Consider the following 196,279-nt stretch of genomic DNA (forward strand, 5'->3'; position numbering starts at 1 on the left):
ACGCCGATCGTCGCGGGCGTGGGCCAGGGCGGCGTGATCGCGAAGCAGATCCTGTCGATGGCGCCGGAAAACACGATCGCCGGTGTCGCGTCGGTCGCGCCGGCGGCGAAGCTCGATGCGCGCTTCAAGCCGTGCCCGCCCGATCCGACGATCGTGCGCCGCGCGATGCCGGGTTTCGTCGAAACGGCCGCGGCCGGCGACACCGCGACGCTCGTGTCGCTCGTCACGTCGCACCTGCACGACACCAGCAGCACCGACGAGCTCGACGTGTCGGACCTGCCGCTCGTCGAGCTGCCGGCCAAGGGCGGCAGCGACCGCCTCGCGATCGTGATCTCGGGCGACGGCGGCTGGCGCGATCTCGACAAGACGATCGCCGAGGCGCTGCAGCGCGACGGCGTGGCGGTGGTCGGCATCGACAGCCTGCGCTACTTCTGGAGCGAGAAGCCGCCTGCACAGGTGAGCCGCGACCTGGCGCGCGTGATGCGCACCTACATGGCGCGCTGGCATGCGAACCGCGTGGCGCTGGTCGGCTACTCGTTCGGCGCGGACGTGATGCCGTTCGCGTACAACCGGCTGCCGGCCGACCTGCGTGACAAGGTGGCGGTGATGTCGCTGCTCGGCTTCGCGCCGGCGGCGGATTTCCAGATCCGCGTGACGGGCTGGCTCGGGATGCCGGCGAGCGACAAGGCGATGAAGGTCGCGCCGGAAATCGCGAAGGTGCCGCCGCAGCTTGTGCAGTGTTTCTACGGCGCGGAAGAGAAGGACACGATGTGTCCGGCGCTCGCGAATAGCGGTGCCGACGTGATCAAGACGGGCGGCGACCACCACTTCGGCCACGACTACATCGCGCTCGAGAAGAAGATCCTCGGCGCGTTCGGCAAGCCGGTGGCGGCGCGCTGAACGCCGGCGCCCGCTGCGCGGCGGGCGCGGCGCTTGCGGTTCATCGGACGGGCGGCCTGCGGGCCGCCCGTTTTCATTTTCCGGCTTGCGTCTCGACTTGCGGCGCCGCGTCCTGCCGCGGCGCCGCCGTTCTCGCATCGCGCTGATAGAAGCCGGGAAACCGGTCGAGCTGCCGGCGCGCGGCGGCCAGATCGGCATCGGCGCCGAGCACCGCGCTCGAAAACCCGGTGCGCTCCATCAACAGCAACTGATCGACCAGCACGTCGCCGGTCGCGCGCAGGTCGCCGGCGAAGCCGAAGCGCTTGCGCAGCAGATACGCCTGGCTGTATGCGCGGCCGTCGGTGAAGGACGGGAAGTGCAGGTCGATGCGCTCGGCCTGCGCGATACGAGCGGCGAGCGGCCGCAGCTCCTCGTCGTTGCCGATCGTCAGGGTCGTGCGGGTCGCGGTGTCCGGCGCGTTCGTATCGTCGGCGTGTTCGGCCGGCGTCAGCAGCCGGATGCGTGCGTTCGAGCTTTGGTCGGTCGGGATCATGCGTGCTCCGCCTGGTGACGGGCGTCGTTGGCCGCGGCCTTGAAGGGCTCGGCGCCGATGCGGCGCACCGTGTCGATGAATCGTTCGCTGCGGCCGTCGGCGTCGAGCCGCGCGTCGAGATAGACATTCACGAGCGCGTCGACGACATCGACGATCTCGTCGGCCGAGAACGACGGGCCGATCACCTTGCCCGGCCGCGCGGGGCCGCTCGCGCTCGAGCCGTCCGAACCGCCGAGCGTCACCTGGTACCACTCGGCGCCGTCCTTGTCGACGCCGAGGATGCCGATGTGCCCGCTGTGATGATGGCCGCAGGAGTTGATGCAGCCGCTGATGTGCAGGTCGATGTCGCCGACGTCGTGCAGCATGTCGAGATCCTGGAACCGCTCGGCGATCGCATCGGCGATCGGGATCGAGCGCGCGTTCGCGAGCGCGCAGAAATCGCCGCCCGGGCACGCGATCATGTCGGTCAGGAGTCCGACGTTTGCGCTGGCAAGGCCGATCGAGCGCGCATGCTCCCACAGCAGGAACAGGTCGTCGACGTGCACCCACGGCAGCACCACGTTCTGAGTATGCGTGACGCGTGCCTGGCCGGCCGAGAAGCGCTCGGCGAGTTCGGCGAGTGCGTCGAGCTGTTCGGGCGACGCATCGCCGGGCGCCTGCAGGCGGCGCTTGAACGACAACGTGACGATACGCAGCGCCGGGTCGCGATGCGCTGCGACATTGCGCGCGAGCCAGCGCGCGAAGGCCGGATGGCGGCTGGCGTGCGCGGCCATGCGCGCTTCGACGTCCTGCAGGTCGAGCGTGCGGGGCGCGAGGCGCGGCGGCACGAACGATGCCGCGATGCGGTCGAACTCGGCCTGCGGGATCGTGTGCGGGCCGCCGTCATGCTCGACGATCTGGCGGAATTCTTCCTCGACGTCGTCGATATAGCGCTGTCCCTCGCTCTTCACGAGGATCTTGATGCGCGCCTTGTACTTGTTGTCGCGCCGCCCGTAGCGGTTGTACACGCGGACGATCGCCTCGATGTAGTTCATCACCTGCTGCCACGGCAGGAACGCGCGCAGCAGCGTCGCGATCAGCGGCGTGCGGCCCATGCCGCCGCCGGCGCTCACGCGAAAGCCGAGTTCGCCCGCGTCGTTGCGCACGAGCTTCAGCCCGACGTCGTGCCAGTCGGTCGCCGCACGGTCCTCGGCCGCGCCGGTGATCGCGATCTTGAACTTGCGCGGCAGGAACGCGAATTCCGGATGCAGTGTCGTCCACTGGCGCATCACCTCGGCGAACGGGCGCGGATCGGCGATCTCGTCCGGCGCGACGCCCGCACGCTCGTCGCACGAAATGTTGCGGATGCAATTGCCGCTCGTCTGGATCCCGTGCATGTCGACGGTCGCGAGCAGGTCCATCACGTCGGCCGCCTGCGCGAGCGGAATCCAGTTGAACTGCACGTTGGTGCGGGTCGTGAAGTGCGCGTTGCGGGTCGGCAGGCGCAGCGTGCCGAGCTGCGCCTGCGCGTCGCAGGCGGCGCGGTAGGTGGCGTCGTCGGGCACGTCGTAGTCGCGTGCGATACGGGCGAGCACGCGCAGCTGCGCGCTCGACAGTTCGCCGTACGGCACGGCCACGCGCAGCATCGGCGCATGGCGCTGCACGTACCAGCCGTTCTGCAGGCGCAACGGCCGGAACGCATCCTCGCTCAGCGTGCCGTGCTGCCAGCGTTCGAGCTGGTCGCGGAACTGGGCGGCGCGGCTGCGCACGAGCGCCCGGTCGAAATCGGTATATCGGTACATGACGTGATACGCGAGAGGAGCGGCGGCGCAAGGGCGCGCGCTGCTCGGGAGGGGATGTTGCGACGGGTGTCGGGCAACGTGTGACAGCGTAGGGAGCGCGGGGCGGCGGGACAAGCAGCAGATCGGAACGGAAAGGGCGCAGCAGATCGGAGAGGAAACGGCTTAACAGATCGGAACGGAAACGGCGCAGCAGATCGGCGGGGCGCGCCGGTGTGTGCCGGGGCATGCGTTGCGCATGCCCCGCGTCGGGTTCAGGCTTGCGCCGGTGCGTCGACGATCAACGCCGGATCGAGCGCGCGGATGCGCTGGTCGATGAAGTAGCCGCCGCCTTCCTGATAGCGCAGATAAAGCCGGCCGCACGATACGCAGCGGCTGACGTTGCAGCGGTTGTACGGAAAGTGGCGCGGTGCGATCGGCGCGTCGTCCGACGCATAGCGCGTGCCGGCCGGATGATATTCGTCGTAGGTCGGCTCGGTCTCGCCGGGCGGCGCAAGCGTGGCCACTTCGGTCAGTTGCGTGTCCTGCAGCGACAGCGGCAGGGTCGTCCAGCCGGCGAGCGAGGTTCTCGTGCACGTGCACGGCTGCGTAACGTGTGCCGCTTCGGCCGCCAGTTTCAGCAACGCGTCGTGATCGAGGTAGGGCAGTTGGCTCATGGGCAATCGTGAAGGAGCGGCGGGACCAGCAATGTAACCCGCGCGCGGCTTCGCTGCATGGACGTGATGCGCGCGGCGCGCAGCGTGCGCACGAGGCGCGATCAGCCTGACTTGCGTACCGCCGGCCCGGCGACCAGCTCGCCGAGCACGCGGATCGCGCGCTCGATGTCGCGGCTCCACGGATGGCCGAAGTTCACGCGCACGCAGCGCTCGAAGCCGTGCGCGGCCGAGAACAGCGGCCCCGGTGCGAAGCTGATGCCGCGCGCGATCGCCTGGCGGTGCAGTTCCATCGCGTCGATCGCGTCGGGAAACGACAGCCACAGGAAGTACCCGCCGTCCGGCCGCACCCACTCGACGCCGGGCGGCAGCCAGCGCCGCAGCGCGTCGTCCATGCGCGCGAGCTGCGCCTGCAGGGTGCCGCGCAGCTTGCGCAGGTGACGGTCGTAGCCGCCGTGCTCCAGATAGTTCGCGATCCCGGCCTGCGCGGGAATGCTCGCCGACAGCGTGGTCATCAGCTTGAGCCGCTGCACCTTCTCCGCGAACCGGCCGGCGGCGGCCCAGCCGATCCGGTAGCCGGGCGCGAGCGTCTTCGAGAACGAACTGCAATGCATCACGAGGCCGTGCCGGTCGAATGCGCGCGCGGGCAGCGGGTAGTCGGGGCCGAAATGCAGCTCGCCGTAAACGTCGTCCTCGATCAGCGGGACCTCGCGTGCGGCCAGCAGCTCGACGAGCGCGCGCTTCTTGTCGAGCGACAGCGTGACGCCGGTCGGATTCTGGAAATTGGTCATGAACCAGCACGCGCGGATGTCGTGCCGGTCCAGCGCGTTCGCGAGCGCATCGAGATCGAGGCCCGTGCGTGGATCGACGGGAATCTCGACCGCGCGCAGGTCGAGCCGCTCGATCGCCTGCAGCGCCGCATAGAAGCCGGGAGACTCGACCGCGACGACGTCGCCGGGCCGCGTGACGGCCATCAGGCACAGGTTCAGCGCCTCGAGCGCGCCGTTGGTGACGACGATCTCGTCGACGGGCTGCGCGACACCGGTTGCCAGATAGCGCCGCGCGATCTGCTGGCGCAGCGCCTCGCTGCCGGGCGGCAGGTCGACGACCGTGCTCCACGGGCTGACGAGGCGCGTCGCCTGCGCGAGCGATTTCGCGAGGCGCGGCAGCGGAAACAGCTGCGGCGCGGGAAACGCGGAGCCGAGCGGCACGATGCCGGGCTGCGTCGCGGCGTCGAGCACCGAGAACACGAGGTCGCTGATGTCGACCTTGCGCGTGGCGCCGGCACGGCTCGCGCGGTGTTTCGCGGGCGGGTTCGCCGCCGGGCCCGCGCCCGGCGCGACGTAATAGCCGGAACGCTCGCGTGCGCGGATCAGCCCCCACTGTTCGAGCAGGTAGTACGCGCGAAACACCGTCGACTGGCTCACGCCATGCTGCGCGATGATCTGCCGCAGCGACGGCAGGCGCGTGCCGACCGCGAGGTTGCCGTTGCGGATTTCGTCGGCGATCGTCTGGGCGAGGGTTTCGTAGCGTTTCATCGGCGCGGGCGGAGCATGCTTGGTGCCGCTCGCGCGGGGCCGATGCGGCGCCGCGCCGGCGGGCGCGCGTCATTGTCCGACGAGCGGCCCGAAAAGGAAAGCGCAACGGCCGCGGCCGGTCGCGCTGTCGTGGCGATGCCGATGCGTGCGCATCCGTCGCGCGTGATCGCGGCGTTAACGCCTGCGTGGCGTGGATGCGCATGCGACGGCGCGACGCACATGCAGGCGGAGGTGACGACACGACGCGACGGATGACGCGCGTCGCCGAATGCATCGAATGCACCGAACGCTCCAAACGCATACGCAGTACATGCCGCGTGGCGCCGTGGCTGCAAGCGGAGTTGGCACACGTCGCGTCTTGCCTTTCACCTGATGATTCTCCGTTCGCGTGGCCGGGATCGAGCGCGTGCAGCGACGTGCGATCGAACGCGTCCACGCATGATGCGCTTCCGCATGAGCGGGCGCAATGCGCGTGCGGCTTGTTCCAATTGCGCGGCAAAATTTTTTGTGGTCTTGTTGCATGATCAAGCATCGACTCGAAAAAAGGACAGTCGAATGCATACGGGGAATTCGGACGAGGACCGATTGATCAGGGGAATCGGCGCGCGCCGTGCGCGCCGCGCCGCGTGCCGGTGGCTTGTCGTCCTGACGCTGGGCTGGCAGGGCCTGCCTGCCTGCGCCGCTTCCCCCGAGACCGTCGGCGACAACGTACTGCGTGTCCTTGCGTGGCCCGGCTACGCGGACAACGATGTCGTCAATGCATTTGAGACGCACTTTCATGTGCACGTCGAAGTAACCTTCGTCGATTCCGACGAAGCGTTGTGGACACGGATGCACAGCGCGTCGCCGCCGCCGTACGATGTGCTCGCGGCCAACACGGCCGAGATCCAGCGCTATGCGAGCGACGGCCTGCTCACGCCGATCGACCTGTCGCAGATCCCCAACCGCCGGCGGCAACTGCCGAATTTCCAGCAGCTCGCGACGATCGGCGGACTCGTGCGCAACGGCTCGACCTATGCGATTCCGTTCACGTATTCGTCGATGGGACTGATCTACGATCGCAAGCAGGTGCCGGTCGCGCCGCGCTCGATGCTGGAACTCTGGAATCCGCGTTACCGCGGCAAGGTGCTCGACTTCAACAGCGCGCCGCATAATTTTTCGTTCACCGCGCTCGCGCTCGGCTATCGCGACCCGTTTCGCCTGTCGCCCGCGCAAACGCTTGCCGTCGCGCACAAGCTGGTCGAACTGCGGCGCAACCTGCTCACGTATTACACGCTTCCGGACGAGGCGACCACGCTGTTCGTCCAGCATCGCGCGGCGCTGATGTTCGGCAACTATGGCACGCAGCAGGTCGAACAGCTGCGTCGCGCCGGTGCGGATGTCGGCTACGTGATTCCGGACGAAGGCGCGCTCGCGTGGCTCGACTGCTGGGGCGTCACGCGCGGCGCGGAGCATCGCGAACTGGCGTTCGCGTGGATCAACTACATGCTCGAACCGGCGATCGGCGTGCTGCTGACCGAACGCCAGGGGCTCGCGAATACGCTCCAACCGCCACCCGGTCTCGAGGCCGGCCACCAGCACCTCGTCTGGATCCAGCCGGTCGAGGACATCGCGCGGCGTGAGTCGCTATGGAGCCGCATCGTGTCGGGCGACCGGCCGGAGCGGTTCGAAAAATGATCAGGCTCGGGCTCACGTGGAAGCTGTCGATGCTGTTCGCGTGCATCGGCGTGATCGCGTCCGGCACGACCGGCTACTACACCTACCGCGCGAACCGGACGATGCTCGTGCAGGAAGCGCAGCACAGCCTGCTGATGTCGACGCACTTGCTCGGACAGCGCTTCACGACCGCGCTGTCCGACGTGGCCGACGATGTGCTCGTGCTCGCGCAATTGCCGGCGTCCGCGTCCGTCGCGAGCGGGGAAGGCGCCGATCGCGCGCCGCGCACGCGGCTCGAACAGGTGTATTACAGCTTCATGAAGAACCACCCCGAGTACCTGCAGATCCGGCTGATCGCGCGCGGGGATTTCGGGCTCGAGCGGATCCGCGTCGATCGCGACGCGCATGGCATCGTCGTGTTGCCGGAGAGTGCATTCCAGGAAAAAGGGCAGTTTCCTTACGTATTCGATACGCTTGCGACGGCGCCCGGTCATATCTACCTGTCGCCGATCGCGATCAATCACGAGACCGGCTCGCATGCGGCCGAAGGGCTGCCGATCCTGCGCGTGGGCACGCCGGTGGTCGACGAAGGCGGCCGGGTCGTCGGCGCGCTGGTCGTCGACGTCGAGCTGACGCGCATGTTCGACCGGCTCGAACGCGATCTGCCGCCAGACTACGTGGTGTATCTCGCGAACAAATGGGGCGATTTCCTCGTGCACCCCGATCCGTCGCAGATCTTCGGCTTCGATCGCGGGCACCGCGTGCTGATGCAGGACAGCTTCCCCGACACGCGGCTGCTGTTCGTCGGGGCGCGCACGAACGTGGCGCTCAACGGTCTCACGCAGCCCGACGCCGCACCGGGCCAGATGTTCGCGTTCGTGCGCACGCCGTTCGGCAACAACGAGGGCAACCGCTTCGTGGTGCTCGGCATGGCGCGTCCGCTCACGGACGTGCTGGCGCCGGCCGGGATGCTCGGCGAGCGGATCATCCGGATGGTGCTCTTGATGAGCGTGGCGGCGGTGATTCTCGCGATCCTGTTTGCGAGCGCGATCACGCGGCCGTTGCAGATGCTCGCGCGCGCGGCGACCCACGTGTTCGACGATCCGGCCGCCGAACGGTTGCCGGTCGCGCGGGCCGACGAGATCGGCGTGCTGGCGCGCTGTTTCGACAGCATGCGCGTCGAGATCCGTACGCAGGTCGCGATGCTGCGCGCGAAGCAGCTGGAGCTCGCGCATCTCGCCGGTCACGACCCGCTGACCGGCTTGCCGAACCGCCTGTTGTTCATGGAGCATCTCGATGCCGCGATCCGGCATGCGGCCGCGGTGCGCGAGGGGCTGGCGGTGATGTTCGTCGATCTCGATCGCTTCAAGCAGATCAACGACCAGCACGGGCACGCGGCCGGCGATCGCACGCTCGTCGCGGTCGCGAAACGGCTGAGCCTCGCGCTGCGCAGCGGCGACATGGCCGCGCGGCTCGGCGGCGATGAATTCATCGTGCTGATTTCGGACGTGCGATCGCCCGCGGTGATCGGCGATATCGCGTCGCGTATCCAGATCGTGATGGCCGAGGAACTGGAATTCGGCGACCGGCACCTGGCCGTGGGCGCGAGCATCGGCGTGAGCGAATATCCGGCGGATGGCGCGTCGGCCGAGGAACTGCTGGTCAAGGCCGACGCGGCGATGTACGCGGCGAAGGCGTCCGCGCAGTGCGCGTGCGTGCGTTACCAGGAACTGCTCGGCGGCGGTATCGCCACGGACGACGGCGGCCGCGTGGCGGCGGAGGGCAGCCGCTGACGGCAGGCCGGCCCGGCGCGCGGCGAAAACGCGGCGAGCCCGTCACGGGACGGGCTCGCTGGATCCGGGCGGACCGCGCGCGATGCGCGCGGCGGCCGACTTAGTGGCCGAAGTAGACCGAGTCGCGCGCGTTGCGCACCTTGACCGCCGGTGCGCCGCCCTGGACGACCGGGGCCGGCTGCGCGCCGTAGCCGCTGTTGTCGGCAGCGTGTGCGCGCGCTTGCGCGGCCTGGATGTCGGCCGGGTAGTACGGGCTCGACTGGCTCGGCTTGTAGCCGGCGTTCTCGAGCTGGACGAGTTCGTTGCGCACCTGGGCGCGGGTCACGGTGCTTTGGGCGAAGGCGCCGAACGAAGCGGACAGGGCGACAGCGGCGACGACTGCGGAAACGAGCGATTTCATGATGACCTCCGATGTTCTATTGGGTTCGCCGGCGACACCATGTCGTAAGCGATTGATTACATCGTAGGCGTCGGTGGATTCAGGGTAAACGTGGATTCCGGCGAAAGATCATTGTCGGTGAGGCAACAATTCCAACATAAGTTCGATCCGTCCCCGTTCAGCGTTGCGGGAATTGCAAACTGACGGCGGACGGGCGGCGAGACATCGCGCACGGGCGAACGCCCGGTGGCGGGGCATCGGCAGGTGGGGCGGCTGGCGGGGGGCGTTGGCGGATCAGACGCCGTCGGCGTCGTCGATTTCCTTGCGCTCGCGGCGTTCCTCGTTGCCGCGGCGCGCCCGCAGGCGCTGGCGCGACAGGACCGCGATCACCTGCTGGGTGGGCGCGCCGGACGGCAGCTCGTTGCGGATGCGATCGGGCACCATCGGCAGGCCCGCGCGCTGCCGGCGCAGTGCCTTCGCGATTGCCCGGCGGCATTCGTCCCCGTGGCAATCCCATTCATCGCGGATTCTCTGGCAATAACGGCATTGTTCCATCGGGACAGTCTAACGCGTCTTGGGGATCGGAGCTGAAGGCGCAACGGACGGGGCTTGGACGGGCGCGGGCGCCGGCGCAATCCTGCGCGTGTCCGGCGACGGCGTTCGACATGATTCGAGGCTGAATCTTGCCCGAGCGCGGCGCGGCGCGGGGCATCGGGCGAGGTCACGCGATGGCGCGCCATCGAAGCGCATGCCACCGGTTCAATCCAATTCATGATGCGTCGCTCTATCATGTGAAAAATACATGCATCGCAACAAGGAGGCGAGATGACGCTTGCGCAGTTGCAGGCCTTGGCTGCCGTGGTCGAACTCGGCTCGCTGACGGCCGCGGCCGATCGGCTCAGCCGCAGTCAATCCGCGATCAGCCACGCGTTGACCGAACTGGAGGACATCACCGAGGTCAAGCTGCTGTTGCGCGACCGCCAGCCGGTCGTCCTGACCGCTGCCGGCGAACGCCTGTGGCCGTACGTGCAGAACGTCGTCCGGGAAGCGCAGACGCTGCGCCAGCAGTTCGGCCTGGCGCGCGGCAAGCTCGAGGGTCGGCTGGTGGTGGCGTCGCTGCCGAGCGTCTCGCTCGCGTTCGTCGTACCCGCGCTCGAAGCGTTGAAGGCGGCGCATGAGGGCGTGACGGCCGTGCTGCTCGAAGGCACGGACGCGGAAGTCGAAGAGTGGCTCGACGACGGCACCGCCGACATCGGCGTGGTCGCCGGCACGAAGACTTTCGCGAACAACCTGCCGTTGCTCGACGAGGATTTCGTCGCGGTGGCGGCGGACGGCATGTTCGACGGCCGCGAGAGCGTGTCGGCGAAACGGTTGGCGACGATGCCGTTCATTTTTTCGAAGGCGGGGTGCGGGCCGGTCATCGCGGATTACTTCGCGCGCAACGGTGCATCGCTTCGCGCCGCGTTCAACGTGGTCGAGATGCGGACCATTCTGTCGATGGCGGAGGCGGGAATGGGCGTGTCGATCGTCCCGCGCATCACGCTCACCTATACCCGGTTCGGCGGCCGGGTGCTGGCGTTGTCGCCCAGACTGCATCGTTCCGTGCGACTGGCGTGGAACGCGAGCGGCAACGCGGTCGCCGACGCATTCGTGAAACTGGTCGACGCGCAACGCGCGAAGGCGGAAAAGGCGATGCAGGCACGCGCGAAAAAGGGCAAGTAGCGGGCCGGCGGAACGACGCGATGACGGGGTGAAGCGCGCTCATGCATGACTTGCAGTTTATTCATGCCGACAGACACCGACATGCAATACATTGCTGGACACTCGCCCCGACTTCATCGCCCCGAAGGAGACTGCCGTGCCGGCCTTGCCCACCCTGATTGCTTTCGGACTCGTATCGCTCGGCATGGCCCTGACGCCCGGCCCGAACATGCTTTACCTGATCTCCCGCTCGATCTGCCAGGGCCGCCGTGCGGGGCTGGTGTCGCTCGGCGGCGTCGCGCTGGGGTTCGTGTTCTACATGTTCTGCGCGGCATTCGGCATTACCGCGCTGGTGCTGACCGTGCCGTACGCGTATGACGCGCTGCGTTTGTCCGGCGCGCTGTACCTGGCGTATCTCGCTTGGCAGGCGCTCAAGCCGGGCGGCCGCTCCGCGTTCCAGGTGCGGCAACTGCCGCACGACAGCGGCGTGCGGCTCTTCACGATGGGCTTCGTCACCAACCTCGCGAACCCGAAGATCGCGGTGATGTACCTGTCGCTGCTGCCGCAGTTCATTGCGCCCGGGCACGGCAGCGTGCTCGCGCAATCGCTGGCACTGGGCTGCGTGCAGATCGCGGTCAGTGTCTGCGTGAATGCGCTGATCGCGAGCATGGCCGGCTCGATCGCGGGGTTTCTCGCCGGTCGGCCCGTCTGGGCGCGGGTGCAGCGCGGGTTGATGGGGACCGTGCTGGCCGGACTGGCCGTGCGTATCGCGCTGGAATCGCGAAGCTAGGGGCACGGTGGCGGCAACGCGGCTTGCTGTGGAAACCGGCGTGCCGATGCGCAGCATGCAAGGTGCGGCGGTCGAATAGACGCAGCCGCTCCGCATGGCGCAGCCGTCACGTATTCGCCGTATCCATCAGCGCGTCGCGCGCGCCGTCCCGCACGCGCCAGCCCCGGCCGCCCGCCGCGCGATCCTGCGTTGCGGGCGGCCGTCGCATCAGCGCTCGCGGCGCTTCTTGCTCAGCTCGATCGTCTCGAACAGCTCGTACTGTGCGCTCGGGTGCTGATCCGCGCCCGGCGCATGGTAGTAGCGCATCGTGATCGTCGTGTGGCCGCCCGGCTTGCCCGGATCGTGGTCGAACACCGCGATCCCGTAGCCGGTGCCCGTATCGCGGCGCGCGGACCAGATCGCATCCTCCAGCGCATCGGCCGGCTTGCGCACGAACGTGTTCGGCGCGGCGCCCGGCACCGGCCGGTTCGGCTTCGTGAAGACCTTGGCCTGCGCGAAGCCGGTCGCCGGGTTCTCGCCGTACACGTCGAGCGGCGCACTGGTGCCGCCGCCGCCGAGGATCAGGTGGATCGTGCCGTGGCTCGTGTCGAAGGTCGTGCGCTCGGGATCGGTCGACCCGACCGGACGCGGCTGCAGCGTCTCGACGACTTCGCCGGTCGATGCATCGACGCCCGCGCGGTGATTGCAGCCGCGCACCGGGTAGCTGCGCTCGTAATCGTGATCGTGACCGCACAGCACGAGGTCGACGCCGTAACGGTCGAACAGCGGCAGCCATGCCTCGCGAATGCCCTTGTCCGAGCCGTTGCCCGTCTTCGACGAGCTCAGCGCGTCCTGATGCATCTGCACGACGATCCAGTCGATGTCGTCATCGTGCGACGCTTGACGTAGCGTGTGCTCGAGCCAGCGCGTCTGCACGCCGTCGCTGTAGCCGCGCACGTAGAACGACGTGCCCGGCTCGATCGGCGCGCGGCCGGTGCTCGCGGCCGGCACCAGCGGAGCCGGGCCGCCGACGAACGCGGCCGCGTCCTGGTACACGACGTCGTCGGCGTCGAGCGAGATGAACAGCACCGAGCTTACGCGGAAGCTGTACCAGCGGCCCGGAAAGCGCGTGCCGTTCTCCGGCAGCGTGTAGCGCGCGAGGTACGAGTCGAGCCCCTGCGGGCCGTTGTTGAATTCGATCTCGTGATTGCCCGGGCACGGCATCCACGGGCGGTTCGCGGCCGACGTCTGGTTGTTGTTGCCGAAGTCGCGCCACACCTCCGGCTGATGCGCGGGGTTCAGGTTCGCGTAGCAGAGGTCGCCGTTCAGCAGGTGGAACAGCGGCTGGAACTGCTCGACGGCCTGCACCGCGAAGCGGCTTTGCGGCGACGACAGCACCCATGCGCCGTTCGGCGTCGCGAGGTCGCCGTAGCTCGTGAAGCGGAACGGTGCGCGCCCGCGCGGCGCGGTCGTGAAGGTCGCGGCAAACGGCTGCGCGGCGTTGCTGTCGTTGTCGGCCGTCAGTTCGTAGCGGTAGCGCGTGTTCGGCTTCAGGCCGTGCACGCGTGCGTGGTACGTGAACACCGTTTCGCCGTTCAGGCCGTCGGTGTAAAGGCGCTGCACGCCGTGCACGATGCGTGCCGGTTCGCCGTCGGCGACGATCCGCGCCCGCGGATTGACGGCCGGCGCGAGCGATGCCCACGAGATCGCGACTTCCGACGCCGGGTCGCTGCCCCATGTCAGGTGCACCTGTTCGGGGGTGCCGTCCGGGTTCGACCCGGCGGCACGGGCGGCCGCGAGCCCGCCCGCGGCGGTGGCGAGGCCGGAGACGCCGGCCAGTTTCAGGAAGCCGCGACGCGATACGGAAGCGGCCGGCTCGTTCGACTCGGCGGGGAAGTTGTCCTGGTTCGACATGATCGTATTTTCGTTGAGTGACACGCGAAATGCGGAACCGCCCGGCCGTGCGCGAGCGCGTCCGGGGCGTGGGCCGGAAACGAGCGGGATCCCGGTGACATGCATTGTCGAAGCGCAGTTTTGCCGGGTTGTGACAGACGGTCGTCCACGCCCGGGCCCGATGCGTCGCCGGGTGAGCGCGGCGTCGCCGGCGCGGCGGAAATTTATTTGCGCGCGTCGCGACGGATTTTTCCGCATGCGTCGTTTAACGAACGAACGGCCACTTCCGGCCATCACGTTCGCTACACGACGCTTCGGAGTCTTGCATGAAACTTTCCATTTCATTACGGGTTGCCGCGGGATGCGTGGCCGCGCTGGCGACCTCCGCCACATTCGCGCAGGCCGTCATCGTCGCGCCGGTCGCGCCGCCGCCGCCGCGCGTCGAAGTGATGCCGGCGCCGCGCGCGGGCTACGTATGGGATCAGGGCCACTGGCACTGGCGGCAGGGCCGCTACGTGTGGATCCCCGGGCATTGGCAAGCGGTGCGCGTCGGCTATCGCTGGTTGCCCGGGCACTGGGCCGCGCGCGGCCCGAACTGGCGCTGGGTGCCGGGTCACTGGGCGTGACGCGCCGGGCGCCGCGCGGCGCGCAGCGCCGGTGCGGCGGGACTTCCACACAAACTCATCCGTTAAGCCATGCCTTTTCGAACCATCGTGATCCTGACAGCCGCGGCCGTCGTGCTGGCCGGCTGCGTCGTGGTGCCGGCGCGTCCGGTGTATTACCGGCCCGCGCCGGTCGTCGTATATTGATCGCGCCGGCCGGCTGGCGATCGACAGGATCGATATGCCGTTCGAACCGGATGTCGACGAAACCGGCCGGGCGGATGCCGGGCACGGCGCGCGGCGCGCCGTGGACGCGCCGGCATCGCGCCGTGCGGCGCCGGCCCGACGCATGCAAGGAGAGCACGACGATGAGCTTCAGCCGGACGGCGGGCACGCTCGCCGGCAGCATGCGGCGGGCGCGCCGCGCATGGCGGAGCAGCCCGCGTTGAGCGACGCCGATCCGGATGCGGAACTCGTCGCGCGGGTCGGCGCGCGCGACACGTCGGCCGTGCGCGTGCTCATCGCACGCAAGCTGCCGCGCCTGCTTGCGCTCGCGACGCGCATGCTCGGCGACCGGACCGAAGCCGAAGACGTTGCGCAGGAAACCTTCCTGCGGATCTGGCATCACGCGCCGCGCTGGCGGGATGGCGAAGCGCGCTTCGACACGTGGCTGCATCGCGTGGTGCTGAACCTGTGCTACGACCGGATGCGCGGGCGGCGCGAGGAGCCGGTCGACACGCTGCCCGACGTGCCCGACCCGCAACCCGAGCCGGCCGCGCACGCGGAGTTGCGCGCGCGCGATGCGCGCGTGCGCGAGGCGCTCGCCGCGTTGCCGCCCCGGCAGCGGGAAGCGCTCGTGCTCCAGTACTATCAGGACATGTCGAACGTTGAAGCGGCCAACCTGATGGGCATCACCGTCGATGCGCTGGAAAGCCTGCTCGCGCGCGCGAGGCGCAACCTGCGCGCGCAACTGGCCGGCGACCCACCTAGCGAGGACAAGCGATGACACCCGAACGATTCCGTACCATCGTCGCCGCGTACGGCTCGGATGCGCGGCGCTGGCCGCGCGACGAACGCGCGGCGGCCGAAGCGTGGGCGCAAGCGCATCCGCGCGACGCGCTCGAGGCGCTCGACGATGCCGCCGCGCTCGATGCCTGGCTCATGCAGGACACGGTCGCGCCGCCCGCGCCGGCGCTCGTCGAACGCATCGTCGCGTCGGCGCCCGCGCCGGAGCGTGCGCGGCGCCGGGGCACGGTGTGGTGGTCGGGCGCGGCATTCGCCGGTGTCGGGCTGGCGGGCGCGGTGGCGGGCGCGGTGGCCGTGTCGATGCTGATGCTCGGCAGTGCGCCGTTCGCGCAACACGAACCGGGCTACCTGACGACGACGTTCGGCGGCCCGGGCATCGACGGAGGCGACGAATGAGCGAACGCGGCTGGAAATTCGTGCTCGTCGGGTCGGTCGTGTTGAATGTGTTCATGCTCGGCGCGATCGGCGGCGGCGCGTATCAATGGTTTTCGACGCATCGTGGCCTGGATGGGGGCGGGATGCCCGGACAGCGCACGGCATTGCGGTTCGCCGCGGACGAATTGTCCGACGCGCGTCAGCAAGCGTTTGCGGCGGCGCTGAAGGCGGCGCGCAAGGAAGGTCGGGATTTCGCGCGGGAAGGGCGTGACGGGCGGATCACGGTGCTGGATCTGCTGGCGGCGCCGCAGCTCGATCGCGCGGCGATCGACGCGGCGCTCGATCGGACGCGGGCGGCCGATAGTGCGTTGCGGGGGCAGGTCGAGCGCAGCATCGTCGATTTCGCGGCGACGCTGACGCCCGACGAGCGCGTGAAATTCGTCGACGGGTTGCGACGCAGCGGGAACTGGCGGCTGCCGGCGAGGTTTCAGAGGAAGCACGACGCGGCGGGGAGCCAGTAACTGGCGTGGCGTGACGACGCGTCACGCTCGCGAATCGGTTGGCGGCGATCTCGAGTGCCGCGACGGAGGCGAATCATGGATCGAAGCGAAGACTTGATCGTGCGCACCATGTCGGCCGACGAGGTGGCCATGTCGGTCGAATGGGCGGCAGCCGAAGGGTGGAACCCCGGCCTGCATGATCCGCCGTGTTTCAGGGAAGCGGACCCGGCCGGTTTTTTCGTCGGCGTGTGGCGCGGCGAGCCGGTCGCGTGCCTTGCTGCCGTCGCGTATGACGAACGCTTCGGCTTCATCGGTCTGTACATCGTGAAACCCGGGTTTCGCGGCAAAGGCTTCGGCATGCGAATCTGGCAGCACGGCATGCGTTACCTGGGAAACCGCAATGTCGGTCTCGACGGTGTCGTGGCACAACAGGCGAACTACCGGAAGTCGGGGTTCCGGCTCGCGTATCGCAACATCCGTTATCAGGGGCGCGTCGACGGCATCGGATGCGCGCACGCGGCCGCGGCGGCCGAGGTCCCGTTCGCGCAGTTGCTGGTGTACGATCGCCAGTGTTTTCCTGCGCCGCGCGCGCGTTTCGTCTCCGCGTGGCTCGCGCAGCCGGATGCCGTTGCGCTCGCAACGGTCGACGCGGGTCGCATCACCGGATACGGCGTCGTGCGCCGCTGCAAGGCGGGCTGCAAGATCGGCCCGCTGTTCGCCGATGACGCCGGCGTCGCCACGGGGCTGTTTCGCGCGCTGGCGGCGCGCATGCCCGGCGAGATGATCGTGCTCGACGTGCCGGAAACGAATCCCGCGGCCGTCGCGCTGGCGGAACGGCACGGCATGTCGAGCGTGTTCGAAACCGCGCGGATGTATACGAAGGAAGCGCCCGCGATCGCGATCGACCGCGTGTTCGGGGTGACGTCGTTCGAGCTGGGGTGAACGCCGCAGTTGATGTCATGTCGCCACCTTCGCATTCCTTAGAGTCCAGGTGGCTTTGCGGGAAGAGCAAGCGGATGAAAGCGCGGCATGGAGGACTTCAGGTTCGAGTACTCGCGGCCTGTGTCGATCGAGCAAGGTCGCGAGCCGATCGTTGCCGGCCGATCTGCAGCATCGCGATACCGACGAGCACCAAAGCGATCGCACTCGCTTCCAGCATGCCGACGTGTTCGCCGGCTGCCCAGCCGATCAGGAGTGCAACCGTGGGTGTGATGTACGTCGAACCGGACGCGGCAACGGGCCCAAGTTCCTCTAGCAGAAAGTAATAGAGCAGGTAAGCGATGCCGGTCCCCAGCAGACCGAGTCCCACCGCAACGCCGGACGCGGCACGCCAGTCGTGAAAGATGCGATCGATTCCGGTGAAGTCCGTCAGCACGGCAAGAATCAGCAACGCCAGACCCATCTGCCACGTCACCAGCGCGAGCGGCTGAAGGCCGAACGGCGACAGAAAGCGCCTCACGTAGACGTACGAAAGCCCGAGGATGATCGCGCCTGCCAACATCCACGCGACACCCGCCGGATCGACCGGATTTCCCGCGCCTTCCCACGGGCGCGCAATCAGTACGACGCCGGCAAAACCCGCGACGATCCCGGATGCCATCAGCCGGTTCATTTTCTCGGTTCTGAGGAACAACAGCGAAAAGATCGCGGTGAAGATCGCGATCGAGCCGCCCAACACGCCCGCGATCCCCGATGGCAGCAGCGCCGTGCCTTTCACGATGGCCACGTAGTAGAGCGCTGTCGCGATTGCCGCCATGACGAAGAAGTGCGGCAGATGTCGCACCTGGCTTCGATGGATCGCGCGCTGACGCCACGCGGCGAACGCCAGTGGCAGGAAGCCGAAGAGGACGCGCAGGAAGGCGATCTGCATCGGGCTGATCCATGCCGCCGCCCATTTCATGTAGATGAAGTTGGATCCCCAGATCAAGCCGAGCAGAGCGAAAGCGATCCTGGTCAGTTTCATGGTGCCCGCCTTTTCGGCCAACGAGAATCGTCAGTTAATCAGGGGCAAAAACGGAAAGATAGAACAAAACCGGCATCACGCCGGTGGATCGCGACATCCTGCTTCGCGATCCCTTGCACGACGCGCGGTGCGCTGTCCGGTGAATTTTCGTCGTCATTTGAAAGCAAACAGCAAGGCACACGCTGCCAGCGTGGCAAGGCAAAAAATATCTGTCGGTCGCGCGACGGATTTCCCGCCACCCTCCGTTAAACACGGGTACGCATCGCGAGAGCCCCCGTCATGGACCACCCGAACGACATCTCACCGGCCGCCATCGCGCTGAACCGTTTCGGTCTCGGCGCGCGGGCCGACGAAGCGCCGCCTGCCGATCCAAAGGCCGCGCTGGTCGCCCAGCTCGACCGCTACGACCCGAGGCCGGCCGCATGGGCCGGCGAACCGGACGCGATCACGCTCGCCACGCGCTTCGCGACGACCCGCAACACGATGACGAGCGACGACGCGGCGGCCAGGCGCGCGAGTGCGCAGTCGATCCGTCGCGACGGCCATGACGCCTATCGCAGCGCCGTCACTGCGCGGTTGAACAGCGCGCTCGCCACGTCCACGCCGTTCGTCGAGCGGCTCGTGCATTTCTGGTCGAACCATTTCGCGGTGTCGGTCGACAAGGGGCCGGTTGCCGCGTATGCGGGCGCATTCGAGCGCGATGCGATCCGCCCGCACGTGCTCGGCCGCTTCGAGGACATGCTCGTCGCCGTCGAGCAGCATCCCGCGATGCAGCTGTTCCTCGACCAGGCGCGCTCGGTCGGCCCCGACAGCCCGGCCGCGCTGCGCGCCGAAGCCCGCCAGCCGGCGGCACGGCGCGGCCTCAACGAGAACCTCGCGCGCGAAATCATGGAGCTGCACACGCTCGGGGTACGCACCGGCTACACGCAAACGGACGTGACGGAATTCGCGCGTGCGCTGACCGGCTGGAGCATCGCCGGCGGACGCGGGGCGCAGCCCGGCGATGTGGCGCCCGGCGCGTTCGTGTTCCGCCCGAAACTGCACGAACCGGGCGCGCGCACGGTGATGAGCCGCACCTACGATCAGCCGGGCGACGCGCAAGCGCGCGCGATCCTGGGCGATCTGGCGCGTTCGCCGGCGACGGGCCGGCATGTCGCGTTCCAGCTCGCCCGACATTTCGTCGCCGACGATCCGCCGCGCGCGCTCACCGACCGGCTCGCCCGTGCGTTCGATACGAGCGGCGGCGATTTGTCGACCGTCTATCGCGCGCTGGTCGATGCGCCAGACGCATGGTCGCCGGTAAATCGCAAGTTCAAGACGCCGTGGGAGTGGGCCGTGTCGTCGCTGCGCGGGCTCGGCTGGCGCGATACCGGCGACCTGAAGGCCGCGCCGCTGCTCGCGCAGCTCGGCCAGCCGGTATGGCGGCCCGGGTCGCCGGCCGGGTACGACGACGTCGCCGCGAGCTGGGCCGCGCCCGACGCGCTGGTGCGCCGTGTCGAGATCGCGCAGCGGTTTGCCGCACGCACGGGCGACCGGCTCGACCCGCGCACGCTCGGCAAGACGCTGCTGGCCGGCTCGCTGAGCGCACCGACGGCGACGGCACTGTCGCGTGCCGAGAGCGCGACCACGTCGCTTGCGCTGCTGCTCGTGTCGCCCGATTTTCAACGGAGATGAACATGGCCCGATCCCTTACCCGTCGACATTTCCTGAGCATCGCCGCCGCCGGTGCGGGCGCGATCCTCATCGCGCCGCGCATCGTGTTCGCGAACGTCGAAACCGACCGGCGCTTCGTGTTCGTGATCCAGCGCGGCGCGGCCGACGGGCTGAACATCGTCGTCCCGTATGCGGAACCCGCGTATGCGTCGTTGCGCGGCCCGCTGGCGATCGACGCGTCGACGGCGACCCGCATCGACGGCACGTTCGCGCTGCATCCGTCGCTCGTGCGGACCGCGCAGATGGTTCGCGACAAAGAGGCGCTGTTCGTCCACGCGATCGCGTCGCCGTATCGCGACCGCTCGCATTTCGACGGCCAGAACGTGCTCGAGACGGGCGGGCGCGCGCCGTACCGGGTGAAGGACGGCTGGCTGAACCGGCTCGCCGCGATGTTGCCGGCGACGCGGGACAACGCGATCGCGTTCGCGCCGACGGTGCCGCTCGCGTTGCGCGGCAGCGTGCAGGCCGCGTCGTATGCGGCGTCCGGGTTGCCGGCCGCACCGGACGACCTGCTCGCGCGCGTGTCGGCGCTGTACGAGGCCGACGCACAGCTCGGGCCGCTGTGGCAATCGGCGATGGCCGCGCGCGGTCTCGCCGGCGACGCGCATGCGCGCCAGGATCCGGCGGGCGTCGGCAAGCTCGCGGCGACGTTTCTCGCGCGCGACGACGGCCCGCGGATCGCGATGATCGAGACGGCCGGCTGGGACACGCACAGCGCGCAGAACGCGCGGCTCGCGAATCAGTTGAAGGCGCTCGACACGATGCTCGCCGCGTTGCGCGACGGTCTCGGGCCCGTGTGGCAGCGGACCACGGTGCTCGTCGCGACCGAGTTCGGCCGCACGGCCGCCGCGAACGGCACGGGCGGCACCGATCACGGGCAGGCGTCGGTCGCGATGCTGGCGGGCGGGGCGGTCGCGGGCGGACGCGTGATCGCCGACTGGCCGGGCCTGCGGCCGGGCGACCTGTACGAAGGGCGCGACCTGAAGCCGACCGCGTCGCTCGACGCGCTGATCGCGGGCGCGGCCGCCGAAAGCCTGCGGCTCGATCCCGCTCATACCGCGTCGACGCTGTTCGCGGAAAGCGGCGCGACGCGGCCGATGACGGGCCTCGTTCGCGGAACCGCGTGACGCGCGGAGCGATGCGCAGCTCGATGCACGGCGTACGCGGGTTCGCCTCCGCTGACCGATCAATTACACAACAGGGAGAATCGACGATGAAGATCCGATCCGTATCGCTTGCCGTATGGGTGACGACGAGCGCGGCGCTGCTGTCCGCGTGCGTGGTCGAACCCGCGCGGCCGCCGCAGCCTGCGCCGGTCGCCGAAGTGATGCCGCCGCCGCCCGCGCCCGGTTATCGCTGGGCGAAAGGTCATTACCGCTGGGCCGGCAACCACTGGGCGTGGGTGCCCGGGCACTGGGCCGCCGTGTATTGAAGCAGGGGCCGGCGCGCCGTTCACCAGCCGATCCGGTGCTTCTCCTCGGTTTCGCTGTGTCGCCAGTCGTCGTCTGCGTGCAGATACTGGCTCGTCGTCGTCAGCGATACGTGTCCGAGGTTGTCGCGCACGAGCCGCAGGTCGACGCGGCCGTCCGCCATGTGCGAACCCGCGCTGTGGCGCAGCCAGTGGGCCGATGCCTGTTCGAGCACGCGCGCCTGTTGTTCGCCTGCATCCCCTTGTGCACGCAACCGCTCGGCCGCGAACCGGAACACCTGCTTTACGATCCGGTGCAGCGCCGCGCGCGTGAGCGGCTTGCGCGTGCGACCGGCGGGCAGCACGAGCGGCGTGGCTTCGCCGTCGGCCGGCAGCGCGGGCAGGCCATGCGCGCGCCGGTAGCGCGCGAGCTCGGCCATCATCTCGGCGGTGGCCGGCACGAGGCGCTGGCGGCCGCCTTTGCCGGTCACGTCGAGCCACCAGCGATCGCGCCCGTTCGAATCGCGCCGTGCAAAGAATTGCCCCATCGTCGTGTCGGCCGCCTCGGTGATGCGCAGTCCGCCGAGATACAGCAGCGTGAACACCCAGCGCGCGCGATCCGCATGGAAGGCGGCACGCGCATCGTCGCGCGGCATCGCGGCGATCGCATCCTTGACCGCCTGCCACAGCGGCGGCCCGAGATGGCGCGTGACGCGCGGCGCGGGCCGCCGTTGCCGCTGGCGCGACAGCGCGAGCGGATTGCCTGCCAGATAGCCGGCCTGCACGAGCCACGAGAACATCACGTTCAGGATCACCATCGCCTGCCGCTGGCTGGCCGCCGACAGCGGCCCGTAGAACGGCCGCCAGCGCGGGTCGCCGCGCGGATGCTTGCGGCCGCCGTTCGCGCACCACACGTCGGCGGGCGCGGGCGCGAGCAGGAACTGCCGGTACACGACGAGATCCTCGTGCGTGAGCGACGACAGCGGCTTGCCGCACGCGATCACGGCCCACAGCAGCAGGCGCTCGGCCTCCTTGCGGTAGTTCTGGAACGTGGTGGGCGTCTCGACGAAGCGTGCGAGCCATGCGCGCACGGCGTCGAGATCATGGTTCGCGGCGATCTGCGGATGCGCGCTCGTCGAGCGATTGGTGCCCGCGCGTCCGTCGAGCGCGGCCGGCACGGTCAGCGCGTCGATCGGCTGCGGCCGCAGCGCGGTGTCGGACGGAACGGGTGAGGTCATGCGAACAGGGGGCGCGGCTCGCCCGTGGCCGGGCGGGCGCACGCGCCGCGACGAAGCGTACGAGGAAACGCCGATGGTAATACACGATCACGACTTGGCGAAGCGCAACGGGTTTACGGCAGGCGCTCATACCGTCTGCATCGGCCGTTTCGGTGCAGACCGCTTCCTGCTTTCCGGCGTCGACAGCCCGTTCACGAATCCGGCTTCCCGGCCTGTCGAACGCCTCACCCCAGCGACAACACGCTGTTCAGCAACGTCCGCACGAGCGTCGCCTGTCGCGTGACACCCGTCTTGGAAAAGATCGCCCGCAGGTGCGAGCGCGCGGTGTTCTTGCTGATGTCGAGTTCGTCGGCCGCTTCCTCGAGCGTCGATCCGTTGACGAGCGCGAGCGCCAGCGCGGTCTCGGCCGGCGTGAGATCGAACAGCTTGCGCACGATGTCGTGAGACGCCTGCGACTTGCGCTCCGCATCGCGGATGAAGATCGCGCACGCGGGCCGGCGCGGATTGTCCTCCGACCATTCGCTGAGCGGGACCGTACGGATCAGCACGCCGAGCGGCGGCTTGCCGGACGGGCGCGGCACGGCAATCGCCTGCGCGACCGACGGCGCGCCGCCCGCGCGCTCCGCGAGCACCTGGCGGATGAGCTTTTGCAGCTTGCGGTCCTCCAGCGGATACGATGCCTCGAGCGCACCGGCGCGCACGCGCAGGCCGTCGCATTCGGCGAAGATCTCGTCCGCGACGGAATTGGTCTTCATGATCGTGCCGCGCTCGTCGAGGATCGCGGTCGCGACGAGCATGCGGTCGATCGCGCTCGCATACAGCGTGCGCTCCGATTCGACCATCCCGAACTTCGCATGCAGCCGCACCGCGCGCTTCAGGTGCGGCAGCAGCGCATTGCAGACGGCCTTGTCGGTCGCCGAGAACGCGCGGCCGTGATGCGAGCGGCACACGCGGAAGCGGCATTCGATCCCGTCGGGCGTGCGCAGGTCGGCGCCCATCAGGTAGCCGACGTCGAACGGCTCGAGGAACTCGCGATACATCGCGCTGCTGCGCCACACGCCGACGCCGAGCAGCTCGTCGACGGTGACGACGCGATCGCTCGGCAGGTTCACGAACGGATCGAGCGCGTAATAGTAGTTGTTGTACGATGCGACGCCGGTCAGCGGCGCGCTCGCCGCGGACGCATTGATCATGAGCCCCGCGTGGCCGCTGGCGGGCCAGCGCAGGATCATCGTCACGTAGTTCGCGTCGAGGTGCACGCGGATCTGTTCGAGCGCGCCGCCCCACGGCACGTCTTCCAGCGGGCCTTCGTAGATTGTCGCGAGCAGCGCGTCGTACTGCTCGAGCGTCAGTTTCGATTGGGCAAGGCACGGGGGAAGGGCCGGGGGCGCCGTGGTCATCGGGTTGTCTCCTGTTGCCGCCGCCGGGTCGCGGTGCGCCGGGCGTGCGGGTGCGTGCATGCGCGAATGCGGACCGCCGGCGGCGGCGCGCGGTTGCCTGCACCGGAATACGGTAACGTGCCCGTGCAGACGTGACATCCCACGAATGAGGGTGGCGGCGCGCACGCTGTAAGCTATTTGTGAACTTTGCCGGCGCAGCATTCGTCTAAACGGCCCGCCAACGCTTCCCGAGGACCATCAGATGAATCGCAACACCAGAACGCTGCTCGGCGCGGCCTTGATTGCCGGCAGCACGCTGCTCGCCGGATGCCAGACCGGCGCGGCCGCGCCGGATGCACGCGCGGACCGCCCGGCCGACGGCCGGCCCGTGACCCGGACCGTTTATGTCGCGCCGCAGGCGGCGCGCTGCACGGGCGTCGCGCCGATGGACTGCCTGCAGGTGCGCAGCAGTCCGGCCGAGCCGTGGAGCCTGTGGTACGCGGGCATCGAGGGCTTTGCGTACCAGCCCGGCTATCAATATTTGCTGGAAGTCGACGAATATCGCGTCGCGCAGCCGCCGGCCGACGGTTCGTCGATCCGCTGGGTGCTCAAGCGGGTCGTCGAGCGTCGCCCGGTGAACTGACGGCCGCGCTCGCCCGCGGCGGCGCTTACGCGGACGGCCGCGGCGCGACCGGCCGCGGCGGCGCGGCGGTATCGATCCGCCGGAACACGACGGACGACAGCAGCGTGACCGCGCCCATGCAGACGAACGACAGCATGAAGCCGTTCGCCATCGAGCCCCAATGCGCGGCGAACAGGTTCACGAGCCCGCCGCCGATCGATACGCCGAGCCCCATCGCCAGCATCTGCATCATCGTGAACAGGCTGTTGCCGCTGCCGGCGTCGGCGTGCGACAGGCCCTTGAGCGTCACGGCGTTCATCGCGGCGAACTGCATCGAGTTCGCGGCGCCGAACACGACCAGCAACGCCATCTCCAGCACCGGCGCGGGCCGGGCCGACACCAGCGCGAACCCGGCGATCGCGCCGCCGACGATCCCCGTGTTCACGACCAGGAACGTCGCATAACCGAAGCGTTTCGCGAGGGGCGCGATCCAGCGTTTCGCGATCACGCCGGCGATCGCGGCCGGCAGCAGCATCATCCCCGACTGCAGCGGCGTATAGCCGAGCTGCACCTGCATCAGCAGCGGCAGCATGAACGGCACCGCGCTCGTGCCGATCCGGCACAGCAGGTTGCCGAGCAGCCCCGCGCCGAAGTTCGGCTCGCGGAACAGCCCGAGCCGGAACAGCGGTTGCGCGCGGCGCCGCGCATGGGGCAGGTACGCGAGCGCGCTCGCCACGCCGAGCGCGGCCAGCCCGATCGCCCAGCCGGTGCGGTGCGCGCGCATCGGCGGATCGATCGCGAGCGACAGCGCGATCATCGCGACCGACAGCAGCGCGCAGCCGACGAAGTCGAACGGCGGCGGCTGCATCGCCTGGTCGTGCGGCAGGAAGCGCTGCACCGCGATGAAGCCGACCACGCCGACCGGCACGTTGACGATGAACACCCAGTGCCAGGAAATCGCCTGCGTGAGCCAGCCGCCGAGCGTCGGGCCAACGATCGGGCCGAGCTGCGCGGCGATCGACACGAACGCGATCGCCGCGACGTACCGTTCGCCGGGCACGCGGCGCAGCACGGCGAGCCGCCCGATCGGCAGCAGCATCGAGCCGCCGACGCCTTGCACGGCGCGCGCGACGACGAGCTGGCCGAGCGTGTGCGACGCCGCGCAGCCGATCGATGCGAGCGAGAACACCAGGATGGCGAGCGAGAACACGCGGCGCGTGCCGAAGCGGTCGGCGAGCCAGCCGGAGGCCGGCGTGAGCATCGCCATCGTCAGCGTATAGACGACCACGACCGGCTGCATCGCGAGCGGCGACGCATGCAGGCTTTGTGCGATCGACGGCAGCGCGGTGTTGACGATCGTGGTGTCGAGCGACTGCATGAAGAACGCGGCGGCGACGATCCACAGCAGCGCGGAGTGTGAGGGTTCGCGGGACATGACGAAACGGGAAGTGCGGCGACCGGCACGGCGGCGACTCCACGGGGGCGCGGCTCGGCAGCAGCAGGCGCGCGCCGGCGCACGGCCGGTCTACGAGCACTCGATGGTACCGATTCCGGTGGTCGTCGGGAAGATGCCTCGATGCGCTGAACGGCGACCGGCGCCCGCGCTGCCCGACGTCGAATGCATCGCGCCCGCCGCGAAGCGGCTCAGCCAGCCGGCCGGCACGCTGCTCGAGCTACCCGAAACCAGCGACCTGCGCGCGTCCGGCGCGGTCGATCAAAGCGGGTAGCGCACGTCGTTACCGGACGGCGACGCTTCGCGCGGCATCCGGCCGGGTCCCCGCCGGCCGGTCCGCGCGCCACGCACCGCGTCGCCGTGTCATGCCGCGCGTTTCTGCGAAAGCACCAGCAGCGCGCCGTTCCTGTCCTCCAGCACCGCGCGGTATTCGTGCGGCCCGGCCTGCACCGGCACGCGCACCGACGCACCGGCTTTCACGACCCGCGCCATCGCCGCGTAAAGGTCGTCATCCTCATCGACCCGCAGCGTGAGCGCCGCGCGCTCGACGATCTGCTCGTCGCCGGCGACCAGCGCGATCGTCAGCGGGCCGCCGTCGAGCGCGCAATAGCGGTCGCCGTCGCGGAACTTCACGTTCAGGCCCAGTCCGTCGACGAACAGCGGCAGCGCCGTGTCGATGTCGTCGACCGGGTACAGCAGCATCGATACCTTCATTCCCTCTCTCCCTTGTCGTGATGTGACCGGCGCGCACCGCACCGTCGTTCGATGCTAGCGCGCGGTGCCGGCCGCGACGCAGTCCGATCGGACGACGGTGAAACCCCTCTGTCCCCGCATGCGTGCCGTTACTCCAAACAGACGATGCCCGGGCGGGCCCGCGCGCCGACACTCCCATCCGTGGACCGTCGCTATTCGTCCGTATCGTGCGGGCGGCCTGCGCGACCCCGACTCGTCCAACATACATGGAGACGCACGCAATGAAGTTTTCCCTCATCTACGAAGCCCAGACCACCGACGCATCGCGCGAGGGCGACCACCGGGTGTTCAAGGAGACGGTCGAACAGGCGCTGCTGGCCGAGCAGGTCGGTTTCGACACGATCTGGTGCGTGGAGCACACGTCGCTGACCAACTATGCGCACATGAGCGCGCCGGAAACCTTCCTTGCGTACCTGGCCGGCCGCACGACGCGCATCGGCCTCGGTCACGGCGTCGTGTGCCTGCCGCCGGCGATGAACCATCCGATCAAGGTCGCCGAGCGCGTCGCGCTGCTCGACATCCTGTCGGGCGGCCGCGTGCATTTCGGCGTCGGCAAGGGCGGCAGCCAGCAGGAAGCGGGCGCGTTCGGCTACGACCTCAACGAACTGCAGCCGATGATCGACGAGTCGATGTACCTGGTGCCGAAGATGTTCGTGCAGGACGAGATCGAGCACGACGGCAAGTACATCAAGATTCCGAAGCGTCCGATCCACCCGAAGCCGTTCCAGGATCCGCATCCGCCGATGTACCTCGCCTGCACGAACACCGACGCGCTGCTGCGCGCCGGCCAGCGCGGGATGGGCGCGCTGGTGCTCGGCTTCGGCGGCCCCGATGAGGTCGCGAAGAAGAACGCGATCTATCGCGAAGCGTGGGCGAACCGCAAGCCGGAAGACCAGGTCGGCTTCCGCCCGACCCAGCACCTCGCGGCGCTGTGCCCGACGGTCGTGATGGCCGACGGCCAGAAGGCCCGCAAGATCGGCATCCGTGGCCAGCGCTACTTCATGGAATCGCTCGCGTACTGGTACACGGGCGGCGAGCGTCCGGACCCGGCGAAGTGGGGCGACGACCTCGTGCAGGCCGATACCGGCGAGATGGTGATCCGCTCGCGCTTCGCGTCGGAGGAAGTCGTCGTGAACTTCGCGGATCCGGCGCTCGCGATGATGAACCCGAACCACGCGTACGGCACGGTGGACGACTGCATCGGCTACGTCGGCCGCCTGCAGGAAGCGGGCGTCGACGAAGTGCTGTTCCTGTGCCAGATGGGCACGGTGCCGCACGAAGCGCAGATGGAGACGATCCGCAACATCGGCGAGCACGTGATCCCGTTCTTCAACAAGGAGCAGGAGCGCGCCTGCGCATAAGGCGAGGCGTGTCGCGCCACGCCGCGCCCGTCGTCCCTTCGGACGATGCGGCGCGGCCGCGCGAAGCCGACCATCGTCGGCAGGAACCCTCGCTCGCGGCGCCGCCCGCGACGAATCACTTAAAGAGAGACCGGGGTGGGCGCCGCCGCGCGCGCTCCGTATCACAGGAGACATTCGTGCATCGCGACAACGATTCGAACGCATTGGCCGCCACGCTGATCGCCCGGGCCGAGGCGCTCGCGCCGACGCTGGCCGGCCGCGCCGCGCAGGCGGAAGCGCAGGGCCGCATCCCGGCCGAGACGATCGCCGACATGCAGGCCGCCGGCTTCTTCAAGGTGCTGCAACCGAAACGCTACGGCGGCTACGAGCTCGATCCGCAAACCTTCTTCGACATCCAGATGGCGCTCGCGCGCGGCTGCATGTCGACGGCATGGGTATACGGCGTCGTCGGCGTGCACAACTGGCAGCTCGCGCTGTTCGACGAGCGCGCGCAGCAGGACGTATGGGGCAAGGATTCCGCGACGCTGATCGCGTCGACCTACATGCCGGTCGGCCGCGTGACGCCGGTGGACGGCGGCTTCCGCCTGTCCGGCCACTGGAAGTTCTCGAGCGGCAGCGAGCTGTGCGAATGGGTGTTCCTCGGCGCGCTGGTGCCGCCGGCCGAGGCCGGCCAGCCGCCGGAATACCGCACCTTCCTGCTGCCGAAATCCGACTACCGGATCCAGCAGGACTGGGACGTGCTCGGCCTGCGCGCGACCGGCAGCCACGACATCGTCGTCGACGACGTGTTCGTGCCCGCGTACCGCACGCACAAGGCGATCGACGGGATGATGGGCACGAGCCCCGGTCTCGCAATCAACGACGCGCCGCTGTTCAGGCTGCCGTTCGCGCAGATCTTCGTGCGCGCGGTGTGCACCTCGTGCATCGGCGCGCTGCAGGGCGCGCTCGACGATTTCACCGGCTATGCGGCCACGCGCGTGTCGGCCAACAGCGGCACGAAGACGACCGACGATCCGGGCGCGCAGAACGCGTGCGCGAACGCGGCCGTCGCGATCGACGAGATGAAGGTGCTGCTCAAGCGCAATTTCGCGGAACTGATGGCGTCGGTGACGGGCGGCCCGGCCGTGTCGATCGAGCGCCGCGTGCATTTTCGCTACCAGTCCGCGCAGGTCGCCGAGCGTTGCGCGCAGGCCGCGAACGCGCTGCTGCGCTATGCGGGCGGCAACGGCATCTACCACCGCAATCCGCTGGTGCGCCGCTTCCTCGACCTGCACGCGGCCCGCGCGCACTACGCGAACAACGTGGACCGCTTCGGCCAGAACCTCGGCGCCGTGATGCTCGGCCGCGAGAACACGGACTACTTCATCTGACGAGGCGGCGATGAACGACACGCAAGCGCAGCAATACGTGTTCGACGTCGTGGTCGTCGGCTCGGGCGCGGGCGCGCTGCTCGCGGCGTGCCGCGCGGCCGACCGCGGGCTGTCCGTCGTCGTGATCGAGAAGACGGCGCTGTACGGCGGCACGTCGGCGGTCTCGGGCGGCGGCATCTGGGTGCCGTGCAATCACCATATCGCCGAGCTCGGCGCGACCGACACGCGCGAGGCTGCGAGCCGCTATCTCGACGCGTGCACGGCCGGCGCATCGTCGCGCGAGCGGCTCGACGCGTATCTCGACCAGGCGCCCGAGATGCTGCGCTACCTCGAAACGAAGACGCCGGTGCGCTACCAGGCGCTGCCGAAGTACGCGGACTATTTCCAGAAGCTGCCGGGCGCGATGCCGGGCTATCGCGCGCTCGATCCGCTGCCGTTCGACGGCGGGCTGCTCGGCGACGAACTCGACCGGCTGCGTCCGCCGTCGCCCGGCACGCTGATCGGCGGCCGCGTCGCCGTGACGTCGAAGGAGGCGCACACGCTGTTCTCGCGCGGGCCGGGCTACATGAGGCTCGCGATCGCGCAGTTCGGCCGCTACTGGCTCGATTTCGGCGTGCGCCGCCGCACGCGGCGCGACCGGCGCGTGACGCTCGGCAACGCGTTGATCGGCGGGCTGCGCCGCGCGCTGCTCGAGCGCAACGTGCCCGTGTGGCTCGACACGCCGATGCGCGACCTGCTCGACGTCGACGGCCGAGTGACGGGCGTGCGCGCGCAGCGCTTCGGGCAGCCGGTGACGATCGCCGCGCGGCGCGGCGTGATCCTCGGCGCGGGCGGCTTCGAGCGCAACCAGCCGATGCGCGAACGCTACCTGCCGCAACCGACGCAGATGCAATGGAGCGCGACGCCGCCGGCCAACACCGGCGACGCGATCGCCGAAGGCCACCGGCTCGGCGGCGCGCTCGCGCTGATGGAACACGTATGGGGCGCGCCTACGGTCGGCGTCGCGGGCGAGGAGAAGCAACGCGCGCTGTTCGTCGAGCGCAACCTGCCCGGCTGCGTGATCGTCAACGGTCTCGGCAAGCGCTTCGTCAACGAAGCCGCGCCGTATTCGGAATTCGTGCCGGCGATGTATCGCGACCATGCGCGCACCGGCGCGTGCGTGCCGGCGTGGATGGTGTTCGACGCGCGCTTTCGCCGCAAGTATCCGTGCGGGCCGATCATGCCGGCGTCGATGATGCCCGATTCCCGCATTCCGGACGCATTTCGCGGCGTGCTCGTGAAAGCCGACACGATCGATGCGCTCGCCGTGCGGATCGGCGTCGATGCGGCCGGGCTGCACGACACGCTGCGCGACATGGCGCGTTACGCGGCAACCGGTATCGACGAAGCGTTCGGCAAGGGCGACAACCTGTTCGACACGTACTACGGCGATCCGAAGAACCGGCCGAATCCGTGCCTCGGGCCGGTCGACGAGGCGCCGTTCTACGCGGTGCGGATCGACGCAGGCGACATCGGCACGAAGGGCGGGCTCGTCACCGACGCGCAGGCGCGCGTGCTGCGCGCCGACGGCGCGCCGATCGACGGCCTCTATGCAATCGGCAACACCAGTGCATCGGTGATGGGCGCGAGCTACCCCGGCGCGGGCTCGACGCTCGGTCCGGCGCTGACCTTCGGGTTCATCGCCGCCGACCACCTGGCCGCGCAAGCGGCCGACGCCGGCGGCCGGTCAGCCCGGCCGTCCACGACAGAACTTGACGGAGTCCAATCATGAGCGATCTCACCACCCATCCGCTGCGCACCGACATGCTGCTCGCGATGCGCCGCCTCGCGCGCTCCGTCACGGTCATCAGCAGCGCGCACGACGGCCGGCGCTACTCGATGTCCGCGACGGCGGTCGATTCGCTGTCGACCGATCCGCCGTCGCTGCTGATCTGCATCAACCGCAATGCGTCGCTGTATCCGCCGCTCGATGCGGGGGCGCCGTTCTGCGTGAACGTGCTGTCGGCACGGCACGAAGGCATCGCGATCGATTGCAGCGGCCGCCTGAAGGGCGAGGCGCGCTTCACGACCGGCGAGTGGCACACGTCGCCGCTGGGTGTGCCGTATCTGCACGATTCGCAGGCGAGCCTCGTGTGCGAGCAGGACGGCCGCTTCGAATACGGCACGCATACGGTGTTCATCGGGCGCATTCGCGAGGTGCTGATGAGCGGTGACGTCGATCCGCTCGTCTATCTCGACGGCGCGTACACGACGCCAGGCGCGCCCGCGGCCCGCGCGGCCGCGTGACGGCGGTGCGCGTTTTACCGCATCGGAACGAGACGATCCATGACACGCAGATTGAACCGCAAAATCGAGAATGGTGCGGACACAACGATCGTGCACCAGTTCGTGCAGCTGATCGGCGCGGCGGCAACGCAGGTGCTGAACGCGTTCGCCGGTGTTGCGCCAGCGCTGGCGCTGGCGTCGAACGACGCGCGGTGCCGTGCGGGAGAAGCCGGCTGGCATACGGCTTCGGCGGGTGCGGCCGGCGCGGCTCGCACTGCATGAGGAGCCGTCGATGAGCGATCCCCGATTTCACAGGCTGACCGTGGCCGACGTCATCGCCGAAAGCGACGACGCGTGCTCGTTCGTGTTCGACGTGCCGGCCGCGTTGCGCGATGCGTTCGCGTATCGGCCCGGCCAGTTCCTGACGCTGAACGTGCCATGCACGGACGCGACCGTCGCGCGCTGCTACTCGCTGTCGAGCGCGCCGGGCATCGACGCGGCGCCGAAGATCACCGTCAAGCGCGTGCGCGACGGCCGTGCGTCGAACTGGCTGTGCGACCGCATTCGCGCGGGCGATGCGCTCGACGTGCTGCCGCCGGCCGGCGTCTTCACGCCGCGCACGCTCGACGGCGACCTGCTGCTGTTCGCGGGCGGCAGCGGCATCACGCCGGTGCTGTCGATCCTGAAATCGGCGCTGGTGCACGGCCGCGGGATGCTGACGCTGATCTATGCGAACCGCGACGAGCGAGCGGTGATTTTCCGCGACGAACTGCGGCAGCTCGCGCACCGTCATCCGGGCCGCCTGCGCGTGATCCACTGGCTCGACAGCGTGCAGGGCGTGCCGCTGCAGCGGCATCTCGAGGAACTCGCGCGGCCGTTCAGCCAGCAGGAGACGTTCATCTGCGGGCCGGCGCTGTTCATGGAGAACGCGCTCGCCGCGATGCTCGGCCTCGGGCTGCCGCGTGCGCGCGTGCATGTCGAGCGCTTCGCGTCGCTACCGGATGCGCCGGCGCAGGCCGATCCGGCGGCATCGACCGCAACGGCGGCGGCGTCCGGCGATGACGATCGCGACGGCGACGGTGAAGGCGCGGCGATCGAGACGGTGCTCGACGGCGAGGCGTTCGCGTTCGACAGCGCGCCCGGAGAAACGCTGCTCGACGCGATGCTGCGCGCCGGCCTGCCTGCGCCGAATTCCTGCCGGATGGGGCAGTGCGGCGCGTGCATGTGCCGCGTCGAACGCGGCGCGGTGACGCTCGACAGCAACCACGTGCTCGACGACGACGAGATCGCGGCGGGCTGGACGCTCGCCTGCTGCGCGCGGCCCGCGAGCGACGCGCTGCGCGTGGTGTTCCCCGATTGAGCCGCGACGTGTCGATGGCACCGACGGCAACCCTGTTTCGACGCATATGACGATGGACAACGAAATCCTCACCACGCCCGCGCTGATCGCGCGGGCTGCCGCGCGCCACGGCGCGCATCCGGCGATCGAGTCGGAGCACGGCCGGCTGACCTACGCGGAACTCGATGCGGCGCGTCTCGAGGCGGCGCGCGCGCTGCTCGCGAGCGGCATCGACGCCGGCGACCGGATCGCCGTATGGGCGCCGAACCTGCCGCAATGGATCGTCGCGGCGCTGGCGATCCACACCGTCGGCGCGATCCTCGTGCCGGTCAACACGCGGATGAAGGGCATGGAGGTGGGCGGCATCCTGCACGACGGCGGTGCGCGGTTGCTGTTCTGCTGCGGCACCTTCCTCGGCGAATCCTATCCGGCGCTGCTCGCACCGCACCGGCCCGCGACGCTCGAACGCGTCGTCGTGTTCGACGGCGAGCCGCCGTCCGGCGCGCACGATGAAACCTGGAATGCATTCCTCGCGCGCGGCGCGGCGGTGCCGCTCGCCGCCGTGCGCGAGCGGGAGGCGCAGGTGACGCCGGATACCGTGATGGACCTGATGTTCACGTCCGGCACGACGGGCCGCCCGAAGGGCGTGATGACCGCGCACGGACAGAACCTGCGCGCCGCGCAGGCGTGGGCGACGATCGCCGGCGTGCGCCGGGACGACCGCTACCTGATCGTCAATCCGTTCTTCCATACGTTCGGCTACAAGGCCGGCTGGCTCGCCGCGCTGTCGAGCGGCGCGACCGTGCTGCCGCATCTCGTGTTCCAGCCGGCCGACGTCTTGCGCCGCATCGCCGACGAACGCGTGTCGGTGCTGCCCGGCCCGCCGACGCTGTACTACGCGTTGCTCGATGCGCCCGATCGCGCGACGCGCGACCTGTCGTCGCTGCGGATCGCGGTGACGGGCGCGGCCGCGATCGCGCCGAGCTTGATCGAGCGGATGCGCGCGGAGCTCGGCTTCGAGACCGTGCTGACCGGCTACGGATTGACCGAATCATGCGGGTTCGCGACGCTGTGCCGCCACGGCGACGACGCGGAGACAGTCGCCTGTACGTCGGGCCGCCCGATGCCGGGTGTCGAGCTGCGCATCGCGGGGCCGGACGGCGCGGCGCTCGGGCCGGACGAGACCGGCGAGATCTGGGTGCGCGGCTACAACGTGATGCGCGGCTACTTCAACCAGCCGGATGCGACGCGCGAAGCCGTCGACGCCGACGGCTGGCTGCATACCGGCGACCTCGGCTGTGTCGACGCGAACGGCAACCTGAAGATCACCGACCGGATCAAGGACATGTTCATCGTCGGCGGCTTCAACTGCTATCCGGCCGAGATCGAGCGGCTGCTGGCCGCGCATCCGGCGATCGCGCAGGTCGCGCTGGTCGGCGTGCCCGATACGCGGCTCGGCGAGGTCGGGCATGCGTATGTCGTATTGCGTCCCGGCGCGCACACCGACGCCGACGCACTGAACGACTGGGCGCGTAGCAACATGGCGAACTACAAGGTGCCGCGGCATTTCACGTTCGTCGAGCAACTGCCGACGAGCGCGGCCGGCAAGGTGCTGAAGTACCGGCTGCGCGCGGGCACCGAAGCGGCGGCCTGAACGCCGGCGCACGGCACGAAATCAACGGGACGAACGCATGAACGACAACGGATTTCCGCAGGGCGCGGTACTCGTGTTCGGCGGCAGCGGCGGAATCGGGCAGGGCGTCGCGCTCGAATTCGCGCGCGCCGGCGTGCCGGTCGCGCTCGGTTACCGCAGCAAGGCCGAGGTGGCCGAGCGCGTCGCGCGCGAGGTGCGCGCCGCAGGCGTCGCGGCCACCACGCATTGCGCGGACGTGACCGCTCCCGAGCAGATCGATGCCGCGCTCGCGGCCGCGATCGGCGCGCACGGCCGCGTGCACACGATCGTGTGGGCGGCCGGCCCGTTCGTGAACCAGCGTCGCATCGGCGACATGACGCACGACGACTGGCGTCGCGCGATCGAGGTCGAGACGGTCGGCTTCTTCAATGCGGCGAAGGCCGCGTTGCCGCATTTCCGTGCGTCGGGCGGCGGGTCGTTCGTCACGCTCGGCTCGGCCGGGCATCTGCGCTGGCCGGATCGCGACGGATTGTCGGTCGCGCCGAAGGCGGCGAACGAGGCGCTGGTGAAGGGGCTCGCGCGCGAGGAAGGCCGTCACGAGATTCGCGCGAACTCGATCCTGGTCGGCGTGATCGAGGCCGGGATGTTTCCGGTGCTGCTCGAACAGGGGCAGTTCGACCAGGCGTGGATCGACGACACGCAGAAGATGCTCGCGCTCAAGCGCTGGGGGAAGGCGCACGATATCGGGCGTGCGGCGGTGTTCCTCGCGTCGGATCGCGCGAACTACATCACGGGGCAGCAGTTGAATGTCTCGGGCGGGTACGGGTTGTAGCGAATGCGCGGAGCCCGCTCGGGAGAGCGGGCCCGGCAGACGAACGTTCGGTTGCTTTCGGCGCCGAATCCGCCGTATCGATCCCGGATCTTCGCGCCGCAGGCGCCCGGGGAGCGACTGCCCGCATGCATGCGTCGAAGCGCATGAACGGCCGTCTCGGCGGCAACTGGTTGCGCGCGCACCGTCCTCGGTATTCACCCTGGTCCGCGCTGCGCGCTTCTCGCATCCTGACCACGCGCGACTCGCGCGAGGTCACGTCGATGAAACATTTCCTGCCATGCGTGACGTCACACGTGCTTGCACGCCGTTGCGATGTCGCGCGTGCCGACAGCCGCGCGTGCTTGCCCGTCGCGCGTCGCGGCACCCGATGCATCGCTCCGCTGCATCGGGCACGGTGCTGACGTGCCGAAAACAGATGCGTTCCTGAAACATTTCCGTCGATTCTCCCCCGCATCACCGCGGACGTTTGGCCGCGACGCTTGTCCCGTGCCGGTTCGCGCCGCATGGCACATGCCTTGCGGTTAGGTCGGGGCCGCTCGACACAATCGCGACCGATGGCAACGACAAATCGCGGGAGCGGCACGTAACGACATCGCAATATCGGGGATCGGATCGAGCCGCGGGATAGCGGCCCGTCGTGCCGGACACGCTGCGTCGTATCGGCGGCACGCACGGGCATCGTACGCTCGATCCGTCAAACAGCAAGCTTGCTTGCAAGATGTCGTGCCGGGGGACCCGCCGCGCGTGGCGACATGCGCTGCACGTGGCGGGTCGGCGCGCCCGGCACATGTCGGGGGGGACGCCCGTGAAAATGACAATGAACCAATGGGCAGCGCTGGCGATGGTAGTCACGGCCGGCGCGCACGCACAGGAAATCTACCTGCAGGGCGGCACGCAGGGCGTCGGCATCGGCGCGGCCGTCAGCTTCAATTCGGTGCTGGGCGCGCACGCGGATTTCAACGCGATCAATCTGACGCATGACTTCACGGTGGCCGGCAATCGCTACCAGGACGACATCAAGTTGCGGCAAGGCGGCCTGTATGCGGACATCTTTCCGTGGCGCGGCAGCGGCTTTCGCGCGACGATCGGATTGCGCTTCAACGACGACGATATCCGCGGCGTGTCGATGCCCACCGACGGGACCTACGTGTTCGCCGGCAAGCGTTATCCGGCGCTCCCCGGGATGTACGCGGTCGCGGAGGCACGCTATCCGACCGTGATGCCGTATGTCGGGATCGGCTACGGGCACCGGCCGGCGTCGAAGGGGCTCGGTTTCGTCGCCGACCTGGGCGTCGCGTACGGCATCCCGCGCTGCTCGTACACGCTGTCGCCGCAACTCGCCGCCGCGGCCGGACCGCAGAAGAGCCAGATTCTGACCGCAAGCGGCCTCGACGAACTGAACCGCGTGATGTCGCGGTATCGGTGGTACCCGGTGCTGCAGATCGGGATCTCGTATCGGTTTTGAGCGGGACGTGCATTACGGCACGGCCGCGCTCCGGCCGTTCGACGCTTTCGTGCCGTGACCGTATCCGCAGACCTTCCCGTTGCCTGTTGCTGGACTGCCGGAACGTCCGGCCGAACCGGCTCGAATCTATCGTCCTGGCACTCACCTGGACCGTGCCGGCCCAGGCGTACGTCGCAGTCGTTACCGGCATGATGTCGCCGATCGCGTCCGTGATTCTGGTCGCGGTGCTGGTGATGGTCGTGCGGCGCGCGTCGGACATCCCCCACCGGCGCGGACTATCCGTCGGTGAATGGCCATTCGGCCGTCTTTTTTCGTCGCCGCGGCTGGATTACCGTGGATGACAGCAGTTCGACGCGTCGGGCCGACGGCGGAACGTGGGTGGCTTCATGCCGTCTGCTGCCGCCGGCCAACGCCGACCACCGGCTTCCGTCCGATCACGACGATGATAGCAATGCTTGCAATTCACCGCGTTGGCGCTATCATTGATAGCAATCTGGATGGAGGGACTCATGGCAAATCTTCTGGTGCGTAACGTGGATGACAGTATCGTTCAGAGCCTTCGAGAGCAGGCTGCGGCGAACGGCAGGAGTGCCGAGGCCGAACATCGGGCCATTCTGGCCGATGCGCTCGGCCGGCCGAAGCGAAGGACATTCGCGCAAGTGCTGATGAGCATGCCGGACGTCGGCGAAGACGCGGATTTCCAACGTGTTCAGGATTCCGGCGAGGTCAGGCGTGTTTTTGATTGATACGAACGTCATCAGCGAGATCAGGAAGGGCAAGCGAACCAACCGCGGCGTGCGCGCGTTCTTCAGGCAGGCCGAGGCCGACGCGAGCCCGCTTTACCTGTCGATCGTCACGGTGGCCGAACTTCGGCGCGGCGTCGATCTGATCCGCCATCGCGGCGATCATCCGCAGGCGTCGGCGCTCGAGGCATGGATGGCGACGATTCTGTCCGGCTATGCGTCGAACATCCTGCCGGTCGATCTCGAGACCAGCCAGATGTGGGGCCATTTGCGTGTGCCCGACCCGGCCCACGCACTCGACAAGCTGATCGCGGCCACCGCGCTGATCAACGATCTCACGGTCGTCACGCGCAATGTCGACGATTTCGCCCGCACCGGCGTCCGGCTGCTGAACCCGTTCGAGTGAGCCGGGTTGCCGCGTCGCGGCAATCCGCCATCGCTTCCCGCCTTCTTCCCTCGCGCGTTCTCCGTCGCGCATCGCCCGCTTGCAACCCGTATCGCCGGGCTTTAGCGCGCGTCCGATTCCCGGTCCTCTCCCGGCCGGCGTCGTCCTAAAAGACCCGTCCGCTCTCGTCCCAACAGACGATGTGACGCCATCCCCGACCGGCCAGAATCCTTTCACGAACAATGGATTCTGAACCTGGAGGAGGCCGACATGATCGATGTCCGTGCGCTCGGCTACGTCGTCGTCGAGGCGACCCGCGTCGATGCGTGGCGCCGCTACGCGGAAGACGTGCTGGGCATGCAGGTGCTCGACGCGCCCGACGGCGCGCTGTACCTGAAGATGGACGAGCGCGATTTCCGCTACGTGATCGTCCCCGGTGCGACCGATCGCTATTTCGCGTCGGGCTGGGAACTGCCCGACGGCGCCGCGTTCGACGCCGCGCTGACGGCACTGCGGCAGGCGGGTGTCGAGGCCGTGCGCGCCACGCGCGACGAAGCCGCGCTGCGCCGCGTGCAGGCGATGGCGTGGTGCACCGACCCGTCCGGCAACCGCCACGAGTTGTACTGGGGCGCGCGCTGCGACTTCCGCCGCTTTGTGTCGCCGCTGGGCGTCGCGCGCTTCGTCACCGGCGACATGGGGCTCGGTCACGCGGTGCTGCCCGCGCCGCAGTTCGACGCGACCGACGCGTTCGTGCGCGGCGTGCTCGGCTTCGAGCTGTCCGACATCTACCGCGTGAAGTTCACGCCGGACCCCGCCGAACCCGAGAAGCGCATTCACTTCATGCACTGCCGCAACGCGCGCCATCACAGCCTCGCGCTGTTCGAGATGGCGGTGCCGTCGGGCTGTGTGCACGTGATGGCCGAAGTCGACTCGATGGACGAAGTCGGCCGCGCGCTCGATCGGGTCGCCGCGCACGACGTGAAGATGTCGGCGACGCTCGGCCGCCACTGCAACGACCAGATGATCTCGTTCTACATGAAGACCCCCGGCGGCTTCGATCTCGAATACGGCTTCGGCGGCCTCACGGTCGACTGGTCGAAGCACGCGGTGTTCGAGGCCACCAAGGTGAGCCAGTGGGGCCACGATTTCAGCATCGGATACCGGTAAGCCAGCACGATGACGATGAAACCTCTCGACAAGACGATGTCCGCGCGCGATGTGGTCGCGCAACTCGCCGACGGCATGACGATCGGCATCGGCGGATGGGGACCGCGGCGCAAGCCGATGGCACTGGTGCGCGAGATCGCGCGCTCGAACCTGAAGGACCTGACGATCGTCGCGTACGGCGGCGCCGACATCGGCCTGCTGTGCGCGGCCGGCAAGGTGCGCAAGGCGGTGTTCGGCTTCGTGTCGCTCGACGTGATTCCGCTCGAGCCGCATTTCCGCCGGGCCCGCGAACAGGGCCGCGTCGACGTGCTGGAACTCGATGAAGGGATGCTGCAGCTTGGCCTGCGCGCGGCCGCCGCGCGCCTGCCGTTCCTGCCGACGCGCGCCGGTCTCGGCACCGCGCTGCTCGATCACGCGCCGCAGCTGCGCACGGTGCAATCGCCGTACGACGACGGCGAAACGCTGCTCGCGATGCCGGCGATCGAGCTCGACGTCGCGCTGCTGCACGTGAACGCGGCCGACCGGATGGGCAACACGCGCATCGACGGTCCCGATCCGTTCTTCGATGCGTGGATGGCGCGCGCCGCGCAGCGCTGCTACGTTTCGGCGGAAACGGTCGACGTGTCGCTCGCGAGCGACGACCTCGACGCCGCGCGCCGCAATCCGTTCGAGCGCTCGCTCGTCACCGGCGTCGTGCACGCGCCGGGCGGCGCGCACCCGACGTCGTGCGGGCCGGACTACGGCTGGGACCTGCCGCACCTGCGCGCGTATTGCGCCAGCGCGGAAGACGACGCGAAAACGGCGGCGTACCTGCGCGACGTGGTCGGCCAGGACGAGCGCCAGTACCTCGAAGGCGTCGGCGGGCTGTCGCACGTGACGACGCTGCCGTTGCCGATTCTGTAAAGGAGCGCCTGTGAGCGAATCTCTCGACCATTCCCTCGCGGAACTGATGATCGTCGCGTCCGCGCGACTCTGGCGCGACGACGGCGAAGTGCTGGCGACCGGCATCGGCACGGGCCCGCGGCTCGCGGCCGGCCTCGCGCGGCTCGCGTACAACAGCGGGCTGATGCTGACCGACGGCGAAGCGTATCTCGTCGAGGCGCCGATCCCGCTCGGGCCGCGTCCCGACGGCTATCGCGTGCAGGCGAGCGGCTGGATGACCTACGAGCGCGTGTTCGACTGCCTGTGGCACGGCCGCCGCCACGCGCTGGTGATGCCGACGCAGATCGACCGTTTCGGCCAGGCCAACATCTCGTGGCTCGGCGACGACTACACGCGTCCGAAGACGCAGCTGCTCGGCGCGCGCGGCTTTCCCGGCAACTCGACGAACCACGCGAACTCGTTTTTCGTGAGCGGCCACGGCAAGCGCACGTTCGTCAATGGCGAAGTCGACATGGTCTGCACGGTCGGCTACAACCCGGCGCGCCGGCTGCCCGGCATGAAGACCTTCGTCGACCTGCGCAGCATCGTCACCGACCTGTGCGTGATGGATTTCGGCGGGCCCGACCACGCGATCCGCGTGCGTTCGCTGCATCCGGGCGTGAGCTTCGACGAAGTGCAGGACGCGACCGGCTTCCCGCTGATCGCCGCGCCCGACCTCGGCACGACGGCCGCGCCGAATGCGGAAGACCTGCGCGTCGTGCGTGCGCTCGACCCTCACAACCTGCGCGCGACGATCGTGCGCAACAATCCGGCGCCGCGCCGCGGATGAGGCCCGACATGCAAGCGACCCAGATGACGTTCGGCGACGGTGTCGTCGACTACGCGGTCGAGGACGGCATCGCGACGATCACGATGAACCGTCCCGAGTATCACAACGCGCAGAACTCGAAGATGACGTATGCGCTCGACGCGGCGTTCCGGCGCGCGGCGCACGACGACGCGGTGAAGGCGATCGTGCTCGCGGGCGCCGGCAAGCATTTCTCGGCGGGCCACGACATCGGCACGCCGGGCCGCGACATCCACGAGTCGTTCGACCGCGCGTCGCTGTGGTACGACCACGTCGACAAGGAAGGCGGCGAATTCCTCTATGCGCGCGAACAGGAGGTGTACCTCGGGATGTGCCGGCGCTGGCGCGACCTGCCGAAGCCGACCATCGCGATGGTGCAGGGCGCGTGCATCGCGGGCGGGCTGATGCTCGCATGGGTGTGCGACCTGATCGTCGCGTCGGAGGATGCGTTTTTCGCGGATCCGGTCGTGCGGATGGGGATTCCCGGCGTCGAATATTTCGCGCATGCGTACGAGCTGAACCCGCGCATCGCGAAGGAGTTCCTGTTCCTCGGCGAGCGGATGCCGGCCGAGCGCGCGTATCAGATGGGCATGGTCAACCGCGTGGTGCCGCGCGAGCGGCTGCGCGATGCAACCTACGCGATCGCCGCGAAGATCGCGACGATGCCGCGCCTCGGCCTCACGCTGACCAAGCAGGCGCTGAACCACGTCGAGGAACTGCAGGGCAAGCGCGCGGCGATGGATGCGGCATTCGCATGGCATCACTTCGCGCATGCGCACAACGAGCTCGTCAGTGGCGACCGCCTCGGCGGTTACGACGCCCGCAAGATGGCCAGCTCGCAGCGCAAGCCCGAACCGGCCGACGGCGAAGCGCAGGCCGATGCGGCACCGGCCGCCGTCAACGGAGCCGCCGCATGAGCACGACGTTGCATACGCCGCTGTGCGACCTGCTCGGCTGCCGCTACCCGATCGTGCAGACCGCGATGGGCTGGGTGGCCGACGCGCGGCTCGTTGCGGCGACCGCCAACGCGGGCGGCTTCGGCTTCCTCGCCGGCGCGACGCTCGAACCCGGGCAGGTCGAGGCCGAGATCCTGAAGGTGAAGTCGCTGACCGACAAGCCGTTCGGCATCAATTTCCACATGTTCCAGAAGAACGCCGCACAGGTGGTCGATCTCGCGATCAAGCACCAGCTGCGTGCGGTCAGTTACGGCCGCGGGCCGGACGCGAAGACGATCCGACGCTTCAAGGACGCCGGCATCGTCTGCATGCCGACCGTCGGCGCGCCGAAGCACGCGTCGAAGGCGGTCGAGCTCGGCGCGGACATCGTGACGGTGCAGGGCGCGGAAGGCGGCGGCCACACGGGCTCGGTGCCGACCACGCTGCTGCTGCCGAAGGTGCTCGACGCGGTGCGGGTGCCGGTCGTCGCGGCCGGCGGATTCTTCGACGGCCGCGGGCTGGCGGCCGCGCTCGCGTATGGCGCAGCCGGCATCGCGATGGGCACGCGTTTCCTGATGAGCGCCGAATCGCCGGTGCCGCGCGAAACGCTCGACCGCTACGTCGCGGTCGGCGACCCGGCGCGCATCCGCGTGTCGGACGCGCTCGACGGGCTGCCGCAACGCATGATCGACAACCCGTACCTGCTGAAGCTCGAACGCTTCGGCCCGCTGCGCCGTACGTGGTTCGCGCTGAAGACGGCCGAAGCGTGGCGCCGCCAGAACGGCCTGAGCACGGGCGACATGCTCGGCCTCGCGATCAAGGCGCTGCGCTCGCACGACTACACGGCGAGCCAGACGCTGATGGCCGCGAACGCGCCGTTCCTGATCCAGCGCGCGATCGTCGAGGGGCGGCCGGACGAAGGCGTGCTGCCGAGCGGCCAGGCGGCCGCGATGATCGGCGCGATCGAATCGTGCGACGCGCTGATCGCGCGGATCGTCGCGGAAGCCGGCGAGCGGCTCGACGCGCTGGCCGCATTGCGCGGCGCGACCGCGGCACAGGCTGCGTAAAAAACATCACAGGGAGGCTTTGGAGATGACTGCATCCAATCAACCGGGCGGCGCGACGCCGTTCCGGATCGAGCGCGCCGACGGCATCGCCGAACTGGTGATCGCCCATCCGCCCGTGAACGCGCTCGATGCGCAGGGCTGGCATGCGCTCGCGCGCGCGCTCGACGCGCTCGGCGAGGACGACGACGTGCGAGTGATCGTCGTGCGTGGCGAAGGCCGCGGCTTCTGCGCGGGCGTCGACATCAAGGAGCTGGCCGCGCATCCGGAGCGGATCGTGTCGGTCAACGCGGGCAACTACGAGACGTTCCGCGCGGTGCACCGCAACCCGAAGCCGGTGATCGCGGCCGTGCACGGTTTCGTGCTCGGCGGCGGGATCGGCATCTGCGGCGCGGCGGACATCGTCGTCGCGGCCGACTGCGCGCGCTTCGGCGTGCCGGAGATCGACCGTGGCGCGATGGGCGGCGGCGCGCATCTGCAACGACTGTTCGGCGTGCAGAAGGTCCGCGCGATGTACTTCACCGGCGACATGATCGACGCAGCCGAAGCGTACCGGCTCGGCGCGGTCGAGCAGGTCGTGACGCGCGACGCGTTGCGCGACGCGGCGCTCGCGATAGCGCGCAAGATCGCGGAGAAAAGCCCAGCGATGGTGCGGCTCGCGAAGGAGGCGCTGAACGGCGTCGAGGACGGCGATCTCGAGGACAAATACCGCTGGGAGCAGGGCTTCACGCTGCAGGCCTACATGACGAACGACTCGACGGAGGCGCGCGCCGCATTCGTCGAGAAGCGCGACGCACGGTTCGACGCGCAGGCAGGCGTCGAGGAGGCACGCGCATGAACCTGACCTATACGCCGCAACAGCAGGCGTTCCGCGCGGAAATCCGCGCATGGCTCGCCGCGCACGTGCCGCGCGAGCGGCTGCCGAGCTTCGATACCGAGGAAGGCTTCGCCGCGCACCGCGAATGGGAGCGCACGCTGCACTCGGGCCGCTGGAGCATGGTCACGTGGCCGCGCGAGTTGGGCGGGCGCGGCTGCGACCTGATCGAGTGGCTGATTTTCGAAGAAGAGTACTGGCGCGCCGACGCACCGATGCGCGTGAACCAGAACGGCATCTTCCTGCTCGGCCCGACGCTGATGGACTTCGGCACCGACGCGCAGAAGGCGCGCTTCCTGCCCGCGATGGCGGCCGGCGAGCACGTGTGGGCGCAGGGTTGGTCGGAGCCGAACGCGGGTTCGGACATGGCTGCGATCCGCACGACGGCGATCCGCATCGGCGACGAATACGTGCTCAACGGCCAGAAAATCTGGTCGACCCGCGCGGTGTGGGCCGACTGGCTGTTCGGCCTGTTCCGCAGCGATCCCGAATCGTCGCGTCACCACGGGCTCACGTTCCTGATGGTGCCGCTGTCCGCGCCGGGCATCACGGTGCGGCCGATCCGCCAGCTGAACGGGCAGACGGGCTTCGCGGAGATTTTCTTCGACGACGTGCGCGTGCCGGTCGAGAACCGCCTCGCGGCCGAAGGCGCGGGCTGGCAGGTCGCGATGGCGACGGCCGGCTTCGAGCGCGGGCTGATGCTGCGTTCGCCCGCGCGGTTCCAGCGCACCGCGCAAGCGTTGCGCGACCTGTATCTCGCGCACCGCGACAGCGCGGATCGCGACCCGACGCTGCGCGAACGCGTGGTCGCCGCGTGGATGGACGCGCAGGCGTACGCACTGTCGACCTATGCGACCGCAAGCCGGCTGCTGAAGGGCGGCCACATCGGCGCGGAGTCGAGCACCAACAAGGTGTTCTGGTCGGAGCTGGACCTGAGGATGCACCAGACCGCACTCGACATTCTCGGCGCGCACGGCGAGGTCGTCCCGCAGACGGCCGCGCAGCACGCGACGCTCGGCCACTGGCTCGACGGCTTTCTGTTCGCGCAGGCCGGCCCGATCTACGCGGGCACCAACGAGATCCAGCGCAACATCGTCGCCGAACGGATGCTCGGCATGCCGCGTGCGTGAGCGCGCCGGCGATTCCCTCACTGAACGGACATCGTATGGATTTCGTATTCGATGAAGACCAGGAAGCGCTCGCGGACAGCGTGAAGCGCCTGCTGATGACCGAGATGACCCCGGAGCTGATCCGCGAGCTGTGGGCCACGCCGACCGGCCGCTCCGACGCGCTGTGGTCGCTGTTCGCGTCGCAGGGGCTGACCGCCGTGTCGGTGCCCGAAGCGCACGGCGGCCTCGGCCTGACCGAAGCGGAATGGGCGCTGCTCGCGCAGACCTACGGCTATTTCGGCAGCCCGGAGCCGCTGCTCGACACGGCGCTGGTATCGGCCGGCGTGCTCGCGCGGCTGCCCGCCAGCGGCTGGCGCGACGCGCTGCTGCGCGACATCGCCGAAGGGCGCGCGCGTGTCGCGTTCGTGCATCCGGTGAACCCGTATGCGGCCGACGTGCACGTCGCGCAGGCGCTGCTCTGCGAGCACCGCGGAGAGCTGCACCGCGTCGATCCCGCGCAGTGCGCGTGGCGCGCGGTCGACAGCGTCGACCCGTCGCGGCGCCTGTTCACGCTCGACTGGGAACCGTCGGCGGCCACGCGCATCGCGGGCGCCGACGAAGCCGCGCCGCTGCTCGACCGCGCGCTCGACCACGGCGCGTTCGCGGTGGCCGCGCAATTGCTCGGCCTCACGCAACGCGTGCTCGACGTCGCGATCGACTACAGCGCGCAGCGCAAGCAGTTCGGCAAGGCGATCGGTTCGTACCAGGCGCTCAAGCACCTGCTCGCCGACGTCGCGATCCGCTACGAGTTCGCGCGGCCGGTGGTCGCGCGCGCGGCTCAAGCGATCGCCGACGATCACCCGCAGCGCGCGGTGCTGGTGTCGCACGCGAAGCTCGCGGCGAGCGCCGCCGCGCAGCTGGCCGCGCGCCACACGATGCAGGTTCACGGCGCGATCGGCTACACGTGGGAGCTCGACCTGCAGATCTTCATGAAGCGGATCTGGGCGCTCTCCGGCAGCTGGGGCGACACCGCGTTCCACAAGGCCCGCGTGGCCGACGCGATCCTCGGCGACGCATTGCCGATCGGCCCCGCGCAGACCTTCGACTTCGAGGAGACCAATCAATGAAACAAGCCTATATCGTCGACGCGCTGCGCACGCCGACCGGCCGCCGCAAGGGCGGGCTCGCACACGTGCACGCGGCGGACCTCGGCGGCTTCGTGCTGAAGACGCTCGTCGAACGCAACGCGATTCCGGCCGACGAATACGACGACGTGGTGTTCGGCTGCGTCGACACGATCGGCCCGCTCGCGGGCAACATCGCGCGCACCTGCTGGCTCGCGGCCGGGTTGCCGCTGCAGGTGCCGGGCGTGACGGTCGATCGCCAGTGCGGCTCGTCGCAGCAGGCCGTGCACTTCGCCGCGCAGGCCGTGATGAGCGGTGTGCAGGACGTGGTGGTTGCGGGCGGCGTGCAGACGATGACGCAGATCCCGATCTCGTCCGCGATGACGAGCGCGGTGTCGCTGGGTTTCAACGACCCGTTCTCGGGCAGCACCGGCTGGCGCGCGCGTTTCGGCGACGCGCCGGTGTCGCAGTTCGTCGCCGCGCAAAGGATCGCCGATCACTGGAACCTGTCGCGCGACGCGATGGAACGCTATGCGCTGGAGAGCCATCGCCGTGCGGTGGCGGCGATCGAGGCCGGCCATTTCAAGCGGGAAATCGTGCCGCTCGAAGGCGTGCAGCACGATGAAACGCCGCGCCCCGACACGTCGCTCGACAAGATGGCGACGCTCGAACCGCTGATGCCGGGCGGCTCGCTGACGGCCGCCGTCGCGAGCCAGACCTGCGATGCGGCCGCGGCGCTCTTGATCGTGTCGGAAGATGCCTTGAAGCGCTACGGGCTCACGCCGCGCGCGCGCATTCATCACCTGAGCGTGCTCGGCGACGATCCGCTGTGGATGCTCACCGCGCCGATCCCGGCGACCAAGGCCGCGCTGAAGAAGAGCGGGCTCGACTGGGCGCAGATCGACGTCGTCGAGATGAACGAGGCGTTCGCGTCGGTCGCGCAGGCCTGGCTTGCCGACACGCGCTTCCCGCACGAGAAGACCAACCCGAACGGCGGCGGCATCGCGCTCGGCCATCCGCTCGGCGCGACCGGCGCGCGGCTGATGACGACGCTGCTGCACGAACTGGAACGCACCGGCGGACGTTACGGAATGCAGACGATGTGTGAAGGCGGTGGTCTCGCGAACGTCACGATCATCGAGCGCCTGTGAGCGCGTCACTTTCACGATCTCTCGATCCAGGAGGCACCAGCATGGGAATCTGTAACGGACGCACCGTCATCATCACCGGCGCCGGCGGCGGGCTCGGGCGCGAATACGCGCTCGCGTTCGCGGCCGAGGGCGCGGCGGTCGTCGTCAACGACATCCGGCACGAGGCCGCACAGGCCGTGTGCGACGAGATCGCACGACGCTGCGGCCGCGCGCTCGCGAATTCGGACGACATCACCAGGATCGACACCGCGCAGCGGATCGTCGACGCCGCACGTGAAGCATTCGGCGACGTGCACGTGCTGGTCAACAACGCAGGCATCTGCCGCGACAAGATGTTCACCAGCATGACCGAAACCGACTGGGACGACGTGATGCGCGTACACCTGCGCGGCCACTTCTGCCTGTCGAGCGTGCTGGCGCGTGTATGGCGCGACGCCGCGAAGGCCGGCCATCCGGTCGACGCGCGCATCGTCAACACGAGCTCCGGCGCCGGGCTGCAAGGCTCGATCGGCCAGTCGAACTACGGCGCGGCGAAGGCCGGCATCGCCGCGCTCACGCTGATGCAGGCGGTCGAGCTGCAGCGCTACGGCGTGCGCGTGAACGCGCTCGCGCCGGCCGCGCGCACGTCGATGACCGAAGGCGTGTTCGCCGACATGATGAAGAAGCCGGAGGACGGCGGCTTCGACTATTTCGATCCGGCCAACGTCGCGCCGCTCGTCGTGTGGCTCGGCAGCGCGCTGTCGGCCGACGTGACCGGCCAGGTGTTCGAGGTCGCGGGCGGGATGATCGCGGTGGCCGAAGGCTGGCGCACCGGCCCGAGCGTCGATCGCGGCGCGCGCTGGGCGCCGGCCGAGGTCGGCCCGGCGGTCGCGCGGCTGCTCGCCGATGCGCGGCCCGCGCAGCGCGTGTACGGGAGCTGACGATGGATCTGGCGCTCACCGACGAACAGGCGATGATCCGCGACGCGGCAGCCGACGTGCTCGCCGAGCGCAGCGCGTCGGCCGACGTGCGCCGCGCGATCGAGCAAGCGGCCGGCCGCGACGACGCGCTGTGGGCCGCGCTCGCGGGCGAACTCGGCTGGAACGCGCTGGCGCTGCCGGAGGCGGCGGGCGGGATGGGGCTCGGCGCGGTCGAACAGACGCTGTTGATGGAGCAGCTTGGGCGGCGCGTCGCGTGCGTGCCGTATTTTTCGACCGCGTGCCTGGCGGCCACCGCGCTGGCCGGCTGCGATACGCCGGGCGCGACCGGCTGGCTCGCGAAGCTGGCCGAAGGCGCGTGCAGCGCGACGCTGGCATTGCCGCTCGAGCTTCCGGCCGGCGCGGGTCAACTGCCGGTCGTCGCGGAAGAAGCGGCGGGGGGTTACGCGCTGTCCGGAACGATCGAGCAGGTGATCGACGGTGCGCGCGCCGACCTGCTGATGATCCCGGCACGGATCGCGAACGAAGGGCAGGCGATCGGGGTGTTCGCGATCGACGTCGCGAAGGTGTCGGGCCTGTGCGTCACGCCGCTCGACACGCTCGACGCGACGCGGCCGATCGCGCGCGTCGTGCTCGACGAGGCCCGGGTGAGCCGCGACGCGTTGTTCGCGAGCGGCGGCGCTGCCGCGAAGTTGCTCGAACGCACCGCATGGTTCGCAGCGCTCGCGCTGGCCGCCGAACAACTCGGTGGCGCACAGCAATGCCTCGATCTCACGCTCGACTACACCGGCCAGCGCGTGCAATTCGGCCGCGCGATCGCGTCGTTCCAGGCCGTCAAGCACCGCTGCGCGCAGATGATGGTGCTGATCGAATCCGCGCGCTCGGCCGTGCTCGGCGCCGCCCACGCGTGGGACGCGGAAGCCGGCAGCGGCACGCCCGGCGCTGCGCTGCGCGCCGACGTCGCGGCCGCAAAAGCCGCCGCCAACGATGCGTATGCGTTCTGCGCACAGGAAGCGATCCAGCTGCACGGCGGCGTCGGCTTCACGTGGGAATACGACCCGCATCTTTATTTCAAGCGCGCGCAGGCGTCGGGCGCGCAGTTCGGCAGCACGCCGCAACTGCTCGAATGGATCGCCAGCCAGGCGATCGACGGCGGCGCGTCGCAGCACGACGCGGTGCTCGCGTCGTCGTCGCCGTCGGCTTCGATCGCCACGCGTCCGTCCGCCGCGCGCACCGGAGCCCTTCAATGAACAGCGAAACGCGCGAACAGCAATTGCGGCACGAAGTCGCCGACTGGGTGCAGTCGCACCTGACCGGCGAATTCGCGTGCCTGAAATACCGCGGCGGCCCCGGCGACGAGGAAGCGTTTCCCGAACTGCGCAAGGCGTGGGAACGGGAACTCGCGCAGGGCGGCTGGACCGGCCTCGGCTGGCCGACCGACGCGGGCGGCCGCGGCTTTTCGGTCGCCGAGCAGGTGATCTTCCACGAGGAATACGCGCGCGCCGGCGGCCCCGGCCGGATGGGCCATATCGGCGAAGGGCTGCTCGGGCCGACGCTCGTCGCGTGCGGCACCGACGACCAGCGCGCGCGCTTCCTGCCCGGCATTCTCGCCGGCACGCAGTTCTGGTGCCAGGGTTACTCGGAGCCGGGCGCGGGTTCGGACCTCGCGAACGTGCGCACACGCGCCGAGCAGGACGCCGACGGTACCTGGCGCGTGCACGGCCAGAAGGTGTGGACGTCGCTCGCGCACGACTCCGACTGGATCTTCGTGCTCGCGCGCACCGATCCGGCGTCGAAGGGCAACAAGGGGCTGTCGTTCCTGCTGATGCCGCTCGACCAGCCGGGCATCGAGATTCGCCCGATCAAACAGCTCAACGGCGGCGCCGAATTCAACGAAGTGTTCTTCGACGGTGCGCGCGCGGAAGCTCGCGATCTCGTCGGCGCGCCGGGCGACGGCTGGCGGATCGCGATGACGCTGCTCGGCTTCGAGCGCGGCATGTCGACGCTCGGCCAGCAGATGCAGTTCGTCCGCGAACTCGACTGGGTGATCGACGCCGCGCGCGAATCGGGCGCGGATCGCGACCCGGTGCTGCGCCAGCGGATCGGCCGCGCATTGGCCGGCCTGCGCGTGATGCGCTACAACGCGCTGCGGATGCTGTCGGGCGCGGACGACGCGAACGTCGCCACCGCGCCGCTGCGCCGCGAGGCGCTGATCTACAAGTATTTCTGGTCGAACTGGCACCGTGACCTCGGCCAGCTCGCGATGGATGCGCTCGGGCCGCGCGCGAACGTGATCGATCCGGCCGACGAGAAGCTCACCCATCTGCAGCGCGTGTTCCTGTTCTCCCGTGCGGACACGATCTACGCCGGCACCAACGAAATCCAGCTGAACATCATGGCCGAGCGCGGGCTCGGCATGCCCAGGGAACCGCGAGGAAACGCATGACCGAACCCCAGATCCAGAAAGCGCCGGCGTACGTGCCGGGCCACCAGCTGCTCGCCGGCAAATCGGTGCTGATCACGGCCGCCGCCGGCGCCGGCATCGGTTTCGCGGCCGCGCGCCGCTGCGCGGAGGAAGGCTGTCGCGCGCTGTTCATCTCCGACATCCACGAGAAGCGCCTCGAACAGGCCGTGGAGACGCTGCGCGCCGAAACCGGGCTGCAGCAGGTGTACGGCCGCCTGTGCAACGTCGCGGTGGAAGACGACGTGCAGGCGCTCGTCGCGGAAGCCCGGGACAAGCTCGACGGCGTCGACGTACTGATCAACAACGCCGGGCTCGGCGGCGCGAAACGCATCGTCGAAATGGACGATGCCGAATGGTCGCGGGTGATCGACATTAGCCTGACCGGGACGTTCCGGATGACGCGCGCGATGCTGCCGCACATGCAGGCCCGCGGCCGCGGCGCGATCGTCAACAACGCATCGGTGCTCGGCTGGCGTGCGCAGGCGGAACAGGCGCACTACGCGGCGGCGAAGGCGGGCGTGATGGCGCTCACGCGCTGCGCGGCGCTCGAGGCGTCGCCTTACGGCGTGCGCATCAACGCGGTCGCGCCGAGCATCGCGATGCACGATTTTCTGAAGAAGTCGGCCCCGGCCGACTTGCTGAATCAACTGGCGTCGCGCGAAGCCTTCGGGCGCGCCGCCGAAGTCTGGGAGGTCGCGAACGTGATGGTGTTCCTTGCAAGCGATTACGCGTCGTACATGACGGGCGAAGTGCTGTCGGTCAGCAGCCAGCACGCATGATGAGCGCGACCCTCGACTCCGTGCGCGCGACGCCCCGCGTGTTCGCGCATCCCGGCGAACTCGCGGCGGCCGTCGGCGACACGCTCGGCGCGAGCGCGTGGCTCGCGATCGACCAGCTCCGCATCGACGGCTTCGCCGACGCCACGGGCGACCACCAGTGGGTACACGTCGACCCGGTGCGAGCGAAGGACGGCCCGTTTGGCGCGTGCATCGCGCACGGCTACCTGACGCTGTCGCTCGTCAATTATTTTCTGCCGCAGATCGTGCGCATCGACGGCGCGCGACTCGGCGTCAACTACGGCTGCGACAAGATCCGCTTCCCGGCGCCGGTGAAGGTCGGCGCGCGCGTGCGCGGCGTCGGCGAGCTGCTGCGCGTCGAGCCGCTCGACGGCGGCGTGCAGGCGTGGGTCCGCGTGACCGTCGAGATCGAAGGCGAGGCCAAGCCCGGCTGCGTCGCCGACACGATCAGCCGCTACTACTTCTAGTTTCGATTCAGAGAGCCAGCTCATGGAAGACGCAGTCATCGTTTCCGTCGCACGCACGCCGATCGGCAAGGCGTTTCGCGGCATGTTCAACGACACCGAGGCGCCCGCGCTGGGCGGCCACGTCGTGCGCGCGGCGCTCGAACGCGCGGGCGTCGCGCCGGCCGACGTCGACGACGTGCTGATCGGCTGCGCCGCGCAGCAGGGCACGCAGGGTTACAACATCGGCCGCCTGTCGGCCGCGGCGGCCGGCTTGCCGGCGTCGGTGCCCGGGATGTCGATCGACCGCATGTGCTCGTCGGGCCTGATGTCGATCGCGAGCGCCGCGCGCAGCATCGGCGCGGGCGATGCGCGGATCGTCGTCGCGGGCGGCGTCGAATCGATCTCGCTCACGCAGAACAAGCACAAGAACGGCTACCGCGCGCGTTCGCAGGCCGTGCTCGACCATCAGCCTGCCGCGTACATGGCGATGATGGAAACGGCCGAGATCGTGTCGCGCCGTTACGGCATCTCGCGTGCCGCGCAGGACGAATTCGCGCTGCAGAGCCACCAGCGCACGGCCGACGCGCAGGCGGCCGGCCGCTTCGACGCGGAAATCGCGCCGCTCGACGTGCGGCGCGCGCTGTTCGACAAGGAAGGCAACCCGACCGGCCACGAAGCCGTCCGCGCGGCGCGCGACGAGGGCGTGCGCGCCGACACGACGGCCGAACGGCTCGCGGGGCTCAAGCCGTCGTGGAGCGGCGGCAAGGTCGTCGAGCAGGGCGAGTTCGTGACGGCCGGCAACGCGTCGCAGCTGTCGGACGGCGCGGCGGCGGTCGTCGTGATGTCGCGGGCCGAGGCGGAGCGTCGCGGACTGACGCCGCTCGGCACGTTCCGCGGGCTGGCCGTGGCCGGCTGCGAGCCGGACGAGATGGGCATCGGCCCGGTGTTCGCGATTCCGAAGCTGCTGGAACGTTTCGGGATGACCGTGCGCGACGTCGGGCTGTGGGAGCTGAACGAGGCGTTCGCGTGCCAGGCGCTGTATTGCCGCGACACGCTCGGCATCCCCGACGAGCGGCTGAACGTCGACGGCGGCGCGATCGCGCTCGGCCACCCGTTCGGGATGTCGGGCACGCGGATGACGATGCACGCGCTGCTCGAAGGCGCGCGCCGCGGCGTGCGGCATGCGGTCGTGACGATGTGCATCGGCGGCGGGATGGGTGCCGCCGCGCTGTTCGAGGTCGGCGCGTAACGACGCTCGAGCAAGGCTCACCGGCAGCCGAGCCGGCAGCCCGGTTCGGCTGCCATCCATTCGGGACCATTCGAGGCCGCGGCAACGACCGACGGCCCGGAGACTTGCAGCGGCAGGGCGAGCGCGTCGGCGCGGGCCCGGGCCGCTCGCAGAGAAGGAGACAAACCGATGAAACGTACTTTGCCAGGACTCGCGATGTCGGCGCTTGTGCTCGGCGCCGCGCTGTTCGCGTTCTCGCCGCGCCCGCTGCCGGCGTTCCCGGTCACCGCGATCCATGCGGACCGCCTGCAGATCAACGGGCTCGCCCGCGCCGGCACGCGCATCGTCGCGGTCGGCGAGCGCGGCGTGATCCTGTTGAGCGACGATGCGGGCGGCCGCTGGCGGCCGGCGTCGGTCACGCCGGACCAGGGATCGACGCTCACGCAGGTGAGCTTCGTCACGCCGACGCTCGGCATCGCCGTCGGCCACGACGGCCGGATCCTGCGCAGCGACGACGCGGGTGTGCACTGGCGCGAAGTTCATGGCGACAACGCGCATTCCGATCCGCTGCTGTCCGTGTGGGGAACCGCGAACGGCCCGCTGTTCGCGGCCGGCAGTTTCGGCCAGCTGCTGCGCTCGGACGATGCCGGGCTCACGTGGCAGCCGCTCAAGACGCCGGCGGGCGACCGCCACCTGAACGCGATCGTCGGCGACGGCCACGGCGACCTGCTGATCGCCGGCGAGAGCGGCACGCTGCTGCGCTCGACCGACAACGGCGCGAGCTGGGACAAGGTGCCGTCGCCGTACCAAGGCTCGCTGTTCGGCGCGCTGATGCTCGCGAACGGCGACTGGGTCGCATACGGCATGCGCGGCAACGTGTTGCGCAGCACCGATCGCGGCGCGACCTGGACGCACGTCGACAGCCACGTGCCGGTGTCGTATTTCGGCGCGACCCAGCTTGCCGATGGCGAACTCGTGCTGGTCGGGCAGGGCGGCGCGATCGTCGGGTCGCGCGACGGCGGCCTGACCTTCGACGTGCGCAAGCTCGGCGGCGTGCAGAGCCTCGCGGCCGTGCTCGACATGGGCCGCGGCGCGCTGCTGCTCGGCGGCGAGGCCGGCGTCGCGCCGCTCGCTGCGTCGCCGTCCTGATGCGCGGCGGCGGTGCCTGCCGCCGCCCGCATCGTCCGCATCGCCTGTTCCGTCCGTTCCGACACGAGAAATCCATGAACGACCTGTCACGCTCCACCGAAGCCGTTCCCGCGTCGCGCCTCGCCGCGTTCGTCGAGCGCTGCGCCGACACGATCATCCGGCAGCGCCGGCTGCTGATGCTGCTGTGCGTCGCGGTGACGCTCGCGCTCGGCCTGTCCGCGACGCGCCTGAAGCTCGATCCGGGCTTCAACAAGATGATCCCGATGCAGCACCCGTACATGCAGGTGTTCGAGCGCTACGCGGGCGCGTTCCCCGGCGCGAACACGATCCTCGTGAGCCTGCGCTGGAAGGGCGACGGCGACATCTACAACCAGACGTTCATGGATGCGCTGCGCCACGCGACCGACGACGTGTTCTTCATCCCCGGCGTGAACCGCTCGCGCGTGTTCTCGTTGTTCACGCCGAACGTGCACTACACCGAGGTGACGGAAGCCGGTTTTCGCGGCGACGTGGTCGTGCCCGGCCAGTTCTCGAGCGCGAACCCGGACGACCTCGCGAAGGTGCGCCGCAACGTCGCGCGCTCCGGGCAGATCGGCCGCCTGGTCGGCAACGACCTGAAGTCGGCGCTGATCCGCGCGGAGTTGCGCGAGACCGATCCGGCCACCGGCAAGCGGCTCGACTACAGCGCGGTGGCGCGCCAGCTCGAGGAAATCCGCGCGCGCTACGCGAAGCAGGGCATCGACGTGAACATCATCGGCTTCGCGAAGCTGGTCGGCGACGTCGAGGCCGGGATCGCCGGCGTGATGGCGTTCTTCGCGCTCGCGTTCCTCGTGACGGCCGCGTTGCTGTTCGCCTATACGCACTCGCTGAAGACGACCGTGCTCGCGCTCGTCGTCGCGCTGCTGCCGGTCGTCTGGCTGCTCGGCGCGCTGCCGCTGCTCGGGCTCGGCATCGATCCGATGTCGATCCTCGTGCCGTTCCTGATCTTCTCGATCGGCGTGTCGCACGCGGTGCAGATGACCAATGCGTGGAAGCAGGCGCTGGTGCGCGGCGCATCGTCGGCGGAGGCCGCGCGCGACGCGTTCCGCAAGCTGTTCGTGCCGGGCACGGTCGCGCTGCTGACCAACGCGCTCGGCTTCATGGTGATCATGCGGATCAAGATCGACATCGTGCGCGAGCTCGGCATCACCGCGTGCCTCGGCGTGCTGCTGATGATCGTCACCAACAAGGTGTTCCTGCCGATCCTGCTGTCGTACACGCGCCTCGAGCGCGGCACGCTCGAGCGGGCGCAGCGCACCGCGGCGGCCGGCGGCAGCCCGATGTGGTCGCGCTTCGCGCTGTTCGCGCGGCCGGCGCCGGCGCTCGGCGTGTTCGCCGTGGCGCTCGCGCTGCTCGCGTACGGCACGCTCGAGTCGCGCAGGCTCGAGATCGGCGACATCGGCACCGGCGCGCCGGAGCTGCGCGCGAACTCGCGCTACAACGTCGACAACGCGGCGATCACGCACCAGTACAACATCGGCGTCGACGTGCTGTCGGTGATCGTCGAGACGACCGGTTTCGACGACGCCTGCCTGCATTACCCGGTGATGAGCGCGATCGAGAAGTTCGAGATGAACATGCGCGGCGTGGCCGGCGTGCAGTCGGTGACGAGCGTCGCGTCGCAGGGCAAGGTGTTCATCGCCGCGTTCAACGAAGGCAATCCGCGCTGGGCCGCGCTGCCGCGCTCCAGCGACGGGCTCACGCAGGGTTCCAACGCGTTCGACCCCGACAACGGGATGAACACCGCGAACTGCAAGGCGATCCAGGTGCTGATCTACACGAAGAACCACGAAGGCACGACCATCGCGCACATCGTCGACGAGATCAAGCGCTACGCGGCCGAGAACCCGACGCCGAACGTCGCGTTCCGGCTCGCGGGCGGCAACGTCGGCGTGATGGCCGCGACCAACGAGGCGGTCGGCGACGCGGAGGTCGCGATGCTGCTGTCGATCTTCGGTGCGATCGCGCTGCTGTGCGCGGTCACGTTCCGCTCGTGGCGCGCGGTGCTGTGCATCATCGTGCCGCTCACGCTGGTGTCGATCCTGTGCAACGCGGTGATGGCGCGGCTCGGCATCGGGCTGAAGGTCGCGACGCTGCCGGTGATCACGCTCGGTGTCGGCGTCGGCGTCGACTACGGGATCTACCTGTACGAACGCCTGCAGCACGACCTGCGCCACGGCGCGACGCTGCCCGACGCATTCGCCGACGCGATGCGCCAGCGCGGCACCGCGGCGCTGTTCACGGCCGTCACGATGTTCATCGGCGTCGGCACGTGGGCGTTCTCCGCGCTGAAGTTCCAGGTCGACATGGGCGTGCTGCTCGCGTTCATGTTCCTCGTGAACCTGTTCGGCGCGGTGTTCCTGCTGCCCGCGCTGGCCGCGTGGCTCGGCGTCGAGCGTGCCGAGCGCCGCGTGGCGCAACAGCCGCAGCCGTCCGCGTCGTCTGCGTCGTCTGCGCCGGCACCCGCGCGCGAACCGACGCGCGCGCTCGAACCCGGCAATCCGGTGCGCTGAACGACGCAATCCCCGAACCCCCATTACCCCGGTGCGCGGCGGGCCGCCGCGCGTTCCCCAAAGAGGAGTCAACCCACATGTCCGCACGCCCTTACAAGATCGAAGCCCAGCCGCTCGCGCAGCGCTATGCGCGCGGCTGGCACTGCCTCGGCCTCGCCCGCGACTACAAGGACGGCAAGCCGCACACGCTGAACATCTTCGGCCGCAAGCTCGCCGCGTTCGCCGATTCGACCGGCAGGATCAACGTCGTCGACGCATACTGCCCGCACATGGGCGCCGACCTGAGCCTCGGCACGGTCGAAGGTGACAACCTCGTCTGCCCGTTCCACGGCTGGGCGTGGAACGGCGCAGGGCAGTGCGCGTCGATCCCGTACTGCAAGCGGATTCCGCCGAAGGCGCGCATCGGCGCGTGGCCGACCTGCGAGGAGAACAACCTGCTGTTCGTGTGGAACGACCCGGAAGGCAATGCGCCGCCGCCGGAAGTCGCGATTCCGCGCCTCGACGTGTGCTTCTCCGACGAATGGTCGAACTGGGTCGTCGACAAGATGGTGATCAACGCGAACTGCCGCGAGCTGGTCGACAACATCTCGGACGTCGCGCACTTCGCGACCGTGCACCATGCGCCGATCGACTATTTCGCGAACCTGTTCGAGGATCACAAGGCGACGCAGCTGATGGTCGGACGCAGCGAGAAGCTCGGCGGCGACAGCCTGACCGCGCTGTCGACGTATTTCGGGCCGGCCGTGCACATCACGCAGATGACGGGGCAGAGCGGCGGGCAGCCGATCCATTCGGTGCTGCTGAACTGCCACGTGCCGATCGACATGAACAGTTTCGAGCTGCGCTACGGCGTGATCGTGAAGAAGGTGGCCGGCCTGAGCGACGCGCAGAACCTGGAGATCGCGAATGCGTACGTGAAGGAAGCGCAGCGCGCGTTCTACGAGGACGTCGACATCTGGCACAGCAAGACGCGGATCGACAACCCGCTGCTGTGCGAAGGCGACGGGCCGCTGTACCAGATGCGCGACTGGTATTCGCAGTTCTATCTGGACGCGGCCGACGTGCGGCCGTCGAGCGTCGCACGCAAGACGTTCGAGATGAAGATCCGCGACGGCGAGACGCCGCCGGCGCTGCATCACGTGTTCGAACCGCAGTAACGCAATAGCGCAGTCACGGCGCGGCGTGGCGAGCGGCGAGTGGCGGGAAAAATGGGGGGCGTATCGCTACGCCTCCCGATTGCCGCAAACGCCCGCCGGACAAGGCGGCGCATGCTGCCGCGCGCACGCGTCGCATCGAAAGGACTTGACGGATCGGCTTGCACCGCGTAGTGTCCGAGACCGAAGTCTTCAAGAAGCTCGATTGCTCATCATTGGCCGCACGGCGTGCGGCAGTCGTTGGTCTCTCCCTCTTTGATTCTTTCTGTGCCCGTCACGGGCGCATGTTCATTTCATTCGTATTAAGGAAGTATTTGTGGATACCGGTACCGTCAAGTGGTTCAACGAAACCAAGGGCTTTGGTTTCATCTCCCCGGACAACGGCGGCGACGATCTGTTCGCCCATTTCTCTGAAATCCGCGGCACGGGTTTCAAGACCCTGGCCGAAGGCCAGAAGGTCAGCTACGAAGTGAAGCGTGGCCCGAAGGGTCTGCAAGCGTCGAACATCACGCCGCAGTAAGCCGTATCGGCACCGGTCGCCAAGCGGCGGCCGCTGCCGGACGGATCTCGCGCGGAGGCCGGCCCGAGCCGGCGTCCAGCGCGTTCCGACGCACACGACCGATGCATCGCGGCATTCACGATGCATCGGTCGTGTGCTTCCCTCATCCATCGCACGTCCGTACGACGTGCGATCCAACGCCCTCGCGACGCGTTCGCCGTGTCGCCAGCGGCCCATGCTGCAACCCGAGTAGACCGTCGCCATGCCGCACGCGGCGCGGTCCCGACTTTGCGCGGTGCCGATCGCATCGCCGCCACTGACCGCCCGACCGCCGCAACGCGCCGGGCTCCGATTGCAAGGCGGGCCCGTCGCCCGTCTGAACGAATTGATACCCGGCATCCTGCCGGCCGCCGTCCCGTTGCGGGACACGGCGCCGGTGGCTCGCCGCGGCCGCGGTCACTCACTTGTCTGGAGGAATTGGTTTGGCAAAAGAAGAACTGCTGGAACTGGACGGAATCGTCGACGAAGTGCTGCCGGACAGCAAATACCGTGTCACGCTGGAAAACGGCGTCGTGGTCGGCGCGTATGCGTCGGGCCGCATGCGCAAGAACCACATCCGCATTCTCGCGGGTGACCGTGTGACGCTGGAACTGTCGGTGTACGACCTGACGAAGGGGCGTATCAACTTCCGTCACAAGGACGCGAATTCGCCGCGTCCGCCGCGCACCGGGCAACCGCGTCGCTAAGCAGTAGCGATCGGGCGGCGCAACGCCGTACCGATCGAAACCCGTCCGGCCCGGCCATGCGGCCGGGCACAGCGGATGGACGGCGCAGTTCGCGCCGTTCGCCGGTCTGGTTCGCGGATTCGACATCGGCGAGCCATCTCCGACGAGCGCCGGCCCAAAGCGCGCGCTCCGCTCCCATCCAGTTGTACGCATCCACGTGCCGCACCGCGCGTTTCAATTTCGAAACGTGCCGATGCGTCGGCACAGCGGCGTGCTCGGTCCGCTCGTGACGGTGACGCCACCACGTGGTCGCCGGGCGCGCGTGATGGCGGTAATCAACATGGGCCGATGCATGAGAGACGCAGGCCTGTATCAACGCTGCAACACATTCATTCGCCCAACGGGCCCATCTCCGTATTTTTCGGTTTCAACGCGCCTTGCGCACCCGACCGGCATTGGTGGCATGCCACTTGCAGCGGGGATGTGCCTGCGGGCGCATGATTTCATGGAAACCGCCGTGGGTGACCGTAACGTGGCGCACGGCGTCTTCGGGGGAAGGCCCGTCGCGTGATCTACGGTTCGGTCGTGCGTTTCTCCGTCGTGACAAGACGTATTCGAGTTCGCCTTTCCTCGCCGGCCGGCGACGGGCGTGATCGAACTTCACGACGGGAAACGTTACAAGAACAACCGGTCGGCGTCTGGGGCCCAGAGTCATGACATTCACGTTCACGCTGGTCGATCTCGCCGGCTCGATTGCGCTGGTGCTGCTCGGGACGCAGATGCTTCAGACCGGCATGCAGCGCGCGTTCGGCGCTGGCCTGCGGTCGCTGCTGGAACGGGCGCTTTTCGGGCGACTCCCTGCCTTCTTCGGCGGCATGGGCGTAACAGCGGTGCTGCAGAGCAGTACGACGACCGCGGTCATGACGAGCGAGCTCGCCGCGCAGGGGCGCGTTGGCCTTGTCCCGGCACTGGCCGTCGTGCTCGGCGCGAACGTGGGTACGACGTTGCTCGTGCAGGTGCTTTCGTTCGAAGTCGGCGCCGTGTCGCCCGCCCTGATCCTCGTTGGCGTGCTGATGTTCCGCAAGGTATCGAATACATGCGCTCATGAACTGGGGCGCACGCTCATCGGCCTGGGTCTGTTGCTGCTCGCACTGCATCATCTGCAGGAGTTGATGACGGACTACGAGGATGCACCGAATCTTCGGATGCTGCTGAGCGACGCATCCACGATACCGCTGATCGACGTCCTGCTGGCGGCCGGCCTGGCCTGGGCCGCCGATTCGAACGTCGCGATCGTGCTCCTGATCATGTCGCTGTGCGCGCAAAACGTCATTCCCCCCGATACGGCTTTCGCACTGGTGCTGGGTGCCAACCTGGGCGTGGCCATCCGCCCGGTGCTGGAGGAGACCGCGACACACGATCCTGCCTCCCGATGCGTGCCGGTCGGCATGCTGCTCATTCTGTCGGCCGGCGTGGTGATTGCGCTTGTCGCACTGACGCCGATCGGCTGCGTCATGGTCAGGATCGAACCGGACAACGGGCGGGTGGTGGCCGATTTCCATACGCTGTTCAACCTGTCGCTGGCCGGCCTGTTCCTGCCGCTGCTGGTCCCGTACGCCGACCTGCTGACCCGACTGCTTCCTTCGCTCGTGAAGGTCTCGGCCGCGTCCCGATCGCAGTACGCCGATCCGCTCGCGGAACAGGCGCCCGGGATCACGCTCGGCATGGAAGCCCGTGATGTGCTTCCCGTCGTCGACGCGGGATACGGGATACGTTCACGAGCCGGTGCCGCATCGATCGCCCGTGCCGGAGCGTCGGTCACGGAAGTCCGTACCCACGACGACGTTCTCGACAACGTCAGGATTGCGCCCCGGACACCGCTGACGCGCCCCGATGCCGGACAACTTGCCGGCTACGAGGGACGGCACCGGCATGCAGGCGACGACCGGCTACAGGAGGACACGCGGCATTGCATCGAAATCAGGAAATCCGCCGGCCATACGATCGAGCACCTTGGCGCCGACGGCAACGTGCAGACGTACTACCCGGCGAAGTCGCTGTGGCTCACCCTGCAGGACATCCAGGTCGTCAGGCGCCTGGAGCCGGCCGGCGGGACAACGCATTCGACGCTTTCGACCTATGTCCAGGGGACGGCGAGTCTGGACGACTGCTGTCTGTCGATCATGGGTGACGTGCAGAACAGCACGCGCACGATACACATCACCTTCGCGGCTCGCGAGATCGGCCAGCCTGAACGGCACGGCCTTCGCGAATTGCAGGACGAACTGGGCATCACCCATTCGGACGAACCGCTTGGCACGGCACGGCTCGGCTACAACGAGTCCGATGACGAGATGCAGGAACCGGCTCAGTGGTGGGCATGGTGCGATGTGCCGGCGAGCAGCATGCAGGCGCTTGCCGACGGCGTCGAGGCGGGGCAGGTCACAGCCGTCAAGGCCGGGCTGTGCCTGCGGGACGTCTACACGTCGATCCCGCCCGGTGCCGTGCTGACGGGGGGATTGCGCGTGTTCCTGAGGCCCGGCGAGGATGGCAACGCATTGAAGGCGGCGCCGATCGCCAGCGGATACGTCGTGTATCTCGCCATCGATCTCCCGAAGGTCAGTCTGCCGGGAGATGGCCGGTCAGCGCGGATGCCGCTGCGCACGGACGACGGGAATCCCGTCGTGGCGCTGACGGAAAGGCTCGACAAGGTGTCCACCGGCTTGAAGTGGCTCGCTGCGCTGGTCGCGATCCTGGTTGTCGTGCTTCTGAGCAAGGGGCGGTGACAACAAGGAAGCCGGGGGCTGCCGATCGCGTGGCGGCCGATTCGGTTACCGGCTCCAAATCACCGCATCAGGCGTGCGCAATGTTCGAGCGGCCGCGTCTCGCAGGAAATCTTCGACGAACGGCTCGCATCATGTCGATTGCCTCGCGTGCTGTACGCTGACTGTCGCCCCGGTCGCCCCGGTCGCCCCGGTCGCCCCGGTCGCCCCGGTCGCCCCGGTCGCCCCGGTCGCCACCGCCAGCTGCATTGCCGCGCGGGCAAACATCTCCGCGCGCAAGCCCGCCGTGCCGCCATGCACGACCGCGAACAGCGTGCCGAGCACCGCGATCCCGAACGTCGTGCCGGTCATCAGCGACCCGATCGATGAAATTCGCTCGTTTTGTCGTTCTTGGCACAATGAGGCCACTGTCTGCAATGCTGGATTTCCATGATCGAATCCGGCCGCCGCCGTACTATTTAGGGTTACGGAGGATTCTATTCGGCCGGGGATTTCGATTTAGGACTGGTACTGGCATCCAATTTGTTTCAAAGTGTAATTATCGCCTTAATCTCAAAACTAAAATAATGGGCATTTATTTTCGCGTTGACGAGTTGAGTTTGGAAAAATAGAATTTTTCGTCGATCTGGATGGTTTAGGTCTTGTCTCTGACCGCGATTCTCTTGCGTGGAACGGCTTAAATGACGATGGCGAATCATTCCGCCTTCGTGGATTTGTCTGATAAACCTTATTTGAGTTTATGGTTTTCAAGATTCGATCGAATTTTTGGATCCATTTTTAATGAATCGGTCGTGTTCACACTTTGAAACGATGGAAATAAACCAATGGATGGAAGAAAAGAGTCTCCGGCGGCAACAGCATCGAATATCTACTTCGGTCCTTCGCGTCCATATCGTTCATGGCGGACGCGACCCGCTTGTGTCGGTCGCGGACAAAGACATGGCTGCGCGATACCTTGAACGGGCTCGGGCTGACCGACGGCATCAAGCTGACGCTATTCGACGACGGGGACCATTGCTGCACGCAATACGTGACGGAAATCCGGCGTGCGGCTGCCGCCGAGTTTCTCGACGCCTACACGCAGCGAACCGCCGCGCGATGCCAGCCGGACCGTCGTTTGCCGACCGCGTAATCGGTCGTCGCATACCACCGTGCAACATTCGGTTTCTTCACTATGGAACGCATCACGCTTACGCCTCGGCGGGTCGGGTACGGTTTCGTTTGCGTGTGCCTCCTGACCACAGGTTGCACCCAGTCGCCGGAAACGTATCACGGCTATATCGAAGGGCAGTTTTCCTATTTGTCGGCGCCGTACTCGGGGAACCTGAAGACATTGCGTGCCGCGCGTGGTGACCGTGTCGACGCGGGCGCGGGCGTCTTCGAGATCGATGCGCCCGACCTGGAACAGGCGATCAAGCGCCAGTATCACCAGTGGCAATCGTCGCGGAACGTGCTCGGCGACCTGGAACAAGGCAAGCGTTCATCGGAAATCGATGCGGTGAAGGCACAGCTCGAACAGGCGCGGGCGAGCGCGGTTTTTTCGACGCAAAGGCTCGCCCGTGCCGAAGCCGACTACGAAATACGCGCGATTTCACTCGATCGACTCGAAAGCGAGCGCGCGGCGGCGCGGGTGGACCAAGCACGAGTACGCGAACTTGCCAGTCAGCTGAAGACGGCGCGGTTGCCGGCACGAGACGGTCAGCTGCGTTCGCAACGACAGAGCACCGACGCGCTTCAGGCCGAATACGAACGGCTGCGGACGCAGTACCGGCAACTGTCCGTGCAGGCACCTGGAAAGGGTGTCGTCGTCGATACGTTCTTCACGCCGGGCGAGTGGGTCGTCGCGGGCAAACCGGTGGTCAAGATTCTCGTCGATCGCAATACGAAGGTGCGCTTCTTCGTGCCCGAGGTCGCGCTGCCTCATCTGCGCGTCGGTCATGTCGTGAAGCTCGCATGCGACGGGTGCGCACGCGGCTATTCGGCAACGATCACACATATCGCATCGGACGCGGAATATACGCCGCCCGTCATCTACAGCAACGACGCGCGTTCGAAACTGGTGTTTCTTGTCGAGGCGCGAACCGACACCGCCGATGCACGCGGACTGCATCCGGGCTTGCCGGTCGAGGTGACGCGATGAACCACGCACCGCCGTTGATCGAGGTGCATCGGCTGAACAAGCATTTCGGCGCGCGGCACGTCGTCAAGAACCTGAGCCTGCAGGTCGGCCGTGGCGAGATATTCGGCTTTCTCGGTCCGAACGGGAGCGGCAAGACGACCTCGTTGCGCATGATGTGCGGACTACTGACGCCGGACTCCGGCAGCGGGACCTGCCTCGGATTCGACATCCTGACGCAGCGCCAGGAGATCAAGCGGCGGGTCGGCTACATGACGCAGCGCTTTTCGTACTGGGAGGACCTGACGGTGCGGGAGAACCTCGACTTCGTCGCGCGACTGTATGCGATCGACGCGCGAAAGGAACGTGTCGCACGGATCCTCGCCGAAATGGGACTGGAATCGCGAGCGAACCAACTGGCCGGTTCATTGTCGGGCGGCTGGAAGCAGCGCGTGGCGCTTGCGGCTGCGCTGTTGCAGTCGCCTGAGCTGTTGCTGCTCGACGAGCCGACAGCCGGCGTCGACCCGGGCGTGCGCAGGGAATTCTGGGAGGAACTGCACCGTCTGGCGGCCCGCGGCATTTCGGTGCTCGTCAGCACGCACTATATGGACGAGGCCGAGCGTTGCCACAAGCTCGCCTACATCTCGTACGGGACGCTGCTGGCGCACGGCGAGGCCGGCGAGCTCGTACGGCGGCATGCGCTCCATACGTGGTCGCTGTCCGGGGGAGATCTCGTGCGATTGAACGACCGGCTGAAGGGGCGGCCGGGCGTCGAGCAGGTGATTGCGTTCGGGCGTGCGCTGCACGTTTCGGGGCGTGACGAGGCCGTGCTTGGCGCGACGCTCGAAATGGTCGGCGGCGATGGCGTCGAGATCCAGAGAGTCGCAACGAATCTGGAACACGTTTTCCTGCACTTGATGAAGGACGGATCCGGGGAGCCACGCTGACATGACCGGATTTTCGGTTTCCCGCTGGTGGAGCATGGTGACGAAGGAATTCCTGCAGATCCGCCGCGATCGCGTGACGCTCGGGATGATCGCCGTGTTGCCGATCGTGCAGCTGGCGCTGTTCGGTTTCGCGATCAACAGCGATCCAAGGCATCTTCCGACGATCGTGCTTGCCGACGACGCAAGCGAATTCTCGCGGTCGCTCGTCGCCGGCATGCGCAATACAGGCTATTTCGATATCCAGGGTGGCCTGTCTTCCGAGCGCGCGGCACGTGACGCATTGCAAAAGGGAACCGTGCAGTTCGTGGTCAGCGTGCCGCACGACTTCTCGCGGCGGCTGGTGCGCGACGAGCAGCCGGAAATTCTGGTCGAGGCGGATGCCACGGATCCCGCGGCAACGGGAAATGCGATCGCCGCGTTCAACACGATGACGCGTACGGTGCTGAACAAGGATCTGACGGGAGCGCTGGCGCCAGCCGCGCCGCCGCAAGCATTCTCTGCCCGTGTGCACAAGATCTACAATCCGGCCGGCATTACGCAGTACAACATCATTCCGGGCCTGATGGGCGTCATCCTGTCGATGACGATGGTCATGATGACGAGTCTCGCCATCACGCGTGAACGTGAGCGCGGAACGATCGAGAACATCCTCGCGTCACCGGCAACGTCCATCGAGGTGATCTGCGGAAAGATCGTTCCGTACATCGTGATCGGCATCCTGCAGTGCACGATCATCCTGCTGGCGGCGCGGTTCGTATTCAGCGTGCCGTTCGAAGGCAATCCGGTGACGGTCTACTGCCTCGCGTCGTTGTTGATCCTCGCGAACCTGATGGTCGGCATCGCCATCTCGTCGGTCGCGCGAAATCAGTTGCAGGCGATGCAGATGACTTTCTTCTATTTTCTGCCAAGCGTCCTGCTCTCCGGATTCATGTTCCCGTTTGCCGGCATGCCGGGCTGGGCACGGATGATCGGCAACGGATTGCCGCTGACCTATTTCAACAGGGCTATTCGCGGCGTCCTCCTGAAGGGCAGCGGATGGAATGAAGTTTGGCCCGATGCCGCGACGATGGTCGCTTTCACGCTGGTTGCAATGACCGTCGGCCTGCTCGCGTACAGAACCACGCTCGATTGAACGACGATGGCACAACGAACACATCATGGCCGCCGCGCTTGCCGCGCAATTGCGCTCCTGCCGATCGCGGTCGCCACCGTCCTGGGGCAAGGGTGCCGTCATCCCGCGTTCGTCTCTCGTTCCGCGAGCGATCTGGCATTGCCTTCCACCTTCATGGGAATGAGCGCCGGATCGGCCCAACGCGACGGCGCTTCTGTGCCGGCCGAACACGATCCGCGCTGGTGGCGGCGCTTTGGCTCGCCGGCGCTCGATACACTCGTCGAGCAGGCGATGCAGGATAGTCCGTCCGTGCGGAGTGCGGAGTCGCGGCTGGTCGAAGCCACGAAGTATCTCGAGGGCCAGCGCGGAGCAAGTCGCTATCCGCAGGTCGATTTCGGCGCGTCGGCAAAAAAGGAGCAGTTGAATACCGCTGCGGCCGGCCTGCCGATGATTCCGAACCCGTCGCCATTCATGTTGTACAACACGAACGTGAGCGTTCGATACGACTTCGATCTCTTCGGTGCGCAGCGCCATCGGATCGCCGCGAAACGATACGAAGCGGCGCTGAGAAAGCATCAGGCAGACGCGGCACGCCTGACGCTGGCCGGCAATATCGCGGCCGCGGCGGTCCGGGAAGGGCGGCTGCGCGACGAAATCGAATTGAACGAAGGCGTGTTGCAGAACCGGCAGGCCGTCCGGCAGACGCAGCACGATCGCTATGCAATCGGCAGCGTGGCTTATCGGGAAACGATCGACGGCGATTCGGACGTCGATCGAATCGAGGCGGAACTGGCGACCTTGCGCGCGCAACTGCAGCAGGTCCGGTTTCAACTCGCGGTCTATGCGGGTGTTCCATCGCCCGAATCGCTGCCGCGGTTTCGTCTGGACGATTTGCAGTTGCCACGGGACCTGCCGTCGACGGTTCCGTCGGAGTTCGTGCGTCAACGTCCCGACATCCTCGCAGCGGAGGCGAGCCTGCACATTGCCGGTGAACTGGCCGGTGTTGCCACGGCCAATCTTTACCCGCGGATCGAACTGGGCGCGAGCATCGGGTCGTCGCCGCTGGTGCTCGGCCAGTTGTTCGCGGGCGGCACGACGATCTGGAATATCGGTGCCCAGCTAAGCGCACCGGTTTTTCACGGTGGAGAATTGCGTGCGGCGCGGGATGCGGCGTATGCCGCATACGATGCGACGTTTGAAGACTACCGGAAGGTCGTGCTCAGCGGATTGCAGAGCGTTGCCGATGCGATGACCGAAATCGATCGCGATACGACGGCGCTGCAGGCCCGTAGCGCCGTCGCTCGCCGCCAGCAGACCGTTCTCGAGATGACGCGGCGTCAGTTCGAGAACGGCAGCTCGGATCGGCTTCGCGTGCTACGTGCCGAGTATGCGTACGATCTGACGCGGCTGGAGATGATTCGCCTGCGCGCGGCCAGGATGGCCAGTACGGTTTCGTTTTTTGCCGCCGTCGGTGGCGACGCTTATCCTGCTCGTTGACGGCAGGCATCCGGGCGGAAGACGGAGCCGCGATCGCCGCGGCTCCGGCCGGAGACTGACCTGCGATGCGTCCATGACATGGAAGGCAGCGCAGATCCCCGTTATGCCGCCACCGCCCGTGCCCGCGCCATCGTCAGCGCCGCATCCTCGATCATGTCCTCCTGCCCGCCGACGAGCCGCTGCCGGCCGAGTTCGACGAGGATGTCGCGCGCCGGAATCCCGTACTTCGCTTCCGCGCGCTTCGCGAACAGCAGGAACGACGAGTAGACGCCCGCGTAACCGAGCGTCAGCGCATCGCGGTCGAGGCGGATCGGCGCGTCCATGATCGGCACGACGAGATCCTCGGCGACGTCGGAAATCGCGAACACGTCGACGCCGGTCTCGATTCCCATCCGGTCACACACCGCGACGAACACTTCCATCGGCGTATTGCCGGCGCCCGCGCCGAGGCCGGCGGCAGCCGCGTCGATCCGGTTCGCGCCGGCGGCGACCGCCGCGACCGAGTTCGCGACGCCCATCGCGAGGTTGTGGTGGCCGTGGAAGCCGAGTTCCGTCTCTGGCTTCAGCGCGGCGCGCACCTGGCCGATCCGCGCGGTCACGTCGTCGGGCAGCATGTGGCCGGCCGAATCGGTGATGTAGATGCAGTTCGCGCCGTACGACTCCATCAGCTTCGCCTGCACGACGAGCTGCTCGGGCGACGACATGTGCGCCATCATCAGGAATCCGACGGTATCGAGGCCGAGCGTGCGCGCGAGGCCGATATGCTGTTCCGACACGTCGGCTTCGGTGCAGTGCGTCGCGACGCGGATCGTGCCGACGCCGAGCTCGTGCGCCACGCGCAGGTGCTCGACGGTGCCGATGCCGGGCAGCAGCAGCGCCGACACCTTCGCCTGCTTCAGCTCCGGAATCACGGCGCTCAGGTACGCCTCGTCGGTATGCGCGGGAAAACCGTAGTTAACCGAAGCGCCGCCGAGCCCGTCGCCGTGCGTGACCTCGATCAGCGGCACGCCGGCCGCATCGAGCCCGCGCGCGATGTTGCGCATCTGGTCGAGCGTGATCTGGTGACGCTTCGGGTGCATCCCGTCGCGCAACGACATGTCGTGGACGGTGATCTTCTTGCCTGCAAGTGACATCGTGTGACTCCTCGACTCAAGCGGTGGCGGCCGTCGCGGCCAGCATCTGTTCGGCGAAACGCTCGGCCGTGGCGGCCGCGGCGGCGGTCATGATGTCGAGATTGCCCGCGTATTTCGGCAGGTAATCGCCGAGCCCCTCGACTTCCATGAACACCGACACGCGGTTGCCGTCGAACACCGGGCCGTTCTTCAGCGTGTAGCCGGGCACGTAGCGCTGCACTTCCTTGACCATCGCATGCACCGACGCGGTGATCGCGTCGACGTCGGGCGGGCCGTCGGTGAGGCAGTGGATCGTGTCGCGCATGATGAGCGGCGGCTCGGCCGGGTTGATCACGATGATCGCCTTGCCCTTGCGGGCGCCGCCGACCTGTTCGATCGCGCCGGACGTCGTGCGCGTGAATTCGTCGATGTTCTTGCGCGTGCCGGGGCCGACCGAGCGCGACGACACCGTCGCGACGATCTCGCCGTACGCGACCGGCTGCACGCGCGACACCGCGTACACCATCGGGATCGTCGCCTGGCCGCCGCAGGTCACCATGTTCACGTTCATCTGCGCGCTGCCGAGATGCGCGTCGAGGTTGACCGGCGGCACGCAGTACGGCCCGATCGCGGCTGGCGTCAGGTCGATCATCTTCACGCCAAGCGCGGTGAGCTTGTCGGAGTTGTCGCGGTGCACGTAGGCCGACGTCGCGTCGAACGCAATGCGGATCTCGTCGTCGGCGACGTGCGGCAGCAGCCCGTCGACACCTTTGTCGGTGGTCTTCAGCCCGAATTCGCGGGCCCGCGCGAGGCCGTCGGACGCAGGGTCGACGCCGACCATCCACACCGGTTCGAGCACCGGCGAGCGGCGCAGCTTGTAAAGCAGGTCGGTGCCGATGTTGCCGGGCCCGATCAGTGCGCATTTGATTTTCTTCATCAGGATTCTTCCTCTTCCTTTAGATAAAGCGGACGTCGCAACCGCCGATGCCCGAGATGTGCATCGACAGCGCGTCGCCGGCCGTGACCGGAATCAGTTTCGCGAGCGAGCCGGACAGCACGATCTCGCCGGCGAGCAGCGGCACGTCGTATTCGGCGAGCGTGTTCGCGAGCCACGCGACCGCGTCGGCGGGATGGCCGAGCGCCGCATCGCCGCGGCCTTGCGCGACGGTCTCGCCGTTCTTCTCGATGGTCATCTCGCACGCGGCGAGATCGAGCGTGCGCGGATCGACGCGCGCATCGCCGAGCACGTACACGCCGCACGACGCGTTGTCGGCGACGGTGTCCTCGATGCGGATCGCCCAGTCGCGAATGCGCGAATCGACGATCTCGAAGCAGGGCGCAACCGCGGCCGTCGCGGCGATCACGTCGGTGCGGTCGATCCCGGGGCCGCGCAGGTCGCGCGCGAGGATGAACGCGATCTCGCCTTCGGCGCGCGGCGCGATCAGCGACTCGGTTGCGATCGCCTCGCCGGCCGCGTAGTGCATGCCGGACAGCAGGATGCCGAAATCGGGCTGGCGCACGTTCAGCATGTCCTGCACGGCCTGGCTCGTCACGCCGATCTTCTTGCCGACCACCGATTCGCCGCATTCGACGCGGCGTTCGATGAAGCGTTGCTGGATCCGGTACGCATCGTCGAGGGACAGCCGGCGCGGCCGCCCCGACAGCGGCGCGACCGGCGCGCGGGAGTGCCACGCGGCATACAGCTCGTCGCCGAGCGTCGCATGCAAGCGGTTGGACATGGTAGGGCCCTCGAATGGAAAAGGCCGCCGTCCCGGGCGGCGTCGGGCGCCGGAGCGAGGCTCCGGCGCGGGCGGCGATTTGCTTAGTTACCCGAACTGCGGATCGCGTCCGGCGAGAAGTACGCTTCGCTGAACTGCGGGCTGCTGTCGAGCTTCGGCATCGGCCCTTCGTTGGTCAGGCGGTCGGCCATGTAGGCGCCGGATATCAGGTCGTGGAAGAACACGAGACCCGGGTAGAACGTCTTCGCGTCATATGCGTACAGCGTCGTCGCGACGTTGGTGCGCCACAGCTGGCCGCGTGCGTCGTAGTTGTCGGCGAGCAGCGTCATCCACGAATCCTCGTCGATGTACAGCACGCGCTTCGCGTACTGGTGACGATAGCCGCTCTTCAGCGTCGCTTGCAGCACCCACACGCGATGCAGCTCGTAGCGGATGTACGAAGGGTTTTCATGTCCCTTGGTCAGCAGGTCCGCATACTTGACCGAGCTGTCCATCGCCTTGTAGTTGTCGTACGGCACGTAGACTTCGCGCTTGCCGACGATCTTCCAGTCGTAGCGGTCGCCGGGGCCGTTGTACAGGCGGTCGTCGTCGACGGTGCGGAAGCCGCCCGGGCCCTGCGGCTGGTCATAGCCGTATTCGGGCGCCTGGCGCACGCGCCGCGTGCCCGGGTTGTACATCCACGTGCGCGACGAGTTGTCCGCGCCGGCCTTGTCCCAGTTCGTGAAGCCGACGATCAGCGAGCCGCGGTCGGACAGCGGCAGCTCCGTCGCGTTGCGATAGAACGTGCGGTTGTTGAGGTCGCTCTTCACGTCGTACTTGCCGACGTTGCGCGGCGAGTAGATGTCGTAGCGAACCTTGCCCCACGCGATGTTGCCGTCGGAGTACACGACCGCCTGGTCGTAGGTCGCCTGCTCGGTGCCGATCGCCGACGAGAAGCGCTGGTTCCACAGCAGCTCGGCGGCCGTCTTCGGGATCGGGTACGGCACCTGCGGCGGCGCGTTGGTCAGCCCGTTCGCGTCGGACGTCATCGTGGAATCGGGCGCATACGTACGGATGTCCTTGTAGACGGAATCCGCGTAGCGGAAGTCGCGGTGGCTCGGGTAGACGTTGATCTTGAACGTGGCCGGATAGCGCTTGAACATCGCCTTCTGGCCGTCGGTCAGGTGCTCCGCGTACTGCGCCATGTTCTCGGCGGTGATCGTCGCGACCGGCTTCTCGTTCGCGAACGGATCGGGGTAGCGGCTGCCGCGCTTGTACTGCACGTCGGGCGGCGTGCCGAGCCACTTGCCCGACCACTCCGGCACGCTGTTGTCCTTGCTCGCGGCGCGCACCGCGCCCATCGGCGTGAGCGGGCCGTCGAGCGCCTTCAGGTCGTCCGGCGTGACCTTCGGGAACGAGGCCGTCGCGACGAGCGCGCACGCGGCCATCACCGATGCGCGCAGGAGGGGGAGACGAGTTCGTTTCATGACAAATCCTCTTCTTGCTGGGTGACGAGCGGCCGGGCCGCTCAGAAGTGGTAGGTCGCCGTGGCGAGCACGTAGTCGCGATCCGCGAGCGGACGCGTGACCGGGTTGGGCGAGCCGAGGAACTTGGCGTAGACGAGCGCCAGCTGCAGGTTGCTCAGGCGCGTGAACGTCACGCCGGCCGTCACGCGGTGATCGCCCTGGCCCGTCAACGAGCCGAGCGCGCCGGCGAGCGGCGACGTGCCGGTCAGGTCGTGCGTGTAGGTCAGCGGCACGTCGAGATCCCAGCCGTTGAACACGTTCTTGTAGCTGAGCGTCCACGCGATCTCCATCGCGAGCGCGTTGCGCGAGTTGACGAGCGTGGTCGAGCCGTCGAGCGCGGAGATGCCGCCGACATGCACGTACGTCAGTTCGCCGATCAGCGACTGCGAGTTCGCGAGGAAGCTCGGCCCGATCGAATAGATGCCCGACAGGTTGGTCTGCAGCACGTTCGCGCGCGTCGACTGCGCGCCGGTCGGCGTGTTGACGAGCACGGCCGCGCCCTGGCGATACGACACTTCGCCCGCGACGTTCACCGGGCCGACCTGCGTCGAGAAGCTCGCGCCGGTCAGCTTGATGTTGCTGAAATATTTTTGCTGGTACTGCAGCGTCGGGAAGTACGTCGTGACGACGCTCGGGTTCATGTCGTTGTAATGCAGGTGGTACACGCCGAGCTCGGTGTCGCCCAGCACCCGCACGCGTGCGCCGATACCCCACTGGTTGCGGGCGCTCGGCTTGTCGTCGGCCCCGCGCGGAATGATCATCCCGCCCGGGCCGATAATGAACTGCGCGCCCGGGCCGACCACGTCCGAATAGCTCCAGTACGTGCCGGGCGCGGTCAGGCGGTTCTGCTGGAACGAGAACTGGTAGTAGCCGAGCAGGCTGAAGTTCGGCGTGATCTGCCATTGCGTCGAGATCTGCGGCACCGGCAGCAGGATGTCCTTCACCTGAGCGCCCGCGACATAGGACTTGGTGGCATCGGCCGGGCCTTGCGCGCCTGCGATGTTCGGGAAGAACAGGCTTTCGCCCCACGCGACCACCTGGTCGCCGACCTTCACGTTCAGGCTCGTCGGGCCGATCTTGAAGGTGTTGTAGGCGTAGGCGGCGAGCAGCGTCGTGTGGCCGCCCGACCAGTAGCGGGCGTCGCCGGTGAAGTTGTTGTACTGGCCCGTGTGGTTGACCGTGCCGGGCGCGTCGTTGTAGTTCGGGTGGCGGTACGCCTGATCGTAGAACGTGCTCGCGCGGACGAACACGCCCCAGTCGTCGTGCTTCAGGTTCACTTCGCCGAGCAGGCTGACCTGGTTCTCGATCAGCTTGTTCTTCGCGAAGTTGCGGTCGCCGTCGTCGCCGTTGATGTTCGCCGGCGTCAGCAGATTGCCGCTCGGCGCACGCGTGCGCATGCCGAGGCCGTAACTCAGCGTGAACGTGTAGTCCAGCGTCGTGTCGGCGCCAAGCTCGATCGTGCTGCCGGCGTGCGCGTCGGGAACGACGCAAGTCAGCAGCGCGGCGGCCAGCGTCGACAGCGCGGCGGTGGCCCGCTTGTCGGTACGGCGCGAAATCCGTTGATGCATGGTGTCTCCTCTGGGGGTATCGACGACGGTCGACTGTGGTTGTCGTGAGAGGCAGAGTAGGGAGATCGCGATAGCAGGGAATCGTCAAAATGAACTAGATGACTTCCCTAGGACTGGAAACGATCGGCGCACGCATCTGGCGGCGCATGCGTCAGCGCGCCTGCATCTGCGCCGCGGCCAGGAACGCGGGCCGTTCGCCCCCGCCGTCGAGCCGCAGGTTCGCGCCCGACGTGTACGACGCGTCTGGCGACGCGAGGAACAGGCACGCCGACGCGACGTCGTCGGGTGTCGCGAGCCGTCCGGCCGGAATCGTCGCGCGGATCGCGTCGAGCGCCGCATCGTCGCCGTAGTGGCCTTCGGTCGCGGATTCGGTTTGCACGAGGCTCGGGCTGATCGCGCACACGCGCACGCGCGGCGCCCACTCGACCGCGAGCGACGTGACCGCGTTGACGAGCCCCGCCTTCGCGGCGCCGTACGCGGCGGTGCCGGGCGACGGCCGCGACGCGCTGACGCTCGCGATGAACAGCATCACGCCGCCGAGCGGTTGCGGCTGCATGATCGCGTTCACACGCTGCGCGAGTTGCAGCGGCGCGATCAGGTTCAGCCGCACGATCGATTCGGTGAAGCGCGGCGATGCGTCGGCCGCGAGCACGAACGGCGAGCCGCCCGCATTGTTGACGAGCACGTCGAGGGCGCCCGTCGAGGCGCGGACCGTCGCGAGCATCGCGTCGACCTGCTCGATGTCGCGCAGGTCGGCCGCGATGAAGGTGGCCGTGCGTCCGCCGGCGGACGGCGGCGTGTCGGGCGCGCTGCGCCCGCACACGAACGCGCGCGCGCCCGCCGCGAGAAACCGCTCGGCGATGCGCCGCCCGATGCCCTTGGTGCCGCCCGTCACGAGCACCGTCTTGCCGCTGTAGTCGAATCCGTTCATCGTCTGCCTCCGTTTCGGTGGCCCGATGATAGGAACAAGCGCGCGCGGATTCGTAGTCTGAAAGGATGATGCCGGCCGGCGCCGGCGGCGCAATCATCGTGGCAGGCATCCATCGACCGACGAAGGAGACAACCCGCGATGACGACCCCCACGACGCCGCCGGCCGGCATCTTCACCGACGTACCGGGCGGCCTGCGCCTGCATCATTTCGAGGCGGGCGCAGGCCGCCCGGTGGTGTTCATCCACGGCAGCGGCCCGGGCGCGAGTGGTTTCAGCAACTTCAAACACAACTACCCGGCGTTCGCGGCGGCCGGCCACCGCGCGATCGTCGTCGACCTGCCGGGCTACGGGCAGTCGTCGAAACCGTCCGACGTCGCCTACACGCTCGATTTCTTCGTCGGCGCGCTGCACGCGCAGCTGTCCGCGCTCGGCATCGGGCCGGCCGTGCTGCTCGGCAACTCGCTCGGCGGCGCGATCGCGCTGAAATACGCGCTCGATTACCCGGACGAAGTCGACGGGCTGATCATGATGGCGCCGGGCGGCGTCGAGGATCGCGACACCTATTTCCGGATGGAAGGGATCCAGCGGATGGTGAAGCTCTTCACCAATCGCCAGATGAATGACGACACGATGCGCGAGCTGCTGACGCTGCTGGTGCACGATCCGGAGATCGTCACCGACGCGCTCGTCGCCGAGCGGATGAAGGTGTGCGTCGAGCAGCCGACCGAAGTGTTGTCGACGATGAGCGTGCCGAACCTGACGGGCGCGCTCGCCGACCTGCGCTGTCCGGTGCTCGGTTTCTGGGGCACGGACGACCGCTTCAATCCGGTCGGCGGCGCGCTGACGTTCCTCGAGCGCTGCCGCGACGCGCGCTTCGTGCTGCTGAACCGCTGCGGCCACTGGGTCATGGTGGAGCATGCGGCCTATTTCAATCGGGAATGCATCGATTTCCTGGCTGCGCCGACGGCGCGATGATGCGCGATGGTTTTGATGGCCGGCCCGTTCGTGGCCGGTTCGCCTAAATACAAGGAGACGCAATGAAACTCATCGAAGACCTGTTCGACCTGCGCGGCAAGGTGGCCGCGATCACCGGCGGCGCGCGCGGCATCGGCGCGGAAACGGCGCGCACGCTGGCCGCGGCCGGAGCGAGCGTCGCGATCCTCGACGTGCTGTCGCAGCCCGCCGAAGCGCTCGTCGAGGAGATTCGCGCGCAGGGCGGCCAGGCCGCGTTCTGGTCGCTCGACGTCACGCAGGAGGCCGACGTCGAGCGCGTGTTCGGCGAGATCGTCGCGCGCTTCGGGCGCCTCGACGTGCTCGTGAACAACGCGGGCATCGAAGGGCACAACGTGCCGACCCACGAACTCACGCTCGCACAGTGGCAGCGCGTGCAGGACGTGAACGTCAACGGCGTGTTCCTGTGCACGCGCGCGGCGATTCCGCGCTTGGAAGCGGCCGGCGGCGGCTCGATCGTGAACCTGTCGTCGATGTACGGGATCGTCGGCGGCCCCGACGTGCCCGCGTATCACGCATCGAAGGCCGCGGTGCGGATGATGGCGAAGGTCGATGCGATGCTGTACGCGGCGAAGAACATTCGTGCGAACTCCGTGCATCCGGGCTACATCCGCACACCGATGCTCGAGGAAGCGTTCCGCCAGATGGGCCAGGATCCCGACAACGTGTTCGGCTATCTGCAGACCCACGTGCCGATGGCGAAGATCGGCAGCCCGCGCGACATCGCGGCCGGTATCCTGTATCTCGTGTCGCCGGCCGGGCGCTACGTCACGGGCGCGGAGCTGGTGATCGACGGCGGATACACCGCGCGCTGACGCGTCGCGGCGGTCGGAACAAGAGAGGAGGCAGGCAGTTGAAAGCGCTCGTGGCAGTGAAGCGCGTGGTCGACGCGAACGTGAAGGTCGGCGTGAAGTCCGACCGCACCGGCGTCGACATCGCGAACGTGAAGATGTCGATGAACCCGTTCGATGAAATCGCGGTGGAAGAGGCCGTGCGGCTGAAGGAGGCCGGCGTCGTGACGGAGGTGGTGGCCGTGTCGGTCGGTGTCGCGCAGGCGCAGGAAACGCTGCGCACGGCGCTCGCGATCGGCGCGGATCGCGCGATCCTCGTCGAAGCTGGCGACGCGGTCGAGCCGCTCGGTGTCGCGAAGATCCTGAAGGCGCTGGTCGACAAGGAACAGCCGCAGCTCGTGATTCTCGGCAAGCAGGCGATCGACGACGATTCGAACCAGACCGGCCAGATGCTGGCTGCGCTGGCAGGCCTGCCGCAAGCGACGTTCGCGTCGAAGGTGACGATCGCCGACGGTAAGGCAACCGTGGCACGTGAAGTCGATGGCGGCGCGGAAACGCTGTCGCTTCAACTGCCTGCAGTTGTTACCACGGACCTGCGCCTGAACGAGCCGCGCTACGTGACGCTGCCGAACATCATGAAGGCGAAGAAGAAGCCGCTGGAAACGGTGAAGCCAGAAGACCTCGGCGTGGATGTCACGCCGCGTTTGAAGACGCTGAAGGTGGCCGAGCCGCCGAAGCGCGCGGCCGGCGTGAAGGTGCCGGACGTGAAGACGCTGGTCGACAAGCTGAAGACCGAAGCCAAGGTGCTGTAACAGGGAGCGGACGGACATGACGATTCTGGTAATCGCCGAGCACGATGCGGCATCGGCTGGCGGCGCGTCGCCGATCAAGGCCGCGACGTTGAATGCGGTGGCGGCCGCGCAGGACATTGGCGGCGACATTCACGTGCTGGTCGCAGGCCACAACGTGCAAGCAGCGGCCGATGCAGCAGCAAAAATCGCAGGCGTTTCGAAAGTGCTGCTCGCCGACGCGCCGCAACTCGCGGACGGTCTCGCCGAGAACGTCGAAGCGACGGTGCTGACCGTCGCGTCGAACTACTCGCACATCTTCGCGCCGGCCACCGCCTACGGCAAGAACATCGCGCCGCGCATCGCCGCGAAGCTGGACGTCGCGCAGATCTCCGACATCACGGCGGTGGTATCGGCCGACACGTTCGAGCGTCCGATCTATGCGGGCAACGCGATCGCGACGGTGCAGTCGGGCGACCCGATCAAGGTGATCACGGTGCGGACGACGGGCTTCGATCCGGTGGCGGCCGAAGGCGGCAGCGCAGCGGTCGAGAAGATCGAAGCGGCAGCAGATGCGGGTGTGTCGCAGTTCATCGGCCGGGAGGTGACGAAACTCGATCGCCCCGAACTCACCAGCGCGAACATCGTCGTGTCGGGTGGCCGCGGCCTGGGCAGTGGCGAGAACTACATGAAGGTTCTCGAACCGTTGGCCGACAAGCTGAGCGCCGCACTCGGCGCGTCGCGCGCGGCAGTGGACGCCGGCTACGTGCCGAACGACTACCAGGTCGGCCAGACCGGCAAGATCGTCGCGCCGCAGCTGTACATCGCCGTCGGTATTTCAGGTGCGATCCAGCATCTGGCCGGCATGAAGGATTCGAAGGTGATCGTCGCGATCAACAAGGATCCGGAAGCGCCGATCTTCGGCGTGGCCGACTACGGCCTCGTCGGCGACCTGTTCACGCTCGTGCCCGAAGCGACCGCGGTGCTCTGAGCGATGCCGCTGTTCGAATTCGACGGCATGCGCCCGCGCGTCGCTTCGTCCGCGTACGTTCATCCGAGCGCGGTCGTGATCGGCGACGTGACGATCGGCGCGGGCTGCTACATCGGCCCGCATGCGAGCCTGCGCGGCGACTTCGGCGCGATCGTCGTCGGCGACGGCAGCAACGTGCAGGACGGCTGCGTACTGCACGTCGGCATCCGCGAGACGTGCCGGCTCGGCGCGAACAGCCACATCGGCCACGGCGCGATCGTGCACGGCGCGACGCTCGAGCCGGACACGATGATCGGGATGAACGCGGTCGTGATGGACGGCGCGACGATCGGCGCGACCACGATCGTCGCGGCCTGCGCGTTCGTGAAGGCCGGTTACGACGTGCCGCGCGGCGTGCTGCTCGCGGGCGTGCCGGGTCGTGTGGTCCGGCGGCTGAGCGACGCGGAGATCGACGCGAAGGCGAACGGCACGCGGATCTATCAGCAGCTGGCGGTGGATTGCCTGAGGACGCTCCGGCAGATCGACGACGCGTAAGCGATGCGCGTTGTCGTTCGGGCGGCGGAGGCTTGCCGGCGGCAAGACCATCGTGCATCAGCGTGAATACCGCAAATCCGTGGGCGCCGAGTGCCGCGCCGAAAGCGCGATGCCACGGTTTTATCGGGGTTTGTGCGGATGGCGATTCGCCGTCGTGCATGCCGGTCGCGACGTTCGCGCGGGATCGATTGCCTGATGCGGCGCCGTTGTCTTAAGATCGGCGTCAGACCATCCCACCGCCTCCGGCGCCGAATGAAAACGACCCTACGCCTGCGCGTCGCCATTATCGCTTCGGCCTTCGCCGTCTATCACGTATTCATGCACATTCAGTGGGTCGCCAGCGGTTGCATCGAATTTCGCGGCAGCCGGCATTGCAGCTTCGAGAACAGTGAAAATTTCGAAGGCATGATGGACTTCGACCTGCTGCTGACCTGCGCGTGGGTCGCGGGCGCGATGATGGCGTGGTTCGCGGTCGCGCGGTCGTCGAAGAAACCAGGTTGACGTCAGGATGACACCGCCGAGGACTGCGGATGCGTCGCGTGCGGCGGCGCGTTTTTCGCCGTCAATGCCCGACGGCTGCCATCATTCGCGTCGAATAGCGTTCGTCTGTCGCCGCACCGACCGGTGCGGGCTCGTCCAGCGCTGCCAGTTCGTCGGGCGAGAGATCGATGTCCGATGCGACAACGTGTTTCTCAAGATATGCGATACGCCGGGTACCCGGAATGGGCACCATGTTGCGGCTCCACGTTCACGCGATGACGATTTGCGCAGGCGTGACACCATTCGACGCTGCGATTGCGGAGACTCAGCCGACCAGCCGATGGCGGCACGCGCGACCCAGGCGCATACAGACGGATTCAGGCAATGCGTCCTATTGCCGTCTTTCAATCCGCCTTGCAAGCCGTTTCCTATCGACTAACATTTTCCGGTAGCGCCTGTTTGTCGGTTTGTCGGTCAGTCCCACTGAAACGGGAGATAAAAATGCCAGAAGAAATCGACCCGCGCCGGCGTGGCTTTGCGCGCATGGCAGCCGGTGCGCTTGTTGCAGCGCAGTTCGAGATGCTGCAATCCGCTCACGCACAAAATGCACCGTCGGCAACACCGCCGCTGCCACCGATCAAGCCTGGAAGCCATTCGTCGTTCACGACGATCAAGCAGATCAAGGCCGGGTTGCTCAATGTCGGCTATGCGGAAGCGGGCCCGGCCGATGGCCCGCCGGTCATGCTGCTGCACGGCTGGCCATACGACATCCACAGCTTCGTCGACGTCGCCCCGGCGCTCGGCGCGCAGGGGTATCGGGTGATCGTCCCGTACCTGCGGGGCTACGGCTCGACCACCTTCCTGTCGGACCAGACGATGCGTAACGCGCAGCCGACGGCCGTTGCACTCGACATCATCGCGCTGATGGATGCGCTGGACATCCGGACGGCCCTGTTCGGTGCATTCGACTGGGGCGCGCGAACCGCCGATATCATTGCCGTGCTGTGGCCGGAGCGTTGCAAGGGGCTGGTATCGGTGAGCGGCTATCTGATCGGCAGTCAGAGCGCGGGAAAAATGCCGCTGCCGCCCGCCGGCGAGTTCCAGTGGTGGTATCAGTTCTATTTCGCGACCGACCGCGGCCGCGACGGCTACGAGAAGTACACCGAAGATTTCGTCAAGTTCATCTGGAAGCAGGCGTCGCCGAAATGGAACTTCGACGACGCGACCTTCGCGCGAAGCGCGCCGGCTTTCCGAAACCCGGATCACGTCGCCATTACGATCCACAATTACCGGTGGCGGCAGGGGCTTGCGGTGGGCGAGGCGAAGTACGACGAATACGAGCAGCGGCTTGCATCCGCGCCGCCGATCACGGTTCCGAGCATCACGATGGAAGGCGACGCGAACGGGGCGTTTCACGTGCCGCCGGCCGTCTATCGGGCGAAGTTCACCGGCAAGTACGAGCATCGCACGATCACCGGCGGTATCGGCCACAATCTGCCGCAGGAGGCGCCGCAGGCATTCGCCCAGGCGGTGGTCGACGTCGGGCGGTTCTGACCGGCAGGCTGCGCGGCGGTTCGTCCCGCCACTGCGTCATTGCGTGCGCACCGGCTCCGGCCGGTCGCGCAGGATCGCGAGCGACAGCGCCGCCAGCCCGCAGCTGGCGATGAGCATCAGCAACGCGCCCTTGCCGGCATGCACCATCACCCAGCCGCCAAGCGACGGAAACCCGAACGCGCCGATGAAATACGACGCGACGAACCAGGTCAGCACGCCATGCCGTTGCGCGTCCGGGCAATCGTTGACCGCCTGCGCCTGGATCACCGGATACATGAGGCCGTAGCCGGCGCCCAGCAGGACGGCCGCGACGGACTGCAGCGATGCGTGCGCGGCAGCGCCGAACATCGCGAGCGCGCCGAGCAGCATCAACATGAGCAGGCCCTTGGTCGCCGTTTCGGGGCGCGCCATCCTGACCCATCTCCCGAGCAGCCAGCGCGCGCTCACCACCGTCATCGTATAAACGCTGAAGAATGTGCCGGGCCGCGCCTGCGTGCCCTGCATGAGCGACATCTGGAACGTCATCAGGCCGGAGAACACGCAGGTGCCGAGCGCGATCATCGCGATCGGCGCGGCGGCCCGCGTGCGCGAGATCGTGCGCAGTTCGCGCACCCACCGGCCGCCGGCGATGGGGGCGGACGGACGCGGGCTCAGGCGGCCGAATGCTTCCAGCATCAGCGACGCGAGCGCGCACAGCGCGCCGACCGCGTAAAGCGTGTCGTCGATCGACCAGTGGAGCATGCGCATCGCATAGGCGGCAAACGCCGGGGACGCGCCGATTCCGGTCATCTGGAACGTCGCCGATCGAAAGAACCAGGTGCCGCGCTCCGCACCGCTGGTACGCTCGGCCAGCGACATCGGCGCGGCCAGGTGAAACGCGCCCCAGCCGAAGCCGACCAGGAAGCCGGACGGCAGGTCCGCATAGGCCGCGCGCCCGACGAGCGCGAAGCCGACGATGCCGGCGCCGATGCACAGTGACGACAGCGCGGCGATCCGTGTGGTGCCGATCTGCTGCGAGAACCAGCCGACGAACGACAAGCCGGCGAACGTGCCGACCGTCGCCGCGGCCAGTGCCGCGCCAGTATCGAGATCGCTGCCGCCGATCGCGCGAAAGCGCATCGACAGCAGGAAGGTTGCACCGTAGCCGCCCGCGGTGAGCAGGGTGCCGACGAGAAACAGCAACGCACTTTGAACGCGCATGACAGCCATCCGGGGCGACGGCGACGGTCGGGGTGAATCGTCGATTGCGAGACAGTATGAACCAGGACCGATGCGGGATGCCCGCATTCGTGATGCTGTGTGCGTGCCGTTGGCTTTTGTCCGACATGGCTCGAACACGCTCGTCCGAGCGCGCCGTTGCGCATCGAAACGCCTGCATCGGCGAGGCTGCACGACGAGGTTGAATGTGTCGGGCCGGCATCGTTGCGCGCCGCGCGGCGCCTGTTTTTTTTCAACGCACGAGGCACCCGCGCGCACTTTGATTTCCCCTGTCCGCTGCACTAGATTCGAAACATTACGTGCCAGCGACTGCGCGAGGTGAAGCCATGACGCCGTGGGAGATCCAGGGAACCGAACTGATGAACTGCAATTGCTCATACGGTTGCCCCTGCCAGTTCAATTCGTTGCCGACGCACGGCAACTGCGAAGCGATGGGTGCGATTTCGATCGACAGCGGCCACTACGGCGACGTGGTGCTCGACGGTGTCCGGATCGCGGTCGTGTTCCAGTGGCCCGGGCCGATTCACGAAGGCCACGGCCGGTGCCAGCCGATCGTCGACGAGCGTGCGAGTCCCGCGCAGTGCGAAGCCGTGCTGAAGATCATGACCGGTCAGGATACCGATCCGTTCGCGACGATGTTTTCCGTGTTCGCATCGACGCTCGAGCAGGCCTACGAGCCGATCTTCGCGAAGATCGATTTCGACGTCGATGTCGATGCGCGGCGCGGCCGGATCAGCATCGACGGCGTGCTCGACATCGTCGGCGAGCCGATCCGCAATCCGGTGACGGGCGCCGAACATCGCGTGCGGATCGACCTGCCGCACGGCTTCGAATACGAGCTGGCCGAGATCGGATCCGGCACCGGCCGGTCGCACGGCCACATCCAGCTGGATCTCGAGCGGAGCTACGCGCAGTTCGCACGGCTGCACCTGAACAACCACGGGCTGATCCGGCATCGCGTCGCGGCATGATCCCCGTCGGCGAGCTTCTCGGACGCGAGCGCGTCGTCACGCTGCTCGGCATGACCGCGCTCGTCGGCGCGTGCTGGGCCTACCTGTGGACGGGGGCCGGCACCGGCATGTCGGCGCTGGACATGACGGCGGTCGCGCTGTTCCCGCATCGGCTGGCCGACGGCATGGGCGCCATGGATCCGTCGCTGGCGACCGTGATCCTGATGTGGTGGGTGATGATGATCGCGATGATGACGCCCGGCGCGGCGCCGGTCGTGCTGCTGTACCGGCGCGTGCTGCGGCATCACGATCGGGGCGGTGCGGGGTCGGCATTCATGTCGACGTGCCTGTTGGCCGGCTATCTGGCCGTATGGCTCGCGTTCTCGGTCGGCGCGGCCGTGCTGCAGATGCTGCTGCAGCCCGCCGGCCTGATCTCCGGGATGATGCTGTGGTCGAAGAGCGCCGTGCTGTCCGCGATCGTCCTCGCGCTGGCCGGCGTCTATCAGTTCACGCCGCTGAAACAGGCCTGCCTGCGGCAATGCCGGTCGCCGGTGCGGTTTCTCGCGACATACTGGCGCCCGGGCATCACGGGCAGCTTCCTGCTCGGCGCGCGCCACGGCGCGTATTGCGTGGGCTGCTGTTGGCTGCTGATGGCGCTGCTGTTCGTCGGCGGCGTGATGAACGTCGTGTGGATCGTCGCGTTGTCGCTGTTCGTGCTGGTCGAAAAGGTGCTGCCGGGCGGCGAGCGGGTCGGCCGGGCGCTAGGTGTCGTGCTGATCGGGTGGGCGGTCGCGACGTTGCTGGTGTAGGGGGTGCGTTCCATGCGTTACCCGCTGCAGCCGGGAGTCGGTTGATGAAGATTCGAAATATTGCCGTCGCCGTCCTCTGCGCGATGAACGTCGTCGCGACACCGGCGTATTCAGCCGGCAGCATGTCCGACATGAACATGGACATGGGCGACTCGAAGACGTCGGCGTCGGATGCCGCGCTGACCGACGCCGAAGTGAAACGGATCGATGCCGAGCACGGCATGGTGACGCTGAAGCACGGCGCGCTCCAGAACGTCGGGATGGCGCCGATGACGATGGCATTCAAGGCCGGCGACCCGGCGATGATCGCGTCGCTGCACGTGGGCGACAAGGTCAAGGTCCGGGTCGAGCGCGTGAACGGTGCGCTGACGATCGTGAAGCTCGAGAAGCAGCGGTGAGGTTCGCCGCGCGTGATGGCAGGCGAGACGGGCCAAACCCGAACGCTTCGATCTGCATGCGGCACATCGTGCTCGGGAACGATCGCAGGTACGGCGCGTGAGGGGGCGCGTCCGGCGAGCATTCCGGGGAACGGTAGTCCTGTCAATCATGGCGTTGCGGGGGCAGGGCATAGGCTTCGCCAAGGTAGTGCCACTGCACCTGCTCAGCGGCCAGCCAGTCGAATGACGGTGTGCCGAAGCGTGCCCCGATTTGATAGCGCTCCGCAATGTTACGGCGGACGGGGATCAGCTCGGCTTTGGAGGCAGAGGGTGGGCCATACAGCGCGAGCCAATAGCCATCGCGTGGTACTGGATTGTCGTCCGTGACAACCATCGTGCTACGTTCTCGTGCCGCCACGGCATACCCGTCCGGAATGAATTCCCGGCCTTGTTGCGCCGCACTCTTTTGCGGCTTGGGGGGCGGTGTCACGGCCTTTGCGCCGTCGATCAGCGTCTGTGCTTTACCATCCCATTTCGGCAACGGGGCGGGTGGCAGCGGGAGCACCTTGTCGAGATTCGGCAGCTTCAGGCGACCCTGATAGAACTCGAGCGCATCCCCGAGCTTGCTGTAACGTTCCGCACGCGCTTTGTCGATATGCCCGACCAGGTTGGTTCCATCGGTAAGGTCCATTCCGTCGAATTCGGTGAAAAGCTTATTTGCGCATTCAGCGGAACCTAGCTTGACCCCTTGATGAAGAACATGAAGCGCACGCAGCTTCGCTTCAGCAGTTTGCGGTCTCGCGTAGACGTGTCCTAACTCTTTCGCAGCAGTTCCATATCCCTGCGCGAGGGCACATTCCAGCATTTGCGTCGCGATAGGCAAATTTCCCCAGAATTCACCGCCGGGGTCGTCATATGCAGCATCCGTCTTTGTTCCAATGAAAGTTTGCGCGGATGGACTACCCATATCAGCCGCGCGCTGGAAGAAGGCATAGGCACTGGTGGCATCACCACCTTTAATCAGCCCGTTCTGATGGTAGATCCCCATCATGTCGTAGGCGTCAGGCACGCCCAGTTTCATCGCTTTTTCTACCCAGCGGATAGCAGTTTCGGGATCATGGGTTGGTACACCCTGACGATCGCTCAATATCAGTGAGGCGATATTCAGCATGGCCTTCCAGTGATTGCGCTCGGCAGCCTGCGAGTAGAGTTGGTAAATCTTCGGGTAATCACGCTTATCGTAGTCAATGGTCGAATCATCAAGCGCCAGCGCCTGCTGAAACCACAATTCAGCCTGGGGGTCGACAAGCGGTACGTGTTGGGCCTGATACACGCACGCGAAGGACTTGCGACGAGGACTGAATAACGGCAGTTTCTCGTAACGGGGCAGGTCGGACATGGAGGCACTCAGCTGGCTGCTCTGGGCTGTAAAAGGGCTGGCTTGCGAATTGGCGGCCGGCAAGCAGAGGCTGGCGAATAGAAATCGCAGAGCGAGGGTGATCAGTTTCGCGTTGGATCGATTCATCTCAAGTAAGGGCCGATGTGTCTGACGTCGATGGAATGGTCGCGAAAGCGCCAGTTTCCGCCGCGAGGTACGCGGAAACCGCATGCGTGACGATGTTCCGGAAAGCCGCAGCGTCGATCGATGTGCTGAGCACTAATACCGTTTGTCACCGGAATCTCCGCCGGCTTCCGCAAAATTCAACTCGACGCCATTCCCGGCCGGATCGGTGAAAAAGATCTGCAGCTGGCTCGTGACCGGCACGTGCCGGCGCGTGTACCGGACCTGCGCGTCGCCAAGACGCCGCTCCATGTCCGCGGCATTCGCGCATGCAAACGCCACATGGTCGAACGTATTGACGACGTGCGCCGGCCGCGCCTCGCCGGGCCGCGCTTCCGACAGGTGGAGGATCGCCTGCGCCCCCGCGTAGAGCCAGTAGCCGCTGCTCTGGAACGGCGGTCGATACCCGGGTTCGAGGCCCACGACGTTCACGTAGAAGTCGCGCAGCGTATCGAGCGTGGCCCGTTCCGCGCGCAGGTTGTAATGATCGAATCCGATGACTGGCATGGCGGGTTGTCCGGTTCGCGCAAGCGGCGCATGGCACAGCATCGCGCAGCGCGGGGCATCCTGTCACCCCCGCACGCCTTTGACCGCCGCGGCCGGACGCGCGAGCCCGCGCGCCGGCAACGGCGTCGACATCACGATCGACGTGCGCGTTTCGCCATACAGGTTGATGCGCTCGATCAGCTGTTCGAGATGCGCCATGCTGACGGCGACGAACCGCATCACGTAGGAATCCGCGCCGGTCACGTGATGGCACTCGACCACTTCGGGAATGGTCTCCAGCAGCTTCAGGAATTTCGCCTTCGCCGGCTGCGGCACCGTGATGCCGATCAGCGCGCTCACCGGGTAGCCGGCCGCGGCCGGATTGACCCGCGCCGTGTAGCCGTCGATCACGCCGGCCGATTCGAGGCGCTTCACGCGTTCCGTGACCGCCGGCACCGACAGGTGAACCTGGCGTGCCAGCTCCGTGTAGCTGATGCGGCCGTTGGCCTGCAGCAGCGCGAGTATTTTCCAGTCGAGTTCGTCCATCGCGGCGGAGTTTTTAAAGTGAAGCGGCTATTTTTCCTTAAAAACCGCCTTCAGCGGCGACCGGAGTTTCCCTACGATGACGGTTCAACGCATTGCATGTCGCGAGGAACCGGCCATGCTGTTCATCAAGTCCGTCGTAATGGGATTGTCGATCGCGGTGCCGGTCGGCCCGATCGGCATGCTGTGCATCCAGCGCAGCCTGAGCCGCGGCTTTCACGCGGGGTTCGCGACGGGCATCGGCGCCGCGTGCGCCGATGCGATCTACGGGCTGCTCGGCGCGCTGGGCGTCGCCGGCATCGTCACCGCGTTCCCGATGCTGACCGTCGCGCTGAAAATCGGCGGCGGCGCGTTCCTCGTGTGGCTGGCGTGGTCGATCGCGCGGCAGGCGCCGGCGGCGTCGACCGCATCGGCGGCGGTTCGAGACCTGCCGCGCACGACCGTGCTGCGCGATTTCCTGACGACTTTCGGCCTCACGCTGTCGAACCCGATGACGATCCTGTCGTTCGTCGGGATCTTCGCGGCGCTCGGCCCGCTGGCGGGCACGCATGAAGGCGCGATGGGGGCGACCGTGGCGCTGATGGTCGCCGGCGTGTTCCTGGGTTCCGCGACGTGGTGGCTGTGCCTGAGCAGCGCGACCGCCGCGTTGCGCACGAAGATGTCGCTGACGTTCATGCACGGGCTGTCGCGCATGTCGGCCGTCGTGATCGCGGCGTTCGGCGCGATCCAGTTGATCGCGGGAGTGCGGGGCGTCGCAGGGGCCTGACGCGTAGCGCGGTGCGAGGGAACGCGATCGCTCGCACGCGGCCGACGACATCCGGCACCCGTACACCCGTCGGCATCGTCACCCGCGAACCTGGGCGCCGATGCACCGGCCACCTCGCTCAGAACGTATAGCTGACCTTGCCGAACGCCGTGCGGCCGAGCGTGTTGTAGCCGTACGCGGTCATGTACTGACGGTCGAACAGGTTCGACAGCGTGGCGGACACCGTCAGGTGCGCGTTGATCCTGTACGACGCGCGCAGGTTCACGCTCAGGTACGACGGCAGGTACGTCGTGTTGGCCGGATCGTCGAACGTCGTGCCGCCGTAGCTCAGCGACGCGCCCGTGCTCAGCGCGTGCAGATGGAATTCGTCCCACGTGTGGTCGACGTTCACGCTGACGGTCTGGCGCGGCCGGCGGTTGAGCCAGCTGTCGTTGGTCTCGTCCTGCGGATTCAGGATCCCGATCGCGACGCTGACCGGCGTATAGCGGCCGATCGTGCCCTTGTACGACAGGTCGATGCCGCGGATATGCGCACGGCCGATGTTGATCGGCGAGAACGTCGCGGGGTTGTACGCGATCAGGTTGCTGACGCGCGTGTCGTAGATCGCGGCGCTGAACGTGCCGTACGCGGTGTTCGCGTCGAGCGCGGCCTCGACCGAATCGCTGCGTTCCGGGCTCAGGTCCGGATTGCCGTAGCCCGGGTAGTACAGGTCGTTGAACGACGGCAGGCGGAACGCATTGCCGTAGGACACGCGCGCCGTATAGACCGGCGTGATGGCCCACGACAGCGCGGCGTTGCCGGTGTTCACGGCCTTCCCGGCGATGATCTCGTGGCGGCCCGCGACGAACATCGTCACGCTGCCGAGCGTCGCCGACTGATGCAGCGAGAACGCGGAATCGTTGCGCGTCGGCACGCCGTCCGGCACGTCGACCGGCAGGAACGCCTGTTCGCGCGTGAAGTCGTACGCCACCTTCGTCTCGCCCGACAGCGGCAGGCCGAACAGGTGGAAGCCGTGCGCCTGATGGGTCAGCGACGTCGACGAGCTGATGCGCTGCGAGTTGATCTGGTCGGTCGGGATGGCCGGGTCGCTCGCGTACAGGAACTGGCGATCATTCGCATAACCGAACGACTGGTCGAACTGCGTGTCGGGCGTGACGTCGAGATGGAACGCGAGGCCGGTCGTCAGCTGATGATCGAGCTCGCGGTTCGCGAAGCCGGCGTTGTCATAGGACAGGTCGGAGCGGTGGTACAGCGCGAACGTCGAGATCGACCAGTTGTCGCGCGCATAGCCGAGGCGCGCATCGAGGTCCTGCGCGTGATACGGATTGCGGCCGTCTTCGTGGTAGGGCAACACGGGCCGCGTTGCGTCGATGCCCGCCGTGTTGTAGTCGTGCAGGCCGAGCGTGTAGGTGAGGCCACCCAGCGCGGCGAGCGGCCCTGTCGACGGAATGGTGCCCGACGTGCGCAACTGCGTGTCGAAGGTCTTGTTCGAGCCGCCGCCGAACGACACGGTGGTCTGGTTCGGCTGGCCGGCGGCGCGGCGCGTGAACAGCTGCACGACGCCGCCCATCGCGTTCGCGCCGAACGACGCGGCGGCCGGCCCCGAGATCACCTCGACGCGCTCGAACGCTTCGGTCGGCAGGTCGGCCCACGGCGCGATGCCGGTGGTCGGCGAGCCGATCCGGATGCCGTCGATGAACACCGCGACCTGGCTGGCCGACGAGCCGCGGATGCTGACCGACGCCGACGAACCCGGGCCGCCGTTCTGCGAGACGGTCACGCCCGGCAGCGTCGCGAGCGCCTGCGTGATGCTCGGGTCGCTCGGCGACAGCCGGTCGAGATCGGCGCGCGTGAGCACCTGCGTCGTCGCATAGCGCTGGTCGAACGACTCGGGCAGATGCCGCGTGTCGGTCACGCTGATCGTCGGCAGGTCGGCGCCTTCGGCGGGTTGGGGCGGCTGCGCGGGCGGCATGTCGCCGGCGGCGTGGGCGATCGGGGAGAGCAGCGCCGTGGCGGCGGACGTGGCGAGAAGGTGGCGAAGATTCATGAGGCAGCGAGGGTGATCGTGTTGCAGGTACGGCGCGCGTAAGCGGGGGGCAGCGAGTACCGCCTGGTTATCGTTGGTCTATCGCGGGACCGGGCAGTATGGGCGGCATTCACGCGTGTCGTCATGACGCGTGCCGCACGACACGGCGCGGCACACGCGTGCGGACACGCGGCGCAGACTGGCCGCGCAACGGCACGACGCTTCCGGCGTGGAAGCGGAGGCGGAAAGATCGGACATCTGAAGGGTCCTGAGGTCGGGCCGTCCATGCAACGGGGCGACCGCCAAAGGCGGTGCTGGCGCATCGGGACACCCCGCCCGGTGCGGCTGCTTGGACCTCGGGTCGATGGCAGGTCTCCTGGCTCGCGGGTCGCTATTCGCACCGGCCTTCCCGGTTTCCCAGTGGCATGAGGTGGTGCGGATTCGCCGCTCACAGTTGCGGGGGCAGCCGCAGATTCGAGGCACGGCCTCTCCTGCGTTCCCTTTTGATCCCGTTCCCGGGAACCATCAGCGCGCAAGCGTAATGGCGAGCGCGCCGGTGCGTCAATTATCGAAGTGCGCAGGGATGCGAAAAAACGTCAGTGCTCGCCGGATGCTTTCGAAATCATTTCAATTCGAGCCTTCGCACCGCGTTTCATGTCTGACGAAACGCACCGCCAGCGACGCTGCAATCGCGCCGGAACCGGCTCGGCGCGATGCCCGTCCATCGCACGAACGCCCGCCGAAACGCTTCTTCGCCACCGAACCCGAGATGCGCGGCGATCCGCGCGACCGGCCAGTCCGACTCGCGCAGGCAGCGCCGCGCGACGTCGGCGAGGCACTGTTCGCGTAATGCGTGATAGCCGCTGCCTTCGGCCGCCAGCCGCCGCCGCAACGTCGCTTCGCTGACGCCGAGCCATGTCGCCAGCGCCGCGAGCGCGGGCAGCGCCTGTTCGCGCGCGAGCGCCGCATCGAGAAAGCCGCGCACCTGCTGCGCCCATGACACGACGGCCGGCGCGGCATCGATCAGCCGAAACGGAAAATCGACGAGAAACGCGGCCAGCTCGCCCGGCTGGCGGATCACGCGCGCATCGAGCCGCACCGCGTCGAACGCGAAGCCGTAGGTCTTGCGGCCGACGTCGACCGGCGCGTTGAACAGCCCGAGCAGCGGCATCGCGTCTTCGCGGCGCGGATGGCCGAGCCAGACTTCGTCCGGCCGCAGCGGCTGCCCGATCAGCCAGCCGAACAGTTGCAGATAGCAGAACAGCCCCGTCAGGTCGACGAGGCACGCGGCGGGGCTGCGCGTGCGCCGCAGCGAATCCATCCGGAACGTCGCGCGTCCGTCGCGCACCGCGAGCGACAGCGCGCCGGCGCGCGGCGTCAGCATCTCGCAGAACTCGGCGGCGCAGCGGATCGCGTCGGCGAGCGTCGCGCAACTGAGGAGGCACCGGCACATCAGGTCGACTTCCTGCTTGCGCATCGGCGGATGGCCGTCGCCGCGCGCGACCTGCGCCTCGAGCCGCTCGATCGCGTCGCGGTACAGCGCGACGAAGCCGGGTGTCGTCGTCGACGCAGCAGCAACGGCCGTCGGCGCAGGCCGTTGCGCCGGCGGCACGCCGCTGCGCGCCAGTTCGTCGAGCAGACGGGCACCGAGGCCCGGTAGCACGCGGCCGCGTGCCGGCAATGCACGCTGTTTCATATGTCTCCCGGTTTGAGCGTCCTGACAGGGGCCGGTGAGCGTGCCGGTAGGGGTTCGTCGGCCGCCGCCACGCAAGAATGCTACTCACGCCGGCCGCTTCCGGCCTCGCCGGAACGGCGTAGGCGGCCGGCATCGCATCCCGCCACGAACCACCCGAGACGACCCGCGAATGATTCAGATCGTAGACGAAATCACGCTCGCGCCCGAGCGCATTCCCGATGTGCTGGCGCTGCTGCGCGACCGCTATTTGCCGGGCCACGCGGCACGCGGACTGACGGCGGCCGGCCGCTGGGTGTCGCCGCCCGTCGCGGTGCCGGGGCAGCCGAGCACGCTGTGGCTGACGTGGCAGGTCGCCGATGCGCCGTCGTACTACCGGATGCGCGCGTTGACCGACGGCGACGTGGTCGCGTTCTGGATGGCCGTCGACGCACTGTGCGACGCCCGCCGCCGCCACGTGATGACGGATGCCGATGCGCCGCTGCCGGCCCTGACGGAGGTCGACCATGCGGCATGACACGGCTCAGATTTTCGTTTCGGCGACCGGCGATGCCGGCGCATTCGAGCACGCGTTGCGCGAAGCCGCGCAGGCGTTGCCGGGCGCGACCCGCGTGGCGCTCGCGCGCAATCTCGACGGCTGCTGGGGCGCGGGCGACTACACGCTCGACGTGCTGCGCGACGAACGGGCGACCGGCCACGCGCCGGATTTCGCCGCGCTGGCCGGCCTGCCGGGCGTCGTGCGGATCGACGGCGCGGCGTGTCATGCGATCGGCGGCGGCCTGTGCGAACCGGCGCTGCACGACGGCATATGGCGCACGCTGATGCTGCGCGTGCGGCCCACGGCCGCCGAAGCGCAGGTGCGCGATCTCGAGCGCGAACTGCTGCGCATGCCGGCATTCATGCCCGGCATCCGCAACTGGCGACTGAACCGGATCGTGACGCCGGGCATGTGGACCCACGTCTGGCAACAGGAATTCGCGCACGTCGGCGATCTGCTCGGCGAATACCTGTTGCATCCGTATCACTGGGGCTGGGTCGACCGTCGCTTCGATGCCGAAAGCCCCGACTGGACGGTCGAGGCGATCTCGCACGCGTTCTGTCCGCTCGCGTCGAGCCTGCTGGCCGACACGGCGGCGTGACGCGCGACGCGCACGCGACCCGCCGCAATGCAAACCACAACACCGGAGACACCACCATGCGAGCCTTGCTGATCGACCGCGTCGGCCATTCCGACGCGCTGCGACTGGCCGACGTTCCCGCCCCGAAGCCGGGCCCCGGCGACGTGCTGATCCGCGTCGCGTACGCGGGCGTCAATCCCGCCGACTGGAAATGCCGCGAAGGCTATCTCGGCGCGTTCATGCAAATGACGTTTCCATTCGTGATCGGGTTCGACGCGGCCGGTGTGGTGGCGGCGGTCGGCGACGGCGTCGAAGGTGTCGCGCCCGGGATGCGCGTGTTCGCGCAGACCGACGTCGGCGCGGGGCGCTGGGGCGCGTATGCGGAATACGTCGCGGTGCGGCACGACTCGGTCGTGCGCCTGCCCGACGCGGTCGGCTTCGCGGAAGCGGCCGCCACGCCGACGCCCGCGCTGGCCGCATGGGCGGGCCTGTTCGACGACGGCGGGCTGCGGGCCGGGCAGACCGTGCTGGTGCACGGCGGCGCGGGCGCGGTCGGCACCTTCGCGATCCAGCTTGCCGCGCAGGCCGGCGCACGCGTCGCGGCGACGTGCTCGGCACGCAACCGCGCGAGCGTCGAAGCGCTCGGCGCGGCGGCGAGCATCGACTATCGCGCGCAGGACATCGCGACGGCCGTGCGGGCGTGGGCGCCCTGCGGCGTCGATCTCGTGCTCGATGCGGTCGGCGGCGACACGCTGCCCGCCGCACTCGACCTGCTGGCGCCGGCCGGCACGCTCGTGACTATCATGACGCTCGCGCCCGGCGATGCGCAGCGGCTGGCCGCGACGGGCGCGGAGGCCGCGCGGCGCGGGCTGCGCACCGCGATGACCTACAGCCGGATGCCGAGCGGCGCCACGCTTTCATCGATCGCCGAGCGGCTCGGCACGCGCACGCTGCGCGTGCCGCGCTTCGACAGTTTTCCGCTCGAACAGGCGGCGCGCGCGCTCGACCTCGTTCAAACGGGCGACGCGAAAACCAAGTTCGTGCTGCACGTTGCGGATATCGCGGGCTGACGCATAACGACCCCGACACACCATCATCTACACCGGAGACATCATGACCGACCACCGAACCGCGACCCTCGCGGGCAAATGCGCGCTCGTGACGGGCGCGAGCCGCGGCATCGGCCGCGCGATCGCGCAGCGCCTCGCAGCCGAAGGCGCGACCGTCGTCGTGACGGCGCGCAGCCTCACGCACTCGGCGACGACCGCCGGCACGCTCGCTGAAACGGTCGCGCTGATCGAACAGGCCGGCGGCCGCGCGATCGCACTCGCGGCCGACCTGTCGAAGCCGGCCGAGCGCGATGCGCTCGTCGCGCGCGCGGCCGAGGCGGCCGGCGGCCTCGACATCCTCGTGAACAACGCGGGCGTGGCCGACTATGCGTGCGTCGACGCGATGCCGATGACGATGTTCGACGCGACGATCGAACACTACCTGCGCATCCCGTTCGCACTGAGCCAGGCCGCGATTCCGCTGATGCGCGCGCGCGGCGCCGGCTGGATCGTGAACGTCGGCTCGGTCACCGCGCTCGCGCCGCTGCGGCCGTTCGACGACTTCGCGCGCGCGGGGGGCGCGACCATCTATGCGGCGGTCAAGGCCGCGCTGTCGCGCTTCACGCAGGGGCTCGCGGCCGAACTCGAAGCCGACGGCATCGCGGTGAACCTGGTCGCGCCGAGCACCGCGATCCGCACGCCGGGCGCGGCCCGCTATATCCCCGAAGGCTATCCGACCGAGGACGTCGCGTATCTGGCGGAAACCGCGCTCGCGCTGTGCAGCCTGCCGGCGCGTGAGCGCACGGGCCTCGTCACGCACAGCCTGCATTTCCCGCTGTCGCAGGGGCTCGCGGTGCGCTCGCTCGACGGCCGCACGCCATTGCCGCCGCCCGAGATTCCGGCGTACGCGCATCCCCATATCGACCCGGCAGGACTGTGACATGACGAACCCGATTCGCTTCGACGGCGGCACCGCCGTGATCACCGGCGCGGCCAGCGGCATCGGCAGCGGGCTCGCGCGCCACGCGGCCGCGCTCGGGATGCGCGTGGTGCTGGCCGACCTCGACCCGGCGAAGCTCGACGCGTTCGCCGCGACGCTCGACACCGACGTGCTGTGCGTGCCGACCGACGTCAGCCGCCCGGAAGCCGTCGACGCGCTGGCCGACGCCGCCTGGCGGCGCTTCGGCGGCGTCGACCTGCTGTTCAACAACGCGGGTGTGATGGCGACCGGCTTCAGCTGGGAAATCACGCCGGAACGGTTCGAGCGCAGCGTCGCGATCAACGTGCACGGCGTGATGAACGGGATCCGCAGCTTCGTGCCACGCATGCTCGAGCGCAACGTGCCGGCGCGCGTCGTCAATACCGCGTCGGTCGGCGGGTTCCTGCCGAGCCCGCTGATGTCGCCTTACTCGGCGACGAAATTCGCGGTGGTCGCGCTGACCGAATCGCTGTACGGCGAACTGAAGATGCTCGGCGCGCCGGTCGGCGTGTCGCTGCTCGCGCCGGGCCCGGTGCAGACGGGCATCTTCAACGACCCGTTCGGCGCCGCGCACGACCGGCCCGAAGTACAGGGCTTCGTCGATACGATGCGCGCGATGCTGAACGCGCACGGGCTCACGCCCGACGTGTTCGCGGCGCGCGCGTTCGACGGCATTCGCGACGGGCGCTACTGGCTGATTCCGCAGCCGGAGACGCTCGACGGCGCGCTGCAGCGGCGCACCGCGGACATCCTCGCCGCGCGCGATCCGTCGCTGCCGTCGTTGTGATGGCGTGACGCGGGCCGGCCGACCGACGCGGCCGGCTCACGCAAAGTGACCCGCGTTACATATGCATGCCGCCGTGCGTGCGGCCGCTCGGGTCGCCGCCGCGATCGGGCGGCGTATTGTTCTGATCGATCTTCGCGAGCACGAAGCCGGCATGCGGCAGCGCGGCGGGCGAACGGTGGGCTGCCTGCGCGACCGAGGCGTGCGGTGCGTGCAGCAGCGTGGCGGGAAAACCGGATGACGTCACGCCCGGTTGAGCGAACGCCGAAAGGGATGCTGCAGCGAGGGCGGCGGCGACGATCGCGTGCGTGTTCATGGTGACTCCTTCTTCACGACTGACTGCGGGACAACGCATTCAGTCTAGGGCGCGAAACTTAACGCGGCGTGAAGGAGCGGCGGCGCGCGGATGACAGGATGTTCATGCGGTCATCCGCGCGCCGCGACGCATTACGCGGAGGCGGATACCAGCGCGCAGAAGTTCTCGAGATCGACGTTGCCGCCGCTGATCACGATGCCGACGCGCTTGCCTTGCAGTTCGTCCTTCATCCGGCGCGCGGCCGCGAACGACAGGCAGCCGGTCGGCTCGACGACAATCTTCATACGGGTCGCGAAGAAGCGCATGCAGTCGACCAGCTCCGCGTCGGTCGCCGTCAGGATGTCGTCGACGTCGCGCCGCAGGATCGGGAACGTCAGGTTGCCGAGGTGCTGCGTCTGCGCTCCGTCGGCGATCGTGCGCGGCGTGTCGATATGGACGATCGACCCGGACCGGAACGATTGCTGGCCGTCGTTGCCGGCTTCCGGCTCGACGCCGTACAGCTTCGCGTGCGGCGACAGCGCGCGCGTCGCGAGCGCCGTGCCCGACAGCAGGCCGCCGCCGCCGAGCGGCGTGAACACCGCGTCGAGCGGCCCGACTTCGTCGAACAGCTCCTTCGCCGCCGTGCCCTGGCCCGCGATCACGTCTGCGTGGTCGTAGGGCGGCACCAGCGTGAGCCCGTGCTTTTCCGCGAGTTCGCGGCCGATCTGCTCGCGGTCCTCGGTATAGCGGTCGTAGGTCACGACGTTGCCGCCGTAGCCGCGCGTCGCGGCCATCTTCGCGGCCGGCGCGTCCTGCGGCATCACGATCGTCGCCGGGATGCCGAGGATGCGCGCCGACAGCGCGATCGCCTGCGCATGGTTGCCGGACGAGAACGCGACGCCGCCGTGGCGCCGCTGCGTCGCGTCGAAGCGCGACAACGCGTTGAACGCGCCGCGGAACTTGAACGCGCCCATGCGCTGCAGGTTCTCGCACTTGAAGAACACCTGTGCGCCGAGCGCTTCGTCGATCGTGCGCGACGTCATCACGGGCGTGCGGTGCGCGTGGCCGTCGAGCCGCGCCGCGGCGGCCGCGACGTCGTCGTAGGTGGGGAGGGTCGGAGTGTTCATGAGTCGCTCGTCGGAAGAGTCAGTCAACAGGTAAGCGGGGCGCGCTGCGGGCGCGCATCATTTCGCATCGTTGTATACAGTGGCGCGCGACACGCCGAGGTGCTGCGCGACGATTTCCATCGCGCGGCGCACCTCGAGGAAGCCGTCCGCCTTCAGCGCCTGCATCAGCTCGCGGCGCTGGTCGGTCTTCAGCTCGCGCGGCGTGGTCGCGAGGCGCGTCGCGAACGCGTCGATACGCTGCCGGATCGCGTCCGCGCCGGCCGGGTCGAGCGTTTCGGCGACCGGCGCGCCTTCGGTGCTGCAGAACTGGTTCAGCATCCCCTGGAAGCCGCGGAACAGCGTGACGTCCGCGTTCAGGCACAGCGCGGCCACATAGCGGCCGCCCGAGTCCTTGATGCCGATCGACGTGCTTTTCGCGGTGCGGCCGTCGGCGAAGCGGTTCGCGTAGTTCGCGAGCACCTGCGGGAAGTCGTCGTCCGCGACGCGGGCGAGCCCGAGTTCGGTCGCCGGATCGCCGATCGCGCGGCCCGACAGGTTGTTGTGGATCGCGAGGATCGCGTGCTCCGGCGTGCGCAGGTCGTGCACGACGACTTCGGTGAACGGCGCGAACATCGCGCCGAGCCCTTCGGCGATGCGCAGCACCTGCTCGATCAGCGACGCCTGTTCCGACTGCGGCCTGGGGCGGGGCGTGTTCATGCGCTGGCCTCGAGCACGGGCGCGCCGGTCGTTTCCGGCCGCGTGATGTCGGCCAGCAGCGGGCGGGCGATCCGCACGTAGTCGGACGCGTCGAGCACGACCGAGCGGTCGAGGCGGCCCGCGTTGAACGCGATTTCGTCGTTGAGTTCGATAAGGGCAGGGTCGACGACGAGCGCCACGTTCGCGTCGAACACGAACGGCGGCACGGCGCCCATCACGCAGCGCGTGACCGCGGCGGCGAGTTCGGGCGGCGCGAGCGTCGCCTTGCGGCGGCCGACCGCGTCGGCGACCTTGCGGAAGTCGATCTTCAGGTGGCCGGGGATCACCGCGAGCGCGGTGGCGTCGCCGCCGTCCTTGAACGTGCAGAGCATCGCCTTCGCGCCCTGTTCGGGACGCGTGCCGCGAAGCGCGGCGATCGCGTCGGATTTGCCTTCGGCCGGGTGATCGAGCACGCGGAACCGCGCGCCGGAGGTGTTCAGCAGTTCGCACAGCGCGTCGAAGACGGGGTAGTCGCTCATGGGGTTCCAGGCAGGAGGGCGCGCATCGCGGTACGCGGGGACGGCGCCTGTCGGTTCGCCGTCGATGGATTGTCCAAGTATAGACGTTTTGTCATGTCGGTGGCAAAAGCGCGAAACATGAATCGCCGAGCCTGTCCTCCCACCAACTGCCGAAAGGCCGTTTCATATCGCGGAATGTGCGCCGAATTCCGGCCGCGTCATCTTCCCGCCGCTTGAAAACCTGTTTTGCATCGCAAAACGCGTTGCTTATCTCATTGAAAAACAAGCAGAATTTATATCTTATGTCTTATATAAGAGTTGCTCGACAGTGCGTCGCGCGGCGTTACCATTGAGTCCATGCAGTTCGCTTCGTCACACGGAGCGGGCACGCTGAACCCTTTACTCAAATGCGCTTCGTTCCCAGGAGATTGACATGTCCCAATATCAAGACGACATCAAGGCAGTGGCTGGCTTGAAGGAAAACCACGGCAGCGCGTGGAATGCCATCAGCCCCGAGTATGCGGCCCGCATGCGTGCCCAGAACAAGTTCAAGACGGGGCTCGACATCGCGAAGTACACCGCGAAGATCATGCGCGCCGACATGGCCGCGTACGACGCCGACCCGGCCAAGTACACGCAGTCGCTGGGTTGCTGGCACGGCTTCATCGGCCAGCAGAAGATGATTTCCATCAAGAAGCACTTCAACAGCACCGAACGCCGTTACCTGTACCTGTCGGGCTGGATGGTCGCCGCGCTGCGCTCGGAGTTCGGCCCGCTGCCGGACCAGTCGATGCACGAAAAGACCTCGGTCAGCGCGCTGATCCGCGAGCTGTACACGTTCCTGCGCCAGGCCGATGCACGTGAACTCGGCGGCCTGTTCCGCGAGCTCGATGCTGCGAAGGACGCCGCTGCCAAGGCCGCGATCCAGGAAAAGATCGACAACCACGTGACGCACGTCGTGCCGATCATCGCCGACATCGACGCCGGTTTCGGCAACGCGGAAGCGACCTACCTGCTGGCCAAGCAGTTCATCGAAGCGGGCGCGTGCTGCATCCAGATCGAGAACCAGGTGTCCGACGAGAAGCAGTGCGGCCACCAGGACGGCAAGGTCACGGTGCCGCACGAGGACTTCCTCGCGAAGATCCGCGCGATCCGCTACGCGTTCCTGGAACTGGGCGTGGACGACGGCATCATCGTCGCCCGTACCGACTCGCTCGGCGCCGGCCTGACCAAGCAGATCGCCGTGACCAACGCGCCGGGCGACCTGGGCGACCAGTACAACGCGTTCCTCGACTGCGAGGAACTGTCGGCCGACCAGCTGGGCAACGGTGACGTCGTCATCAAGCGCGACGGCAAGCTGCTGCGTCCGAAGCGCCTGCCGAGCAACCTGTTCCAGTTCCGCGCCGGCACGGGCGAAGCACGCTGCGTGCTCGACTGCATCACGTCGCTGCAGAACGGCGCCGACCTGCTGTGGATCGAAACCGAAAAGCCGCACATCGCGCAGATCGGCGGCATGGTCAGCGAAATCCGCAAGGTCATCCCGAACGCGAAGCTGGTGTACAACAACAGCCCGTCGTTCAACTGGACGCTGAACTTCCGTCAGCAGGCATATGACGCGCTGAAGGCCGCGGGCAAGGACGTGTCGGCCTACGACCGCGCGCAGCTGATGAGCGTCGAGTACGACGAGACCGAACTGGCCAAGCTCGCCGACGAGAAGATCCGCACGTTCCAGGCCGATGCCTCGCGTGAAGCCGGCATCTTCCATCACCTGATCACGCTGCCGACGTACCACACGGCCGCGCTGTCGACCGACAACCTCGCGAAGGAATACTTCGGCGACCAGGGCATGCTCGGTTACGTGGCCGGCGTGCAGCGCAAGGAAATCCGCCAGGGCATCGCGTGCGTCAAGCACCAGAACATGTCCGGCTCGGATATCGGCGACGACCACAAGGAATACTTCAGCGGCGAAGCAGCGCTGAAGGCGGCGGGCAAGGACAACACGATGAACCAGTTCTCGTAATCGTCATACCCGCGGCACGACGCCAACCCGTTCATGACGGGTTGGCGTTTTTTTTATACACGTTTTATCCGCGCACCGCCTTCACGACGTACTGGCTCGTCGGCACCACGTCGATCTTGTCGAAGTCGATGAAGCGTCCGCAGCTGTCCATCATCTCCGCGACGTTGCGCTGGAATTTCTCCTCGTCGCCGACCGCATCGAAGAACGCGTACGGATCGGTCATCGCCGCGGCCGGGAAGCACTCCTCGACGATCGCGTCGTAGCCGGGCGCAGCATGCGTGAGCGCGCGCACGACCACGTTCTGCACATACAGGAAGTTGTCCTGAGTATCGATCGCGACGCGCGTGTGATGGCCGTGCCAGACATCGAGCCACGCTTCGTGCGTGAGGCGCGGCGGGCGCTTCAGGAACGCGAGCTGCGAGAAGCCGCTGGTGCGCTCGCCGGGCCGCGCGGGAAAGCGCGTGTTCGGAATCGGCTGCGATTCGGTGACGAGATACGCGGCCATGTGCGGGACGACCGCGCGCACCGCGTCGTCGAACGGCTGGCGGAACATCGGGTTCGCACTGTCGATCCATACCGCGACGATGCCGTCGATGCCCGGGTGCGTGTTGGTCTGCTTGAGGCCGGCGGCCGGCGCGACGTCGGCGTCGGCGACGTTCACCTGCACGCCGTGCGCGCCGAGCGACAGCAGCTTGTCGGCGAGCTGCGCGCGCACGCTGCGGCTCCACGGCTCGGGCGCGACCTGCGCGTCGCGCCACAACACGTAAATGACTTTCTCCATTGCTCCGGCTCCAGGGGGAATGACGGGATCGGCGGCGCTGCCGCCGGGTTTCAGGAAGCGTTGACGGCCGAATCGGCCGGGCGCGTTGCGTCGTGCGCGTGCGGCGCGAAGCGGTTCGCGGTCAGCGTGAACGACGGCGGAATCGGCGACGTGACGGTTTCGAACAGGCGCTCGTGGCGTGTCGCGTGAATGCGCCACACGCCGTCGCGCTTCACGTACTGGTCGTCGTAGAACGCGGCGCCGTGCATCAGGTAGTTTTCCTCGAGATTGATCGCGTGATCCTCGAGAAACCACACGCCGCACGCGTGATCGGCGGACACCAGCGTGAGCTCGGGGTGATGGCCGTGATGCATCGTCAGGAAGGTCGGTTTGCCGATCAACGCACGCAGGCTCGACACGAATGCGTCGCGGCCGTCGTACGCATAGCGGCCGCCTTGCAGCCGCACCTCGCAATCCTCGGTCACGCATTGTTCGAGCAACGCCCAGTCGTGCGTGTCGATCGCGCGGAAATACCGGTACTTCAGCTGGCGGATCTGCTCGTACTCGTAGAGCGTGCGGGTCGTCTCGTCCATCGCCGTGTCTCCGTGGTGGTGTCGTCCGATGGTAGGAACGAAGCCGCCTGCGTCACATCGTCTGTTCGGACGAACGCCGCGACGGCCGCGACCGCCGCATTCACCGCCGTCGATACGAACCCTCGGTTTCATCCAAACAGGTGATGGCCGGCCATTCGTGCGGCTGTAACGTGGCGTCGACGCGGCTTCGATCCGCGCACACGAGACCAAGGAGACGGCATGACCCCGATCGAACGAATGGAAGTGCGCGTGCGCAGGCTCGAGGACGCCGACGCAATCCGCCAGCTGAAGGCCCGCTACTTCACGTGCTGCGACCGGAAGGATCCGCAAGGGATGCGCGACTGCTTCGCGCCCGGCACCGTGCACATCGACTATGGCCGGATCGGCACGTTCGAGCATCGCGACGCGCTCGTCGACGTATTCGAGCGGCTCGGTTGCCACCCGCACATCGTCGAGATGCACCACGGCGTGAATCCGCACATCACCGTGCTCGACGACACGCATGCGCGCGGCACGTGGGGCCTGCATTACCAGATGCTCGACACCGATGCGCGCACGCTCACGCAGCTGGGCGCGACCTACGACGACGAATACCGGAAGGTCGACGGCGAATGGAAGATCGCGGCCACGCGCTGCGTCGTCACGTCGACGCTGTCGGCCCGCTACGACGGCGATGCGCCGGGCGTGCTGTTCGCCGGCGCGCAGCCGCCTGCCGCATAACGAAACGACGCGCGCTCCCCGCGCCGGTCGAGAACATTCCCCCAGGAGACATCGAACATGACACAGAACCACGAGGCGCCGGTCGCCGTCGTGACGGGCGCGTCGCGCGGCGCAGGCAAGGGCATCGCGCGCGCGCTCGGTGCGGCCGGCATGACCGTCTACGTGACGGGCCGCTCGCAGAACGAAGGCGATGCGCCGCTGCCCGGCACGATCCACGAGACCGCGCGCGAGATCGACGCGCTCGGCGGCCGCGGGATCGCGGTCGCGTGCGACCACGCGGACGACGCGCAGGTGAAGGCGCTGTTCGAGCGTGTCGAACGGGAAAGCGGGCGGCTCGACATCCTCGTCAACAACGCGACGTATCTGCACGACCAGCTGATCCTGCCGGGCCCGTTCTGGGAGAAGTCGCTCGACCTCGTGAACATCCTCGACGTCGGGCTGCGTTCGGCCTATGTCGCGAGCTGGCATGCCGCGCCGCTGATGGCGAAGCGCCGCAGCGGGCTGATCGCGTTCACGTCGTCGTTCGGCGCGAGCTGCTACATGCACGGCGCCGCGTACGGCGCGCAGAAATCCGGTGTCGACAAGTTCGCGAAGGACATGGCGGTCGACCTGAAGCCGTTCGACGTCGCGGCCGTGTCGATCTGGATGGGGCCGCTGCGCACCGAGCGCACGACGCGCGTGTGGGACGAGCATCCGGACCTGTACAAGGAATTCTCGCTCGTCGCCGAAAGCCCGGAATTCACCGGCCGCGTGATTCACGCGATCCACGCCGATCCGCAGCGCATGGCGCTGTCGGGGCAGGTGCTGGTCGGCGCGGAAGCCGCGCTGCAATACGGCATTGCCGATCTCGACGGCAAGCAGCCGCCGTCGTATCGCGAACTGCTCGGTGGCCCTGTGCAGGCGCATCCGGCAATCGTCGCTTAAGGAGCGCGCATGGGCATCCTCAAGGGCAAGGTCGCGCTCGTGACGGGCGCGGGGCAGGGCGTCGGGCAAGGTGTCGCGCACGCGCTCGCGGCCGAAGGCGCGCAGGTGGCCGTGGTCGGCCGCACACGCGACAAGCTGGCCGCGACGTGCGATGCGATTCGCGCACGCGGCGGGGTCGCGGAGCCGTTCGTGTGCGACGTGATGGACGCCGCGCAGATCGTGCAGTGCGTCGATGCGGTGGTCGAGCGGTTTCGCGGCGTGCAGATCCTGATCAACAACGCGCAGGTCGTACCGCTCGGCCGCCTGCTCGACGTGACCGACGCGGATTTTCTCGCGGGCCTCGAATCGGGGCCGATCGCCACCCTGCGGATGATGCGCGCGTGTCATCCGCATCTGAAGGGCGATGGCGTGATCGTCAATTTCGCATCGTCGGCCGCGGTGCGCTGGGACACGTCGGGTTACGGCGCCTATGCGGCAACCAAGGAAGCGATTCGTGCGCTCACGCGTGCGGCGGCATGCGAATGGGGCGCCGACGGCATCCGCGTGAACGCGGTCGCGCCGCATGCGCTGTCGCCGGGGCTGAAGGGCTGGGTCGACGCGAACCCGGACGAGGCCGCCGCGTTCTTCCGCACGATCCCGCTCGGCCGCGTCGGCGACTGCGAGCAGGACATCGGGCGCGCGATCGTGTTTCTCGCGAGCCGCGATGCGGCCTACCTGACGGGCGCGACGCTGCCGCTCGACGGCGGGCAGGCGTACTGGGGCTGACGGCTGGCGCGGGATCGCCGCGTCGTCGTCAGCTCGTGATCGGCCGCGCACCGGCGTGCAGCCGGGCGTGGCGGCCAGCAAACGGAACCGGAACCGGAACTGAAATCGAAACGCATCGAAGAGAGAACGACATGAGTCGACTGGAAGGAAAGGTAGCGATCGTCACGGGCGGCGCGCGCGGAATGGGCGCGGCGACGTGCAGGCTGTTCGTCGGAGAGGGCGCGCGCGTCGTGATCGCCGACGTGCTCGACGCGGAAGGCGAGGCGCTCGCGCGCGAGCTCGGCGACGCCGCGCGCTTCATGCGGCTCGACGTGGCCGACGAAGCAAACTGGCAACGCGTGGCCGACGCGACCGTCGAGCAGTTCGGCCGCATCGACGTGCTCGTCAACAACGCGGCGGTGCTGATGTTCGGCGCGATCACCGAGTTGTCGAAGCGCGATTTCGAGCGTGCGGTGTCGATCAATCTGGTCGGCACGTTCGTCGGCATCCATACGATCGCGCCGCGCATGATCGCGCAAAAGCGCGGGTCGATCGTCAACATTTCGTCGGTGGACGGACTGCGCGGCGTGAATGCGCTGGCCGCCTACGTCTCGAGCAAATGGGGCGTGCGCGGGCTGACGAAGGTGGCGGCGCTCGAACTCGGCCACCAGGGCGTGCGCGTGAATTCGATCCATCCCGGTGGCGTGAACACCGCGATGTCGAACCCGACCGGCGCACCGCTCGACGAAGTCAACAAGCACTACACGCACGTGCCGCTGCAGCGCGTCGGTTTGCCTGAAGAAATCGCGCGCGCGACGCTGTTTCTCGCAAGCGACGAAGCGTCGTACTGCAACGGCGCCGAACTGTCGGTCGACGGCGGGATGGCGGCGGGCGCGTATTACCCCGGATTGCCCGGCGCGCCGTTTTGAGCGGTAGCGTACACAACGCGTGCGCGACGGATGTTTGTGTACGCAACCTAATTCAGGGTTTGCCTGAGTAGCGAAAACGTGAATTCGGACGGCGACGGTTCGGGTGCGTCGCATGCGAACCTGTCGCGCCGATTTTGCGTTATTGCGAAACCCTTGCCGGACGGACGTTCCAGCCGTTTCGTCCCCAAAGCGCACACGGCGGCGCAAAAAAAGGACCTGCCGGCAAGCGGCGTGCCGGCGCGTCGACACAGTTGTTTCTTGTTGCAACGCAACGCCAGCCCAATAACGGCGATGGTATGCTGGCCGATATGGAGTTGTACGGCAGGTTGCTTGCATGGCGAAACTCGCGTTCGCACACTCATACGAGACATCACATTCTCTCGCCCGCATCGCGGCATCGACACGCGCTCCGCTCGCGCGTCCCGCCTTGCGCGTCGCTTCAACCTGCGCTCCGACCGCATTCCCCATCTCGCGGGCTCGCCCCGCATCCCCCATCCCTGCCCAATAATCTGGAGACATTCCCATGTCGCAAAACTCTTTGGCCGAAGCGACGCACGGCCCGCTGATCGCTCCCCCGGCATACGTCAAACATCGCAAGCTGATCGACTGGGTGTCGCGGATCGCGGCGCTGACGGAGCCCGAGCGTGTCGTCTGGTGCGACGGCTCGCAGGAAGAGAACGACGCGCTGTGCCAGGCGATGGTCGACCAGGGCACGCTCACGCGCCTGAACCCGGCGAAGCGCCCGAACTCGTATCTCGCGCAGTCCGATCCGTCCGACGTCGCGCGCGTCGAGGACCGCACCTTCATCTGCACCGAATCGCCCCACGACGTCGGCCCGACCAACAACTGGATCGCGCCGGAAGAAATGCGCGAGACGCTGAACGGCCTGTTCCGCGGCGCGATGCGCGGCCGCACGCTGTACGTCGTGCCGTTCTCGATGGGCCCGCTCGGTTCACCGATCGCGCACGTCGGCGTCGAGCTGTCCGACAGCCCGTACGTGGCCGTGAACATGCGGATCATGACGCGCATGGGCCGCGAGGTGTATGACGTGCTCGGCGAGGACGGCGAATTCGTGCCCTGCGTGCACAGCGTCGGGCATCCGCTCGAAGCGGGCCAGAATGACGTGCCGTGGCCGTGCAACCCGGTCAAGTACATCGTGCATTTCCCCGATACGCGTGAAATCTGGAGCTTCGGCTCCGGCTACGGCGGCAACGCGCTGCTCGGCAAGAAGTGCTTCGCGCTGCGCATCGCGTCGACGATGGGCCGCGACCAGGGCTGGCTCGCCGAACACATGCTGATCCTCGGCGTGACGTCGCCGGCCGGCAAGAAGTATCACGTCGCGGCCGCGTTCCCGTCCGCGTGCGGCAAGACCAACTTCGCGATGCTGATCCCGCCGCAGGGCTTCGACGGCTGGAAGGTCACGACGATCGGCGACGACATCGCGTGGCTGAAGCCCGGCCGCGACGGGCGCCTGTATGCGATCAACCCGGAAGCCGGCTTCTTCGGCGTCGCGCCGGGCACCGGCGTGAAGACCAACCCGAATGCGATCTCGACGCTGAAGGAGAACGTGATCTTCACTAACGTCGCGCTGACGGAAGACGGCGACGTGTGGTGGGAAGGCCTGACCGACACGCCGCCCGCGAAGTTGACCGACTGGCAGGGCAACCCGTGGACGCCGGAGATCGGCAAGGAAACGGGCCGCAAGGCCGCGCATCCGAACTCGCGCTTCACGGCGCCGGCGTCGCAATGCCCGTCGATCGACGCGGACTGGGAGAACCCGGCCGGCGTGCCGATCGACGCGTTCATCTTCGGCGGCCGTCGTTCGACGACCGTGCCGCTCGTGACCGAGGCGCGCGACTGGGTCGAAGGCGTGTACATGGCCGCGACGATGGGCTCCGAGACGACCGCCGCCGCGGCCGGCCAGCAGGGTGTGGTGCGCCGCGACCCGTTCGCGATGCTGCCGTTCTGCGGCTACAACATGAGCGATTATTTCGCGCACTGGCTGAAGCTCGGCAAGCAGCTCGAAGGCGCGGGCGCGACGCTGCCGAAGATCTACTGCGTGAACTGGTTCCGCAAGGACGCGAACGGCAAGTTCGTGTGGCCGGGCTTCGGCGAGAACATGCGCGTGCTGAAGTGGATGCTCGATCGCCTCGAAGGCAACGGCGGCGGCGGCGAACATGCGTTCGGCGTGTCGCCGGCGTATGACGACCTGCACTGGAACGGGCTCGACTTCACGCGCGAGCAGTTCGAGGCGGTCACGTCGATGAACGCAGCCGAATGGCGCGAGGAACTGAAGCTGCATGCGGCGCTGTTCGACACGCTGAAGCTGCGTCTGCCCGCGGAGCTGACCGAGACGATGAAGAAGATCGAACAGCGTATCGGCGGCTGACGATGCGAGTCGAAGTCACGCAGTAACGACGTAACGCCGTTGCGGCACGAACGTCCTGCCGCCGGCATGCATCGCCGGTGGCGGGACGTTTTCGTTTCTGCTTCGTTTCAGCGTTGCGCGTGCAACGCCGGCCGTGCGCTTACGCGCCGCACTGCGCGACCACTTCGTTCACCGCGCGCTGCACGTCGCCGCGCCGGTAGCGCAGCAGCGCGATATCGGCCGGGTCCGGCTCGTACGCCACGACGTTGCCGCGCCCCGTATAGATCGCGATGTCCGGCAGCAGCGGATGCTCCTGGTCGAGCGACGGCACCGGCTGCGGATTGCCGGCCGCGCGAAAGAACGCCGCGAAGTAGTCGGCGAAGCTCAGGTTCTCGTCGCCGACGAGATACGCCTTGCCGGATTCGCCGCGCTGCAGCGCGCCCCAGATCGCTTCCGACAGTGATTGCGTCGAGATGAAGTTGCTGCCGCCGGCCGGTCCGTACACCGGCAGCCCCGCAAGTTTGCCCTGCGCGTAGCCCGTGTACGCGGCGAACATCTCGTTGCGCAGCCCCGGCACCGAGCCGACCACGAACGGCGCATTCACGCTGCACACCGCGAACGACGGCGACGCGAGCGCGCGCACGCGTTCGTCGGCGAGGTGGCGCGAGCGCACGTACGGCACCGTGTCGACGAGCGCCGGCGCGACCTGCGGATAGAAGCTGCCGACCAGCACCGCGCGCTTCACGCCCGCGTCGCGCGCGAGCGCGAAGAAGCGCGGCACCGCGTCGACGTTCGCGCGTTCCCAGTGCGCGGCTTCGTCGGTGCCGGGCGGCAGGTGGCGAATGTCGTTGCCGGCCGCGAACACGACCGCGTCGAACGGCGCGAGATCGTCGCGCGTGAAGTTGCCGGCGACGTAGTCGCGCAGCAGCACGTCGAATTGCGCGAGCGCGCTGCCCGGCGCGGGCGGCTTGCGCGCGGCGAGCGTCACGTCGTTGCCTTGCGCGCGCAGATGCAATGCGGCGTGGCCGCCGATGAGGCCGGTACCGCCGATGATCAGGATTTTCATGGTGTCTCCGGTGGCGGCGCCGCTGCGCCGCTTGAATTGAACCGACGATTGAACGGACGAATCCGTGCGGAACGTCGCTCAGAAATTGAAGCCGTTGCCGGTGACGACCGGCATGTTGGTCCAGAATCCGTTCGGATCGCGATACCAGCCGGCCGCCGCCAGTGCGCCGCCGTCGACATGCAGCGTCGTGCCGGTGACCCATGCGGCGAGCGGGCTCGCGAGGAACAGCGCGGCGCCCGCGATGTCGCCGGCCACACCGAAGCGCCCGAGCGGAATCCAGCGCGGGACGTGCGCGCGATGTTCGGCCGCGACCATCGCGCTGACCGGCACCTGCGGCGTCTCGGTGGTCTCCGGCGCGATCTGGTTCACGCGGATGCCGGCCGGCCCGAGTTCGAGCGCGAGGCTTTTCGTGAAGCCGGTCAGCGCGGCCTTGAACGACGCGTACACGGTGCAGTTCGGAATCGCGCGAAAGCCCTCGATCGACGACACGCCGACGATGCTGCTGCCCGCGCCGCGCTTGCGCAGCAACGGCAGCATCGCGCGCGTGACGACGAACACCTGGCGCAGGTTCACGTCGAACAGCCGCGCGATGTCGTCGTCGGTATGGTCGTCGAACGGTTTCGCGATCTGCAGGAAATCGCCGACGTTGTTGACGAGCACGTCGAGGCCGCCGAAGCGGGCGTCGATCGTCCGCGCGAACGCGTTGACCTCGTCGCGGCGCGTGACGTCCACGGTGCCGACCAGCGCGTCGACGCCCGCGGCTTCGAGTGCCTGACGCACGTCCTGCGCGCGGGCGGGATCGACCTCGGCCACCACGACCCGCGCGCCCGCCGCGCCGAACGCTTGCGCGCACGCGCGGCCGATGCCCGCGCCGCCGCCGGTGACCAGCACGGTCTTGCCGGAAAAGGAAATCATCGGAACGCTACTCCTTCGAACGGAAAAGCCACGCGCCGCATCACAGCGACGCAACCAGTTGTGCGTTGTCGATCCGCAGCTCCGCGCCGTTCACGAAGCGCGATTCGTCGGATGCGAGGAACAGCACGAGATTCGCGACGTCCTGCGGATCGCACATGCGTGCCATCGGATCGTTGCCGATGCCGAGCTCGGCCGGATCGAGGCCGGGCATCAGCGCCTGCGTCATCGGTGTCCAGATGCCGTCCGGATGGATCGAGTTGCAGCGGATCCGGTAGCCGCTGCGCTTGCAGTGGACGGCGACGCTGCGCGCGAGCGCCGTCACCGCGCCTTTCGAGCCGGTGTACGCGCACATCATCGGCAGGCCGCCGAGCGCGGCGACCGACGACATCATCACGATCGAGCCCGGCGTGTCGTTGTGCTTCATCGCGCCGATCGCATACTTGCAGCCGAGAAAGTAGCCGTCCGCGTTGACGCGCAGCACGCGTCGCCAGGTGTCGAGGCTCGTGTCCTCGATCGAGCCGACCGGGCAGATCGCCGCGTTGTTGACCAGCACGTCGAGGCGGCCGAAGCGCTCGAGCGTCGACGCGATCGCGTGCCGCCAGCCGTCTTCGTCGGCGATGTCCTGATGGACGAACAGCGCGGTGTCGCCGATCTCGCGCGCGAGTGCGCGGCCCGCATCCTCGTCGATGTCGGTGAGCACCACGCGCGCGCCTTCGGCGGCGAGCAGCAGCGCATCCGCGCGGCCGACCCCGCTCGCCGCGCCGGTGATCAGCGCGACCTTGTTTGCGACTCGATTCATGTTCGGTCGATTTCCTGTGACGTTGAAAGAAGGCGGGCGCTCATGCGGCACCCGGCGCACGGCCGGCCTTGACCGCGTCGAGCGCGGCCGCGCCGTAGATCTGCGCGATGGTGGCGTCGACGCGCGGGTTGGCGCGCAGCTCGTGGCCGCCGTCGACCGCGAAGCTCTGGCCGGTGACCCAGCCCGACTCGGGGCCCGCAAGATAGCGCACCGCGTGCGCGATCGCTTCCGGCTCGCCGAGTGAGCCGAGCGGAATCTGGTCGAGGAAGCTGTCGACGAGCGCCCGGTTGTCGAACATCGGCGCGGTGGCCTCCGAGCGCGTGAGGCCCGGCCGCACCGCGTTCACGCGGATCCTCGCGCCGGCCAGTTCCTCGGCGGCCCCGCGCACCAGCGCTTCGAGCGCGGCCTTCGCGGTGCAGTACGCGGTCAGCCAGCGGAAATTGATCTGCGCGGCCGTCGACGAGATGCAGACGATCGTGCCGCCGCCGCTGTCGGCGAGCCTCGGCGCGGCGTGGCGGATCGCGGCGAACGCGCTGTTCAGGTTCAGTTCGATTTCCGCGCGGAAGCTGTCGGCGTCGTGCATCAGCAGCGGCCGGAACCCGGCGCCGCCGACGGTCGGCACGACGATGTCGAGCCGGCCGTCGAGCGCCCACGCGGTATCCAGCGCCGTCTGCAGGTCGCCGTCGTCGCAGGCGTCGCCGGCATGGATCGCGACGCGGCTGCCGGGCAGCGTGTCGGTCAGGTGCCGCTGCGTGCGTTCGAGTGCATCGCGGCGGCGGCCCATCAGCACGACGGCCGCGCCATCGGCGGCAAGCGCACGCGCACAGGCCGCGCCGATGCCGCCGGCGCCGCCCGTGACGAGCGCGGTGCGGCCGGCGAGGGGAAGGGATGCGCGCATCGTTCAGCCCTCCAGCGGCAGGTCTTGCGACCAGTCGACGTGCAGCGTGCGCGCGGCGAAGCGCCACGTGCCGCCGTCGAACACGCAGCGGTCGCGATAGCGCAGCCCCCAGTCGAGCTTGCGCTTCACGCCGTCGCGCACGTACACGTGGCACGCGAGGCAGTAGGTCTCGACGTCGGCCTCACCGCCGTCGAGCGTGGCGAGCTGGTTGTGCACGTGATGCTGGGTGGTTTCGTAGCGCTCGATCACGCGCATGCCGGCGACGATCGCATCGCGGTCGTCGAAACGGAAACCGGGGCCGTCGAGCTGGGCGTCGGCGGTGAAGAGGGTGGCGAGGCGCGGCCAGTCGCGCCGGTCGACGGCCTGCGCGTAACGGCACGCGAGTTCGTACAGCGCGTGGCGGGGATTCGAATCGGTCATGCGGTACTCCCGTGAATGAACGGAAAGACTCGGTCGCGCCGCGAGCGCGGACGCGACGGCATTGCGACGTCGACCCGCAGGTTCGCATCCGGCCGCGCGATCCTCATCATCCATACGGAGCAGGGGCACGATCAGGGAAAACACCGGCGCGATGGCCGCGCATCGTCCGATGGTGCGATGCAGCGGTGAACGCGCGGCGCGTGCCCGAAGATTGCGCGCCCCGTGACTACGGGCTGCGGTACGCGGTTTTCCGATCGCGGCGCCGCCGCCACCGCTCGGCGATGCTGCGGCGCCGCACGTCGCGTCAGCGCCGCTTCGCGTTTGCCCCTAGTCGAAATGGACGATGGCCGGCGGGCCGGCGCTGGCTACCGTGCAGTCATCCGGTGCGGTTGCCTGTTTGCCTGAGGCCAGTGCGCCGGACACGAACCGCGATAGCGGCCAACCGGAGGGGACACGATCATGAGACTGACGACTCGCAAGCTGTGCGTATTGGCGATGGGTGCGTTCGCGGCGATGGTGATCGCGCGATATGGCGCTGATCAGGTCCCGGCGCCGCCGTATGCGGCCGGCATCCTGCAATGCCGCTCGCTCGATCCGAACGGCCTGCCGACCGGTTGCGTGCCGATCGATCCTTCGCGCTTCGGTTTCGCCGCACTGCGCGGCATGTGACGACGGCGCGGCCGCGCGCCGCGCCGACTCGATGTCACGTTGACGCCGTCACGATGCGACGGCGACCGGGTGGACGGCGTTCGCGCAGCGCAGTGTCGCGGCGCGGCGCGCTCGCGGCAGTTCGTCCGGCGTGTGCATGCCCCCGGCTTGGCTCGCCGCTGCCGCTCGATTTCCCCGACGACGACGCGGCGTTCGCGTGCCTGCGATCGCTCGCATCGACGACGCGCCGGCCTGCCGGGCCGGCCGCGCAGCGCCCCGACCACCGCCTTTCACCGAATTCCTTCACGCAGACCCTTGCCTCCATGTCATCCGAATACTCCCTCACTCGCTCCCTGAACGTCCGCGACGTCCATCGCTGGGACGCCGAACACGACGTCGTGATCGTCGGCTTCGGGGCGGCCGGCGCGTGCGCGGCGATCGAAGCCGCGAGCGCCGGCGCCGACACGCTGATCGTCGAGCGCGCGTCGAGCTACGGCGGCACGAGCGCGCTGTCCGGCGGCGAAATGTACCTCGGCGGCAGCGGCGGCACGCCCGCGCAGCGGCAGGCCGGCTTCAGCGACGACACCGAGGACCTGTACCGCTACCTGATGCTCGCGGGCGGCCGCGACGCCGACGAGGCGAAGGTGCGCCTCTATGCGAACGAGAGCCTCGCGCATCACGACTGGCTGGTCGCGCAGGGCGTCACGTACAAGAACACGTTCATCGCCGAGCGGATCGTCGAGCCGGAAACCGACGACTGCCTGATCTGGTCGGGCAGCGAGGAGGCCTGGCCGTTCAGCGAGAGCGCGAAGCCGTGTCCGCGCGGCCACACGCCGCAATGGCCGGGCTGGGGCGGCGGGCAGATGCTGATGCGCGTGCTGGCCGAGCGCGTGCAGGCGCTCGGCGTGTCGACGCGCTACGACACGCGCGCACAGGCGCTGATCGTCGACGATGCCGGCGCGGTGCGCGGCGTCGTGCTGCGCGCGTATGGTGAAACGGCGTTCGTGCGGGCGCGTCGCGCGGTGATCCTGTGCGCGGGCGGCTTCGCGATGAACCGCGACATGGTGCGCCGGCATGCGCCGCAGTTCCTGCGCTCGGCCGAACCGATCGGCAGCCCCGGCGACGACGGCTCGGGCATCCTGCTTGGCCAGAGCGCCGGCGGCGCCGCGATCCACATGGATCAGGGTTTCGTCAGCCTGCCGTTCTACGCGCCCGAATCGCTGATCCGCGGGATCTTCGTGAACGCGCGCGGGCAGCGGTTCATCAACGAGGACGGCTATCACGGCCGCACGGGCCACCACGCGTTCCACCAGGCCGACGACCGGATCTACCTGCTGGTCGACCAGGCGACCTACCAGGAGCCGCCGGATATCGCGCGGATCGGCATCGCGGCGGCCGGCGAGACCTGGGACGAAGTCGAGCGCGACCTGCAGATGCCGGCCGGCACGCTGACGGCGACCGTCGACGTCTACAACCGTCACGCGGCCGAAGGCGTCGATCCGCTGTTCCACAAGGCGAAGAAATGGTTGCAGCCGCTGATCGAGCCGCCGTTCGTCGCGCTCGACTGCCGGATCGATTACGCGTTCTACCCGCATTTCACGCTGGGCGGCCTCGATACGCTGCCGACCGGGCAGGTGCTCGACGCGGCGCGCACGCCGGTGGCGGGCCTCTATGCGGCCGGCCGCACGACCTGCGGGCTGCCGCGCTGGGGCGCCGGGTACAGCTCGGGGCTGTCGCTGGCCGATGCGACGTTCTTCGGCCGGCAGGCAGGTCGTCATGCCGCAAGTGCGGCGAGCGACGCGTTGCACAGCGTCGCGTAGCGTCGCCTGCGCGGAGCAGGATCGCGGATCGCAGAACGCACACGGCAAAACACGACGCCCCGGGCAACCGCGTTGCACCGGGGCGTCGTCGTTTCAGCGAGGCGTCAGTCGTTCGTCAGCCGAGATCGAGCGCGTTCGTCAGGTCGCCCGGCGGCGTCGCGCCGCGCGACGCGAACGCCTTGTCGCGCGCGGCGACGCCGTCGAGCGGCGCGAGCCCGTGCACGCGGCTGATGAAGCGCAGGATCGAGTTCGTGTCGTACATCGTGTGGTCGACGTAACCCTTCTTCGCGAACGGCGAGATCACGAGCGCCGGAATCCGCGAGCCGGGGCCCCAGCGATCGCCGACCGGCGGCGCGACGTGATCCCACCAGCCGCCGTTCTCGTCGTGCGTCATCACGATCACCGTGTTCGCCCACTGCGGGCCGCGCCGGATGCGTTCGATCACGTGCGCGATGTGGCGATCGCCGGATTCGACGTCCGCATAACCCGCGTGCATGTTCAGGTTGCCCTGCGGCTTGTAGAACGCGACGGCGGGCAGGCGGCCCGCGTCGATGTCGGCGATGAAATGATTGGTCGACGGCTCGTCGCCGAGGCCCGCATCGCGCAGGTGCTTGCGGCGCGCGTCGGTGCCCGGCGCGTAGTTCACGAAGTAGTTGAACGGCTGATGGTGGTACTGGAAATCCGGCACCATGCCGGTGTCGCGGTGCTCGAGCGCGTACTGCCACGCGCCGCTGTACCACGCCCAGTCGACGTTCTTCTCCGACAGGCGGTCGCCGATCGTTGCATGGCCTTGCGGCGGGATCACGCGATGATCGGCCGGATCCGCATACGCGGCGTTGCCCGGATCGGCCGGCGGCACGTAGCTCGGCTGATACGGCGGCGCCATCGTGTTGACGCCGTAGCCATCGGGCGTCAGCGGGCCGTCGACCGCGAACTTCGGCGGGCCGTCGAGCGCGGACGCGGGCGAATCGGCGGCGAGCGTCAGGCGCGTGCCGGCCGGATCGTCGCCGTCGACCTTCGACAGCAGCTTCGCCGCATGCGGATGCTTGTGCGCATCCGGATACATCGGCGGCTGCGCGGAAATCAGGAACATGTGGTTCAGCCACGAACCGCCGAAGGCCGCCATGAAGAAGTTGTCGCACAGCGTGTATTGCCGTGCGAGGTTCCACAGCCGCAGCGTGTCGGCGGAATTGCGGTAATGGCCCATCACGAGGCCGCCGGAATCGGCCCACGCGGCGAACTGGTCGTTGCGGCCCGCGGCGATCTGCATCTGGTTCTGGTAGAAGCGGTGCCACAGGTCGCGCGTGATCACGCCGTTCGGCAGCGGCTTGCCCTGCGCGTCTGCGATCCGGAACGGCGCGTTCGGCAGCTTGTCGATGTCGCGCTCGGCGATCGCGTAGCGCTGGCCGCCGACTTCCTGCGCCTGCGGCACGAGCCCGCCCCAGATCTTCGGCAGCACCGGCAGCGGCGTCTTGCCGTCGCGATCGAGCTGCCGCGCGTGCTCGGGTTTCACCTCGCTCAGCGGATATTGCACGCCCGGGAAATCGCCGTACAGGTTCGCGAAGCTGCGGTTCTCCGCATAGATCACGACGATGTGGCGCACCTGCCGGCGCAGCGCGTCGTCGAGCCGCAGGTCGGCGGCCGAGCGCGGCGCGCTGCCCGGCGTGGTCTCGCAGCCGCCGAGCGCGACGCCCGCGCCGAGCGCGGCGAGGCCGCCGAGCATGCGGCGGCGGTCGGGATCGGCGGGAAGGTCGTCGGGGCGATCGGGGGTGTCGTTCACGTCGTGTGCTCCTCGGATGGGCGGTTGTCGTTCGATGCGCGGCAGCGTCGCACAGCCTGCCGGGACGCGCGGCGGGATGCAACGGCCGGCGTCCCGCCTGGGTGGGACGCCGGCTGTCACCAAAATGTCACGAACGCGACTATAACGCGGCCGGCGGCGTCGATGAAAGGCGTTTGTCGGACAATGCGCGACGTCCGCGCGCGAACTAGACTTGAATCACGGGCGGCGCGTTGCGGCGCGTTGCCCGCGCGAACGGCGCCCGGCGGCGCCGTCGCGGTGTCATTCATGCGACGAAACGAGGCGACGATGGCGCGGATCCATTCCGTTTGCGCGTGGCCGGCGATGCCGCGCGCCGACCGGGCGCGCGTGCACGCGTAAGCGCGCGCGTCGACGCGCGCGGCCGGCCCGATGCCATGGACAGGAAATTCGATTACGCAGGATTGCTGATCGCGGCGGGCTTCTTCGTGCTGTTCGCCGCGCAGTTGCTGATGCTGCGTCCGGCGTCGACGCTGATCGCGTACAGCGACTTCCACCGGCTCGTCGCCGCGCGGCTCGTCGACGATCTCGAGATCGGACCGGCGACGATCACGGGCACGCTGACGATGCCGCAGGCCGGCACGCTGCTGCCGGCGTCCGAAGTCGCGGCCGTGAAGTCGGACGGCACGCCGCCGCGCTTCAGCACCAACCGCGTGACCGACCCGCAGCTGATCGACACGCTGACCGCCGCCGGCATCCGGTTTCACGGCGCGTCCGACACCGGCTGGATCGCGTCGCTCGCGTCGTGGCTGGTGCCGCTCGTCGCGTTCGTGTTCATCTGGAACCTGATGCTGCGCAAGCGTGGCGGGCTGCAGGATTTCACCGGGATGGGCAAGAGCCGCGCACGCGTGTACGTGCAGCAGGAAACCGGCATCACGTTCGACGACATCGCGGGCATCGACGAAGCGAAGGCCGAACTGCAGCAGCTCGTCGCGTTCCTGCGCAACCCCGATCGCTACCAGCGGCTCGGCGGCAAGATCCCGAAGGGTGTGCTCGTCGTCGGCGCGCCCGGCACCGGCAAGACGCTGCTCGCGCGCGCGGTGGCCGGCGAGGCGGCCGTGCCGTTCTTCTCGATCAGCGGCTCGGCGTTCGTCGAGATGTTCGTCGGCGTCGGCGCGGCGCGCGTGCGCGACCTGTTCGAGCAGGCGCAGCAGAAGGCGCCGTGCATCGTGTTCGTCGACGAGCTCGACGCGCTCGGCAAGGTGCGCGGGGTCGGTCCGATGTCGGGCAACGACGAGCGCGAGCAGACGCTCAACCAGCTGCTCGTCGAGATGGACGGCTTCCAGGCCGGCTCCGGCGTGATCATCATGGCCGCGACCAACCGGCCGGAAATTCTCGATCCCGCGCTGCTGCGCCCGGGCCGCTTCGACCGTCACATCGCGATCGACCGGCCCGACGTGAACGGCCGCCGCCAGATTCTCGGCGTGCACGTGAAGCGCGTGAAGCTCGCGGCCGAGGTCGATCTCGGCGAACTCGCGTCGCGCACGCCGGGCTTCGTCGGCGCCGATCTCGCGAACGTCGTCAACGAGGCCGCGCTGCATGCGGCGGAACTCGGCAAGCCGGCGATCGGGATGGACGACTTCGACGAGGCGATCGACCGCGCGCTGACGGGCCTCGAGCGCAAGAGCCGCGTAATGAACGCGCAGGAGAAGCTGACGATCGCCTATCACGAGGCCGGTCATGCGCTCGTCGCGGAAAGCCGCGCGCATTGCGATCCGGTGAAGAAGGTGTCGATCATTCCGCGCGGCGTGGCCGCGCTCGGCTACACGCAACAGGTGCCGACGGAGGATCGCTACGTCCTGCGCCGCAGCGAGCTGCTCGATCGGATCGATGCACTGCTCGGCGGGCGCGTCGCGGAAGAACTCGTGTTCGGCGACGTGTCGACGGGCGCGCAGAACGATCTCGAACGCGCGACCGCGATGGCGCGCCACATGGTCATGCAGTACGGGATGAGCGAGAAGATCGGGCTCGTCAGCGTCGACGACGGCGAAACGCGCACCGGCATCCCGGGCGCATGGCATGCGGGCGAGGGCCGCTGCAGCGAGCACACCGCACGGATGATCGACGACGAGGTGCATACGCTGTTGACTGACGCGCATGCGCGCGTCGCGGCAACGCTCGGCGAACGCCGCGATGCGCTCGAACGGATCGCGCGACGGCTGCTCGAGCGCGAGGTGCTCGAACGCGACGCGTTGCAGGCGCTGATCGACGGGCGCGAGGCGCCGGTCGCCGAATCTTCCCTGACCGATCGCGGGCCATGCGCGAGTGCGAATGCGCCGGAGCAGGCGTCGGCGATCGAGCGCGATTTCGTCGCATACGGGCCGCCGCGCGAACCCGAACGCTGAAGCGCGGACCGCTCGCGCAGCCGGCGGGCGACCATGATCGCGCCGCGCGTGCGCTGCAATTCGTACTTGCCGGCACGGCGCCGCGCCGGCGTTTCCTTTCCCTTTATCGAGTCACGGAGTCGCCATGAGCGAGGCACACGTATCGGTGGATGTCGCGCAGCATGCGCGTTTCAGTTTCGAAGTCACGTTTGCCGGCACCGAACTTTCGCCGGTGCTCACCGACGAGCCGCCGCCGCTCGGTGCCGGCCGCGGCCCGAACCCCGTCCGGCTGCTGGCCGCGGCGGTCGCGAGCTGCCTCGCGGCGAGCCTGCTGTTCGCGCTCGAGAAACAGCGCGTCGATCCGCAGCCCGTCACCGCGCATATCGACGTCGACATGGTGCAGAACGACGCGGGCAGGGTGCGCGTCGGCGCGATGGCCGTGACGTTGTCGGTCGGCAAGGCATGGGCCGATCTCGCGGCGGCGACGCGCATGCTCGACCGGTTCGATGCGTATTGCGTGGTGACCGAGAGCATGCGCGAAGGCATTCCGATCGCGGTGGCGGTGCAGGACGTGAACGGTGCGGTGCTCGACCGCGAGACGACCGGCGTGTAAGCGAGCGGCAGGACCCGGCGCGTCAGGACACGGTCGCGGCGGCGACTTCCGCGGCCTCGGCGAGCGCCTCGAGAAAGCGCGTGCGCCACCAGTGCACGTCGGTCTTGCGCACGATCGCCATCAGCGCGTCGTGACGCTGGCGGCGTTCGTCGAGCGGCATCGTGAGCGCGCGCTGGATCGCCTGCGCGGTGCCCTGCGTGTCGTACGGATTGACGAGCAGCGCAGGCTTCAGCTGCTCGGCCGCGCCCGCGAAACGCGACAGCACGAGCACGCCCGGGTCGGCCTCGTCCTGCGCGGCGAGAAACTCCTTCGCGACCAGGTTCATCCCGTCGCGCAGCGGCGTGACGAGCGCGACGCGGCTCGCGCGGTAGAGGCCCGGCAAGCGCTTGCGCGCGACCGTGCGGTGGATGTAGCGCATCGGCATCCACTCGAGTTCGCCGTAATCGCCGTTGATCGCGCCGCACAGGCTGTCCATCTCGCGCCGCAGGTCGTCGTACGCGCCGAGATCCTCGCGGCTCGGCGCGGCGATCTGGATCAGCGTCGCGCGGTCGCGGTTCTCCGGATACTGTTCGAGCAGCTGACGGAACGCGTGCACGCGCTGCGGCAGCCCCTTCGTATAGTCGAGCCGGTCGACGCCGACTAGCAGCTGGCGGCGCGAATACTCGTCGCGCATCCGCTCGAACATGTCGATGCCGTCGCGATTCTCCGCGAGCGCCGTGAACTCGTCGACGTTGATGCCGATCGGGAACGCACCGGCCGACAGCGTGCGGCCGAACGCGCGCAGGCGGCCGTCCGGCAGCCGCGCGGCGCCGGCTTCCGCCTCGACGTAGTGCTCGAAGTGAAGCAGGTCCGATTCGGTCTGGAAGCCGACGAGATCGTAGGCGAACAGCGAGCGCATCAGCCACTCGTGCTCCGGGATCGCGGCCATGATCGGCGGCGGCGGCATCGGAATGTGCAGGAAGAAACCGATCGGGTTCGTGCAGCCCGTCGCGCGCAGCTCGGCGGCGAGCGGAATCAGCTGGTAGTCGTGGACCCAGACGATATCGTCGGGGCGCAGCAGCGTGCTCAGCTTGCGCGCGAACAGCTGGTTCACGCGCCGGTATCCGTCCGCGAAGCGGCGGTCGAACTGCGCGAGATCGAGGCGGTAGTGGAACACCGGCCACAGCACGTTGTTCGAGTAGCCGAGGTAGTACGCGTCGTAATCCTGCGGATCGAGATCGATCGTCGCGAGCTGGATGCCGCCGACGTTCTGGATCTGCACGTCTTCGCCGTGCGCGGGATGGTCGCCGTCGCCGCGCAGCCTGCCGCTCCACCCGAACCAGACGCCGCCCGATTCCTGCAGGCTGTCTTTCACGGCCACGGCAAGCCCGCCTGCCGCGGCCTTACGGGGATCTGCAATACGATTGGATACGACGACGAGTCGGCTCACCAGCTCTCCTGCGAATGGTTGGGGAAGGGTCGTGCGGCCAGGGCGTGAGGCGGACGCCGCCATCGACGCGTGGCGCGATGGGGCCGCGATACGAACGGACGGGAATCAGGGCGCGCGATTCGCCGTTCGAACGTGGAGTGCTTTTTTTAGGATACTCGTCATTCGGCTGATTTAAAAGTGCATGACCGGGATCAATGATCCTGCCTGTCGGTGCGATGCAGTGCGATGCGGTGCGATGCGCGGCGTTCCGCGCGCTCGACCGGCAGGACCGGAAATTGCACGGCCCCGCAGCGGCCGTGTGCGCAGCGGAAGGTGGAGGGCCGGAGAAGGGAGAGCGAAGGCGAGGCCGATTCGATCGTGTTCGGTCACGCCGGCGCGGTCGTTCGCGACGGTTTCGATCGACGCAGGCTGGCTGCGCCGATCGATCATGGCGGGCGTTGGCGACGCGCGGGACGCGTGGCGCGAACGCACCGGCGCGCGATCAGAACGTCGTGCGCAGGCCGGCCATCACGCTGCGGCCGCCTTCCGGCGCGAAGCCGCGCACGACCGAGGTCGCATAGCGGATCTCCTGGTTCGTCAGGTTGTCGCCGCGCAGGTACGCGAGCCAGTGCGTCGCGCCGACACGGAACTTGTACGTCAGCATCACGCCGAGCGACGTGTAGCCGTCCGTCGGAAAGTCGTTGTCGGGCACACGATGCTGCGACCACGCGTGCGTGACCTGCGCGCGTGCGCCGAACGGGCCGTAGCCGTAGTCGGCCGCGAGCGTCGCGCGCAGTGGCGCGATGCGCGGCAGCGGCTGGCCGGTGTCGACGTTGCGCGCATGCGTGTAGTCGGCGGTCAGTTCCAGGTCGACCGTATGGCCGCGCCGCGAGAACGCGCGCCATTTGCCGTCGAGTTCGACGCCATAGAACTCGGCGCGCACGCCGCGATAGATTGCTTCGTTGAGCGTATCACCGGCGCCGGGCGCGACCGGCTCGCCGTCGCCGTTCACGACGCGGCCCGTGTTGTACTCGGTCAGGTAGTTCGAGAAGCGGTTGTAGAACACACCGACGCTGCCGCGGTTCGGGCCGCTCGCGTAGCGCAGCGACAGGTCGGTCGACACGGCCTTTTCCTTCGATGCGTTCGGGTTGCCGATCAGGAACTGGCCGGTCGCATCGTGCGGGCCGTTCGAGTACAGCTCGTAGAAGGTCGGCGCGCGCTCCGTGTAGGCGACGTTCGCCGCGACCGACCACACGGGCGTCAGCGAGAACAGCGCGCCGGCCGAGACGCTGCCGGCATTGAAGTCGCGTGGTTGCGCACCTGCGAACTTCTCGACGCCGGCCGGATCGGGATCGACCTTCACGTGCTCGAAGCGCCCGCCGACGCTCAGCTTCAGCGCCGGGACGACCTGCCATTCCTCGAGACCGAACAGCGCGACGCTGTTCGTGCGCGTCGACGGCACGAGCGTTTCGTCGCCGAGTGCCGAGAACGTGTTCTGGCCGAACTGCACGCCGATCGCGCCTTCGAACGGGCCGATCCTGCGATGCCGCGCCTCGATGCGCGCCTCGTAGCCGCGGTTGCGGAAGGTGGTGGCGGTTTCGCCGTTGTCGACTTCCTTGTGGCGATAGTCGGTGTACGCGAAGTCGAACTTCAGCTTCGTGAACGGGCCGCTCAGGTTGCGTATCTCGGACGCGAACGCGAGCCGTTCCTGGCGCATCCGCAGGCGCACGTCGTCCTCGGCGACGGAGCCGTAGTTCGACTCGTAGCCGCTGTACGACAGGCCCGCGAAACCGTCGGCCCACGTGTACGACGCGCCGAGCGCGCCGCCATGCACGCGGCCGTCGCTGTTCGGCACGTTGCCGTACGGTTGCGGCGTATCGGGATCGTCGATCGCGCGTTGCTGGCTGCTGCGTGCGTAGCCGGGAATCCGCAGCTTGCTCGTTTCACGATCGAACGCGTCGACATGGAACGCGAAGCGGCCGTTGCCGCCTTCGACCTGCGCCGCGCCCGCGCGCACCGAGTTCGCGCCGCCGTAGCGCGCGTCGAGCGCGCCCGTCACGCCTTCGATCGCTTCGCGCGGAATCCGGTTGTCGATCGTGTTGACGACGCCGCCGACCGCGTTGCCGCCGTACAGCAGCGCGGCCGGACCGCGCACGATCTCGACGCGCTCGATCGACAGCGGATCCTGCGGCACCGCGTGGTCGTACGACAGCGACGACGCGTCGTAGGCGGCGACGCCGTTCTGCAGCAGCCGGATCCGGTCGCCGTCCATCCCGCGAATGATCGGGCGGCCGACCATCGGCCCGTAGGTGGTGGTCGACACGCCGGGCAGGCCGTTGAGCGTCTCGCCGAGCGAATCGGCCTGGCGGCGCGTCAGCGCATCGCCGGACAGTTGCGCGGTCGGCGCGATCAGCTCGGTGTCGCCGAGCGGGTTCGCGGTCACGAAGATCGGCGCGAGCGGTGTGGTCTGTGGCGGCGAAGACGGGGCGGGCGTCTCGGCCTGCGCGTGCGCGACGGCGGCGAACAGCATCAGCGAAACGGGCGAGAGCGGGCGAAGCGGTAGACGAGGGAGGTCGCGCATGGTCGGTGAATCGGTTGGTATCGGATCGAAAAGCGAGCCACGCGGGTCAAGACTGGATACGATATATTGTTGCATTTTCGGTGCGCTGTGACCCGGTTGGATTGGACTCGGCGTAGCCCGGCCACCCGGATGAGCGAGCTTCAGGTGGACGAGATCGCGAAATGATATGTTATATCATTTCGAATTCCAAGCGAAACGGCGGCATGCCGCAGGGTTTCCGACAAGCTGCGGAAACGGCGGCGAAAGCAGAGCCCGGCCGTCAAACCCGCGCCTCCGGCACCGGTGGCCCACGCAATAGGTCTCGCGATGAATCCGTCACCGTCGCGTGCGTTTCCCGCTCCGTTGATACGTATCAAGTCGTTCCGGTTTCGAGCCCGGATACTGGCCCGGTCATCGACCAGACAGGAGCGACGCATGACTCAAACCATGAAGGCGGCGGTGGTCCACGCGTTCGGCGAACCGTTGCGCATCGAGGAGGTGCCGGTCCCGACGCCGGGCCCGGGCCAGATCCTCGTCAACATCAAGGCTTCGGGCGTCTGCCATACCGACCTGCACGCAGCCGACGGCGACTGGCCCGTGAAGCCGACGCTGCCGTTCATTCCGGGCCACGAAGGCGTGGGCGTCGTCGCGGCGGTCGGGGCGGGCGTCACGCACGTGCGCGAGGGCGACCGCGTCGGCGTGCCCTGGCTCTATACGGCATGCGGTCACTGCGAGTACTGCCACACCGGCTGGGAAACCCTTTGCCACGGGCAGCAGAACACCGGCTATTCGGTCAACGGCAGCTATGCGGAATACGTGCTGGCCGATCCCGACTACGTCGGCCATCTGCCCGCGCAGGTCGCGTTCGACGAGATCGCGCCGATCCTGTGCGCGGGCGTGACCGTCTACAAGGGCATCCGCGTCACCGACACGCGCCCGGGCCAGTGGCTCGCGATTTCGGGCATCGGCGGGCTCGGCCACGTGGCCGTGCAGTACGCGCGCGCGATGGGCCTGCACGTCGCGGCGATCGACGTGTCTCCCGCCAAACTCGCACTCGCGCGCGAACTGGGCGCCGAGCTGACGATCGATGCATTGGCCGACGATCCGGCGAAGCTGATCCAGAAGGAGATCGGCGGCGCGCATGGCGTGCTGGTGACGGCCGTGTCGCGCAGCGCGTTCGCGCAGGCGCTCGGGATGGTGCGGCGCGGCGGCACGGTGGCGCTCAACGGCTTGCCGCCCGGCGATTTCCCGCTGCCGATCTTCTCGACGGTGCTGAACGGCATCACGGTGCGCGGCTCGATCGTCGGCACGCGGCGCGACCTGCAGGAATCGCTCGATTTCGCGGCGGACGGGCTGGTGCGCGCGCATATCCATCGCGATCGGCTCGGCAACATCAACGACATATTCGCGCGGCTGCGCGAAGGGAAAGTCGATGGTCGCATCGTGCTGACCGACATGCATTGACGCGCATTCGGGAGCGCTGCCGCGACGCAATGGACATTGCGGCAGCGCTATGCTCACCCGCGTCTGTCGGAGGGATGAAAGGGTGGCGGGAGGGGACGTGAGTGTCGGTCAGCGCGATCGGTTCGTGGATGACCGGGGCGCCGGGGCGTATGCGCCGGCTTGCGACGGCGGCTATCCGATCTTGTCGACCTCAGGCACGACCGCATTCGGCCGGCGTGCACCCCTTCATTCGCGCTGCGTGCGCTCATCGTCGGCGCGCAACGCCCGGCGAAGCTGTTCGGTCAGGAAGAGCCATACCGCCTGCTGGGCTGCGTTGCGCTTGGCACTCTCGTGCGACACCAGCCAGAGCGTCAGGTAATGCTTCTGCGCGTCGGGAAAAACGCGGGCGAGACCCGGTTCACGTTCCGCGAGCATGCACCACAGCGGCGCGACGCCGCCGCCGGACAAGACCGCACGCTTCAATGCATCCCATGAATTGACCTTGGTGCTGACGCGCGCGTCGTGCGGCGCGTATTCGCGCAGCCAGTCCGCGAACGGTTTCGGGACGTCGCCGCCCCAGCCGATCCAGGTGCCGGTCATTTCGCCGTCGTGCCGGTCCGCCGGCCCGTACACCGCGACTTCGACTTCGCCGAGTGCCACGCTGTCGAGTCTTGCGGGGGCTTCGTGCGATACGCAGATGCCGAGATCGGCGCTGCGCTCCGCGACGACCGCAAGCGGATCGCCGACGTTGCTCACGTCGAGATTGACGAACGGATTGCGATGATGAAACGCGACGATGTCGCCGATGAATGCATCGCCGAGCGAGGCGGAAACGGCGAGCCGCACCGTGCCTTCGACGCCGCCGTGCGGCCGCTGGCGGAGCGTGGCCAGCAGGCTCGCTTCCTCCTCCATGCGCGATGCGATCGACAGGACTGCGCGGCCGGCGGCTGTCAACTGGAAGCCGCCGTCGTCGAGCACGAAGAGTTGTGATCCCACCGATTTCTCCAGCACGTCCACTCGCCGGCTGACGGTGGTTCGGTCGACGCCCAGTGCTTTGCCGGCGGCAAGATACGAGCCCGAATTCGCGACGGCGAGGAAATACCGGAGGTCATCCCATTTCACCGCGGTATGTGTGTGTTTTCGCATGGTAGGGGTGCAAATAAACTCATTTTCTGGTTGTTGGGCGTTCTCTACACTTGGGTGCTGGAGGAACACGGTTTCGATCTCGACAAACAGGATCCCGTCCGGATCGTACGCTCGTTCGACGAGTCGAGCGGCGCCGCGAAGGCGCGGGAAATTGCCATCGTTGGCAAGTAAATAGACAGGAGACACGCATGACATCGGACTATTTCACCGGCAAATACCCGAAGGGCTGGTTCGCAGTCCTATTTTCTGATGAAATCAAGCCGGGCGAGATCAAATCGCTCAGCTACTTCGGCCAGGAGTACATCGCGTTTCGCGGCGAGAGCGGGCAGGTATCGATCCTCGATGCATTCTGTCCGCACCTCGGCGCGCATCTGGGCGACGGTCGCTGCCAGGGCGATACGATCGTCTGTCCGTTCCACGAATGGCGCTTCTCGCAGACTGGCGCCTGCGTCGACGTGCCCTACGCGAAACGCATTCCGATCAAGGCGAAGGAGGGCGCATTAGCCGCCCACCCGGTGCGCGAGATCAACCAGATCGTCCACATGTGGTTCGATCCGGCCGGCGGGCCGCCGAGCTGGGAACTGCCGGTCGATCCTGCCATGAACGGTGCCGACGGCTGGACGCGCTGGTACTTCAAGCGGTGGCGGGTGCGCACGCAGGGCAAGGAAATCATCGAGAACCTCGTCGATGCGCCGCATTTCACGTACGTTCACGGGTCGCCGATCGAGGATATCTCGGTGCACTTCGACGGTCATATCGCGTCGCAACGCTCGACGATCGGCGGGCATCCGACGCTCGGCAAGCAACTGACGACCGAGGCGACCTATTACGGTCCGGCCGTGATGCATGTATCGATGGAGGGAACGTACGCGAGCAAGCAGGTGAACATTCACACGCCCATCGATACCGAGCATGTGGACGTTTGCTACGGCATCAAGATCCAGCGCGATCCGACGCTGCCCGACACCGATGCGATCGCGCAGGAATACGCGCGATTCGCTCACGATGCATTCGATCAGGATGTCGTGTTGTGGCGCAGGAAGATCTATCGCGCGGCGCCGCTGTTGTGCGACGGCGACGGTCCGCTGTTCCAGCTGCGCGACTGGTACCGGCAGTTCTTCCAGGAATCGGTGCAGGGGGGCTGAGCGCGCGTCGATGCCCGCACGCTGCCGCGACGGTCGATATCGCGGCAGCGCTATGCTCACCCGCGCATCACGGCGCGAAGAACACGTCGGTGCGGTTCGTCAGGTTGCCTGCGTTGGTCTGGACGAAGAACGGATGGAAAGACGACGACGGCAGCACGTCGAGCCCCTGGTAATCGCCGATGAAGAAACCTTCCGCATTCGGCGCGAGCTTCATGTCGAACGGGCCGCCGACGCGCCGCTCGTCCGCGAACGTGGTGCCGCCGTCATGCGAGATCTTGCGCCAGAACCCGGTCGGCAGCGTCGTCGTGTTGCCGGCCTGCAGGTCGCGGAAGTCGTAGTAGGTGACCATTGCCGCGCCGGCATTGTCGACGCGCACCGACGGATTGAACGCGGGACGCCCGGTCGGCGTGTTCACTTGCAGCGGCGCGCTCCAGCTCGCGCCGCCGTCCTTCGACGTCGACAGCGCGATCTCGTCGTAGTTGCCGCCGTTGAAGCGGCTGTCCTGCCATACGACATAGAGCTGCCCCGACGCCGGATCGATCGCGGGTTCCGGAATGATGTCGCCGGTGCGTACCGGTTCGCCGGTGTTCGGATCGGTCACGCCGACCGTCTGCAGCCCGGCGATCACCTGCGGTTTCGTCCAGGTCGCGCCGTCGTCGGTCGACTTGACGAACGCGACCTTGCCGGCCGCCTTGTTGAACGGCGGCTGGATCAGGTCGAAGAAGTCGTAGAGCGTGCCGGTCTTCGGATCGACGACGATCTGGTTGCCGATCGTCTGCTGGCGCGACGGCACGTTGACGATCACCTTCGCACGGCTCCACGTCTTGCCGCCGTCGACCGTCTTCGAAAAGAACGTCGGCCCGCGGTATGCCTGCGTGTGCAGGTTCGCGTACGGGTTGCCGTTCGGCAGTTCGAGGCGGTCCCACACCGCGTAGGCCGTGCCGGCCTTCACCGGGTTCGCCGTCACCGATTCCTTGTCGTTGAAGAACTGCGTCGTCGGTTCGTCGTTCGCGATCAGCACGGCCGGGCTGCTCCATGTCTGTCCGCCGTCGGTCGACACCGAGGCCGCGACCGCGTTGCTGTTGTTCGACTGGTTGAACGAGATCGATACCGAATACGCGGTGCCGTCCGGACCGAACGATACCCACGGATCGGACGCGCGCTCGTACTTGAGCCCGCCCGGCGCGCAGGCGCTGAACGGCTGCGGCGTGCGCGCCCAGGTCGCGCCGCCGTCGAACGTATAGCCCGCGACGAGCCCGTGGGCGCCGCCGTTCGACCAGCGGTCCTGCTGCCACACGCCGATCATGTTGGTCGGGTTCGCCGGGTTGACCGACAGCCACGGTTCGACCTCGGCGTTCACGTAGTTCGTGCCGGGGCCGCCGATGGTACAGGCGGCGAACGGGCTCGGGCCGGACACGACCACGGGATCGGCATGCGCGACCGCGGCGGCGGCCATCGCCACGGCCATCGCGGCGGACAGGCGGGTGAGGCTGGGGACAAGCGAGTGGGACACGATCGTGCGTCGCATGGACTGCTCCTCGTTGACGTGCGGCGGCGATGGCGCGGCACGGCGGCACGACGCGCACCGGTACGCGCGGCAATGAATGCCGTGCCATGCGTCGGATCGTGTCGTTCAGGAAGCCGCCGCGGTCATCGCAATCCGCGTGTGCTGGATGCCGCCAGCACGTCGGTCAAGACACCTCTTCGTTTTCATTGCTTGTCGGGTGCGTCCAGGGTTGCGGACGCAACGGGAAGGCCAGGCCGTGCAGACGACGAATGCGTCGAAGTGGATTGCAATGTAGGCGATCGATATGCGGCGCGGCAGGCAATTTTTTGTAACAGTACGTAGCCGGAAAGCGTTGCCGAAGCAATGCCGCCGGAATGCCGCCGGAATGCAAAATTTGCCGCCTGAAAGTTCGGAAAACGAATTGAAAGCGCGAATCGAAAGCACGAATCGAAATCGCTATCGATTACGCGGATTCGTGCCGATGCGGCGCGCCGCCGGCACGGTTCAGCGCTCGGCCGGAAAGCGGTCCTGCAATGCGTGCAGCCAGCGCGCGACGACGTCGAGTTCGGCGTCGGAAAAGCCGTCGCACAGCTTGCCGTTCAGCTCGCGCAGCGCCACGCGCGCGCGCTTGAGCGCCGCGTGTCCTTCGTCGGTCAGGAACAGTCGCGTTGCGCGCCCGTCGTCCGAATCGGCGTGACGCGCAAGCAGGCCGGCCTTCGCCATCCGGTCGGCGAGCCCCGTCATCGCGGACGGCGCCAGTTGCAGCGCCGCACCGACTTCGCCGATCAGCGCGCCGTCCTGCCTCGCGAGGCAGAACAGCACGCCGGCCTGCGCGGCACTCGCGCGCGCATCGGTCTCGGCCTTGCGGTCGACCCAGCGCTGCACGCGCCGCTGGCCGATGGTCAACAGGAAAAACAGTCGTCGGTCTTCGCTCAAGCTCGGTTCCCGGCTGCAATGGAAAGGGACGGGCGACCCGCATCGCGCGGCGCATCGAGCGCCTGCGCGAGCCAGTCGGCGACCGCGGGCCACAGCACCGTGCCTGGCCGGCTGCGGAAGAAGCCCATGTGTCCGACCGGCCCGCTGCCCGCGGCGTGCGGATCGATCTGGCGGCGTTCGACGGCCGCCCGGGTCAGGTAGCTTACCAGCAGGTCGATCGCAGGCGGGTTCGCCCACGGATCGTCGTCGAAGCCGAGCACGAGGATCGGCAGTTGCTGCTTCGAGAAGCGCTCGGCCGCGCCGAGCGTCGGATCGTCGAAGAAGTAGCGCGGCAGCGTGGTCCAGCGGCTCCATTCGCGGAACACGCCGGCCGGGAGGTCCTCGCCGAGGCCGAGCCGCTTGCCGGGCACGTAGCCGAGCAGCGCGGACGCGAGCGGGCCGAGCACGCGCAGGATCAGCCGCACCTTCAGCCGCTCGGCCGCGCGGGCGATCAGCCGCGTGCTGCCCGCGTGCGCGGCGACGAGCACGGCCGCGCGCAGGTGCGCGGTGCCGGCCGACAGCCCGATCGCATGGCCGCCGACGCTATGCCCGACCGCCAGCAGCGGCAGCCCGCCGTGCTTAGCGCGCGCCCACGCGATCGCGGCGCCGACGTCGAGCTCGACCCAGTCGCGCATGCGGGCCTGCAGCGCGCTCAGCCGCGCGGGCCGCGACGCGCCGATGCCGCGATAGTTGTAGGTCAGCGCCGCGAAGCCGCGTTCGGTCAGGAAGCGCGCGAAGCCCGCGTAGAGCCGCTCCGGCACGGCGGTGGCCGGATGGATCAACACCAGCGCGCGCGGCGGCGCGTCCGGCGACCACAGCGTGCCGCGCAGCGTATAGCCGTCGGCGGCGGAAAACTCGATGGGTTCTGACGTCATGGCCGTCCTCGTTCCGGGTGGGTATTTCGTATGCGAAATATAGTTTGCGATGTATTTCGCGTGCGAAATATCTGTCGAGGGATCATTCGAACGGCGTTCCACGAAGCCCGGTGGACGGCGTCGCTGCGCGCCGATCATTCCATAAAACATTTGCATATTTGCATAGCAGAATATTGCGTTTGTCTCATGAAGCGGATCGCCGTATCTTCACCAGTTCCATCACGTCCGCCAGCCGTCGCGCCAGGCGGACCCAGGGGCGACGCCGTCGCGCGGCCGCCCGCCAACCTCCGGGGAGATCACGTTGTTGAGCCGAATCGTCACGGCGCTGCTGCTCGCGCTCGCCGCGCAGCCGGGCATCGCGAAAGACACCGTCACGCTGCGCGTCGGTGAACAGAACTACTTCAACATCCAGGCATCGATGGAGGCGTCCGGCGTGTTGAAGGACCTGCCTTACACGATCGAGTGGAAGCACTTCCAGGCCGCCGCGCCCGTCGCCGAAAGCCTGAACGGCAACGCGATCGACGTCGGCTTCCTCGGCGATTCCGCGCTGCTCACGCTGGCCGCGCGCGGCGCGCCGGTGAAAGTCGTCGCGGTGTCGCGGCAGAGCCTCGACGGCGTCGCGATCCTCGTGCCGAAGAACTCGCCGGTGCGCACCGTCGCCGACCTGCAGGGCAAGACGATTGCGGTCTGGCGCGGCGCATGGAGCCAGCAGCTCGTGCTGCGCGCGCTCGAACACGATGGCCTGCGCGCGGATTCCGTCAAGTACGCGTACCTGATGCCGATCGATGCGACCAACGCGCTCGCGAACGGCTCGGTCGACGCCGTGTCGCTGTGGGAGCCGTTCGTCAGCACGCTCGCGCTGCGCCAGGGCGCCCGTCCCGTGACGACCGCGCAGGGCCTGATGCCCGCGCTCAGCTTCGTCGCCGCGAACGAGCAGGCGGCTACGGCCAGGCGCGCGGAGATCACTGATTTCCTGAAGCGCGTGGTGGCGGCACGCCAGTGGGTCGACAGTCATCCGCGCGAGTACGCGGACCTGTGGGCGAAGCGCGCGAAGCTGGAGCCGGACGTCGCGTACCGCTGGCTCAACAACGCGCACCAGCGTGTGGGCCCGGTCGACGACACGGCCGCGAAGGATGCGCAGAACACCGCCGACTTCCTGCACAAGGCCGGCGTGATTCCGGTCGCATACGACACGGCGAAGCTGCTCGACCGCTCGTATGCGGGCGCGTTCGCGGCGCCCGCGCAGAAGACGGCCGCCGCGCAGTGAGCGTGCTGCAGCACGCAGCCATTTCCGATCGACGACAAGAAGGACCATCGACATGCCCGTCGACATCATCGGCATGATCACCGCGACGCCCGGTGCGGAGGTCGACGTACCGGGCGGGGCCGCCGTCCAGCCCGACTACGTGCGGCGCTTCGCGCGGGCGCACGAAGCCGCCGGCTTCGACCAGATACTGGTCGGCCATTTCAGCAACGCGGCGGACGGCTTCATCGTCGCGTCGTTCGCGGCCGCCGCGACCGAACATATTCGCATCCTGCTCGCGCACCGGCCGGGCGTGATCGTGCCATCGGCCGCCGCGCGGCAGATCGCGACGCTCGACGTGTTCAGCGGCGGCCGGCTCGCATTGAACGTCGTGTCGGGCGGCGACGATGCCGATCTTCAGCGCGACGGCGATTTCGTGCCGCACGACGCGCGCTACCGCCGCACCGGCGAATATCTCGACGTGCTGAAACGCATCTGGCTGGCCGACACGCCGGTCGATCACGACGGCGAGTTCTATCGGCTGCATGGTGCGTCGCCGGTCGTGAAAGGCGCGCAGCAGCCGCACGTGCCGATCTATTTCGGCGGTTCGTCGCCGGCCGCGCTGGCCGTGGCCGGGCAGCACGCGGATGTCTACATGACGTGGGGCGAGCCGCTCGCTGCCGTGCGCGAGCAGATCGCGCGCGTGCGGGCCGCGGCAGTGCCGTTCGGACGCGCGCCGCGCATCAGCGTGTCGTTCCGGCCGATCGTCGCGGACACCGAAGCCGCCGCGTGGGAGAAGGCCGAGGCGATCCGCGCGCGCGTGCGCGCGGCGCGGCTCGCGAACGGCCAGCCGATCGACGGCCATGCGCCGCAGAACGCCGGCTCGCAACGCCTGATGGCCGCGGCCGCGCAGGGCGACGTGCTCGACGAGCGATTGTGGATGGGCGTCGCGAACCTGACCGGCGCGCGCTGGAATTCGACCGCGCTCGTCGGCACGCCGGAACAGGTCGCGCGTGCGCTCGGTGCGTATTACAAGCTCGGCGTATCGACGTTCCTGATTCGCGGTTTCGATCCGCTCGACGATGCGCTGGATTACGGACGCAAGCTGATTCCTGCGATCCACGCGCACATCGCGGAACTCGACCACCATCGCGATCGCGCGGCGCTGACGGCGTAGGAAACGACGACCCGCCCAAGTCGGTTCGCCCCGGCCTCTTCTTTAAGGGATGCCGGGGCGATTTCATTTGCTGCGCGACCGATGCGCAGCTCGCTGTGCCGACGCAACGACGCGTCGGCACAGCGACACATCGACACATCGAATCAAAACGACGGCAATCCCGGCGGATTCGTCTCCGCGCGCGCGACCGCCTCGCTCTGCAACCCCCAGCGCGCCAGCGCCTGCCCGTAGCGGCCGTTGTCGATCAGCGCGTTCGTCGCGAGCGTCAACGCCGGCGCGAGCCCGCTGCCGCGGCGCGTCGCGATCGCGACGTCCGCATTCGCGGGCCAGCCCGCGTTGACGACGCCGACCCGCCGGATCTTGCCGTCGCGCGCGGCTTCGTACGCGAGCGACGCGTTCGGATTCAGCTCGGCATCGGCGCGGCCCGACAGCAGCGCGACGCGTGCTGCCGCATCGTCGTCGAAATAGAGCAGTTCGGTCGGCTTCAGCCCTTGCGCGACGTTGCGCCGGCTCCATTCGAGCAGGATGCGCTCCTGGCTCGTCCCCGCGCCCGTGATGACGCGCAGGCCGGCGACGTCCTTCGGTTCGGCGATCTTCGCGATCGGGCTCGCGGTGCGCACGTAGAAGCCGTGCAGCCCGAGCCGGTAGGTCGTGAAGTCGTATTTCTCCTTGCGTTTTTCGGTCACGCCGACGTTCGAGATCACCGCGTCGTACTTGCCCGACGTGAGCCCGAGCGGCCAGTCGGCCCATGCGATTGGCACCAGCACCAGCGTGCGGCCGAGCGCGTCGGCGACGAGCTGCGCATAGTCGGGATCGGCACCGACCACGGTGCGTGCGTCGGTCGCATAGGTCGATACCGGTGGCGCGTGCGGCGAGATCGCGACCGTGAAGGCCCCGTCGCGTACCCAGCGGTAGTTGCTTGCCGCGCGAATCGCCGCATCGTCGCGCGATGCGCGGATCCGGCCGGCCTGGCGCGGATCGAGGTCCGCCGTCGCGGCGGCGGCCTCGGCCGCGTGCCACCGGAGGCCAGCGGCGGCCGCCAGCGTGGCGGTGATGAACTGGCGTCGGTCGATCATCGTCGGTTGCCTCGCAGGTCGTGAGCGGCGTGCATCAGAGCACCCGTGACAGGAACGCGCGTGTGCGCGGATGGGCCGGCGCGTCGAGCACGACGGCGGGCGGCCCCGACTCGACGATGCGGCCGCGCTCCATGAACAGCACGTTGTCCGCGACTTCGCGCGCGAAGCCGATTTCGTGCGTGACGATCACGAGCGTGGTGCCCGAGCGTGCGAGCTCCTTGATCACGTCGAGCACTTCGTTGACCAGTTCGGGATCGAGCGCCGACGTCGGCTCGTCGAACAGCAGCACCTTCGGGCGCAACGCGAGCGCGCGCGCGATCGCGACGCGCTGCTGCTGGCCGCCGGACAGCTGGCGCGGGTACGCATCGGCTTTATCGGCGAGGCCGACGCGCGCGAGCAGCGTGCGCGCGGTGCGTTCGGCGGCCTCGCGCGTGACGCCGCCGACGGCGACCGGAGCCTCGATCAGGTTCTCGAGCACCGTCAGGTGCGGAAACAGGTTGAAGTTCTGGAACACCATGCCGACCGCCGTGCGGCGCTTCAGCACGTCGCGCTCCTTCAACTCGTGCAGCACGTCGCCGTCGCGCCGATAGCCGATCAGCTCGCCGTCGATGTCGATGAAGCCGTCGTCGACGCGCTCGAGATGGTTGATGGTGCGCAGCAGCGTCGACTTGCCCGAACCGGACGGCCCGACGATCACCGTCACGCTGCCGCGCGGTGCGACGAACGACACGTTGTCGAGCACGCGCTGCATGCCGAACTGCTTCGATACGTTGTGCACGGCGACTTCGCCGCCGGTGCGCGGCACCGGCGCGGCCGCGGCGTCATCGTGGGCCGCCGCGCCGGTTGCCGTTGCGTTGCGCGCCGCCGCATGCCGCCACAGCGCACTGACGCACGCCAGCACGAACGTCAGCGCCGACGGCGGCGGGTTGCGCAGCGCGCCGCGCGCATAGTGGCGCTCGACCTGCACCTGGATCGCGGACAGCACGGTCAGGATGATCAGGTACCAGACGGTCGCGACCATCAGCAGCGGAATCACTTCGAGATTGCGCCGATAGATCACCTGCACCGTGTAGAACAGCTCGGGCATCGCAAGCACGTAGACCATCGACGTGCCTTTCGCGAGCGAGATCAGGTCGTTGAACGCGGTCGGCAGGATCGCGCGCATCGCCTGCGGCAACACGATCCGCGTGGTCTGGCGGCCGCGCGGCAGGCCGAGCGCGGCGGCCGCTTCGAGCTGCCCCTGGTCGACCGCGAGAATGCCGCCGCGAATCACTTCCGCGGAAAACGCCGCGTGGTTCAGCGAGAGGCCGAGCACGGCCGCGAGGAACGGGCTGATCAGGTCGGTGGTCGGCGTGTCGAACCACACGATGTCGGTGAACGGCACGCCGAGCCGCACGTGTTCGTACAGGTAGCCGAGGTTGTTGAGGATCAGCAGCAGCACGATCAGCGGAATCGACCGGAACAGCCACACGAAGGTCCATGCGCTCGCCGCGAGCAGACGCGAGCGCGACAGCCGCGCCAGCGCGACGAACCCGCCGAGCGCGAAGCCGAACACCGCGCCGAGCAGCGTCAGCACCAGCGTGCGCGCGAGCCCGGACAGCACCGGCGGCGACAGGAACCACTCGGCGAACACCGGCCAGCCCCATTGCGGGTTGCCGAGGATCGAATACAGCACGAGTGCGATCAGCACGAGCGCGAGCACGGTGCCGATGGTGCGCGACCGGTGCCGGGCCGGCACGATCCGCAGGTGCGTGCCGGCGTCGCGGGCGCGGGAGGGGGAGAGCGGCGGCACTGCGCCGCCGAGATGGGTCGTGTCGCTCATGTCGGTGAGGGTCCTCGATCGAGTTGGCCGGAAGCGCCGCGCGAGGCGGCGCGTCGGCGTCATGCGTGCGCTTCGGCCGCGTCGTCCTGTTGCTGCACCGCGCCGGGCGCCGCGTGGCGGCTCGCCTTGCGCGGCAGGCCGAGATGGTCGCGCAGCGTGCTGCCCGGCAGGTCGCGGCTATAACGGCCGCGCGCCTCGAGTGCCGGAATCACGAGGTCGATGAAGTCGTCGACGCCCTGCGCCTGTACCGGGAAGCCGAGGATGAAGCCGTCGCCGGCACCGGCGTCGTGCCAGCGGATCAGCTCGTCGGCGACGTGCTCGGCCGTGCCGATGAAGTTCGGGCGCGGCGTCGCGACGGCGAGCGCAGTCTCGCGCAGCGTGAGGTGCTTGCGCTTCGCGTCGGCCTTGATCCGGTCGGTGGTCGAGCGGAAGCTGTTGCGGCCGATGTCGCCGAGTTCCGGGAACGGCGCATCGAGCGCGTACTGCGTGAAATCGTGGTGGTCGAAATAGCGGCCGAGATACGCGAGCGCTTCGTCGATCGTCAGCAGGTCGCGGATCGCCTGGTATTTGTCTTCCGCCTCGGCGGCCGTGCGGCCGACGATCGGCCCGATGCCCGGGAAGATCTTCACGTCGCCGGGCTGCCGCCCGTGCTCGACCGCGCTTTGCTTCACGCGCCGCGTGAACGCGGCCGTTTCGTCGAGCGACGGCGAGTGCGTGAACACGGCGTCCGCGTACTTGCCCGCGAGCCCGATGCCGGTGTCGGACGAGCCGGCCTGGAAGATCACCGGCTGCCCCTGCGGCGAGCGCTGGATGTTCAGCGGGCCGGCAACCTGGAAGAAGCGGCCGTGGTGATCGAGCGTGTGGAGCTTGTCGCGATCGAAGAAGCGACCGGTCGCGCGATCGCGCACGAACGCGTCGTCGTCCCAGCTATCCCACAGCCCCTGCACGACCTCGAGGTATTCGTCGGCGATCTCGTAGCGCAACTCGTGATCCGGATGCGCCTTGCCGAAATTCTTCGCGGTGCCTTCGAGCGGCGTCGTCACGACGTTCCAGCCCGCGCGCCCGCCGCTGATCGTGTCGAGCGACGCGAGTTGGCGCGCGACCGTGAACGGCTCGCTGTACGACGTCGAGATCGTGCCTGCGAGGCCGATCTTCTTCGTCGCGACCGCGAGCGCCGACAGCACGGTGAGCGGCTCGAAGCGGTTCAGGAAGTGCGGGATCGACTTCTCGTTGATGTAGAGGCCGTCCGCGACGAACGCGAACGCGATGCCGGCGGCTTCCGCCTTGCGCGCGATGCCGATCGCGAAGTCGAGGTTGATGCTCGCGTCCGGCGGGTTGCTCGGGTGCCGCCATGCGTTCATGTGGCTGCCTGCGCCTTGCAGCATCAGGCCGAAGGGAATCGATCGTCGGGTCGTCATGGGCGCGTCACGCGTTCTGGTCGGGGGAAAGGGAGCGAAGGGAGCGGTCGGCCGCGAGGGCCGCCTGCACGGGGGTGATCGACTGCGCGCCGCCGAGCCATTCGGCCGACGCGAGCCGTGCCGCGTAATCGGTCACCGGCGAGTCGATCACGAACGCGTCGACGTCGAGCCGCCGGCTCAGCGCGTCGAGCGCGCGGTGGATGCGCTCGGGCGTATCGGCCAGCACGGTCGGGCGCAACTCGTCGATCCGGTAGTCGGACGCGCCGCTTTGCCGCGCGAATTCGGCCGCGGCCTGCGCGCTCGGCAGGTTGAAGCTCTGGCCGCCGGCGAACTGCAGCTTGAAGATCTTCAGCGGCCCGATCAGTCGCTCGGCCTCCTCGCGGGTCGGTGCGGCGACCGCGTACAGCGCGACGAGCGCTCGCGTGCCGCCTGCGTCGCGGTAGGCGGCCAGCGAGCGTTCGAGGTTCGCGTCGTCGCCGTTGAAGTGCCCCGCGTAGCAGAAGCGCCAGCCGTGGCGGGCGGCGAGCGTGCCGCTGTCGGGCGAGCCGCCGAGCAGGATGCGCTCCGGCGCGTGCGGCGGCACCGGCATCGCGACCGCGCCGGCGAGCGGATGATCTTCGGCGACGCCCCAGCCCAGGAACGCATCGAGTTCGGCGAGCTGGCCCGCGAAGCCGGGCTTCTTCGCCTTGTCGTGAAACCACTGCAGCGCGCGCGTGGTCAGCGGCAGCCCGCCGGGCGCCTTGCCGACGCCGAGATCGACGCGGCCCGGCCCGAGCGCGGCGAGCAGCTTGAAGGTTTCGGCGACCTTGAACGGGCTGTAGTGCTGCAGCATCACGCCGCCCGAACCGATGCGAATGCGCGACGTGTGCGCGAGCAGGTGCGCGACGACGATCTCCGGCGCGGAGCTCGCGAAGCCGGGCGCGCCGTGATGCTCGGCGACCCAGAAGCGCTCGTAACCGAGCTGTTCGGCGCGCTGCGCGAGGGTCGTCGTGAAGCGCAGCGCGTCGGCGGCGGCCGCGCCGTCGGCGATCGGACTCTTGTCCAGCAATGAAAGCGAGTAAGCCATGGTGTTCGGCGTTCCTGCGAAGGCGTGAAGGGGCGGCGCTCAGCTCTTCGGCAAACCCGGCGGATTCGTGCGCGACTGGTCGATCGCTTCGGACGCGAGGTTCCAGCGGTCGAGGATCTGCTGATAGCGGCCGTTCTTGATCAACCCGTTCAGCGCGACCGTCAGCGGATCGGCGAGCCCGCTGCCGCGGCGCGTCGCGATCGCGATGTCGGCCGTGCGCGGCCAGCCGCCGCTGATCGCGCCGACGAGCCGTGTCTTGCCCTGCTGCGCGCTCTGGTAGGCGAGCACCGAGTTCACGCTGAACACGGCATCGGCGCGGCCCGACTGCACGGCGACGATCCGCATCGCCTGGTCGTCGTAGTACTGCACCTGCACCGGTTTCAGGCCGTGCGCGACGTTCTCGCGGTCCCACGCGAGCAGGATCTTTTCCTGGTTGGTGCCGGCGTCGGTCACGATGCGCAGCCCCGCGACGTCCTTCGGCTCGCGGATCGACTGGATCTTGCTGTCGTTGCGCACGTAGAAGCCGACCTGGTCCTTGCGGTAGGTCGAGAAATCGAATTTCTGCTTGCGCTCCTCGGTGACGGTGACGTTCGAGATCACGGCGTCGACCTTCCCCGATTCGAGCGCGAGCGGCCAGTCGGCCCACGCGAGCGGGACGATCTTCAGCTTGCGGCCGAGGCTGTCGGACACCAGCTGGCCGACGTCCGCGTCGAAGCCGATCACCGTGCGCGCGTCGGTCGCATACGTGCTGATCGGCGGCAGGCTCGGCGCGACGCCGATCGTCAGCGTGCCGGCTTCGGCGAACTTGAACGACGCGGGCACCGCGCGCTCGACGGCCGCATCGGCCGTGCCGCGCGGGCGGCCGCGCTGCTCGGGGCTCAGGTCGAAGGTCGCGGCGGCCGCGGCGATCGCGGTCACGCCGATCAGCGCGGCGGCCAGCGTGCGGAGCGCACGCGGCGTGAAGGGTACGGCTCGTTGCATGGATGCGTCCTAGTTGTGTTGTCGTCGGGAGCGAGGGAGCGGAATCGGATGGCGCGACGCGTTCAGCGCGGCAGCACCGCTTCGGGCAGCGGCGCCCACAGGTCGGCGAGCGTCGACGTGCGCGACGGATCGGCGAGATCCTTGCCGAAGCGCAGGTGGAAATACGCTTCGGGGTCGATCGACGAGTCGAACAGCCGCGTATAGCCGGTGCGGTCGTACAGCGCCCATGCTTCGGGCTGGCGAAAACCGGTGGTCAGGTACACGCGCCGATAGCCCTGCTGTGCGGCGCGCAGTTCGAGCGCGTCGACGATCAGGCGCGCGAGCCCCTGGCGGCGCAGGTCCGCGCGGGTCCAGATGCGTTTGAGTTCGGCGGTCTGCGCGTCGTAGCGCTTGAATGCGCCGCCGCCGATCGTCTCGCCGTCGCGCAGCAGCAGCACGAACGCGCCTTCGGGCGGCGCGAACAGCTCGGCCGGGTAGCGCGCGAGTTCGTCGCGTGCGGACGCACGGCTGTCGGGGCGGTACGCGTCGTAGCGCGTCGCGTATTCGTCGATCAGCGCGTCGATCAACGGCTGGGCGCGGACGTCAAGCGGCGTCGTGTCGATGATGCGGTCGTTCGTGGCCATGGGCATCGCGAAGGGCGCGCGATGCGGACGTTCCTGGCGGGGGCGGGGCACATCGCCCGGCCGGTCTGTTCCGTTATCGCGACGCGGTTGTCGTGATGACGGCGGCCGCGGTGCTTCCTGCGCTGCATCCGGCGTGCCGCCGCCGTTTCGAACACGTTAGCGGCGCGGCCGGCAAAGGCGAACGAAGCAATTTCGATAAGGATTTCGCGGGGAGCGTCAGAAGGCTTGCAGGGGGAGTGGGGTGGGGGATGAGCAGCGCATGTGTTGCAGCTCGTGCTCACGCATGCGCGATGCCGAATGACGCTCGACTATGCGGCTCGCACTTCGGCGAGCAGATCCGGATGACGATCCAGAATCCTGAGCAGCTTCACAAGGGCAAGTGGAGGGTTCGTCTTGCCGGTTTCGTAGCGGGAGAACGCATTGACGCCGCCACCGAATATCTCGGCCGCCTCGCGTTGATCCAGCATCAGCTTCTTGCGCACCTTCGCAATGAACCTCGGGTCGACGATGGTCGAATTCACTTGCTTGTTGAAGTCGCTGATCGCTTCACCGAGCCGGGTGGCCTCGTCGATATCCAGCACCGACTCGCCGCAGGCCGGACAGAAGTCGCCGGTGATATCGCGAACGACGGTCGAGCGACCCTTGTACGTGTAAGGGATGTCTCGTGTATCACGGACCAGTTTTGCGGCACCGCACGCAGGGCACTTCATTTTCATCGCTCCTTGAACGACACGATCAGCACATCGTCGATCACGGTCAGTTTCAGATATACGTCGCCATTCACGGTGCAACGCCGATAGACGTCCTGCCAGATCGTGTGGTCGGCGTAAGTCGTCATGCTCTTGTAGAAATCGACTGTATCCAGCGACATGACGACACCGATCGCCTCCGTTTCCGTGAAACCCAGTCGGCGAGCCCCGAACACCGCACTCGTCGTCAACCGGACGTTGCCGGTTCCGACGAGTGCCTTGACCCGCGACAGCTTGCAATGAGGCGTGTACTTTTCCATCCGCGATCATAACCAAAAGAGTTAATTTGTCAAGTTGGTTAATGGCGCACGCGTGCGGTCCGCCACCCTTGGCAGACTGCACGGAAAAGAGACGGATTGGTAACTGGCCTATCGGCCAACGCGCGGCGGCGTCGACGCCTCCGCCAGCTGAAACAGGCAATCGCCGCGCTGCACCTGCGCGGGCACGCGCTTGCACACGACTTCGCCGTCGCCCTTGAAGCGGTGCAGCACCGGTTCGCGCAGCGGCGTATCGGGGAAGTGCACCCACGCGGCCGGCTGGCCGGCCTTCACGTGGTCGCCGAGTTCGACGAGCGGTTCGTACAGCCCGCGTTCGTACGCGTAGACGAAGTGGCGATCGCCGTCGACGCGCAGGAAGCGCGTGACGGTCGGCGGCGCATCGGGCACAAGTGCGCCGTGCAGCAGGCCGATGTAGCCGAGATAGTGCAGCAGCCCGTGGCGGCCGAGCCGGATCAGCGACGGATCGGCCATCCCCGCACCGCCGAGTTCGGTCACGATCGAGATCGCGCCCTGCCGGCGCGCGGCCGAGGCCGAATGCACCGGGTTCGGCGTGTGCAGCAGCGCGTTCGGCAAGCCGAACGCAACGAGCAGCCCGTTGAGCTTTACCGCTTCGTCATCGTCGAGCGGGTCGATCGCGAGCATGTTGCCGCCCTGGTACAGCAGCGAGCTGCCGCCCGAATGCAGGTCGACCAGATACTGCGCGCGCGACAGCAGCGCATGCTCGATGTAGTGGGCGATCATCTGCGTCGGCGTGCCGGTCGGGTTGCCGGGAAAGCTGCGGTTCAGGTTGCCTTCGTCGAGCGGCGACACGCGCAGGCCCGCGTCGGCCGCGGGGAAATTGGCCATCGGCAGCAGGATCAGCTGCCCGGTGACGCTCTCCGGGTCGATCTCGCGCATCAGCTGCGACACGATGATCTGGCCTTCGTATTCGTCACCGTGGTTGCCGGCCATCACGAGCGCGACCGGGCCGTCGCCGTTGCGGATCGACGCGATCGGGATCGGCAGCCAGCCGTACGCGGAGCGATGCACGGAATGCGGCAGGCGCAGATAGCCCGCATGCTTGCCTTGCGCATCGAGATCGATTTCGCAGTGGATGGGATTTCGGTGTGAGGAGGAGGCGGTCATGGCGACATCGTTCGGAGAACGGGAATCCGCCATCTTATCGGGAAACGACCGCCGCGCGGCGCGTGGCGCGGCCGATGTCGAGCGCCGTCCGGCGGCCCGTGCGCGAACGCGCGGCAAGCGCAACCGGAGCAGCCGCGCGCGATGTTGCAGCGCTGAAACGCATGCCGGCGTGCGGGGCGGCCGCCTGCGCAAGCCGCGTGTTGCGTCAGCCCCTTGCGGCGACGGGGCCGGCGCGCGAGCGCGTCAGCGGCCCGATGTTTCAGCCTCGATACGGCCTTCTTCCCACAGCGTCCAGAAACGGCTGCCGGCGCGATACGGATTCGCGCGCCGCGCCGCGTGGTCGGTGACGCCCTGGCGAAACGCGCCGTACAGCGTCAGCGGCGGATTGGCGACGCACGCGGCTTCACGCGCCGCGGGCATGCGGCGCTCGGAAACGAGCCGCCGGATCAGCGAGGCACCGTCGATCACGTCCAGTTGATCGATCGTTTCCGCGCGGCTGAGGACTTCGACGGTATTCATGAGTGGCCTCCCTGACATCCTGTTTCCCGGTCAAGGAGCAATAAGAGTGCCAGCCATCAAATGCCGCGCGCCGTCGCGATCGTGCGGGCTTCTGCAGCGAACGCTACGCGCGGCGCGCGGCGATGTTACGGAACACGTCACGTGACACGGGCGGCCGCGGCGGAACATCTGCGCGCACGCGTCGAACCATGCAAGGCGTTTCCGGAATGAATCGCGGGAAGCGAACGGGCAAGCCGGACAGCGCGGCGGCCGCCGGCGGGAACGAGCGCGCGCTCAGCTCGCGGTCGCGGGCGCCACGCGGCTGCTTCCGGCCGAATAGAAGCGGTAGATCCCCTTGCCGGCCGACTTCGCGTCGTACAGCGCGCTGTCGGCCTGCCGGATCAGTTCGTCGGGCGAGCCGTGCCCGTCGTCGAGCGCGATGCCGATGCTGATCCCGAAGACGACGGTCTCGCCGATCGACAGCGTGTACGGCGCCGAGATCTGCCGGATGATCCGCGCGGCGAGGACCGAGCACGCCTGCATGGTGGTTGCGTCGAGCGCGACGATGAACTCGTCGCCGCCGACCCGCGCCGCCAGTTCGCCGGGCGGCAGCGTCTTGCCGAGCCGCTCGGCGACCTGCATGAGCACTTCGTCGCCGGCCTGGTGGCCGAAGCGGTCGTTGATCGCCTTGAAGCCGTCGAGGTCGAGATACATGACGGCGAGCGCGGGGCTCGGCACGTGCGGCACGTGCGGCCGGTGCGCGAGCATCCGTTTGAGTTGCGCATGCAACTCGTGGCGGTTCGGCAATCCCGTCAGCGCGTCGTGCCGCGCGAGGTGCCGGATATGCTGCTCGGTCTGGCGGCGCGCGGTGACGTCCTCGACGATGATCACCGCGTTGCCGTCCGGCACGCGGTGGCGCGTGAGTTCGAGCTGGCGGCCGTCGGCGAGCGCGATGTCGAGCGGCTCCGGTTCGTCGTGGTTCAGCCAGAGGTCGCATTGCACGGCGAGACTGGCGCCGTCGGGATCGGTGAGCGCGTTCGCGCCGAGCGCCGCGACGACGTCGGGCAGCGGCGTGTCCAGCATGATCTCGCGCGGCGAGCCGAACAGTTGCGCGGTGCGCCGGTTCGCGACGATCACGCGGCTTTCGCCGTCGATCATGCACAGGCCGTGCGGCATGTAGGTGAGAGCGGCGTCGAAGCGCGCGACGAGCTCGGCGTTGCGCTGGCGTGCGGCGATCAGCGCGACCAGCACGCGGTAATGGCGTTCGACGACCGTACGCATGGCCGCGAGATAGATCACGAGCGGCGGCAGCAGCAGCCATGCGCCGGGCCGCTGGACCAGCAGCGCGCCGACGCCGATCGGCACGACGCCGAGCGTGACCTGCGTCATCGCGAGCCACGGCAGCGCCGAATTGCGCGACGCGATCCCGCCGAACACGCCGCCCGCGACCATCACGGCCAGCGTGCCGAGCTCGACGTCGGGCGCATCCACGCAGCCCATCACGCCGAGGCCGAGCACGAAGCACGCGGCGAGCGACACGGGCGCATAGCGCCGGGCCCAGTATTCGGCGCGATCGTCGCCGGCGGCACGACGTAACGCATACGCACGTGCGATCGCGAGCCGCGCGGCGAGCAGGCCGACGTCGACGACGAGCCACACGAAACACCAGAGTTGTTGCAGCCGGATCAGCGCGATCGCCGCGACGAACGCGCTGGCGAGGCCGGACAGCGCCATCGGACGCACGTCCTCGAACAGCGTGACGAGCATCGACGGGCGCAGCGCGGCCGTCACGTAGTGATCGCCGCAGGGGGGCGTGGCGAGAAGGGCGTTCAGGAGGCGTGCCTTGACTGCCATGGCTATTTTGACCTCGACACGATGCGGTGCACCGCCGGCCGCCCCGCCCGGCACGGGATGGCCGGCGAACCGGATGCGCACGACATTAACATGAAACATCGGCCGCGCGTGCCGTGCGGGGACGTCGGCGCGTCGACGTCAACCGCGTCCGCGCGCGTCTTGCGGATTCGCCGATGCGCAGGCCGGATCGTTGCCGACGGAACGATCTCGGGCAGCCGCGCGCGGACCGGTTTCAGCCCGCGCCGCACGCGGGCCGCCGATGGCGCACGATCGGCCGGCAGCCATCGATGCGGCCGGCGCGACACCGCGCAGTCGCACGCGTGTGCCGCCCGCGACCGCGCGCCGCAGCTCGTCCGAATCCCGTTATAAGAAATCCAATAAGCAATTCATGCGAGAAATACTATAGGCGATATATCAAAAACAATGCCAGAATGCGCGCCGCTCCGAACGCCGCGACACCCGATCGCCGTCCGAGCCGCATCAGGAGGTTCCCCCCAATGAAAAACCACGGCCTGTCACGGCGGGGTTTTCTGAAAGCCAGCGTGCTGGCGGGCGTCGCGGTCTACGTCGCGCCCATCGGCAGCCGCGCGTTCGCGGCGCTCTTCGAAGAAAAACTCCTCACCCCCGTCAAATGGGATAGCGTCACCGGCATCCCCCAATTCCGCATCGACGGCATCGCGAAGGTCACGGGCTCGAAAGTATTCGCCCGCGACGTGCGCGCGGCCGACATGCCGCACTGGCCGCAGCAGCAGTCGCACGCGCTGATCCTGCGCGTCACGCAGGCCGACCGCACCTACGAGGGCTTCGACCTGTCGCTGCTCGGCGACGAGCTGAAGCCGGACCGCGTAGTCACGGCCGACGATCTCGCGCGCGACGGCGTCGCGTTCCCGACGTTCTACGGCGACGACATGCTGTTGCCCGCCGGCAAGACGCCCGCGTATCTCGGCCATGCGGTCGCGATCCTGATCTACCACGACTTCGCGCGCTTCCGCTTCGCGAAGAACGCGCTCAAGTTCCGCGACGACGTGATCCGCTACGGCGCGGTCACGGGCCCGCTCGAGCGCGATCCGTGGGGCACCTTCCGCTACGTGCGGGTGGGCGGCAAGACGGCCTACGACGACGATGTCTATTCGAGCCTGAAGGACGCGCCGATCTTTCCGAGCATGATGCGCAAGCACCTGCCGGTCTGGCCGGACGGCAAGGAGCACGGCAAGCTCGACGAGCAGGGGATGTTTCTCGCCGGCCAGATCGCCGCGGAACTCGACCATCCGTCGGCCGACTGGCTCGTGTTCGACCGCGAGTACAACACGCAGTCGGTCGATACCGCCGCGCTCGAACCCGACAACGCGAACTGCTGGTACGACGCTTCGACGCAGTCGCTGCACCTCGTCGTGCCGACCCAGTCGCCGCTCGAAGTGTCGGAAAACGCGGCCGCGATGGTCGCGAAATGCCGCTTCCCGGTGAAGAAGCTGTTCGTGCATCCGTGCTACACGGTCGGCTACGGTTCGAAGGATCACTTCAACGTGCCGTTCTACGGGCTCGTCTGCGCGCTGTACGCGGACGGCCGCCCCGTGCGGTTCGCGAACGACCGCTACGAGCAGTTCCAGACGTCGCTGAAGCGTCACGCGTTCAGGATGCATTACCGGATCGCGGTCGACCGCAACACGGGCCTGCTGCAATCGTTCAAGGGCGACTTCGAGGCGAACGGCGGCGGGCGCTCGAATTTCTCGCCGTCGGTGGCGATGGTCGGCGCGACGGCCGCGCAATCGATCTACTACTTCCCGAAGAGCGACCTCGCGGCGGTCGCGATCGCGTCGCGCGCGATCGATGCCGGCTCCGCCCGCGGCTACGGCACGCTGCAGAGCATGGCCGCGACCGAGATGGCCGTCGACGAGATCGCCGCGCAACTGAACCTCGATCCGATCGAGTTCCGCCTGCGCAACGCGCTGCGTTCGGGGATGAAGAACACCCAGGGCGCGATTCCCGCCGGCGCGTTGCGCGTCGACGAAGTGCTGGAACGCGCGAGGCAGCATCCGCTGTGGACGCGTCGCGCGGCGCGCAAGGCCGAATTCGAGGCCGCGAACCCGGGCAAGCGCTACGGTGTCGGCTTCGCGTGCGTGCAGAAGGACTTCGGCACGGGCGCCGAGGCATCGTTCGCGAAGGTCGAATTCGACGAGCACGGCAAGGTGTCGCTGCAACACACGGCTGCCGAGATCGGCACCGGGATGTCGACGTCGCAGGCCGTCGCGGTCGCGAAGTGGCTCGGCCGCCCGGCGACCGAGGTGCGCGTCGCGGTGACCGAATGGCCCGACCTGCCGGTCGAGACGAGCGGCGATCCGTACCTGATGTCGCAGGCCGACCAGGATCGGCTGAGCGCGAATCCGCGCTGGTCGCCGGGCTATGCGTCGCCGTCGAGCGCGACCAACTCCGCGTACTACTTCACGCACAGCACGCGCGAGGCCGCGCGCGCGGTGTTCCGCTACGGGCTGTGGCCGGCCGCGATGTCGATCTGGACGCGCGGCCTCGGCGGCGGCCAGGCCGCGCCGTACACGATCCGCATCGAGGACGCGCGCTGGGTCGACGGCAAGCTGAGCGCCGACGGCCTCGAGCCGCTGACGTTCGAGCAGCTCGCGAAGCAGGCGCATGCGCTCGGCCTGCCGACCGGCGCCGTCGTGCACGTGTTCAACCGCTGGCAATGGACCGACGCCGAGTTCGACGTGGGCGGCGCGGTCGAGCGTCTGCCGATCGACGGGCTGTCGCTGCGTGTCGGCGCGCCGAAGACGGGCGCCGACGGCCCGCTGCCAGGCACCGTCGCGCCGGCCGGCGCGACCGCGCTGCGCGGCACGCTGGCGCCGACCGCGAACGGCTATCGCGTGCTGGACCGCAAGCGCGTGTTCATCCCGCCGACGAGCCGCAACAACGCGGCCGTCACGTACTACACGGCGGTCGGCACGCTCGTCGAGCTGGCCGTGCACGAAGCGACCGGCAAGGTCGAGCTGCTCACGCATCACTCGATCATGGAGTGCGGCAACCAGATCTCGCCGCAGCTCGTGTCGGGCCAGCTGCAGGGCGGCCTCGCGATGGGCATCGGCCATGCGCTGCACGAGTACCTGCCGCTCTACGAAGACGGCCCGGGCAACGGCACGTGGAACTTCAACCGCTATCAGCTGCCGCGCGCGAGCGACGTCGCCGTGTGGTCGCAGACGGGCGACATCCTGCCGCCGCTGTCCGAGACCGATCCGCCGAAGGGTGTCGCCGAAGTGGTGATGATCCCTGTCGTCGGCGCGATCGTGAACGGCATCGCGCACGCGATCGGCCATCGTTTCACCGACTTGCCGGTGACCCCGCAAAAGATTCAGGAGGTGCTCGCATGACGACCGCCCAAACCGCCGCGTCGGCCGCGAGCGCCAGCGCGGCCGCGGTGCCGGCTGCATCGGCTGTATCCGCCGCCGCTCCGGCCGCCGTCGAGCGTCCGCTCGTGCGCTTTCAGCCGAAGCCGCTGTCGTTGAAGATCAACGGCAAGTCCGTCGGCCCGATGCAGGTGCCCGAGGGGCTGATGATGATCGAGTTCCTGCACGAGTACGCGGGCCTCACCGGTTCGCGGCTCGGCTGTGGGCAGGGCATCTGCCACGCATGCGTCGTGATCGTCGACAAGCCGGACGGCACCAGCGAGGAAATGCGCACCTGCATCACCGGCGCGCACTTCTTCCACGGCCGTTCGATCCGCACGATCGAAGGCCACGCGAAGCGCAACGAAGCCGGCGAAGTGGTGGAACTGTCGCCGATCCAGCAGAAGTTCCTCGAGCACTTCAGCTTCCAGTGCGGCTACTGCACGCCGGGTTTCGTCAACGCGGCGACGGTGCTGATCGAGCGGCTGACACGCGAGCCGGTCGCGAAGGCCGACGTCGAGCGCACGATCACCGACGCGCTGAACGCACACCTCTGCCGCTGCACGGGTTACGTCCGCTACTACCAGGCCGTGAAGGACGTGATCCTGACGACGCCGGGACTCGTGAAGGACGCCGCATGAAACGCACATTCGCCCATCGTGCCGCGCGGGCCGCAGGCCTGCCCGCGCTCGCGGCCGCCTGCGCGCTGCTGCTCGCCGCCTGCGGCGGCCACGACGCGCCTGTCTCGAACGCGGCTTCCGGCGCGCCCGGTGCCGACCCGGTCGCGCGTGGCCGCTATCTCGTCAAGGCCGCCGACTGCGCGGCGTGCCACACCGCGAAGGACGGCGCGCCGTTCGCCGGCGGGGCGCCGCTCGAATCGCCGTTCGGCACGTTCTACGGTTCGAACATCACGCCCGACAAGGATCACGGGATCGGCAGCTGGAGCGCGGACGACTTCTACGCCGCGCTGCACGACGGCAAGGCTCCGGCCAAGCGGCTGTATCCGTCGATGCCGTACACGTCGTACCGGCAGCTCACGCGCGCCGACAGCGACGCGATGTACGCGTACCTGAGGACCGTGAAGCCGGTCGCGCAGGAGAACCGCGCGCACGCACTCAAGTTCCCGTACAACCTGCGCTTCGGCATGGTGTTCTGGGACATGGTGTTCCTGAAGGACAGCCTGCCCGACGCGTCGCGCGGCCAGTCCGCCGACTGGCAGCGCGGCCGCTACCTCGCGGGCGCGCTCGGCCACTGCGCGGAATGCCACACGCCGCGTGCGTTCACGGGCCAGCTCGACGGCGCGAAGCCATTCGCGGGCGCGGCGCTCGGCCGCGTGGCCGAACCGGACATCACGCCGGCCGGCCTCGCCGCGCGCGGCTGGACGGGCACCGACCTGCAGACGTTCTTCGGCGTCGGCATCGCGCCGCAAGGCTCGGCGTTCGGCGAAATGTATCCGGTCGTGCACCTGAGCACGCAGTACCTGGCGAAGGACGACCTGCGCGCGCTGTCCGTGTACCTGCTCGGCGATACGCCGCCGGCACCGCAGCCGCTGAAGCCGGTGTCGGCCGACGCCGCGCAGCTCGCGGCCGGCCGCTCGGTGTATCTCGCGGTGTGCGCGGGCTGCCACGGCTTCAACGGCGAAGGCAAGCCGCACGTGGCGGTGCCGATGAACGGCAATTCGACGCTGCGTCAGGGCGACGCGCGCAACCTGCTGGTCGCGATGCTCGACGGCGTCGACGAGCAGAAGTTTGCCGGCTACGAAAACCTGCAGCCGATGCCGGGTTTCGCGCACACGCTGAGCGACGACGAACTCGCGCAGCTCGCGAACTACCTGCGTGCGACGTGGGGCGGACAGCCCGCGAGCGTCACGCCGGCCGACGTGAAGGCCATGCGTTGAGCCGTCGAGCGGCAGGGCGGGGCGTCGCGCGCAACGCAGCCGGTTCCCGGCCGTGTTCCCGCGCGATGCCTCGCCCGATTCCGGGAGGCGGTGTTTCAGTAGCCGCCGCCTCCTCCTCCGCCACCACTACCCCCTCCGTTGCCGCCCGCGCCGCCGTAGCGGCTCATGCCGGATCCTTGCGACATCCCGCCGCCCGACGACGTACATCCCGCCGACAGCACCAGCATCAGCGCCGCGACGAGCGCCGCGGCCAATCTTGCCGATTTCATTTCACTCTCCTTGGACCGCGCAGGCCGCGCGGCAGGGCGGTTCGCGTGAACCGGCGACCGCGCGATGACGAAACGTCTCCGCCAGGCGGTTTATTCCATGTTTTTTGGGTATCGGCGCGTCGCGGCATATAGCGACACGAATCGGCGCGCGGGGCGCACGCGCGTCGGGCGGCGCCGTGCTCGCGCAGCGGCGCACGCGCTCACACGAGCACGAGCACGAGCACGCAGCCGGGGCGCCCCGGCGATTCGCCGCATGACAGGTAACGGGAGGACGCGGCCGGAAGTCGCCGTCGCGGCGGCATCCGGTCAACGATAGACGAGATCGGCGCGGCGGTTCTGCGCCCACGAATCTTCGTCGTGGCCGAGCGCGACCGGCTTTTCCTTGCCGAGGCTGACCGCTTCGAGCTGCGTGGCCTGCACGCCCAGCGTTTCGAGCGCGCTCATCACGGCTTGCGACCGGCGTTGGCCGAGCGCGAGGTTGTATTCGGATGTCCCGCGTTCGTCGGTGTTGCCCTGGATCAGCACGCGGCGCGACGGATGGCTGCGCAGGTAGTCGGCGTGCGCCTGCAGCAGCGTCTGGTATTCCGGCTTCACGGAGTACTGGTCGAAATCGAAGTAGACGCTGCGCTTCGCGAGCGGGCTGTTCGGATTGTCGAGATCGTCGGCCGCCACGGTGGCGACCGCTTCGCTCGATGGCGCCGGCGCCATCTCGGCATTCTCGGGCGTTTTCGCCGCGTGGTGGCAACCCGCCAGCAGCGCGAACGCCGCAATGACCGCGAATCGGTTCGTTTTGCTCATCGTGCGTCTCCTGCGGTTGACTGCATGGAAAGCGTGGTGCGGGCGATCTGCCGCATCACGCATGCGGCGAGACGGCACGAAAGCGCCGGCTTCCGTGCGCGATGCGCTTTCGTAAGCCGGCGGCGTGCCAGATGAAAGATTGTCTTGGCCAGACGCCGACGCACGGCGCCGCTGCAACAAGATTAGGAAAAATGTCACAGCGTGACCAGTTTCTTCGTCTTTTTCGCGCGGAAATGACGCAGGACGCATTCTTGCTTGCGCGAACGCGCGCAGCATGCGCCGCGCATGCGTGATGCGCCTTTCCGGTGCGGGCGTGTCGCCCGTCGCCGGCGCGCTCAGGACTTGTTGGCGCCCAGCCGATATTCCGATGGCGCAATGCCCATCCAGTCCCGGAATGCGCGTCGGAACGCCCGGTCACTGCTCATCCCGATCCGCGCTGCAATGTCGGCCAGGTGCATATCGGTGGACGTGAGCAGATGCTGCGCGGTCTCAAGCTGACAGAGCGCGCGCAAGTCTCCGTACGAGCAGTGTTCGGCTCGCAGGCGCCGACGCAGTGTCGCCGTGCTCATGTGGAACAGCTGAGCCACGGTTTCGCAGCTGGGTGCGTCCCCTCGGTGCTGCAGCGCGTCGAGTAACAGCAGGCGCACTTGATCCGATAATTTGAATTCGGGAATCGCTGCCAGACCGAAATCGAATGGAAAGTAGTCGATGATGGCTTCCAGCTCGGAATACGAACGGACCACCTTATGGTTCAGCAGACGAGCAGGGAAGCTGAACGAGTTGACCGGTTGATCGAAGCGCAGTGGCGCGCCGAACACGTCGATCAGTTGATGCAACGGATCCGGTGGGGGATACGCCAGGGCCACTTCGTTCAGATTCAGCGGGCGGCCGATCAGCCAGGAAAACAGCTGATGGTAGAAATAGAGGCCGGTAAGATCGACCAGTAGTGCGGCATGGTCCCGGCTGCCACGCCGGGTTTCCATCGTGAACTGCGCCGTCGCACCGTACTCGATCGTCGCCAGCCGGCCGCCGCGTTCCTCCATGGCTTCGTTGAATCGCGCCGCTCGTTCTACGGCCTTCCCTAAAGTCGAGCAGTGAATCACGCAGTAGCACAGCATGTTGACCGCGAGGATGCCGAGCGGCCGATGCCCGTCGCGCTCGCAGCACCATGTTTCCAGCGTGCCGATGCCATGTCGATACAGCCGCGAAAACTCCGGTGTCGGCAATGCGGCCACCACGCCTTTCAGCACGGCGTCCAGTGGCGTGTTGATTCCAGCGCTTCGCCACAGTTCGGGCAGCACGTCGCCGCCCATTTTCCTGAGCTCATTGAGCAAGGGCTGGGCATAACCGATCGGAATCGTGTTCGAGAATTCGCGCTTGTGCATGATGGCCTCATGTCTGAACAGCACATCGAGCTTGTGCTGGCCTGGTACACGCGTCAAGCATTGATCGTTTTTGTCCGGTGGATTGCCTGTTTCCAGCCTTGGTTGGTGGTTCGCACTGTCATTAAATGGCACCTCATAACTCGACCAGACTCGGTGCCGATATCGCCATCGACGCCCCTGATCCTCGTGAGGAGACTGATATGGTGTACTACGACCCCTACGACCGGGAACTGATGAAAAATCCTTGGGACGCGTATCGCCAATTGCGCGATGAGGCTCCCGCCTATTACATGGAAAAGTACGATGCGTGGGTGCTGTCACGCTTCGACGATATTCAGAAAGCCTCGCTCGATCGGGAGAACTACACGGCGACGGCGGGCATTGCCACGGGCAATCTGCTGCAGAAGCGCCTGATCCCGGACAGCAGTACGTTCATGTCGATGGACCCGCCCGAGCATACCGGCTTTCGTAAGGCGGTTGCCTCCGCCTTTCGTCCGACCGAGGTACAGGCGCGGCTGCCGGCATTCGTCGCCGAGCGCATCGAGAAAAACGGCGCACCGCTGCTGAGCCAACGGGAATTCGATGCGGTCAAGGCATTTGCGTTACCGGTCGCGACGGACGTCGCGGCGCACCTGACCGGCATTCCGCTCGAGGACGGACCGATGCTGGTGAAGTGGGTCGAGGTGTTCGAGCCGTTCTTCCACGACATTCCGCCGCGGGGTACTTCGGATGCATCGGCGACCAGCGCCGACGCCGCCGGAGGCCAGTTGATCGACTACTTTCTGCGACTGGTGGACCGTCACCGCAAGCAAGGTCCGTCGCCCGACAACGTGATCGGGATGCTGCTTCTGGCAGACATCGACGGGCACCGCCTGGACGACCTGACGATCGCGCAAAACGCGCTGCCGCTTTTCATCGGCGGGATGGAGACGTTTCCCAAGCATTTCGGCAGTCTGTTGTACTGGCTGGCCGAGTTTCCCGAACAGCGCGCCAAGGTCGCGAGCAATCGCGCACTGTGTGGGAAAGCGGTGGAGGAAGCCATGCGCTTCGATGCGCCCGCTCCAATGCTTGGACGCCGGGCTGTGAATGCCGTGACGTGGCATGGCCACACGATTCAGCCTGGTCAGGCGGTGATGTTCCTTTATCAGGCCGCGAATCGCGACGACCGTACTTTCGAACGCCCGGATGAATTCGACGTCGAACGCGCTTTCATACCGCAGGTTGCGTTTGGATCAGGCATCCACGTATGTCTCGGCATGCACGCGGCTCGGCTGGAAAGCCGAATGATGCTCGAATGGCTGCTGAGCCACGCCCCCGACTACAAGGTGGACAAAACCCGAGCCGTACGTGGCCTGCTTGCCGGCATGCATGGGTTCCGCAGTCTCTCCATCGAGGTATGAGCATGAGTCAGGTAGCGCGTGCGTACCACATCGAGCACTACGGCACGATCGACGGCATCCGGATACGACAGCATGATCGACCCAGGCCCGGAGTCGACCAGGTTCTGGTTCGAGTGCGCGCCAATGCGTTGAACTATCGCGACCTTCTGGTCATGCGTGGCATTCCGGTTGGCGCAGATCTGCCGCCGGGGAGAGTGCCGTTGTCGGATGGCGCCGGCGAGGTCGTCGAGGTCGGGGAGAACGTGACACGCTTTTGTGTCGGCGAGCGCGTTGCCGCGATCTTCCGTCAGGACTGGATCGACGGTGATTACCGGCACGAAGGCGCGCAGACGGACCTCGGCAGCGGCATCGACGGGATGCTTGCTGAATTTGTCGTCCTGGACGAGCAAGGCCTGGTACACCTGCCGTCGCATCTGTCCTATGAGGAAGGCGCGACGCTTCCAACCGCCGGTGTAACGGCATGGATGGCTATCGTCGGCAAGGGACGGGTTACGGTAGGAGACACAGTGGTGCTGCAGGGAAGCGGCGGCGTTGCGGTGTTCGCGTTGCAGTTCGCAAAGCGCCTCGGCGCGCGCGTCATCATGACCACGTCAAGTGCTGAAAAAGGCGAGCGGCTGAGCGCATTGGGCGCGGACGAGATCGTCAACTACAAGACACGCCCCGATTGAGCGGACGAGGTCCTGCGACTGACGGACGGTCGTGGCGCCGACGTCGTGGTCGACAGTGGCGGTGGAGGAACGCTCGCCAATTCGTGTGCGGCCGCGCGCATCGGTGGAAGGCTGGTGTTGATGGGATTGCTTGCCCAAGGCGAGGAGGCCGGTACCGTATCCGAGTTGTTCTACACGATGTTCGTGCGTGACCTGACTGTCGTCTCGGTACACGCGGGTAGCCGGACAAATTTCGAAGCGATGAACCGAGCCATCGAGCAGCATGGCCTTCGCCCGATCATCGGTGAGCGCTTTCCGTTCGGGCGCGCGCCCGACGCATATCGCTATCTGCAGAGCCAGACGCATCTCGGTAAGGTGGTGATTGGGCATGACGGATAGGCTGGTCGTTGGGAAGCCCTCGCTATCGATCACACGCTCAGCAAATCGATCCATGTGCCCGGAGCGCCGTATTGATTTCCCGCGGCTTTGTGCCGCGCACGCTTGAAGGCGTGTGTGGCTTCCTTTATTGGATCGTCGTTGTGTAGCCGGCGAAGGTGGATGACTGCCTTCACGTGATATGCGTGACCCGCACCTTCCGGTGCGGGCGTATCGCGCGTCGCCGGCGCACTCAGAACTTGTGCCGCAGCCCGAGCGCGACCACGACCTGGTTGCTGTTGGCCGACGGCGTCATGGTCCAGACGGTTGCGTTGAACGCGGGGTTGCCGTTGCCGCCGCTCACGCTTTGATAGACGGCTTCGAGATACGCGTCCGTGCGTTTCGAGAACGCGTAGTCCGCCTGCGTGACCACCTGGTTCCATTTCGGGCGCGTCTGGCCCGTGCGCGTGTCGAAACGGCCCATCGTGTACGTGTACGCAGCGGCCACGCTGAACGCCGGCGTGACGAAGTAGCGGCCGTCGACCGTGAAGTTGTCGAACACGAGCGATTCACCCTTCAGCGGGGTGATGCCGCTGCCCTGGAGCACGCCGCTCACGCCGTCGGTGGCCGAGTGCGACCATGCGGCGCCGACCGAATGCGGGCCGAACGCATAACGGCCGGCCAGGGCCCAGATCTGCTGGTTGCCGCCCGTGATCGTCGCGGAGCCGTCGAGCGTGCTCAGTGCGCCGTCCGGATTCGGCGCGTTGCGGTCGCGGCTGATCTTCAGGTAACCGGCGCCGAGCTTCAGCGGCCCGTTCGCATACCCGAGCCCCGCGCTCCACACGGCGTTGTTCGAGAACGCGCCGGCCGTGTTCGAGAATCCGAACATCGCGCCGAGCGTCAGCCCGCGATACGTCGGGCTCGTGTACTTCACCGCATGGTTGATGCGCAGGTTGCGGTTCGAGTCGTCGTTGTCGTACGGATGCACCGCGAGGTTGCCGCCCCAGCCGGGGCCCGACGCGCCGAGCGGCGTCACGAAATCGAGAATCAGGTCGTACTGGCGGCCGAACGTGAGCGTGCCGGCCGTCCGCGAGCTCAGGCCGAGCCACGCCTGACGGCCGAACAGGTCGACGCCTTTCTGCGACAGCTTGCCGGTCGTGCCCGAGAAGCCGTTCTCGAGCGTGAAGACCGCTGCCGTCCCGCCGCCGAGATCCTCGCGGCCGCGCAACCCCCAGCGCGACGCGTTCAACGCACCGCTCGTCATTGCGACGCTGCCGCTGCCCGGCGAACCGGCGCCTTGCGTACGCTGGTTGGTCGCATAGGTGATCGACGTATCGATCAGGCCGTACAGCGTCACGCTGCTCTGTGCTCGCGCGACGCAGGGAATCAGGAAGCCGGCCGCACAGGCGGCAATCACGCTCAGCGGGAGCGCACCGGTACGACGGCCGCGGCGGGCGGCAAGCGGCACGGCGACGCGCGCGCCGGCGGGCTTGGTTGTTTTATAGGAATGCATATGACTTTTTTCGTTGCTCTCCGGCCCGATCGCCGGTGGGTCGTATCGGCGCGCGGGCCGACGGATCGAGTGGGCATTATTGGAGAACGTGCGACCGGCGATTAAGGCGCTGCACAGGAAAGGTCCTCTGCGGGATCGCGTGGAATCGCGGCGTTTCGACGCGGGGGTTCGGTCGAATCTGCGCGAAATACGGCCGTCTCGCGTGCGGAACGATTCGGCAGCGCCGGGGCGGTTCAGCGTGAGCGTCGGCGCGGTCGGGAGCAGGCGGCGGAGCGCGGCGGGGTGGTGACGCGTCGCGAAAGGTCGTGTGTCGCCGGTTGGCGGCAGCGTGTATTTCTGACCCGATGCGCGGCAGCCAGCAAAATTTTCCGCCCGAAGCGGCAAGGACCGAATGGCGGCATCGGGTTGATTGCGTTCGTAGCGCGGGTCTTCCCGCGCTGCCGCAACCGGCCCGGCGACTACGTAATGCGCGGCTTTTTCACGTGCGCCCGTTCGGCACAATGGATCATTGCGCGTGGCCCGCCTGCCGCTGTGCCGGCACGTCACGCATGCCGCGGGAGAACGGACATGGTGTTGATGGCTGTGGGCGGGGGCGGACCGGTGAACGTGCCGCAGCCGCACGATGACAACGATCCGGCACCGACGAACGGGGCCGGCAGCACCCCGCCGGCGCAGACGCCGGAACAGCAGGCCCTCGCGGCCGCGCAGGCCGAGACGCAGCGCCTGCTGCAGCTCGCGCAGGCCGAAATGGCGACACTCAAGCGCCTGCACGACCAGGGCGCGTCGCAGGCCGATCTCGACAACCAGGTGAAGAAGGCCGAAGCGGCATGGGGCTCGGTGCAGGCGGCCGTCGAGAACCAGATGCGCGTCGCGGCCGACGGCGGCGGCGACACGAACAAGGCGATCGCGGGCGTGGCCTCGGATCTGCGCAATGCGACGCCGAACGATCCGGTGCTCGGCTCGGTGCTCGACGATGCGCAAAAGGCGGTGTCGGCCGAATCGGCGCCCGAGCGGGCGACCAACGTGAAGGCGTTCCAGTTCGCGCTGGCGATGCAGAAGGACCAGGCCGCGAACGCCGACGTGAAGCAGTACGACGCGCTGCCGGGCGGAATCCGGCGCACCGATCCCGACACCGGCGTGCAACTGCGCCAGGCGGCCGGCACGGCCGACACGAATGCCAACAACGCGTACACGGCCCTCACCACCGCGTTGCGCCACGAGTACAGCACGTCGGCCGCGACGCTGCGCCTGAACGACGCGAAGGCCGACTACGCGGCGTGGCAGAAGGAGCCGGGCGGATTGCGCCGTGCCGACGAGGCCGACGTCACGCAGGCGCTGGCACAGGCGCAGAGCCAGTACGACAAGGTCGTGACGGGCGGCGACGACACCGCACTGACCTACGTGACGGCCGACGAGCAGAAGCAGGTCGTCGCGTCGGTGAAGCAGAATCACGACGGCATGTGGTACACCGGCCTCGTCGACGCGCTGGGCGAGGAAAGCCAGCTCAAGCGCACGATCGCGACGATCAATCCCGACGATCCGTCGCTGTCGCCGCAGATGAAGCAGCTCGCGCAATCCGATCCGGTCACGTTCGCGCTGTTGCAGGACACCGGTGTGACCGTCGATCCGAACGATCCGAAGCTGTCGCCGCAGGAGAAGGCGCTCGCGCAGCAGAATCCGCTCGCGGAAGCGTTCGTCAAGCTGACAGGCGTTCCGGTGAGCACCGACGGCAAGAGCGACGCGGACGCGAAGGCGCTGAACGCGCAGATCGACCAGGCGGGCGGCGTGTTCGCGTACGCGTTGGCGCAGGCGCAGGCGGACAAGAACAATCCCGGTTACCAGAAGATCCAGACGCTGCTTGCGGCGGCGCCCGAGGTGCGGCTGCAGTACACGAAGCAGCAGGTCGCGCAGCTGATGCAGGGCCCGGGCAGCAATCCCGGCGCGGCGCTCCAGGTGCTGAAGACCAACATGGACGCGTCGTTCTCGCTCGACGAGCGCCAGACGCTGTGGACCCAGGCCGGCCAGCCGCATTTCGACGCGAAGTTCATCCATTCGCAGATCGATCCGCTGATGCAGAAGCCCGATGCGGATGCAACGGATCAGGCGAGCATGCGTGCGCGTTACGACGACACGATGAACGCCGACAAGGCCGGCAAGTGGATGCAGGACATCCTGAACAATGCGCCGCCCGAGTTCGCGGGCGTCGTGCTCGATACCGTCGAGCACGATTTCGGCAACAAGTGGATGCAGACGAACACGGGCACGTCGCAGCCGTACGGGCAAGGCACCGAGTTCTACAAGGGGCTCAGCAAGGCGGTCGGGCTGGCGGACCAGCAACCGACCGCGAGCGGCGTGCCCGTGCGGCGCGAGGACGACGTCGCGAACTGGCTGCTTGACGACAAGGGCAACGCGAAGACGCTGATCTACACGCTGCGCGGCAGCAACACCGGCTACGGTTTCGACACGGTGCGCGAGGCGCTGTCGTCGGGTGTCGATCCGGCGCTGTCGAAGGCGCTGCTGTCGAAGATGCAGAACGACGACCGGTTCCAGGCGGGCTTCGCGAACGACTTCCAGCTGCGTTACGACCAGGGCACCAAGAGTGCGCAGAACAAGCAGAACAAGGACGCCGCCAACGCCAGCTACAAGCTGTTCCAGGCCGATCCGGACAAGCAGCTGAACGCGTATTTCGACGACTTCCAGAAGAACTTCGACGACAAGTCCTACACGTTCACCACCGGCTCCGACCAGATGACGAACTTCGTCGGCGCGGGGCTCGGAATCCAGCCGGACGATCCGGCCGCGATGCCGACCGACCGGAACGACGTGCCGTCGATGGCGATGCTCGAGCAGTTGATCGTCGGCAACGGGCAGTTGCAGAACGGTGTGGCGGTCAACAGTCGGTCGCTGTACGCGAGGAATTCGGCGGCGGCGCAGATGATCCAGACCGTCGTCGACCAGATCCGCAAGGTCGGCGGCGACCACGCGGTCGTGTCGTTGGTGCCGATCTACTACGTGTCGAAGGGGACTGGTACCGCGCCGAGCGCATTGTTCAAGGTGCAGGTCGCGAACCATCCGGACCAGTTCAAGCTGATCGACGATCGCGGCTGGAAGTACGACACCGTCGACGACTACCAGCACAACAACGCGCTGTCGGACGACGGCAAGCTGTACGTGCCGAAGAGCCTGACGAACGGCGCGGCGTCCGGCGGTTACGCGCAATACGAATCGATCGACGCACACAAGACGGAGTGGTACCAGCACGTCGAACACTATCTCGAGATCGGCACGGGCATTCTCGCCGCGGCCGGCGGTGTCGTGCTGGTCGCGAGCGGCATCGGTGCGCCGGTCGGCGGCCTGATGCTCGGCGCCGCGTGGACCGCGGTCGGCGCCGGGATGGCGGTCGGCGTGCCGGCCGCGATCGGCGACCTGAACAATCTGAGCGAGCACGGGCAGTCGATCGGCTTCGGCAATGCGCAGGCGCGCGGCGACTGGATCAGCCTGATCGGCAGCGGCGCGGGCATCGCGGGCGGCGGGCTCGGCGTCGCGGCGAAGTCGCTCGCGGAGGCGTCGTCGCTGCTGCGCACGACGGGCCAGGTCTCGGACATGGTCACGCTGGCATCGCGCGGCGAGGGCGTGACGGCCGACGTGGCCGGTCTCGGCCGTTTCGCGCAGGAAGCCGATGCGTTCCAGTCGGTCGCGCAGACGACGGGCCGCACGGCCGGCGTGCTCAACGTCACGGGCGGCGCGATCGGCGGCTATCAGATGGTCGACCAGGGCGTGTCGCTCGTGAAGAACTGGGACGCGATGTCCGACTCCGATCGCGCACAGCAGTTGCTGAACCTCGGGATCGGCGTCGCGCAGATGGGCCTCGGCTCGCATACGCTGATGGAACGGCCGATTCGGGCGATCACGAAGACGCCGGCCCCGCCGGCGACGCAGCGGCCGATCGCGATCGACGTGGCGAACGCGATGTTCGCCAACGGGCTGGCGAACCAGCGCCTCGCGGTCGGCGAGATCGGCAACCCGTGGCAGCACGCCGAGGAACAGGCGGCCAGCTTCGGCGAGCCCGCCGGCGACGGCGAGCCGGTGTCGCCGGCGGAAGGCGGGCTGCGGTCGCGCTTCACCGCGTGGCTGCGCGCGCGCCGCACGCAGGGCACGCCGGACGACGGCGACGCGATCCTGCTGCGGCTCGCGCCCGATGCCGAAGGGATCGACGGCGAAGCGACTCCGGCCGTTGCCGCCGCGATCGCGGGCGATGATGCGACGCCGGCCGGGGCCGGCACGCCGGCCACGGCGGGACGCCCCGCGTCGTGGCCCATTCCCGCGCATGTGGCGGCCGATCCGGACGCGCTGGCCGGCGTGGTCGGGTCGATTCTCGACAGCGGCAACCGCCTCGAGGACGTCGAATACTACGTGTACGCGCTGGAGGACGGCGAAGGGAACGTGCGCAAGCCGGACGAAGACGGGCTCCCCTCGACCGAACGCGGCAACCTGACGGACGACATCCGGGCGGCGAACGCGGACGCGCGGCGCGCGGCGGCCGGAGACGATCCGGTGAAGCTCGCGGCCGCCGCCTCCAGCGAGGACGGCACGATCGGCGTCACGCGTTACGCGTCGTTCCACGACGCGATGATGGTCGCCCGCGGCGGCGTGGCGGCGGGCCGCTACCAGGTCGCGCTGGTCGACCACGGTGCGCTCGCCGCGGACGGTACGGTGCCGCCCGAAGCGGTGGTCGCCCGGGTCGGGCTCAACGACGCCGGCGACGCGCTGATGCTGTCGATGAACGACGCGTACGATCGCACGCTGCGCGTGATGTACCCGCGCGGGTTCGATCCCGCCAAGCCGCTGATCCGCAGCGAGGACGGCCGGCGTGTCGACGTGATCAACGCGCCGCCCGGCATGGACGAAACGCAATGGGGCGCGTATCCGCGCCGCGAAGCCGACCTCGCGATCTATTCGAACCATCCGGACCAGCCCGAGAACCGGCTGCCGGCGGGCGAGCGGCCATTGATGCCGGTGCCGCCCGGCTACTTCGCGGTGTACGCGCATGCGTGGTCCGACGCGTTCGCGAGCGCGACCGGCAAGCCGATGAGCGCCGAAGACCTGGCCGAGCTGGTGCGCCAGAGCGGCTGGGACGGCAAATCGCCGGTGATCCTCTATGCATGCGGCGCGGGTACGCGGGTGAGCCCGCTCGCGCAACTGCTCGCGAACGTGCTGGGGGTGGACGTGTACGGCGCAAGCGGCTTCGTCGCGTGGCGTTCGCCGCGTTATCGCAGCGACGGCAGCCCGGACTCCGGCTATACGACCGGCATCGTGGTGGAGCCCGGCGCCCCCAGTCTCGCGGGGAAGCCGGACCATTCGGTGCAGCATGCGCCGCGCACCTACCGCTTCTCGCCGGCGCTGGCGGTCATCGACCAGGGCGCGCACGCGGTCGACTGGAGCACCGTGGCGCCGCGCCCGGTGTCGAATCGCTGGGGCGGCAGCGGCGCGTCGGGCGACGCGCGCGTGCCGCTCGGCGTCTACGTCTGGCGCGTGCTGACGAATCGCGGCGGCGCGGTCATCAATCCGCGCAGCCGCCGCCCGGCGAGCGCGCTCGAGATGACCCACGCGCTGGAGGAACTGGCGTGGAAGGGCTATACGCCGGGCACGCCGATCGCGCTGGAGGGGCCGCACAGCGGCGCCGATCCCGAATTGCTGCAGGAATTCGCGGACCTGATCCAGGCGCCGGTGTTCGGCCGGCTCGGCGACGACGACGCGGCCGGCTGGCGGCGCGCGATCCCCGATCCGGGCCGCCGGCTCGCGCGCTTCCAGATCGAACCCGACGTGAACGGCAAGTTCTCGCCGGGCCGCGCGCAGCCGGTTCGCGTCAATCCGCTGGAATTGCGGCCGGTGCCGGGCTCGAATGTCGTGAACCTGCTGGGCCACGCGACCGCGCGGCAGTTCCTGAAGGTGTCGGGCTTCGACATCGCCGAATCGCATGGCACGAAGCCGCGCGACGTGAGCTGGGATAGCGCGATCGCCATCACGAAAGACGGCAACACGATGTCGCCCAGGGAATTCGCGCGCAGCCTGCTCGAGGATCCGGCCTACACGGAAGGCAACGGCGTGCTGCTGACCGGCTGCTATCTCGGCTCCGGCGGCTACCCGTTCGCGCAGGAGCTCGCGTATGAACTTCAGGTGCCCGTGATCGCGTCGATCGCGTCCAATTCGATACGCGGCACCGGCGCGCTGGAACTGCACCCGAACAGCGACGACATCGTCGTGCCGGCACACGATCCGGATGTGTCGACGCGGCTCTACCTGCATGTCCCGGAGGCGCCCGACGCGAACGAACCGCCGCTGGTGTTCGCCCGGCGCGGCGAACCCGCGCCCGGCACGGTGGCGCACGGGTACGACGGCGCGCCGGTCGAACCGGTGCGCCCGATCGACACGCAGATCGATCCGGACGCCGACAGCGGGCGGCGCGGCAGCACCGGCACGCCGGGCGATGCCGCGCGGCCGGGCGCGACGGCACATGGGCCGGCCCAGCCGCGGCCCCCGGCGCATCCGCGTCTCGCACCGGAGCGGGACGCGGGCGAGCCGCCCGTCGACGAGCCGGTTCCGGTCGTCGACGTGGTGCCGGGGCAGATTTTCACGGCGGACGAGTGGGCTGCGCGCACCGAGCAGGCCGCCGAGGCCGAAGCCGACGACGGCCTGTCGGGGATTCCGCAGAAGACGTACCGGAACAACAGCCGCGTCTATACGGACCGCACGATCGCCAACGACGGCGTGATGACGACGACGATTCGCGGCGAGTCGGTACTGCAACCGGGCTTCGACGACGTGACCGGCGTCGACGCGACGCAGCATCCCGAATTCCTGCGTCCGGCCGACACGCTTTTGATGCCGGCCGACGACCCGCTGCACCCGGTCGGCACGCGCGGGCTGATGTCGCCGCCGGGCCATCACGTCGTGTTCGGACACGGCATGTCGGCCGATGCGATGCTCGGCCCGGAAGGCCGGCCGGTGACGCCGGACGAGGTGGCCGAGCGTGTCGCGCCGCAGCTCGAGGCGGGGCAGGACGTGACGCTGTATTCCTGTTTCGGCGGGTCGGACAAGCACGATCCGTTGCGCGTCGCGCCGGGCCAGGTGCGGGCCGCGAGCGGGACGTTCGCGGCCGCGCTCGCGCAGCGGCTGTCCGAACTCACCGGGCGGCCGACGTCGGTCTGGGCGCCGCAGGACATCCTGCTCGTCAAGCCGGACGGCTCGGCCACCGTGCGCGTGACGCGCCGGACCGGCGAGGTCGACAGCGACCGCCTGCCGATGCAGCGCTTCGTCGGCGATCCCGCGCGGGCGGGCCGCCCGGCACTGCCCGCCGCACCGGACGCGGAGCCGGCACCGAGCGCCGCGCACCCGGCGCCGCCACGGGCCGAGCGGCCGGCGCGTCCGACGGTGCCGCGCGTGCCCGATCCGACGTTCGCCGATCCCGGCTACGACTTCACGCCGATTCCGGACGGCACGTTCGAATCGGTCACGCTCGACCATCCGTTCCGCAGCGCGCTGGCCGACCGGCCGGGCGTGATCGGCGATGCCGCGCGCGTGACGCAGGCCGGCGGCACCGTGAGCCAGCACTGGCCGAGCTATTTCCTCGACGGCCCCGAGCCGACCCGCGTGATCGACGACGTGATGCAGGCGTTCGACGCGGCCGGCCTGACGAACCTGCGCGTCGAATTCGTGACGGCCGACGGCAGCATCGTGCTGGGCAGCGGCACCGACTTCGGCGCGCTCGATCCCGAGGCGGGCTGGTTCCGGTTCAGCGGCACGGTGCCGGACGCCGCGGCATCGGCAGCGCACGCGACGGGCAGCACTGCCGCCGAAGCGCGGCGCGCGTTGCCGGACGGCGTGACGACGGTCGCGCACGACGATCTCGGGCAGGCGCTCGATGCGGCGCAAGCCGGGCCGCGCAATCACGCGTACGTGCCGGCCGATGCGCTGCCGGACGACACCGCGTTCGCGCAGGGCGACCTGACGCCGGCGGAACGCGTCGCGGCCAGCGCCACCGCGCATCTGGCCGCGGTCGAGGCCGCCGCGCCGGCCGACGTCGTGCTGCTGTCGGCACTCGGCCACGATCCGGCGAGTGCGCTGCGCATCACCACGCCCGACGGCGGCTCGCTGTTCAAGCCGGCCGGCGTCGACATGTACGTCGTGCGCACCCGCGACGCGGCGACGGGCGACGTGTCGTACCGGCTCGTCGGCGTCGATCGTTCCGGCTTGCCGGAAGGTTATGCGGCCGTGCATGCCGGCGGAACGCGCGCGCTCGGCGCGGTCGACGGCAACCCGACCTGGCCGAGGTTCGGCCACGCGGGGCCGGCCGGCCGTCTGGCGAGCCCGGCCGGCGACCCGGCGAGCAACCCGTCCGCTGCAGTGACCCCGGCTACCGTTTCCGGTCATTCAGCCGCCCCGGCCGCGCCGCAGGGTGCCGCGGCGGTCGAGGCGGCAAATCAGGCGCGCGCCGCCGACTGGCTCGACACCCTCGGCCGCCGCACGCTCAAGCATGTCGACGGCCGGCATGCGCCCACGCTGGACGGACTCGCCCGGCAGCTCGGCCCCAACGCGCATGTGCTGGTCACCGCGCATCACACGCCGCCCGACGGCGCCGCGGCCTATACGCCGCCGGCCTTCGTCGCGGTGCTCGAGACCGACGCGAACGGCGCGCTCGGCCCGGTGCGGATGCTGAACGGCAAGCGCGTGCCGCCCGCGCTCACCAAGGCGCTGGAAAATGCCAACAGCGGCGGCCGACGCGCACGCGGCAAGTTCGACTTCCATGTGTCGCCGGTCGCGCACGACGAACTGGTGGCGTTCGGCGGCCCGTCGAAGATCGAGACGCCGGACGGCAAGACGTCGTGGGACGTGACGGCGTCGGGCCATGCGATCGAGACGACGCTCGCCGGCGACGTGTCGAAGCTGCAGGACGCGCCGGTCTTCAAGCGGCCGCGCCAGGCCGTGCGTGCGGTCTCCGGCGCGCAGCGCTGGATTCACGTGGTCGACGACGAGACGGGCAAGGTGCTCGGCCATGCGGAACGCAACACGAATCACGAGTGGAAATATTTCGAAAAGGCGTCGGTCGGCGATACGGAGATTCCCGAGCAGGATCTGCGCACGGTGTTCCGGCGCCGCCGTCGCGGCGGCATTCCGGTCGGCCGGTCGCCGCGCCGCGGGATCCGCTTCGTCGTCAGCGACGTGGCGCCGGCCACCGTCGACCGCATCGGCGGGTTCCGGCCGGCGAAGGCGGCCCCGGCCGTCGAGAAGAAACCGATCCGCTCGGCCGGCGACCTGTTCCAGTCGATCGTGCCGGTGCGCCGGCCGCTATCGCGCGCGGAGCAGGGCGACGACGCGAACGCCGCGCCGCTGGCGCCGGTCGATCCGCATCTGTTGCCGTCGGACAAGTCCGCGCTCAACGCGGTCGACTTCAGCGGCAACAGCGTGTCGCACCTGCTGACCGCGATCCGCAACGGCGCGCTGGACAGCGGCCGCCATGTGATCTACGCGTTCAGGACGGACGGCGCGGTGGCCGAGGCGCTCGGCGATCCACTCGGCGTGATCGCCGAGCGCGATGGCGAGATGCGCTGGTTCGACAAGATCCCGCAGGTCAGCAACAAGAACCATCCGGGCGTGCCGCTCGACGCCATGCCGATCGGCAACGATCGCTTCGGCACGGACGTGCATTTCCTGCTCACGCAACTGTCGCCGCGCGATTTCCTGAACAGCGCGCGGCCGACGCGCGTCGCCGCGCTTGAAGCGCGCGCGAAGGCGCTGCACGATCAATGGAAGGCGGCGGAAGCGCGCGGCCTGCACTCGGCGCCGTTCCGCGCGCTCGCGGCCCGCACGCGGCACGGCTACAACGAGGTGCTCGCGGACTTGCGGCGCCTGGGGAGCAAGGGCACCGCGCCCGAGCCGCTGTCGATCGAGCCGTACCAGCCGGGGCTGTCGTCGGCGACCTCCGTCGAGTTCAGCCTGCGCCACGGCGCGGCGAAGCCCGAGCAGTATTTCGCGACGCACCAGCAGATCGAGGCATACAACAAGCAGGCGCAGCGGCCCGGCGACGTGAACCTCGTGCTGAAGGGCGAGCCGCAGGCCGTGATGGTCGACGTCGGCATGTGGCGCACGCTGCTCAACAAGCTGTACGTCGCGCGCGACGTGTCGACGTCCGCATCGCGGTTCCTGCCGGTGCCGGGCAAGCTGCGCGCGCGGACGCGCAACCTGGGCGCGGCGACCGTCGCCGACAAGCGGATCCGGCAGATCTTCACGCGCTCGAGCGAAGCGTTGCAGGATCGCATGGTGCCGATGGCGCGCTCGTTCTCGCTGAGCGACGATCCGGCGTTGATGGGCGCGCTGGTCGAACGGTATGGCGGCGTGATGCCGGTCGCCACGCTCGTGATCGATCCGCATTCGCTCGCGGCGGTGCTCGGCAAGGCGCACGATCCGGATTTCCTGCGCGCGGTACGCGCGCTCGGCGACCAGAAGCACGCGGTGTTCGACGGCGAGAACGGGATGATCCATCCGGCGCCGGGCTCCGACGGGAAGGCGCTCGCGCTCGACGATCTCGCGCATCTGCATCGCTGGCTCGACGAGGCCGCTCGCACCGGTTTCGCGATCCGGCTCGAGACGGCGCCGTCGCGCGCGCTCGTGTCCGGCGCCGACTACCGGTTCCAGTCGGGCACCAACGACACGTATCACGATTACGTGCGTGTGATGACCGCCCTCGAACGCTGGTCGAACGCGCATCCCGACACGAAGGCGCCGAACGTGATGGTCACGTTCCACGGCTGGGACGCGGTGCCGGAATCGGTGCCGGGCGGCGGACACGAGAAGCTGCTGCGCGCGGTGCTCGAGCGCAAGGGGCTCGAATGGGTGCACATGGGGCTGTCGTACGGCACCCACGGCGCGGACTTCATCGGCAACCAGGATCTCACCGGCGCGCTCGCGAAGCTGATTGTGGAGAACCGCAACCGGCCCGGGATCATCGACCGCCTGCATGGCGCCGATGCGCTCACGCGCGTGTTCGAGCGGGTCGACCGGCAGACGCTGGCGAACCAGCATCAGCTGCTGTTCGCGGAAGTCGAGCGGCTCGGCGCCGCGGACGGCATGACGCCCGCGGACATCGCCGCGCTGCGCCAGAAGCTCTACGAAGGCAACACGACCGTCTGGCTGAACCAGGCGCGCAAGGCGACGATCGAGCATGCGATGCCGCTGTGGGATGCCGACGGCAACCCGCCGCGCACCGGGACGGACGAGGGCGCACGCAAGTTCGGCGGCCGCTGGCTGGCCGACTACGGCGCCGGCGTGCCCGACCGCGTGACCACCGGCAAGCGGCCGGCCGCCGCCGACCCGCTCGACCACTGGCGCGCGGTCGTGCACGATCCGGCGCTGATCAACGACGGCACCAAGCCGATCGGCACGAGCCGCCGGGAAGCGGCGCAGCTCGCGAAGGTCGACATTCCCGACGCGAAGCGCGCGCAGGCGGAACTGCATGCGCTGCGGGTGCACGACGAACCGATCGGCGAGAACACGCCGCCGCCATCATCCAGGCGGATCGCCGGCGACATCGCGGCGGCCACCGTGACCGGCGGCGCCGGCGCGGGCGTGCTCGTCGCGGTCGGCCGGGAGTCGGTGCGCACCGCGACGAACTCGCTGTATGCGGGCCTGCGGGTCGGGCGCGTGTTCCAGGCGCTGCATCACGGCGCGGTCGCCAGCCTGAAGAACGGCGATCCGCGCGTGTTCGATCGCGTCGTCGACCGGCTCGTGCGCGGGCTGCAGGCACAACTGAAGGCGAACGGCTTCGACGTGGACGCGCGCGGCGCGCAGCTGGAGCAGATCGCGCACGAAGGCAAGGCGATGGCCGCCCAGCTGCGCGCGCTGAACGACGACGGGATGCTGTCGTTCGACGATACCGTCGCGCACACGAAGGCGATCGCCGCCGACATGCTCGCGCAGATGCAGGGCGTGGTCGGCGGGACGTCGCTGAAGCTGCTGCATCACGGCAGCCCGCGCCATTCGGTCGGCCGCGTCGGCCGCGTGCTGGCGCTCGGCGGCTACGGCGGCTCGATCACGATGAATGCGTTCAGGGCGATCTCGCACGGCGACCTGCTGGCCGGCGGACAGGCGATCGGCGGCGCGTTCAGCGCCGTCTACACCGGCATCGTTTACAAGGGCAGCCTGCGCGGCGTGAATGCCGAGAACCGCAGCCAGCTGGCGCGGATCGCGAGCGCGACCGGCGACTACCTGACCTCGGCGGTCGGCATCGCAACCGGCGTGCATACCGCGCTGACGGTGGATCCGGTGACCGGCACGCTGACCGCGATGTCCGGCGCGCTGCTCGGCGCCGGGCGGCTGCATTCGCATTTCCCGAACGCGACGCCGTGGATGGAGCGCTTGCCGACCGGCATCGCGCTGGCGCCGGTGGCGATCTTCGGGATCATGCAGGGGATCAGCCTGTACACGTCGGCAACCGCGTCGGACGATCAGCACAAGGCGCCGGGTTCGTCGCCGAAACCGTCGGGTTCGAGTGCCGGGGCGCCGACGCCGGGTGCGTCGTTTGCGCCGTCGCCCGGCACGACGAGCGCACCGGTGCAGCCGAATGCGTCTGCAACGCCGTCGGGATCGGCGACGGCATCGGCGTCGGCGAGCGCGCAGCCGTCGGGTACGCCATCGCAACCGGCGCAGCCTTCGACGGGTTCACCGAGCGCCGCGCCCACGCCGCTGACGGTGACCGTGGCGGCCGGCGATTCGTTGTGGACGATCGCGCAAAGTCACGAAGGATCGTTGCTTGCCGCGGCACACGTGCCGGCCGACCAGCAGCAGCGGATGTCGGACGGTCAGCGGATCGACGTCGCGCTCAACGAGATCCTGCAACTGAACCGGAACCTGGCGAGCAAGCCGGGCGAGATCGATCCGGGGCAGCAGGTCGTGGTCGGGTGACGGGGGCGGCGCGCGGAACGTGTGCGGGGCGGATGCAAGCGACACGTCGCGCTTGACGACGAGCGACGGGCGGGCGCGCCATGACGCGCATGCATGCGTCGTCGTCGCCGGCCCGTGCGTCAGCGCAGCATTGCCTCCGCGCCGACATCGTCGGACCGCGGCAGTACGGTCAGGCCGTCGCGCAGCGCATACGCGATCACTTCGGCGACGTTGTGCAGCGCCAGTTTCGACATCAGGTTCTGTCGATGCTTGCGTACCGTGAGCACGCTGAGATTCAGCCTGATGGCGATGTCCTTGCTCGAGTGCCCGTTGGCGATCAGCACGAGGATTTCCTTCTCCCGGGCCGTCACCGGCGGCACGGCCGCGGCGCCGGTGTGCTCGAGGACATGGGCGAGCGAGTCGCTGACGTAGCGGATGCCCGACAGCACCAGCGCGACGGCACGCAGTAGCTCGTCGCCGTCTTCGTGCTTGAGCATGTAGCCGTCGACGCCGATCGCCACGGCCGCCCGGACCGTGGCCGGGTTCTGATTGCCCGTGACGACCAGGATCCTGGTCTGCGGCGCTTGCGCCTTGACTTGCTTCGCCAGTTCGATGCCGGGGAAGCCGGGTAGATCGAGATCGAGCAGCAGCAAATCGGCCTGCGTATCGCACACCAGCCGACCGACCATCCGGCCGTCGCCGGTCTCCCCCACGACGGTCCAGTTCGCTCGCGTCTTCAGCAGCAACTTCAGCCCGTCGCGAATGATGGCGTGATCTTCGGCAAGCACGATTTTTTTCATTTTTCTTTCGCCTTCTCCCGGGGCACCCGGAAGCTCGTTCCTTTGCGACAATACGATGCAACCCCGTTGCGACGTGTCACGCGGCGGGCGAGATCGACGCCCGCCCCGTTCAACGCCGGATCCGCTACGCGATTTTGAAATGGCAAACAGGATAGCGCAAGAATACCGTGCCGACGTGCAGCTGGAACTGGTCAATACGCTGTACCGACAGTCTCCGCCGATCCTGTTCGGCAACATCGCCGTCGTCAGCCTGACCACCTTTCTGTTGTGGCACGAGGTGTCGCGGCATGCGCTGCTCGCGTGGGCCGCGGCGATCTGCGTGCTGACCGCGATCCGTACCGCCATGGTCTGGCGCGATCGCCGCGCGGGCGAACATCCTGCCGGGACGGCCACGCGCCGCGCGCGGAAATACATGGTGTTCGCGGGCGTGTCCGGCTGCCTGTGGGGCGCCATGGGCGTGCTGTTCTTTTCGCCGGACAACACGATCGTGACCGCGCTGATCTGCATCGTGCTGGCCGGCATGACCGGCGGCTCGGTGGCGTCGCTCTCGTCGTGGTGGCCGACCTACGTGGCTTATGCGTTGCCCACGGTGCTGCCGTTCGCGATCCGGTCGTTCGCGTACGGCAGCGCGCTGTTTTCGGTGCTGGGCTTCCTGTCGCTGTTCCTGCTCGCGGTCAATCTCGCCTTCAGCCGGACGCTGCAGCGTACCGTGCGCGATGCCGTGTCGCTGCGCTTCGAGAACGTCGACCTGATCCGGCAACTGACGCAGGAGAAGGAGCGCGCCGAACTCGCCAATCGAAGCAAATCGCAATTCCTGGCCGCCGCCAGCCACGACCTGCGTCAGCCGACGCATGCGGTCGGCCTCTACATCGCGACGCTGCGGGCGATGGCGCGCGCGCCGAGCGTCGACGGAACCGCTCTCGACGACATCGCCGAACGGCTCCGCACCGCGTTGAAAGGCATGTCGCAATTGCTGAACGTGTTGCTGGACATTTCCCGGCTCGACGCGGGCGTGATCGATGTCGAGCCGCGCCGCTTCGCGCTGCAGCAGGCGCTCGACGCGCTCGACAGCCAGTTTCGTCAGGCCGCGCTGGCCAAGGGGTTGACGCTCAGGATCCGGCCGACCGCGATCTGGCTGGAAACCGATGCGGTGCTGCTGCACACGATCCTGTCGAACCTGCTGTCGAATGCCGTGCGCTATACGCAGCGCGGCGGCATCCTGCTGGCCTGCCGGCGTCGCGGCACCGACGTCGAGATCCAGGTCTTCGATACCGGCATCGGCATCGCGGGCGATCAACTGCCGCACATCTTTCGGGAGTTCTACCAGATCGGCAACGCGGCGCGGGACCGCGAGCAGGGGCTGGGCCTCGGGCTCGCCATCGTGCAGCGCACGGCGGCGCTGATCAATGCGAGCGTGCAGGTGCGTTCGACCGCGGGCCGCGGCTCGCTGTTCTCGGTGCGGCTGGCCATGGCCGACCATGCCCCGTCGCGCGCCACCGGCGCGCACCCGCCGGGCGAGCGTGCGGACACAGGGCGCGGACAGGCGCGCAAGACCATCCTCGTCGTCGACGACGATCGCGACGTGCTGGCCGGCATGCAGACGCTGCTTCAGACCTGGGGGCACACCGTGATCGCCGCGCCATCGCTGGAGCGTGCGATCGAGCTTGCCGCGCCGCGGCGCGCCGAACTGGACATGATCGTGACGGACTTCAGGCTGGCGGGGCACGTGACCGGCGCCGACGTCGTCCACCGGGTGTTCCGCGTCATCGAACGCGAGATTCCGGCCATCATCATTACCGGCGATACGTCGCCCGAGGGCATCCATGCCGCTTCGTCGAGCGGCTTCAGCGTGATGCACAAGCCGCTCGACCCGCAGGAAATGCAGACCTTGATCGACGCGTCGGCGTGACGGCGCCGCGATGTCATCGCACCGCGCCCGCTCGGCACCCGCACGCGAATGCGACGCGTTCGCGATGGCAGCCGGCGCGGCCGGTGCAGCGGCGACGGCACTACTGCATCTGCGGTATTTCCCAAACGAAACGGGTGCAGTACCTTCGCACCTGCTGGCAATCGTAAAAAAACAGTCGCGCGGGGTAGCGAAGAAGGCAGGACAGCCGGGGAGACCAACCCACGGTTCGGGCCGCACGTCCGATCGAATCGGCGCGGCGCCGGCACGGCCTGATGCCGCGGAACAGGATCGGTCGCAGTGCGGCCGATCCTGTTCCAGGCGTCGTCCTTTCTGAAAGCAACGCGACAGGGTGCCGTGCCTGCACCCTGAATCGCGCTCGCCTTGCGCATGAGCCGACCGGCCTCTCGCGGTCGAATCCTTGAACGGTCATGGCGCGGCCTCGCCGCCCGCCTGCCTGGAGCGCAACGGTGATGGACAATCTGCCCAATATCATGGTGGCCGCGTTCCCGGCCTTCGCGGTGCTGATCGCCGTGGAAATCGCACTCGCGGCGGTGCTCGGCCGGTCGCTGTACCGGACCCGCGACACGCTGGCGAACCTCGCGCTCGCGGCCGGCGCATTCGTCGCCAGCGTGCTGACCGGCGGGCTGGTGCTCGCGGTGCTGAGCTGGGTGTACGCGCACCGGCTCTTCACGATCCCGACGAACGTCTGGTGGGCGTGGGTGCTGTGCTTCTTCGCGGACGATTTCAGCTACTACTGGTTCCACCGCCTGAGTCACGAGATGCGCTGGTTCTGGGCATCGCATTCGGTCCACCATTCGTCGGAACAATACAACCTGTCGGTATCGCTGCGCCAGACGTGGACGGGCACGATCACCGGATCGTTCCTGTTCTGGGCGTGGATGCCGTGGGTCGGGTTCCATCCGAAGATGATCCTGTTCATGCAGTCGGTGAGCCTGATCTACCAGTTCTGGATCCACACCGAAGCGATCGGCAAGATGCCGCGCTGGTTCGAGGCGGTGCTGAACACGCCGTCGCAGCATCGCGTCCATCACGGCAGCGATTTCGACTATCTGGATACCAACTACGCCGGCACCACGATGATCTGGGATCGGCTGTTCCGCTCGTACACGCCCGAGCGATTCACGCCGCACTACGGGCTGACGTCGAGCATCGGCACCGACAATCCGTTCAGGATCGCGTTCTACGAGTGGCGCAATATCGCGCGCGACCTCGCGAAGGCGGACAGCCTGCACACCGCGATCCAGTATCTGATCCGGCCGCCCGGCTGGAGTCCCGACGGCAGTTCCCTGACGACGCGCGATGCGCGGCGTGCCGCACAGCAGGTTTCCTGAGAAGGCGATATGGCTCACACACGCGATCCACACGACCGGCGCCACGATGCGGCGCCATCCAGCGCCGGCCGCCGGCAATTCCTCGAATACGCGGGCGCGGGGTTGTTGTCCGCGATGCTGCCCGGGTGCGGCGGCGCGGACACGATTCAGCGGTCGACCTACGACGCGACCATCGCGGCGGGGCGGCAAACGATCCAGGCCGCGCTCGATGCCCATCCGCGGAACCTCGCGGGCATCTCGGTCGCGTTGCTCAAGGGCAATCAGGTCGTGTGGGCGCAGGCGTTCGGGAATGCGTCGATCAACCCGGCGGTCGCCGCCACGCCGACGACGCGCTACAACATCGGTTCGGTATCCAAAGTGATCGCGGCGCTGGCCGGCGTGATCCTGCAGGATCGCGGGCTGATCGACCTCGACGCGCCGATCGTCCGGTACGTGCCGTCGTTCACCATGCTGTCGCCGCAGTATGCGCAGATCACGTCGCGTCATCTGCTGTCGCATTCGTCCGGGCTGCCCGGCCAGAACGTCGACGACATGTTCTCGTATGCGCCGATTCCGGGCTATGCGGCGACCGCGCAAAAGGTGCTCGCCAACGAACACCTGAATCATCCGCCGGGCCAGTTCGCGGTGTACTGCAACGACGGCTTCACGATCTTCGAGCTGGTGGTCGCGGCAGTCACCGGGCTGAGCTTCGCCGATTTCGTTCAGCGCGACATTCTCGCGCCGCTGAACATGACGAATTCCGGCTTCCTGACCAGCGTGCCGACGAGCGGCCAGTTCGCGCTGGCGTACGCGAACGGCAACCAGTACGGGCAGGAATTCGCGAATCCGTACGCCACCGGCGGCCTGTCGACGACGCCGCTCGACATGATGAACCTCGCGCAACTGTTCATCGGCAACGGCGTGTTCCAGGGGCGGCGCATCGCGTCGGCGGCCGGAATCGCCGACATGCTGACGGACCAGACCGACCGGTGGCAGATCAAGTCGACCCGGCTCGGTTACTCGTATGCCTATGGTCTCGGCTGGGACGACGTCGACGATCCGGTCCTGCGCGCGGCCGGCGCCGCCGGCGCGTACAAGAGCGGCGGCACGCAGTTCTTTTCAAGCCATTTCTACGTGCTGCCGGCGGCGCAAATGGCGCTGATGATCACCGGCAGCACCGGCTATGACGCGGCCGGCATCGCGCCCGCGATCCTGCTGCAGGCGTTGCAGGAAGACGGCAGCATCGCCGGGGCCCCCGCGAAGGTGAATGTCGCTGCACCGCCGGCGGCTGCGTCGCCGGACGTTTCCGCGGTCGGCGGCGTCTACGGCAACGAATCGGCGCCGATGCAGGTCGTCGTGAACGCGGACGGCAGCCTGGCGTTGACGCAATGGAACGGCACGGCGTGGATGGACGCCGGCCCGAGCAGCGCGCCGTACGTGTATCGCAGCGACGGCTGGTGGTGGAGCGACGGCGATACCGTGTCGTACCGGTTCGATATCCTGCCGGGCACGGACGACGCGGGCAACGCGGTGAGCAACCGGTATCTGACCAAGCGTGTCGTCGACGGCTCGGGCTATGTGTTCCGCGTCACGCCGTATGCGCAGCAACTGCCGGTGCTGCCGCGGCTCGACGCCGCCTGGCAGGCACGTGTGAACACGTCGTGGAACGTGATCAACGAATCGGCGCAGTCGGTGTTCTCGGGCGGCAAGCTGCGGGTGTCGCTCGGCAGCCTCGACGCGTTGCCGGGCTATGTCCTGTTCGCTTACAGCACCAGCGGCGGCGCCCACTTCAACTACCAGTTGTTGAAGCCGCTGGCCGACGACCGCTGCGGGATGACGGTGCAGATACCGGTGATGCCCGGCCGCGATCTGTTCGAAATCAGCATGACGAACGTGAGCAATGTCGAGACGATGGCGGCTTCCGGATGGCTGTGCCAGCGCGCGTGAGAGCCGGCGGGAAGGGCGCGAGGCGCGACGTTCGGCGGCAACCCGGCTCCGGTGTTAAGGCTGGGAGCGCGTGCCTTCGTGATCTCGTGTCGCATGACGATGGACAGGCGGTCAACCTCGAGGGCAAGCTCGAGCGGTCACGGCCTCGCTCGCAACGTCACATCGGCATTCGGCGTCGCGCCCACCTTTTCGAGCGCCGCAACCGCGGCGTCGTTGCCTTGCAGGATGGCGTTCTGCAGTGCGGTGCGGCCGAGCGCATCGACGTGATCCGGGTTCGCGCCACGGGCGACGAGCACCGGCAGCATGTCGAGGCGGCCGAACAGCGCGGCGAACGACAGCGCCGTTTCGCCGGCGTGATTGGCCTGGTCGATCGGGCAGTGCGTATCGGCGAGCCGCTTCGCGATCGCAGTCTCGCCCTTGAACAGCGCGCCCATCAGCGCCGTGTTGCCGTGACGGTCGCCGAGACACGGGTCCGCGCCGTTGCGCAGCAGATAGTCGAGCGTCGCGGGCTGGTCGCGATAGGCGGCGAGGATGACCGCCGTGTAGCCTTCGCGCGTCGTCGCGTCGATCGGATAATGCGCGTCGACGAGCGCCTGCAGGATGTCGATGCGGCCGAGGCGGGCGGCGGTAAACCATGCATCGTCGTAGCGGCGCAGGTCGGCGTGTGCGTCGGGGTGGGGAACGGTCGCGGGCGGCGCAATCTGCGCGCAGGCGGCGAACGCGACGGCACCCGCGATCGCGAGGGTGCGGAAGAGGGCGGTTCGGAGTCGGTTCTTCATCGGCATTGTGCGCCGCGCGTGGCCGCGCGGCGCAATCGGACGATTGGTCGGGACGCGAAGGCCGCACGAGCAGCCTTCGCGAGATTGCCCGATCAGTTCTCGACGAGCTTGTCGGCGAGCGATTTCACGCGCGACAGGTCGGCGTGCGTGGCACGTGCAAGGCGGCTACCGTAGTCCGCATCGGCCTTGTAGAAGTACGACAGCATCGCGTACTTGTTGGCGTCGTTCGTCACGTGGTTCAGGTCGCCCGACAGCGCGGTCACGAGGTCCTGCCGTTCTTGCGCGGGCAGCATGCGGTAATACTCGCCCGCTTGCCGGAAGTTCAGCGTCTTGCGGATCGCGGCCTGCTGCGTCGTGCCGGCAAGCGGCGTCTGGACCGACTTGTAGCGCGGGTTCTGCGCGAGTTCGTTCAGCGTCGACGGCTCGTAGTTAACTTCACCCTTGCGGTCGCCGAAGTTCATCGCGCCGTCCTGGTTGTTGTTCGTGACGGCCACGCGCGGACGGTTGATCGGCAACTGATTGAAGTTCGCGCCGAGGCGGTACATCTGCGTATCGGCGTACGAGAACATCCGGCCCTGCAGCATCCGGTCTTCCGACGGCTCGATGCCCGGCACCATCCGCGACGGTGCAAAGGCGGATTCCTCGGTCGACTCGAAGTAGTTGTCCGGTACGCGGCTCAGCGTCAGCGTGCCGATCTTGCGCTCCGCAACGCCGGCCCACACCTTCGTATCGTCGAGCGGGTTGAAGTCGAACGCGTCGAGCTCGGACGGCTTCAGCACCTGAATGTAGAGGTCCCACTTCGGCGCGTCGCCGGCCTTCAGTGCGCCATACAGATCGTTCGTCATCAGGTTCCAGTCGGCGCCGATCGAACCCGGAATGTCCTTCGGACGCAGCCCGTGCATCCCTTGCTCGCTCTTCCAGTGGAACTTCACGTACGTGAACTTGCCGTCGGCGTTGACGAACTTGAATGCGTGCACGCCATAGCCGTCCATGTGCCGGTACGAATCGGGCATGCCTTCGATCGAGTACAGCCGCGTCAGCATGCTGGTCGCCTCCGGCGCGTGCGCGAAGAAATCGAACGCGAGGTTCGCGTCCTGCACGCCGGTGACGGCGCTCGGCTTGTTCGCATGAACGAAGTCGGGGAACTTGATTGCATCGCGGATGAAGAAGATCGGCAGGTTGATCCCGACCAGATCCCAGTTGCCTTGTTCCGTATAGAACTTCACGGCGAAACCGCGCGGATCGCGCGCCTGCTCGGGCGAGCCGCGATAACCCATCACGGTCGAGAAGCGGACGAACACCGGCGTCTTCGTGCCGGGCGTGAAGACCTTGGCCGTCGTCAGGTCGCTGATGTCGGCACTCGGCACGAATTCGCCGAACGCGCCGGTGCCGCGCGCATGCACGACACGCTCGGGGATGCGTTCGCGATCGAAGCGCTGGAGTTTCTCGATGAGATGCGAGTCCTGCAGAAGCACCGGCCCGTTCGGTCCGGCCGTCTGCGAATTCTGGTTGTCGCCGACGGGCGAGCCGTTGTCGCGCGTCAGTTCAGCGGCATGAGACGAAGAGGCCAGTGCGACGCAGGCCGCGGCAATCATGCTTTGCAAAAAGCGATTCGCGGTGTGTGACATATCGATGAGATTCCTTGGCTGAGGGGGGAAATGCCGACGAAATTTAATCTTTCCGACGTGGGGTGAGCCAATTGAATCTCGCTAATTGCGTGATAGGCAGTCGTATTTCTGTCACGCAAATGATTCGGCAAACTAAATTATATTTTCGTCGATATGTGGTAGCTGATTCGGGATCGTCGATCAGGCGACTTTCCCATCAGACGATCGAGTCCTTGGGCTGGGCGTGGCCCAATTGCCCGCGGGAAGGCCCTTCCTGTTGCGCACGCGCGGCCGCAGGCCGGGACGGTGGCGTCGATGACGGCGCCGAGTGAGACGACCTGGATCGAATCGATGCGTGCGCAATCATTCGCGTGCGGCGCGGTGCCTGGTGTGATGACGAACGTCCCGGGCAATCGTGCCCGTGAACGCAGGTCGATTGACTTCCGCGCGCGCCGCGACAAAGAATCAATCGACACGACCCGGCGGGCCGTCAGGCCGGATGCGGGATGTGAGAGGCGAGACCGGCACACGGCCGTTTGTCGGGCACGTCGCGGCCTCGCCACCGGCAGTCCCATCAGTCATGCGAGGAACTCATGCCCTACCTCATTCAAAACGTACAAGGTCCCGCGCCGCTGGCGGTTGGCGAGCGCATCTGGGGAGATGCGACGCAAATCGATTTCGGCGCGATGACGAGCTGCATCGCGCTCGTCGAACAGACGCCGGGCCAGCCGACGTCAGTGCGCGGGATCCATCTGTCGATCGTCAGCGGCGACGGCACGCCGGTCTACGATCCGGCGTCGAACGTGGCCGGACAGGTCGGCACGATCATGCAGCCGAGCGGCAACCTGCGTGCGTGCCTCGGGCGCATCGACGTCTGGCAGGCCAGCCAGTCTCAACAGTTGCGGGATTTCTTCGCAGGGCTGATGCAGGGCCTCGACATGACGACCTGGCTGCAGTTGCCGGACGGCAACCTGCAGGTGCGGTTCAACAGCGACGTGATCCAGTATCGGCAGGGCACCGGCGCCTGGACCGACACGTAGGCGGGCCGCCCGGGTGAAGCCGGCGCGGGACACGCGAGCGTGCGCCGGCGCAGTTGTCATGGCCGCGTCGATCAGCGTCACGCTGCCGCTTGTTTCAGCCGCGACGGCCGCTCGGCCGTTGAAAGGGGCTAAAGGAATCGCACAAGATCCCGAGTTGTCCGGTACTAGGTGTCTTCCCTGAACGGGATCGCCATGGCCGCTCACCGCGGCTGCCGCAGAGCCGGCGATGACGGCGTACGGCCTTGACCCGCAAGGCTTCCGGGCGGAATGGACGCATCCGGCAGCCCGATGGACCCATGCCTGAACGTAATGACTTTGAGCAATTTTGGCAATTTTCAAACAATGCATCGAATCCCATACTGCGGCTCATCCAATCACCGCCAGCCTGAGTGGCGAACCGCAGAGGACTCGAGATGCAACGAAACACAAGTGGGCAGCCGACCGTTCGCGATGCCGTCGTGGACTTGATGCGGCGCCTCGGAATGACGTCGGTGTTTGCCAATCCCGGCTCGACCGAGCTGCCCATGTTCCGCGACTTCCCGGAGGACTTCCGGTACGTGCTGGGATTGCAGGAAGCCGTCGTCGTCGGTATGGCGGATGGATATGCCCAGGCGACCGGCAATGCCGCTCTGGTCAATCTGCATTCGGCGGCCGGTGTTGGCAACGCGATGGGCAACATATTCACGGCTTTCAGGAACCGGACGCCGCTGATCATTACTGCCGGCCAGCAGGCCCGTTCAATTCTGCCGTTCGATCCGTTTCTGTCGGCATCGCAAGCAACCGAGTTGCCGCGGCCCTATGTGAAGTGGAGCATCGAACCGGCTCGTGCCGCGGATGTTCCGCTTGCGCTCGCCCGTGCTTACCACGTGGCGATGCAGGAGCCGCGTGGCCCGGTGTTCGTTTCCATTCCGGTCGACGACTGGGATCAGCCGGCCGACCTCGTCGAGGCGACACGGGTCAGCACCCGGTTCCGCCCCGATCCGGCATCGATCGCGGAGATCGGTGACGCGCTGGACAACTGCAAACGGCCGGCCATCGTCGTCGGCGCGGAACTCGATCGTGCCGATGCCTGGAGCGAGGCCATCCAGCTCGCCGAGCGCCACAATGCGCGGGTTTATGTCGCGCCGATGTCGTCACGCTGCAGCTTCCCTGAAGATCACCGACTTTTCGCCGGATTCCTTCCGGCGATGCGCGAAAAAATCGTTCGGATTCTGGATGGGCATGACCTGATCTTCGTCGTCGGGGCGCCGGCTTTTGCGTATCACGTCGAAGGCAGTGGGCCGCATGTGCCTGATGGCGCGGCGTTGTACCAGCTGATCGACGATCCGGCTACCGCGGCGTGGACCCCGGTCGGCACGTCGGTGGTGGCGAACGTTCGCCTGGGGCTGGCGGACCTGCTCGCCCGTCCGGCGCCGCGCGGCCGGCCGTTGCCGGCGCCTCGCGAGGTCGTCGAGCGAGCCGAGCCCACGGCGGTCATGTCGGTCGCGTATGCGTTGCAGACGCTCTCCGAGGTGCGCGACGCAGCGGATATCGTGGTCGAGGAGGCGCCAAGTTCGCGGCCCGTCATGCAGCGTTATCTGCCGTTCACGCGCAGTCAGACGTTTTACACGATGGCAAGCGGCGGTCTGGGCTACGGCATGCCCGCCGCGGTGGGCGTGGCGTTGGGCAAACCCGGCCGCCGCGTGATCGGCCTCATCGGTGACGGCTCGACGATGTATTCGCCGCAGGCGATCTATAGCGCGGTCCAACTCGATCTCCCGATCACCTTTGTCATCCTGAATAACGCCCGCTACGCCGCCTTGCAGGAATTTGCGCCCGTCTTCGGCTTCTCCGCGTCGGATCCGGTACAGGGCACCGACCTCGCGGGGCTGGATTTCGTTTCTCTGGCCAACAGCATGGGTTGCGAAGGGGTGCGAGTGAGCGACGCGCCGTCGCTGAAGTCCGCGCTGGAAGACGCTTTGTCTTCGGGCAAAACGCGCCTTGTAGAAATTGTCGTGGCCTGACCGCGAGTCGGTGGTTCGACAGGCTGGCTTTTCAAACATATTCCAGGAGACGGCTATGAATCAGGTATCGATGTTGATCAACGGCGAGCGCACGATGGCGCGCGATGGGGCGACATTCGAGCGCCGCAATCCGCTCGATGGCACGGTTGCATCGACCGCACCCGCCGCGACCGTCGCCGATGCACAGGCCGCGGTGCACGCTGCTGCCGCCGCTTTTCCCGCTTGGTCGGCGATGGGGCCCGGCGAGCGACGCGCATTGCTGAATCGAGCCGCAGATGCGCTCGAAGAAAAGCGCGACGCTTTCGCGCTGGCAATGGCGACCGAAACGGGCGCGTCCCGCCTGTGGGCCGATTTCAACGTCAAGCTTGCGGCCGACGGATTGCGCGAAGCTGCTGCGATGATCACGCAGATTTCGGGCGAAGTGATTCCGTCGGACGTGCCCGGCAATCTCGCGCTCGGGGTTCGGCAGGCCGCCGGCGTCGTGCTCGGGATCGCACCGTGGAACGCGCCCGTCATCCTCGGCGTGCGTGCCATCGCGCTGCCGCTGGCTTGCGGCAATACCGTCGTGCTCAAGGGTTCGGAAATTTGCCCCGCGACCCACGGCCTCATCATCGAGGCGTTGCAGGACGCCGGGCTGCCGCGCGGCGTCGTGAACTTCGTCACGAATGCGCCGGCGAATGCCGGCGCCATTGTCGAAGCGCTCATAGCCGAGCCCGCGGTCAGACGGGTGAACTTCACGGGCTCGACCCGAGTCGGCCGCATCATCGCCACCCAGTGCGCGAAGTATCTGAAGCCCTCGGTACTTGAGCTCGGCGGAAAGGCTCCGTTTCTTGTTCTTCACGATGCCGATATCGACGCTGCGGTTCAAGGCGCGGCATTCGGGGCGTTCGCCAATTCCGGTCAGATCTGCATGTCCACCGAACGCATCGTCGTCGACGCGAACATCGCCGACGAATTCGTCGCGCGCCTGGCCGAAAAGGCGAAGAGCCTGCCGCTTGGCGATCCGAGAAAGGGCCCGGCCGTACTCGGCTCCGTTGTAGACATGGCGACCGTGAGGAAGTGCAACGACCTGATCGACGACGCGCTGGCGAAAGGTGCGACGTTGGTCTGCGGAGGAAAATCCGAGACCACGCTCATGCCGGCCACGCTGCTCGATCACGTCACGGCCGGCATGCATATCTACCGGGAGGAGTCGTTCGGGCCGGTCAAGGCGATCGTCCGGGTCGAGGGAGACGAAGCGGCCATCGCATGCGCGAACGACAACGAATATGGTCTGTCGGCGGCAGTCTTCAGCCGTGACGTCGCGCGTGCGTTGACGGTAGCGAAGCGTATCGAGTCCGGGCTTTGCCACGTCAATGGGCCGACGGTTCACGACGAGGCGCAAATGCCGTTTGGCGGGATGAAGTCCAGTGGTTTCGGGCACTTCGGCGGCAAGGCGGGAATCGCGGAATTTACCGATTTGCGCTGGATCACCGTGCAAACGACGCCTCGTCACTATCCGTTCTGATGGTTGCCACGGTCGGGGCGCGTCTTGTTCGCGACGGACGAGACGGGCCGCTGGATCGTGGGCGCGAACAAAACAACAACCCTGTACCGGTGAGTAGCCTTCGCTCGTGGAACAACGAGCGATCGGCTTAAGGAGACTGCAATGCCTATTGTCAATTTTGAGTGGTCGCTCGATCGCACCCAGTTCGAGTCGGGCCATCACGTCGGAGAACGGATTACCCAGGCCTGCGATTCAGGCTTCACTGCTCTGGTCGGGGGTGCGGAATGAACGATCGTAATCCTGGTCTGCCGATCGTCGACATAGGCCGCACCCTTGATGACGGACCGTTCTCGGCGTTTCAGCGAATGGTCGTCTTTCTCGCCGCGTTCGCGATCGTGATGGATGGCTTCGATGGGCAACTCATCGGGTTCGCCATTCCCAGCTTGATCAAGGAATGGGGCATTACGCGCAACGCATTTGCGCCCGCCGTTGCTGCCGGCCTCGTAGGCATGGGTATCGGTAGCGCGTTCGCCGGCCTTTTCGCGGACAGGTTCGGTCGGCGCTGGGCCATTATTGGAAGCGTGCTGGTATTTGGCCTGGCGACGAGTTCGATCGCGCTATCGCCGGACGTCGTGACCATTGCAATCCTGCGCTTCTTCGCGGGACTGGGTATCGGTGGTGCGCTGCCAAGCGCGACGACCATGACGGCGGAATTTACGCCGGCTCGCCGGCGGACGCTCGCAGTCACCGCAACCATCGTGTGCGTACCGCTGGGGGGCATGCTTGCGGGACTGTTCGCGGGCGTCGTGCTTCCTCACTATGGCTGGCGTGGGCTCTTTCTCATCGGCGGCACGCTTCCCGTGGCACTGGCGTTCCTGCTGTATCTCGCCATGCCGGAATCGCCCCGTTATCTTGTCCGCCATGACGAACGCTGGAACGAACTGCGTCACCTGCTGACCCGCATGTCCCGCTCGATTCAGCCGGACGCCGTGTTCGCCGATCAGAAGGAACAGAAAGCGGTACAGCGTCCGGGCTTTCGTGCTCTGTTCGCGGACGATCAAGGCCGTGACACGATTGCAATCTGGATCGCTTTCTTCATGAACCTGATCGCGGTCTACAGCGCATTCAGCTGGCTGCCGACGATGCTTGCAGGCGAGGGGCTCAGCCCTTCGGTGGCAGGTTCGGGCCTGACCGCCTACAACCTGGGTGGCGTCATCGGCGCTCTGGGTTGTGCAGTGGCAATCGGCCGGTTCGGGTCACGCTGGCCTTTGCTCGTGTGCTGCCTGATGGCATCCGCGAGCGCGCTTTTCCTGCGCGGTATCGACGTCTCTGCCCACACGACGTTGCTCGTGTTCGGAATTGGTTTGCACGGCCTCTTCGTGAATGCAGTTCAGTCGACGATGTATGCCCTTTGCGCCTACGTCTACCCGACCGAGATACGCGCGACCGGGACCGCATCCGCGCTTGCATTCGGGCGGCTCGGAGCGATCCTCAGCGCGTTCGCCGGGGCATTCGTGATCACGCAGGGGGGAGCGTCCGCGTACCTGGGCATGCTTGGTGGGGCGATGTCGATGGTCTTTATCTGCCTGATGATCGTGCGTCGTCATGTTCCGCCCGTCAATCGCGCCTGACCTCAGGCTCCAGCTTGACAGAGGCGCGCGAATCCGGACTCCAGCGCGCCTCGTGTTCTTCGCATCACGATCTACTCCGACAGTACGCAAATCATGACAACAGGATTTCCCGGCATTTTCTCCGTCAGCGACTATCGTGACGAAGCCAGACGGCGGCTGCCACGAATGGTGTTCGACTATCTGGAAGGCGCGGCGGACGATGAATCGGGACTGAGGCACAACCGTTCGGCGTTCGATAAATTGCAGTTGTTGCCGCGCCGGCTGTCGGATGTCAGCATGCGAGAGCAGTCGGTGGAACTTTTAGGCCAGCGGATTCCATCACCGCTGGTGATCGCACCCACGGGCCTGAATAGCGCATTCTGGCCCAAGGGCGACCTCGCACTTGCGCGTGCGGCGGCCAAGGCCGGTATTCCCTTCGCGCTATCGACGGCTTCCAACATGTCCATCGAAGAGGTGGCAAAAGGATCCGACGGAGAACTGTGGTTTCAACTGTATGTGGTTCATCGCAACCTCGCGAAGAGCCTGGTCAATCGTGCCCGTGCGGCTCGCTATTCGACCTTGATCCTCACCACCGATGTGGCGGTCAACGGTTTTCGCCAACGCGATCTTCGCAACGGCTTTGCCATGCCGTTCAAGGCAAGTGCGCGCGCGGCCGTCGATGGACTGTCGCACCCGCGTTGGCTTTGGTCCTATCTGATGCACGGCATGCCGGAGTTGAGAAATTTCGCTACGGACGATGCATCGGACACGGCTTCCCAGGCAGCGATTCTTCGCAGACAGATGGATGCGAGCTTCAGTTGGGACGACCTGCGCCGTTTGCGGGACGAATGGCCTGGCAAACTCCTGGTCAAGGGCATCGTGACGGCCGACGATGCCGCGCGGTGCGTCGAGCTCGGCGCGGACGGCGTGATCGTTTCGAACCACGGCGGCCGGCAGCTCGCCGACCTGCCCGCGACAGCCGATGTGCTGCCGGATATTGTCGAGCGCACCTCGGGAACGACTGTCATTCTCGACAGTGGGATACGGACAGGAGCTGACGTCGTCAAGGCGATCGCCTTGGGGGCACATGCCGTGATGCTCGGGCGCGCCACGTTATACGGGTTGGCAGCCAGAGGGGAAATCGGCGTGAGCGACGTCATCGAGATGATCAAACGGGAAACAGACCGGACGCTCGCCCTCATCGGTTGCCGCTCGGTCGGGGAGCTCGATCGCAGCTACATTTCGAAGCGAACGACAATAGCAATTGATGGTTTGTCGTTGCCTTGATGGGTCGATCGGAATCCGTATTAAGTTTCTGCATTGCGGCGACGCCGGCACGCGACGTCGCCGCGCGGCCGCGCCTGACCCTGCCCGCGGCCGATGCCGAATGCTGTCCGAACGTCTACAGGTACCGGTCGAGTGTCTTCAGGATGCCCGTCTCGAAGGTTTCCGTCGGCTTCCATCTCAGCGGAAACAGCTCGAAGCCGGCACGCAGCGCGCTCGCGCCGCGCGTCTGCTGCAGGTAAAGGCTCGGCAGGACGCGCACGCGTGGCTGCGCGGTCGCGTCGTCGAGGTCGCGGAAGCGCTCGAGCGGCATGGCGTCGCGGCGGAGGCTTAGGGTTCGTTCACGCGGGTCAGCCGACGACGAGCAGCGGCGGCAGCGTCGCGACGTCGGGCTGCTCGTCGAGCCGCCACAGGTAATCGAGCGCCGCGCGGATCTGCATCGGCCTCCAGTGCCGCCGGCAGTTCTTCGTAAACTTTGCCTCGTAGTCGTCGCGCCGCATCGGCCGCGTCGGCGAGCCGGGCAGCTCGTCCACCTGCTTCGCGCAGGTCGTGCCGTCTTCGCACACGGCCATCACCCGGTTCGGCGCCTGCGCCGGATAGCGGGCGGTCAGCGCCGGGTCCTCCTGCACCGTGACCCGCTCGATCAGCGCGCGCAGCGCCGGATCGTGCAGCGCGTCGTGCCGGTAGCTCTCGGTCGTGATGTCACCGTCGAGCATCGCGCGCGCGACGATGTACGGCAGGCTGTGATCGGCGGTCTCGTGGGTCGACGGCGCCCATTTTTCGCGGTCGCGGCCGGCGGTCACGTAGCCGACCGCGGTGGTGTGGATCTCGATGCGTCGGATGCGGCGCAGGTCGCCGACCTGCGCGGCGACGTCGAGCGCGGCCGGAATCGCGGTTTGGGTGAGTCCTTGCGCGGGATAGAACTTCACGAAGCACTTGCCGATCCGGAACGCGCCGTCGCGCCCGCCGAATTCGCGCGTGTCGACGGCGAACGGCCCGGACACCTGCGGAAAGAACCCGGCCATGCCTTCGAAGATCGGCGCGGGGCCGGTCAGCCCGGCGCGCGCGAGCTGCGTCGAGAACACCGCGTTGCGCGCCGCGTCCGCATCGGCGAGCGCCTTCCAGTTCGACAGCTGCTGGACGCGCGTCTGGTTCAGCGCGAGATGGCTGTTGATCGACAGGTTGACCGCCTGCACCAGTTGCGGCGCGGGCATGCGCATCAGCTTGCCGGCGGCGAGCGCGACGGCGGGCAGGCTGTAGCACGTGTGGTCCCAGCCGCGCGGGCTGATCGCGGCGGCATCCATCAGCCGGCACGCGATCTCGTACGCGATCGCGATCGACAGGATCAGGTCGCGGCCGCTCGCATGCTGCGCTTCGGCGACGGCGAGGCACGCGGACATGTTGTCGCTCGGATGGCCGGTTTCCTTGCCGGCGTACGCGTCGTTGAAATCGTAGTAGCGCAGCGCGGTGCCGGTCGCGAACGCGGCGAGATCGGGGCTCGTGCGTCGGTTCGTGCCGACGATCGTCGACACGCCGCCCGGCGACGCGAGCGCCGCGTCGCGCGCGATCTGCACCGGGCGTTCGTCGTGCGCGGCAATCGCGCAGCCGAGCGCGTCGATCAGATGCGCCTTGATCGTCTCGATCGTCGCGGCGTCGAGGTCGCGATACTGCAGGCCGGCCGCGTAGTCGGCGAGCTGTTGCGCGAGATCGGGGCGGCCGGCGGCCGTCGGCAGCGAGCCGGCGCGGGCACGGCCAAGTGGTAGCGCGAGCGCGGCGCCGGTCAGCGTGGAAAGGAAGTGGCGGCGGTTCATGGTTTGAAGACTCCGAAGGTTCCTGAAAGGGCGCGAGAGGCGGGCTCAGAACAGCTTGCGCAGGCCGAGCGCCACGCCCGCGCTGCCGGCGCGGTCGGCGGCCAGCGTGTAGTGGAGGAAGTTGTAGTTGTAGTTGTCGAAATCGAGCGCGGCGCGGCGCGCGTAGCCGGCCGCGAGGTACAGCGTGACGGATTTCGACAGCAAGTAGTTCAGCTGCAGCGTGACCTGCTGCGGGTTGGCCGGGTGCGGCGCGCTCGCCTGCGCGTCCGGCGGATTCTGCGCACGGATGTCCTCGTAATAGAACGCGCCGAGCGCCTGCAGGTAAGGGGTGATCATGTAGCGCACGCCGGCCCACCAGAACGTGTAGTTCGTCACGACCGACCGCGTGGCGACGCCGCTCTGTCCGTGCGTGACGCCGGCCAGCAGCTGCGCGCGGTCGACCGACACGATCGCGGCGGCGGCGTAGCGGCGGAAATGCGCGAAGCCGCCAGGCTGCGGCGTGTTGACGTTGTCGAATGCGGCGGCGAACGAGAACGCGGCGCCGGCATAATCGAAGCCGGCGCCGTAGGCGGCATTCGACTGGAACGCGCCGGGCGTGCCGCCGAACGAATAGTGCGTTTCGAGCGTCAGCGAGCCGAGCTTCGCCAGGTACTTGGCGACGTTGTTCTCGCGGAAGTTGACGCCGACGATCGCGCCGGCCGGCTCGTACAGCGTCGAGTACGCGCCCGTCGGCGAATAGCGCTCCATGACGTCGAACAGCGTCGAATACTGGTGGCCGAGCCGCAGCGTGCCCCAGCGCTCGTGCTGCAGCCCGATCCACGCGGAGCGGTCGAAGCCGCCCGCGCCGGTGCCGGTACCGTTGTTCAGGTTGATGCCGCTTTCGAGCCGGAATGCGGCCTGCCAGCCGCCGCCGAGATCCTCGACGCCCTTCAGGCCCCAGCGCGAGCCGCTCTTGCCGCCCGACGCCATCCGCACGAGCGATGCCGACGACTTGTCGCCGGGCGCGGCCTGGTGGGTGAGGAATTCCGTATAGACGTCGGCCACGCCGTACAGCGTGATCGTGCTTTGCGCGCAGGCGCCGGCCGATACGAGGCCCAGTCCGCACAATGCGGACATTCGCTTGCTCATGGCTTGTCTCCTTCGAGGGTTTGTTGTTTGTTTGATTGCGGCGCCGCGCTGGTCGAGCGGCGCGGCGGTGCTGCGGGCGGCGCTATCCGGGCAGGGCGGCGAACCGGCTGCGTCGCGGCGGGACGCACGCGCGACGTGCGCATGTGCCGGGGTGAAGCACGGCGATGCAGGACGGCGCGTGCATCACCGGGGTGCGCCGTCGGCACGCGCCTGCACGGCCGCGTGACGCGCGAGCACGCGCTTCGCGCGGGCGACGCCAGGCGCGTCGACCATCCTGCCGTCGACGCGCAGCGCGCCGCGCCCGTTCGCGCGCGCGTCGTCGTAGGCGGCCAGCACCGCATTCGCGTCGCGCACCGCGTCTTCGTCGGGACGGAACGCGCGGTTGAGCGCGCCGACCTGCAGCGGATGGATGCAGGTCGCGCCCGCATAGCCGAGCTCCGCGGACGCGCGCGCGATGCGCTCGAACGCGTCGAGATCGCGCAGCTCGTCGAGGCCGCCGATGAGGCCGAGCGGCAGGACGCCGGCGGCGCGCGCGGCAATGATCAGCAGTTGCTTCGGCACGCGCAGCACGTCGGCGCTCGCGGCGCTTTCGCAGTTCAGCGCGAAGTCGCCGCCGCCCAGCATCATCGCGACGACGCGCGGCGACGCCTGCGCGATCCGGTCCATCGCCTGGAACGCGCGCGGCGTTTCGACGATCGCGACGATCCGCGTGCGGCCCGGCGGCGCGCCGCTTTCCTCTTCGAGCGCGGCCAGCAGTTCGTCGATCGCCTCGACGTGCGAGCCGCCGCGCACCTTCGGCAGCACGACGCTGTCCACGCCGGCCCGGACGGCCGCGCGCAGGTCGGGCACCAGCAGGTCGAGCGGGCCGTTGGCGCGCACCAGCACGTCGCGGCCCGGCGCGCGCAGCGCCGGCACGGCATCGGCCAGCCCGTCGCGAGCGGTCTCCTTGCATGCTGGCGGGACGCTGTCCTCGAGATCGAGGATCAGGGCATCGGCGTCGCTCGCGGCGGCCGAAGCGACGAAACGGGGGACGTGGGCGGGGACGTACAGCAGCGAGCGCCAGACCGGTTGAGACGAGAATTCCATCGATGATCAATAAAAATGAAAGTCGCTTTCATTTTTGAGGCGGATGATGGCATTCGTCAAGATTATCGTTAACGCCTAGTTTTAAAGGGGATTTTCAGAAATGACGAGCGAGTGAATCTGTGTTGATTCATGTTGCTGTCGTCGACGATCTGCGTATAATGAAAGCAACTTTCATTTTTAGATGCCGGCCGCGGCGCCGCGACGCGACTCTACCGGCATCGCACGAGGTGGACATGAGCAAGATGGAGACAAGCAATCCCGCAGAGGGCGGCGTGGCCGCGGTCAACCGCGCGCTGACCGCGCTGCTGGCGTTCGGCAACGCGCCCGGCGGGCTGATGCTCGCGCAGGTCAGCGAGGAAACGGGGCTCAACATGAGCACGCTGTTGCGGATGTTCGAGTCGCTCGAGCAGTTCCGCTTCATCAAGCGCCTGCCGGATGGGCGCTACGTGCTGGGGCCCGCCGTGTTCCAGCTCGGGATGATGTATCGCGAGTCGTTTCAGCTGCGCGAGTACGTGATGCCGATCCTGTCGACGCTGTCGGCGGAAACCGGCGAGACGGCCGCGTTCTACGTGCGCGAAGGGGATCAGCGCGTGTGCCTGTTTCGCATCCAGGCGCAGCGCTCGGTGCGCACGCACCTGCGCGAAGGCGACCGCTTTCCGCTCGACGTCGGCGCGGCCGGGCGCGTGCTGCTCGCGTTCAGCGGCACGCGCGGCGGCGACTACGAGAAGACGGCCGAGCAGGGCTACGCGGTATCGATCGCCGAGCGCGACCCGGAAAGCGCGGCGATCGCGTGCCCGGCGTTCGGCGTCGGACGCGTGCTGAGCGGCGCGATCTCGCTCGGCGTGCCGCGCTATCGCTTCAACAAGAAGGTGCTGGCCGACTACCTGCCGCGCGTGCAGGCGGCCGCCGCCGAGCTGACGCGTGCGCTGGGCGGCGATCTGCCCGCCGCGGGCGCGGCGTTTCGCGCGGCCGACCAACTCGGCGAGCTGCTCGAGTAGCGCCAGCGCGCGGCCGAGCGCGCGCACTTCGAAGTCCGCATCGAACGACACACCCACCAACCAGGAGACCAGCATGTTCGTTCCCGACCCGCAGGCCGCTCACGCGGCCGGCGCGCGCCGTCGCGCGTCCACCGGCCCGATCCATCCGAAACCGTTCGACGCCGGCGCGCGGGGGCCGCTCGCGGGCGTGCGCGTCGTCGATCTGTCGCGCCTGATGGCGGGCAACATGCTGAGCGTGCAGCTCGCCGATTTCGGGGCGGATGTCGTCAAGGTCGAGAGCGAGCGCGGCGATACGCTGCGCGCGGTCGGCGCGGGCGGGATCAGCACGAACTGGAAGGTGTACGGACGCAACAAGCGCAGCGTGTGCGTCGACCTGCGCGCGCCCGAGGGGATCGACATCGTCCGCCGGCTGGTGCGCGACGCGGACGTGTTCGTCGAGAGCTTCAAGCCCGGCGTCGCCGAAAAGATGGGGCTCGGCCCGGACGACCTGCTCGCGATCCGTCCCGAGCTGGTGGTCGCGCGGATCTCCGGCTGGGGGCAGACAGGGCCGTACCGCCACAAGCCGGGCTTCGGCACGCTCGCGGAAGGGTATGCGGGGTTCGCGGCGATCAACGGCTTCGCCGATCGCGAGCCGGTGTTGCCGCCGATGTTCCTCGGCGACATGACGGCCGGGCTGTCCGGCGCGATCGCCGTGCTGGTCGCGCTGCATGCGCGTGACGCGCACGGCGCGGCGGGGCAGGTGATCGACGTGTCGCTGTTCGAGCCGCTGCTGTCGATCCTCGGGCCGGCTGCAGCGAACTACGTGATGACCGGTGAGATCAAGGCGCGCACCGGCAGCCGCTCGTCGAACACCGCGCCGCGCAACGCGTATCGCACGCGCGACGGCAAGTGGCTGTGCCTGTCGAGCTCGACGCAGGCGATGGCCGAGCGGCTGTTCCGCGCGATCGGCCGAGCGGACCTGATCGACGATCCGCGCTACGCGACCAACGTGCAGCGCGTGCAGCACGCGGAGGCGCTCGATGCGATCGTCGGCGAATTCATCGCCGTGCGCGATCTCGACGCCAATCTCGCGTTCTTCGAGGAAGCAGGCGTGACGGTCGGGCCGATCCAGGACATCGCGCAGATCGTTCAGGATCACTACGTAATCGAGCGCGAGGCGCTCGTCGAGCTGCCGGACGACGACGTCGGCAGCCTGCCGATGCACAACATCACGCCGCGCCTGTCGGCCACGCCCGGCGCGTTCCGCCGGCCTGCGCCCGCGCTCGGCGAGAGCAATCGCGAGATCCTGCTGCCGCTGCTCGGCGAACGCGAATACGAGCGGCTCGCCGGGCTGGGCGTGATCCGCACGCGCTAGGCGCGCCGTGCGAGGCGGCCGCGAACGACGGCCGCCGCACACTGGACATTGCATGGAGGAGACACCATGAAGCCACGCTGGACCCATCGGCCGCCCGGCTCGAACTGGGGGGATTTCGGCCCTGACGATCAGAAAGGGCGCTTGAACTGGCTGACACCCGACGCGGTGCTGCGCGGCGTCGCGGAGGTGCGCGAAGGCCGCGTGTTCTCGCTGAGCCTGCCGCTCGACGTGCCGCGCGGCGGCGGCCTGAACGCGCGGCGCCGGCCGCCGGCGATCATGCCGGCGCTGCTCGGCGACAGGCCGTACTTCGGCTATCGGGCTGACGAACAGGTTGCCAACGCAACCGATGTGGTTTGCGACGATTCGTTCTGCATGCACTCGCAGTTCTCGACGCAGTGGGATGCACTGTCGCACGTCGGCTCGCTGTTCGATCCGGCGGGCAACGGCGAGCGCGCCCGCGTGTTCTACAACGGCTACCGGATGGACGAGCACATCCGGGTGCCCGAAGCGGGTGCGCCGCGCGGCGGTGCGCGCGCGCTCGGCATCGAGGTGATGGCGCAAACCGGCGTGCAGGGGCGCGGCGTGATGGTCGACCTGCGCCGCCACTTCGGCGACGAGCGGCGCAAGATCGGCTACGCGGAATGGATGTCGGTACTGCGCGCGGACGATGTGGTCGTCGAGCGCGGCGACATCGTATGCGTGCATACGGGCTTCGCCGATCGCCTGCTCGACGCCGACGCGCGCGGCGAGTCCGCCGCGCCGGACGTGTGCTGCGTGCTCGACGGCAACGATCCGCGCCTGCTCGAATGGATCGACGCATCGGGGCTCGCCGCGCTCGCGGCGGACAACCATGCGGTCGAGGAGCGCCCGCGCCATGTGTCGGCGCGCGAGCGGCCCGGCGCGCTGATGCCGCTGCACGAGCTGTGCCTGTTCAAGCTCGGCATTCATCTCGGCGAGCTGTGGCATCTGACGCCGCTCGCCGACTGGCTGCGCGCGCATCGGCGCAACTGCTTCCTGCTGACCGCGCCGCCGCTGCACCTGCGCGGGCTCGTCGGGTCGCCGGTCAATCCGGTCGCCACCGTATGAACGCCGGCGCCGCGCGCACCCGCGCCGGCGCCCTGTCCGCCGCTTCGCGCAGACCGCGCGGGCGGATCACCGAGGAATCGCCATGTCCCATTCCCATGCGGCGTCGATCGCCGCGCGCATCGACCGCCTGCCCGCGACGGCCAGCATCTGGACGCTCGTGCTGTTCCTGAGCGTCGGCGGTTTTTTCGAGGTCTACGACCTGTTCCAGATGACCTACCTGCCGCCCGGGCTGATCCGCGACGGCATCTTTCACGCGGGCTCGCACGGCGTGCTCGGCATGTCGGACCAGGGCGCACTCGGTGCGGCGACGTTCGCCGGGCTGTTTGTCGGCGAGATGTTCGTGTCGCGCCTCGCGGACCGCATCGGACGGCGCGCGCTGTTCACCGGTGCGCTGCTGCTCTACACGGCGGCAAGCCTTGCGATGTGCGTGCAGACGCATGCGCTCGGCATTCTGGTGTGCCGCTTCATCGCGGGCTGCGGCATCGGTGCGGAGCTGATCACGATCGGCGCGTTCCTGACCGAGCTGGTGCCGAAAGCAGTGCGCGGGCGTGCGTTCGCGCTGTGCTTCGCGATCGGCTATCTCGCGATGCCGGTGCTCGCGCTGGTGTCGTGGCTGTGGGTGCCGCGCGATCCGCTCGGGGTGTCCGGGTGGCGCTGGGTCGTGCTGCTCGGCGGCAGCGGCGCGGTCGTCGTCTGGTGGCTGCAGTCGCGGCTGCCGGAGTCGCCGCGCTGGCTTGCCAGCACCGGCCGCGAGGCCGACGCCGAAGCCGTGCTGCGGCGGCTCGAGCAGGCGGTCGAGCGGGAATCCGGCCGGCCGCTGCCCGCGGTCCGGATGCCGGCTGTCGCAACGCCGGCCGCGCGGCGCGCGCCGTCGATGTGGGATGCGCGGCATCGTGGCCGCACGGCGATGCTGATCGTATTCAACGCATTCCTGAGCATCGGCTTCTTCGGCTTCAGCCAGTGGCTGCCGACGCTGCTGGCCGCGCAGGGCGCGAGCGTCACGAAGAGCCTCTGGTATGCGTTCGTGATCGCGTTCGCGTATCCGGTGTCGCCGTTCGTTGCCGGCGTGCTCGCCGACCGCGTCGAGCGCAAGTGGCTGATCGTCGCGTCGGCGTTCGGCGTCGCGCTGTTCGGCACCGCGTTCGCGATGTCGGCGCAGGCGCCGTTCGTGATCGCGTTCGGCCTGCTCGTCACGCTGTCCAACACGGTGCTCGCGAGCAACGGCACCGCGTACCAGTCGGAAGTGTTTCCGACCGAGATCCGCGGGCGCGCGCTCGGCTTCGTGCATTCGATCGGCCGCCTGACCGGAATCGCGAGCAGCTTCATCGTCGCGCTGCTGCTCGAGCGCGCCGGGGTGTCCGCAGTGTTCGTGCTGATCGGCGGCAGCATGCTGATCGTGATGGTGTCGATCGGTGTGTTCGGGCCGTACACCAACAACCGGGCGCTGGATGAGATCACCGGCCGCAGCGACGATGGCGCCGAGAGCGCGGCGGCGGTGCGCGGGCTCGCCGCATTGCCGACTCGGCGTGTCGATGGGCGGCATAAAGGAGCCGGGGATGGGGCGGTGTAATGGCACCGGCAGCAACGGGGCAAGGCGCGGATTCGAACGGTTTCAAGACGGCAGACACCGTCGGCGTAGTCGATCGAGCGTCGCCGCGTCGTGACAGGATTGCCCGGTTCAAAAACGCATCGCAAGGCAATGCCACTTATCCCGGAAGCCGGAATTCGCGTCCGTCACGAATCTCCGGCTCAATCTGGATGCACGTGATTCCATGCTCACCGGCTAAACCTGAAGCGGCAGCGCGCCTGCCGGTATTCGTGCAGTGACACCGAGACGCGCATCACGCAGATTCGCCGGATCTGCCCCGATCGTAGAACATCGCGAACAATTCGGATTGCGATCCGACACCCAGCTTCGCGTAAATGTGCTTCTTGTGCGCACGCACGGTCTCGAACGAAATCGACAGCTTTTCCCCGATCGCGCGTGACGAAAATCCGCTCAATGACAGCATCGCGACTTCGATTTCGCGCGTGGTCAACGCGCCGCGCCCGCTCTTTCCGGTCAGCATCCCGAAGCGCGCCTGCGGGTCGGGCGCTTCGCCTTCGGTCACGCGCGGCGCATCCTTGATCGCGAACGTCTCGAAGCGCAAGCGCTGCTGCATCAACGACAGGACCCAGGGCGTGTACAGCGTGAGCAACGCAATCTCGCGATCGTCGTACTTGCTCGTCTTGCCGAGCGAAAAGCCCAATGTGTGATCGCGATCGATCATGACGTTGAAATGCACTTCGTCGCCGACGATGTTTTTCTTGAAGTACCGCTGGTAGTACTCGGTCATCCGGAAATTGTCCGGCGCGACGTCGGCGAGCGTGTAGAAGCCCGACGCCTGCGTTTCGAACGCGGCGAGATAGAACGGATCGAGTTGATAGAGGGCGGCCAGATAGTCCTGAAACATCAGGTCGATCTTGCCGTCGGGCATCGCCTGCTCGGCAAGCACGAGAGGCGGCGCGGCGCGCGCGAAACGCAGCGCGACCCAGTTGTCGAACTCGAGATGCCGCTCGAGCACACGCGTGAGGCGTGCCCAGAAATGCGGGCCATCGAGGGCGTCGATGGCCGAGCCAATCTCCCGATGAAAAGCGAGATCTCGCCATTCGAAGTCCATCGTGTGCTCCGGTGAGGGTAACCCTGGCGGGGAATTTCAGGTCAAAAATAATAACCCGATAATCGGCCTCACTTCGACAGGCAGGGGTAACACGGCCTGTTTCGCTCGACCGCGCGTCGTATCAGAAGGGCAGGGCAGACGACGCGCCGATGAAAGGCTATTGGAAGGAGACGGTTTCATGCAGGTAGAACTCGCGCAACTCTCGCTGATCGACGGCGACGTCGCGCACAACACGCGCAAGGTAATCGACACGATCGGGCGCGTCGACGTGGCAGGCGGCACGAAACTGATCGTGTTCCCCGAGACGACGTTGTCGGGTTTTCCGACCCGGGACAATGTCGCCGAAGTCGCACAGACGCTCGATGGCCCCGGATTATCCGCGGTACGCGACGCGGCACGACAAAAGGGCGTCGCTGTCGCCGTGGGCCTCGCCGAGCGCGACGGCAACCGGTTTTACAACACCACGGTACTTGTCGACGAGCAGGGCGACATCGTGCTGCGCTATCGCAAGACGCATCTGTGGGCATCGGATGTCGGTGTCTTCACGCCGGGTGACCGCTTCGCGACGTGCATCTGGAACGGCCTGACGGTCGGCCTGCTGATCTGCTACGACATCGAATTTCCCGAAACGGCGCGAGCCGTCGGCGCGCTCGATGCCGATCTGCTGATCGTCACGAACGGCAACATGGACCCGTTCGGCCCGGTGCATCGCCGCGCGATCGCGGCGCGCGCGATGGAAAACCAGATGTTCGCGGTGATGGTGAACCGCTGCGGGGCCGGCGACGACAATCTGACGTTCGCGGGCCTTTCCGCGCTCGTCGATCCGTTCGGCGAGACCGCGATCGAACTGGGCAGGGACGAGGCGGTCGTGCGGGCGAACCTCGATCTCACGCGTCTCGAAGCGAGCCGCGAACACTACAGCTACCTGCACGACACGCGCGTGGCGCTTGATCTCGCGCCGCTCGAACAGTCGGACGGACATCGCGCGTTCATGATCGAAGCGCGTTGTCAGCGCGGCGAATAATCCGGTTTCGCAGTCCATTCACGGCATCGCGCGGGCGTCATGCGTCGCCCGGGCGTGCCCGTTCAATCGAAATGTCGGCCGAAGGCACACAGGCATTCGCATCGGCCCCGAAGGTCCAGGAGATAACATGCAAGCGTCGTCATCCCATGAATCGCCGAGCCTGAAGCGCACGCTCGGCCTGCCGTCCGTGCTGCTGTTCGGCCTCGCCTATATGGCGCCGCTGATCGTCTACGGTACCTACGGCGTGCTCGCCAAGGCCAGCGACGATACGGCCGCGCTCGCCTATCTGCTTGCGCTGATTGCCATCGCGTTCACCGCGCTCAGCTACGGCAAGCTCGCGCGGCTCTATCCGACTGCAGGTTCGGCTTATACGTACACGCGCAAGACGTTCAACCCGCACCTGGGCTTCATGATCGGCTGGGCGACGCTGCTCGACTATTTCTTCCTGCCGATGGTGATCTGGTTGATCGGCGCTGCATATCTGAACGCCGCGTTTCCACATGTGCCGACCTGGATCTGGATCGTCGCGTTCATCGTGTTGACGAGCGGCCTGAACATCGTCGGCATCGAACTGGCTGCGCGCTTCAATATCGTGCTGATGATCGTGCAGCTCGCGATCGTCGTGATGTTCGTGGCGCTGTGCTGGCACTATGCGTCGGCCGCGGCCGGGCCGGGCGGCATCGCGATGGCGGAGCCGTTCTTCAAGCCGCACGTGCCGTTCGGCGCGACGATGGCGGGCGCCGCGATCGCTGCGTATTCGTACCTCGGCTTCGACGCGGTGTCGACGCTGACCGAGGAAACGATCGAGCCGAAAAAGAACATGCCGCGTGCGATCTTGCTGATTGCGCTGATCGGTGGGGCGATCTTCGTGATCGCAGCGTACACGATGCAGCTCGCGCACCCGGGCGTCGAATTCAAGGACACGGATTCAGCCGCGTTCGAGGTCGCGAAGATGATCGGCGGCGATGTGTTCGTCACCGTATTCCTCGCGGGTCTGATCCTCGCTCAATTCGCGTCGGGTATCTCCGCGCAAGCAAGCGTCGGCCGACTCCTCTATGCGATGGGGCGCGACGAAATCCTGCCGAAACGCGTCTTCGGATTCATTCACCCGCGCTTCAAGACACCGGCGATCAACATCGCGCTGGCGGGCGTGGTCGGCCTGATCGCGCTGAAGCTGGACGTCGCCACGTCGACGTCGTTCATCAACTTCGGCGCGTTCCTTGCCTTTACGGCCGTCAATCTGTGCGTGATTCGCCTGTATCTGTCGGGTAATCACGGCGAGCGCCGGATCGGGGTGTTCGGCGGGCTCGTGTTCCCGGTGATCGGCGCGGTGTCCGATATCTGGCTGCTCGTGAGTCTCGAGAAGGCGGCACTGATCCTCGGCATCGCGTGGTTCGTGCTCGGGCTGGGATATCTGTGCTGGATTACGCGGCTGTTTCGTCAGGCACCGCCGGAAGTGGCGATTTGATCGAGGTGAGGCGGGCTGCAGTGAGGTTGCTATCGACCGGTGCCCGTCGTCGACGTGCGAAATGGCTTCCTGGCGTTGGAATGAATGCCGGTGCCCAGGCAGGCCCGCCGGGCCGTGCTCACGCAGCCGGGCGACCAGCCGCCGAATCTGCCGCGTCGTCAGGCCCAGCCGTTCGGTCGCACGCCATGACTTCAGCTTGCCGTCCGCCACCTCCTGGATGACCTTGAATCGGTCCAACTCGCGCATCGTCATCGTGATCCGTTCTGTTCCAGCCATCAAAGCCTCCGGCGCTGGATTCCCAGCGGCCGATCAGCTTACGATGGGTCGAAAAGCGGACATTTGAACTTGGCTAGAAGCGGACATTACAACTTTGCTCCCAC

169 protein-coding genes, 3 pseudogenes and 1 riboswitch (1 of these 173 cut by a window edge) are annotated in these 196,279 nt (G+C 67.9%); of the genes and pseudogenes, 104 read left to right on the plus strand and 68 right to left on the minus strand.

The features are described from left to right. Positions 1-900 carry the 3' portion of a virulence factor family protein gene (locus U4Z31_RS03935; protein ID WP_321809486.1) on the plus strand. Its footprint begins 378 nt before the window's first position, so the window shows 900 of its 1,278 coding nt (coding positions 379-1,278); its start codon lies beyond the left edge, outside the window; the stop codon is at positions 898-900. A 73-nt stretch (positions 901-973) separates the two neighbouring features. Here the strand turns inward: U4Z31_RS03935 and U4Z31_RS03940 are convergent, their stop codons facing one another. The 4 genes from U4Z31_RS03940 to U4Z31_RS03955 form a co-directional block, all read right to left on the minus strand. Further along, entirely contained in the window at positions 974-1,432 is a 459-nt protein-coding gene (locus U4Z31_RS03940; RefSeq protein WP_321809487.1) for a DUF934 domain-containing protein, read from the minus strand. Next, the gene (locus U4Z31_RS03945) at positions 1,429-3,213 is read right to left on the minus strand and encodes a nitrite/sulfite reductase (protein ID WP_321809488.1); all 1,785 of its coding nucleotides are present in this window, start codon (positions 3,211-3,213) and stop codon (positions 1,429-1,431) included. Before U4Z31_RS03945 ends, U4Z31_RS03940 begins: the two co-directional genes overlap by 4 nt. Before the next feature lie 251 nt (positions 3,214-3,464). Further along, a complete protein-coding gene (locus U4Z31_RS03950; protein WP_124522027.1) occupies positions 3,465-3,866 on the minus strand; it encodes a hypothetical protein in 402 nt (133 codons plus the stop codon). Between the two features lie 101 nt (positions 3,867-3,967). Further along, complete coding sequence (locus U4Z31_RS03955) at positions 3,968-5,401, minus strand: PLP-dependent aminotransferase family protein (RefSeq protein WP_321809489.1); 1,434 nt, start codon at positions 5,399-5,401, stop codon at positions 3,968-3,970. A 555-nt stretch (positions 5,402-5,956) separates the two neighbouring features. Here U4Z31_RS03955 and U4Z31_RS03960 point away from each other — a divergent pair. Next, complete coding sequence (locus tag U4Z31_RS03960; protein ID WP_321809490.1) at positions 5,957-7,078, plus strand: extracellular solute-binding protein; 1,122 nt, start codon at positions 5,957-5,959, stop codon at positions 7,076-7,078. Continuing rightward, positions 7,075-8,850, plus strand: a complete 1,776-nt coding sequence (locus U4Z31_RS03965; RefSeq protein WP_124484653.1) for a sensor domain-containing diguanylate cyclase — start codon at positions 7,075-7,077, stop codon at positions 8,848-8,850. The genes U4Z31_RS03960 and U4Z31_RS03965 overlap by 4 nt, the downstream gene beginning before the upstream one ends. 100 nt (positions 8,851-8,950) lie before the next feature. Here U4Z31_RS03965 and U4Z31_RS03970 read toward each other — a convergent pair whose 3' ends face one another. Further along, positions 8,951-9,250: a DUF4148 domain-containing protein gene (locus tag U4Z31_RS03970; protein ID WP_124484654.1), complete on the minus strand. Its 300-nt coding sequence runs from the start codon at positions 9,248-9,250 to the stop codon at positions 8,951-8,953. A 273-nt stretch (positions 9,251-9,523) separates the two neighbouring features. Next, positions 9,524-9,784, minus strand: coding sequence for a hypothetical protein (locus tag U4Z31_RS03975; RefSeq protein WP_006760082.1), 261 nt, complete (start codon positions 9,782-9,784; stop codon positions 9,524-9,526). Positions 9,785-10,054: 270 nt separating this feature from the next. Between U4Z31_RS03975 and U4Z31_RS03980 the strand changes: the two genes are divergently transcribed. Further along, positions 10,055-10,951: a LysR family transcriptional regulator gene (locus U4Z31_RS03980; protein WP_321809491.1), complete on the plus strand. Its 897-nt coding sequence runs from the start codon at positions 10,055-10,057 to the stop codon at positions 10,949-10,951. A 136-nt stretch (positions 10,952-11,087) separates the two neighbouring features. After that, a complete protein-coding gene (locus tag U4Z31_RS03985; RefSeq protein ID WP_321795859.1) occupies positions 11,088-11,720 on the plus strand; it encodes a LysE family translocator in 633 nt (210 codons plus the stop codon). Between the two features lie 207 nt (positions 11,721-11,927). Here the strand turns inward: U4Z31_RS03985 and U4Z31_RS03990 are convergent, their stop codons facing one another. After that, complete coding sequence (locus tag U4Z31_RS03990) at positions 11,928-13,613, minus strand: metallophosphoesterase family protein (protein WP_321809492.1); 1,686 nt, start codon at positions 13,611-13,613, stop codon at positions 11,928-11,930. A gap of 305 nt (positions 13,614-13,918) precedes the next feature. On the opposite strand from U4Z31_RS03990, the gene U4Z31_RS03995 reads away from it, so the two are divergent. The 5 genes from U4Z31_RS03995 to U4Z31_RS04015 all read left to right on the plus strand — a co-directional run bounded on the left by U4Z31_RS03995 (position 13,919) and on the right by U4Z31_RS04015 (position 17,037). Continuing rightward, the gene (locus U4Z31_RS03995) at positions 13,919-14,218 is read left to right on the plus strand and encodes a YXWGXW repeat-containing protein (RefSeq protein ID WP_321795856.1); all 300 of its coding nucleotides are present in this window, start codon (positions 13,919-13,921) and stop codon (positions 14,216-14,218) included. Between the two features lie 217 nt (positions 14,219-14,435). Next, positions 14,436-15,200 carry an RNA polymerase sigma factor gene (locus tag U4Z31_RS04000; protein WP_321809493.1) on the plus strand — a complete coding sequence of 255 codons (765 nt, stop codon included), beginning with the start codon at positions 14,436-14,438 and terminating at the stop codon, positions 15,198-15,200. Continuing rightward, complete coding sequence (locus tag U4Z31_RS04005) at positions 15,197-15,616, plus strand: hypothetical protein (RefSeq protein ID WP_321809494.1); 420 nt, start codon at positions 15,197-15,199, stop codon at positions 15,614-15,616. Before U4Z31_RS04000 ends, U4Z31_RS04005 begins: the two co-directional genes overlap by 4 nt. Next, positions 15,613-16,116 carry a periplasmic heavy metal sensor gene (locus U4Z31_RS04010; protein WP_321809495.1) on the plus strand — a complete coding sequence of 168 codons (504 nt, stop codon included), beginning with the start codon at positions 15,613-15,615 and terminating at the stop codon, positions 16,114-16,116. Before U4Z31_RS04005 ends, U4Z31_RS04010 begins: the two co-directional genes overlap by 4 nt. A 75-nt stretch (positions 16,117-16,191) precedes the next feature. Continuing rightward, positions 16,192-17,037: a GNAT family N-acetyltransferase gene (locus U4Z31_RS04015; protein WP_321809496.1), complete on the plus strand. Its 846-nt coding sequence runs from the start codon at positions 16,192-16,194 to the stop codon at positions 17,035-17,037. Positions 17,038-17,134: 97 nt separating this feature from the next. Here the strand turns inward: U4Z31_RS04015 and U4Z31_RS04020 are convergent, their stop codons facing one another. Continuing rightward, a complete protein-coding gene (locus U4Z31_RS04020; protein ID WP_321809497.1) occupies positions 17,135-18,058 on the minus strand; it encodes a DMT family transporter in 924 nt (307 codons plus the stop codon). 279 nt (positions 18,059-18,337) lie between these two features. Here U4Z31_RS04020 and U4Z31_RS04025 point away from each other — a divergent pair, with 279 nt between their 5' ends. The 3 genes from U4Z31_RS04025 to U4Z31_RS04035 all read left to right on the plus strand — a co-directional run bounded on the left by U4Z31_RS04025 (position 18,338) and on the right by U4Z31_RS04035 (position 21,203). Then, positions 18,338-19,732 (plus strand): DUF1800 domain-containing protein, encoded by a 1,395-nt coding sequence (locus tag U4Z31_RS04025; RefSeq protein WP_321809498.1) that lies wholly within the window; start codon positions 18,338-18,340, stop codon positions 19,730-19,732. Between the two features lie 2 nt (positions 19,733-19,734). Continuing rightward, positions 19,735-20,898 carry a DUF1501 domain-containing protein gene (locus tag U4Z31_RS04030; RefSeq protein ID WP_321809499.1) on the plus strand — a complete coding sequence of 388 codons (1,164 nt, stop codon included), beginning with the start codon at positions 19,735-19,737 and terminating at the stop codon, positions 20,896-20,898. An 86-nt stretch (positions 20,899-20,984) separates the two neighbouring features. Further along, positions 20,985-21,203, plus strand: a complete 219-nt coding sequence (locus tag U4Z31_RS04035) for a YXWGXW repeat-containing protein (RefSeq protein WP_044845687.1) — start codon at positions 20,985-20,987, stop codon at positions 21,201-21,203. A 20-nt stretch (positions 21,204-21,223) separates the two neighbouring features. On the opposite strand, the gene U4Z31_RS04040 is transcribed toward U4Z31_RS04035, so the two are convergent. Then, positions 21,224-22,417: a tyrosine-type recombinase/integrase gene (locus U4Z31_RS04040; protein ID WP_321809500.1), complete on the minus strand. Its 1,194-nt coding sequence runs from the start codon at positions 22,415-22,417 to the stop codon at positions 21,224-21,226. Positions 22,418-22,641: 224 nt separating this feature from the next. Then, positions 22,642-23,817: a helix-turn-helix transcriptional regulator gene (locus tag U4Z31_RS04045; protein ID WP_044845685.1), complete on the minus strand. Its 1,176-nt coding sequence runs from the start codon at positions 23,815-23,817 to the stop codon at positions 22,642-22,644. 241 nt (positions 23,818-24,058) lie between these two features. On the opposite strand from U4Z31_RS04045, the gene U4Z31_RS04050 reads away from it, so the two are divergent. Then, positions 24,059-24,439 carry a DUF4377 domain-containing protein gene (locus U4Z31_RS04050; protein ID WP_321809501.1) on the plus strand — a complete coding sequence of 127 codons (381 nt, stop codon included), beginning with the start codon at positions 24,059-24,061 and terminating at the stop codon, positions 24,437-24,439. A gap of 25 nt (positions 24,440-24,464) precedes the next feature. Here U4Z31_RS04050 and U4Z31_RS04055 read toward each other — a convergent pair whose 3' ends face one another. Continuing rightward, positions 24,465-25,853, minus strand: coding sequence for a DHA2 family efflux MFS transporter permease subunit (locus tag U4Z31_RS04055; protein ID WP_321809502.1), 1,389 nt, complete (start codon positions 25,851-25,853; stop codon positions 24,465-24,467). 163 nt (positions 25,854-26,016) lie between these two features. Here U4Z31_RS04055 and U4Z31_RS04060 point away from each other — a divergent pair. After that, positions 26,017-26,145: pseudogene (locus U4Z31_RS04060) on the plus strand (LysR family transcriptional regulator); the annotation flags it as partial. Positions 26,146-26,234: 89 nt separating this feature from the next. Here U4Z31_RS04060 and U4Z31_RS04065 read toward each other — a convergent pair. Then, on the minus strand, positions 26,235-26,585 hold the full coding sequence (locus U4Z31_RS04065) for a VOC family protein (protein WP_124484670.1): 351 nt from the start codon (positions 26,583-26,585) through the stop codon (positions 26,235-26,237). Between the two features lie 260 nt (positions 26,586-26,845). Between U4Z31_RS04065 and U4Z31_RS04070 the strand changes: the two genes are divergently transcribed. From U4Z31_RS04070 to U4Z31_RS04230, 33 genes are all read left to right on the plus strand, one after another. Further along, positions 26,846-27,985, plus strand: a complete 1,140-nt coding sequence (locus tag U4Z31_RS04070) for an LLM class flavin-dependent oxidoreductase (protein WP_321809503.1) — start codon at positions 26,846-26,848, stop codon at positions 27,983-27,985. A 176-nt stretch (positions 27,986-28,161) separates the two neighbouring features. Beyond that, the gene (locus U4Z31_RS04075) at positions 28,162-29,355 is read left to right on the plus strand and encodes an acyl-CoA dehydrogenase family protein (RefSeq protein WP_321809504.1); all 1,194 of its coding nucleotides are present in this window, start codon (positions 28,162-28,164) and stop codon (positions 29,353-29,355) included. Between the two features lie 10 nt (positions 29,356-29,365). Next, positions 29,366-31,126 (plus strand): FAD-dependent oxidoreductase, encoded by a 1,761-nt coding sequence (locus U4Z31_RS04080; RefSeq protein ID WP_321809505.1) that lies wholly within the window; start codon positions 29,366-29,368, stop codon positions 31,124-31,126. Beyond that, entirely contained in the window at positions 31,123-31,641 is a 519-nt protein-coding gene (locus tag U4Z31_RS04085; protein WP_044845681.1) for a flavin reductase family protein, read from the plus strand. Before U4Z31_RS04080 ends, U4Z31_RS04085 begins: the two co-directional genes overlap by 4 nt. Positions 31,642-31,680: 39 nt before the next feature. Further along, positions 31,681-31,902, plus strand: coding sequence for a hypothetical protein (locus U4Z31_RS04090; RefSeq protein ID WP_321809506.1), 222 nt, complete (start codon positions 31,681-31,683; stop codon positions 31,900-31,902). Positions 31,903-31,912: 10 nt separating this feature from the next. Then, positions 31,913-32,980, plus strand: coding sequence for a ferredoxin--NADP reductase (locus U4Z31_RS04095; RefSeq protein WP_044845713.1), 1,068 nt, complete (start codon positions 31,913-31,915; stop codon positions 32,978-32,980). A gap of 46 nt (positions 32,981-33,026) precedes the next feature. After that, a complete protein-coding gene (locus U4Z31_RS04100) occupies positions 33,027-34,613 on the plus strand; it encodes a FadD3 family acyl-CoA ligase (protein WP_321809507.1) in 1,587 nt (528 codons plus the stop codon). Between the two features lie 37 nt (positions 34,614-34,650). Next, on the plus strand, positions 34,651-35,424 hold the full coding sequence (locus U4Z31_RS04105) for an SDR family NAD(P)-dependent oxidoreductase (protein WP_321809508.1): 774 nt from the start codon (positions 34,651-34,653) through the stop codon (positions 35,422-35,424). 787 nt (positions 35,425-36,211) lie between these two features. After that, positions 36,212-36,889: a hypothetical protein gene (locus U4Z31_RS04110; protein WP_321809509.1), complete on the plus strand. Its 678-nt coding sequence runs from the start codon at positions 36,212-36,214 to the stop codon at positions 36,887-36,889. A 188-nt stretch (positions 36,890-37,077) separates the two neighbouring features. Further along, entirely contained in the window at positions 37,078-37,230 is a 153-nt protein-coding gene (locus tag U4Z31_RS04115; RefSeq protein WP_321809510.1) for a hypothetical protein, read from the plus strand. A 168-nt stretch (positions 37,231-37,398) separates the two neighbouring features. Then, positions 37,399-37,635, plus strand: a complete 237-nt coding sequence (locus U4Z31_RS04120) for a FitA-like ribbon-helix-helix domain-containing protein (protein WP_014899176.1) — start codon at positions 37,399-37,401, stop codon at positions 37,633-37,635. Further along, positions 37,622-38,038, plus strand: coding sequence for a type II toxin-antitoxin system VapC family toxin (locus U4Z31_RS04125; RefSeq protein ID WP_193759899.1), 417 nt, complete (start codon positions 37,622-37,624; stop codon positions 38,036-38,038). The genes U4Z31_RS04120 and U4Z31_RS04125 overlap by 14 nt, the downstream gene beginning before the upstream one ends. Before the next feature lie 249 nt (positions 38,039-38,287). Beyond that, entirely contained in the window at positions 38,288-39,184 is an 897-nt protein-coding gene (locus U4Z31_RS04130; protein WP_044845676.1) for a VOC family protein, read from the plus strand. Between the two features lie 9 nt (positions 39,185-39,193). Further along, positions 39,194-40,087: a CoA transferase subunit A gene (locus tag U4Z31_RS04135; RefSeq protein ID WP_044845675.1), complete on the plus strand. Its 894-nt coding sequence runs from the start codon at positions 39,194-39,196 to the stop codon at positions 40,085-40,087. A gap of 10 nt (positions 40,088-40,097) precedes the next feature. Next, positions 40,098-40,895, plus strand: a complete 798-nt coding sequence (locus tag U4Z31_RS04140; RefSeq protein ID WP_321809511.1) for a ketoacid CoA transferase — start codon at positions 40,098-40,100, stop codon at positions 40,893-40,895. An 8-nt stretch (positions 40,896-40,903) separates the two neighbouring features. Beyond that, entirely contained in the window at positions 40,904-41,830 is a 927-nt protein-coding gene (locus U4Z31_RS04145) for an enoyl-CoA hydratase (protein ID WP_321809512.1), read from the plus strand. Next, positions 41,827-42,915, plus strand: coding sequence for an NAD(P)H-dependent flavin oxidoreductase (locus U4Z31_RS04150; RefSeq protein ID WP_044845672.1), 1,089 nt, complete (start codon positions 41,827-41,829; stop codon positions 42,913-42,915). The genes U4Z31_RS04145 and U4Z31_RS04150 overlap by 4 nt, the downstream gene beginning before the upstream one ends. A gap of 25 nt (positions 42,916-42,940) precedes the next feature. Then, on the plus strand, positions 42,941-43,750 hold the full coding sequence (locus U4Z31_RS04155; RefSeq protein ID WP_044845671.1) for an enoyl-CoA hydratase family protein: 810 nt from the start codon (positions 42,941-42,943) through the stop codon (positions 43,748-43,750). Then, a complete protein-coding gene (locus U4Z31_RS04160; protein ID WP_044845670.1) occupies positions 43,747-44,916 on the plus strand; it encodes an acyl-CoA dehydrogenase family protein in 1,170 nt (389 codons plus the stop codon). Before U4Z31_RS04155 ends, U4Z31_RS04160 begins: the two co-directional genes overlap by 4 nt. A gap of 35 nt (positions 44,917-44,951) precedes the next feature. After that, positions 44,952-46,022, plus strand: coding sequence for an acyl-CoA dehydrogenase family protein (locus U4Z31_RS04165; RefSeq protein WP_044845669.1), 1,071 nt, complete (start codon positions 44,952-44,954; stop codon positions 46,020-46,022). After that, positions 46,019-47,170 (plus strand): acetyl-CoA C-acetyltransferase, encoded by a 1,152-nt coding sequence (locus tag U4Z31_RS04170; RefSeq protein ID WP_044845668.1) that lies wholly within the window; start codon positions 46,019-46,021, stop codon positions 47,168-47,170. Before U4Z31_RS04165 ends, U4Z31_RS04170 begins: the two co-directional genes overlap by 4 nt. A gap of 41 nt (positions 47,171-47,211) precedes the next feature. After that, the gene (locus U4Z31_RS04175) at positions 47,212-48,090 is read left to right on the plus strand and encodes an SDR family oxidoreductase (protein WP_321809513.1); all 879 of its coding nucleotides are present in this window, start codon (positions 47,212-47,214) and stop codon (positions 48,088-48,090) included. Between the two features lie 2 nt (positions 48,091-48,092). Then, positions 48,093-49,337 (plus strand): acyl-CoA dehydrogenase family protein, encoded by a 1,245-nt coding sequence (locus tag U4Z31_RS04180; protein WP_321809514.1) that lies wholly within the window; start codon positions 48,093-48,095, stop codon positions 49,335-49,337. Continuing rightward, positions 49,334-50,533, plus strand: coding sequence for an acyl-CoA dehydrogenase family protein (locus U4Z31_RS04185; RefSeq protein WP_321809515.1), 1,200 nt, complete (start codon positions 49,334-49,336; stop codon positions 50,531-50,533). The genes U4Z31_RS04180 and U4Z31_RS04185 overlap by 4 nt, the downstream gene beginning before the upstream one ends. Further along, a complete protein-coding gene (locus U4Z31_RS04190; protein WP_321809516.1) occupies positions 50,530-51,330 on the plus strand; it encodes an SDR family oxidoreductase in 801 nt (266 codons plus the stop codon). The genes U4Z31_RS04185 and U4Z31_RS04190 overlap by 4 nt, the downstream gene beginning before the upstream one ends. Further along, entirely contained in the window at positions 51,330-51,815 is a 486-nt protein-coding gene (locus U4Z31_RS04195; protein ID WP_321809596.1) for a MaoC family dehydratase, read from the plus strand. The genes U4Z31_RS04190 and U4Z31_RS04195 overlap by 1 nt, the downstream gene beginning before the upstream one ends. 22 nt (positions 51,816-51,837) lie before the next feature. Further along, positions 51,838-53,043 (plus strand): acetyl-CoA C-acyltransferase, encoded by a 1,206-nt coding sequence (locus U4Z31_RS04200; protein ID WP_321809517.1) that lies wholly within the window; start codon positions 51,838-51,840, stop codon positions 53,041-53,043. A 168-nt stretch (positions 53,044-53,211) separates the two neighbouring features. Next, positions 53,212-54,171, plus strand: coding sequence for a WD40/YVTN/BNR-like repeat-containing protein (locus tag U4Z31_RS04205; protein ID WP_044845662.1), 960 nt, complete (start codon positions 53,212-53,214; stop codon positions 54,169-54,171). A gap of 74 nt (positions 54,172-54,245) precedes the next feature. Beyond that, positions 54,246-56,723, plus strand: a complete 2,478-nt coding sequence (locus U4Z31_RS04210; protein WP_321809518.1) for an efflux RND transporter permease subunit — start codon at positions 54,246-54,248, stop codon at positions 56,721-56,723. Between the two features lie 77 nt (positions 56,724-56,800). Next, complete coding sequence (locus U4Z31_RS04215; protein ID WP_321809519.1) at positions 56,801-57,880, plus strand: Rieske 2Fe-2S domain-containing protein; 1,080 nt, start codon at positions 56,801-56,803, stop codon at positions 57,878-57,880. A gap of 313 nt (positions 57,881-58,193) precedes the next feature. Then, positions 58,194-58,397, plus strand: a complete 204-nt coding sequence (locus U4Z31_RS04220) for a cold-shock protein (RefSeq protein WP_006751843.1) — start codon at positions 58,194-58,196, stop codon at positions 58,395-58,397. A gap of 461 nt (positions 58,398-58,858) precedes the next feature. Continuing rightward, positions 58,859-59,122 carry a translation initiation factor IF-1 gene (gene infA / locus U4Z31_RS04225; protein ID WP_011355053.1) on the plus strand — a complete coding sequence of 88 codons (264 nt, stop codon included), beginning with the start codon at positions 58,859-58,861 and terminating at the stop codon, positions 59,120-59,122. 692 nt (positions 59,123-59,814) lie between these two features. Further along, complete coding sequence (locus U4Z31_RS04230; protein ID WP_321809520.1) at positions 59,815-61,887, plus strand: Na/Pi symporter; 2,073 nt, start codon at positions 59,815-59,817, stop codon at positions 61,885-61,887. Between the two features lie 129 nt (positions 61,888-62,016). Here U4Z31_RS04230 and U4Z31_RS04235 read toward each other — a convergent pair whose 3' ends face one another. Next, positions 62,017-62,235 carry a hypothetical protein gene (locus U4Z31_RS04235; RefSeq protein WP_415750263.1) on the minus strand — a complete coding sequence of 73 codons (219 nt, stop codon included), beginning with the start codon at positions 62,233-62,235 and terminating at the stop codon, positions 62,017-62,019. A gap of 547 nt (positions 62,236-62,782) precedes the next feature. On the opposite strand from U4Z31_RS04235, the gene U4Z31_RS04240 reads away from it, so the two are divergent. From U4Z31_RS04240 to U4Z31_RS04260, 5 genes are all read left to right on the plus strand, one after another. Beyond that, complete coding sequence (locus U4Z31_RS04240) at positions 62,783-63,016, plus strand: hypothetical protein (RefSeq protein WP_321809521.1); 234 nt, start codon at positions 62,783-62,785, stop codon at positions 63,014-63,016. A gap of 93 nt (positions 63,017-63,109) precedes the next feature. Further along, positions 63,110-64,024 carry an HlyD family secretion protein gene (locus U4Z31_RS04245; protein ID WP_321809522.1) on the plus strand — a complete coding sequence of 305 codons (915 nt, stop codon included), beginning with the start codon at positions 63,110-63,112 and terminating at the stop codon, positions 64,022-64,024. Further along, positions 64,021-64,947, plus strand: a complete 927-nt coding sequence (locus U4Z31_RS04250) for an ABC transporter ATP-binding protein (RefSeq protein ID WP_321809523.1) — start codon at positions 64,021-64,023, stop codon at positions 64,945-64,947. Before U4Z31_RS04245 ends, U4Z31_RS04250 begins: the two co-directional genes overlap by 4 nt. 1 nt (position 64,948) lies before the next feature. Further along, positions 64,949-66,079, plus strand: coding sequence for an ABC transporter permease (locus tag U4Z31_RS04255; protein WP_321809524.1), 1,131 nt, complete (start codon positions 64,949-64,951; stop codon positions 66,077-66,079). A 6-nt stretch (positions 66,080-66,085) separates the two neighbouring features. Then, positions 66,086-67,555, plus strand: coding sequence for an efflux transporter outer membrane subunit (locus tag U4Z31_RS04260; protein ID WP_321809525.1), 1,470 nt, complete (start codon positions 66,086-66,088; stop codon positions 67,553-67,555). A 101-nt stretch (positions 67,556-67,656) separates the two neighbouring features. Here U4Z31_RS04260 and dmpG read toward each other — a convergent pair whose 3' ends face one another. The 6 genes from dmpG to U4Z31_RS04290 all read right to left on the minus strand — a co-directional run bounded on the left by dmpG (position 67,657) and on the right by U4Z31_RS04290 (position 74,410). Continuing rightward, positions 67,657-68,688, minus strand: coding sequence for a 4-hydroxy-2-oxovalerate aldolase (gene dmpG / locus U4Z31_RS04265; protein WP_321809526.1), 1,032 nt, complete (start codon positions 68,686-68,688; stop codon positions 67,657-67,659). A gap of 16 nt (positions 68,689-68,704) precedes the next feature. Next, entirely contained in the window at positions 68,705-69,604 is a 900-nt protein-coding gene (locus tag U4Z31_RS04270) for an acetaldehyde dehydrogenase (acetylating) (RefSeq protein WP_044845651.1), read from the minus strand. Between the two features lie 19 nt (positions 69,605-69,623). Beyond that, on the minus strand, positions 69,624-70,406 hold the full coding sequence (gene dmpE, locus U4Z31_RS04275) for a 2-oxopent-4-enoate hydratase (RefSeq protein WP_044845650.1): 783 nt from the start codon (positions 70,404-70,406) through the stop codon (positions 69,624-69,626). An 83-nt stretch (positions 70,407-70,489) separates the two neighbouring features. Then, positions 70,490-71,872, minus strand: a complete 1,383-nt coding sequence (locus U4Z31_RS04280) for a DUF1329 domain-containing protein (RefSeq protein WP_321809527.1) — start codon at positions 71,870-71,872, stop codon at positions 70,490-70,492. Between the two features lie 41 nt (positions 71,873-71,913). After that, entirely contained in the window at positions 71,914-73,479 is a 1,566-nt protein-coding gene (locus U4Z31_RS04285; protein WP_321809528.1) for a DUF1302 domain-containing protein, read from the minus strand. 151 nt (positions 73,480-73,630) lie between these two features. Next, positions 73,631-74,410: an SDR family oxidoreductase gene (locus tag U4Z31_RS04290; protein WP_321809529.1), complete on the minus strand. Its 780-nt coding sequence runs from the start codon at positions 74,408-74,410 to the stop codon at positions 73,631-73,633. A 138-nt stretch (positions 74,411-74,548) separates the two neighbouring features. Between U4Z31_RS04290 and U4Z31_RS04295 the strand changes: the two genes are divergently transcribed. From U4Z31_RS04295 to U4Z31_RS04320, 6 genes are all read left to right on the plus strand, one after another. Next, entirely contained in the window at positions 74,549-75,385 is an 837-nt protein-coding gene (locus U4Z31_RS04295) for an alpha/beta fold hydrolase (protein ID WP_321809530.1), read from the plus strand. Between the two features lie 62 nt (positions 75,386-75,447). Continuing rightward, on the plus strand, positions 75,448-76,236 hold the full coding sequence (locus tag U4Z31_RS04300) for an SDR family NAD(P)-dependent oxidoreductase (protein WP_124645891.1): 789 nt from the start codon (positions 75,448-75,450) through the stop codon (positions 76,234-76,236). A 38-nt stretch (positions 76,237-76,274) separates the two neighbouring features. Further along, positions 76,275-77,024, plus strand: coding sequence for an electron transfer flavoprotein subunit beta/FixA family protein (locus tag U4Z31_RS04305; RefSeq protein ID WP_321809531.1), 750 nt, complete (start codon positions 76,275-76,277; stop codon positions 77,022-77,024). Positions 77,025-77,040: 16 nt separating this feature from the next. Further along, positions 77,041-77,991: an electron transfer flavoprotein subunit alpha/FixB family protein gene (locus U4Z31_RS04310; protein WP_321809532.1), complete on the plus strand. Its 951-nt coding sequence runs from the start codon at positions 77,041-77,043 to the stop codon at positions 77,989-77,991. Between the two features lie 3 nt (positions 77,992-77,994). Next, a complete protein-coding gene (locus U4Z31_RS04315) occupies positions 77,995-78,525 on the plus strand; it encodes a transferase hexapeptide repeat family protein (protein ID WP_321809533.1) in 531 nt (176 codons plus the stop codon). Between the two features lie 252 nt (positions 78,526-78,777). Next, a complete protein-coding gene (locus U4Z31_RS04320; RefSeq protein ID WP_124485054.1) occupies positions 78,778-79,026 on the plus strand; it encodes a hypothetical protein in 249 nt (82 codons plus the stop codon). Between the two features lie 61 nt (positions 79,027-79,087). Here U4Z31_RS04320 and U4Z31_RS04325 read toward each other — a convergent pair whose 3' ends face one another. Further along, complete coding sequence (locus U4Z31_RS04325; protein WP_321809534.1) at positions 79,088-79,258, minus strand: hypothetical protein; 171 nt, start codon at positions 79,256-79,258, stop codon at positions 79,088-79,090. A gap of 248 nt (positions 79,259-79,506) precedes the next feature. Here U4Z31_RS04325 and U4Z31_RS04330 point away from each other — a divergent pair, with 248 nt between their 5' ends. Further along, the gene (locus U4Z31_RS04330) at positions 79,507-80,559 is read left to right on the plus strand and encodes an alpha/beta hydrolase (RefSeq protein WP_321809597.1); all 1,053 of its coding nucleotides are present in this window, start codon (positions 79,507-79,509) and stop codon (positions 80,557-80,559) included. A 36-nt stretch (positions 80,560-80,595) separates the two neighbouring features. Here the strand turns inward: U4Z31_RS04330 and U4Z31_RS04335 are convergent, their stop codons facing one another. After that, complete coding sequence (locus U4Z31_RS04335; RefSeq protein WP_321795739.1) at positions 80,596-81,759, minus strand: MFS transporter; 1,164 nt, start codon at positions 81,757-81,759, stop codon at positions 80,596-80,598. A gap of 344 nt (positions 81,760-82,103) precedes the next feature. On the opposite strand from U4Z31_RS04335, the gene U4Z31_RS04340 reads away from it, so the two are divergent. The 3 genes from U4Z31_RS04340 to U4Z31_RS04350 are packed head-to-tail and all read left to right on the plus strand — an operon-like array spanning position 82,104 to position 83,934. Further along, positions 82,104-82,748, plus strand: a complete 645-nt coding sequence (locus U4Z31_RS04340; RefSeq protein WP_044844625.1) for a DUF1326 domain-containing protein — start codon at positions 82,104-82,106, stop codon at positions 82,746-82,748. After that, positions 82,745-83,536, plus strand: coding sequence for a DUF2182 domain-containing protein (locus U4Z31_RS04345; protein WP_321809535.1), 792 nt, complete (start codon positions 82,745-82,747; stop codon positions 83,534-83,536). The genes U4Z31_RS04340 and U4Z31_RS04345 overlap by 4 nt, the downstream gene beginning before the upstream one ends. A 44-nt stretch (positions 83,537-83,580) precedes the next feature. Further along, positions 83,581-83,934, plus strand: coding sequence for a copper-binding protein (locus U4Z31_RS04350; RefSeq protein ID WP_321809536.1), 354 nt, complete (start codon positions 83,581-83,583; stop codon positions 83,932-83,934). 142 nt (positions 83,935-84,076) lie between these two features. Here the strand turns inward: U4Z31_RS04350 and U4Z31_RS04355 are convergent, their stop codons facing one another. The 3 genes from U4Z31_RS04355 to U4Z31_RS04365 all read right to left on the minus strand — a co-directional run bounded on the left by U4Z31_RS04355 (position 84,077) and on the right by U4Z31_RS04365 (position 86,506). Then, the gene (locus U4Z31_RS04355; RefSeq protein WP_321809537.1) at positions 84,077-85,312 is read right to left on the minus strand and encodes a DUF6396 domain-containing protein; all 1,236 of its coding nucleotides are present in this window, start codon (positions 85,310-85,312) and stop codon (positions 84,077-84,079) included. Positions 85,313-85,570: 258 nt separating this feature from the next. After that, positions 85,571-85,981 carry a VOC family protein gene (locus U4Z31_RS04360; RefSeq protein ID WP_321809538.1) on the minus strand — a complete coding sequence of 137 codons (411 nt, stop codon included), beginning with the start codon at positions 85,979-85,981 and terminating at the stop codon, positions 85,571-85,573. A gap of 63 nt (positions 85,982-86,044) precedes the next feature. Beyond that, complete coding sequence (locus U4Z31_RS04365) at positions 86,045-86,506, minus strand: Lrp/AsnC family transcriptional regulator (protein ID WP_044844621.1); 462 nt, start codon at positions 86,504-86,506, stop codon at positions 86,045-86,047. Between the two features lie 115 nt (positions 86,507-86,621). On the opposite strand from U4Z31_RS04365, the gene U4Z31_RS04370 reads away from it, so the two are divergent. Beyond that, a complete protein-coding gene (locus U4Z31_RS04370) occupies positions 86,622-87,269 on the plus strand; it encodes a LysE/ArgO family amino acid transporter (protein ID WP_321795730.1) in 648 nt (215 codons plus the stop codon). Positions 87,270-87,387: 118 nt separating this feature from the next. Here U4Z31_RS04370 and U4Z31_RS04375 read toward each other — a convergent pair whose 3' ends face one another. Further along, positions 87,388-89,316 carry a TonB-dependent receptor domain-containing protein gene (locus tag U4Z31_RS04375; protein ID WP_321809539.1) on the minus strand — a complete coding sequence of 643 codons (1,929 nt, stop codon included), beginning with the start codon at positions 89,314-89,316 and terminating at the stop codon, positions 87,388-87,390. 327 nt (positions 89,317-89,643) lie between these two features. Further along, a riboswitch (cobalamin riboswitch) is annotated at positions 89,644-89,837 on the minus strand. Positions 89,838-89,947: 110 nt separating this feature from the next. Beyond that, positions 89,948-90,991, minus strand: coding sequence for a helix-turn-helix transcriptional regulator (locus tag U4Z31_RS04380; protein ID WP_321809540.1), 1,044 nt, complete (start codon positions 90,989-90,991; stop codon positions 89,948-89,950). A gap of 169 nt (positions 90,992-91,160) precedes the next feature. Here U4Z31_RS04380 and U4Z31_RS04385 point away from each other — a divergent pair, with 169 nt between their 5' ends. The 5 genes from U4Z31_RS04385 to U4Z31_RS04405 are packed head-to-tail and all read left to right on the plus strand — an operon-like array spanning position 91,161 to position 94,921. Next, positions 91,161-91,505, plus strand: a complete 345-nt coding sequence (locus tag U4Z31_RS04385; protein WP_044844617.1) for a hypothetical protein — start codon at positions 91,161-91,163, stop codon at positions 91,503-91,505. Further along, on the plus strand, positions 91,495-92,127 hold the full coding sequence (locus tag U4Z31_RS04390) for a Dabb family protein (RefSeq protein ID WP_321809541.1): 633 nt from the start codon (positions 91,495-91,497) through the stop codon (positions 92,125-92,127). The genes U4Z31_RS04385 and U4Z31_RS04390 overlap by 11 nt, the downstream gene beginning before the upstream one ends. A gap of 56 nt (positions 92,128-92,183) precedes the next feature. Next, positions 92,184-93,176, plus strand: coding sequence for an NADP-dependent oxidoreductase (locus U4Z31_RS04395; protein ID WP_321809542.1), 993 nt, complete (start codon positions 92,184-92,186; stop codon positions 93,174-93,176). 43 nt (positions 93,177-93,219) lie between these two features. After that, positions 93,220-94,095 (plus strand): SDR family NAD(P)-dependent oxidoreductase, encoded by an 876-nt coding sequence (locus U4Z31_RS04400; protein WP_321809543.1) that lies wholly within the window; start codon positions 93,220-93,222, stop codon positions 94,093-94,095. 1 nt (position 94,096) lies between these two features. Continuing rightward, positions 94,097-94,921 (plus strand): SDR family NAD(P)-dependent oxidoreductase, encoded by an 825-nt coding sequence (locus U4Z31_RS04405; protein WP_124522869.1) that lies wholly within the window; start codon positions 94,097-94,099, stop codon positions 94,919-94,921. A gap of 55 nt (positions 94,922-94,976) precedes the next feature. Here the strand turns inward: U4Z31_RS04405 and U4Z31_RS04410 are convergent, their stop codons facing one another. From U4Z31_RS04410 to U4Z31_RS04425, 4 genes are all read right to left on the minus strand, one after another. Further along, positions 94,977-95,234 carry a hypothetical protein gene (locus tag U4Z31_RS04410; RefSeq protein WP_124523997.1) on the minus strand — a complete coding sequence of 86 codons (258 nt, stop codon included), beginning with the start codon at positions 95,232-95,234 and terminating at the stop codon, positions 94,977-94,979. Between the two features lie 131 nt (positions 95,235-95,365). After that, positions 95,366-96,340, minus strand: a complete 975-nt coding sequence (locus U4Z31_RS04415; RefSeq protein ID WP_321809544.1) for a threo-3-hydroxy-L-aspartate ammonia-lyase — start codon at positions 96,338-96,340, stop codon at positions 95,366-95,368. A 57-nt stretch (positions 96,341-96,397) separates the two neighbouring features. Then, positions 96,398-97,036 carry a transcriptional regulator gene (locus tag U4Z31_RS04420; protein WP_321809545.1) on the minus strand — a complete coding sequence of 213 codons (639 nt, stop codon included), beginning with the start codon at positions 97,034-97,036 and terminating at the stop codon, positions 96,398-96,400. Continuing rightward, positions 97,033-97,554 carry a YbaK/prolyl-tRNA synthetase associated domain-containing protein gene (locus U4Z31_RS04425; RefSeq protein ID WP_124522874.1) on the minus strand — a complete coding sequence of 174 codons (522 nt, stop codon included), beginning with the start codon at positions 97,552-97,554 and terminating at the stop codon, positions 97,033-97,035. The genes U4Z31_RS04420 and U4Z31_RS04425 overlap by 4 nt, the downstream gene beginning before the upstream one ends. A 412-nt stretch (positions 97,555-97,966) precedes the next feature. On the opposite strand from U4Z31_RS04425, the gene U4Z31_RS04430 reads away from it, so the two are divergent. After that, entirely contained in the window at positions 97,967-99,553 is a 1,587-nt protein-coding gene (locus U4Z31_RS04430) for an isocitrate lyase (protein ID WP_044844609.1), read from the plus strand. 64 nt (positions 99,554-99,617) lie between these two features. Here U4Z31_RS04430 and U4Z31_RS04435 read toward each other — a convergent pair whose 3' ends face one another. Continuing rightward, the gene (locus U4Z31_RS04435; RefSeq protein ID WP_321795706.1) at positions 99,618-100,334 is read right to left on the minus strand and encodes an EthD domain-containing protein; all 717 of its coding nucleotides are present in this window, start codon (positions 100,332-100,334) and stop codon (positions 99,618-99,620) included. Positions 100,335-100,384: 50 nt separating this feature from the next. After that, positions 100,385-100,906 (minus strand): nuclear transport factor 2 family protein, encoded by a 522-nt coding sequence (locus U4Z31_RS04440; protein WP_321809546.1) that lies wholly within the window; start codon positions 100,904-100,906, stop codon positions 100,385-100,387. Between the two features lie 219 nt (positions 100,907-101,125). Here U4Z31_RS04440 and U4Z31_RS04445 point away from each other — a divergent pair, with 219 nt between their 5' ends. The 5 genes from U4Z31_RS04445 to U4Z31_RS04465 all read left to right on the plus strand — a co-directional run bounded on the left by U4Z31_RS04445 (position 101,126) and on the right by U4Z31_RS04465 (position 106,612). Continuing rightward, on the plus strand, positions 101,126-101,626 hold the full coding sequence (locus tag U4Z31_RS04445) for a nuclear transport factor 2 family protein (protein ID WP_124484721.1): 501 nt from the start codon (positions 101,126-101,128) through the stop codon (positions 101,624-101,626). 57 nt (positions 101,627-101,683) lie between these two features. Continuing rightward, on the plus strand, positions 101,684-102,550 hold the full coding sequence (locus U4Z31_RS04450; protein WP_044844605.1) for an SDR family NAD(P)-dependent oxidoreductase: 867 nt from the start codon (positions 101,684-101,686) through the stop codon (positions 102,548-102,550). A 9-nt stretch (positions 102,551-102,559) separates the two neighbouring features. After that, positions 102,560-103,315 (plus strand): SDR family NAD(P)-dependent oxidoreductase, encoded by a 756-nt coding sequence (locus U4Z31_RS04455; protein WP_044844604.1) that lies wholly within the window; start codon positions 102,560-102,562, stop codon positions 103,313-103,315. A 131-nt stretch (positions 103,316-103,446) separates the two neighbouring features. After that, positions 103,447-104,223 (plus strand): glucose 1-dehydrogenase, encoded by a 777-nt coding sequence (locus U4Z31_RS04460; protein ID WP_321809547.1) that lies wholly within the window; start codon positions 103,447-103,449, stop codon positions 104,221-104,223. Between the two features lie 523 nt (positions 104,224-104,746). Next, positions 104,747-106,612, plus strand: a complete 1,866-nt coding sequence (locus U4Z31_RS04465; RefSeq protein ID WP_321809548.1) for a phosphoenolpyruvate carboxykinase (GTP) — start codon at positions 104,747-104,749, stop codon at positions 106,610-106,612. 139 nt (positions 106,613-106,751) lie between these two features. On the opposite strand, the gene U4Z31_RS04470 is transcribed toward U4Z31_RS04465, so the two are convergent. From U4Z31_RS04470 to U4Z31_RS04490, 5 genes are all read right to left on the minus strand, one after another. After that, positions 106,752-107,657, minus strand: a complete 906-nt coding sequence (locus U4Z31_RS04470; RefSeq protein WP_044844601.1) for an NAD-dependent epimerase/dehydratase family protein — start codon at positions 107,655-107,657, stop codon at positions 106,752-106,754. Positions 107,658-107,735: 78 nt separating this feature from the next. Further along, a complete protein-coding gene (locus tag U4Z31_RS04475) occupies positions 107,736-108,572 on the minus strand; it encodes an SDR family NAD(P)-dependent oxidoreductase (RefSeq protein WP_415750264.1) in 837 nt (278 codons plus the stop codon). 40 nt (positions 108,573-108,612) lie between these two features. Continuing rightward, positions 108,613-109,371: an SDR family oxidoreductase gene (locus tag U4Z31_RS04480; RefSeq protein WP_014899307.1), complete on the minus strand. Its 759-nt coding sequence runs from the start codon at positions 109,369-109,371 to the stop codon at positions 108,613-108,615. A gap of 40 nt (positions 109,372-109,411) precedes the next feature. Then, on the minus strand, positions 109,412-110,269 hold the full coding sequence (locus U4Z31_RS04485) for an SDR family NAD(P)-dependent oxidoreductase (RefSeq protein WP_321809550.1): 858 nt from the start codon (positions 110,267-110,269) through the stop codon (positions 109,412-109,414). 3 nt (positions 110,270-110,272) lie between these two features. Further along, on the minus strand, positions 110,273-110,689 hold the full coding sequence (locus U4Z31_RS04490) for a nuclear transport factor 2 family protein (protein WP_124570846.1): 417 nt from the start codon (positions 110,687-110,689) through the stop codon (positions 110,273-110,275). 459 nt (positions 110,690-111,148) lie between these two features. On the opposite strand from U4Z31_RS04490, the gene U4Z31_RS04495 reads away from it, so the two are divergent. Further along, complete coding sequence (locus tag U4Z31_RS04495; protein WP_321809551.1) at positions 111,149-111,358, plus strand: hypothetical protein; 210 nt, start codon at positions 111,149-111,151, stop codon at positions 111,356-111,358. Between the two features lie 302 nt (positions 111,359-111,660). Then, positions 111,661-113,157: an FAD-dependent oxidoreductase gene (locus tag U4Z31_RS04500; RefSeq protein WP_321809552.1), complete on the plus strand. Its 1,497-nt coding sequence runs from the start codon at positions 111,661-111,663 to the stop codon at positions 113,155-113,157. A 115-nt stretch (positions 113,158-113,272) separates the two neighbouring features. On the opposite strand, the gene U4Z31_RS04505 is transcribed toward U4Z31_RS04500, so the two are convergent. Then, a complete protein-coding gene (locus U4Z31_RS04505; protein WP_321809553.1) occupies positions 113,273-114,937 on the minus strand; it encodes an acid phosphatase in 1,665 nt (554 codons plus the stop codon). Positions 114,938-115,350: 413 nt separating this feature from the next. Here U4Z31_RS04505 and ftsH point away from each other — a divergent pair, with 413 nt between their 5' ends. Together ftsH and U4Z31_RS04515 are read left to right on the plus strand one after the other, a co-directional pair. Beyond that, complete coding sequence (gene ftsH, locus U4Z31_RS04510; RefSeq protein ID WP_321809554.1) at positions 115,351-117,318, plus strand: ATP-dependent zinc metalloprotease FtsH; 1,968 nt, start codon at positions 115,351-115,353, stop codon at positions 117,316-117,318. Between the two features lie 124 nt (positions 117,319-117,442). Then, positions 117,443-117,910, plus strand: a complete 468-nt coding sequence (locus tag U4Z31_RS04515; protein WP_044844593.1) for an OsmC family protein — start codon at positions 117,443-117,445, stop codon at positions 117,908-117,910. A 22-nt stretch (positions 117,911-117,932) separates the two neighbouring features. On the opposite strand, the gene otsA is transcribed toward U4Z31_RS04515, so the two are convergent. Together otsA and U4Z31_RS04525 are read right to left on the minus strand one after the other, a co-directional pair. Continuing rightward, the gene (gene otsA, locus U4Z31_RS04520) at positions 117,933-119,339 is read right to left on the minus strand and encodes an alpha,alpha-trehalose-phosphate synthase (UDP-forming) (protein WP_044844592.1); all 1,407 of its coding nucleotides are present in this window, start codon (positions 119,337-119,339) and stop codon (positions 117,933-117,935) included. A gap of 481 nt (positions 119,340-119,820) precedes the next feature. Further along, entirely contained in the window at positions 119,821-121,899 is a 2,079-nt protein-coding gene (locus tag U4Z31_RS04525) for a TonB-dependent receptor (RefSeq protein WP_321809555.1), read from the minus strand. 414 nt (positions 121,900-122,313) lie between these two features. On the opposite strand from U4Z31_RS04525, the gene adhP reads away from it, so the two are divergent. After that, positions 122,314-123,342, plus strand: coding sequence for an alcohol dehydrogenase AdhP (gene adhP, locus U4Z31_RS04530; RefSeq protein WP_321809556.1), 1,029 nt, complete (start codon positions 122,314-122,316; stop codon positions 123,340-123,342). Positions 123,343-123,567: 225 nt separating this feature from the next. Here the strand turns inward: adhP and U4Z31_RS04535 are convergent, their stop codons facing one another. After that, entirely contained in the window at positions 123,568-124,653 is a 1,086-nt protein-coding gene (locus tag U4Z31_RS04535; RefSeq protein WP_321809557.1) for a LysR family transcriptional regulator, read from the minus strand. 2 nt (positions 124,654-124,655) lie between these two features. Between U4Z31_RS04535 and U4Z31_RS04540 the strand changes: the two genes are divergently transcribed. Then, on the plus strand, positions 124,656-125,612 hold the full coding sequence (locus U4Z31_RS04540) for a Rieske 2Fe-2S domain-containing protein (RefSeq protein ID WP_321809558.1): 957 nt from the start codon (positions 124,656-124,658) through the stop codon (positions 125,610-125,612). A gap of 67 nt (positions 125,613-125,679) precedes the next feature. Here U4Z31_RS04540 and U4Z31_RS04545 read toward each other — a convergent pair whose 3' ends face one another. The 3 genes from U4Z31_RS04545 to U4Z31_RS04555 all read right to left on the minus strand — a co-directional run bounded on the left by U4Z31_RS04545 (position 125,680) and on the right by U4Z31_RS04555 (position 128,969). Beyond that, complete coding sequence (locus U4Z31_RS04545; RefSeq protein WP_321809559.1) at positions 125,680-127,140, minus strand: sialidase family protein; 1,461 nt, start codon at positions 127,138-127,140, stop codon at positions 125,680-125,682. Positions 127,141-127,623: 483 nt separating this feature from the next. Further along, a complete protein-coding gene (locus tag U4Z31_RS04550) occupies positions 127,624-128,055 on the minus strand; it encodes a MarR family winged helix-turn-helix transcriptional regulator (protein ID WP_124484736.1) in 432 nt (143 codons plus the stop codon). Beyond that, entirely contained in the window at positions 128,052-128,969 is a 918-nt protein-coding gene (locus tag U4Z31_RS04555) for a serine aminopeptidase domain-containing protein (protein WP_321809560.1), read from the minus strand. The genes U4Z31_RS04550 and U4Z31_RS04555 overlap by 4 nt, the downstream gene beginning before the upstream one ends. A gap of 301 nt (positions 128,970-129,270) precedes the next feature. Here U4Z31_RS04555 and U4Z31_RS04560 point away from each other — a divergent pair, with 301 nt between their 5' ends. Both U4Z31_RS04560 and U4Z31_RS04565 read left to right on the plus strand, forming a co-directional pair. Further along, positions 129,271-130,236 carry an ABC transporter substrate-binding protein gene (locus U4Z31_RS04560; protein ID WP_044844585.1) on the plus strand — a complete coding sequence of 322 codons (966 nt, stop codon included), beginning with the start codon at positions 129,271-129,273 and terminating at the stop codon, positions 130,234-130,236. A gap of 52 nt (positions 130,237-130,288) precedes the next feature. After that, entirely contained in the window at positions 130,289-131,389 is a 1,101-nt protein-coding gene (locus U4Z31_RS04565; RefSeq protein ID WP_321809561.1) for an LLM class flavin-dependent oxidoreductase, read from the plus strand. A 143-nt stretch (positions 131,390-131,532) separates the two neighbouring features. Here the strand turns inward: U4Z31_RS04565 and U4Z31_RS04570 are convergent, their stop codons facing one another. From U4Z31_RS04570 to U4Z31_RS04620, 11 genes are all read right to left on the minus strand, one after another. Then, entirely contained in the window at positions 131,533-132,465 is a 933-nt protein-coding gene (locus U4Z31_RS04570) for an ABC transporter substrate-binding protein (protein WP_321795664.1), read from the minus strand. A 34-nt stretch (positions 132,466-132,499) separates the two neighbouring features. Beyond that, the gene (locus tag U4Z31_RS04575; protein ID WP_321809562.1) at positions 132,500-134,287 is read right to left on the minus strand and encodes an amino acid ABC transporter permease/ATP-binding protein; all 1,788 of its coding nucleotides are present in this window, start codon (positions 134,285-134,287) and stop codon (positions 132,500-132,502) included. Between the two features lie 59 nt (positions 134,288-134,346). Then, positions 134,347-135,705, minus strand: coding sequence for an LLM class flavin-dependent oxidoreductase (locus U4Z31_RS04580; RefSeq protein WP_321809563.1), 1,359 nt, complete (start codon positions 135,703-135,705; stop codon positions 134,347-134,349). A gap of 7 nt (positions 135,706-135,712) precedes the next feature. After that, positions 135,713-136,771 (minus strand): LLM class flavin-dependent oxidoreductase, encoded by a 1,059-nt coding sequence (locus tag U4Z31_RS04585; RefSeq protein ID WP_321809564.1) that lies wholly within the window; start codon positions 136,769-136,771, stop codon positions 135,713-135,715. A 39-nt stretch (positions 136,772-136,810) separates the two neighbouring features. Continuing rightward, entirely contained in the window at positions 136,811-137,752 is a 942-nt protein-coding gene (locus tag U4Z31_RS04590) for an ABC transporter substrate-binding protein (protein WP_124645868.1), read from the minus strand. 62 nt (positions 137,753-137,814) lie between these two features. After that, complete coding sequence (locus U4Z31_RS04595) at positions 137,815-138,375, minus strand: GNAT family N-acetyltransferase (RefSeq protein ID WP_124484744.1); 561 nt, start codon at positions 138,373-138,375, stop codon at positions 137,815-137,817. Positions 138,376-138,683: 308 nt separating this feature from the next. Continuing rightward, positions 138,684-139,085 (minus strand): type II toxin-antitoxin system MqsA family antitoxin, encoded by a 402-nt coding sequence (locus tag U4Z31_RS04600; RefSeq protein WP_321809598.1) that lies wholly within the window; start codon positions 139,083-139,085, stop codon positions 138,684-138,686. A 2-nt stretch (positions 139,086-139,087) separates the two neighbouring features. Further along, entirely contained in the window at positions 139,088-139,384 is a 297-nt protein-coding gene (locus tag U4Z31_RS04605) for a type II toxin-antitoxin system MqsR family toxin (protein WP_044844578.1), read from the minus strand. Positions 139,385-139,492: 108 nt separating this feature from the next. Continuing rightward, positions 139,493-140,527 (minus strand): succinylglutamate desuccinylase/aspartoacylase domain-containing protein, encoded by a 1,035-nt coding sequence (locus tag U4Z31_RS04610; protein ID WP_321809565.1) that lies wholly within the window; start codon positions 140,525-140,527, stop codon positions 139,493-139,495. Between the two features lie 243 nt (positions 140,528-140,770). Next, positions 140,771-141,046, minus strand: coding sequence for a hypothetical protein (locus U4Z31_RS04615; protein ID WP_044844576.1), 276 nt, complete (start codon positions 141,044-141,046; stop codon positions 140,771-140,773). A gap of 273 nt (positions 141,047-141,319) precedes the next feature. Beyond that, positions 141,320-142,879, minus strand: coding sequence for a diguanylate cyclase domain-containing protein (locus U4Z31_RS04620; RefSeq protein WP_321809566.1), 1,560 nt, complete (start codon positions 142,877-142,879; stop codon positions 141,320-141,322). 497 nt (positions 142,880-143,376) lie between these two features. Here U4Z31_RS04620 and U4Z31_RS04625 point away from each other — a divergent pair, with 497 nt between their 5' ends. Genes U4Z31_RS04625 through U4Z31_RS04635 form a run of 3 tightly spaced genes read left to right on the plus strand, consistent with a single transcriptional unit; the run spans position 143,377 to position 148,165 of the window. Next, entirely contained in the window at positions 143,377-146,253 is a 2,877-nt protein-coding gene (locus U4Z31_RS04625) for a xanthine dehydrogenase family protein molybdopterin-binding subunit (RefSeq protein WP_321809567.1), read from the plus strand. Beyond that, positions 146,250-146,909 carry a (2Fe-2S)-binding protein gene (locus U4Z31_RS04630; protein ID WP_321809568.1) on the plus strand — a complete coding sequence of 220 codons (660 nt, stop codon included), beginning with the start codon at positions 146,250-146,252 and terminating at the stop codon, positions 146,907-146,909. The genes U4Z31_RS04625 and U4Z31_RS04630 overlap by 4 nt, the downstream gene beginning before the upstream one ends. Further along, a complete protein-coding gene (locus tag U4Z31_RS04635; protein ID WP_321809569.1) occupies positions 146,906-148,165 on the plus strand; it encodes a cytochrome c in 1,260 nt (419 codons plus the stop codon). Before U4Z31_RS04630 ends, U4Z31_RS04635 begins: the two co-directional genes overlap by 4 nt. Before the next feature lie 95 nt (positions 148,166-148,260). On the opposite strand, the gene U4Z31_RS04640 is transcribed toward U4Z31_RS04635, so the two are convergent. From U4Z31_RS04640 to U4Z31_RS04650, 3 genes are all read right to left on the minus strand, one after another. Further along, positions 148,261-148,434: a hypothetical protein gene (locus tag U4Z31_RS04640; protein WP_185640807.1), complete on the minus strand. Its 174-nt coding sequence runs from the start codon at positions 148,432-148,434 to the stop codon at positions 148,261-148,263. Positions 148,435-148,740: 306 nt separating this feature from the next. Then, on the minus strand, positions 148,741-149,232 hold the full coding sequence (pal, locus tag U4Z31_RS04645; protein WP_044844571.1) for a peptidoglycan-associated lipoprotein Pal: 492 nt from the start codon (positions 149,230-149,232) through the stop codon (positions 148,741-148,743). A 335-nt stretch (positions 149,233-149,567) separates the two neighbouring features. Then, complete coding sequence (locus U4Z31_RS04650) at positions 149,568-150,617, minus strand: AraC family transcriptional regulator (RefSeq protein WP_321809570.1); 1,050 nt, start codon at positions 150,615-150,617, stop codon at positions 149,568-149,570. 200 nt (positions 150,618-150,817) lie between these two features. Here U4Z31_RS04650 and U4Z31_RS04655 point away from each other — a divergent pair, with 200 nt between their 5' ends. Further along, positions 150,818-152,017, plus strand: coding sequence for a cytochrome P450 (locus tag U4Z31_RS04655; RefSeq protein ID WP_321809571.1), 1,200 nt, complete (start codon positions 150,818-150,820; stop codon positions 152,015-152,017). 2 nt (positions 152,018-152,019) lie between these two features. Further along, positions 152,020-153,063, plus strand: a pseudogene (locus tag U4Z31_RS04660) (zinc-dependent alcohol dehydrogenase family protein). 229 nt (positions 153,064-153,292) lie between these two features. Here the strand turns inward: U4Z31_RS04660 and U4Z31_RS04665 are convergent. Continuing rightward, a complete protein-coding gene (locus U4Z31_RS04665) occupies positions 153,293-154,552 on the minus strand; it encodes a porin (RefSeq protein ID WP_321809572.1) in 1,260 nt (419 codons plus the stop codon). A 567-nt stretch (positions 154,553-155,119) separates the two neighbouring features. Here U4Z31_RS04665 and U4Z31_RS04670 point away from each other — a divergent pair. Then, a complete protein-coding gene (locus tag U4Z31_RS04670; RefSeq protein ID WP_321809573.1) occupies positions 155,120-167,509 on the plus strand; it encodes an LWXIA domain-containing protein in 12,390 nt (4,129 codons plus the stop codon). A gap of 119 nt (positions 167,510-167,628) precedes the next feature. On the opposite strand, the gene U4Z31_RS04675 is transcribed toward U4Z31_RS04670, so the two are convergent. Then, positions 167,629-168,288 carry a response regulator transcription factor gene (locus U4Z31_RS04675; RefSeq protein ID WP_321809574.1) on the minus strand — a complete coding sequence of 220 codons (660 nt, stop codon included), beginning with the start codon at positions 168,286-168,288 and terminating at the stop codon, positions 167,629-167,631. Positions 168,289-168,427: 139 nt separating this feature from the next. On the opposite strand from U4Z31_RS04675, the gene U4Z31_RS04680 reads away from it, so the two are divergent. The 3 genes from U4Z31_RS04680 to U4Z31_RS04690 all read left to right on the plus strand — a co-directional run bounded on the left by U4Z31_RS04680 (position 168,428) and on the right by U4Z31_RS04690 (position 173,475). Beyond that, the gene (locus U4Z31_RS04680) at positions 168,428-170,197 is read left to right on the plus strand and encodes a hybrid sensor histidine kinase/response regulator (RefSeq protein WP_321809575.1); all 1,770 of its coding nucleotides are present in this window, start codon (positions 168,428-168,430) and stop codon (positions 170,195-170,197) included. Positions 170,198-170,667: 470 nt separating this feature from the next. Continuing rightward, entirely contained in the window at positions 170,668-171,549 is an 882-nt protein-coding gene (locus U4Z31_RS04685; protein ID WP_321795622.1) for a sterol desaturase family protein, read from the plus strand. Between the two features lie 9 nt (positions 171,550-171,558). Continuing rightward, entirely contained in the window at positions 171,559-173,475 is a 1,917-nt protein-coding gene (locus U4Z31_RS04690) for a serine hydrolase domain-containing protein (RefSeq protein WP_321809576.1), read from the plus strand. Positions 173,476-173,612: 137 nt separating this feature from the next. Here the strand turns inward: U4Z31_RS04690 and U4Z31_RS04695 are convergent, their stop codons facing one another. Then, the gene (locus tag U4Z31_RS04695; protein ID WP_321809577.1) at positions 173,613-174,254 is read right to left on the minus strand and encodes an ankyrin repeat domain-containing protein; all 642 of its coding nucleotides are present in this window, start codon (positions 174,252-174,254) and stop codon (positions 173,613-173,615) included. 92 nt (positions 174,255-174,346) lie between these two features. Continuing rightward, complete coding sequence (locus U4Z31_RS04700; RefSeq protein WP_415750265.1) at positions 174,347-175,849, minus strand: catalase; 1,503 nt, start codon at positions 175,847-175,849, stop codon at positions 174,347-174,349. A gap of 605 nt (positions 175,850-176,454) precedes the next feature. Between U4Z31_RS04700 and U4Z31_RS04705 the strand changes: the two genes are divergently transcribed. From U4Z31_RS04705 to U4Z31_RS04730, 6 genes are all read left to right on the plus strand, one after another. Further along, entirely contained in the window at positions 176,455-176,901 is a 447-nt protein-coding gene (locus tag U4Z31_RS04705) for a hypothetical protein (protein WP_321809579.1), read from the plus strand. A 413-nt stretch (positions 176,902-177,314) separates the two neighbouring features. After that, on the plus strand, positions 177,315-178,904 hold the full coding sequence (gene mdlC / locus U4Z31_RS04710) for a benzoylformate decarboxylase (RefSeq protein WP_044844563.1): 1,590 nt from the start codon (positions 177,315-177,317) through the stop codon (positions 178,902-178,904). A 55-nt stretch (positions 178,905-178,959) separates the two neighbouring features. Then, positions 178,960-180,411, plus strand: a complete 1,452-nt coding sequence (locus tag U4Z31_RS04715; protein ID WP_321809580.1) for an aldehyde dehydrogenase — start codon at positions 178,960-178,962, stop codon at positions 180,409-180,411. Between the two features lie 141 nt (positions 180,412-180,552). After that, positions 180,553-180,678 carry a hypothetical protein gene (locus U4Z31_RS04720; RefSeq protein WP_321809581.1) on the plus strand — a complete coding sequence of 42 codons (126 nt, stop codon included), beginning with the start codon at positions 180,553-180,555 and terminating at the stop codon, positions 180,676-180,678. Beyond that, positions 180,675-182,021 (plus strand): MFS transporter, encoded by a 1,347-nt coding sequence (locus U4Z31_RS04725; protein ID WP_321809582.1) that lies wholly within the window; start codon positions 180,675-180,677, stop codon positions 182,019-182,021. Before U4Z31_RS04720 ends, U4Z31_RS04725 begins: the two co-directional genes overlap by 4 nt. A 93-nt stretch (positions 182,022-182,114) precedes the next feature. Further along, a complete protein-coding gene (locus U4Z31_RS04730; RefSeq protein WP_321809583.1) occupies positions 182,115-183,287 on the plus strand; it encodes an alpha-hydroxy-acid oxidizing protein in 1,173 nt (390 codons plus the stop codon). Between the two features lie 115 nt (positions 183,288-183,402). On the opposite strand, the gene U4Z31_RS04735 is transcribed toward U4Z31_RS04730, so the two are convergent. The 4 genes from U4Z31_RS04735 to U4Z31_RS04750 all read right to left on the minus strand — a co-directional run bounded on the left by U4Z31_RS04735 (position 183,403) and on the right by U4Z31_RS04750 (position 187,309). After that, a complete protein-coding gene (locus tag U4Z31_RS04735; RefSeq protein WP_044844559.1) occupies positions 183,403-183,597 on the minus strand; it encodes a hypothetical protein in 195 nt (64 codons plus the stop codon). Positions 183,598-183,634: 37 nt separating this feature from the next. Next, positions 183,635-185,095 carry an MmgE/PrpD family protein gene (locus U4Z31_RS04740; protein WP_321809584.1) on the minus strand — a complete coding sequence of 487 codons (1,461 nt, stop codon included), beginning with the start codon at positions 185,093-185,095 and terminating at the stop codon, positions 183,635-183,637. A 45-nt stretch (positions 185,096-185,140) separates the two neighbouring features. Continuing rightward, positions 185,141-186,223: a porin gene (locus U4Z31_RS04745; RefSeq protein WP_321809585.1), complete on the minus strand. Its 1,083-nt coding sequence runs from the start codon at positions 186,221-186,223 to the stop codon at positions 185,141-185,143. Between the two features lie 183 nt (positions 186,224-186,406). Further along, a complete protein-coding gene (locus tag U4Z31_RS04750) occupies positions 186,407-187,309 on the minus strand; it encodes a CoA ester lyase (RefSeq protein WP_321809586.1) in 903 nt (300 codons plus the stop codon). A 233-nt stretch (positions 187,310-187,542) separates the two neighbouring features. On the opposite strand from U4Z31_RS04750, the gene U4Z31_RS04755 reads away from it, so the two are divergent. From U4Z31_RS04755 to U4Z31_RS04770, 4 genes are all read left to right on the plus strand, one after another. Then, entirely contained in the window at positions 187,543-188,307 is a 765-nt protein-coding gene (locus U4Z31_RS04755) for an IclR family transcriptional regulator (RefSeq protein ID WP_044844555.1), read from the plus strand. Between the two features lie 73 nt (positions 188,308-188,380). After that, positions 188,381-189,661 (plus strand): CoA transferase, encoded by a 1,281-nt coding sequence (locus U4Z31_RS04760; protein WP_321809587.1) that lies wholly within the window; start codon positions 188,381-188,383, stop codon positions 189,659-189,661. A 66-nt stretch (positions 189,662-189,727) separates the two neighbouring features. Then, positions 189,728-190,747: a cyclase family protein gene (locus U4Z31_RS04765; RefSeq protein WP_321809588.1), complete on the plus strand. Its 1,020-nt coding sequence runs from the start codon at positions 189,728-189,730 to the stop codon at positions 190,745-190,747. 82 nt (positions 190,748-190,829) lie between these two features. Continuing rightward, positions 190,830-192,317: an MFS transporter gene (locus tag U4Z31_RS04770; protein WP_321809589.1), complete on the plus strand. Its 1,488-nt coding sequence runs from the start codon at positions 190,830-190,832 to the stop codon at positions 192,315-192,317. A 271-nt stretch (positions 192,318-192,588) separates the two neighbouring features. Here the strand turns inward: U4Z31_RS04770 and U4Z31_RS04775 are convergent, their stop codons facing one another. Beyond that, positions 192,589-193,407: a helix-turn-helix transcriptional regulator gene (locus U4Z31_RS04775; protein ID WP_321809590.1), complete on the minus strand. Its 819-nt coding sequence runs from the start codon at positions 193,405-193,407 to the stop codon at positions 192,589-192,591. Positions 193,408-193,585: 178 nt separating this feature from the next. Here U4Z31_RS04775 and U4Z31_RS04780 point away from each other — a divergent pair, with 178 nt between their 5' ends. Together U4Z31_RS04780 and U4Z31_RS04785 are read left to right on the plus strand one after the other, a co-directional pair. Further along, the gene (locus U4Z31_RS04780; RefSeq protein WP_044844551.1) at positions 193,586-194,431 is read left to right on the plus strand and encodes a carbon-nitrogen hydrolase family protein; all 846 of its coding nucleotides are present in this window, start codon (positions 193,586-193,588) and stop codon (positions 194,429-194,431) included. A gap of 127 nt (positions 194,432-194,558) precedes the next feature. After that, positions 194,559-195,899: an APC family permease gene (locus tag U4Z31_RS04785; RefSeq protein WP_044844550.1), complete on the plus strand. Its 1,341-nt coding sequence runs from the start codon at positions 194,559-194,561 to the stop codon at positions 195,897-195,899. 81 nt (positions 195,900-195,980) lie between these two features. Here U4Z31_RS04785 and U4Z31_RS04790 read toward each other — a convergent pair. Beyond that, positions 195,981-196,175: pseudogene (locus tag U4Z31_RS04790) on the minus strand (helix-turn-helix domain-containing protein); the annotation flags it as partial. Between the last annotated feature and the right edge of the window lie 104 nt (positions 196,176-196,279).

The sequence above is a fragment of the Burkholderia sp. BCC1985 genome, from assembly GCF_905339915.1.
GTDB lineage: Bacteria > Pseudomonadota > Gammaproteobacteria > Burkholderiales > Burkholderiaceae > Burkholderia.

What these genes read in the sequence shown, in the direction of transcription:
- U4Z31_RS03940 (WP_321809487.1), bottom strand. Translation starts at nt 1,432, where the DNA reads ATGATCCCGACCGACCAAAGCTCGAACGCACGCATCCGGCTGCTGACG.
- U4Z31_RS03945 (WP_321809488.1), bottom strand. Translation starts at nt 3,213, where the DNA reads ATGTACCGATATACCGATTTCGACCGGGCGCTCGTGCGCAGCCGCGCC.
- U4Z31_RS03950 (WP_124522027.1), bottom strand. Translation starts at nt 3,866, where the DNA reads ATGAGCCAACTGCCCTACCTCGATCACGACGCGTTGCTGAAACTGGCG.
- U4Z31_RS03955 (WP_321809489.1), bottom strand. Translation starts at nt 5,401, where the DNA reads ATGAAACGCTACGAAACCCTCGCCCAGACGATCGCCGACGAAATCCGC.
- U4Z31_RS03960 (WP_321809490.1), top strand. Translation starts at nt 5,957, where the DNA reads ATGCATACGGGGAATTCGGACGAGGACCGATTGATCAGGGGAATCGGC.
- U4Z31_RS03965 (WP_124484653.1), top strand. Translation starts at nt 7,075, where the DNA reads ATGATCAGGCTCGGGCTCACGTGGAAGCTGTCGATGCTGTTCGCGTGC.
- U4Z31_RS03970 (WP_124484654.1), bottom strand. Translation starts at nt 9,250, where the DNA reads ATGAAATCGCTCGTTTCCGCAGTCGTCGCCGCTGTCGCCCTGTCCGCT.
- U4Z31_RS03975 (WP_006760082.1), bottom strand. Translation starts at nt 9,784, where the DNA reads ATGGAACAATGCCGTTATTGCCAGAGAATCCGCGATGAATGGGATTGC.
- U4Z31_RS03980 (WP_321809491.1), top strand. Translation starts at nt 10,055, where the DNA reads ATGACGCTTGCGCAGTTGCAGGCCTTGGCTGCCGTGGTCGAACTCGGC.
- U4Z31_RS03990 (WP_321809492.1), bottom strand. Translation starts at nt 13,613, where the DNA reads ATGTCGAACCAGGACAACTTCCCCGCCGAGTCGAACGAGCCGGCCGCT.
- U4Z31_RS03995 (WP_321795856.1), top strand. Translation starts at nt 13,919, where the DNA reads ATGAAACTTTCCATTTCATTACGGGTTGCCGCGGGATGCGTGGCCGCG.
- U4Z31_RS04000 (WP_321809493.1), top strand. Translation starts at nt 14,436, where the DNA reads ATGCCGTTCGAACCGGATGTCGACGAAACCGGCCGGGCGGATGCCGGG.
- U4Z31_RS04005 (WP_321809494.1), top strand. Translation starts at nt 15,197, where the DNA reads ATGACACCCGAACGATTCCGTACCATCGTCGCCGCGTACGGCTCGGAT.
- U4Z31_RS04010 (WP_321809495.1), top strand. Translation starts at nt 15,613, where the DNA reads ATGAGCGAACGCGGCTGGAAATTCGTGCTCGTCGGGTCGGTCGTGTTG.
- U4Z31_RS04015 (WP_321809496.1), top strand. Translation starts at nt 16,192, where the DNA reads ATGGATCGAAGCGAAGACTTGATCGTGCGCACCATGTCGGCCGACGAG.
- U4Z31_RS04020 (WP_321809497.1), bottom strand. Translation starts at nt 18,058, where the DNA reads ATGAAACTGACCAGGATCGCTTTCGCTCTGCTCGGCTTGATCTGGGGA.
- U4Z31_RS04025 (WP_321809498.1), top strand. Translation starts at nt 18,338, where the DNA reads ATGGACCACCCGAACGACATCTCACCGGCCGCCATCGCGCTGAACCGT.
- U4Z31_RS04030 (WP_321809499.1), top strand. Translation starts at nt 19,735, where the DNA reads ATGGCCCGATCCCTTACCCGTCGACATTTCCTGAGCATCGCCGCCGCC.
- U4Z31_RS04035 (WP_044845687.1), top strand. Translation starts at nt 20,985, where the DNA reads ATGAAGATCCGATCCGTATCGCTTGCCGTATGGGTGACGACGAGCGCG.
- U4Z31_RS04040 (WP_321809500.1), bottom strand. Translation starts at nt 22,417, where the DNA reads ATGACCTCACCCGTTCCGTCCGACACCGCGCTGCGGCCGCAGCCGATC.
- U4Z31_RS04045 (WP_044845685.1), bottom strand. Translation starts at nt 23,817, where the DNA reads ATGACCACGGCGCCCCCGGCCCTTCCCCCGTGCCTTGCCCAATCGAAA.
- U4Z31_RS04050 (WP_321809501.1), top strand. Translation starts at nt 24,059, where the DNA reads ATGAATCGCAACACCAGAACGCTGCTCGGCGCGGCCTTGATTGCCGGC.
- U4Z31_RS04055 (WP_321809502.1), bottom strand. Translation starts at nt 25,853, where the DNA reads ATGTCCCGCGAACCCTCACACTCCGCGCTGCTGTGGATCGTCGCCGCC.
- U4Z31_RS04065 (WP_124484670.1), bottom strand. Translation starts at nt 26,585, where the DNA reads ATGAAGGTATCGATGCTGCTGTACCCGGTCGACGACATCGACACGGCG.
- U4Z31_RS04070 (WP_321809503.1), top strand. Translation starts at nt 26,846, where the DNA reads ATGAAGTTTTCCCTCATCTACGAAGCCCAGACCACCGACGCATCGCGC.
- U4Z31_RS04080 (WP_321809505.1), top strand. Translation starts at nt 29,366, where the DNA reads ATGAACGACACGCAAGCGCAGCAATACGTGTTCGACGTCGTGGTCGTC.
- U4Z31_RS04085 (WP_044845681.1), top strand. Translation starts at nt 31,123, where the DNA reads ATGAGCGATCTCACCACCCATCCGCTGCGCACCGACATGCTGCTCGCG.
- U4Z31_RS04090 (WP_321809506.1), top strand. Translation starts at nt 31,681, where the DNA reads ATGACACGCAGATTGAACCGCAAAATCGAGAATGGTGCGGACACAACG.
- U4Z31_RS04095 (WP_044845713.1), top strand. Translation starts at nt 31,913, where the DNA reads ATGAGCGATCCCCGATTTCACAGGCTGACCGTGGCCGACGTCATCGCC.
- U4Z31_RS04100 (WP_321809507.1), top strand. Translation starts at nt 33,027, where the DNA reads ATGACGATGGACAACGAAATCCTCACCACGCCCGCGCTGATCGCGCGG.
- U4Z31_RS04105 (WP_321809508.1), top strand. Translation starts at nt 34,651, where the DNA reads ATGAACGACAACGGATTTCCGCAGGGCGCGGTACTCGTGTTCGGCGGC.
- U4Z31_RS04110 (WP_321809509.1), top strand. Translation starts at nt 36,212, where the DNA reads ATGTCGGGGGGGACGCCCGTGAAAATGACAATGAACCAATGGGCAGCG.
- U4Z31_RS04115 (WP_321809510.1), top strand. Translation starts at nt 37,078, where the DNA reads ATGATGTCGCCGATCGCGTCCGTGATTCTGGTCGCGGTGCTGGTGATG.
- U4Z31_RS04120 (WP_014899176.1), top strand. Translation starts at nt 37,399, where the DNA reads ATGGCAAATCTTCTGGTGCGTAACGTGGATGACAGTATCGTTCAGAGC.
- U4Z31_RS04130 (WP_044845676.1), top strand. Translation starts at nt 38,288, where the DNA reads ATGATCGATGTCCGTGCGCTCGGCTACGTCGTCGTCGAGGCGACCCGC.
- U4Z31_RS04135 (WP_044845675.1), top strand. Translation starts at nt 39,194, where the DNA reads ATGACGATGAAACCTCTCGACAAGACGATGTCCGCGCGCGATGTGGTC.
- U4Z31_RS04145 (WP_321809512.1), top strand. Translation starts at nt 40,904, where the DNA reads ATGCAAGCGACCCAGATGACGTTCGGCGACGGTGTCGTCGACTACGCG.
- U4Z31_RS04150 (WP_044845672.1), top strand. Translation starts at nt 41,827, where the DNA reads ATGAGCACGACGTTGCATACGCCGCTGTGCGACCTGCTCGGCTGCCGC.
- U4Z31_RS04155 (WP_044845671.1), top strand. Translation starts at nt 42,941, where the DNA reads ATGACTGCATCCAATCAACCGGGCGGCGCGACGCCGTTCCGGATCGAG.
- U4Z31_RS04160 (WP_044845670.1), top strand. Translation starts at nt 43,747, where the DNA reads ATGAACCTGACCTATACGCCGCAACAGCAGGCGTTCCGCGCGGAAATC.
- U4Z31_RS04165 (WP_044845669.1), top strand. Translation starts at nt 44,952, where the DNA reads ATGGATTTCGTATTCGATGAAGACCAGGAAGCGCTCGCGGACAGCGTG.
- U4Z31_RS04170 (WP_044845668.1), top strand. Translation starts at nt 46,019, where the DNA reads ATGAAACAAGCCTATATCGTCGACGCGCTGCGCACGCCGACCGGCCGC.
- U4Z31_RS04175 (WP_321809513.1), top strand. Translation starts at nt 47,212, where the DNA reads ATGGGAATCTGTAACGGACGCACCGTCATCATCACCGGCGCCGGCGGC.
- U4Z31_RS04180 (WP_321809514.1), top strand. Translation starts at nt 48,093, where the DNA reads ATGGATCTGGCGCTCACCGACGAACAGGCGATGATCCGCGACGCGGCA.
- U4Z31_RS04185 (WP_321809515.1), top strand. Translation starts at nt 49,334, where the DNA reads ATGAACAGCGAAACGCGCGAACAGCAATTGCGGCACGAAGTCGCCGAC.
- U4Z31_RS04190 (WP_321809516.1), top strand. Translation starts at nt 50,530, where the DNA reads ATGACCGAACCCCAGATCCAGAAAGCGCCGGCGTACGTGCCGGGCCAC.
- U4Z31_RS04195 (WP_321809596.1), top strand. Translation starts at nt 51,330, where the DNA reads ATGAGCGCGACCCTCGACTCCGTGCGCGCGACGCCCCGCGTGTTCGCG.
- U4Z31_RS04200 (WP_321809517.1), top strand. Translation starts at nt 51,838, where the DNA reads ATGGAAGACGCAGTCATCGTTTCCGTCGCACGCACGCCGATCGGCAAG.
- U4Z31_RS04205 (WP_044845662.1), top strand. Translation starts at nt 53,212, where the DNA reads ATGAAACGTACTTTGCCAGGACTCGCGATGTCGGCGCTTGTGCTCGGC.
- U4Z31_RS04210 (WP_321809518.1), top strand. Translation starts at nt 54,246, where the DNA reads ATGAACGACCTGTCACGCTCCACCGAAGCCGTTCCCGCGTCGCGCCTC.
- U4Z31_RS04215 (WP_321809519.1), top strand. Translation starts at nt 56,801, where the DNA reads ATGTCCGCACGCCCTTACAAGATCGAAGCCCAGCCGCTCGCGCAGCGC.
- U4Z31_RS04230 (WP_321809520.1), top strand. Translation starts at nt 59,815, where the DNA reads ATGACATTCACGTTCACGCTGGTCGATCTCGCCGGCTCGATTGCGCTG.
- U4Z31_RS04235 (WP_415750263.1), bottom strand. Translation starts at nt 62,235, where the DNA reads ATGACCGGCACGACGTTCGGGATCGCGGTGCTCGGCACGCTGTTCGCG.
- U4Z31_RS04240 (WP_321809521.1), top strand. Translation starts at nt 62,783, where the DNA reads ATGGCGGACGCGACCCGCTTGTGTCGGTCGCGGACAAAGACATGGCTG.
- U4Z31_RS04250 (WP_321809523.1), top strand. Translation starts at nt 64,021, where the DNA reads ATGAACCACGCACCGCCGTTGATCGAGGTGCATCGGCTGAACAAGCAT.
- U4Z31_RS04255 (WP_321809524.1), top strand. Translation starts at nt 64,949, where the DNA reads ATGACCGGATTTTCGGTTTCCCGCTGGTGGAGCATGGTGACGAAGGAA.
- U4Z31_RS04260 (WP_321809525.1), top strand. Translation starts at nt 66,086, where the DNA reads ATGGCACAACGAACACATCATGGCCGCCGCGCTTGCCGCGCAATTGCG.
- dmpG (WP_321809526.1), bottom strand. Translation starts at nt 68,688, where the DNA reads ATGTCACTTGCAGGCAAGAAGATCACCGTCCACGACATGTCGTTGCGC.
- U4Z31_RS04270 (WP_044845651.1), bottom strand. Translation starts at nt 69,604, where the DNA reads ATGAAGAAAATCAAATGCGCACTGATCGGGCCCGGCAACATCGGCACC.
- dmpE (WP_044845650.1), bottom strand. Translation starts at nt 70,406, where the DNA reads ATGTCCAACCGCTTGCATGCGACGCTCGGCGACGAGCTGTATGCCGCG.
- U4Z31_RS04280 (WP_321809527.1), bottom strand. Translation starts at nt 71,872, where the DNA reads ATGAAACGAACTCGTCTCCCCCTCCTGCGCGCATCGGTGATGGCCGCG.
- U4Z31_RS04285 (WP_321809528.1), bottom strand. Translation starts at nt 73,479, where the DNA reads ATGCATCAACGGATTTCGCGCCGTACCGACAAGCGGGCCACCGCCGCG.
- U4Z31_RS04290 (WP_321809529.1), bottom strand. Translation starts at nt 74,410, where the DNA reads ATGAACGGATTCGACTACAGCGGCAAGACGGTGCTCGTGACGGGCGGC.
- U4Z31_RS04295 (WP_321809530.1), top strand. Translation starts at nt 74,549, where the DNA reads ATGACGACCCCCACGACGCCGCCGGCCGGCATCTTCACCGACGTACCG.
- U4Z31_RS04300 (WP_124645891.1), top strand. Translation starts at nt 75,448, where the DNA reads ATGAAACTCATCGAAGACCTGTTCGACCTGCGCGGCAAGGTGGCCGCG.
- U4Z31_RS04310 (WP_321809532.1), top strand. Translation starts at nt 77,041, where the DNA reads ATGACGATTCTGGTAATCGCCGAGCACGATGCGGCATCGGCTGGCGGC.
- U4Z31_RS04315 (WP_321809533.1), top strand. Translation starts at nt 77,995, where the DNA reads ATGCCGCTGTTCGAATTCGACGGCATGCGCCCGCGCGTCGCTTCGTCC.
- U4Z31_RS04320 (WP_124485054.1), top strand. Translation starts at nt 78,778, where the DNA reads ATGAAAACGACCCTACGCCTGCGCGTCGCCATTATCGCTTCGGCCTTC.
- U4Z31_RS04325 (WP_321809534.1), bottom strand. Translation starts at nt 79,258, where the DNA reads ATGGTGCCCATTCCGGGTACCCGGCGTATCGCATATCTTGAGAAACAC.
- U4Z31_RS04330 (WP_321809597.1), top strand. Translation starts at nt 79,507, where the DNA reads ATGCCAGAAGAAATCGACCCGCGCCGGCGTGGCTTTGCGCGCATGGCA.
- U4Z31_RS04335 (WP_321795739.1), bottom strand. Translation starts at nt 81,759, where the DNA reads ATGCGCGTTCAAAGTGCGTTGCTGTTTCTCGTCGGCACCCTGCTCACC.
- U4Z31_RS04340 (WP_044844625.1), top strand. Translation starts at nt 82,104, where the DNA reads ATGACGCCGTGGGAGATCCAGGGAACCGAACTGATGAACTGCAATTGC.
- U4Z31_RS04345 (WP_321809535.1), top strand. Translation starts at nt 82,745, where the DNA reads ATGATCCCCGTCGGCGAGCTTCTCGGACGCGAGCGCGTCGTCACGCTG.
- U4Z31_RS04350 (WP_321809536.1), top strand. Translation starts at nt 83,581, where the DNA reads ATGAAGATTCGAAATATTGCCGTCGCCGTCCTCTGCGCGATGAACGTC.
- U4Z31_RS04355 (WP_321809537.1), bottom strand. Translation starts at nt 85,312, where the DNA reads ATGTCCGACCTGCCCCGTTACGAGAAACTGCCGTTATTCAGTCCTCGT.
- U4Z31_RS04360 (WP_321809538.1), bottom strand. Translation starts at nt 85,981, where the DNA reads ATGCCAGTCATCGGATTCGATCATTACAACCTGCGCGCGGAACGGGCC.
- U4Z31_RS04365 (WP_044844621.1), bottom strand. Translation starts at nt 86,506, where the DNA reads ATGGACGAACTCGACTGGAAAATACTCGCGCTGCTGCAGGCCAACGGC.
- U4Z31_RS04370 (WP_321795730.1), top strand. Translation starts at nt 86,622, where the DNA reads ATGCTGTTCATCAAGTCCGTCGTAATGGGATTGTCGATCGCGGTGCCG.
- U4Z31_RS04375 (WP_321809539.1), bottom strand. Translation starts at nt 89,316, where the DNA reads ATGAATCTTCGCCACCTTCTCGCCACGTCCGCCGCCACGGCGCTGCTC.
- U4Z31_RS04380 (WP_321809540.1), bottom strand. Translation starts at nt 90,991, where the DNA reads ATGAAACAGCGTGCATTGCCGGCACGCGGCCGCGTGCTACCGGGCCTC.
- U4Z31_RS04385 (WP_044844617.1), top strand. Translation starts at nt 91,161, where the DNA reads ATGATTCAGATCGTAGACGAAATCACGCTCGCGCCCGAGCGCATTCCC.
- U4Z31_RS04390 (WP_321809541.1), top strand. Translation starts at nt 91,495, where the DNA reads ATGCGGCATGACACGGCTCAGATTTTCGTTTCGGCGACCGGCGATGCC.
- U4Z31_RS04395 (WP_321809542.1), top strand. Translation starts at nt 92,184, where the DNA reads ATGCGAGCCTTGCTGATCGACCGCGTCGGCCATTCCGACGCGCTGCGA.
- U4Z31_RS04400 (WP_321809543.1), top strand. Translation starts at nt 93,220, where the DNA reads ATGACCGACCACCGAACCGCGACCCTCGCGGGCAAATGCGCGCTCGTG.
- U4Z31_RS04405 (WP_124522869.1), top strand. Translation starts at nt 94,097, where the DNA reads ATGACGAACCCGATTCGCTTCGACGGCGGCACCGCCGTGATCACCGGC.
- U4Z31_RS04410 (WP_124523997.1), bottom strand. Translation starts at nt 95,234, where the DNA reads ATGAACACGCACGCGATCGTCGCCGCCGCCCTCGCTGCAGCATCCCTT.
- U4Z31_RS04415 (WP_321809544.1), bottom strand. Translation starts at nt 96,340, where the DNA reads ATGAACACTCCGACCCTCCCCACCTACGACGACGTCGCGGCCGCCGCG.
- U4Z31_RS04420 (WP_321809545.1), bottom strand. Translation starts at nt 97,036, where the DNA reads ATGAACACGCCCCGCCCCAGGCCGCAGTCGGAACAGGCGTCGCTGATC.
- U4Z31_RS04425 (WP_124522874.1), bottom strand. Translation starts at nt 97,554, where the DNA reads ATGAGCGACTACCCCGTCTTCGACGCGCTGTGCGAACTGCTGAACACC.
- U4Z31_RS04430 (WP_044844609.1), top strand. Translation starts at nt 97,967, where the DNA reads ATGTCCCAATATCAAGACGACATCAAGGCAGTGGCTGGCTTGAAGGAA.
- U4Z31_RS04435 (WP_321795706.1), bottom strand. Translation starts at nt 100,334, where the DNA reads ATGGAGAAAGTCATTTACGTGTTGTGGCGCGACGCGCAGGTCGCGCCC.
- U4Z31_RS04440 (WP_321809546.1), bottom strand. Translation starts at nt 100,906, where the DNA reads ATGGACGAGACGACCCGCACGCTCTACGAGTACGAGCAGATCCGCCAG.
- U4Z31_RS04445 (WP_124484721.1), top strand. Translation starts at nt 101,126, where the DNA reads ATGACCCCGATCGAACGAATGGAAGTGCGCGTGCGCAGGCTCGAGGAC.
- U4Z31_RS04450 (WP_044844605.1), top strand. Translation starts at nt 101,684, where the DNA reads ATGACACAGAACCACGAGGCGCCGGTCGCCGTCGTGACGGGCGCGTCG.
- U4Z31_RS04455 (WP_044844604.1), top strand. Translation starts at nt 102,560, where the DNA reads ATGGGCATCCTCAAGGGCAAGGTCGCGCTCGTGACGGGCGCGGGGCAG.
- U4Z31_RS04460 (WP_321809547.1), top strand. Translation starts at nt 103,447, where the DNA reads ATGAGTCGACTGGAAGGAAAGGTAGCGATCGTCACGGGCGGCGCGCGC.
- U4Z31_RS04465 (WP_321809548.1), top strand. Translation starts at nt 104,747, where the DNA reads ATGTCGCAAAACTCTTTGGCCGAAGCGACGCACGGCCCGCTGATCGCT.
- U4Z31_RS04470 (WP_044844601.1), bottom strand. Translation starts at nt 107,657, where the DNA reads ATGAAAATCCTGATCATCGGCGGTACCGGCCTCATCGGCGGCCACGCC.
- U4Z31_RS04475 (WP_415750264.1), bottom strand. Translation starts at nt 108,572, where the DNA reads ATGATTTCCTTTTCCGGCAAGACCGTGCTGGTCACCGGCGGCGGCGCG.
- U4Z31_RS04480 (WP_014899307.1), bottom strand. Translation starts at nt 109,371, where the DNA reads ATGAATCGAGTCGCAAACAAGGTCGCGCTGATCACCGGCGCGGCGAGC.
- U4Z31_RS04485 (WP_321809550.1), bottom strand. Translation starts at nt 110,269, where the DNA reads ATGCGCGCATCCCTTCCCCTCGCCGGCCGCACCGCGCTCGTCACGGGC.
- U4Z31_RS04490 (WP_124570846.1), bottom strand. Translation starts at nt 110,689, where the DNA reads ATGACCGATTCGAATCCCCGCCACGCGCTGTACGAACTCGCGTGCCGT.
- U4Z31_RS04495 (WP_321809551.1), top strand. Translation starts at nt 111,149, where the DNA reads ATGAGACTGACGACTCGCAAGCTGTGCGTATTGGCGATGGGTGCGTTC.
- U4Z31_RS04500 (WP_321809552.1), top strand. Translation starts at nt 111,661, where the DNA reads ATGTCATCCGAATACTCCCTCACTCGCTCCCTGAACGTCCGCGACGTC.
- ftsH (WP_321809554.1), top strand. Translation starts at nt 115,351, where the DNA reads ATGGACAGGAAATTCGATTACGCAGGATTGCTGATCGCGGCGGGCTTC.
- U4Z31_RS04515 (WP_044844593.1), top strand. Translation starts at nt 117,443, where the DNA reads ATGAGCGAGGCACACGTATCGGTGGATGTCGCGCAGCATGCGCGTTTC.
- U4Z31_RS04525 (WP_321809555.1), bottom strand. Translation starts at nt 121,899, where the DNA reads ATGCGCGACCTCCCTCGTCTACCGCTTCGCCCGCTCTCGCCCGTTTCG.
- adhP (WP_321809556.1), top strand. Translation starts at nt 122,314, where the DNA reads ATGACTCAAACCATGAAGGCGGCGGTGGTCCACGCGTTCGGCGAACCG.
- U4Z31_RS04540 (WP_321809558.1), top strand. Translation starts at nt 124,656, where the DNA reads ATGACATCGGACTATTTCACCGGCAAATACCCGAAGGGCTGGTTCGCA.
- U4Z31_RS04545 (WP_321809559.1), bottom strand. Translation starts at nt 127,140, where the DNA reads ATGCGACGCACGATCGTGTCCCACTCGCTTGTCCCCAGCCTCACCCGC.
- U4Z31_RS04555 (WP_321809560.1), bottom strand. Translation starts at nt 128,969, where the DNA reads ATGACGTCAGAACCCATCGAGTTTTCCGCCGCCGACGGCTATACGCTG.
- U4Z31_RS04565 (WP_321809561.1), top strand. Translation starts at nt 130,289, where the DNA reads ATGCCCGTCGACATCATCGGCATGATCACCGCGACGCCCGGTGCGGAG.
- U4Z31_RS04570 (WP_321795664.1), bottom strand. Translation starts at nt 132,465, where the DNA reads ATGATCGACCGACGCCAGTTCATCACCGCCACGCTGGCGGCCGCCGCT.
- U4Z31_RS04575 (WP_321809562.1), bottom strand. Translation starts at nt 134,287, where the DNA reads ATGAGCGACACGACCCATCTCGGCGGCGCAGTGCCGCCGCTCTCCCCC.
- U4Z31_RS04580 (WP_321809563.1), bottom strand. Translation starts at nt 135,705, where the DNA reads ATGACGACCCGACGATCGATTCCCTTCGGCCTGATGCTGCAAGGCGCA.
- U4Z31_RS04585 (WP_321809564.1), bottom strand. Translation starts at nt 136,771, where the DNA reads ATGGCTTACTCGCTTTCATTGCTGGACAAGAGTCCGATCGCCGACGGC.
- U4Z31_RS04590 (WP_124645868.1), bottom strand. Translation starts at nt 137,752, where the DNA reads ATGCAACGAGCCGTACCCTTCACGCCGCGTGCGCTCCGCACGCTGGCC.
- U4Z31_RS04595 (WP_124484744.1), bottom strand. Translation starts at nt 138,375, where the DNA reads ATGGCCACGAACGACCGCATCATCGACACGACGCCGCTTGACGTCCGC.
- U4Z31_RS04600 (WP_321809598.1), bottom strand. Translation starts at nt 139,085, where the DNA reads ATGAAGTGCCCTGCGTGCGGTGCCGCAAAACTGGTCCGTGATACACGA.
- U4Z31_RS04605 (WP_044844578.1), bottom strand. Translation starts at nt 139,384, where the DNA reads ATGGAAAAGTACACGCCTCATTGCAAGCTGTCGCGGGTCAAGGCACTC.
- U4Z31_RS04610 (WP_321809565.1), bottom strand. Translation starts at nt 140,527, where the DNA reads ATGACCGCCTCCTCCTCACACCGAAATCCCATCCACTGCGAAATCGAT.
- U4Z31_RS04615 (WP_044844576.1), bottom strand. Translation starts at nt 141,046, where the DNA reads ATGAATACCGTCGAAGTCCTCAGCCGCGCGGAAACGATCGATCAACTG.
- U4Z31_RS04620 (WP_321809566.1), bottom strand. Translation starts at nt 142,879, where the DNA reads ATGGCAGTCAAGGCACGCCTCCTGAACGCCCTTCTCGCCACGCCCCCC.
- U4Z31_RS04625 (WP_321809567.1), top strand. Translation starts at nt 143,377, where the DNA reads ATGAAAAACCACGGCCTGTCACGGCGGGGTTTTCTGAAAGCCAGCGTG.
- U4Z31_RS04630 (WP_321809568.1), top strand. Translation starts at nt 146,250, where the DNA reads ATGACGACCGCCCAAACCGCCGCGTCGGCCGCGAGCGCCAGCGCGGCC.
- U4Z31_RS04635 (WP_321809569.1), top strand. Translation starts at nt 146,906, where the DNA reads ATGAAACGCACATTCGCCCATCGTGCCGCGCGGGCCGCAGGCCTGCCC.
- U4Z31_RS04640 (WP_185640807.1), bottom strand. Translation starts at nt 148,434, where the DNA reads ATGAAATCGGCAAGATTGGCCGCGGCGCTCGTCGCGGCGCTGATGCTG.
- pal (WP_044844571.1), bottom strand. Translation starts at nt 149,232, where the DNA reads ATGAGCAAAACGAACCGATTCGCGGTCATTGCGGCGTTCGCGCTGCTG.
- U4Z31_RS04650 (WP_321809570.1), bottom strand. Translation starts at nt 150,617, where the DNA reads ATGCACAAGCGCGAATTCTCGAACACGATTCCGATCGGTTATGCCCAG.
- U4Z31_RS04655 (WP_321809571.1), top strand. Translation starts at nt 150,818, where the DNA reads ATGGTGTACTACGACCCCTACGACCGGGAACTGATGAAAAATCCTTGG.
- U4Z31_RS04665 (WP_321809572.1), bottom strand. Translation starts at nt 154,552, where the DNA reads ATGCATTCCTATAAAACAACCAAGCCCGCCGGCGCGCGCGTCGCCGTG.
- U4Z31_RS04670 (WP_321809573.1), top strand. Translation starts at nt 155,120, where the DNA reads ATGGTGTTGATGGCTGTGGGCGGGGGCGGACCGGTGAACGTGCCGCAG.
- U4Z31_RS04675 (WP_321809574.1), bottom strand. Translation starts at nt 168,288, where the DNA reads ATGAAAAAAATCGTGCTTGCCGAAGATCACGCCATCATTCGCGACGGG.
- U4Z31_RS04680 (WP_321809575.1), top strand. Translation starts at nt 168,428, where the DNA reads ATGGCAAACAGGATAGCGCAAGAATACCGTGCCGACGTGCAGCTGGAA.
- U4Z31_RS04685 (WP_321795622.1), top strand. Translation starts at nt 170,668, where the DNA reads ATGGACAATCTGCCCAATATCATGGTGGCCGCGTTCCCGGCCTTCGCG.
- U4Z31_RS04690 (WP_321809576.1), top strand. Translation starts at nt 171,559, where the DNA reads ATGGCTCACACACGCGATCCACACGACCGGCGCCACGATGCGGCGCCA.
- U4Z31_RS04695 (WP_321809577.1), bottom strand. Translation starts at nt 174,254, where the DNA reads ATGAAGAACCGACTCCGAACCGCCCTCTTCCGCACCCTCGCGATCGCG.
- U4Z31_RS04700 (WP_415750265.1), bottom strand. Translation starts at nt 175,849, where the DNA reads ATGATTGCCGCGGCCTGCGTCGCACTGGCCTCTTCGTCTCATGCCGCT.
- U4Z31_RS04705 (WP_321809579.1), top strand. Translation starts at nt 176,455, where the DNA reads ATGCCCTACCTCATTCAAAACGTACAAGGTCCCGCGCCGCTGGCGGTT.
- mdlC (WP_044844563.1), top strand. Translation starts at nt 177,315, where the DNA reads ATGCAACGAAACACAAGTGGGCAGCCGACCGTTCGCGATGCCGTCGTG.
- U4Z31_RS04715 (WP_321809580.1), top strand. Translation starts at nt 178,960, where the DNA reads ATGAATCAGGTATCGATGTTGATCAACGGCGAGCGCACGATGGCGCGC.
- U4Z31_RS04720 (WP_321809581.1), top strand. Translation starts at nt 180,553, where the DNA reads ATGCCTATTGTCAATTTTGAGTGGTCGCTCGATCGCACCCAGTTCGAG.
- U4Z31_RS04725 (WP_321809582.1), top strand. Translation starts at nt 180,675, where the DNA reads ATGAACGATCGTAATCCTGGTCTGCCGATCGTCGACATAGGCCGCACC.
- U4Z31_RS04730 (WP_321809583.1), top strand. Translation starts at nt 182,115, where the DNA reads ATGACAACAGGATTTCCCGGCATTTTCTCCGTCAGCGACTATCGTGAC.
- U4Z31_RS04735 (WP_044844559.1), bottom strand. Translation starts at nt 183,597, where the DNA reads ATGCCGCTCGAGCGCTTCCGCGACCTCGACGACGCGACCGCGCAGCCA.
- U4Z31_RS04740 (WP_321809584.1), bottom strand. Translation starts at nt 185,095, where the DNA reads ATGAACCGCCGCCACTTCCTTTCCACGCTGACCGGCGCCGCGCTCGCG.
- U4Z31_RS04745 (WP_321809585.1), bottom strand. Translation starts at nt 186,223, where the DNA reads ATGAGCAAGCGAATGTCCGCATTGTGCGGACTGGGCCTCGTATCGGCC.
- U4Z31_RS04750 (WP_321809586.1), bottom strand. Translation starts at nt 187,309, where the DNA reads ATGGAATTCTCGTCTCAACCGGTCTGGCGCTCGCTGCTGTACGTCCCC.
- U4Z31_RS04755 (WP_044844555.1), top strand. Translation starts at nt 187,543, where the DNA reads ATGAGCAAGATGGAGACAAGCAATCCCGCAGAGGGCGGCGTGGCCGCG.
- U4Z31_RS04760 (WP_321809587.1), top strand. Translation starts at nt 188,381, where the DNA reads ATGTTCGTTCCCGACCCGCAGGCCGCTCACGCGGCCGGCGCGCGCCGT.
- U4Z31_RS04765 (WP_321809588.1), top strand. Translation starts at nt 189,728, where the DNA reads ATGAAGCCACGCTGGACCCATCGGCCGCCCGGCTCGAACTGGGGGGAT.
- U4Z31_RS04770 (WP_321809589.1), top strand. Translation starts at nt 190,830, where the DNA reads ATGTCCCATTCCCATGCGGCGTCGATCGCCGCGCGCATCGACCGCCTG.
- U4Z31_RS04775 (WP_321809590.1), bottom strand. Translation starts at nt 193,407, where the DNA reads ATGGACTTCGAATGGCGAGATCTCGCTTTTCATCGGGAGATTGGCTCG.
- U4Z31_RS04780 (WP_044844551.1), top strand. Translation starts at nt 193,586, where the DNA reads ATGCAGGTAGAACTCGCGCAACTCTCGCTGATCGACGGCGACGTCGCG.
- U4Z31_RS04785 (WP_044844550.1), top strand. Translation starts at nt 194,559, where the DNA reads ATGCAAGCGTCGTCATCCCATGAATCGCCGAGCCTGAAGCGCACGCTC.